Source organism: Pseudomonas sp. GW821-FHT10C09, from assembly GCF_059415465.1.
Genome location: NZ_JBWKNG010000005.1, coordinates 55,962 through 281,522 on the forward strand (window position 1 = coordinate 55,962; position 225,561 = coordinate 281,522).

Below are 225,561 nucleotides of genomic sequence, written 5' to 3' on the forward strand. Positions count from 1 at the left end.
GAGGGCGGGGAATCACGAGACCATCGCCAGTGGCGAGTCGTATGTGAACAAGGCCGATTGCCTGCATGCCATCGGGTTGATCAAAGGGGTCGAGGGTGAGACGCCGGTGAAGGAAATCTAAATCTGATAGCCGATGCCCGGGCTGCCTGGTTAGGGCATTGGGTTATCCATTGATTTTGGGTTGGACTCACCGGCCCCTTCGCGAGCAGGCTCGCTCCCACAGTGGATTTGAGTCATCCGCAAAACCTGTGGGAGCGAGCCTGCTCGCGAAAGGGCCCGAAAGAGCCACATCAAAATGTCAGGTACATCGCCGGTTCAGACCGGCAACGGATACAACGCCTCATCAAACTGCGCCAACCGCGGAAACTGCATCGGCTGGTCATCGCTCAAGTGCTCAAGACGCTGCTGATAGCTCGTCAGGAAGTCCTTGCGCGCCTCGTCGCTGATGTACGGCACGTGCCACGCCACGAACGGCTCCAGCACGTCGAAGCCGACATACGCCAGCGTGCCCCGCAAGATCGGTCGCAGCATGTCTTCCAGCGGACCGTGAATCGCGCCATCACCGAACATGTGCTCGCGCCCACCCAGGGTCACGGTCACCAGCGCCTTCTTGCCGCTCAAGCCGCCCTGATCGTAAAAGCGCTTGCCGCCATAGCAAATCCCCGACACCAGCACCCGGTCGATCCAGCCCTTGAGTATGGCCGGGGTCGAGAACCAGAAAATCGGGAAATTGAGGATCAGCAGGTCAGCCCACAGCAACTTGTCGAGTTCCTGCCGGATGTCCGGCGCCAGCGACTGGCTTTTCACACCCAACCGTTGCTCCAGCGCATACACCAGGTACTCCGGGTTTTCCCGCGAAGAAAAATCATCGGCGCTCGCCACCGGGTTCCAGTTCATCGCGTACAAGTCGCTGACCTGAACCTCATGCCCTTGGCCTTCAAGGGTCGCGACAGCCTGGTCACGCAGGGCGGCGGTGAAGGATTTCGGTTCCGGGTGAGCGTGGACGATCAGTACTTTCATGACAATTCCTTAAACATTTACCAGCGTTGAGTTTGAAGTCGGTAATACGCGCATTCAATGAGCGATCACACCTGAATCGCCTTCACTTCAACGAACTCGTTGAGCCCTTCCTCGCCCCACTCGCGGCCATTGCCCGACTGTTTGTAGCCACCAAACGGCGCCTGATAATTGAACGCTGCGCCGTTGAGGAAACACTGCCCGGCACGCAACTGCCGCCCCAGATGCAAGGCGCGTTCAGCACTGCCGGCCCAGACACCGCTGGACAGGCCGAACGGCGAATCGTTGGCGAGCTGAATCGCCTGTGCTTCATCGGTGTAGGGAATCAGGCACAGCACCGGGCCGAATATTTCTTCCTGGGCGATGCGCATCCGGTTGTCGACATCGGCGAACAGCGTCGGGCTGACGTAGAAACCACGCTCGAATGCCTCGGCCGTGTCGCCGCCGCACACCAGCCGGGCGCCTTCCTGCTGGCCGACCTGAATGTAGTCACGCACGGTGCGCCGTTGCGCCGCCGAACACATCGGCCCGAGGAAACTCTGCGGGTCCAATGGATCGCCCATGCGCAGGCTTTGGGTTTCGGCGATGGCCAATTCCACGGCTTCAGCGTAACGACTGGCCGGCAGCAACATGCGAGTCAACGCGGTGCAGGTTTGACCAGAGTTGATCATCACGTCTTGCACGCCGTAGCGCACAGCGGCGGCGAGGTCGGCGTCTTCGGCAATGAGCAGCGGTGACTTGCCGCCCAGTTCCAGGCACACGCGTTTCACCGACGGCGCGGCGGCTTGCGCCACACGAACCCCGGCGCCGGTCGAGCCGGTGAACGAGACCATGTCGACGTCCGGGTGTTTGGCCAGTGCTTCGCCGACCTTCGAACCTGGCCCGCTGACCAGGTTGAATACACCGGCCGGCAAGCCGATGGACTCGATCATCTGCGCCAGCAAAAAGGCGTGCAGCGGGGTTTCCTGGCTCGGCTTGACCACCACCGTACAACCGGCGGCCAGCGCCGGGGCGAGCTTGCCGATCAGTTGATGCAGCGGGTAATTCCACGGGTTGATGAACGCGCACACACCCACCGCTTCGCGAATCACCAGCGAGTTGCCGACCTCACGCACTTCGTCCATCAGGCCTGCGAGTTCGACGTAGTGCTCGAGCCCGATGATCGGCCCGTCGACCTGCACCGAGCGGCACCACTGCACCGGCATGCCCAATTCAGCGGTAATGAGCGAAGCCATCTCATCAGCCCGCGCGCGCAACTGCTCGGCGAGGGCGCGGATGTAACCGGCACGCACGCTCGACGGCGTGCGCGACCATGAACTGAACGCCTTGCGTGCGGCGGCCACCGCGTTGTCGACATCGCGCTCATCGCCCAGCGGCACTGAGCCTGCGACTTCTTCAGTGGCCGGGTTGATCACCTCGGCGATGCCCTGCCCCGACGGGGTTTGCCAGTGGCCATCGATAAACAGCGCTTTATGGTTATGCATAAACCTGAGACTCCAGCAATTCAGTGGCGCAACGGGTGATGCGCTGGCAGGCGTCACGCAACGGTTCCGCGCCCAATACCAGCCCCAGGCGAATGTGCCCGGCGGCGCTCGGGCCGAAGGCTTCACCAGCCAATACCGACACGCCATGGCGGTCGAGCAAGCGGTCGGCAAACGCCTGCGCGCTGAGCCCGGTGTCGCGGATATCGACCATCACGAACATCCCGCCATCGGGTTTCAAGGCGCGTACGCCAGGGCAATCGGCCAGGCATTCGCAGACCAGATCACGGCGTTGGCGATAGGCTTCGCGCATCGCCTCCAGCTCGGGCAAGTTGCTTTCGAGGGCGACGACGGCGGCGTCCTGCACGAAATCCGGCAAGCCGTAGAGCATGCACAGCGCGAGGTTTTCCAGGTGTGCCGCGAGGGCCGGTGGCGCCACTGCCCAGCCGATTCGCCAACCGGTCATGGCGTGGGATTTCGACAGGCTGTTGAGCGTCGCGGTGCGCTCGGCCATGCCCGGCAAACTGGCCGGGCTCACATGCTCGCCATCGAACAACAGCTCGCTGTAGACCTCATCGGAAATCAGCCACAGGTCGTGAGCGATGCACAGGTCGGCCAATGCTTGCCAGGTGGAGCGGGACAAACTGGCGCCCGACGGGTTATGTGGACTGTTCAGCGCCAACGCGCGAGTGCGCGGCGTGATGCGCGCCGCGACATCTTCAGGCAGCACGCGAAAACCATTTTCCGAACGCACCGGTACCGGAATCACCACGGCGCCACAGGCACCGAAGACCGCTTCATAGGTCACGTACATCGGCTCGGCGACAATCACTTCATCGCCGGGGTTGAGCACACATTGGGCGACGCTGAACAACGCGCATTGCGCGCCGGCCAGGACGATGACCTGTTCGGCCGAAACCTGCTGGCCGCTGCGCCGTCCGTAGTGTCTGGCGATGCTTTCACGCAAGGCGCGTTTGCCACGCACGTCGGCGTAGTGGGTGTTGCCGGACAACAGGCTGTCGATGGCGGCCTGCACGATTGGCGCCGGCGTGTCGAAATCCGGGTCGCCGACCGACAGCAGCAGAATGTCTTCACCCTGCTCTTGCAGCGCGAGTGCGCGGTAATGGATGTCCCACGCGGCAGCGCCGTCCCCGGCGATACGTTGAGTCAGATCGGAAAAGCGCATGGCGATACCTCAGCCAGAAAATGAAAATCAGTGCGCGCACGCATGCTTGAGTTCGATCAGGGTCACGCCGTTGCGCTTGAAGCCGTGGCGCAGATCGGTTTGCAGCTCGGCCAGGCTTTGCGGCTGGCTGACGGTGCAGCCGAACGCACGGCCGAGGGCGGCGAAATCCGGGTTGCGTGGCAGTACGCCAATCGGTTCGATGTCGAGCCCGAGCATGTCGTCGCGGATCTGGCCCAGCGCATCGTTGTTCCACAGCAGCACCACCAGCGGGCTGTCGAGTTCCTCGACGGCGGTCGCCAGTTCTTGCGCGGTGTAGAGGAAACCACCGTCGCCGACCAACACCAGGCCTGGCCGCTGCGGCGCACCGAACTTGGCGCCGATGCCCGCTGGCAAGCCGTACCCCAAGGTGCCGTAGCCAGTCGGGTGCAACCAGCTGCGCGGTGCCAGGCTGTTGAAGGCGTAGTTGCCGGTGTAGGCCAGTTGGGTCATGTCGGTGCTGATGAACGCATCGGCCGGCAACTCGGCGGCGATGCGCTCGAGAATCGCCTGGTGGATCGACTGCAATGGGCCATGGCTTGCCTTTACGGCTTCGCGCAAGGCCGCGACGGCAGTAACCGCTGCGCTGGCATCACGCTCGGTGGACGGCAGACGTTCCAGCAGCGCGGCGAGGGTTTGTTGCGCGTCGCCGTGCAAGGCCACCGCGCACGGGTAGAAGTCGTTGAACTTGCGTGGGTCGATGTCCACACGCAGCAGTTCGGCATTCAGCGGCAAGCGCTCGCGCCAGAAATCGGTGTCGGCCATTTCCGTGCCGACCGCCAGCACCACGTCGGCTTCGGCGATCAGGTTCCAACCGGGCTCGACACATAAGGTCGAGCCCGCGTTCAGCGGTGCATCCGGCGGCAACAGGCCTTTGCCGGCGACGCTGGTGAACAGCGGCGCAGCGAGTCGGGTGCTGATGTCGCGCAGTGCTTGCTGCGCATTCAACGCGCCGCCACCGGCAATGATCATCGGCCGCTTGGCGTTTTGCAGTTTGGCTACGGCCTCCTCCAATGCTGTAGTTGACGCGGCGCCGCGACCCGGACGGCGCACGACGTCGTTGCTCCAGTCACGGGTGATTTTTGCCGACAGCACATCCAGCGGCACCGAGATGTGCACCGGGCGCGGACGCTCGCTGTCGAACACCGCGTAGGCGCGGGCGATCAGTTCCGGCAGGTCCTCGGCGCTTAATGCGACCGCCGAGAACGCGGTGATCGGTGCGGTGATCGAGCGTTGGTCCTGGGTTTCGTGCAGGCAACCCCAGCCCTTGCCGAGGCTGGCGGTGTGGTTGACGCTGGAAATCACCAGCATCGGAATCGAGTCGGCATACGCCTGGCCGATGCCGGTGGCGGCATTGGTCACGCCCGGCCCGGTGATGATGAAGCACACGCCCGGTTTACCGCTGACGCGTGCATAGCCGTCGGCCATGAAACTGGCGCCCTGCTCGTGGCGGGTCAGGACATGGCGAATGCCGCTGCCGGGCAGGCCGCGATACAGCTCCAGCGTGTGCACGCCGGGAATGCCGAACACGGTGTCGACGCCGTAGTTGGCCAGCAGACGCACCAGGGCCTGGCCGCCGGTCAATGTTGTGGTTTGCATGTTCACATCCTCACTCGTGGCCAAGGCGAATCAACGCATCAACCGCAGTCGTGCCAGCGGCACCGACCAACAATGGGTTCACATCGAGTTCCAGCAACAGCCCGGCGTTTTCGCAGGCGTAATCGGCCACCGCACGGATCGCTGTCACCAGCGAATCCAGATCCGCCGCTTCACGACCGCGAAACCCTTGCAGCAACGCGGCACTGCGCAGGCTTAAAACAGCCTTGCGAATGGCGCCGTCGGTGGTCGGCAGCAGCAGGCTGCGACTGTCCTTGAGCAACTCCACCAGAATCCCGCCAGCGCCGATGACCAAGGCCAGGCCGAAGTCGTTTTCGCGCTTGATGCCGACGATCAATTCAGCCAGCGGCGGCTTGGCCATCGGCTCCAGCAGCACTTGATCGAACGGCACCTGCGGTGCGTACTCGGCAATGCTTGCGCGCATTTTTTCCAGTGCCGCGCTCAGGGCCGTGGCGTCCTTGATGTTCAACGCCACAGCACCGGCTTCGGTTTTGTGTGGCAGTTGCGCGCTGACCGCTTTGAGCACCAGCGGATAACCCAGCGCGTTGGCGTCATTCAACGCTTTGTCCGGCGTGCTCAAGACGCCGTTGGGCGTCGGCAGGCCAAAGGCGCGCAAAGCAGTTTTCGAATCCCACTCGTTGAGCAGGCGTCCTTCGCCAACCAAGGCGTGCGGACAATGCGGCACCAGCGCCGATTCACCGAGCGCCAGCAGCGCCTGACGATTGCGCTGATAACCGGCAATGCGCCCCCACGCGGCCAAACCGTCTTCCACGCCTTGCAACGCAGCAACGCCTTGCGCATGCAGACGTTCACGAGCGTGGGCCGGCAGCAATTCGGGAAACGCCGAGGTGACAAAACCGGTCTTGCCGTGGCGCACCAGTGCAGCGCAAAACAGTTCCAGCAGCAGGTCGCATTCCTTGCGCTCACCGGTGAACTCCGCTGGGTAATCGAGCACCAGCATCGCGGCGTCGGCTTCGGTGCGCAGGGCACTGTCGAGCATGCGGTTCAAGGCGTCGCCGTCGCCCCAGATCGCCGTGGTGAAATCCAGCGGATTGACCAGGTTGGCGTAAGTTGGAAGTACCTGTGCCAGTTCCCCGACTTGGCCCTCATTGAGTTTGGGCAGGCTCAAGTCATTGCGTTCGGCGTAGTCGGCAATCAACCCGGCGTCACCACCGGAACAGGCCAGTGCGATCAGGCTGTTGCCCACCGGCAACTGGCCGCACGCCGCAGCTTTCAGGGTTTCGACAAAACTCACCGGACCACTGACGCGGATCACGCCGAGGCGCGCAAACAAACTGTCGTACAGCGCATCCGAGCCGGACAGCGAACTGGTGTGACTGAGCGCCAGTTCGGCACCGATCTGCGACACGCCGGTTTTCAGGGCGATGATCGGGATGCCTTTCTCCAGCGCCTTGTGGGCAGCGCGGGCGAAACCCGGTACGTTTTTCAGGCCTTCGAGGTGCAAGCCGATGGCCGTGACGCGCGGCTCATCGAGCAACACGTCCATCAATTCGGCGATGCCCAGTTGCGCCTGATTGCCGACCGACGCCATGTAGGCCACCGGCAGCGAGCGGTCGCTCATCGACAGGTTGTAGGCGAAGTTGCCGCTCTGGGTCAGCACGGCGACGCCCTTCTCCACCGATTTGCCGCCATGGGCCACCGGCCACAGCGCGGAGCTGTGCAAGTAGTCGAGCAGGCCATAGCAGTTGGGGCCGAGCAGCGCCATGCTGCCAGCCGCTTTCAGTAATTGTTGCTGCAAGGCCAGGCCTTCAGCGCCGGTTTCGGCAAACCCGGAGGCGTAGCAGATCGCGCCGCCCGCACCCTTGGTCGCCAGTTCCGCAACGCAGGTCAGGGTCAGTTCGCGGTTGGTCGCGATGAACACCGCGTCCGGGCCGCACGGCAGTTCGGCGATGCTGCGTACGCACGGTACGCCTTCAAGCGTGTCGTGCTGCGGGTTGACCAGCCACATCTCGCCCAGGTAGCCACCTTCGGCGCAGCGCTTGAGGGCGCGAGCCATGCTGCGGCCACCGACAAACGCCAAATGGCGCGGCGCGAGCAGGCGTTTGAGGTTGTCACGAATCGTCTGCGACATAAAAATTCTCCGGGCCGATCAGCGCAACAACGGCCGCAGCAATTCGCGGGAAATGATGTGGCGCTGGATCTCCGAGGTGCCTTCCCAGACGCGCTCGATCCGCGCGTTACGCCAGATGCGTTCCACCGGGCATTCATCCATCAGGCCCATGCCGCCGAAAATCTGCACCGCTTCATCGGCGACTTTGCCGAGCACCTCACTGGCGAACAGCTTGGCCATGCCGGCCTCGCCATCGGTCATGCTGCCCTGGTCCATTTTCCACGCGGTGTGCAAGGTCAGCAGCTCGGCCGCGCGGATCTGCGTGACCATGTCCGCGAGCTTGAACGAGACGCCTTGATAGGTGCCGATCGGCTGGCCGAATTGCTTGCGATCCGCCGCCCATTGCAGCGACACATCCAGCGCCCGTTGCGCCTGACCGACGCAGTTGGCGGCAACCATGACGCGCCCGGCGGTCAGCCAGGCGTTGGCCACGTCCCAGCCCTTGCCGACTTCGCCGAGCACTTTGGTAGCCGGTACACGGCAGTCGTCGAAGAACATTTCGTAGGTGTGGTAACCACGGTTGCTCACGCATTTCGGACCGCGGCGGATGGTCATGCCCGGTGTGTTGCGGTCGACCAGGAACGAGGTCACGGCGTTGCGCTGGCGGCCGTTATGTTCGTAGGTGTCGGTCACCGCGAAGACGATGGCGAAATCGGCATGACCGGCGTGGCTGATGAAGTGTTTGCTGCCGTTCAGGATGAAGTCATCACCGTCGCGGACGGCGCGGGTCTTGATCGCGTTGGCATCGGAACCGGCACCCGGTTCGGTCAGCGCGAAGCAGTCGATTTTCTCGCCCTGGATGCACGGCAACAGGTAGTCGTTGATCTGATCGCCAGTGCAGGCCATGAGAATTTTCGACGGCCGAGCGACGAACACATGCAGCGCCCAGGAGACCTTCGACAGTTCACGTTCGATCAGCGCCTGGGACAGGTAGTCCAGACCACCGCCGCCGACTTCTTCGGGCATGTTGAAAGCATAGAAACCGGCGGCGATGGCCTTGCCGCGAATCTGCGCCGCCAGCTCCGGGGAAACTTCGTCGGCACGGTCGACCGCTTCCTCATGGGGCAGCAGTTCCTTGGCGACAAAACTGCGTACCGCGTCCACCAACATTTCTTGTTCTTGGGTCAGTTGGAAATTCATGGGGCTACCTGTTGTTCGTGTACTGAAGGTGGTGTCGGGGCTTAGCGGCCGACGAAATTGGCCGGGCGTTTTTCGATGGAGGCGCGCAGGGCTTCGTTGCCGTCTTCGCTGCGACCGCACAACAGGCCGGCGGCGAGCTCGGCTTGCAGTTGCTCCGGCAGGCTGCGTTGGGCGCCCTCACGCATGAGTTTTTTGGTCTGGGCAAACGCGAAGGTCGGGCCGTTGGCCAGGCGGGTGGCCAGTTCGGTGGCAACGTCGAGCAGTTGCTCATCGGCGCAGACTTCACCGACCAGGCCCGAGGCCAACGCACGGTCGGCGCCCCACAATTCGTCGAGGAACAACAGGCGTTTGGCTTGTTCGGTACCGATCAGCCGTGGCAGATGCCAACTGGCGCCAGCGTCCGGCGAGTAGGCCATGCTGGTGTAGCCGGCCTTGAAGCGTGCCGATTGCGCTGCGATGCGCAGGTCGCAGCACAGCGTCAGGTCCATGCCGGCGCCGACGGCGGTGCCATTGATGGCGGCGATGGTCGGTTTTTCCAGGCTGTACAAACGGCTCATCAAGGCGTGAGCAGTTTCGGTCCAGCCGTAGGTTTCGAGGGCGCCACGGGCTTCGGCTTCGGCCCACTCGGCGAGGTCGGCTCCGGCGCAGAAGCTGCGACCGCTGCCGGTCAGCACAACCACGCGCACGGCGGGGTCGGCGTTGAATTGGTCCAGCAAGGCGTGGAGGTTTTTCAGAGTCGGAATGTCCAGCGCGTTGCGCTGGGCCGTGCGATTGAGGGTGATCCAGGCAACGCCGGCTTCGACCTGACTGAGCAGAGAAGAGTGAGTAGTCATGCGAATCCTCGAATTATTGTGATTGGTCTGAGGTGATGCGACTTGAGGCCATACTAAACGAGTGTTCAGTAAGGCGGCAATCGGCAGATAAATGAGCTGTAACAGCTTAAAAATTTGTCTATCTATTTGTATTTAAAAGATTTATTTAATTAATCCGGCGCCCTGAGAGTGGCGCTGTTACAACTTCGAACAACTGCCTACAGCCCGCCGCAAAACCACTGTGGGAGCGAGCCTGCTCGCGAAAGCGGTGGATCACTCAACAGTGATGTTGAATGTGATGCCGTCTTCGCGAGCAGGCTCGCTCCCACAGGAGGTTCGTTGTGGCAGTTACACAGTCGGCAAACTCGGCGCCAACACCGCTTCGCGCTTGCGATGGATCAGGAAGTACGCGCCATAGCACAGCGCAATAAATCCGAAGCCCCAGTACAGCGAAGGCCGTTGCGTTTCATCCAGCGCCAGGAACACAAACAGCGAACAGCACAACGCAATACACGTCAGCGGCAGCAGCGGGAACCACGGCGCGCGGTATTTCAGGTCGCTGAGTTTGCCGCCATCACGCAGATACGCCCTGCGGAATTTGTACTGCGCCAGCGCAATCACGATCCAGGTCACGGTGCCGGACATGCCGCTCACCGCCATCAGCACCATGAACAGCGTGTCTGCCGCGACAAAACTGGTCATCAGCGACACCAGCGCAAAGCACAAGGTGATGCTCAGCGCCCGCAGCGGCACGCCGCGCTTGCTCAAGGGCGACAGGCTTTTCGGTGCCATGCCGGTCTTCGACATCGCCCACAGAATGCGCGTCGAGGCATACAGGCCGGAGTTGCCCACCGACAGAATCGCCGTGAGGATCACGAAGTTCATCAGGTCTGCGGCATAAGGAATGCCGACCATGTCGAACACCTGCACGAACGGACTTTCCATCAATCCGGCCTGCTGCCACGGCACAATCGCCGAGAGCACCACAATCGCCAGCACATAGAAAATCAACACGCGAAACACCACGTTGCGCACCGCGCGCGGGATGCTTTTTTCCGGTTGATCGGTTTCGCCGGCGGCCACGCCCATGATCTCGCAGCCCTGGAAGGCGTAGACCACGGTCATCATCACCGCGAACACCGCCGACAGGCCGTTGGGGAACAATGAGTCGCCGATCAGGTTGTTCATCATCGGCGCCGGTGCACCGCTGGTCAGCGGGATGGCGCCGAAGATCACCAGCACGCCGACCACGATAAAGCCAAGAATCGCCGCCACCTTGATCCCGGAGAACCAGTATTCCGCTTCACCGAAGGCGCGGGTCGCCAGTGCGTTCAAACCGAACAACACCACCACGAACAGCGCCGACCAATACCAGATCGGCACCGCCGGAAACCAGCGTGTCATCAACATGCCCGCCGCTGTGAACTCCAGGCCCACGGTGGTCGCCCAGCTCATCCAGTACACCCAGCCGATCATGAACCCGGTGGCGGGCCCGATGAACTTAGTGGCATGGGTTTGAAACGAGCCGGACACTGGCATTTGCACGGACAGTTCGCCCAGGCAGACCATCACCAGGTACATCAAAAAACCAGCGACCAAGTACGCCAGAATCGCGCCCACCGGCCCGCCCTGATTGATCGTTACCCCGGAGCCCATGAACAGCCCGGTGCCAATCACGCCGCCCAGCGACAACATGAAAATGTGCCGGCTTTTCAGGGCGCGGGTGAGTTGGATGCCTTTGGTTTCGGTAGATTCGCTCATGTCCGCACCTCAATAATCAGCAAGGTGTGCGGCATGGCGCGGGGAAGGATCAGCTTTACGGCAGTTCATTATTATTATCTCCAATAAGCTTCGAAGACCGCGCTGTGGCGGTTGGCTCGATTATTGGAAGCGCATGTAAGGTCCGGTTGACCGTAAAGATCGAAGTTGTAAAAAGTCGTAACGAACTTGTACGTCAGCAGTGCAAAAGGTCCGCCAGCGTCTGTTGCGAGACCCGCAATTGCTCCTGAACCTTGGGCGCCAACGCCCGCAATGCCGACTCGTCGTTGACCATCGCGGCCTCTTCCAAGTCTCGCAGCACATTGGCCAACGCACGAAAACCCAATGAGTCGCTGCTACCGGCCAGTCGATGCGCCAGGTGGGCGACTTCAGTGCAGTCGTCGGCCTCGATGGCTTCGGTGAGTGCGTCACGATGCTGATGGATCGAGTCGCGCAACACCGCCAGCAAGCCCTGAAGTTTCTGCTCCCCGAGCAAGGTGCGATGGGTGTCCAGCAGCGGCCAATCCATCGCCTCGTCATCCGGTTGTGGTGTGGACACCGGCAGTTGCCCGGCCAGCACTTGTCGCAGGTTTTCGAGCTTCAGCGGCTTGGCGAGAATGCCGTCCATCCCGGCCTCCAGATAACCGCGCATCAAGGCCGGCTGCACGCTGGCGGTCAGGGCGAAGATCCGCGTCTGACGGTTCGGGCCTTGGGTGTGGCGAATCAATTTGCACAGCTCGACGCCGCTGATGCCCGGCAGGTGCACATCGAGCAGGATCAAATCGAAGGCTTGCCCGGCACATTGCGCCAGCGCCTGTTCGCCCTCTTCGGCAAGCCAGACCTGATGCCCGTCGCGCTGCAACAAACCGCTGACCACTTCGCGGTTCAGCGCCACATCCTCGACCACCAGCACCTTCAGCGCCTGCACGGATGCGCTGCTCCGCGCCACCGTGATGACGCCGGTAGACGCCTGCAACGTCAGTTCGAACCAGAAACAACTGCCCCGCCCGACTTCACTTTCAACGCCGATCCGTCCGCCCAATTGCTCGACCAGATGTTTGCTGATCGCCAGCCCGAGCCCGGTGCCGCCAAAGCGTTGCGCCACTTCTTCGCTGGCCTGGGTGAAGCGCTCGAAAATCTTCTCCTGCATGGCCGGAGCGATGCCGATGCCGTTGTCCGTCACGCTCACCCGTAAGCGTTGCCCCGCCTGTTCCGGGCCTTGCGCCAGCAGCGTGACGTCGACCTCAACCTTGCCGCCTTCGGTGAACTTGATCGCGTTGGCCAGCAAGTTGCTCAGCACCTGACGCAAGAATTGCTCGGCCCCATGATGCCGTTCGGCGACCTGCGGATCGATTCGGCAGTGCAGCGTCGTGTCGTTGCTCAACGCACGTGGTTCCAGCAGGGTCAGCACTTCGTCGAGCAGTTGCCGGACCGAGAAATCGACCGGTTCCGGGTGGCTGACGCCCTCCTCCAACCGCGCGAAATACAGCACTTCGTTGAGAATCGACAGCAGCCCTTCCCCGGCCTTGTACAGCGCATCCAGACGTTTGCCGTCACGCTCATCCAGACGAGCGCCGCGCAGCAATTCAGCCATGCCGAGAATGCCGTTGAGCGGGGTGCGCAACTCGTGGCTCATGGTCGCCAGAAAGCGCGACTTGGCGAGGTTGGCGGCCTCGGCTTCGTCCTTGGCGCGCATCAGGCTGGCGGTGCGGCGCTCGACCAGCCTGAGCAATTCATCGCGATTGTCTTGCAGGGCCAGCCGATCGGTTTCGCGGCGGTCAATGTCGCTGAGAATCGCCCGGCGCATATCGTCCAGCGCGTGGGCCACGGTGTCGATCTCGTCTTCGTGAGCGTTGCGGCGCTTGTCCAGGTGCAACGGCTCGTGCCAGTCACCGGCAGCGATGCGCCGGGCAAACTCGGCCATGACTTGCAGGTGCCGAGTGACCAAGCGGTAAAACAGCCCCGACAACGCCACCGCCAGGCCGCACAGAAACACGCTCATCCACAGCAGGCTGGTCAAACCGGTGGCAAACAGGCGCTGATGCACCGCGCCCAGGTCGGTGCTGACCTCCAACTGGCCTAGGTGCCGTGGTGGCCCGGTCGGCGGCTGATAATCCAGTTCAAAACGCTCGATGCGTAACGGCCCGATCGGGTCGGCATTGCCTTGCAGCAGATCGAAATCGGGGCTGATCAGGTGCACCCGCGCTACGTCGGAAAAGTCCACCAGCCCCCGCAGCTGCACGTTCAGTTGTTCCTGGTTCAAGTCCCAGAGACTGCGCTCCAGACTGGCCAGGTAACCGGCCCGAATCAACTCCATGCGCGAGTCGATATCGCGCATCTCGCGGCGGTATTCGAAGTACAGCTGCACAGTGCTCGCCAGCACGGTGAAACACAGGCTGAACAACAGAATGAACAGCAGCAAGCGCCGCAACAGGCCACCCGGATGCACGCGGATCATTTGGAATTCGCCGGCAGGTTGATCATGTCGCGGTAGGTGACTTCGCTTTCATTCAACCACTGCTCAACCTCTCCGGCATCGACCATGCGTTTCAATTGCGCGTCGATCTCCGGCATACGATTGGCCAAGCGCGATTTGCGTGAGACGGCCACTCGTAAATAATCCACGCTCAAGGCATTCGGTAGCGCGACGATGTCTTGCGCGCCCGGCAGGTTCTCGACGTAAAGCTGACCGGTGCGCCGTTCCGAAGTGATGAAATCGATGCGCCCGCGAATCAGCTTGCCGAAGTTCTGGCCGCTGTCAGAGACCCATTCGATGTTCTGGTGTTGCGCAACCAAACGGTCGAAATCGACGCCGTAACTTTCACCGAACAGCAACCCGCCCCGGTAGTTGGCCAGGTCCTCCAGACGCTCGAATTTCACCGGGTGCTGACGATTGATGAACAACGCAACCTCCTCGCGCAACACTGGCACCGTCGAAAAAACCATGCTCTGTTCGCGTTGCGCGGTGCTGTAGGCCAACACCACGTCGACCCGGCCTTCGGCAGCGTCGAGCAGGCAGCGTTTCCAGTTGCCGAGTACGACGATGTCGACGTCGTAGCCCAAACGGCCGAAAAGGTTTTTCACCACGCTCGGGGCCAGGCCGCGCACGTGTTTGCCGTCACTCCAGGAGATCGGCGGGTACACCGGGTAGTCGCAGTAGCGAACCTTTTCCGCCGCCATCGCGCTACTCACGAGCAGCGCCAACAGCAGACCAAACACACGCAGCATCGGGCTCAGGCCGCCACGCTGGCGGTGAACAGGTAACCGGCGCCGTGAATGGTAATGATCAATTGCGGTTCGGCCGGGTCGTCGTGCAGCTTGCGGCGCAAGCGTCCGACCAGCACGTCGATGGAGCGATCGTTGGGCACCCATTCGCGGTTGCGGATCTGGTCCATCAGTTGATCGCGGCTCAAGGTGTGGCCGCTGTTGCGCAGGAACACGCTGAGCAATTGATATTCGCCGTGGGTCAGCAGGGTTTCGCTGCCGGTCGGGTCGATCAGCCGTCGGCGGTCGGTGTCCAGCGCCCAGTCGGCGAACTGTTTGACCGGTTTGGCGAGGGTTGCCACTGGTTGCGGCGTCTGCGCGTGACGCACCCGGCGTATCAGGTTTTTCGCCCGGGACACCAGCTCGCGAGGGTTGAGCGGTTTGATCACGTAGTCATCGGCGCCGCATTCAAGGCCGACGATGCGGTCGATTTCGTCGTTGCGCCCGGTGATCAGAATGATCCCGACTTCCGAACGCACCCGCAGCTCACGGGTCAGGGTCAGGCCGTCCTTGCCCGGCAAGCGGATATCGAGCATCACCAGATCGACCGTCTGGCTCGCCAGGAAAGTCTCGGCCAGCTCTGCCGTGGCAGCGCAATGCACCTCGTAACCTTCCTGGGACAAGTAGGCCTGCAGCAGTTCGCGAATCAACGGATCGTCGTCGACGATCAATACCCGAGGAGTCATCGCATGGTGTCCCGCGTGTGCCCGGAGGCGTGTTTCTTATTAGAGTGTTTTGTTGCTGTGGCGCCAGAGAGTATCGACTGCTGAACGACTGATCAACAGCCCGTCGTCTGGACGCAAAACCGCTGGCGGCCGCCCGCCTGCAAACCGTCGACCCAGGCTTCGCAAATCTGGATGCCCTGCTCCGGGGTGAAGGTGCCGGGGTTGAGGCCCGACTCCAGCCACAAACCGTCGAGCAAAGCGCTGAGGCTGATGGCGGCGAGATCGGCGTCGAAATTTTCCCAGTGTTCTTCCTGTGCCAGCTCGGTCAGGACCTTGCGCAAGATGCCGCGGTACTCGCCGTAGGAATGTTCGTGCGCGAGGTTGATCGATTCTGCCGTGCGCACCGCGCCCCAGAATGCCAGCCAGGCGTCGATCAATTGCGGATCGAGCAATTCGGCGGAAAACGAACCGCGGAAGAACGCCGACAGACGTTCGCGGGCGTTGGGAGCCGCGTGGGCCATGGCGTCGCGCAGCAGGCTCATGACCCGACCGGTGATCGCCCGGTAAGCCTCGGCCACCAGTTCATCCTTGCCGGAATAGTGATGGCTGATCAGCCCGACCGATACACCGGCTTCGGCGGAAATCTTGCGGATCGAGGCCCCCTGGAAACCGTGACGCTTGAGGCACACCAGCGTCGCCTCGATCAGATTGGCCTTGCGCAACTCCGGCTCCATGCGGGAAAAACGGGCTTCCTGACTCATGCGCGACACTCTCCGTGGATCAATCGTTAGGGACGCGGTGGGTTAATCCGCGCGCTGAACGACTGTACAGCAAGAGGGTGGGAAGTCTCTAGTCGGTTGCATGCGTCTGAGACCGAGTCGCGGCCATCGCGGGCAAGCCACGCTCCCACATTTGATCTGTTTGTTTTCATTGTTTGCGTCCAACACACAACCCCTGTGGGAGCGTGGCTTGCTCGCGATGGCGGCGGCACATTCAGCATTGTTGCCACCTGACAGACTGCATTCGCGAGCAGGCTCGCTCACACATTTGATCGGTGTAAACCGGCTATGTGTGCCCGACACAAAACCCTGTGGGAGCGAGCCTGCTCGCGAAGACGCCAGCCCGATCAATTGAGGAACACAGGTCAATCCCGATAGCCCGGTGCCACCCGATCAAGCAATCGCAGCATCGCAGCCCAAGCCAATTGCATCGCGTCCGGGTCGCTCAACTCGCCTTCGTCCAGCGGCCGGCCCGGATCATTGAACTGACGCTCGGTGTGTTCGCAAACCTCCGCCGACGGCAACACCAACTCACCCGCTGCCTGCGCAGCAAGCTGAATTTCGCAGGCTTTTTCCAGGTAAAACATCCGTAAAAACGCCTGGCTGACGGTCTCCCCCACGGTCAACAAACCATGGTTGCGCAGCATCAAAACCGGCTTGTCGCCAAGGTCCCGCACCAGACGTTCCTGCTCACTCATGTCCAGCGCCACACCTTCATAGTCGTGGTACGCAACCCGACCATAGAACTCCATCGAGATCTGATTCACTGGCAACAACCCGCACTTCAACGCGGCCACCGCGCAACCGGATTTGGTATGAGTGTGCAGCACGCACTGCGCGTCTTCACGAGCCCCGTGAATCGCGCTGTGAATCACAAACCCCGCCGGATTCACCGGGTATGGCGACGCCTCCACCGCCCGGCCATCCAGGCCAATCTTCACCAAGTTGGACGCGGTGATTTCATCGAACATCAACCCGTACGGATTGATCAGGAAGTGATGCTCAGGCCCCGGTATGCGCACCGAGATGTGGGTGAAGATCAGATCGGTCATGCGAAAGTGCGCGATCAATCGGTAACAGGCAGCCAACTCCTCACGCAGGCGTTGCTCGGTGGCACTGCGCTGAGAAAACGTGGCGATCTCGTTCATTGTTGTTAAGTCTCCAGGCTGATCGACTGCGCGAAACAGTAAGGCTGGACGCGCTGCCACGTCCAGCCGCTTGCGATTACTTGCTGGCCCAGGCGTTGAAGCGCTCTTCAAGTTCTTCACCGTGATCCACCCAGAACGCCACGTCCATCGACAGCGCGCCCTTCAGGTTTTGCGGCGCGGTGGGCACCCATTGCGCGAGTTTGCTGTCCAGTTTGGCGGCGGCTTCGGTATTGGTCGGGCCGTAAGGGATTTGCTCGACATACTTGACCTGCGCATCTGGCTGATTGGCGAAGGCGATAAAGCGTTTGGCCTGATCGACATGTTTCGAGCCCTTGATGATCGCCCAATAATCCATGCCATACAGACTGCCCGGCCAGACCAGCCCGAGGTGACTACCGCTTTGCGCGGCGGCGGCCACACGTCCGCTGTAGGTCGAGGTCATCACCACATCCCCGGCCGTCAGCCATTGCGCCGGTTGCGCGCCGGCCTCCCACCATTGGATGTAAGGCTTGAGCTGAGTGAGTTTGGCAAAGGCACGGTCGACACCTTGCGGAGTGTTCAGCACGGAATACACGTCCTTGACTTTTACGCCGTCGGCCAACAAGGCGAATTCCAGGTTGTACACCGCGCGTTTACGCAGGCCACGCTTGCCGGGGATTTTCTGCACGTCCCAGAAATCCGCCCATGACGTCGGGGCCTGCGCCAGCTTCTGCGTGTCGTAGGCAATCGCCACGCTCCACACCAGCGCCGCCGACCCGCACGCCTGTGCCGCATCGGGTATCAATTGCTCGACGCGGCCGAGTTTGCTCCAGTCTAGTTTCTCGTACATGCCTTCATCGCAGCCGCGCATCAGGTCCGGGCCTTCGATCTGCACCACGTCCCAATCGGCATTGCCGGTGTCGACCATCACTTTGATCCGGGCCATCTCGCCGTTGTATTCACTCTGGATCAGCTTGCTGTGATCCGCGACGCTGAACGGCTGGAAAAACGCCACATCCTGGGCTTTCTGGCCGGCACCGCCGTAACCTACCACCACCATGTCCGGTGCTGCCTGAGCGCTGCCCAGGCCCATGGCCAGGGACAGCATCAAGGGATAAAAACCGTGCTTGAGCGTGTTCGATTTCATCAGTGGTTCCTCTTGCAGGTGCCACGCGACCAACGCCGCCGTGACCCATTTTTATTGTTGTGAGGTTCGCCCCAAGTGCGGGCGCCAAATGAATCTACTGCGAGCACCAGTAAAAAAACAAGTTGATTTTTTACTGAAGGTAAATTTCTATAGGCAAATAATAACAACGCCGAAAACCCGGCCTTTCGGCTTCAGCCTGCCTGGAGTACCCGCACCATGCCGTCCTCTTCCGTCGCTTTTGCACACCTGTTCGAACCCTTGCAGCTGCGGGGCAAACGCCTGAAAAACCGCATCATGTCCAGCGGTCACGACACGTCGATGCCCACCGACAACCTGGTCAACGAACAACTGATCGCCTACCACACCGCGCGCGCCGAAGGCGGTGTCGGGCTGATCGTGCTGCAAGTGGCCGGGGTGCATGACAGCGCGCGGTACACCTCGCACGTGCTGATGGCGACCGATGACGCGTGCATCGAGGGCTATCGGAAAATCGCTGACAGTTGCCATGCACACGGCACGGTGGTGCTGTCGCAGATCTTCCATCCGGGCCGGGAAATCATGGAGTCCAGCGATGGCCTGCTGGCCGTCGCGTATTCGCCTTCGGCGGTGCCCAACGAACGCTTCCGGGTGATGCCGCGAGCGCTGGATCAGACGATGATCGACGAGATCGTCGCCGGGTATGGGGCGGCGGCCCGGCGCTTGTATCAGGCGGGAATCGACGGCGTCGAAGTGGTCGCCAGCCACGGTTACCTGCCGGCGCAATTCATCAACCCACGGGTCAACCGTCGCACCGACGGCTACAACGGCGAGCTCGAACAGCGCCTGCGTTTTCTGCGCGAAGTGATCGCCGCCGTGCGCGCCAACACCGATGAGCATTTCATCATCGGCCTGCGCATCTCCGCCGACGAACGCGATCCCGAAGGGCTGACCGAAGACGAATCCTTGTCGGCCGTGCAATTGCTGCAACCGCTGCTGGATTACGTGCACATCGTCGCGGGCACCTCCGCCTCCTTGGGCGGTGCGGTGCACATCGTGCCGCCGATGGCGATTGAAGCCGCGTACCTGGCCAAAGAGGCCGGAACGTTCAAGGCCGGCCTGTCGATTCCGCTGTTCGTCACCGGGCGCATCAACCAACCGCAGGAAGCCGAATTGATCCTGTCGCGTGGTCAGGCCGATGTCTGCGGCATGACCCGCGCGCTGATCTGCGACCCGCAAATGCCCAACAAGACCGACACCGGCCACGTCGAAGATGTGCGCGCCTGCATCGCCTGCAATCAGGCGTGCATCGGCCACTTTCACAAAGGCTTGCCGATCTCCTGCATTCAGCACCCGGAAACCGGGCGTGAGCTGATCTTCGGCCAACGGCAACCAGCGAAGCAACGTAAACGCATCATGATCGCGGGCGGTGGTCCCGCCGGCATGAAAGCTGCCGCCGTCGCCGCTCAGCGCGGACACGACGTGACCCTCTACGAGGCCAGCTCGCAACTCGGCGGCCAGGTATTGCTCGCGCAACTGTTACCGAAACGCGCTGAATTCGGCGGTGCCAGCACCAACCTGCAACGCGAAATGCAACTGGCCGGCGTGCGCGTCGTGCGCAACACCCGCGTCGACCGGGCACTGGTGGAACGCGAACGGCCGGACATGGTGATCGTCGCCACCGGTGCCGAACCCTATTGGCCAGCGTTCGAGCGCGGCGGCGAACTGCAGGTGGTCGACGCCTGGCAAGTACTGCGCGACGAGGTACAAATCGGCCGTTCCGTGGTGGTGGTCGACTGGCGCTGCGACTGGATCGGCCCCGGCATCGCCGAACGCCTGGTTCGTGCCGGGCATCAAGTGCAACTGGCGGTCAACGGCACCCATTGCGGGGAAAACCTGCCGCTGTACGTGCGCGATCAACTGGCCGGCGAACTGCACAAACTCGGCATCCCGATCACCCCCTACGCCCGCCTGTATGGCTGCGACGACAACACCGTCTACCTGCAACACACCGCCAGCGGCGAGCCGATGCTGTTCGAAAACATCGACACCCTGGTGCTCTGCCAGGGCCATCAACCCGTCGACACCCTCGGCGCAGAACTGCAAGGCCTGGTGGAGTTTCGCCGCATCGGCGACTGCCTCGCCCCACGCACCGCCGAAGAAGCCATCTACGAGGGTTTGAAAGTCGCCTGGGAGCTTTAAGGCTGTTTATACTCCGGGGTTTTGACAGATCCCGGTTTGGAGCACGCCATGAGCAACAGCAGCAAGATGCAGCCTGCCACCGGCGCGCCCACACACGACAGCGCCACGCCCTCGGCGGAACCGCATTTTCTCGGCACGCGGATTCGAGGCTTGCGCAAACGCCGGGGCATGACCCTGGCCGAACTGGCGCAGATGAGCGAATTGACAGCGGGGTACATCAGCCAACTCGAACGCAACCTCGCCTACCCTTCCATCCCGGCCCTGTTCAACATCGCCCGGAGCCTGGGCGTGACCATTCAATGGTTCTTCGCCAGCGAAACGCAAACAGCGCCGGAAGATGACGGCATCGTCGTGCGTAAAAACACCCGGATGAGCGTGCATTACGAAGACGGCATTGTTGATCATCTGCTGACGCCGCAGCCGAATCGGCAGTTGGAGATGTTGCACTCGCGGTTTCCGCCGGGGGCTTATAGCCAGCAGAGTTACAGTCATGAAGGCGAAGAGGCTGGGTATTTGCTGTCGGGGAGTTTTGAGTTGTGGGTCGGGGAACGGCACTTTTTGCTGGGTGAAGGGGATAGCTTTAGTTTTTCCAGCCAGGAACCGCATCGGTATGGGAATCCGGGGGATGTGGATGCGGTGGTGATTTGGGTGGTTACGCCGCCTACGTTTTGAGGCGACGCCTTCAAAATATCGGACGAGGTAAAAAACGAAAATCCCTGTAGCCTCTTTAGCTACAGGGATTTTGTTGCGTGCAGCGAATAAAACCAAGCTAACTTACTTAGCAGTAATATGGTTTAAAAAATTCAACCTTGCCCACCTTCTTTCTAAAAAAAAATTAAACAACCGAGCACTTACCTTTTGAGAAAAAGCCAAGCATGCTCACCCACACCGCAACGCCCCCACACATCTACACTCATCAACTTTGATAGGGCGGAGGAATATTCACCATTCCATCCTGTGCTTGTGCGGCTGATTCCCCCCCCCTAACAACATAAGTAAAAGCATTTGATGAACTTGGTAAATTCAATGTCCCATCGCGCTTTAGCAAGCATACAGTAATAGACCATGCCCCGACCCCCAAGGGACCTATAGGTATTAAAAACTTTCCAGTCGCAGATGAGGCAGCTTTTCCAACCTCTTTCCTACTGTCGGTATGAAACGCGACGACAATTACAGCCGCAAGATCTGTAGGTTTTCCGTCATATTCCCCAGAAATAAGTCCAATATTTCCAGAATCACCATAGGGCTGAATAGAATGAATTTGAGTTGAAGTTAACATACTAGCTCCTTATTGAAATTGCCACGGCACAAAACCAAGATAAACTAGAGAAATAACGCGAACGCTCTGCTGTTCATCACAAAACTAATAATAAACTTCCCGCCCAGGCTGTCACCTGTAACAAATGACAGTTTTTTATAACTTTTCGAGATCAATAGCGTCTGTCGCGATCAGAAATTTACTTTCATAACCGTGGTAGGTTTCATTTCCGTACAGCAATTTTCGCCTCAATCGTCATCTGACTGATCTTCTGTGGGCTTGCGTTTACAGGCTATTCTCGTAATTGGATGGGGCTCTCACCAACCAGTATCGATTTTGCAGTTACACTCCACCTAGACGACTATGGTTACTTGAGCGCAGAAACATTAAAAAATGTATACGATGGTTATTTTGCTGATTGCGCCGCCTACACAGGATGAGCAGGGCCGTACACTTGAAAAGTCGCTATCCGTAGGCAACTCCGCTCACAGATTCCTCGGCTGAGCTGAATCGTCAGCAGACAGGATGAGCGGCGGCTGCGCTGACAGCTCCGAATCGGTATCTGCGTTCGCTTGAGGTAGACGTTGAGGTTGAGGTTTGGCGGTGAACAATGGGGCTAATAATCGCCGTATACCTTCTTCAATGAATGAGAGAAGCCCGAAGGTGATGAAGCCGAAAATCAGCCCGGCAACCAGAATACTCAACGGGTGTATTCGGGATGCGTCAGTGCTGTCCATCATGTAAAAGAAGGCCTGAACACCGGCGGCCACGCAGGCCGCTACGGCTGTTATCAGCTTCACAGACAACCAAAGCCGTTGCCATCTGTTCATGCGTCCTCCGTCATCCGGGTATTTGCTGTGTATTGCATGATAGCTAATGACGTGGATTTGCCTTGTTTCCTGAATTTGGAATGGTGCTTCGGTTATCGCTGAGCGAGCTTGGCACACGTTTCAAGATAATCAGTGACGGCCACTGCAAATGCTTGTCGAAGCTCCCGCACTGAATCGCCATGAAAGCCAACGATGTCCTTGATGCCCGTAATGTGGCCGACAAACAGGCTGTCTTCGTCGCAGTATTCAATGCGGGCGGTATAGCCGTGGTAATTCATTTCGTTCATGGGGTGACTCCTGCTTGTTCAAGAAAAGCCCTCACATCACGAACTACGTTGGGTTTTGCTTCTTTGATCATCTGATGCCCGGCGTTTCGAGCAGCCTCTGCATGTATGGCGTTAATGTTTTGCGTTGCACAGTGGCCAGAATATCTGGGTGACTCTCGACGAGGTTGTAGGCAAAATCCGAGAGTTGCGTAAGGGGGTACGCTTGCTGTGCTTTTGAGCAGGCTACTGCCTTGTTGGCCGTATATTCGGCGGGATACTCTCCAGACGTCGCTGCACATTCAGCGATCGGGCTTGGAAACCCGTTGAGTCACGCAACAGCAACCCCATGACTATTGCAGGCGTTTTTGCCTGCAATGCTGTGTTATGGCGGCTGTGCGTGGGACGCCCTCGGGCGTGCCGGTCTCCTTGACTCCCGGTTTCCAACCTGCGCTCAGCTGCCACCCATTCGCTTGGAAACGAAGTGGCAGCTCCTTATGTCAAGGAGTTGGACAAATGCACACTGTAAATCCGTACAAATTAGATCTTTTCTCTCTGCGCAACTCCGTGTCGCGTAAAGCTCCATCGCTCGATCTCTTCCAAAACCGCCCCTTCACTGGAGGTGGAAAATGACCGAACCAACAGAAGCAAAAACCATCGGCTTCACCCCTATCTATTGCTCAGACAACGCAATGTTCCACGTCAGCGCGGGCGTGCCCATCAGTGTTGCATTGGCACAGGCCTCGGACTTCCTGTTCTTGGCGAAGGCACTCACAGAGGATGCAGCTTATGCAAAAGACACCGACCGTCATGCTTGGGCTGCGCACTATTTGACTTCGATGGGAAAAGCGCTGATCGATGATGTGGTGAAGGCTGTTTCGCCACGGCCTGTTCGGACGAGTGAAAAGACAGCAAGTTAGTGCCCCGCCACTCTGAGTATTCGCCCGAGATATCAGGGGCCTCCAACTCTGGTTGAGGCGCAACTAAAAATGCCCAGAGCGAAACATCAGAAACAAAAAAGCCCCGTAACTTTTCAGCTACGGGGCTTTTTCTATGTAATGGCGGAGAGATAGGGAGTCTCCGATTACGACCTCAGACCCCATAAAACCCAGTGTTTACTGACCATAACCACCATCAGTAGTAGAAAATAGTAGTAGAATCGACACTACTACTCACGCCTTTGGTGCACTCATGCCCGACAACCTCATTCAGAAGAAAAACGAATCAACGTGGTATGTCCGACTGGATGTACCAAAGGATGTCCGCCGTGCGCTTGGCAATCGAACCGTGCTGATCCAATCACTAAAAACCGGTATGAGGTCAGAGGCGATGGTGAGGCGTCTGCCGATACTTGCACAATGGAAAGCTGACATTGCAGCAGCACGCGACCAAAAAATCACAGCACGCGAACAGTGGCGACCTGAACTGGCGAACAAAGGTTCTGAACTGGAACAGAAGATAAATACACGTTTGCTCGATGCTATAAAGAACCCGTCCAAAGGTTCAGATTTCCTCTCTCGTGCGTACCAGTTGGACATCCCTGCACAAGAGTTACCATGGTCTGGTAAACAACCGGGGCAACCAATCCCTAGCGAATATGTAGAGGTCATGAAGGCTGCTTTCAAACGAGAACCTTCCTCAACTGTCGATGCCGTGTTGGGTGGTTCTCAATTTACTGCTGACTTTATGGTGTTACTCGCAAAAGACAAATACAAACTTTCTCAGCTTGAGTCGGAGGAAGCGCACGAGTTAATTATTAATCCAACTATCTACAAACCTCGCTCACCAATCAGTGCATCAATGATTGAGGCATGGGCAAAGCACCTTGTCACTCAGATCGAAACAGAGAAAACCCGTGATAGTCACAAAGCTCGCGTTGAAAAAATATCAAAGTTTCTAACAACTGAAGGTACACCACTAAACTTTGACACTATCCACAAGTTTGTAGAAACACAAGGTGGTGCTCGCCAGACCCTTATGAACTATTTATGGTCTGGCAGAGATTTTTGGAAGTGGGCTGTAAAATACAACGCTCAATTTCGTGAACAATTCGCCGGACAACAATGTCCATTTGATGGTCACGAATTACCAAAAGTTGGTAAAGAAGCTGGTGAACCGTGGATACCCTTTACTCGTAAAGAGGTTGAAGACCTTCATAAAAAAGCAAAATACGCGGGCAAAGATGAACTAGTAAACCTTATTGTCTTTGGTGCATACACAGGTGCTAGGATTGAAGAAATCGGGCATATAAAAATAGATAGTACAATTTTTGATAATGATGGTGAACCTATTGGTTTCAACATCCCTGACGCCAAGTCAAAGGCAGGCGAACGGGATGTTCCTATACATCCTTCTCTTGTACCACTTTACAAACTTCTGTGTTCGCACGCACCAGCTAATGATGGATACTTGTTCAAAGGTGGTAACAACAAATACGATAACCGACTTGACAGATTGGGCAAGCAGTTTGGAAGATTGAAAACGAAAGCTGAATTCTCTGACCTCCATGTTTTCCACAGCATCCGAAAAACAACCACCACTGAACTTCATCGAGCAGGTGTTGGTTTGGAGGTATTACCGTACATCGTAGGACACGAAAACAAGTCATTTACACTGAGCGTCTACAGTGGTGGTTGTTCATTCGAACAGAAGCAAAAAGCGATACAACTCTTACACTTTGACTTTAAGTAAAATAGTTGAGGTAAGTGTTCAAAACAACCGAGACGGTATTGCAATTAATTCTCATTTGTGATACAATGTTTTCATGTGGAGTTGATAGCAAACCTCTTGTGACTTGTCGCACTACAGAGCACTACAATCTATTGTCCTTCCTTCTTTAGATTGTAAGTTTGTTATCCTTCACGCCAATCCTCTAATAGAGCAAAGCTCGTAACCTTCAACCAGTTACGAGCTTTGTTATATCTGCTGTAGACACTTTTAACACTTCCCAATCATATATCAATCAGAGGTAACCCTATGAAGCTTTGCCGTGGGTGTCATTCACCACTAATTAACAAACGTAGTCACTGTACAACCTGTTCAAGCAAATGCCGGAACCGTGCTTGGAGACAATCCAAAGTATCAATGATTCCAGTGAGCATCATGTTCAACCTTACGCATTATGCACTGGTTAAGAACGCCGCTGAATCTGCTGGTATCTCAATCAACCAATATGCGCATGAGCGCGTAATGCAAAGTGAGGTGGCACTATGAAGATATTCCTCAACCAAGAGGCTCAACAACAACTTGAATCTCTAATGCTAAGGACAGGGTACACCAATCACAACCATTGCATAAACGTGATGATTAGTAGTGTTACCAACAATCTTCGTCGCGAAGACGAGAAGAAAGCCAAGATAATAGCAGCAACAAACATCTAACAACTAATCAATCCAAATACTTCTAACCACAAGTCAAAGGATCAACCTATCGCACAAAGGAAAACCAATGAGCAACTACGTATGTATTCACAAGCCTTCGCAATTAATACAGAAGATCATTACAAGTTCAACACCACCAACACCAGACAACGACCATAGTTTTCACGAAGTCTCAATCATTGTATTGAACAGCTACTATGCACTTTACAAGAAGGCTCTTGCGAAAGGTGTACAAGTCTCAGTCGGCGAACTTATGAACAGTTCCCCAAGCTTCATGAATCAAATTAGTAAAGGTAAGCAGAGTAAGGTGCAACTTGTCACCACCCGCATTCGTAAAGAATGTGTAGCAGTACCACCATCACCAGATGAACGCCAGTCAGCCGTTCGTGATTGGGTAGAACAAAATCCAAACGCTGGTGTACATGATCTATCTGACAAATTTCTCACTGGTAAAGTGGTAGCCAAAGCTTACCTAGATAAATACCGCATCAACCTTCTGCAAGGCGTTACACCCCTCAATATCTGCCACCTGGGGCTACCCCCTAGGGTGTCATTTTTGCACGTCTACACACCCTGATTAATATGGGTTGAATATGCCAAATCAGACATATGTCAGCCTAGTTTCAATACATCAAACCAAAGGATAAACCTAACATGATCGAAACAACCATCGACCTTGACCGCCACCTTGCTATCAAGCAGATGAAGCACTTCATTCATCTGAAACAATCTGCAATTGCAATTGGTGACAATGTTGAAGATCGGAGAGCAACTGACGTTATTGATAAACTGACCATTGAGCATGGACTTTCAGCACTACACGAAGCACATGGTGATCACCGTGGGTAATCTGAGTTACTTCAGTCGTGGACTCATAAAAGCATTTGAACGGCAACGTGCAATGCAACAACAAACAAAAGTAGAGAAGGTTGATAACAACGCAACCACTGCAATCATCACCACCCAAATAGATCATGATGAGCAATATAGAACAACTACCATTCAGAATATGCTGAATTATATTAATCAGAGAAAGGAAGAAACAAACCATGACTAAAATTACTGTAAACGGCGTTCCACCAAAATGGAGTGATGCTGAATTTGAAACCCGTGTTGAAGGATGGGTTAAAGTTTACAAAGGTACAGCACAATGTATGGAGGTCGTCCGTTCAGCACTTCCTCATGACTTCCTTGAATTGGTGGCTTCAAAAGTATCTGAAGGTTACACAGTAGCTCGCAATCATAGTGTTGTGATTGCACAACTAGATCACCAGTGCTGGATGGTAAAACCACTTTCACATCAGCAGAAAGATATTGATGACATTCGAATTCGTGTCAAGGCTGAGTATGTTGAATTCCTGCAAGCTGAACACGTTCGTTATCAAGACTTGGTGCGTCAACAACTTATCCAAGCAGCAGAAGCCAAAGAACAAAAGAGGATCGATGACGCTCGAAACAAAAGAATGTCAGAGGTTGAAAAGGAAGTGCTAAATACATTTTCTCCGCTGGTTATTCCCTGAGTAACAGGTGGCCGACGGCGACGACGACACCAGCAGCAAGCGACACCATCTGTGACGTCCCCCAACGCGTTTCTCAGAGCTTTATCCCAATGCCTATCCAAAGCAAGTGCCCGGCAGTCTATGTGACCGCACGGGCTTTTTGCTGCCTTCAGGAAAGTACGGGACGGGCAACAACCTACAAAATCGGTGTAGAGTTTGCCGTCATAGTAATGCAGAATAGTACCGCACTAGTAATGCGCAGTTTTTGACACCCTTACACCATCAGGTCCAATGTTTACGGTGGTCAATGACCCAGTCAACCCGAAAAACAGCATTGCAGTATATAGGAAAGGGAGGGATTGAGAGTTCTTGCTGTGTTTGTGATGTGTGTTTGAGAGTAGGTAATGAGAGATTAATTTGAGAAAAGGATGAGGAAGGATGAGCGAGAAAAGCGAAGACAAGACCAAGAGGAAATACCTAGCACTGCTGACAGGACACCAATGGACTCATAGGTACTCAGTGTTCTATGACGATCCAACGATGAGCAAAAATCTGCTGACTGACAAGGTGGCATTCCAGCAGACGCTGCGCAGGCAATATCCTGATCAACCATTCCTGATCCGCATCCAGACGACGGCGAAAGGATTGAACGGTGATACTACGTTGCAGGCATACCTAACGATCCTGACCACAGCCCGGTCAGAAGATTTGAAAGAAGTGGTGAGAGGATCATTCCCGTCGAAGATGAACGTCATGGACGAAAAGCTTAAAACAAGAAAGATAGAAAGCATCGCCAGTGCAATCGACAAACAGAAACCGCATAACCTTACGAAAGTTTTCGGCGATCTCAGGATCAGACGCTGGTCATTGTTGAACAAAGAGATGTTGGTGCCATGCGACCATGAACCTGACGATCAGGAATGAATCAGGTGAGGCATCACAGGTCACAACAGGCTCAATCCTGGGCGCTCATGTGACAATGCATTGTGGTAACAACCGCTACAGGCGTGATTTTCATTGACGCTCAACCATGTTGGTTTAAGCACGTTTCAGTTTCTCTCCAATATCTTTTCGGCTGAATGCAATCCAGTGGAATTTGGAAAAATAATCCAGATTCAACAGACGCCGGGTGATCATCCATCACAAATCTTTGTACAAACGCTGCGTACATCCCCACACGGGGTGTTGCTGCCAACCCTGACCAGATTGTCGATGTCAGCAGCAATGACGCTATACATCATTCAGGAACGTTTGAGCTACGATCTTTGTTCACTCATCAAGGAAGGATGACAACCATGTCAGACAACCACGCCGCCATCGCCACCGCCGATGTACTCACACTGTTGCTGCACAACCAACACGCTTTGGCTGCTGCAATTGAAGAGGTTTCTTTATGGGCAAAGTCAACAGCTTCGCCCGACGTGCATGACAACGTGATCGCAGCACTGGAAACCATCGACAGAAATGCATCTGCCATCACCACTGGCATTCTTCGGATACGCGAGTAACCACTATCAATTGACTCTAGTAGTTCGATAGCTCGATAGACCTGTGATAGTAACTATCAAATGACTATTGCGGATAGCTATAAGATAGCATTATCATAGGTCTATCAAATCACCACCTAAAGGATATCCGGCGATGAATACCCATTTGTACCTGAGAGCATCAACCAAGGATCAGGACGCCAATCGTGCAAAGGTTGCATTGGAATCATTCGCTGGTGACAAGGGATTGAACATCGTTGGCGTGTACGCCGAGAACATCAGTGGCACCAAACTCAATCGCCCTGAGCTAATGCGTCTGCTGGACACTGCAAATGCTGGTGACGTGTTGCTGGTGGAGTCTGTAGACCGTCTCAGCCGTCTATCACAAGCGGACTGGGAAACTCTCAAGACAACGATCAAGGCTAAAGGCTTGCGTCTGGTGATCGCTGACCTGCCAACCAGTCACATGATGGTGCAAGACAAAGGTATCACCGGGCAGATCATGGAAGTGATCAACAACATGTTGCTTGACCTGATGGCAACCATGGCACGTCTGGACCAAGAAAAGAGAGTTGAGCGTATCAACCAAGGACTTGCTAACAAACGTGCTGCTGAACCTGAGTGGAAACCTTCAGGCAAAGGTAAGAATGCCGCGCTTTGGGAACAGGTGAAGTCCCTGATGGTGAAGCATCCGACAATGTCCGCTGACCAAATTGCAAAGCTTGCTGACTGTGGTGTTGCAACTGTTTACCGAATCAAGCGTGAGCTTGCATAAGCGTCTTTGACCAACGTTCAGAACCCGGTGACAAACCATGCAGGCATTCGGATAAGACAGCTTCAGCGTGATCGTAGGAAGGTTCAGGGGGATTTTACGAAACCTTGAGCCCCTACCTGTTTCCGGCGACGGTAGGGGTTAAACACGTCAGACCTATATCTGCATAACCAGACTGCTAGGTTTGTGCCATACCTCTTAAGACAACGTCACCATGGATCACAGGGGCTTTTGACCTTACTGAGATGATCACCCAAGCTTGGGAAAAGCTCTAGCTAAAACAGTGGGACAGTCACGCAAAGAACTGGAGATGATTCATCATCGAATACAGAACAAAAGTTAAGTCAAAGGATTAGCCGGCATCGTGGCTCGAAAAATCAAGCAGTACGAAAAACTTTGTACGCCCTCGGCCCTTTAGGCTCTTCATGTACTTCAAACCGAACAACATCACCCATCACAATTCCGGTTGCAACATCCTCAACATCATCATAAGAGAAAAACACGTCACGGCCTTTTTCTCTTCTGATAAATCCATAACCTTTAAACGAATTGTAAGAATTAACGAAACCGGTATCAATTAGCTTTTCGTCAGACATATTCACTCCCACATTAGCATTTTGGATGGAACGTCGGAAAACTTCGCCTTCAACTGACGTCTAAGAGCTCTTGCCAGCACCTTGTTAGTCCTTGTCAGAATTCCAACTCTGTTGATTAACCTGCGATATGCATTAACCACTGATACTTTTGCATGACTCGTCTTCGGCCGTTTCAACAGCAAGTCAGCCTCACGGATAATCGCGGCAGTTGCTTTACCATCATAAAGCGGGAGTATATCCCTCATCCGCGCACGAAGCTTCAAAGCTTGAGAGTGTTCAAGCCTTGTCAACTTCGCAACCTGACCTGAGACTTTATTCCAAAGCTCGTGGTACTCATCACGAAACCTGTCCTTTTGGTACTCTTGCTCACAGATATAAACGGAATGTCTAATTAAATCTCTTTCAGCACGCCGAATTTTTGGAACACCGTGCCCAACCCATACACCAGTTACAGCATATTCAGCAGACAAATCGTCGGCTCGTTCTATCTTCGTTTTACTTTTCTTGATACGTAACTTATGTTCACTAAACAGACCAGCTACATACTTTATATAAAAAGTAGCCTCATCCTGAGTTAGAACTTTATTTGACGACAGGGTCACATCATCTAGAAGACGGGAATATGCGACACCTTGATTCCTGAGCTTCACGACAAAGTCATATTCAGAATTATGAAATATCAAATTAGCAACATAGCTAGAGGTGCAAGCTCCTTGTGGAACTTTTCCGTCTCTAGTAACTATTTTAGATAACAAAGCACTGACTTCGTCAGGAAACTTGAATAAATATTTGAAGACGCCCAGCACACTTTCGTAAGGAATATTATCGTAGAAGTCTCGAATATCGAGGCTAATTAGAGACTTTGAACCAGCATGGATTCGGCTATTTTCAATATAGTCACGGGGCTTATCCTCGTCCTTGACTCCGCCTTGAAGATAAAACGGGTAACGGACCTTTTCGAAAAGCCTTGAGTTTATTCTTTTTTGAAGTTTCTTAAGCTCGTACTTTGGCTCATAGACATTCCGCTGCTTCCCCCCCTTTGTCTCAATGACAAAATGAGTATACGAATCAGTCGCTCTTTCTGCCAAGTCGTTAAGTAGCTTCGGATGCACACCTAATGTCTTAGCCAACATCGCTAGAGAACCAATGGATGCATGAGGATAGTAAGGCTTGTCCTTCGCCACTAGCTTGACCTTTCCGAGGTTATCAAAGCAAAGATTAAGAGTCAGTTAGTTGCTATCGTCCCCCAAAAAAATGGAGATCAATTTGCGACCAACCCAGCCGAAGAAAGCCATCACGGTCAATCTGAAAGCTGCATTTGAGCCAATTCTTTTCCCCGAAGGACTATCTCTAGCTACCTCAGGAATGCTCTTCTTTTTACCAGTCATATGTATTTCAATTTTTACATCAAACATTGCAAAACCCTCTTGTTGTGAAGACAGAGAATTCTGTCTTCACGGCCAGACCAATTGGATTAAGCAGCTCAAGGAATATTTGTATTGACTCAAATGGACTCTTAACTTTTACGCCAGACAACGGTCGCAGCGCGTAACCGGGGGAGCGAAGAACACGCCACCCCGCGTACGGAGGCTACCGAGGCGCCGGTCATGACCCCAAAGGGTCGCCAAGTTAGGCATCGATTTCCTTGAAAATATGACTTTAAAGAGCGAGAACAGGTGAATACACCTGCACCCTCAGCATATGAATTAGGAGGCTATGCTGTCAACAACACATCACAAAAAAAATGAACTTTTGCAAACCTTTAAAATCCCTCCATCGCTTGTGGCGATGATTGCCGAAACGCTCTAGTTTGCAATTCTCATTGCATGCCCGAGATAGGGTGCTGGTTACAAAATTTGCGCGCAGGCGGACCGATTTGCCGATTGTGATTGCTCAGAAGGCAAAGTAGTAGAAACGAGTAGTAGAATCGGAAAATCAGCGAACACAAAAAAGCCCCGTAAATCAAAGACTTACGAGGCTTTTACTTGTATGGCGGAGAGATAGGGATTCGAACCCTAGGTACCGGTGAAGGTACAACGGATTTCGAATCCGTCCCATTCGGCCACTCTGGCATCTCTCCAACGGCGCGCATCATAACAACACTTTTGCCGGAAGCGAACCCCCTAACGCAAAATAATTCTGTGCTATCAGATGCTTGCGTCGATTAAAGCGGTACGCCCAGACGATTGGCGACTTCTTCGTAGGCTTCGATGACGTCACCGAGGCCCTGACGGAAGCGGTCCTTGTCCATTTTCTTGCCGGTGGCCTTGTCCCACAGGCGGCAGCCGTCCGGGCTGAATTCGTCGCCCAGGACGATGGAGCCGTCGTGAAATACGCCGAACTCGAGTTTGAAGTCGACCAGCAGCAGGCCGGCGTCGTCGAACAGTTTGCTCAGGACTTCGTTGACCTTGAGCGACAGTTCTTTCATGCGAACCAGTTGCTCGGCGGTGCCCCAACCGAAGGCCACGACGTGGGATTCGTTGATGAACGGGTCGCCCTTGGCGTCGTCCTTCAGGAACAGTTCGAAAGTGTAAGGGTTGAGCTTCATGCCTTCTTCGACGCCCAGGCGCTTGACCAGGCTGCCAGCGGCGTAGTTACGCACGACGCACTCGACCGGGATCATGTCGAGTTTTTTCACCAGGCATTCGTTGTCGCCCAGCAGTTTGTCGAACTGGGTCGGCACGCCGGCGGCTTCGAGTTTCTGCATGATGAAGGCGTTGAACTTGTTGTTCACCATGCCTTTGCGGTCGAGCTGCTCGATGCGCTTGCCGTCGAACGCCGAGGTGTCGTTGCGAAACAGCAGGATCAAGCGGTTAGCGTCGTCGGTCTTGTAAACCGATTTGGCTTTGCCGCGGTAGAGTTCTTCACGTTTTTCCATGATGGGCTCCGCTTGCTAAGTAGGTGGGCTAGGCGATGTGTCGCCAGTCGAGCCCTGAATCTTGATCGGCCAGTTGCAGCCAGTCGGGGTCGCACCCGAGGGTGTCGACAAAACATTGCCGGGCCAGCTGCGGCAGGTTGTTCTTGCTGCTCAGATGGGCCAGGACCAGGTGTTGCAGGCCTTGCCAGCCCAACTCAGACACCAGGAATGCCGCCTGGTGGTTGTTCAAATGTCCCAGTTCACCGCCCACCCGCTGCTTGAGAAAGTACGGGTAGTGACCGCGAGCCAGCATGTCACGGCAATGGTTGGACTCGATCATCAACGCATCGAGGTCCCGATAGCCGTCCAGCACCGTGTTGCAATACGAACCCAGGTCGGTCAGCAGGCCGAAGCGCCGCTCTCCGTCGCTGAAGACGTATTGCGTCGGCTCCTGTGCATCGTGGGCCACGGCAATGACGCCGATGCTCAGAGCGCCGATCTGCAGTTGCTCGCCGCCAGCCAGAAGGCCAGCCGGTTCAATTGGTTTGCGCATCCCGCGCAGGGTCCCGCGACTGAGGTAGACAGGCAGATTGTAGCGCCGAGACAGTAAACCCACGCCATGCACGTGGTCGGCATGTTCGTGGGTCACGAGTATCGCGCTCAACTGCGCAGGGTTCACACCCAGGCGCAGCAGGCGTTTTTCGGTTTCCCGCAGGGAGAAACCACAATCCACCAGCACGTACGTGTCATCGCTGGCTACCAGCGTGCCGTTCCCTTGGCTACCGCTGCCGAGAACGGCAAAACGCATGTGATCAGCCCAGTTTGTCCTGAATCTCACTCAACACTTTACGCGCCACGTCTGCCGGCGCCACGGTGTTGATGTTTTTCTCGACGGTCACCTGGACGTTTTCACCGACCTTGCTCAGGCGAACCTGATAACGCTCGGCACGGGCTTCAACTTCTTCCTTGCTCGGCGCGCTGCCGAACAGGCTGCTGAAGAAGCCAGGCTTCTCGTCTTTCTTCTCGGCTTTCTCGGACAGGTTGATGTAGTACAGGCCCAGGCTGCGGTTGATGTCTTCAACGCGCCATTCGCCTTGCTCCAGCGCACGACCGACGCTCGACCAGGCACGGTCGAGGTCGTTGCCGACGTTCAGAACCGGGTTGCCGCTGCCGTCTTCGCTCAGGCTGATACGACTTGGCGTATCGAAATCACGCGAAGCCAGCATGGAGACCGAACCGCCCTTCTCCGAAATGCGGCTCATGCTCGCGAGCATGTCGTCGACCAGTGCTGCGTCCAGGCCGGTGTTGACCGAACGGTTGGTGAAGTCCACATCGGCGGTGCTGCCGGCAGGACGCTCGGCGCTGACCACGTAGATTTCACTGGTGTTGCGCTGCACGCCCGGCTCGATCCGCACTCGCACGCGGGTTTCGCTGTCGGTGGCGACACCGGCGGCGCTCAGGCGTTTAGCCATCGCTGCCGACAGTTCGTCGGAATGCTGCCAGGTCGTGGTGAATTCGCCGGTTTGTGGCTTTTGTTCATCCAGACGGAAACCGTTGTCCTGGAAGAACTGCACAGCCACTGGCCAGGCTTCGGCCGGAGGGTTCTGCGCCAGGATCGAACGCGAATCGCCGACTTTCTGCAGGGAGTAGGCACTGGCATCGGCCGACGCCGACAACGGCTGCGGACGAGGAACGATGTATTCGCCCTTGGCGGTGTCATCGGCCACGTTACGCGGGATCGGCAGGAGCGGATCCAGACGTTTGGCGGTGGTGACATCCGGTGGCAATTGCATCGGTGCAGTCTGTTGCGCTTCCAGGTAGTCGCTACCACGGTCACGGAAATAACCTTCCGGGCCCCAGACCCATCCACAGCCACTGGTGCTGGAGATAATCAAGGCAAGTGCGGAAAGTCCGGCCATTCGCTTCATGCGTTGTACTTCCTCAATTAAACCAGGACGCTGCACTGGCGCAGGGCCGAGCGAAGCGTTTCATGACAAGGTGTGCTCAGCCAGGTCAGCGGCAGGCGAATGCCTTCATGCATCAGGCCCATTTCGACCAAAGCCCACTTCACCGGAATCGGGTTGGCTTCGATGAACAGGTCCTTGTGCAGCGGCATCAATTTTTCGTTGATTGCCCGTGCAGTCTCGGCATCGCCCTTGAGCGCGGCCTCGCACAGGTCGGCCATTTCGCGCGGGGCGACGTTGGCGGTGACGGAGATGTTGCCTTTGCCGCCCAGCAGGATCAGCTCGACAGCGGTCGGATCATCGCCGGACAGCACGATGAAGTCCTTGCTCACGCCATCAAGGATTGCCTTGGCACGCTTCAGGTCGCCGGTGGCTTCCTTGATACCGATGATATTCGGCACGGTGGACAGGCGAATCACGGTCTCGGCCTGCATGTCGCAGGAGGTGCGGCCAGGAACGTTGTAGAGGATCTGTGGAATGTCGACCGCTTCAGCGATGTGCTTGAAGTGCTGGTACAAGCCTTCCTGAGTCGGCTTGTTGTAGTACGGAACGACCAGCAGGCAGGCATCGGCGCCGGCCGCTTTGGCGTTGCGGGTCAGTTCGACGGCTTCGCGGGTCGAATTGGCGCCGGTACCGGCGATCACCGGAATACGGCCATTGACCTGCTTGACCACGGCCTTGATGACCGCGATATGCTCGTCTACGTCGAGGGTTGCCGACTCGCCGGTAGTACCGACCGCGACAATGGCGTGGGTGCCGTTTTCAAGATGGAAGTCCACGAGTTTGCTGAGGCTGTCCCAGTCAAGACGCCCTTGTGCATCCATGGGTGTGACCAGTGCCACCATACTGCCCGCAATCATGAAACCGCTCCTGCCGGAAAAAGAGAGCGGTAATGGTACTGGCGCCAAGATGCTTGCACAAGCAAAGTACTGCGCTGCCGCCATTCCCCTTGGCGTTGCTTTTCGCTACCCTTCAGACTTTGATCGGTACTGATAAGCTCGTACGCCAGTTTCCAGCCTCCATTTACGGCATCACAAGCCCCGATCCAGCGTTGCCACCCCTCGCTCCGGCCTCACTGGAGCACGTTGCAACTTGTGGCTCGGGTTTTCTGAATTCGCATCCGCAGGCTTGTTCCCGGAAAAAAGCCCTTAGACGTACCGACCGCTCATCGCTTTAGGAATGCTGCATGTCCACCCCCACAGTTCGCGAACAATTCCTTGTCATCAGTGCCCTCGGCGCCAACCCCATGGAGCTGACTAACGTCCTGTGCCGCGCCAGCCATGAAAATCGCTGCGCCGTGGTCACTTCCCGCCTGACCCGTCATGGCGAGTGCAGTGCGTTGATCCTCGAGATTTCCGGTAGCTGGGACGCCCTGGCGCGTCTGGAAGGCAGCTTGCCGAGCCTCTCCAAAAAGCATGCGTTCACCGTCAATGTGGTGCGCAGCGCGGCCCTGGAGAACCGTCCTCAGGCGCTGCCTTACGTGGCTTATGTCAGCTCGGCCTACCGTTCGGACATCATCAATGAGCTGTGCCAGTTCTTCATGGACCACAACGTCGAGTTGGAAAACCTGACCTGTGACACGTATCAGGCGCCGCAAACCGGCGGCACCATGCTCAATGCCACGTTTACCGTGACCTTGCCGGCCGGCGTGCAGATCAGCTGGCTGCGCGATCAGTTCCTGGATTTCGCCGACGCGCTGAATCTGGATGCCCTGATCGAACCGTGGCGCCCACAAAACCCAATGTAAGGAAGCTTTCATGGCCGTTGCCATCGACCAACCGGTTGCCGACTTCGAAGCACCCGCCACCAATGGACAGACCGTCAGCCTCGCGGGCCTTAAAGGCAAGCAAGTGGTGATCTACTTCTATCCCAAGGACAGCACGCCGGGTTGCACCACTCAAGGTCAGGGCTTTCGCGATCAGCTCGAGGCGTTTAAAGCGGCCAACACCGAAGTGTTCGGCGTGTCGCGTGACAGCCTCAAGTCCCACGAAAACTTCAAGGCCAAGCAGGCGTTCACCTTCGAGCTGATCAGCGACAAGGAAGAAGCGCTTTGCCAGCAGTTTGATGTGATCAAGCTGAAGAAGTTGTATGGCAAGGAATACATGGGCGTTGATCGCAGCACGTTCCTGATCGACAAGCACGGTGTGCTGCGTCAGGAATGGCGCGGCGTGAAGGTGCCGGGGCATGTGGATGCGGTGTTGGCGGCTGCTCAGGCTTTGAATAAGGCCTGATTTTTTTCGGCGCCTGTTCGGACGCCTTCGCGAGCAGGCTCGCTCCCACATTGGTTTTGTATTCACACAGATCAAATGTGGGACCGAGCTTGCTCGGGATGAGGCCATCAGCCTCACTGAAGTACTAAAGCAGCGGCGCGACTTCCGGCTCCTTGCGCGGCCACGCATCCAGCACGGCCTTGAACAGCGTCGCCAGCGGAATCGCAAAGAACACACCCCAAAATCCCCACAACCCGCCAAACAACAGCACCGCGCAAATAATCGCGACCGGGTGCAAGTTGACCGCCTCCGAAAACAGCAACGGCACCAGCACGTTGCCGTCCAGCGTCTGAATGATCCCGTAGACCGCCATCAAATAGATGAACTGATCGCTCCACCCCCACTGGAACAGCGCAATCAGCATCACCGGCACGGTCACCACCACGGCACCGACGTAAGGCACCACCACCGACACGCCCACCAGCAAGGCCAGCAGCGCGGCGTAGTTAAGCCCCAGCACGACGAATCCGATGTAGGTGACACCACCGCAGATGAAGATCTCGATGACCTTGCCGCGAATGTAATTGGCGATCTGCCGGTTCATTTCATGAGCGACGCGGGTGATCAACGCCCGTTCACGGGGCAGGTAGCCGCGCACCCACTGGCCGATCATCTCCCGGTCCTTGAGGAAGAAAAACACCAGGATCGGCACCAGAACCAGGTAGATCATGATGTTCACCAGCAGCGGCAGACTCGACAGCGAGAACGTCAGCGCCCACTGGCCGAATTTACCGATCTCGCCCCGCGCCACTTCGATGGCCTGCAATACCTGTTCATCGGACACCAGATGCGGATAGCGCTCGGGCAGCAGCAATAACAGCGACTGCCACTTGGCGAGCATGCCCGGCAACTCGTTGAACAACGTAATGAGCTGATGCCACAGCAGCGGCACCAACACAATCATGAAGACCAGCAGTGCCCCCATGAACAGCGCGAAGACCAACCCCACGGCGACGCCACCGGGCATGCGCAAGCGTTCGAGGGTGGCCACCAGGCCCTGCATGAGGTACGCCAGCACCATCCCGGCCAGTACCGGCGCGAGCATGCCGCCCAAGGTGAGCACGGCGGTGAATGCCAGCACCAGCAGCACCGCCAGCACCACGGCTTCTTCATCGGAAAAGTAGCGCTGAATCCAGTCGCGTAACACCTTGAACATCAATATTCCTTAGAAACGAACGCAGCAGGTTTCAGGCTTTTTTCAGCCAGTAGCGGTAGACACCCGCCTCATCTTCTTCACGAAGCAGCGTATGACCGGCCAATCGGGCAAAGGTGCGGAAGTCGCGTTGAGACCCCGCGTCCGTGGCGATCACCTTGAGCACCGCGCCACTGGCCAGGCGATTGAGCTCCAGCTTGGCCTTGAGCAACGGCAACGGACAATTCAGGCCGCTGGCGTCCAGTTCGACGTCATGCTCTACAGCGTCGGTCATTGTTTCACTCCGGGTCTGGTGGTTGAGTTGCCTAGAATATCTGGTCGCAAGCCAAGTGTCCGGCTACAGTAAGGTCTTTGTCGACTAAGGCTTTGTGCATGACTTTTTTGCGCCCTACCCTGCTGACGCTCGCTTGCCTGCTCGCCTCACCGGGCTTTGCCGACGACCTGCCGTCACTCGGCGACGCCAGTTCTGCCATCGTCTCGCCGCAACAGGAATACCAGTTGGGCCGTGCCTGGCTGGCGCTGTTGCGCAGCCAGGTTGCGCAGCTCAACGATCCGCAGCTCAAGGACTACGTCGAATCCAGCGTTTACCGACTGGTGGAAACCAGCCAGGTCAATGACCGGCGCCTGGAGTTCATCCTGATCAACAGCCCACAGCTCAACGCCTTTGCGGCGCCGGGCGGGATTGTCGGGGTCAACGGCGGCTTGTTCCTCAATGCGCAAACCGAGGGCGAATACGCCTCGGTACTGGCTCACGAATTGGCTCACTTGTCGCAACGCCACTTTGCCCGTGGCATTGAAGCGCAGCAGCGCATGCAAGTGCCGATGATGGCCGCCCTGCTGGCCGGGATCGTGATTGCGGCAGCCGGTGCCGGCGACGCCGGGATCGCAGCCATTGCGGGTACGCAAGCGGCGGCGATTCAGGAACAGCGACGCTTCTCGCGTCAAAACGAGCAGGAAGCCGACCGCATCGGCATCGTCAATCTGGAAAAAGCCGGTTACGACCCACGCTCGATGCCGACCATGTTCGAGCGCCTGGGGCGCCAGTACCGCTTTGACGCCAAGCCGCCGGAATTCCTGCTGACTCACCCGGTTACCGAATCGCGTATCGCCGACACCCGCAACCGCGCCGAACAGGCTCCGCAAGGCGGCATCGAAGACACCCTGCGTTATCAGCTGATTCGCGCGCGCGTCCAGTTATTCTACGAAGAAACCCCGGGCCTGGGCGCCAAGCGCTTCCGTGCCTTGCTCGAAGAAAACCCGAAAAACGACGTCGCACGTTATGGCCTGGCTATCGCCCAGATCAAGGGTGGCCAGTTGAATGAAGCTCGGGAGAACCTCAAGCCGCTGCTGGCCAAGGCGCCGAACGAGATCATCTATAACCTGGCGGAAGTCGATCTGGACATCACCAACAATCGCCTGCCGGATGCTCAATCACGCGTCGACCGGTTGCTCACGCAATACCCCGGCAACTATCCGCTTAATCAGGTGCGTGTCGATCTGCTGCTGAAACAGAACCGCACCGCCGATGCCGAAAAAGCACTGGAAGGCCTGCTCAAGTCGCGCCCGGACGATCCGGACGTGTGGTATCAGGTGGCCGAGACTCGTGGCCTGTCGGGCAACATCATCGGCCTGCATCAGGCTCGCGCAGAGTACTTTGCGTTGGTCGGCGACTATCGTCAGGCCATTCAGCAACTGGATTTCGCCAAGCGTAAGGCTGGCAGCAACTTCCCGTTGTCTTCGCGTATCGATGCACGTCAGCGTGAACTGATGGAGCAGGAACGCATGATCAAGGACATGATGGGCTGACGGTTCAGTTGTAAATTGCGCGCACAAAAAAACCGCCTCTTTCGAGGCGGTTTTTTATTCAGCCAACAACCGGTTTATTCAGCCAGTTTGAAGGTGATGAAGCTGGCACGACCCGAACGCAGAACGCGCATCGAGACCGAACGGTTCTTCGGCAGCGCCTTGGCAATCTCGGTGAACTCCTTGCTGGAGCCGATAGCCTGGTTGTTCAGGTGAGTGATGATGTCACCTGGTTGCAAGCCAATCAGCGAGGCAGGGCCGTCCTGAACTTCCTTGATCACCACACCACCTTTGAGGTCGTAGGTTTTCTTCTGTTCATCGGACAGTTCGGCAACGGAGACACCCAAACGATTGCTGCTGATTTCAACGCCGGACTTAGGCATTGCATCCAGCTCTTTGCCTTCGTCAGGAATCGCGCCGACCGTCAGTTCGACGTTCTTGCGTTTGCCTTCGCGAATCACTTCAAGATTGGCCTTGGCGCCCGCTTTCAGTGCGCCTACCAGGTGTGGCAAATCGGCAGACATGACGATCGGCTGACCGTTCATGCTCAGAATCACGTCGCCAACTTGCAGGCCACCCTTGGCAGCCGGACCGTCGTCCTGGATCTGAGCAACCAGCGCACCGGCCGGTTTCTCAAGACCAAACGATTCGGCCAGGTCCTTGTTCACTTCCTGAATCACCACACCCAACCAGCCACGGCTGACTTTGCCACCGTCTTTGAGCTGATTGGAAACGTCCATGGCAACATCGATAGGGATCGCGAACGATACGCCCATGAAGCCCCCGGAGCGGGTGTAGATCTGCGAGTTGATCCCGACCACTTCGCCATTCAGGTTGAACAGCGGACCACCCGAGTTACCCGGGTTGATCGGCACGTCGGTCTGGATGAACGGCACATAGTTTTCATTTGGCAGGCTACGCCCGATGGCGCTGACGATGCCTTGCGTCACAGTATGGTCGAAACCGAACGGCGAACCGATGGCAACCACCCACTGGCCGGCTTTCAGGTCCTGGGATTTGCCGAGTTTAAGCACTGGCAGGTCCTTGCCTTCGATCTTCAGCAGCGCCACGTCGGAACGTGGATCAGTACCGACCAGTTTGGCTTTCAGCTCACTGCGATCAGCCAGACGCACGAGGATTTCATCGGCATCGGCAATCACATGGTTGTTGGTCAGGATGTAGCCATCAGGAGAAATGATGAACCCCGAACCCAGGGACTGGGCTTCACGCTGGCGATCACCACGCGGCGAACGCGGTTGAGGCATGCCCCGCTCGAAGAACTCGCGCAGCGCTGGCGGCAGGCCTTCAAGGTCGGGCATTTGCCCGGACACTTTGCGGTCCGGCAGTTTCTGGGTGGTACTGATGTTCACCACGGCAGGCGAGGCCTGCTCGACCAACTGGGTGAAATCAGGCAGCTCAACCGCTTGCGCAGTGACCGCCTGACCGAGCACCAGCACGGTGGCAAAAATGGAAAGGTAAGACTTCAAGCGTGGTATCGACATACGGCTCCCGTTACGACGAGCATGGTTAAGCGATATGGAGCAAGGAACACCGGGAACAATACGCCGGTATTTTTGTTCCGGGAACAACAAAACAAGGCCAGAGCCGTGAGGCTCTGACCTATAGAAACATTCAGGATTTTTTGCAAATTGAAATGCTCACCAAACATTTCGACAATGGCTCACTACTTGGTTGCAGTGGCATCGGTGCGCATGGACAGCGCAATCCGTTCAGCGGTGCCTATCGGGATCTCACCGACCACCGTCACCATCATTTCGCCCTGAGGCGTGGTCAGACGGCGGGATACCGCAACGGTGGGGCCCAACTGTGTGCGGGTGTCCGTCACGGTTGCGCCATTCAATGGCTCAAGGAACACCGAGAAACGCGCCAGGCCGTCGTCATACATCAGACTGTTGACCTGCGTTTTGGTCTCCGGGTCCTTGCGAGCGCTGCTGCTGGTCAACTCGAAACCGGGTGGTAACCAGTCCGAATGCCAAACCTGTGCAGCCTTGACGGCGGAAGCCTTGTCGCTGTCTAGGGTGACAGCCTTGCAATCTTCGCCCGCCTGCAAGTCCTTGTCAGACGGCACGTCAGCGGTGTCCAGTTGGGTGAACTGGAATCGCTCCAGCAACTGCCCTTTGTCATTAAGCAGCAATGACTTGAGCGGCAGGCCGGTTTCTTTGTCCAGATGGAGCTCAAAACCGTATCGATGCTGATCACGTGGCGTCAGCGAAACAATCACTGCCGCACGCCCAGCCACACGCGACTTGCCGATGACGGCAAGGTCATACCAATTCTTTAACTTCTGTGGATCCAGTGCACGAGCAGCGGAATTGGGTGAGTCACCCAGTCCTGCTATCAGGGTGCCGCTGACGCATTGAGTATGCCCATCAACGCGCACGACTTCCTGTGCGGAGCCGTCGAGCTGGAGTAAACGCTCTCGGACTTTGCCATCCTGGACGCGATGCCAGATGTTATGGGTAGAAAAACTACCGTTACGCTCGTAAACGAATGTACCGAAAAAGCTTTGCTGTTGCTCGGCCTGGCCCAGACGGGTCAACCAGTCCTGGGCTTCATCAGCGTGGGCTGGTACGACAAACCAGCCTGCGAGCAGAAGCGAAAGTAGAGGTATGGCGCGCATGATCCTCCTTAGCGGTTTTCCAGGCTTGCTGCACGAGCGTAAGGCAGAGCACTTTCAGTGCCTTTCAGCGCAGCTTGCTGAGCATGTTGGCGCAAGTAGCTTGGCAGACGCTGATCGTGCCAGCCTGGCTGACCTTGCAATACACCGTTGGCCATAGGGCCAGTGGCATCCGAACTCTCATTGTAGCCTGCCAATACAGCTGGACCTTTGACCTGAGGAACGGCCAGACCCGGTTGATTGGATTGCTGAGCCAGTTCGACACCAGCGATCTCGTCCTGGTTGTACAAACGAACGCCGGCCAGTACAGCCAGTGTTACCGAGGCGGCTACTGCCAGGCGACCCAGGCTGCGCCATGGACCACGGGAGGCTTTTGCCGGTACGGCTTCGTCGGCCAACGCAGCAGACACTGCCGCAGCGATATCCAGGCGTGGAAGCAGCAAGTCCTTGTGCATGACTGCCCGAGCGATTTGGTAACGGGCCCAGGTTTCACGGGTTTCAACATCGTCAAAGGCATTTAATACCCGACGCAATTCCAGTTCGTCCGCTTCGTTATCCATCACTGCGGACAGCGATTCCTGCAGGGCTTCACGACTCATGGCGTTCCTCTCTTGGCTGTCGCCGCTGTCTCAGTTTTCCTGCAACAACGGCTGCAGGGCTTTATCGATGGCCTCCCGAGCGCGGAAAATCCGGGAGCGCACGGTACCCACCGGACATTGCATGACGGCCGCAATGTCCTCGTAACTCAGACCATCGAATTCACGTAAAGTTAAAGCCGTACGTAAATCTTCTGGCAGTTGCTGGATGGTCCGATGGACGGTGCCTTCGATCTCATCCCGCAGCAATGCACGTTCTGGCGACTCGAGATCCTTGAGGCCATGATCGCCATCGTAGAACTCTGCATCCTCGGAACTGACATCGCTATCCGGCGGCCGACGGCCGCGTGAAACCAGATAGTTTTTCGCCGTGTTAATGGCGATGCGGTAAAGCCACGTATAAAACGCGCTGTCTCCGCGAAAATTTCCAAGGGCTCGGTACGCCTTGATAAAGGCTTCCTGCGCCACATCCTGGGCTTCATGGGTGTCGTGCACGAAACGCACGATCAACCCGAGAATTTTGTGCTGGTATTTCAGCACTAGCAGATCGAAAGCTCGCTTGTCGCCACGTTGAACGCGCTCGACCAGCTGCTGATCCTCTTCCTGGGTTAGCATGAACACTCCTCGATAAGCTCGGAGGAAGCTTGCATAACTAAACGACCAGACTTGCAAACATAGACTCGGGCTTTTCGCAAAAGTTCTCCCCCTCCAAGCAAGTTTCCTGCGGGCTCTGATTTGGCACGCACGAAAAGCGCAGCGCGGGTTACCCGGCTGCGCGAATAATCTTGTCGTCGGATTCGCCAGCAAGGATCAAACTGCAGATCCTGCCCTGAAGCCGACACTGTTCCTTGAATCAGGCAACCGTCTATTGATCTTGGGCCTTTGGCAAAAGTTCCATTATTTATAACCAGACGGTGCCGACATTGTGCAACCGTGAATGGAAAAATACTGTTAAATCGACGATACAGTCGTCTTGTCGTCGATTCGGTCAAAAAACCATCCGACGAAGCGTCGAGTATTTCCCGTCACAGTAGTTTCACAATGCCATATGCGCTCGGGTATTGTGCCGCTCCCCCCCTCTATATACTAGTGGGCTGTGTGGCCGACTTGACTCGCCGTTCCAGCAGTCTTGCGCCAACCCCGACCCGGGTCGCTTTGAGCGGAATCCTGAAATGAGCCAACAGTTTCAACACGATGTTCTGGTGATTGGCAGCGGCGCTGCCGGTTTGAGTCTTGCGCTGACCCTGCCCGGTCACTTGCGCATCGCGGTACTGAGCAAAGGCGACCTCGCCAACGGCTCGACATTCTGGGCCCAGGGCGGCGTCGCTGCCGTGCTGGATGACTCCGACACCGTTGAGTCCCACGTCGATGACACCCTCAACGCCGGCGGTGGCCTGTGCCATGAAGACGCCGTGCGCTTTACCGTCGAGCACAGTAAAGAGGCGATTCAATGGCTGATCGACCAAGGCGTGCCGTTTACCCGCGATGAACAATCCGGTACCGAAGATGGCGGGTTCGAATTTCACCTGACCCGCGAAGGCGGCCACAGCCATCGGCGCATCATCCATGCTGCCGATGCCACCGGTGCCGCGATATTCAGAACGCTGCTGTTCCAGGCCCGGCAACGGCCCAACATCGAACTGCTGGAACAGCGCGTCGCAGTGGACCTGATCACCGAAAAACGCCTCGGCCTCGAAGGCGACCGCTGCCTCGGCGCCTACGTACTCAATCGCGGGACCGGCGAAGTCGACACCTACGGCGCACGGTTCGTCATCCTTGCGTCCGGTGGCGCGGCCAAAGTCTACCTCTATACCAGCAACCCCGACGGCGCCTGCGGAGATGGCATTGCCATGGCCTGGCGTTCCGGTTGCAGGGTGGCGAACCTGGAGTTCAACCAGTTCCACCCCACCTGCCTTTACCACCCGCAGGCAAAAAGCTTCCTGATCACCGAAGCCCTGCGCGGCGAAGGTGCGCATCTGAAGCTGCCTAACGGCGAACGTTTCATGCAGCGCTTCGATCCGCGCGCAGAACTGGCACCACGGGACATCGTTGCCCGGGCCATCGACCATGAAATGAAGCGCCTGGGTGTCGATTGCGTCTATCTGGACATCAGCCACAAGCCCGAAGCGTTCATCAAGACGCACTTTCCGACCGTATATGAACGCTGCCTCGAGTTTTCCATCGACATCACCAAGCAGCCGATCCCGGTGGTTCCGGCGGCGCACTACACCTGTGGCGGCGTGATGGTCGATCAAAGCGGTCGCACCGACGTGCCGGGGTTGTATGCCATTGGCGAAACCAGCTTCACCGGCCTGCACGGCGCCAACCGCATGGCCAGTAATTCGCTGCTGGAATGCTTCGTTTACGCCCGTTCGGCGGCGGCGGACATTCTTGAACAGTTGCCGCACGTGTCGATTCCAGCCGCCCTGCCCATCTGGGATGCGAGCCAGGTCACCGATTCCGACGAGGACGTGATCATTGCGCACAACTGGGATGAACTGCGCCGATTCATGTGGGACTACGTCGGCATCGTGCGTACCAACAAACGCTTGCAGCGAGCGCAACACCGCGTGCGGCTGCTGCTGGACGAGATCGACGAGTTCTACAGCAACTATAAAGTCAGCCGCGATTTGATCGAATTGCGTAACCTGGCTCAAGTGGCAGAACTGATGATCCAGTCCGCCATGGAGCGCAAGGAAAGCCGGGGCCTGCATTACACCCTCGACTACCCGGATATGCTCCCGGTTGCCTTGGACACTATTCTGGTGCCGCCCACCTACGTCGACTGAACGTCAGTCGAACCCGCAGGCGTCGGTGCATATCCGCCGCCTGCGAGTCGCGGGGCACGCAAATCGACTGGACCCGCCGTTCGCCGCGCAAGCGAAACCGCAGCACCACGATCAAGGGCAGCGCCAGGCTGTCCGGTCGCAGCTGCACCGGTTGCCAGCCCCGCGCCTGATTCCACAACTGCCAGCCCTCGGCATCGCGACGCAAGCCGCGATATGCCTGCGGGTGTGTCAGCAGAATCTGACGGGGCAATACCCAAACGCCATGCGCCAGACAGCAAAAAGCGCCGAGCACACTGGCCCAGACCGGTATAGACAGAAGAAATAACGAACCCAGCGCGAACAGCTGGGCCAGGAGATACGCCGCCAGCAACTGCCGTGAGGCATGCCAGCGGCATTCGAACGTATTACTTGGGCTGGACACGGTCCAGGATCATGCGAACCATGCGCTGAAGCTCCGGATCTTCCGATTCGGCGCGTTCCATGAACCAGCCAAACATGTCCTGGTCTTCGCACTCAAGCAGCTTGCGGTAGCAATCGCGGTCGACATCATTGAGGTGCGGGTAGACTTCTTTAACAAACGGCACCAGCAACACGTCCAGCTCAAGCATGCCGCGGCGGCTGTGCCAGTAGAGGCGATTCAGTTCAACATCTTCGACCATGGAGCGCTCCTCAAATAGGCGGCAAGTATACAGCCCCGCGCCTCGTCGAACAGTCGGCTTTGGTCGGGCACTGCCGACCTTTTGTGAACTACCCATTTCACGGGCGCCCCCTTATGATGTCCCCCAGACTCTTTATCCTGCGATGACCCATGGCCGATTCTGCTTTTTTCTGCACCCTGTCTCACGAAGGCGTTCTTGCGGTCCGCGGCGCGGATGCCGGCAAATTCCTGCAAGGCCAATTGACCTGCAACCTCAATTACCTGAGTGAAACCCAGGCCAGCCTTGGCGCCCGCTGCACGCAAAAAGGCCGGATGCAGTCGAGTTTCCGCATCCTGCTGGAAGGCGACGGAGTGGTAATGGCCATGGCCACCGAACTGCTGGAAGCGCAACTGGCGGACCTGAAGAAGTACGCGGTGTTCTCCAAATCCAAATTGACCGACGAAAGCGCTGCCTGGGTCCGCTTCGGCGTCGATCATGGCGATGCCGCGCTGAGCAGCCTTGGTCTGGCGTTGCCGGCTGACACCGACAGTGTCGTGCGTCACGAAGGCCTGATCGCCATCCGTGTCTCACCTGATCGCGCTGAACTGTGGGTCGCCGCCGATCAGGCCGACGCCATCAAGGGCAAGCTGTCCGCCCTGCTGGCCGAAGGCAGTCTGAATCAATGGCTGCTGGGCCAGATCCGCGCAGGGATCGGTCAGGTCATGCCAGAGACACGCGAACTGTTCATTCCACAGATGCTCAACCTGCAAGCCGTCGGTGGCGTGAGCTTCAAGAAAGGCTGCTACACCGGCCAGGAAATCGTCGCGCGCATGCAGTACCTGGGCAAACTCAAGCGCCGGCTGTACCGTCTGACCCTGGACGCCGGCGAACTACCCGCCCCTGGCACACCGCTGTTTTCCCCGAGCCATGGCAGTTCCATCGGCGAAGTGGTGCTGGCTGCCAACGCGCAACAAAACATTGAACTCCTGGCCGTGCTGCAAGCCGAAGCAGCCGAGGGTGGCGACATTCATCTCGGCACTCTCGAAGGACCAGCCCTGAACTTGCTCGACCTGCCTTACTCACTGGACCGCGATCGCGAGATCCAGCGTTAACCGCAGCATTTGTGGCAACACCTAGAGAAACGAAATGAGCGATCTGGCGGAAAAGGTCCAACAGGATTTGGTTGAGGCCATCGATAACGATGACCTGGTTCTGCCAACATTACCGGAAGTGGCCATGCAGATTCGCAAGGCCGCCGAAGACCCGGAAATCAGTGTCAGCACCCTGAGCAAAGTGATCGGCCGCGATACGGCGTTATCGGCGCGCCTGATCAAAGTGGTCAATAGCCCACTGCTGCGCGCGACTCAAGAAGTCAACGACCTGCACACGGCGATCACGCGCCTGGGCGTCAACTACAGCAGCAACCTGGCAATCGGCCTGGTGATGGAACAGATTTTCCACGCCCGCTCCGAGGTGGTGCAGCAGAAGATGCGCGATGTCTGGCGCAAAAGCCTGGAAATCGCCGGGGTCAGCTATGCGCTATGCCGCAGCTACACACAACTCAAACCCGATCAGGCAGCCCTCGGTGGGCTGGTGCATCAGATTGGCGTGTTGCCGATTCTGACCTACGCCGAAGATCACTATGAACTGCTGTCCGACCCGATCAGCCTCAACCATGTGATCGACCACATTCACCCCCTGATCGGCGACAAACTGCTCAGGGTCTGGGAGTTTCCGGAGAAACTGGTGAAGGTGCCGGGGCAATACCTGGACTTCAAGCGTGAGTCCGAGCGGATTGATTATGTGGATCTGGTGCAAGTGGCCAGTCTGTATTGCCACAAGGACAGCGACCACCCGCTGGCCCGTTTCGACCTGACCAGCGTGCCTTCCTTCAAGAAGCTTGGGATTGATCTGGAAAACGATGTGGTGATCAAGGATCTGGAAGAGTCGCGGTCGATGTTTTATTGATTCAGACCGCGTCGCGCCCTTCGCGAGCAGGCTCGCTCCCACAATAGATCTCTGTCACACCGAAGATCCCCTGTGGGAGCGAGCCTGCTCGCGAAGGGGCCAGCCCAGCCAATACAAAACTACCCCGCAATAAAGCTCACCCGCACCTTCAACCCCTTCGTCTCACCATCATGCAGACTGATCTGCGCCAGATGCGCGCGGCAGATCTCGCCCACAATCGCCAGCCCCAGCCCCGACCCGGCGACCTGTTGATTGCGCCGATAAAAGCGCTCAAACACCCGGTCCCGCTCATCCACCGGAATTCCCGGCCCGTCATCCTCGACCTCCAGCACCGCCGGTGCCGTGACCCGCAGAATCACATTGCCGCCCGACGGTGTATGGGCCAACGCGTTATCCACCAGATTACTCAGCAGTTCGTTCAGCAGCGTCGGCTCACCACGCAGCCACACCGGTTCGTCCGCTTCCAGCGCCAGGGCCACGCCGCGCGCGTGAGCCAGTGGCGCCATGGCCATGCCCAACTCGCGGGCCAACTGACTCAAATCCAGCAACTGCGCGCCGCCCTCGGCAATGGCCCGGGCACCGTTTTCGACCCGTGCCAGCGACAGCAATTGATTGGCCAGGTGGGTCAATCTGTCCGTGCCCTGGGCTGCAGTTTCCAGGGTACTGCGCCAGGTTTCGGGTTCACTCGCCCGCAGGCCAAGTTCCAGCCGCGCCTTGAGCGCTGCCAGTGGCGTACGCAGTTCATGGGCAGCATCGGCGATGAACTGCGCCTGGCGCTCGAACTGCCCGCGCAACCGCTCGGTAAAGTGATTGAGCGCCCGTACCAGCGGCCACAACTCGTGCTGCACTTCCACCAACGGCAATGGCCGCAGATCATCCGACTGGCGCTCTTCCACCGCGGTGCGCAAGCGCTCCAGCGGACGCAACGCCGCACTCACCGCGAACCACACCAGCAACAACGCACCGATCGCCAGCATGCCCAACCGCAGCAGCGTGTCCGCCGCCAGACTGCGCGCCATGCTGACCCGTGCCTCATCGGTTTCCGCCACGCGAATTTCCGCCATGCCATTCATGTTCGGCTCGCTGACCGGCTTGAGCAGGCTGACCACCCGCACGTTCTGCCCGCGATACGTGGCGTTGTAAAACCGTGCGAGCGCCGGGTAGTCATCGGTACGCGGCGTTCCCGGCGGTGGCGCGGGGAGGTTTTCGTAACCGGAAATCAGATTCTGGTGGATGTCATTGACCAGGTAAAAAATTCGCCCCTCACTGTCGTAGGCAAACGTATCCAGCGCGACGTAAGGCACGTCGGCACTGAGCGTGCCGTCACGCTGGGTGACACCCGCCGCAATGGTTCGCGCCGATGCCAGCAGGGTGCGGTCATAGGCGGTGTCGGCGGCTTCGCGACCATTCCAGTACGCGCTCAAGCCACTGGCCAGCATTAACACCACCAGCAACAGCGCGAGGTTCCACAGCAACCGCCAGCGCAGGCTGCTGGGCTTATGCATCGCGGCTTTCCAGCAAGTAACCAAGGCCGCGGAAGGTCACGATCGCGACCGGTTGACCATCGAGCTTTTTGCGCAAGCGATGCACGTAGATTTCGATGGCATCGGGGCTGGCTTCTTCATCCAGGCCGAACACCTGGGAGGCCAGTTGTTCTTTGCTCATCACTCGCCCGGGCCGGGCGATCAGTGCCTCAAGAACCGCCTGTTCGCGTGAGGTCAGGGTCAGCAATTCTTCGCCGAGGGTGAAGCGTCGGGTATCCAGATCATAGGCCAGCACGCCGCAGCGCTGCTGACGTTCACCGCCCAGCACACTGCGGCGCAACAAGGCTTTGACCCGCGCTTCGAGCTCGGTCAGTTCAAAGGGTTTGGCGAGGTAATCATCAGCGCCAAGGTTCAGGCCATGCACCCGATCCTTGACGTCGCTGCGCGCGGTCAGCATCAGCACCGGCAGGTTCTTCCCCCGGGAACGCAAGCGCGCGAGCACTTCAAAACCGTCCATGCGCGGCAGGCCGACGTCGAGAATGGCCATGGCGTATTCCTCGCTGCTCAAGGCCAGGTCTGCGGCCACGCCATCGTGCAGCACGTCCACGGTCAACCCGGTGCTCTTGAGCGCCTGGGCGACACTTTCGGCCAGCTGCAAATGGTCTTCGACGAGCAGAACGCGCATGGATCTTTACCTCATTCAGGGGATGGTCGACGCCATTCTTTGGCGCGGAGTTTACAGCCGCATCCGCTGCTGTGAAGCCCGAAAACCGTGAAAGCCTGCTGAAAGGTTAGTGAAAGGTTGGGCCGTTAGAGTCGCCCCACGGAGGGTTTCGACTGCCGACCCTCCAATCGTGCTTTGAAATGTAGCTCCCGAAAAACGCCATGACGCGTTTTCGCCAATAAGAACAATAAAACGAGGTACTGCACCATGCTGTCCATACAGCTTCAGGCTTACCCGCCCCACCTTTCCTTCAGAATCCCGTCGTTTATGCTTGCCAGCGCCGTTGTCGGCTGCACGACGCGAAACCGCCGCACCTGAAACATCCCCAAAAACAAAAACTCCCGTGGAGACAATAATGAATCGATCACTGCGCCGTTTCGCCCTCGCCGCCAGCTGCATGCTGTTCGCCGGTCAATTGATGGCCGAACCCAAACGTCCGGAATGCATCGCCCCGGCCTCCCCGGGTGGTGGTTTCGACCTCACCTGCAAACTGGCGCAGAGCGCGCTGGTCAACGAAAAGCTGCTGACCAAACCGATGCGCGTGACCTACATGCCCGGCGGTGTTGGCGCTGTGGCCTACAACGCAGTGGTCGCTCAACGCCCTGCCGACGCCGGCACGCTGGTGGCGTGGTCCAGCGGTTCGTTGCTGAACCTGGCGCAAGGCAAGTTCGGCCGTTTCGATGAAACCAACGTGCGCTGGCTGGCCGCCGTCGGTACCAGTTACGGCGCCATCGCTGTGAAAAGCGATTCGCCCTACAAGACCCTGGATGATCTCGTTCAAGCCTTGAAGAAAGACCCGAGCAAAGTGGTGATCGGTTCCGGCGGCACCGTCGGCAGCCAAGACTGGATGCAAACCGCATTGATCGCCAAGGCTGCCGGCATCAACCCGCGCGACCTGCGCTACGTCGCCCTCGAAGGCGGCGGTGAAATCGCCACCGCCCTGCTCGGCGGCCACATCCAGGTCGGCAGCACCGACATCTCCGACTCCATGCCGCACATCCAGAGCGGCGACATGCGCTTGCTGGCCGTGTTCGCCGAGAAGCGCCTGGACGAGCCGGAAATGAAAGACATCCCGACCGCCAAAGAGCAAGGCTACGACATCGTCTGGCCGGTGGTTCGCGGTTTCTACCTCGGGCCAAAGGTCAGCGACGAAGACTACGCCTGGTGGAAAGACGCTTTCGACAAGCTGCTGGCGTCCGAAGACTTTGCCAAGCTGCGCGATCAGCGTGAACTGTTCCCGTTCGCCATGACCGGCCCGGAGCTGGACACCTACGTGAAGAAGCAGGTTGCGGACTACAAAGTGCTGGCCAAAGAGTTCGGCCTGATTCAGTGATCGCCTCTGTCTAGCGGCTGCGGCCTCGTTTCGCGGGGCTGCGGCACAGGAGTTTCCCATGCTCTTACAACGCATTTTTGCTTCGGTGCTGTTGCTGGCCTGTGTTGGCCTGGCGCTGATGGCGTGGCCGTATCAAGCGGCTTTTTCCTACGAACCGGTGGGGCCGCGAGCCTTTCCGCTGCTGATGCTCGGGCTGATGGGCCTGGCGCTGTTGTACATGGTGTTTCGCCCTGCGGCGATCAAGCACGACGCTGACGAACCACCGATGGACCGCGAAACCCTGAACAAAATCGGCATGTGCGTGGTGCTGTTGCTGGTGTTTGCCGGCACCTTCGAACCCTTGGGTTTCATCGTCGCCAGCATCCTGATCGGCATTCCGATGGCGCGCCTGTACGGCGGTCGCTGGGTGCCCAGCATTGTGATCATCACGCTAATGGCCGTCGGCCTTTACCTGCTGTTCGACAAGTTGATGGACGTCCCGCTGCCCTTGGGCGTGCTCGATATTCTGGAGAACTGATATGGATACGCTTGGCTATTTGGGTCAGGGTTTCGGCGTCGCGCTGAGCCCGTACAACCTGGTGACTGCTTTGTGCGGCACCCTGATCGGCACCGTGGTCGGCCTGTTGCCGGGCCTGGGCCCGATCAACGGCGTGGCACTGTTGATCCCGATCGCGTTCGCCTTGGGTCTGCCACCGGAATCGGCATTGATCCTGCTGGCGGCGGTGTACCTGGGTTGCGAATACGGCGGGCGAATCAGCTCGATCCTGCTGAACATTCCCGGTGAAGCCTCCACCGTCATGACCACCCTCGACGGTTACCCGATGGCCCGCAAAGGCCTGGCCGGTGTCGCGCTGTCGTTGTCGGCATGGAGCTCGTTCATCGGTGCGTTCATCGCTACTTGCGGCATGGTGCTGTTCGCCCCGCTGCTGGCGAAATGGGCGATTGCCTTTGGTCCGGCGGAATATTTCGTGTTGATGGTTTTCGCGATTGTCTGCCTGGGCGGCATGGCCGGTGACCGACCGCTGAAGACGTTTATTGCAGCGCTGATCGGCCTGTTTTTGTCGACCGTGGGCATCGACGCCAACAGCGGCGTGTATCGCTTTACCGGGGACAACATCCACCTGACCGACGGCATTCAATTCGTGGTGCTGGTGCTGGGTCTGTTCTCCATCAGTGAAATTCTCCTGCTGCTGGAAAAAACCCATCACGGTCAGGAAGCGGTAAAAGCCACCGGCCGCATGATGTTCAACTTCAAGGAAGCCTCGGCAGTGTTCGTGGTGAACATTCGTTGCGGCGTGCTGGGCTTCATCATGGGCGTGTTGCCGGGCGCCGGTGCGACCCTCGCCAGCGCCGTGGCCTACATGACCGAAAAACGCATCGCCGGCGCCAAAGGCACCTTCGGCCAGGGCGACATGCGTGGCCTGGCGGCACCGGAAACCGCTATCGGCGGCGCAGCGTGCGGCGCACTGGTGCCGATGCTGACCCTCGGTGTTCCGGGTTCGGGCACCACGGCGGTGATGATCGGCGCCCTGTCGCTGTACAACATCACACCGGGCCCCCTGCTGTTCCAACAGCAACCCGACATCGTCTGGGGCCTGATCGCCTCGTTGTTCATCGCCAACATCATGCTGGTGATCCTCAACATCCCGATGATCCGCATCTTCACCCGCATCCTCGCCGTGCCGAACTGGGCACTGGTGCCAGTGATCGCAATCATCACCGGGATCGGCGTCTACGCGGTGCACGCCACCACGTTTGACCTGTTCCTGATGATCGGCATCGGCATCTTCGGCTACCTCCTGCGCAAGCTCGACTTCCCGTTGTCGCCAGTGCTGCTGGGCTTCATCCTCGGCGGTTTGATGGAGCAAAACCTGCGTCGGGCGCTGTCGATCTCCAACGGTGCGCTGGAAATCCTCTGGTCGAGCCCGATCACCTTCGGTGTCTGGGTACTGACCGCGATCATGCTGTTGATGCCGATCCTGCGAATCTGGCGTAAACGTTCGGCCGCCCAACGCGCTATCGCCGATGTCTGATCGAACACCCTTCAACGCCTGGTGGGGTACGCCGCTGGTCGGCGCGCTGGGCGGCTACCTTGCCAGTCAGGTCGGCTGGCCGCTGCCATGGATGGTCGGCTCGTTGCTGGCGATCATCCTCGTGCGCTGCCTGACGCCGTGGCAGTTGGCGGAAATCCCTGGCGGCCGCAAGTGCGGCCAGTGGATTGTAGGAATCGGCATCGGCCTGCACTTCACCCCGGTGGTGATGGAGCAGGTGCTGAGTCATTTCGGTTTGATTTTCTTCGGTGCATTGGTCACCAGCCTGTCGGCCGTGGTCGGGGTCTGGTTGATGCGCCGTACCGGCGAAGATCGCGCCACTGCGTTCTTTTCCAGCATGCCGGGCGGTTCCGGGGAGATGGTCAACCTCGGCGCGCGCAACGGTGCGGTACTCAGCCGTGTCGCGGCGGGGCAAAGTCTGCGCGTGCTGGTGGTGGTGCTGTGTGTGCCGGCGGCGTTCAAGTATTTGTTGGGTGATGGTGCGCCGGTTGCTCATCCGACAGCCGTCAATTGGTGGTGGCTGGCCCTTTTGTTCCCGGCAGGCGCCTTGGCGGCGTGGCTCTGGGAGCGTCTTCGTCAACCCAACCCGTGGCTGTTCGGGCCGTTGCTGGTGAGTGCAGCGGTGAGCATCGGTTGGGATTTGCACATCGGTTTGCCACACGGCGGCAGTCAGATTGGTCAATGGCTGATCGGCAGCGGCCTGGGCTGTCACTTCAACCGACAGTTTTTCCGGCGTGCGCCTTCGTTCATGGGCCGGACCTTGATCGGCACGGTGTTGACCATGTTGATCGCCACGGCGGCGGCGCTGGGGTTGAGTGCGTTGACCCATCTGGATCTGCGCTCGCTGACCTTGGGCATGATGCCCGGCGGGATTGCGGAGATGAGCCTGACGGCGGAGACGCTGCAATTGTCAGTGCCGCTGGTGACGGCGATGCAAGTGATGCGGTTGTTGTTTGTGCTGTTTCTGGCGGAGCCGTTGTTCAAGTATTGGAACCGGATGCCGGATTAGGCGATAGACCGAGTCGCCGCCTTCGCGAGCAGGCTCGCTCCCACAGGGTTCGTGTATTCCTTGTGGGAGCGAGCCTGCTCGCGAAGGGGTCGGACCTGCCTACACATCAAACCGGCGGCAACCGCCACTCAATCGGCGTCTCGCCATTCTGCTCAAGAAACTTGTTGGTCCGGCTGAAGTGCCCGCATCCCAGGAATCCGCGATACGCGGACAGCGGCGACGGATGCACCGACGTCAGCACCAGGTGCTTGGTCGCGTCGATCAGTTTCTGCTTGCTCTGGGCATGCGCGCCCCACAGCATGAACACCAGATGCGGCTGCTGCTGGCTGACGACCTCGATGATCCGGTCGGTGAAAAACTGCCAGCCCTTATCCTTGTGCGCATTGGCATTGGCGCGCTCGACCGTCATGGTGGTGTTGAGCATCAGCACGCCCTGGTCGGCCCAGCTCTGCAAATAGCCATGGTTGGGAATATCGATGTTCAGGTCGCGCTTCAATTCTTTATAGATGTTCACCAGCGACGGCGGCGCCGGCACCCCCGGTTGCACCGAGAAGCACAAGCCATGGGCCTGGCCCGGGCCGTGGTAGGGATCCTGACCGAGGATGACGACTTTGACCTTGTCCAGCGGCGTGGAGTTGAGTGCGTTGAAGATCATCGGGCCCGGGGGATAGATCTCCTTGCCTGCCGAACGCTCCTGTTGCAGGAATTCACGCAACTGCGCCATATAGGGCTGGTCGAATTCGGCACGCAGTGCCTCCTTCCAGCTCGGTTCGAGTTTGATACGGTCGTCAGCAGTCATGGTTACATCCGGCAAAAACAATGGGGCGAACCCTAGGAAAGCCCATCACGCTTGTCAATTGATCTGACGCACATCCGGCACTTTCCTCAACAGCGATCATACTGAACGCTCAAATTCCCGATCGAGGTCACGATGAATCTGCACTTCGAAGAACTCACCGGCACCGACGGCGCGCGCATCGGCATCGCCAGCCTCGATGCCGAAAAGTCCCTCAATGCCCTGTCCTTGCCGATGATCAACGCCCTGAGCGATCAAATGGACGCCTGGGCCAAGGACCCGCAAATCGTCTGCGTGTTACTGCGCGGCAATGGCGCCAAGGCCTTCTGTGCCGGCGGTGAAGTGCGCAGTCTGGTGGAAGCCTGTCGTGCGCATCCCGGGGAAGTGCCGCCGTTGGCTGCGCACTTCTTTGCAGCTGAATATCGCCTGGACTTCAAACTGCACACTTACCCGAAACCGTTGATCTGCTGGGGCCATGGTTATGTGCTCGGTGGCGGGATGGGGCTGTTGCAAGGCACGAGCATCCGGATTGTCACGCCGAGCAGTCGGCTGGCGATGCCCGAGATCAGCATCGGCCTGTACCCGGACGTTGGCGCCAGTTGGTTCCTCTCGCGACTGCCCGGCAAACTCGGCCTGTTTCTGGGCCTGACCGGCGCGCACATGAACGGACGCGATGCAATCGACCTCGACCTGGCCGACCGCTTCCTGCTCGATGAACAGCAAGAGGAACTGATCCAAGGGTTGCTGCAGCTGAACTGGCAGGAACAGACGCCGATGCAGCTCAACAGTTTGCTCAAGGCCTTGCAGCAGGAAGCCGTTGCGCAAATGCCCGAAGCCCAGTGGCTGCCGCGGCGCCAGGATATCGATGAACTGCTGGATGTCAGTGACGTGAGCTGCGCCTGGAAGGCGATCAGCCTGCAACGCGACAGCGCCGATCCGCTACTGAGCCGTGCCGCAAAAACCATGAGCGAAGGCTCGCCGCTGACCGCGCATCTGGTCTGGGAGCAAATCGTTCGGGCCCGCCATATGTCGCTGGCTCAGGTTTTTCAGATGGAATACACCCTGAGCCTCAACTGCTGCCGTCATCCGGAATTCAGCGAGGGGGTGCGGGCGCGGTTGATTGATAAGGACCAGAAACCGCATTGGCATTGGCCGGATATCAATAATGTGCCGGATGCGGTGGTGGATGCGCACTTTCAGAAGGCTTGGGAAGGTCGGCATCCATTGGCGGATTTGTCGGAATACTGAACAAAAATGTGGGAGCGAGCTTGCTCGCGAAGGCGGTGTGTCATTCAGCAATAAAGTGACTGACATTCCGCCTTCGCGAGCAGGCTCGCTCCCACAGGTTTTGTATTTAATTCAAATTAACGGCGGCCACCACGACCATCGTGATCACCACGACCATTGTGGTCACCACGCCCACCGTGGTTGTTGTTGCGTCCGCCACCACCCCGGTAGTCATTATTCCAGCCGCCTCGGTTACGCCCGTCCCACCCTTGATTCTGATGGGCCCGGTAATCGCCTCGGGATTGGTAGTAACGCGGGGCCGGTTGATACACCCTTGGTTGAGAGTAATAGCGCGGTGTGGGCTGGTAGTACCGCGCTGGCGGTGAGTAGTACCGGGGCGGTGGCGAGTAGTAACCGCCGCCACCGGAATAGTAGGAACTGCCACCGGCGTAATAGGTGGGCGCTGGCGAGGTATAGACCTCGGAACCGTAGTAGCTGTCTCCTCCATCGGAATAGGGCACGCACGCCCCAAGCGATAATCCGGACAGAGCAATCAGAAGAATTCGGCTGAGCTGTTTTCGACAGTTCATGGCGGCCTCCTGGACCGCGAGTGAGCCACACCAGCGACGCTGGCGAGCGACAGTCAATTATTCGGTGACTGTCGAAAGATCAGACATCGATTTCGAAATCTGGTGCGTTCTTGAAACACATTGAAACATCTGCCCGATGAAAGGTTTTTCATCTATTCACCCGCTGATTAGTGGTGCCAGCGGTGATATCCACCGCCGTAATAGCGCGGTCCGTGGCCACCGTAGTAACGGTAGTGATAACCACCGTAATAGCGTGGGTAATAGCCACCGTAGTAATAGGGCGAGTAATAACCGGGGTAGTAATAAGGTGCGGTGTACACGTCGTCGTAGCCTGCGTAGTAATAGCAGCCAGACAACCCCAAACCCAGCAACGCACAGAACACCATTCGACGCAGCATGACGGCCTCCGAAAAGACCCGGGACAGCAGCCGGCAACGGTCGGCTGACATAGCGTTTGACTGGAAAACCAGCGTCGAGTGCTGCGCCGCCAATACCTTCAGATCAGCGGCCCGCCCGTCCCATTGCGGTGCAGCCGCGCACCATCAAAAGGCACCCCGCCTGCCCTTCCCGCGCCCTACCGCGCGTCATCCCCCGCGCTAGAGCGCTCGCGCCGACTTGGCACGTCTCTCGCTTTAGCAACAGCGTGCAGGAGTTCATCACAGGTTCGCGGCACCACAATTTGCAATGGCTGACTAGGGTTCCGGCTCGCTTGTGCGAGTGGCTGGTCCGAGAGTTGGCGACCTCCAGTTGAGGTTACACGGCGGGACAAAAGCCCGGGAGACAAGCCACCGTTCGCGGTGCCGCGTTGACTCCTGCCCGCCCCTGATCAACTGGAGAACCACCATGTCCCAGCTTCGTATACCCGCCCTGCTCGCCGCTGCGTTCGCAGCTTTTGTGAGTTTCTCGTCCCAGGCCGCCCAGAAGGACCACTTCAGCGTCTGCTGGACGATTTACGCTGGTTGGATGCCGTGGGAATACGCTGGCAGCCAAGGCATCGTCGACAAATGGGCAAAGAAGTACGGCATCAAGATTGATGTGGTGCAGCTCAACGACTACGTCGAATCGATCAATCAATACACCGCCGGCCAGTTCGACGGTTGCACCATGACCAACATGGACGCGCTGACCATTCCTGCCGCCGGCGGCGTCGACAGCACCGCGCTGATCGTCAGCGACTTCTCCAACGGCAACGACGGTATCGTGCTCAAGGGTGATGGCAAGAAAATCACCGACCTCAAGGGCATGGACGTCAACCTGGTTGAGCTCTCCGTTTCCCACTACCTGCTGGCCCGCGCGCTGGATTCGGTCGACCTCACCGAAAAAGACCTGAAAGTGGTCAACACCTCCGACGCCGACATCTCGGCCGCCTTCAACACCGAGCAGGTCTACGCCGTCACCACCTGGAACCCGATGCTCTCGGACATCAAGGCCAAGCCTGACGTGACCGAAGTGTTCAATTCCAGCCAGATCCCCGGCGAGATCATGGACATGATGGTGGTCAACAGCGCCACCCTCAAAGACAACCCGGCCCTGGGCAAAGCGCTGACGGGCGCCTGGTTCGAAGTCGTCGAGTTGATGAACGCGAAAAACGCCGCCAGCAAAGCCGCGCTCGAACACATGGCCAAGGCGTCCGGCACCGACCTGCCAGGTTTCCAGGCGCAACTCGACACCACCAAATTGTTCGCCACGCCCAAAGAGGCCCTGGACTTCTCCACCAGCAAGCAACTGCCGGAAACCATGCGCAAAGTCGCCGAATTTTCGTTCCAGCACGGCTTGCTCGGCGAAGGCGCCAAGGACACCAGCGCCGTCGGCATGGCGTTCGCCAACGGCGTGACCAGCGGCGACAAGTCCAACCTCAAGCTGCGCTTCGACCCGACTTACGTGCAGATGGCTGCCGACGCCAAGCTGTAATCACGAGGAGCTGGCCATGCGCCTGATCAATCGCCACCCGGATCGCCCGAGTCGCCTGCTGTTGGTGATCCTGCCGTTCGCCCTGGTGCTGTTCGCCTACTTCATGGGCTCGGCCGAGCGGCTGATGGACAACCCCAACGACAAGCTGCTGCCGAGCGCGGTGCAGATGACCGACGCGGTAAAACGCCTGGCCTTCGTTGCCGACTCCCGTACCGGCGAATACCTGCTCTGGCAGGACAGCGCCTCAAGCCTGCGCCGTTTGGCCATCGGCCTCGGGATCAGCGCATTGGCCGGGTTGTGCCTGGGCATGGCGGCCGGGACGTTGCCGCTGTTCGGCGCGCCGTTGTCGCCATTGCTGACGGTGCTGTCGATGGTGCCGCCGCTGGCGATCCTGCCGATTCTGTTCATCGTGTTCGGCCTTGGGGAGTTGTCGAAAGTGATGCTGATCGTGATCGGCATCACCCCGGCCCTGGCCCGTGATCTGGAACAGCGCGCCCGGGAGATTCCGGTCGAGTTGCTGATCAAGGCCCAGACCCTCGGCGCCTCGACCTGGACCTTGATGCTGCGCGTGGTGCTGCCACAACTGTTGCCGCGCCTGCTGATCTCGTTGCGGCTAATGCTCGGCTCGGCGTGGTTGTTCCTGATTGCCGCCGAAGCCATTGCCTCGACCGACGGCCTCGGCTACCGGATCTTCCTGGTGCGTCGTTACCTGGCGATGGACGTGATCCTGCCGTACGTGGTGTGGATCACCCTGCTCGCCTGGCTGATGGACTGGGGCCTGAAGCGCCTGACCCAACGTGCTTTCCCTTGGTATGAAGGAGCGCGCGCATGAGCTTCATCACGGTGAAAAACGTCTGGCAGCAATACGCCGATCAAGTGGTGCTCGAAGGCCTGAACCTGAACGTCAACGAGGGTGAATTCTGCACCCTCGTCGGCGCCTCCGGTTGCGGCAAATCGACCTTCCTGCGCTTGTTGCTCGGCCAGGAACGCGCCAGTCGCGGCGAGATTCTGCTCGACGGCCAGGCACTGGCCGGTGAACCGGATTCGAGCCGTGGCGTGGTGTTCCAGCGCTACTCGGTGTTCCCGCATTTGACCGTGCTGGACAACGTCGCCCTCGGCCTCGAATTGCCACGTTCGCCATTGCTCGGGCGCCTGTTCGGCAGCGCCAAGCGTGATGCACGGGAACAGGCTTCGGTGTTGCTGCACAAAGTCGGCCTCGGCCATTCGCTGGACAAATACCCGGCGCAACTGTCCGGCGGCATGCAGCAACGGCTGGCCATTGCTCAGGCGCTGATCATGAAGCCCCGCGTATTGCTGCTCGACGAACCGTTCGGCGCGCTCGACCCGGGTATCCGCAAAGACATGCACGCCTTGCTCCTGGAGCTGTGGCGCGAGACCCAACTGACGGTGTTCATGGTCACCCACGACCTGTCCGAAGGTTTCAGCCTCGGCACGCGTCTGCTGGTGTTCGACAAGGTTCGCGTCGACCCGCACGCCCCCGGCGCCTATGGCGCGCGCATCACCTACGACATCCCTTTGAACAGCGACCGCCGCACCACCCGTGCCGCCGTCGACGCCTTGCCGATGCCACTGGCAGGCACGCTTCGTATCGCTTAGAGGATTCTGCACATGACTGATTCAACCCAACTGTTCACCCCCTTCGCCGAAGAATTGCTGCCCGGTGGCGGCCATCGTTCATTCGTGTTGAAGCGCGGCCAACTGCTGCGCCTGACCGACCTGCGCGGCGGAGCCAACGTCAGCCTGACGCTGCTCAATGCCAATGAAAAAACCGAACGCCTGAACCTGCCCGACAGCCTCAAATGCCAACACACCGCCAAGCTCACCAGCGGCCATTGCCTGTACTCGGACATGGGCCGCGTACTGGCCGCGATCACCGCCGACACCTGCGGCTGGAGCGACAGCCTCGGTGGCGTGCTCTGCGCTGAAGAAGTCGCGGAAAAGTATGGCGCCGGGCGCTATCAGGAACTGCGCAACGGCTTCTTCCGCAACGGCACCGACAACCTGTTAGTGGAATTGGGCAAGTGGGGTTTGGGTCTGTCGGACTTGCTGATGACCCTCAACCTGTTCAGCCGCGTCGACGTCGACGAAGCCGGGCGCTTCCATTTCGTCGAAGGCAATTCCCGCGCTGGCGACTACATCGAGTTGTACGCGCCGATGGACACACTGGTGGTGCTCACCGCGCTGCAACACCCGATGGACCCATCATCCGAATACGCGCCAAAACCGCTGAAGCTCAGCTGGATGAACGCCGACGCCAGCGTCGCCGAACACTGCCGCACTTCGCGCCCGGAAAACGAGCGCGGCTTCATCAACACCGACCGTTTGTTCGCCTGAGGATCGCTGCCATGTCACTCGCAATCGCTACTGTTCATAAAGAACCTGACACCGCGATCTACCGTGCAACCATCCCGGCCGGCGAACCGTGGCTTATGGAGGTCAAGGCTGGCCAGACCTTGCGCATCCTCGACCTGGAAGGCAATCAAGCCGTCGATACGTTGTTTTACAGCGTGGCCAATCCGAAGGAGCGCTACGACGTGCAACGCACGCTGCGTCGGCAAAACAGCGTGTACCTGAGCACTGGCAGCGTGCTGTATTCGAATCTCGGCAAACCGATGCTGACCATCGTCGCCGACACCTGCGGCCGTCACGACACCCTCGGCGGTGCCTGCGCGCAAGAGAGCAACACCGTGCGCTACGCCCTGGAAAAACGCTACATGCACAGCTGCCGCGACAACTACCTGCGCGCCTGTGTCCACGACGGGCGACTGGGCAAGGGTGACATCGGGCCGAACATCAACTTCTTCATGAACGTGCCGGTCACCGCGGATGGCGGCTTGACCTTTGAAGACGGCATTTCGGCGCCGGGCAAATACGTCGACCTGCGGGCGGAAATGGACGTGATCGTGCTGATCTCCAACTGCCCGCAATTGAACAACCCGTGCAACGCCTACAACCCGACCCCTGCGGAGCTGCTGGTATGGAACTGAAAATCGCGCGGTTGCGCAGATGGTTGTTTGCGCTGTGCCAGGCCCGCTCCGGGCAGTGCCTGAAAAAGTAAAACCACCACCCCTCCCCTGTGGGAGCGGTGGTGTTTGAAATGAACTGTTTTTTCACCGGGGACGGCCCTGGTGCATCAAGAAAAACTGCGGGACGGCCCGCATCCCAGGTCGAGGCTGATGCGCAATCGCCTCCGGGGGTTATGCCATGTTCGAAAAAGTCCTGATTGCCAACCGTGGCGCCATTGCCTGCCGCATCCTGCGCACCCTGCGTGATTTGCAGGTCAAAGGCGTGGCCGTGTACTCCGAAGCCGATGCCGCGAGCCTGCACATCCTGCAAGCCAACGAAGCCCACAGCCTCGGTGAAGGCGCGGCCGCCGGCACCTATCTGGCGGTCGACAAAATCCTCGCCATCGCCAGAGCCACCGGCGCCTCGGCGATTCATCCCGGCTACGGTTTCCTCTCGGAAAACGCCGCGTTCGCCGAAGCCTGCGAAGCCGCCAACATCGCCTTCATCGGCCCGACTCCCGAACAGCTGCGCGTGTTCGGCCTCAAGCACACTGCCCGCGCCCTGGCCAAACAACACGGCGTGCCGATGCTCGAAGGCACCGAACTGCTCGACAGCCTCGACGCAGCCCTGATCGCCGGCGAACAGGTTGGCTACCCGGTGATGCTCAAAAGCACTGCCGGCGGTGGCGGTATCGGCATGCGCGTGTGCCGCAGCGCTGCGGAACTGAGCGAATCCTTCGAAGCGGTGAAACGCCTCGGCCAGAACAACTTCAGCGATGCCGGCGTGTTCATCGAGAAGTACATCCAGCGTGCGCGGCACCTTGAAGTCCAGGTGTTCGGTGATGGTCGCGGCGAGGTGATTGCCCTCGGCGTGCGCGACTGTTCGGTGCAACGGCGCAACCAGAAAGTCCTCGAAGAAACTCCGGCGCCGAACCTGCCGGAAGGCATGGCCGACGACCTGTGCGCAGCGGCGATCAAACTGGCGAAAGCGGTGAACTACCGCAGCGCCGGCACCGTGGAATTTGTCTTCGACAGCGAAGATCAGCGCTTCTACTTTCTTGAAGTGAACACCCGTTTGCAGGTCGAGCACGGCGTTACCGAACAAGTCTGGGGCGTCGATCTGGTGCGCTGGATGGTCGAACTCGCCGCCGGTGATCTACCGCCGCTGCGTGAGTTGAGCCAAGGGTTGAGAGCCGAGGGACACGCGATTCAGGCGCGTCTGTATGCCGAAGATCCGGGGCGTGACTTTCAGCCAAGCCCAGGACTGCTCACCGCCGTGAATTTCCCGGCCGCCAATGGCATCCAACTGCGCATCGACACCTGGGTCGAGGCTGGTTGCGAGATCCCGCCGTACTTCGACCCGATGATCGCCAAGGTCATCAGTTGGGCACCGACCCGTGAAGAAGCACGCGCCGATCTGCATCAGGCGTTGGGCGACAGCCTGCTCTATGGCGTGGAAACCAACCGCGATTACCTGCGGCAGATTTTGCTGGATGCACCTTTCGCCAGCGGCCAGCCGTGGACGCGTTGCCTGGAAGGCCTGGTGTATCAGGCCGACACCTTTGAAGTGCTTAGCGCCGGGACGCAGACCAGCGTTCAGGACTATCCGGGGCGCCTCGGCTATTGGGCGGTGGGCGTGCCGCCGTCAGGTCCGATGGACAGTCGTGCATTGCGTTTGGGCAACCTTTTGCTCGGCAACGAAGAAGGTGCCGCCGCGCTGGAAATCACCATGAGCGGGCCGTTGCTGCGCTTCAATTGTGATGCCGTGGTGGCGGTGACCGGGGCGGCGATTCCGCTGGCGCTGAACGGTGAAACTGTCGCGATGAACACCACGTTGTTGATTCCGGCGGGCGCCACGTTGAGTCTCGGCACGATTGCCGGTGCGGGCGCGCGCAGCTATTTGTGCGTACGCGGTGGCTTGCAGGTGCCGGATTATCTTGGGAGCAAAAGCACCTTCACCCTTGGTCAGTTTGGCGGGCATGGCGGTCGTGCGCTGCGGGCGGGGGATGTGTTGCATGTGCCTGCTTTGCTCGACCGCAGCGCGGGTGCCGAACTGGCTGAAGTCGCTGAGTTGTCTGCCGTACGACAAATTCGCGTGATCTATGGCCCGCATGGCGCGCCGGAATACTTCACTGAACACTACATCGGTACGTTCTTCGCGACCCAGTGGGAAGTGCATTTCAACTCCAGCCGAACCGGCGTGCGCCTGATCGGGCCGAAGCCGGAATGGGTGCGTGCCGACGGCGGTGAAGCGGGTCTGCATCCGTCGAACATTCATGACAATCCGTACGCCATCGGGGCGGTGGATTTTACCGGGGACATGCCGGTGATCCTTGGTCCGGACGGCCCGAGCCTCGGCGGGTTTGTGTGCCCGGTGACGGTGATCGAAGCCGACCTTTGGCAGCTGGGGCAATTGAAGGCCGGGGATAAAGTGCAATTCATCCCCGTCGATATCCAGACCGCCCGCACCCTCGCCTTGAAATGGAATTCCCCCTGTGGGAGCGAGCCTGCTCGCGCAGAGGGCGTGTCAGCCGCCATTGATGTGTCAGATACACCGCTTTCGCGAGCAGGCTCGCTCCCACAGGGAATTGTGTCGCCTGTGGTGCTGGACTTGGGTCAGGGGGATACGCGGCTGGTGGCGAGGCTGTCAGGGGATACTCACCTGCTGCTCGAAATCGGCGCGCCGGAGCTGGATCTTGTTTTACGCTTCCGCGCCCACGCCCTCATGCAAGCCCTGGAAAGCAAACACCTGCACGGCGTGATCGACCTCACCCCTGGCATCCGTTCGCTGCAAGTGCACTACCAACCCGAGCAACTGCCGCTGGCCGACCTGCTCGGCATCGTCGCCGGTGAATGGGACGCCGTGTGCGCCGCCAAGGACCTGCAAGTGCCCTCGCGCATCGTGCACCTGCCACTGTCCTGGGACGACCCGGCCTGCCAGCTCGCCATCGAGAAATACATGACCACCGTGCGCAAGGACGCGCCGTGGTGCCCGAGCAACCTGGAGTTCATCCGCCGCATCAACGACCTGCCCAACCTCGACGAAGTGCAGCGCACGGTGTTCGACGCCAGCTACCTGGTGATGGGTCTTGGCGACGTTTACCTCGGCGCACCGGTCGCCACTCCGCTCGATCCGCGTCATCGTCTGGTGACCACCAAGTACAACCCGGCCCGCACCTGGACCGCGGAAAATTCGGTGGGCATCGGCGGCGCCTACATGTGCGTCTACGGCATGGAAGGCCCCGGCGGTTATCAGTTTGTCGGGCGCACCTTGCAGATGTGGAACCGCTACCGCGAAGTCGCCGCGTTCGATGGCAAACCGTGGCTGCTGCGCTTCTTCGACCAGATCCGTTTTTACCCGGTGAGCGCAGACGAACTGCTGCGCATCCGCAAGGATTTCCCGCTCGGGCGTTTCGAGCTGAACATCGAACACAGCCAGTTGAACCTCGCGGATTACCAGGCATTCCTGGCGAAAGAAGCCGAGACCATCGCTGCGTTTCGGGATCAGCAGCAAGGCGCTTTCAACGCTGAACGTGAACGCTGGATAGCCAGCGGTCAGGCGCATTTCGACAGCGAAGAATTGGTCCCGGAGGCGACCGAAGATGCCGCCCTCGCCAGCGGTGAAATGAGCGTCGACAGCCACATCGCCGGCAACCTCTGGCAGGTTCAAGTAGAGACCGGCAGCCGCGTGGAAGCCGGCGATGTGCTGGTGATTCTGGAGTCGATGAAGATGGAAATTCCGCTGCTCGCGCCGACGGCTGGCGTGGTGCGTGAGATTCGTGTGCAGCCCGGTTCCGCCGTGCGCGCCGGACAGCGCGTCGTGGTGCTGGAACTCGACTGAACCCATTTCGAAAAGGATTAACCCCATGAACATCAATCTTCAACTCGACGCCCTGCGCAGCGCTTATCGCCTCGGCAACATCACGCCCCGTCAATTGCTGCTAGGCCTGCGCGACAAAGCCGCGGCGCTGAACCCGGACTATCACCTGTTCATCCACTTGCTCAGTGTCGAAGAACTGGAACCGTACATCGCCGCCCTCGACGGCCGCGACATCGACAGCCTGCCGCTGTACGGCGTGCCGTTCGCGATCAAGGACAACATCGACCTGGCCGGTATTCCCACGACAGCGGCGTGTCCTGACTTTGCCTATGTGCCGGAGCAATCGGCGACCATCGTCGAGCAGCTGCTGGCGCTGGGGGCGATCCCGTTGGGCAAGACCAACCTTGATCAATTCGCCACCGGCCTCAACGGCAGCCGCTCGCCGTATGGCGCGTGCCCGAACAGCGTGTTGCCGGAATATCCGTCGGGCGGTTCCAGCGCAGGGTCTTCGTTGGCGGTAGCGCTCGGCGTGGCGAGTTTTTCGTTGGGCACCGACACCGCTGGATCGGGGCGTGTGCCGGCGGGGTTGAACAATCTGGTGGGATTGAAAGCCACCAAAGGCTTGATCTCCACGGCGGGTGTGGTGCCGGCCTGTCGCACGCTCGATTGCGTCACGACCTTCACCGCGACCGCTCGCGAAGCCAGCCAGTTGCTCGCGTTCACCGCCCACCTTGACCCGCGTGATGAATACAGCCGCAGCAACCCGCAGTGGAATGACGGTGCGGCATTCGGTACACCGCGCCCTTTCCGCTTCGGCGTGCCACGCGCGCAAGACCTTGAATTCTTCGGTTGCCCCGAAGGCCCGCTGTTGTTCGGGGATGCCATCGACCGGCTCAAGGCGTTGGGCGGTGAAGCCGTCGAACTGGATATGTCGCCGTTTCTCGAAGCGGCCCGGTTGCTCTACGAAGGGCCGTGGGTGGCCGAGCGCTACAGCGTCGCCGGGGAATTGATGGAGCAAAACCCGCAAGCGGTGCTGCCGGTGATTCGTGCGGTGCTGGCCAAGGCACCGGCGGTAACGGGCGTACAAACCTTCCGCGCGCAGTACCGGCTGCAAGCCTTGAAAGCGCTGTGCGACAAAGCGATGGAAGGCCTCGATTGTGTGCTCACGCCGACCATCGGCCGCCCGGTGACACTGGCGCAACTGGAGGCTGAACCGGTGCTGCGCAATTCGGAACTGGGTTACTACACCAACTTCATGAACCTGCTCGACTACACCGCCGTCGCCGTGCCCAGCGCCTTCATGGGCAATGGCCTGCCGTGGGGCGTGACCCTGTTTGGCCGGGCGTTTACCGATCAGTATTTGCTGAGTGTGGCGGACGCTTTCCAGCGCCAGCAAGGTTTGACCACGGCGGCGCCGACGACGGTTGCACGCAACGATCGGGCGCGGCTGGTGGTGTGTGGCGCGCATCTGGACGGCTTGGCGCTGAACTGGCAATTGAAGCGCCGCGGGGCCCGGTTGGTCGAGACGACGTTCAGTTCGCCGGACTATCAACTGTATGCCTTGGCCGGCGGCCCGCCGTTTCGTCCGGGGATGGTGCGGGTGAACGATGGCGGCGTGGCGATTGCGGTGGAGGTTTGGGAATTGCCAAGCAGCGAGTTGGGCTCGTTCCTGACCGGAATTCCAGCGCCGCTGGGGCTGGGCAAAGTGCAACTGGCCGATGGCCGTTGGGAGAGCGGGTTTATCTGCGAGGCGTATGGCTTGGAAGGCGCGGTGGATATCAGCCACCTCGGTGGCTGGCGCGCCTATCTGCAATCCCGAACCTGAACCCAATCCCTTGTGGGAGCGAGCCTGCTCGCTCCCACAAGGTACGTGTCCGACGCAATGCAGCAGTTATTTCCCGGCAGTGCCGATAGAATGCCTGCCTTTGGCGCACAGCCAAACAATCCGGCCGTAATCGCACCTGCGTGGAAAGTCTCACTCCAGCTATGAATAATCCTGCATGAACAAGCCTGACTTCTGCCCGGCCTGCGGTGCGTCCAACGACTGCACCCTGGCCGATCCGAAAACCGCCGATCGCGCCTGCTGGTGCTATGGCGTCAGCATCGACCCTGCCGTGCTCGAAGCGCTGCCAGCGGAACTGCGTGACAAATCCTGCCTGTGCCCACGTTGCGCGCAGGTCGAGGCGCAGCTGTAAGCAAGCGCCCGACCGATCACGTAAGATACGCCGCCCTTTTCCCACCGAACCCTTGCCATGCGCGTTGATCGTTTCCTCAGCAACCTGCCGCGCTTCAACCGTAAGCAGGTGCGCCTGTTGCTGGTGGAAAAGCGCGTGCGGATCGACGGAAATATCGTCATCGACCCGCACGCCGAGGTGCTCGAGTTCAGCCGCGTCGAAGTCGATGACGAAGTCCTGCAAGCCGGCAAGCCTGCGCGCTACTTCATGCTGCACAAGCCGCCCGGGTGCGTCAGCGCCACCCGCGACCCCGAGCACGCGACAGTCCTCGACCTGATCCACGAGCCGGACAAGGACGAGTTGCACATCGCCGGTCGCCTCGACTTCAACACCACCGGTCTGATGCTGATCACCAATGACGGCAGCTGGTCGCGACGCCTGACCCAACCGCAAACCAAACTGCCCAAGGTCTACTACGTCGAGACCGAGCAGGACATCGGCCCGGAATATGCGTTGAAGTTTACGGAAGGTTTGTACTTCGCCTTCGAAGACCTCACCACCCAGCCCGCCAAGCTGGAGCTGTTGGGGCCGAAATCGGCACGGCTGAGCATTGTTGAGGGCCGGTACCACCAGGTGAAGCGCATGTTCGGCCATTTCGACAACAAGGTCCTGCGCCTGCACCGCGAACGCATGGGCCCGCTGCAGCTCGATAACGCGCTAAAACCGGGCGAGTACCGCGCATTGCGCACCGAAGAGATTCAATTGATCTAAGCAGGCGACCGCTCAGCAGAAGTTGTCGAACAATTTACCAATGACACTTGCGCGATGACGTCGCCCCTGCTTGAATCAGGTCGTCAGCCGAAATGTGACTGACGAGTCACAACATACTTCTAAGAAACTTTTTGTCGGTTAGAGAACCCTCAGGTTCCGCCTCAGACCGGCAGATTGCCCGCCAATAATAATACCCGTCGACCTGCTGTACGGATCGACATGGGCCTCCAAATTCCAGGCGTATGCCTACCTGTCACAAAGCTCGTGCAATCTCATTTGCGCGCATACCCGCTTGCCAGGAGTCTTATGACATGAGGCCAGAAATCGCTGTGCTGGATATACAGGGTCAGTATCGGGTTTACACGGAGTTCTATCGCGCAGACGCCGCAGAGAAGACCATTATCTTGGTCAACGGCTCGATGGCCACGACTGCGTCGTTTGCACAAACCGTGAAAAACCTTCATCCGCAGTTCAACGTGGTTTGCTACGACCAGCCCTACGCGGGCAAGTCCAAGGCCCACAACCTGCACGAGAAATTGCTGACCAAGGAAGTCGAAGGGCAGATCCTCCTGGAGCTGATCGACCACTTCGGCGCCGAACACGTTCTGTCGTTTTCCTGGGGCGGCGCCGCGACCCTGGTCGCCCTCGCCCACCGGCCACGCCGGATCGAAAAAGCCGTGATCAGCTCGTTCTCCCCGGAGATCAACGCGCACATGCTCGACTACCTCGAGCGCGGCGTCGACTACCTCGGCAGCCGCGACGGCGACCGGGTCGGCAATCTGGTGAACAGCACCATCGGCAAACACCTGCCGACGCTGTTCAAGCGCTTCAACTACCGGCACGTCAGCAGCCTGGCCGATCACGAATACGGGCAGATGCACTTCCACATCAGCGACCTGCTGCACAGTGATCGCCAGTGCTTCCTGAAGGCGGCGGAGAAAATCAACGTACCGGTGCTGTTCATGAACGGCGAATGGGACGAATACACCGCCGCCGATGGCGCGCGATTGTTTGCCAACCATGTGCAACACGCCACCTTCACCACCCTGGAAGCCACCGGCCACTTTCTCGACATGGAACACAAAGCCGCCTGCCGAGACAGCCGCAATGCACTGCTGGGGTTCCTGAAACCTGAACCACACGCCAGCCGAACGCGTTACCACTACGTCCAGGATCACCATGCACTGGCAATCTGAAACAGCGTCCTCGCGAGCAAGCGTCGCCCTACAGTAGTTGAACGCATTCCTGTAGGCGCGAGGCTGGCCCGCGATAGACCGTTTTGCGGTGTGTGCCTTGCTACATCTGCGCTAAAGCTGCCCAGCGCAAAGAAAAACTTCATTTCCACGCGCACATCTGGTACAAAGTCAGCCGCTCTGAGCGGGTGTCGTATAATGGCATTACTCCAGCTTCCCAAGCTGATAACGAGGGTTCGATTCCCTTCACCCGCTCCAATCGAATTTTGGTCTCACGTTGAGGTTGTTTTGACGGGGGATGTAGAGATAGAGAAAAACCGGTCCTGAGTGGCCGGTTTTTTTATGGGCGGGATTTGTGTGAACTGCCAATCAACACCTGCCAATTCAGGTGTTGATCAACCATTCACTGATGGCACGAAAGTGGCCAATATCCGAAAAGGCAACGTCCTACACGACACAGGGAATTGTCCGTACACTTGCGCATTGCTGTGCCTTTGTCACGAGGCCTATAGTCCGAGCGCGTCCAAATGGCGTATCGGGTTTGGCGACTCGATGACAACGATTCAGGAATCTCCGAGATTTTCGGAGCAGTTTCTGATTGCACTTTGCTGCGCTTTTTATGGTGGCTGTGCGTGGGAGACCCTCGGGTCTGCCGGTTTTACCGTTGTCCGGTTCGCCAACCTGCGTACAGCTACCACCCTATTGTTTGGCGACGATTGAGTGGTAGGTCTTTCACCTACTAACGGTAATCACGCATGAAAGAATATATGGCTTTAACCAGCAACGCCGACGATCTCCCTTCCCTGTTCGTCAACACCACCCAACCGCTGCACTCACTGCTCAGCACGGCCAGTTACAGAATTCGAGCCGTGACGCAGATGCTCGAAAACCTCGCCATGCGAGGTGACATCACCACCGACTCGGTCATCCTCAGCGATTTTGCATTGCTCTGCTGTGTGCCTTTGCGCGACGGTTGCGATGTACTGGATGTGATCGCTCGACGCATGGATGCAGAGCCGTCCTGATGTGATACGAGGCGCCTTTCGGGGCGCCTTCGATTCGTAGCAGCTGGCAAAGCCTGCGTTCGGCTGCGCAGCACTAGTTAAATCAGGCGACGCGGTGTTTCAGGAAGACCTCGCGGCTACACAAATGATGGAAGCCAAGATATGGCAGGCCCACCCTACTTAGCGGAGCGGCTTCACCGTCTGCGGCATTTCCAAAAGGCACGGCTGCAGGGAGAACAGGGTGGTGACTTCTGGGGCACATAACCGAGGCGACTCGGTTAATAGCGGTGCCTGGTCAGATTGACATTCAGGACGAGGGACGATGTGCCGACTAATCCGGACTGGATTCTGCGGCAGGACCTGATGTGAGTTATACGACGCCGCCGATCAGTTGAGGACGGTAGATAGCCGACAAGCGCTAGTTGATGGGAGGTTGCCCGAGAGGCACAGCGATGAGGTTTGTTTCAGCGCCTCCGATAGTACGAAAGAAGGTTTCTGAGCCGACAGAGAATTAAAGATGCTTTGCGACAAAAGCGACTGCGACAAACAGGGTCAGCGCGAACGCAGCACCAATGCTGAACGGCAACAACGTAGTGCGGATTTTGGTCGGGGCCGGGCGTCTCATCTCTTCAGCTAAAGCCTCCATCTCACGATGCAATTGCTCGATGCTTGCTCGATTACGATGTGTGGACATGTTTCTTTCTCCTCTCGCGGACCGTTTTGGGTCCGTGAATTTTCGCGGTCGTTCTGGAGCATTGATCCTCCTTCTCGGCTTTTAGCCGCCAACCTAAGCATCGCTTTCTGCGAAGCCGGCAAAATCTGTCGGACGTCAATCACTCATCACCTATCAGCAGTCCGTTCTACGGAGCACTATTTCCTATCTACCCACCAGTGGATAGCGGGTGATTCCCGCTTAGGTTGTAGGCAAAATCCGAGAGCTGCGCATGAAAGAGCGTTAACTGTTTTCCGGTCGGTGGATCGTCTTGTTGACCCTTGTTTCTTCGGGATACTCTCGCATTTTCACCATTTCCAATGCCCCCCCCGCGCGGCCGTCAACGAATACGCGCTACAACGCTTCGAGGGAAACCAATCGGCGTGCCCCAAGTGCCGCCCGTGAACGATCTCAACAGAGCAACCCGACATGACTCAAAACATCTACGACGATCCGGAGTTTTTCCAGGGCTACAGCCAAATGGGCCGCTCCCTTGGAGGCCTCGACGCGGCACCGGAATGGCCAGCACTCAAATCAATGCTGCCGCCGATGAAAGAGCTGAAGGTAGTGGACCTCGGTTGCGGTTACGGCTGGTTCAGCCGCTGGGCCAGTGAGTAAGGCGCTGACAGTGTGCTCGGCCTGGACGTCTCGGAGAAGATGCTGGAGCAGGCTCACTAGACCACATCGGCGGGCAATATCCAGTAATCACGGGCAGATCTGGAACAGCTTGATTTACCCAAAGGCGGTTTCGATCTGGCGTATAGCTCACTGGCGTTGCACTACATCAAGGATCTGCCCGGGTTGTTCGCCACGATCCACGCGGCCCTTAAACCAGGTTCGCGCTTTGTGTTTTCCATCGAGCATCCGATCTTCATGGCCCCGCGCAATCCGGGATGGTTGATCGACGGCGAGGGCCGCAAGCGGTGGCCGGTGGACAGCTATCAGCGGGAAGGCGGGCGGGTGACGAACTGGCTGGCGGAAGGCGTGATCAAGCAGCACCGAACCCTTGGCACGCTGTTCAATACGCTGATTGGCGCGGGTTTCAGCATCGAGCATGTCAACGAATGGGGGCCGAGCGATGCCGAGGTGGCGGCGCAACCGGCGCTGGCTGAAGAGCGGGAACGGCCGATGATGTTGCTGGTAGCGGTCGAGCGCTGATTGCCGCAGCGATGGATAACCTGTGGCGAGGGAGCTTGCTCCCGCTGGGGTGCGGAGCGCCCCCCTCTTCACCAAAAAAGAAGGGACTGCTGCGCAGTCCAGCGGGAGCAAGCTCCCTCGCCACAGGTTCAGTGTGTTCTTAGCGGGTCGCGACAATAAACAACCGCGGAAACGGCAACAGCACCGAACCATCGCTCAACGCCGGATAAGCCTGCTCGATCGCAGCGTGATATCGCTTGAGGTATTGCGCCTTTTCCGCCTCATCCAACGGTTCGAGAAACGGCCGCAAACCGCTGCCCTTGAACCACTCGACCACACCCGACGCTCCACCCGCCAGCGGATGATGGTAAGTGGTGCGCCACACATCGACGCGCGCACAGTGTGGTCGCAGCATCGAGTAGTAGTCGCTGGCACTGGCCATCCCTGTGCGTTGCCCGGCGGCGTCCGCCAGTTTGCTGGCCCACGGACCTTCGGCAGCGACTTCGCGCATCAGACGATGGGAGGGTTCGTTGAGGTTGTCGGGCATCTGGATCGCCAGGCTGCCGCCCTCGGTCAGTCGGGCGGCCAGCGAAGGCAGTAACGTCGCGTGATCGGGCAGCCACTGCAACACGGCGTTAGCGAATATCACGTCGAACGGGCCGCGATCGTTCCAGGTTCCGATATCAACCGTGTCGAACTGCACATTTGGCAAGCGCTTGCGAGCGGCCTCGATCATGTCGGTCGAACTGTCGACGCCCCGCACCGTGGCGCCGGTGAAGCGTTTGACCAGCAACTCGGTCGAATTGCCGGGACCACACCCGATGTCGATGGCCGAGCGCGCCTCCACCGACGGGATGGCGGCGAGCAGGTCTCGCGCCGGGCGGGTGCGTTCATCTTCAAAAGCGACGTATTGTTTGGCGGACCAACTCATTGCGTTCTCCTGTCGGTGCGTTGTTGTGAGGCGATGGATAACTTGAGTTGGGTAGTGAAACTGAAGTAGCAAACAACAGCCACAAAAAACCGACCACCTAGGCTTATGCCGGAGAAGCACAAGCGATAAGAAACCTGTGGCGAGGGAGCTTGCTCCCGTTGGGGTGCGGAGCGCCCCCATCCTTTCTCACCAAAAAAAGAAGGGGACTGCTGCGCAGTCCAGCGGGAGCAAGCTCCCTCGCCACAAGATATGCATCATCCTTAACTGGCATTGGCCATATGGGCCAATCTTTGCTGATTTACGATAAGCGCTGCTAGGCGTAATACCCAACCGTCTTCTTCAAATGATCCGAATACTCGTAGATATCGTCTATCGAATTTATCGCATGTCGGGTTTCATTCTTCTCTTCGTCAAAGATACCGATGTACTTCTGTGAACGATTGAAGTGCAGACGGCAGATCGGTTTACGGTTGTTGTCGTCGAGCAGAATACCGAAGTAACTCTGAGTGTCGCGCTGAACAATCCGCTTTGCATCGACCACAGAACGAACCACAGCACGAACGATGTGATAACCCTCCAGTTCTTCCAATGTCGTCAGGACCTTGTCCTCTGACTCGTCCCGCACATCCGCCTGCTCAGCCCCACTGGATGAAACTGGCAAAGAAGCCAACGCAGGTTGTATAGCACCGCTCATGGCGGACTTGAGCCTTTCGTTAATCTGGTCATTGAGGAATTGCACGACCGCTTTTCTTGTCAGTTCATGAAACTGCTCGCGGACCTTTTGAGTAATTACCCCATCGTAGACACGCGAAGCGAACACTTTGACGAAGTCGTCATCGGGTTTGCTGACTTGAGCCGCAATAACCTTTTTGATTTGGCTGACGTATTTCAACTCACCTGCGGCGCTGATGATTGAATCCACATCGAAAGCTGATTTGGTGAGTTTCACCAATTCCGGGACGGAATACTCGTCGATGTCCAGCAGGTCGAGCTCGAGGAATGGCTTCTCATCCATCTTGTTGGGCGCATCCAGGTCAGTGAAAAATTTGTAGACCTGGCCGTTAGTAAGGATGGAGATTCGAGCGCTGGTGACATGGAAATAACGAAACAACTGAGACGCGTGATTGATGTGCAGTGGCTCGCCAATTTTTTTGCACTCGATAAGGATCTGAACTTCTCCACCCTTCATGATTGCGTAATCAATTTTTTCTCCTTTTTTCGTGCCGATATCGCAAACGAATTCGGGAGTCACTTCAGTCGGATCGAAGACATCGTAGCCCAGCACTGTGCTGATAAAGGGCATGACAAAAGCGTTTTTGGTCGCTTCTTCCGTCTGAATTGCAGCGCTCTGCAAACGAACTTTAGCGGCTAGACTTGCTAACTTTTCGAAGAATTCCATGAGTGACCTCTTAGCTGGTTTCGATCCGTGTGCTTGCATGCTGGCAAATTGACTGTCCTTGATACTAGACACAAACCGGCACAAAGAAAGATTCCGATCAGGATTTGCGAAATACAGAGATTTCTTACATCCGAAGCCAGCGCAAGACAGATTTCAATGAATACGCAAAACCCGAAAGAATTTTCATATTGCCCGCGCTGTCACACATTCAGGCGCATCCCAATAAGGAACACGGCAATGAAATTCGCAAAAATCTCGCAGAAACTCGCCCTGTGGGCCGGCAGCCCAATGACATTCATGGGCGCGCTTATTCTTATTATTCTGTGGGCCCTGAGCGGCCCTATTTTTGGTTTCAACGACACCTGGCAACTGGTCATCAACACCTCAACCACGATCATCACGTTCCTGATGGTGTTCCTGATCCAGAACACGCAGAACCGCGACACCGACATCCTGCATTTGAAAATCGATGAGTTGCTGCGGGTGAACAAGGAGGCGCAGAACGCGATGCTGGGGCTGGAGTTGCTGGACCTCAAGCAACTGGAGGCGCTGCGCCGGCACTATCGGGCCATGGGCGAAAAAGATGTGCATGACCTGGCGGGGCTGGCGACGACGAGCCAGCACAAACACGGTTTGAACAAGTGCTGAGCAAAAACAAAAACGGCGCGTGATGTGAATCACGCGCCGTTTGCTTTAAACATCGTAAACCCGGGTTATAGACCGGCCTGCAACGCCCTGGCCATTTGCAGATGGTTTTGCAGTTTGGGCAGGGTTTCTTCAGCAAACGCTTTGATTTGCGGTATGTCCGTGGTTTGCGCTTCCTGCTGAAGTTGTTCGATGGCTTGCTGAGTGGTTTTCACCTGACTGGCGGCGTAGGCCTGATCGAAGGTCGCGCCGTCCATCGCTTGCGGCATCAAGGCTTTGGCCTTGTCGACCACTTCTTCGCGCGGGGCCACCGGCAGATCCAGTTGTTTGGCAATTTTCGCCAAGTGTTGGTTAGCGGTGGTGCGGTCGTTGATGACGACGATGGTGTAGTCCTTGACCTCTTTGGATTCGGTTTTCTGGTGCGCCAGGCGACTGGCTTCGATGTCGGCCATGCCTTGGGCCGAGGCATCGTTGATGAATTCGGTGGGGGACTGGGCAAAGGCACTGCTGGCGCACAATCCCAGTAACGTGGCAAAACCTGCATGACGTATTCGGGTGGCCATCCGGCTCATGGTCGCGCCCTCCTTCTGAAAAAATTCAAGCGGGAGCTTGCGCCCCCGCCTCTCGATCAAAACCACCTTCAATCACTACTTGGACTTCTGAGGACCTTTGCGGCCCATCTCGGGTTTCGTAGAGTCTTTATCGACAGTCGTTGTGGTGGTTTTCCCACCTTTGCGACCGGCTTCAGACGCCTTCGTTCGATCGTTGGCGAAGTTTCCCGAGTTCGAGTTTCTTGAGTTAGGCATGATTCTCTACCTCTTGGTAAATGATCCAGGCGAGCAACAGCCCGCATAAAATCAGAATGAACGAGCCCCAAAAGGTTTAGAAAACCTGAAAACGCCGCGACGAACGGCGGCAAAATCTCAGACTTCGAGTCGCAGGTGATGCTGGCGTTTGGCGGCGTACATGGCCTCGTCGGCATGCTTGAACAACTGCTTTTCTTCGGTGCCGTGCTCGGGGTAATGAGCGACGCCGATACTGGTGTGGATGTTCAGGTTATGCCCATCCAGACGCAGCGGCTGCGCCAGCACCTGGAGGATTTTTTCCGCCACGCTGTCGGCGTCTTCCAGGCCGTGGATGCTGTGCAACAACACCACAAACTCGTCCCCACCGATGCGCGCCACGGTGTCGGTTTCGCGCACGCAACCCTTGATCCGATTGGCCACCGCTTGCAACAGCATGTCGCCCACCGCATGGCCGTGGGTGTCATTGACATCCTTGAAACGGTCGAGGTCGACGTACAGCAACGCCATGCGCCCGCCATCGGCCCGGGCCAGCGCCAGTGAAGCCTTGAGACGATCTCGCAGCAGCTCGCGATTGGGCAGTTGAGTCAACTGGTCGTACTGCGCCATGCGCTGCAACCGGGCATGCAATTGCTTGCGCTCGATGGCAGTCGCGACCTGGGCGCAGACGTATTGCAGCAGTTCCTTGTCCCGCTCGGTGTAGCGTTCGCCACCCGGAACGCTTTTGACGATGAGCGCGCCGATGGTGCCGTTCTGCGAATTCAGGGGCACGCCCAGCCAGCACGGTGAATTCGGCCCCTCGACCAACGTCTCAAAGCCTGCGGGCGAATGGCCCTGGTCCGGGGTCAGCAAAATTGGCAGGCCGCTGCGGATCACTTCCGCACACAGGCGCCCGGTGATGGTGCCGGGCTGCTCGGGTTGCAATTCGTGGTCGTTGACGTGATAGGGGAAATTCAGCTGCGCGCAGTGTTCGTCATACAGCGCCACGGAGAAATTCAGCGCGGGCAGCCATTCGCCGATGATCAGGTGAATGCGCTTGAACAGCGCCAGCAAGTCTTCCGCCGCGTGAGCGGCCTCGGAAATCGCGTACAACGCTGCTTGTCGGGACTCGGCCAGTTTGCGTTCGGTGATGTCCCGGGCCACGGCGATGCGCAATTGATCGACTTCCGACCAGCGCGCCGACCAGAGGATGTGCACCACCTGACCGTCCTTGCGCAGGTAGCGGTTTTCGAAATTGAGTTTGGGCTCGCCGCCCATGATTTCCCGTGCGGCGTCGAGGGTGCGCTGGCGGTCACCGGGATGCACCATGTCGATCATCGGCTGACCGATCAGTTCATCGGCGGTGTAGCCGAATATGCGCTCGCACGCTGCACTGACAAAAACGAAGCGACCTTGCTTGTCGACCGCACAAACGGCGTCCAGCAACAGATCGATGTAGCTCGCCAACGGCGCGGAATTTCTGGATGCCATGGTGTCCTGCATATGGCCTCAAGCCTTGTTCGTGACCAGCCCCGGCAACGCGTGCACCAGGGCATTAATGGCAAAACCGATAAACATGACCCCACACAACCGGGTGATCGCCAGTTCGTGGCGTTGATACAGGGTCCGAACCTGCCGCGCACCAACGATGCCGATGAGAATAGCGTAGGCGATCAGGCCACCGACGAAGCTCAGCGCAATCAACCACGGCAGCATCGACCAGTGCAGCAACTCCGCGCGGCTAGACAGCAGCGCCGTGAAGGTCGCCACTGCCACCGGGTAAGCCTTGGGGTTGGTCAGACCGAACAGAATGCCGTGCCAGAACGGCTGGCGGGCCGGGCCTTGCGGCGCTTCGGCACTGCTGCGTTTCGCCCGCACGGCGCGCAAGCCAAGCCAGAACAAATACAACCCGCTGAACACGCCCAGCACATCGAATGCCGTGCTACCGATTTCCCGTGCGCCGACAATCGCAATCAACGCGGTGCTGCACCAGACCACATCGCCCAGCAAATGCCCGCACAAGAACCCCGCCCCCGCCCGCCGACCGCGCGCCGCGCCAATGCCGAACACCGCCAACACACCCGGCCCCGGCGTGATGCCGTAGATAAAGCCTGAGGCGAGAACAGCCATTAGCAGCGATGGGGTCATCAGGAAATCCTTTTGAACTGTCTGGTGAATGGGCGCCAGTCTATCTCAGGTCCTTGCGCGTGGACTTACAGATCGTCGAAGAACTTCATTGCGGCATAAGGCCGCTGCCGACAGGCCGCCAGCCGTGACGCCAGATCGCCGACATGGGCTTCAAGCTTGTGGCCGTCCGGGTCAAGAAAATAGAACGATGCGCCTTCGCTGCGGTTGTCGCGCCATTCTCGGACATTGGCGGATCGCAGGCGCTCGACGAACAACGGGAAATCTGCTGCGTCCAGGCTGAAGGCGTAGTGGGTGTAGTCGGCGGCAGTCTCGGACTTGCGCAATGGATCGAAGGAAAGGCACAGCCAGAGTCCCGGAAGCGAGAGGTAGGCGCCGGTGTCCCACGTTGCTTCGAGGCGCAGTTGCAGGCGCTTTTGGTAGAACTCCACGCTGCGGTTCAGGTCTGTGACGGCGAGGGTCAGGTGGTTGAGGCCGGTTAGCAATTTCGTTACCTCGCGGGTATGTTCTGAATGTCAGTATCTGGAGCGCAACACCAATGGAAAAGGCCAAACCCAAAAATCTTAGCGAAACGCCATCGCCAGGACCGGCCCGCGCGCACTCGGCGCACGAGGCCTTGATGATCGACGACATTCAGCGAGCCCTGAGTGAAGCGGACAATGGTGATTTCGCTAGCCCAAAAGAACTGAAAGCAGTAGTTGGCAAATGGGTGACTGATATCAGCTGATAAAGGAATCTCAAAATCGTATTGCTCGTCTCGACCACAATACTAGCGTGCGGGAACAATCACGATTAACCGCGCGCTATTGCGTCCTCAATCCGCCCATTCAACCAATTCAACGCCTGATCCCCTCCCCGCCGCTTGTGCCAAACCAACACGAACGTAAACGACGGAATATGAAACGGTGGCGGGACGACGATCAGCGACTGCTGATCGATGTTGAGCAAACCTCGCAAAGCCACCGTCAGGATCAAATCCGTACCACTGATGAATTCCGGCGCAACGCTCCAGTGCGGCAGGCTGACGGCCACTCGGCGGCGCTCGCGCAACGCGGTCAGCACCCGTTCGATTTCGGGCGTGCCGCTGCCGCGCATTTCCAGCAGGACATGCGGGCGGGCGAGGTAGGTTGGCAGGTCGAGGATGCCGTCGGCGGGCAGGCTGTTGCGGTCGATGAGGCAGGCGTAGTGCTCTTCGAACAACGGGGTGCTGCGCAGCTCGTTCGGCATTTCCGGAAATACCCCCGCCGCCACGTCGATATCGCCGTTGAGTACGCCATCGAGCATGCCCTCGCGGCTGGCGTGGGTGATTTGCAGGTCGATCCCCGGCGCTTCCCGGCGCAAGGTTCGAATCAGCCCCGGCAAGACAATAGCGGCACCGTAGTCCGACATCGCCAGGCGAAAGGTGCGTTTGGCGGTGGCCGGATCGAACGCGTTCGGTGCCAGCAGCGATTGCACCTGGGCCAGCGCTTCGGCCAGCGGTGCCATTAACTCCAGCGCTCGCGGCGTGGCGACCAGCCCCGCACCCGCGCGCACCAGCAATGGATCGCCGAGCATGTCCCGCAACCGCGCCAAGGCGTGGCTGACCGCCGGCTGACTGAGGTGCAGGCGCTCGGCGGCGCGGGTCACGTGCTGCTCGCTGAGCAGGGCGTCGAGGATCACCAGCAGGTTGAGGTCGATGCGCCGTAGATCATTCATCTGATGCATGTTCTGGATAGCAATTCGGAATTTAAATCTGCGCGACGAATACTCTAGAGTCCAGCAAAACCTCTTGGAGATGGATCATGAGTACGTTGCATTGGGCCGGGCTGTTGCTGCTGGCCGTGATAGCCGGGGCGGTGGTGCCTTTTCAGAGTGCGATCAATGCCAACCTTACACGCGGTCTGGGGCATCCGTTGTGGGCGACGCTGGCGTCGTTGCTGGTGAGTATCGGGGTGTTGTTGCCGATTATGTTGGCGCTGCGCTTGCCGTTGCCATCGCTGGGGTTTATTAGCAAGGCGCCGCTGTGGATGTGGGCTGGAGGGGCGTTTGGGGTGTGTTTTGTTTCGTTGGCGTTGATGCTGGTGCCGAAGCTCGGGGCTTCGGGGTTTGTTGCGCTGGCGCTGGCGGGGCAAGTGGTGGCGGCGCTGGTGTTGGATCACTTTGGGTGGTTCGGCTTAGTGGAGCGGCACATGACCTTGCCGCGGGTGTTGGGGGCTGTTTTGTTGGTGGCAGGGGTGGCTTTGATTCAGTTCAGTGGCGCGCCAGCGAAGGGCTTGGTGGCGACGGGTTGATGGGGCGCATAAAAGATCGTCTGTGAATGTCAGTCCGTCTTCGCGAGCAGGCTCGCTCCCACATTTGATCGGCGGCGTGGCGCAGATCGAGTGTGGGAGCGGGCTTGCTCGCGAAAGCGGTCTATCCGACGACGCAAATCTTAGAACTTGTCGAGCGTGCGCAGCTTCTGCGGCAACCCCCACATCAGCAGCGCAACCGCGATCAGCGCGCAGACACCAATCACATACAGCGCCGGCGTTGTGCTGCCGGTCAGGTCCTTGATCCGCCCGACCATGACCGGACTGACGATGCCGCCGAACTGGCCCAGGGTGTTGATCACCGCAATCCCGCCCGCCGCCCCGGCGCCAGCACCGGCCAGCAGTTTCGGCGGCAGGGTCCAGAAGCTCGGGATCGACGCGATGATCCCGGCGCCAAGCAAGCCCAGCGCAACAATCAGGAAGGTCGTGTGGTTAGCGAAGATTCCGGCGCAGAAGAACCCTACCGCGCCCACCGCCACCAGTCCTGCGACAAACTTGCGCCGTTCGCCGGTCGAGTCTGACAGGCGCCCGATCACCACCATGCTGATCGCGCCGCAGATGTAAGGAATGGCGGTGAGCAAACCGATCATCACCGGGCTTTCGGTGCCGGCACTGCGGATCAGTTGCGGCGCCCAGAAATTCAAGCCGTAGGACGCCACTTGAATCAGGAAGTAAATCAGCCCCAGCGTCAGGAAGCCCGGAATACGCAGCGCGGCGAGCAGCGAGCCGCCACTCTTGTGCGGTTCATGGTGCGCGATGCGGCTGGCCAGCAGGGTCTTCTCGGAAGCGGTCAGCCAATGGGCGTCTTCGATGCGGTCCTTGAGCAAGGTCAGCACCAGCAAACCGAGGCCGATGCACGGCACGCCACCGAGCAGAAACAACCAGTGCCAGCCGCGCATGTCGAGGAAACCGTCGAGGTGTTGCAGCACAAGCCCGGAGAACGGCGCGCCAACCAGACCGGCAAACGCCGACGACAGAAACAGCATCGAGGTGATCCGGCCGCGATAGTGCTGCGGGAACCACAGCGTCAGGTAATACAGGACGCCCGGCGCAAAACCGGCTTCCATCGCACCGATCACAAAGCGCAGCGCGTAGAACTGCCATTCGCTGTTGACGAAGACCATGGCCGCGGTGGCGAGGCCCCAGGACATCATGATCCGGGCGATCCAGCGCCGCGCGCCGACCTTGTACAGCATCATGTTACTCGGCACTTCGAACAGCACGTAGCCAACCACAAACAACCCGGCGCCGAGGCCGTAAGCGGTGTCGCTCAGGCTCAGGTCAGTCTGCAACTGGAACTTGGCGAAGCTGATGTTGATGCGGTCGAAAAACGCGAACAGGTAGCAGACCATGATCAGCGGCATCAGGCGCCAGGCGACCTTGCTGACCAAGGCTTTTTCTTCGTCGTGGCTAACGGACGGGCTCGCGCCCGCCTCCAGTACATTGAGGCTCATGGTGGTTCTCCAGGCGGACTTCCCGTGGGTGTCCGATTGTTTTTGTTGTCTGGTTGAGACGCTTGGTTGCAGAGCTTTTCATTGTGGGAGCGAGTCTGCTCGCGAAAGCGGTGTATCAGCCGACATCCATGTCGGATGTGACTCAGTCTTCGCGAGCAAGCTCGCTCCCACAGGGGTGATCGTGGTGGGTCAGGAGGGCGTCGGGTGCAGGTCGCAATTGCGGCCGGCCTTGGCCAGTTGACCCGGCACTTCGTGGCCCAGCAGTGCGGGCAATCCTCGGGATAATCGCAGCAGCAGCGGCAGGTCGATGCCGGTGTGAATGCCGATTTCATCGCACAGGTTGACCAGGTCTTCAGTGCAGATATTGCCCGAAGCACCCGGCGCGAACGGGCAGCCGCCAAGGCCGCCGAGCGCTGCATCAAAACGTCGGGCTCCGGCCTCATAAGCGGCCAACACGTTGCACAAGCCGAGGCCGCGAGTGTTATGAAAATGCAGAGTCAAATCCGCGGGCGAAACCCGTTGTAGAACTCGACGTACCAACCGGTCAACCTGTCGCGGATTGGCCATGCCAGTGGTGTCGGCCAGAGTAATCCCTTGGATCCCGAGCTCTTGATAAGCATCGACGATTTGCAGCACGCGATCCTCATCAATCTTGCCTTCGAACGGGCAGCCAAACGTGGTGGCGATGCTGCCGTTGAGCCGGACCTGCGTGCCGCCGACGTACTGCACAATCTCACCGAAAGCGGCCAACGAATCTTCGCAGCGCATACGCATGTTCGCCAGGTTGTGGGTCTGGCTGGCAGACATCACCAGGTTCAGCTCATCGGCCCGCGTCGCCAATGCCCGTTGCGCGCCCTTGAGGTTGGGGATCAACGCGACGTAGATCACCCCCGGTTGCCGGGTGATGCCCTTGAACACCGACTCGCCATCGCGCAATGCCGGAATGGCCTTGGGCGAGACAAACGAACCGGCTTCGATACGGCTGAACCCGGCCAGCGACAGTTGATCGATCAGGGCAATCTTGTCGACGGTTTCGACCCAGGTCGGCTCGATCTGCAAACCGTCGCGCGGCGAGACTTCCTGAACGATCAGGGTCTGGGAAAAATCAGTGATCATTGCACCACCCCTTCAGTTTTCAGGCGTTCGATATCGGAGTCCGTCAGGCCTAGCCCGGCGAGAATGCCGTCGGTGTGCTGGCCCAGACTCGGCCCCGACCAGTTCACGCCGCCAGGGGTTTCCGAGAGTTTCGGCACGATGCCCGGCATCTTCACCGTGGCGCCGCCCGGCAGGTCGGCGCTGAGCAGCATGTCCCGCGCCTGATAATGCGGGTCGGCGACGATGTCGGCCACCGAATAGATGCGCCCGGCGGGGACTTCGGCCGCTTCCAGCGCCGACAATACGGCGTCGATCGGCAGGCTGCTGGTCCAGTGGGTGATCGCAGCGTCGAGCACATTGCTTTTCAATGCACGGCCGTCGTTATGGGCAAACTCCGGCGCGTCCGCCAGATCGCGCCGGCCGATGACCTCCATCAAGCGCTTGTAGATCGGGTCGCTGTTGCCGGCGATAACCACGTAAGCGCCATCGGCCGTCAGATAGGTATTGGACGGGGCGATACCCGGCAAGGCGCCACCGCTGCGCTCACGGACATGGCCGAGCATGTCGTATTCCGGCACCAGGCTTTCCATGACGTTGAATACGCTTTCGGCCAGCGACACATCGACGATTTGCCCGCCGCCCTGCCCGGTCTTGACCCGCAGCAGCGACATCAAGGCACCGATCACTGCGTGCAGCGATGCGAGGGAATCACCGAGGCTGACGCCCACCCGCGCCGGCGGTGAGCCGGGGGTGCCGGTGGTGTAGCGAATCCCACCCATGGCCTCGCCGATGGCACCGAAACCCGGACGATCACGGTAGGGGCCGGTCTGGCCGTAACCGGAAATCCGTACCAGCGTCAGGTTGGGATTGAGGGCGTGCAACACGTCCCAGCCCAAGCCCAGTTTTTCCAGGGCGCCGGGGCGCAGGTTTTCGATCAACACGTCGGCGCTGGTCGCCAGTTGCTTGACCAGTTCGACGCCTTCGGGGGATTTGAGATTCAGCGCCAGGGACTTCTTGTTGCGCGATTGCAGGTACCACCACAGCGAGGTGCCTTCGTGCAGCTTGCGCCATTTGCGCAGGGGATCGCCCTGGCCCATGGCTTCGATCTTGATCACTTCGGCGCCGAACTCGGCGAGCATTCGCGCGGCGAAGGGGGCGGCGATCAGCGTGCCGATCTCGATCACTTTGATTGCACTTAACGGGGCAGTCATCGCGGGGTACCTCTTGTTCTTGGAATATGTGCCAAGGCTAGAGGAGCCGGGGTCAAGGAATCCAACCTTCAGTTGGCAACGGGCGTTCGTGAAACGCGAACGCTCGGCTGGCGATGTTCGGTGAATTCAGGGCCGCCTTCGCGAGCAGGCTCGCTCCCACACTGGATCTACGGCGTCCACAAATCCCCTGTGGGAGCGAGCCTGCTCGCGAAGAGGCCCGACCATCCAACCGAGAAACATCAAAGCGCCCCACGCAACTGCTCAAACAACATCCGGCTAACAGGCGACAACCCCGCCTCATCCCGCACCACAATGATCAACGCCCGATCCGACCACTCATCCGTCAACGGCACCGCATGCAGCCCCAACGCCCGGCCAAACAATTCATAGGCCTTCTGCGGCAAAATCCCGATGCCCATGTTGGCCTGCACCATCCGGCACATCGCATCAAAACCCGGCACATGAATGCGCAACCGCAGCACCTTGCCCGCCTGGCGCGCCGCCGCATGGGTGCGCATGTTGATCGAACTGGCCGAATGCAGTCCCACGTAATCGCTGTCCAGCGTGTCCGCAAACGCCAGGCTCGAACGGCTGGCCAACGGATGATCGGGCAGCATCAACACCATCAACTTGTCCTGCCGGTACAGCACGCTGTGCAAACCCTTGGTGTCGCTGTCGATGGAGCAAATGCCCAGGTCCGCCACGCCATCCAGCACCCCCTGGATCACCCCGCTGCTGGGGCGTTCCTCGAGGTCGGTCTTGACCTGCGGATGGCGCTCGGAAAAGTCGCGCAAGTCCTCGGGCAAAAACTGAATGATCGCCGACAGGTTGGCGAGCATCCGCACATAACCGCGAATGCCGTGGCTGTGCTCACCCAGCTCGAGACCCATTTTCTCGACGTTGAACAGCATCTGCCGGGCATGGTGCAGCAGGGTTTCGCCGGCCGGTGTCAGGGTCATGCCCTTGGCCTGGCGTACGAACAGACTGATCCCCAGCGCCTCTTCCAGTTCCATCAAGCGCTTGCTGGCCGCCGACACCGCGATCGCTTCACGCGCGGCGGCACGGGTCAGCGTGCCTTCTTCGTGGACGGCGACGAACAACTGGAGGGTGATCAGGTCGAGACGGCGGATCAGGCTTTTTTGCAGCATGGAGGGCTCGATGACTTCAGTTCGGCTGAGTCGGCAGGATAGCCCGGTTTTGGCCCACAACCTCACACGCCATCGCCCTACACATAAATCTCTTGTAACACTCAACCGAACAGGAAACGGCCGATTCAGCGCCCACACCGCACGCTGTAAAGTCTGGAAACACACGGACGGTTTCATCACTCAAGGACAGACACGTCACATGGACCAGACAACACGCGCGGCAAACACCTTCACCAACTATCGAAAACTGATCTCGCTGGCCGATCACGACTGGGAAACCGCAGAAGCGGGAAAGGTCGCGGGGCTGAACGTCGACATCAGAAGCAGCAACCGCATGGTTGACCAGCACGGACGCGCCTTTCATCACTTTTGCACCACCTCCTACCTCGGCCTGGATCACCACCCCGACTTGCTCGACGGCGCCATGACCACCTTGTGGGAAACCGGCACCCTGCGTATCGCCAACTCGAAAAACCGCTGCAAACTGGCGATCCTCGATCAGTACGAAACCGAGCTGTCAGCGTTGTTCGGCGCCACGTGCCTGAGCACTTTGTCGTGCAGCGCAGCCAGCGCCGGCATCCTGCCGCTGCTGGCCAGCGGCGTGTTCACCGAGAACCGGCCGCCGGTGATGGTGTTTGACCGCTTGGCGCACTATTCGATGAGTCACCTCAAAGCCGCCTGCGCCGACGAAACCAGGGTCGTGACCAGCCCGCACAACGACATGGATTTTCTGGAAACGCAGTGCCAGCAACATACCAGGGTCGCGTATGTGGCCGACGGCGCGTACAGCATGGGCGGGGTCGCCGACCTGGACAGTCTTTTGTACCTGAAAGACCGCTATGGCTTGTTTCTCTACCTCGACGATTCTCACGCACTGTCCGCCGTCGGTACTTTCGGTGCCGGTCTCGTGCGTCCCAGGTTGCAGGCCCTGGAGGATGACGCCTTGATTGTCGCCTCATTGGCCAAGTCATTTGGCGCCAGCGGCGGGCTGGTGATGCTGGGCAACGAACGGCAGAAAAAGCTGATTCAACGCTACGGCGGCCCCAGCAACTGGTCGCAAAGCCTGAACAGCGCGTCTATCGGCGCGGGCAGAGCGTCCATCCAGTTGCATCACACGCCTGCATTGACTGCGTTGCAGGAAAAACTTCAGGTTAATATCCGCCTCTTCGACAGCCTGATTCGAACCGCACAACACGGCAGCAACATGGCGATTCGCTTGATCCACTGCGGTGAAGCGAGGCTGGCCAACCGTATTGCCATCGAATTATCCAATCTTGGTTTCTTTACCTCGGCGGTGTTTTTCCCCGCGGTTGCACAAGGCAAGGCCGCGATCAGAATCACGCTGCGCGCCGACATGGAGCCGCCGCTGATTCGACATTTTTGTGAACTCGTCACCGAGCTTTTGCGCACATGCTCCGGGGACGCCCGCTAGACATCCAGGGATGATTCCATGAAGAGCAGCACCACCCTCCTCGTCACCTGCAGCACGGTTTTCCTCGCGCAATTGGGCATGAGTATTTATCTGCCAGCGCTGCCGGAGATGGCCCGGCATCTGTCCGCCGACGCTTCGCAGGTGTCCTGGGGACTGGCGGTGTACCTGATCGGCATGGCGCTGCCGATGTTGTTCTGGGGCAGCCTCGGCCAGCGCATCGGCCGCAAACCGGTGCTGCTCGCGGCGCTGGGTATTTATGGCTTGGCCAACCTTGCGCTGCCGCTGGGCCAGACGCTTGAAGCGTTTCTGTTTTTTCGGTTGCTTCAAGGCATTGGTGCCAGCGGGATTTCAGTCATGGCACGGGTGCTGATCCGCGACAGTTTCCGCGGTGACCTGTTGGCCAAGGCGTTGTCGTGGATTTCGATTTCGTTCGTGATTGCGCTGGGCATCGGTCAGTACCTGGGGTCGGTTATCCAGGTGGCATTGGGCTGGCCGGCGATTTTCTATCTGCTGGGTGGCATGAGCCTTTTGATGGCGACAGTCGTGGCGCGGGTTTCCTTTGCGGTGCTGGTCGAGGACAACATTCAGTCGTCCGCGTGGCCCAGTTACTGGCGCATTCTGCGTGATCGGGCGTTCTTGCTGCCGGCGCTTACCGGCGGCCTCGGCTATGGGGTAATCATTGCCTTCAACACGGCCGCACCGCTGATTCTGCAAGGTCCGTTCAACTGGTCAGCCGTGGAATACGGCTTGCTGGGCTGGCCGATCAGCGCGGCGTATTTTCTGGGAGCGCTGGGGGTCAATGCCTTGGTACTGCGCACCGGTCAGCGCCGATTGATGACGGTGGGCGTCGCTCTGGTGCTGACCGGGAGCGCGATGATGTTGCTGGGCAGCATCATCGGCACCCCCATTGCGCTGCTGCTCTGGCTGCCCTATTGCGTAGCGGTGTTCGGGCAGTCGTTGACGTACCCGATCAGCCTGTCGCTGGCCAACGACGGTTCACCGGTCGGGGGGGCTTATGCGATGGCGTTGAGCGGCTTTATTCATCAACTGATGGCGGCGATCATTGGCGGTGTTGCCAGCTTGATCGCCAGCCAGCAGGCGTGGCCGCTGTCGTTGCTCTGCACCTTGCTGGCGTTGGGCGCGATGCTGTGTGTCATGCTCGCGCCCGGTCGCAAAACGGCCTAAAAGGCGCTGCGGAAAATCTCCTCGATCTGGCGCTGATCCGCCGCCCGGGGATTGGTTAAACCGCAGGCGTCTTTCAGCGCATTGGTGGCAAGCATGGGGACGTCGTTGAGTCTGGCGCCGAGCTCACGTAATCCGGCAGGGATGTCCACGTCACTGGACAGGCGTCGGATCGCTGCAATAGCCGCTTGAGCCCCCTCTTCAGGGCTGAGACCACGGATATCGACGCCCATCGCATGAGCCACGTCGGTCAGGCGCGGGGCGCAAACCTGAGCGTTGAAGCTTTGAACGTGGGGTAGCAGTACGGCGTTGCAGACGCCATGAGGCAAGTCGTAGAACCCGCCCAATTGGTGAGCCATGGCGTGGACATAACCCAGCGACGCGTTATTGAACGCCATGCCCGCCAGGAACTGCGCGTAGGCCATGTTTTCCCGCGCGGCCATGTCCTCGCCGTTGCGTACCGCCAGTCGCAGGTTGTTGCTGATCAACGTGATCGCCTTCAGTGCGCAGGCATCGGTGATCGGGTTGGCGGCAGTGGAAACGTACGCTTCGATGGCGTGGGTCAATGCGTCCATGCCGGTGGCTGCCGTCAGCCCCTGAGGCATTGCAACCATCAGCGCCGGGTCGTTGACCGACAGCAGCGGCGTGACGTTGCGGTCGACAATGGCCATTTTCACATGGCGCGATTCGTCGGTGATGATGCAAAAACGTGTCATCTCGCTGGCGGTGCCGGCGGTGGTGTTGATCGCGATCAGCGGCAGCTGTGGTTTGCTCGATTGATCGACGCCTTCATAGTCACGGATCTGCCCACCGTTGGTCGCACACAACGCGATGCCTTTGGCGCAGTCGTGGGGCGAACCACCGCCCAGGGACACCACAAAATCGCAACGGGATTCCTTGAGCAGGCCCAGGCCAAGTTCGACGTTAGCAGTGTTCGGGTTGGGTTTGGCACCGTCGAAGATCACCGAGTCGATGTCCTGCATCGCCAGTTTTTCCGCAATCATTTTCGCTACGCCGGCCTTGGCCAGCCCAACGTCGGTGACGATCAGCGCTTTGCGAAAGCCGTACTTGCCAATGACGTCCATGGCTTCGTCGAGGCAACCCGTACCCAGGATGTTCACAGAGGGAATGAAAAACGTGCTGCTCATGAGCGATTCTCCTGTCTGGGCCGAATCGGCGACGCCGATCCAGCGGGACGCCCACAGCATCGACCCTTCGCTCACGCAGTAACTTGATCTGGCTCAAGTCATGGTCGTGATAAAGTCGCCGCCCATCAGACCTTTTGCTTTGAGACTTTGACCGCAATGACCGATTTCCAGGATGTTGATGCCCAACTTGAAGACTGGAACGCCTTGCGCGCCACCGCCTCGTTCAGCGGCCTGCTGGTGGGCAACGGCGCCAGCCGTGCGGTGTGGGACGATTTTGGCTACGACTCGCTGTTCGAGAATGCGCGCACCGTCGAAGAAAAACCGCTGAGCCAGTCCGAGCTGAGCGTGTTCGAGGCGATGCAGACACGCAGTTTCGAACAGGTGCTGAGCGCGCTGAAAACCACCAGCCGAGTGAACAAGGCACTGGCCGTCAGCTCCGCCGCACCGCGCAATCGCTACTACGCGATCAAGGAAGCGCTGATCAACACCGTTCATGCGGTGCATATTCCGTGGCGGCTGGTGGTGCCTTCGACCCTGGCGACCATCCGTTCGGAACTGGGCAACTATCGGACGGTGTTTACCACCAACTATGACTTGCTCAATTACTGGTCGATCCAGCAGCAGCCGGACGCGATCAACGACCTGTTCCACGGCGCCGAGCCGGGCTTTGACCTGAGCGCCACGGCGACCGATAAAACCCGTTTGCTGTACCTGCACGGTGGTTTGCACCTGGTGCGCAATCAGGACGGCACGGCGCGCAAGCTGATGTCGACCGAGGGCACGTTGCTTGGCAGTTTCGCGATCAACAATACGATCAAGACCCTGGATGACGTGCCGCTGTTCGTGAACGAAGGGCCAGCGCAGGACAAGCTCAAGACCATTCGCAGCTCGGATTATCTGTCGTTCTGTTATGACCAGTTATTGGGGCATGGCGACGGGTTGTGTGTCTTTGGGCATGCGCTGGGTGAGCAGGACAGCCATATCGTTCATGCGTTGCGCCAGGCGAAACCGTCGGTGGTGGCGATCTCGATTTATCCGCGCAGCAAGGCGTTTATCCAGCATCAGAAGCGGCATTACGCGAAGGTGTTCGAGGGGACGGGATCGGAGCTGCGTTTTTTTGATTCGAAGACGCATGCGTTGGGGAATCCGAAGCTTACGGTTCCGGTTGAGGTTTAGCGGCGAGGCAGCTGACGCCTTCGCGAGCAGGCTCGCTCCCACAGGGGATATGTGTACACCGCAGATTCAATGTGGGAGCGAGCCTGCTCGCGAAGCTTTTGCAGTCAACTCATTCCTCGCTGCTATGCACCACCACCAACAACTGCGCCTGAACCTCCCCCACTGAGCGAATCCTGTGCGGTTTCTGCGCATTGAAATGCAGCGCATCCCCACGATCGAGCAGCACCCGCTCGTTCATGAAGTCCACTTCCACCTGCCCTTCGTGCACAAACAAAAACTCTTCCCCGGTGTGTTCCTTGAAGGTTTTGTCGGCGAATTCGAACGGCGGATAGATGATGAACGGCAGCAGGCTGCGCTCACTGACCTGATGGGCCAGCACCGCGTAGCCGGGGCTTTGATCGTTGGCGGCCAGGGATTGACGCTCGTGACTGCGCACCAGGCTGTAGCTGTCGAGGCTGACGTTGTCTTCGGAGAACAATTCCTCGACTTTCACGTTCAGCGCCTTGGCCAGTTTCAGCGCCGCAGCAATCGACGGCGTGTTCAGCCCGCGCTCGACTTTCGACAGGTAGCTCTTGGTCATGCCGGATTTTTCGGCCAGGGCCTCCAGTGTCACGCCAAGTTTTTTTCTTAGTAATTTCAAACGGATAGACATGAAAAACGATTAATCCATCAAGGAGGCGACGGTTTGTGCTTGCCAATGACACTTTGTGTCTTATAGCCTCTTTAGTGTCATTTGCATGAACCCACCAAAGGACACTGATATGGCCAAGACATTAGCACTGCCCAAAGACCAACTGGTCAAGCAAGCGCTGACACAGATGCAAAATACCCTGGCGGATAATACGTGGACTGACCGGCAAAAGCTGGCCCTGACCTGCCGGATTCTGTTCGAGAACGGCCACGACTCGGGGTTGGCCGGTCAAATCACCGCTCGCGGTCCGACACCGGGCACCTACTACACTCAGCAACTGGGCCTGGGGTTTGATGAGATCACCGCGAGCAATCTGCTGCTGGTCAACGAAGACCTGGAAGTACTCGAAGGCCACGGCATGCCCAACCCGGCCAACCGCTTTCACAGCTGGGTCTACCGCGCCCGACCGGACGTGAACTGCATCATTCATACGCATCCGACGCACGTCGCGGCGCTGTCGATGCTCGAAGTACCGCTGCAGATTTCCCACATGGACCTCTGCCCGCTGTATGACGACTGCGCGTTCCTTGAAGGCTGGCCCGGCGTTCCGGTCGGTAATGAAGAAGGTGAATTAATTGCCGGCGCACTGGGCGACAAACGGGCGATTCTGCTTTCGCACCACGGCCAGTTGTCCACCGGCACGAGCATTGAAGAAGCCTGTGTCATCGCGCAATTGATCGAGCGCGCCGCCAAGCTGCAACTGCTGGCGATGAGTGCCGGGGCCATCATGCCGATCCTCCCGGAACTGGGCCGTGAAGCCCACGACTGGATTGCCCGGCCAAAACGCCACGCCGCCGCTTTCAACTACTACGCCCGGCAGAACCTGCGCCAACACGCCGATTGCCTGAACTGAACCCACTCAATTTCAAAAGGAGCGTCGCCATGTCGACCCCAAACATTCACGGCATCATCGGCTACACCATCACCCCGTTCACCGCCGACGGCGAAAGCGTTGACCTGGACGCGCTCGGGCGCTCCATTGACCGTTTGATCGAGGGCGGCGTGCATGCCATCGCACCACTGGGCAGCACTGGCGAAGGCGCTTACCTGAGCGATGCCGAGTGGGATCAGGTCAGCGAATTCAGCATCCAGCACGTGGCCAAACGTGTGCCGACGATTGTCAGCGTGTCTGACCTGACCACCGCCAAAGCGGTGCGCCGCGCACGCTTCGCCCAAGCTCATGGCGCTGACGTGGTGATGGTGCTGCCGGCGTCCTACTGGAAACTCAGCGAAGCGGAAATCCTCGCCCACTATCGCGCCATCGGTGACAGCATCGGCGTGCCGATCATGCTCTACAACAACCCGGCCACCAGCGGCACCGACATGTCGGTGGACCTGATCCTGCGCATCTTCAACGCCGTTGAAAACGTCACCATGGTCAAGGAAAGCACCGGCGACATTCAGCGCATGCACAAGCTGCAACTGCTCGGCGAAGGCCAGGTGCCGTTCTACAACGGCTGCAATCCGCTGGCGCTGGAAGCCTTTGCGGCGGGCGCGAAAGGCTGGTGCACGGCAGCGCCGAACCTGATCCCGCAGCTCAATCTGGATTTGTATGAAGCGGTGTTGGCCAATGATCTGGGCAAGGCCAGGGCGTTGTTCTATCGCCAGTTGCCGCTGTTGGATTTCATTCTCAAGGGGGGGTTGCCGGCGACGATCAAGGCCGGGCTGGGTATGACGGGGCTGGAAGTCGGGCAGCCGCGATTGCCGGTGTTTCCACTAGCCGACGCCGGGCGCAGTCAACTGCAACACTTGCTGACTGCCCTACGCTGATCCCAAAAAACACACAAATCAAATGTGGGAGCGGGCTTGCTCGCGAAAGCGGTATGACATTCAACATCATCGTTGAATATTAAGCCGCTTTCGCGAGCAAGCCCGCTCCCACATTTAGTCGTCGGCGTGACTTAAAGCACCGGCAAGGTCTTGTCCTTGATCACCGTGGTCGGCCCGTTGGTTTTCACACTGGCAATGCCCTTCTCCATCGCTGTAGCGGAAGAGTAAGACTCACTGCTGCCGATAATTTCGTGGTTACCGGCCTTGAGGTTGAAATAAGGATGGCCATCCTTGGTGGTCTTTTTCTCGTAGCGCTCATCCAGCGGGCTGTTGGACTGAACCGATGCAATGCCTTTGTCGGCAGCGGCGCGGGTGGTGTACAGCTCGCTGGTCAGAATGGTTTCGGCGTTGGCGGCCTTGAGGACAAACCTGAACTGGCCACTGCTGCTTTTGCTCACTTCGTACCATCCGGACATGCTCTTTCTCCTTGGCGATTGAGAGGTTTCGCGCTTCAGAGTAAAGACCAGCCCCGGACATCTGTCGCCTCTCCCGGCCCCTTCGCGAGCAGGCTCGCTCCCACAGGGGATCGCATTTCCATTGTGGGAGCGAGCCTGCTCGCGAATGAGTCGACGCGGTATTCGCTACTTCACCACTGCCCGAACCACCGACAACTCCGGCACAGCCACCCGCCGCTGACTCAAATACCGCATACAACTCACCCGCAAAAACGACGCAAAATTCACCACTTCCCCCCGGTAGTCCATCACCTCTTCATACAGCTTGGCGATCAGCTGGTTGGTGGTCATGCCATCGACTTCGGCGATTTCGCTGAGGATGTCCCAGAACTGATTCTCCAGCCGCAGGGTGGTGACCACCCCGCAGATGCGCAGCGAGCGGGAGCGCGATTCGTAGAGGATCGGATCGGCCTTGACGTAAAGCTCGCACATGGAAAGGTCCCTCGTTACAGCGTGATTTTGGTGCCCAGCAATCCGAGGAAACCGGCAAGCCAGTTCGGGTGTGCCGGCCACGCCGGAGCAGTGGCCAGATTGCCTTGAACATGGCCCTCCGTCACCGGGATGTCGATGAACGTGCCACCGGCCAGGCGCACTTCCGGGGCACAGGCCGGGTAAGCGCTGCACTCGCGGCCTTCGAGAATCCCGGCCGCTGCCAGCAATTGTGCGCCATGACACACGGCAGCAATCGGCTTGCCGGCCTTGTCGAAGGCACGCACCAGTTCCAGGACTTTTTCATTCAGGCGCAGGTATTCCGGGGCACGACCGCCGGGGATCAGCAGCGCGTCGTAGTCGGATTCGGCAACCTTGGCGAAGTCGAAGTTCAGGGCGAACAGGTGGCCGGGTTTTTCGCTGTAGGTCTGGTCGCCTTCGAAGTCGTGGATCGCCGTGCGCACGGTCTGGCCGGCGGATTTGTCCGGGCACACGGCGTGGACGGTGTGACCGACCATCAGCAGCGCCTGGAACGGCACCATCACTTCGTAGTCTTCGACGTAATCGCCGACCAGCATCAGGATTTTCTTGGCAGCCATGGGGAGGACTCCTCTGGGGGAACATTGGCAGGAGTATTCAAGGTAGTCCTTATCCAGGAGGTCGGGTAATAACCAGCTACTACCGCGTTATCGTTCTTCGCGAGCAGGCTCGCTCCCACAGGGGATTTGTGAGCACCCCAGATCCAATGTGGGAGCGAGCCTGCTCGCGAAGGGGCCCTCGAACTGTACGGATAACTCTGCGCCTAGCTGTAACAGCGCAGCCAACGCGGTTTGTGGCTAGATGAAGGCACTTCCCATCACCCTGAATTCTGGTCCCCCATCATGTCCTCGCGCGAAAACACCGGCATGGCTCTCGGCCTGCTCGGCGTTGTGATTTTCAGCCTCACCCTGCCCTTCACGCGAATCGTCGTGCAGGAACTGCATCCCCTGCTCAACGGCCTCGGCCGGGCGCTGTTCGCGGCGGTGCCGGCGGCGCTGCTGTTGCTGTGGCGACGGGAGAAATGGCCGACCTGGAAACAGGTCAAAGGCCTGACGCTGGTGATCGCCGGGGTCATTCTCGGTTTTCCGGTGTTGTCGGCGTGGGCCATGCAAACCTTGCCCGCGTCCCACGGTGCCTTGGTCAATGGTCTGCAACCGTTGTGCGTGGCGCTGTACGCCGCGTGGTTGTCCCATGAACGTCCGTCGAAAGCCTTCTGGGCCTGCGCCGCGTTGGGCAGTGCATTGGTGCTGGGTTATGCGCTGATCAGCGGTGCCGGCAGCATTCAGGCCGGTGACTTGTTGATGCTCGGGGCGATTGCGGTGGGTGGTCTGGGCTACGCCGAGGGCGGCCGGTTGGCCAAGGAGATGGGCGGCTGGCAGGTGATCTGCTGGGCGCTGGTGCTATCCACACCATTGTTGATCGGGCCGGTGGTGTATCTGGCGCTGCAACATCAAGGTGAGATTTCGGCGAAGACCTGGTGGGCGTTTGGTTATGTCTCGCTGTTTTCGCAGTTCATCGGCTTCTTTGCCTGGTACGCGGGATTGGCGATGGGTGGGATTGCTCGGGTCAGCCAGATCCAGCTACTGCAAATCTTTTTCACCATCGCCTTTTCGGCGCTGTTCTTTGGCGAACACATCGAGCCGATCACCTGGCTGTTTGCTGCCGGGGTGATCGTGACCGTGATGCTGGGTCGCAAGACCGCCATCAAACCTCATGTGGGAGCGAGCCTGCTCGCGAAGGCGGACTAATAGCCAACACAGATGTTGGATGTGACGGCCCCTTCGCGAGCAGGCTCGCTCCCACAGGTTTAGAGGAGTCCGTCAGCTCGCAGCAAGGTCTCGAGGCAATGTTCGCTGATGTGGTAGAAATCCTTCAGCTCCTGAATCTTCACCAACAGCTGGGCCGGGTCGACCGGCTCGGCGCGTTTGACCGCCAGTATCATCTTGTTCTTGTTGGTGTGGTCCAGCGAGATGAACTCGAACACCTTGGTTTCATAACCGCAGGCTTCGAGGAACAACGCACGCAAGCTGTCGGTGACCATTTCCGCTTGCTGACCCAAGTGCAAACCGTATTGCAACATCGGCTTGAGCAGGGCCGGGCTCTGGATTTGCAGGCGGATCTGTTTGTGGCAGCACGGCGAACACATGATGATCGAGGCGCCGGAACGAATGCCGGTGTGGATCGCGTAGTCGGTGGCGATGTCGCAGGCATGCAGCGCGATCATCACGTCCAGCTCGCTCGGTGCCACGCTGCGCACGTCACCACACTTGAACACCAGCCCCGGGTGCTCGAGTTTCGCGGCCGCGGCGTTGCACAGGTTGACCATTTCTTCGCGCAACTCGACACCTGTCACCACGCCTTCGGCGTTCAAGGTGTTGCGCAGGTAGTCGTGGATGGCGAACGTCAGGTAACCCTTCCCCGAACCGAAATCCGCTACCTGCACCGGCTTGTCCAGCGCCAACGGTGAGGTGGTCAGCGCATGGCTGAAGACTTCGATGAACTTGTTGATCTGCTTCCACTTGCGCGACATCGCCGGGATCAGCTCATGTTTGCTGTTGGTCACGCCAAGGTCGGCGAGGAACGGTCGGCTCAGGTCGAGGAAGCGGTTTTTCTCGCGGTTGTGCTCGGCGGACGGTACTTCACGCAATTGCTGAGGTTTGCTCTTGAACAGCGAAGACTTGCCCTTTTTGCTGTATTCGAGCTGGGCTTCGTCAGTCAACGACAACAAATGCGCATTTTTGAACGAAGCCGGCAGCAGCGCGGCGAGGGTCGCGACGCCTTCGGCCCGCGGCAGGTTCTTGGTGATGTCGCGGGTTTTGTAGCGGTAGACGAAGGACAGGCAAGGCTGATCCTTGACCGTCAGTTGCTTGATGATCAGGCGCTGCAAATCCGCTTCAGTGCCGACGTACTTGGCCAGCACCAGTTTGATGAAGGCGTTGGCGTCGAGGCTGGTTTGCAGCAGGTCGATGAACTGGGCGTGGTGGTCCGGCGCGAGGCTGGCGGGAGTGGCGGTGACGGACATGGGCAAAACGGCCTCGGGCGGAGCGAATCGGGGAATGGCGGGTATTTTAGGGGGGATGTGGATGCAGGGCACGGGTAATTTCCCGAACGGCACGAATCCTGGGCAAGACTACATAAGTGCCGAGTAGGCTTTTGTGGCGAGGGAGCTTGCTCCCGCTGGGTCGCGAAGCGGCCCCAAAACCAGCAACTGCGGCCTGCCAGGCAAACAGAGTGGACGGTTTTGCGACTGCTGCGCAGTCGAACGGGAGCAAGCTCCCTCGCCACAAAAGCGCATCACCTTCCAGATTGGAAATGACGTCAGCCCAACACCACCAACCGGTTCGGCAATTCATTGCGCACCTGCGTCACCGGCACATGCACTTTGAGCAACTCGCCACAGGCCTCGATGCACGTCACGAACCCTTGCAACGTCTGTCCTTGTTTCACCTGCTGGGTGAAGGCCGCCACAATCGAATCCCAGTTCTTGTTGTCCAGCCGTTTGGAAATCCCTTCATCCACCAGGATTTCCACGTACCGCTCCGCCTCGCAGACAAAAATCAGCATCCCGGTGCTGCCGACCGTGTGGTGCAGGTTCTGCTCCAGGAATTGCCGACGCGCCAGATTCGAGGCGCGCCAGTGCCGCACGGAGCGCGGGACCAGGTGCGTGGTGACTTTCGGAATACGGAACACCAGGCACAGCACGATAAAGGTGATCCACTGCACCAGCAGCAAGCTGTGCATGGTCAGCCATCCCGTCAGGTAATGCACGATCCCCGGCACCATCAGCGCCAGCAGGCTGGCCCACAGCAGCGGGATGTACGCGTAGTCATCGGCGCGGGCAGCGAGCACGGTCACCAGTTCGGCGTCGGTATCGCGCTCGACCCGGGCAATCGCCTCGGCAACTTTGCGTTGTTCGTGTTCAGTCAGTAATGCCATGTTGAAAAGTGCCTGCTCATTATTGTTATCACCAGCCGCCCGACGAACCGCCGCCCCCGAAACTGCCCCCGCCGCCGCTGAAGCCCCCACCTCCACCGCCACCACCAAAACCACCGCCGCCAAAACCACCGCCCGAACCACCCGAGCCTCCTCGGCCGGCGGGCAGAAGCCCGAGCATCTGCAACACAAAAATCGTCAGGATGAACAGCATCACCAGAAACACGAAGACGCCGGGATGGCGCGCCACAAAGTCGCTGTCCTCATCACCGCGCGGTTCATAGACGGTCGAGGGTTCATCCAGCGGGCTGCCGCCCATCACCACCAGCATCGCCGCGACCCCGTCGCTGATGCCTTTACTGAAATTGCCAGTCTTGAACGCGGGGGTGATCACCTGATTGATGATCACTGAACTTTGCGCGTCGGTCAGGCGGTCTTCGAGGCCGTACCCGACTTCGATGCGCAATTTACGCTCATCGCGCGCAACGATCAGCAGCGCGCCGTTATTTTTATCTTTCTGGCCAATGCCCCAGGCACGCCCCAGTTGGTAGCCGAAGTCCGCGATGTCGGTGCCTTGCAAGTCCGGCAACGTGACCACCACCAGCTGCTCGCCGGTGGCGCTTTCATGGGCCTGAAGTTGTTGCGCCAGTTGCTCGCGCACCGACGGCTCGATCATCTGGGCGTTATCGACCACCCGCCCGGTCAACGGCGGAAACTTCAACTCGGCCTGCGCCGTCAGGGCACACACCCAGAGCAACAGCAGCAGCCCCACTTTCAACACGCGCATTGGCAACCTCATCCGTGGTGATGCTTTTAGCCGGTCAGAACTTTACTTGCGGCGCCTTATCGGCATCCGGCGTGGTCGCCTCGAAGGTTTCGCGGATCGGCAAATCGCTGTACATCACGCTGTGCCACAGGCGACCGGGAAAGGTGCGAATTTCCGTGTTGTACTTCTGCACCGCGAGAATGAAATCGCGACGGGCCACCGCGATGCGGTTTTCGGTGCCCTCAAGTTGCGACTGCAAGGCGAGGAAGTTCTGGTTGGCCTTGAGGTCCGGATAACGCTCGGACACCACCATCAAACGGCTCAAGGCACCGGTCAACTGGTCCTGGGCCTGCTGGAACTGCTTGAGTTTTTCCGGGTTATCCAGGGTCTTGGCGTCCACCTGGATCGACGTTGCCTTGGCCCGTGCTTCGACCACCGCGGTCAGGGTTTCTTCTTCGTGCTTGGCATAGCCCTTGACGGTTTCCACCAGGTTGGGGATCAAGTCGGCGCGGCGCTGATACTGGTTCTGCACCTGGCCCCACGCGGCCTTGGCCTGCTCGTCGAGGGTCGGAATCGTGTTGATGCCGCAGCCCGCGAGCACGCTGGTCAACAGCATCAAGGCTGCCACCTGCAAGCTCGAGCGATAGTGGTGTCTTGCATTCATCTGGGTCACTCCCTGGCACATTCCGTTGAAAAATTAACCACACCCTTCTGACTGGGCACTTGGGGCATAATCTGCCGCCGCCACTGGATTGCATCGAGCCAATGGGCTAAAAGATGCCCCTGCACAAAAAACACGCAGAAGTGTGCTGCATTTACCTGAACAACAATAGTCGCTCCCTAACTTTTGGCTGACCGGCGCGTATTCACTGCCGTTTAGGCTTTTGAGAAAACTATTCATGAAGAAGCTGTGTTTGCTGGGCCTGTTCGTCAGCCTGGCCAGTCATAACGTATTGGCCGCCACGACCCCCGCACCTCTGGAGAACAAGGACGCCTTCATCAGCAACCTGATGAAGCAGATGACCCTCGATGAAAAGATCGGCCAATTGCGCCTGATCAGCATCGGCCCGGAAATGCCACGCGAACTGATCCGCAAGGAAATCGCGGCCGGCAACATCGGCGGCACGTTCAACTCGATCACCCGCCCGGAAAACCGTCCGATGCAGGACGCGGCCATGCGCAGCCGGTTGAAGATCCCGATGTTCTTCGCCTATGACGTGATCCACGGCCACCGCACCATTTTCCCGATCCCGATTGCCCTCGCTTCGAGCTGGGACATGGACGCCATCGGCCGGTCCGGGCGCGTTGCCGCCAAGGAAGCCGCGGCGGACAGCCTCGACATCACCTTCGCACCGATGGTCGACATCTCCCGCGACCCGCGCTGGGGCCGGACTTCCGAAGGCTTCGGTGAAGACACCTACCTCGTGTCGCGCATCGCCGGCGTGATGGTCCGGGCCTTCCAAGGCTCCGGCGCCAACGCGGCCGACAGCATCATGGCCAGCGTCAAGCACTTTGCCTTGTACGGCGCGGTCGAGGGCGGTCGCGACTACAACGTGGTCGACATGAGCCCGGTCAAGATGTACCAGGACTACTTGCCACCGTACCGCGCGGCGATTGACGCCGGTGCCGGCGGGGTGATGGTTGCCCTGAACTCGATCAACGGCGTGCCGGCCACCGCCAACACCTGGCTGATGAACGACCTGTTGCGCAAGGAATGGGGCTTCAAAGGCCTGGCGGTCAGCGACCACGGGGCGATTTTCGAGCTGATCAAGCACGGCGTCGCCGCTGACGGTCGCGAAGCCGCGAAGCTGGCGATCAAGGCCGGCATCGACATGAGCATGAACGACACCCTCTACGGCAAAGAACTGCCGGGGCTGTTGAAAGCAGGCGAAATCGAGCAAAGCGACATCGACAACGCCGTGCGTGAAGTGCTTGGCGCCAAGTACGACATGGGCCTGTTCAAGGACCCGTACCTGCGCATCGGCAAGGCTGAAGATGATCCGGCCGACACCTACGCCGACAGCCGCTTGCACCGCCCCGAGGCCCGTGACGTGGCGCGTCGCAGCCTGGTGTTGCTGAAGAACCAGAACGAAACACTGCCACTGAAGAAAACCGCGAAAATCGCGTTGGTCGGCCCGCTGGCCAAGGCGCCTATCGACATGATGGGCAGCTGGGCGGCGGCCGGTAAACCGGCGCAATCGGTGACCCTGTTCGACGGCATGAACGCCGCCGTCGCCGACAAGGCCACGCTGATCTACGCCCGTGGCGCCAACATCACCAGCGACAAGAAGGTCCTGGATTACCTGAACTTCCTTAACTTCGACGCACCGGAAGTTGTGGATGACCCGCGTTCGGCGCAAGTGCTGATCGACGAAGCGGTTAAAGCGGCCAAAGATGCGGACGTGGTGGTGGCAGCGGTGGGCGAGTCCCGTGGCATGTCCCACGAATCGTCGAGCCGCACCGACATCAACATCCCGACCAATCAGCGCGATCTGATCAAGGCCCTGAAAGCCACCGGCAAACCGCTGGTGCTGGTGTTGATGAACGGCCGTCCGCTGTCGATTCTCGAAGAAAAAGACCAGGCTGACGCGATTCTGGAAACCTGGTTCAGCGGCACCGAAGGCGGCAATGCCATCGCTGACGTGCTGTTCGGCGACTACAACCCGTCGGGCAAACTGCCGATCACCTTCCCGCGTTCGGTGGGTCAGATTCCGACCTACTACAACCACCTGAGCATTGGCCGGCCGTTCACGCCGGGCAAACCGGGCAACTACACCTCGCAGTATTTCGATGACACTACCGGTCCCCTGTTCCCGTTTGGTTTCGGGCTGAGCTACACCGATTTCAGCCTGAGCGACATGGCCCTGTCGTCGACCACGCTGAACAAGACCGGCAAGCTCGACGCCAGCGTCACGCTGAAAAACACCGGCAAACGCGACGGCGAAACCGTGGTGCAGTTGTACATCCAGGACGTGACCGGCTCGATGATCCGGCCGCTCAAGGAATTGAAGAACTTCCAGAAAGTCATGCTCAAGGCCGGCGAACAGAAAGTCGTGCACTTCACCATCACCGAGGACGACTTGAAGTTCTACAACACCCAGCTCAAGTTCGCGGCCGAACCAGGCAAGTTCAACGTGCAGATCGGCCTGGACTCCCAGGACGTGACGCAACAGAGCTTTGAGTTGCTCTAATCTCCCAGGCAACACATCACCCATGTGGGAGCGAGCCTGCTCGCGAAAGCGGAGTGTCAGTCGACAGCATAATTGACTGATACGCCCCCTTCGCGAGCAGGCTCGCTCCCACAGTGGTTTAGGGGGTGGCGGAGATCGGGGTTAACCCCTTCGATCCAGCAGGTTCACCACCAACCGATCCACCCAGCCCCAGATCCGTTGCTTGACCCGCTTCCACAATGGCCGGCGTTGCCATTCCTCCAGGCTGACTTCCTGGCTCTGCGCAAAGTCCCGTTCGAAACTCCCCGCCACGGCCAGCGTCAGCCCTGGGTCCAGCGCTTCCAGGTTGGCTTCCAGGTTGAAGCGCAAGTTCCAGTGATCGAAATTGCATGAGCCGATGCTCACCCAATCATCGATCAGGACCATTTTCAGGTGCAGGAAACACGGTTGGTACTCGAAGATTTTCACCCCGGCCTTGAGCAGTCGCGGGTAGTAGCGATGCCCGGCGTAGCGCACCGACGGGTGATCGGTACGTGGCCCGGTCAACAACAGGCGCACGTCAACACCCCGTGCAGCAGCCCTGCGCAATGAGCGGCGGACTTTCCAGGTCGGCAGGAAGTACGGGGTCGCCAGCCAGATGCGTTGCCGGCCGCTGTTCAACGCGCGCACCAGCGATTGCAGAATGTCGCGGTGCTGGCGGGCGTCGGCATAGGCCACCCGGCCCATGCCTTCACCCATCGACGGCACGCGCGGCAGGCGCGGCAAGCCGAAATGCGAGGCCGGTTTCCAGGCGCGCCGATGGCGGTTGGCGATCCATTGGCGGTCGAACAGCAACTGCCAGTCAATGACCAAAGGCCCGTTGATTTCCACCATCACCTCGTGCCATTCGCTGGTGTCTTCACCCGGCGTCCAGAACTCATCGGTGACGCCCGTGCCACCGACCACCGCCAGGCTTTGGTCGACCAGCAACAACTTGCGGTGATCGCGGTAGAAGTTGCCGACCCAACGCCGCCAGTTCAGGCGATTGTAGAAACGCAGTTCGACCCCGGCCGCCGTCAGCCGCTGACGCAACGTCAGGGTGAACGCCAGGCTGCCATAGTCATCGAACAGGCAACGCACCCGCACACCGCGCTCTGCCGCCGAAACAAGGGCTTGCACCATGGCCTCGGCGCAGGCGCCCGCCTCCACCAGATACAACTCCAGCTCGACCTGTTCTTCGGCGCGGGCAATCGCGACCAACATGCGTGGGAAAAACTGCGGACCGTCGATCAGCAGCTCAAAGTGGTTGCCTTCACGCCAGGGAAAGATTGCACCGGCCATGTCAGCGCGCCGTGAAAATCAGTACCGCACCCACCGGTACCGACAGACTGATGGCCGACAGATCGGCGACCTTGCGCAACGCTTCCAGCCCGGGGGCCAGATCAAAATCTTCGGCATTGATCACCAGCGGCTCCAGCGTTACCACTTGAAAGCGTCGGTCATCGAGACGCGTCGCCAGCAGTTCGGCGTTGTATTGATGTTGCTTGCCATGCAGGTTGACGGTCAGCGGCAAGCGCAATTCCAACTGCGCGCCGGGCGCAAGGTCGTTGATCGGGCGCAGATCAATCTGCGCGGTGATCAACGCTTCGGGAAAGGTCTGGATTTCAAACAGCTCTTTGCGCATGCGTTCATCGCGCAAGGGGATGCCACTGTTCACCGACTCCAGCTCGACTTCCACCTCGGCCAGGCCCTTGGCGTCGACCTTACCGTGCAGCACCAGAAAGCGCTGCACTTCGGAGAGGTTGGCGTTTTTGGTGCTGATGAACGACAGCCGCGAGGACTCGCCGTCCAGATACCAATCGGCGTGGGCCGACAGCGTGGCACCGGCCAACAGCAGGAATGCGAGGGTATTAGAGAGGGAGCGGTTGAACATAGAGACTCATGTGCAGATAAACCTGCACGAACCTTAACCGCCCGTGAGCAAGATGCAAACTGTCCGTCACCGACACCGCACTTTTGTGGTGAGGGAGCTTCAGCACAAATCACTATTGCAGGCGGCAGCCTTGGCGTTCGCCGATCCACACAGCGCTGTTGCTACGGCCCATGCCGCTGACCGTCACGCGTTTGCTGGCGGCGTCATCGACAAAGCTGCTGGTCGGCAGCCACTGCTTTACATAGCGGCGGCAATACCCGGCCTCGTTGTTCATCACATACCGGCACGAGCAATATTCCTTGGCGGTGTAGGCGCTGATAATGTCGGGGAACGTCCACAGCGCCACGCGCTCCTGCCAGATCCAGCCGAGCAACGCGACCAGCAATACCAGGAACAACGCGCTGAACGGCCGATGTCGAAGAAAACTCATGGCTGCACCTTCTGAACAAACGCCTTGAGCGCGAACTTGAGCAATTCGTTGTGCTGGTAGCTTTCATCGCGATCATCGCCATAGCGCACGATCACCAGGTTTTCGCTGGGGATCACGTACATCGCCTGGCCCCAATGCCCCAGCGCGGCGAAGGTATCGGCCGGCGCATCGGGCCAGGGTTGGGCCGCCCCGTCCACCGCGCGATTGAGCCACCATTGACCGCCAGGCACGGCGTCATCCTGATGCGCGTGATAATGGGCGAACGGTTCACGATTGAAGGCGACCCAGTCTTTGGGTAGCAACTGGCGACCCTGCCAACGCCCGTCGCGCGCCATCAACCAACCGATTCGTGCCAGATCCCGAGCCGTGAGGTAGGCGTAAGAGGAAGCGACAAAAGTGCCCGTGGCATCGGTTTCCCAAACGGCATGACGGATGCCCAAGGGCTCGAACAGCGCGGTCCATGGAAAGTCTGGATAACGTGTCGGGCCGACGATGTTTTTCAACGCAGCGGACAGCAGATTGCTGTCACCGCTGGAGTAACGAAAGGCCTGACCGGGCTTGGCGTACTCGCCATGGTCGGCGGTGAACGCGGCCATGTCCTGATGGCCACGGGTGTAGAGCATCGCCACTACTGAGGACTTCAACGGGGCGTATTCATAGTCTTCCTGCCAGTCCAGCCCCGAAGCCCAATGCAGCAAGTCGGCCATGGTCACGCCGGGGTGTTTTTTCATCGGTGAATAAAACGTCTGTACCGGGTCCTGGAGTTTGAACAGCCCTTCGCCATACGCCACACCCAGTACCGTGGCCATGAGGCTTTTGCTGATGGACCAGGTCAGGTGCGGCGTGTCGGCGGTGGTCGGGCCTGCGTAGCGTTCGTAGATCAATTGACCGTCGCGGATCACCAGCAAGGCATCGGTGCGCACGCCTTTTCGGGTGTTGTCGTCACGGGGTGGGAAGGCGTAGGTTTCCAGGGCTTGAAGCGCGGGTCCGGTGATGACCGGGCCGGTTGACCATTGCTCGGCGGGCCAGTTTTCGGCGTGGGCCGCGAGGCTGAGCAGCAGCATGACGATCAGGGACAAGCCTTTGAACATGGCGTGGGCTCGGAGGGGGTAACTGGCAGAGCGTAGTTGAGGTTGATGACAGTTTGGGGATTTGTGTTGTCGGTCAGATCACCTTCGCGAGCAGGCTCGCTCCCACAGGGGAACGCATTTCAAAATGTGGGAGCGAGCCTGCTCGCGAAGGGGCCAGTCAATCCAGCGAAGATCCCGCCAACGCCTTGGCCAACCGCTTCCCCCGAGCCCCAGCCGCCAACGCCATCACCGCCTGATCCCGCTGCCACATCGCCGCCCAATGCGGCGGCCCATCGGCCAGCGCTTGATCAATTTCGACCTTGAGCCCCTCGAACTGCGCAAACAACCCACCCAGCAACACATGTCCGGCCGCATTGTTTGGCGCCTGCCGGCTGACTTCCGCGCACCCGGCCAGCAACGCCAGTAACCGCAACTGCAACGCTTGCGGCCAGTCACTGTCCTGACCAATGCCATACAACCACGCCGTCATGGCGCTCAATACGTACACATCTTCAAGGGTGCGAAACGGTTTGACGTAAGCATCCCAACCATCCCCCGCCAACAACTCGCACTGGGCATTGTCAAGAAACAAGCGGCCATGGCTGATGTCCGGCATCAGCGGGATCGCCGGCAGTTTTTCCAGGCGCACGCCCGGTTCATCGGGATAGACCACCGCCAGGCTCAGGCTTACCGGGTCGCCGGGTGCTTCACTGCGGGCGGCGATCAGCAGCCATTCGGCGGCATCACCGGCGGTGACGAAATCCTTGCGCCCGCTCAGGCGCAAATCGGTGAGGCGGGTTTGCATGTCCGCCGGTCGCAGGCTGCGCTGCTCAGTCGCACACAGGGCGCCGAGGCTCAGCGGCGCGCTCGGCCAGAGCATGCGTAACGCTGCCTGATACCCCACCAGAAACGCCAGCCCCGGCGTGGCCATCAAACGCCCGCCAGCCACTGCCAATTCAAACGGCGTCACCGTGCCCAACTGGTGCAACAAGGTCACGAAACCTTCCGCCAGATCCGGGTTGGCGGGCAGACGTTCGTGGCGGTTCAACAGGTTTTGCCAGGGCATAAGAGGCTCCTCGTGGGCTGTCATATAAGCATCACCAAAGCTTAATGGCGATGACACCGGGGCTACATAGCCTGACCTTGCACAAAACGGCTGCATAAAGAAAGTCGATCCGCTGTAACCCAAGACGGGTGAGCAGCCCGCACGGAGAATCGCCATGACTCAGATCGCCCGCATCCGCGACACCGGCAACGACCGCCGCCTGCAAGCCGAACGCCTGATCGGCAGCCAAGCCTTGCAGGAAGCCCAGGCCTTGCGCTTCAACGTGTTCAGCGGCGAGTTCAACGCCAAGCTGAAGGGCGCGGAGCTGGGTCTGGACATGGATGACTATGATGTTCATTGCGCCCACATCGGCGTGCGTGACTTGAATACCGGGCGCCTGGTGGCGACCACCCGTTTGCTCGATCACACCGCGGCCAGCAGCCTGGGCAAGTTCTACAGCGAAGAAGAATTCAGTCTGCACGGCCTGGTGCATCTCAAGGGCCCGATCCTGGAAATCGGCCGCACCTGTGTCGACCCGGCCTACCGCAATGGCGGCACCATTGCCGTGCTCTGGGGTGAACTGGCCGAAGTATTGAATGAGGGCGGCTACAGCTATTTGATGGGCTGCGCGAGCATCCCGATGCAGGACGGCGGCATCCAGGCCCACGCGATCATGCAGCGCCTGCGCGAGCGCTACCTGTGCACCGAACACCTGCGCGCCGAGCCGAAAAACCCGCTGCCCACTCTGGATATCCCCTCCAACGTGATCGCCGAAATGCCGCCGCTGCTCAAGGCCTACATGCGCCTCGGCGCGAAGATCTGCGGCGAGCCGTGCTGGGACGAAGATTTCCAGGTGGCCGACGTGTTCATCCTGCTCAAGCGCGACGAGCTCTGCCCGCGTTACGCCAAGCACTTCAAGGCGGCCATGTGATGAGCCGGTTGCGGGTGTACGCGCGGATTGCGCGAGTGCTGGTGGTGGTCGCTCTGGGATTGAGCATGGCCACGGTGTTCGGTTTGTTCGAGCGCATGGGCATCGCCCACTCGATGGTCCGCCGCCAGCGCTGGTCGCGGTTTTTCATGGCGCGGTTGAGCAATGCCCTGCCCTTCCAGGTCACCGTTCACGGTGAACTGCCCAAGCAACCGATGCTCTGGGTCAGCAATCACGTGTCCTGGACCGACATCCCGCTGCTGGGCATGCTCACGCCGATGTCGTTCCTGTCCAAGGCCGAAGTGCGCACCTGGCCAGTGGCGGGCTGGTTGGCGGCCAAGGCCGGCAGTCTGTTTATCCGTCGAGGGTCGGGCGACAGTCAGTTGATCCGCAAACAAATGACCCGCCACCTGGAACAGGAACATCCGCTGCTGATGTTCCCGGAAGGCACCACCACCGATGGCCGTTCGTTGCGTACCTTCCATGGTCGCTTGCTGTCGGCGGCGATTGATTCAGAGGTGCTGCTGCAACCGGTGGCGATTCGTTATCTGCGTGATGGTCAGCTCGACACCCTGGCACCGTTCATTGGCGACGATGATCTGCTGTCGCACTTGATGCGTTTGTTTGCCAATGACCGGGGGGATGTGGAGATTCATCTGCTCAAGCCGATTGCCTGTGAAGGTCGGGAGCGAGCAGCGTTGGCGTTCGAAGCGCAGCAAGCGGTGCAGAAAGCGTTGTTTGGGGCGATTCCGGAGAAGCAGCAAATCCCGATGCGACCCGCCATCGCTGCTTAAACACATCCCCCTGTGGGAGCGAGCCTGCTCGCGAATGCGGTGTGACAGTCAACAATGATGTTGGATGTGACGGCCCCTTCGCGAGCAGGCTCGCTCCCACATTTGGATTTATGTTGTTGGGTAGTTTTGGGCGAAGTCCTGAAGCTGCGGGTAGAAAAGTCTGAAGTCTTCACTCAACGGTTCATACAACACCCGCAATTCCTGCATCGCCCCCGCCAGTTCCTCCGGCCGGGTCAACCGTCGCGAAATCCCCCGCAGCACCTGCTCCAGCACCTCGAACTCCTGATACGACCCCAACCAGTCATTCGCCACCATGTGTGGCGCGATTTTCGCCAGGCGCTCCGGCAACTGCGGCTCGGCCGTCAGCACCCGGTACACATCCGACGTGAACAGCTCCAGTGGCCGGTCGGCGTACAGCGTCCAGTCCCGTGCCAGGCAGTGGTCGAAAAACACGTCGAGCACGATCCCGGCGTAACGCCGGCGCGTCGTGGAGAACCGCGACAACGCCACATCCACCAGCGGATGGCGGTCGGTAAATACGTCGATGCTGCGATGCAGCTGGATGGCCGCTTCGATCTCCGGCGCGTACTGCCCTTGCAGCCGTCCTTTGACGAAATCGCCATAGAGACTGCCGAGCCATTGGCCGGGACGCTGGCCACCGAGGTGAAGATGTGCGAGATAGTTCATGGGCGCAGCTTAGCACTGCGCCTTTGGATCGTTACACCCCACGTATCGTTATAACTCGATATACCGAATTGTTAGCGGCTCAGAGCCAAATCATATTTGTATATCGCGAAATACCGATTTAAAGTTCGCCTCATCGCGATATAGCGTTTCAACCATCACGAGCTCACCCCCATGACCATTAATCTCGACGAAATAATAAAAGCCCTGGCACACCCAGTACGGCGAGAAATCTTGCACTGGCTCAAAGACCCGACCGTCGAATTCCCGGACCAGTCCCACAGCAACGAGCACGGCGTTTGCGCCGGGCAGATCGATCAACGTTGCGGCTTGTCGCAGTCCACGGTGTCCGCGCACCTGGCGACCCTGCAACGCGCCGGCCTGATCAGCAGCCGCAAAGTCGGCCAGTGGCATTTTTTCAAACGTAATGAGGAAACCATCCAGGAATTCCTCAAGACCTTCAGTAAAGAGCTCTGACCCTTAACGTCAGTCAGCCGACAAGGAATCAACAATGCCTCTCTCGCTCCTCATTCTGGCCTTGAGCGCCTTCGCCATCGGCACCACCGAATTCGTCATCATGGGCCTGCTGCCCGATGTGGCGGCGGACCTCGGTGTGTCGATCCCCGGCGCCGGCTGGTTGGTGACCGGTTACGCCCTGGGCGTGGCCATCGGGGCGCCGTTCATGGCGCTGGCCACCGCCCGACTGCCGCGCAAGGCCGCACTGGTGGCGTTGATGGGGATCTTCATCATCGGCAACCTGCTCTGCGCCCTCGCCAGTGACTACAACGTGTTGATGTTTGCACGCGTCGTCACAGCCCTCTGCCACGGTGCCTTCTTCGGTATCGGTTCGGTGGTGGCGGCAGGCCTGGTGCCGGCCAACAAACGCGCTTCGGCCGTGGCCTTGATGTTCACCGGCCTGACCTTGGCCAACGTGCTCGGCGTGCCACTGGGCACCGCGCTTGGCCAACAGGCCGGCTGGCGTTCGACCTTCTGGGCCGTGACCGTGATTGGTGTGATCGCCCTGATTGGCCTGATCCGCTTCCTGCCGGCCAAGCGCGATGAAGAAAAACTCGACATGCGCGCCGAACTGGCCGCGCTCAAGGGTGCCGGCATCTGGTTGTCCCTGAGCATGACTGCGCTGTTCGCTGCCTCGGTCTTCACCCTCTTCACTTACGTCGCGCCGCTGCTGGGCGAAGTCACCGGCGTCTCGCCACGTGGCGTGACCTGGACCCTGATGCTCATCGGCCTGGGCCTGACTGTTGGCAACATTATCGGCGGCAAACTGGCGGACAAAGGCATGGCCGCGACGCTGATCGGCGTGTTCATCAGCATGGCCGTGGTCTCCACCGTGCTGACGTGGACCAGCGTCGCGCTGATCCCGACCGAAATCACCCTGTTCCTCTGGGCCACCGCGTGTTTTGCCGCCGTGCCTGCCCTGCAAATCAACGTGGTGACCTTTGGCAAAGCGGCACCGAACCTGGTGTCGACCCTGAACATCGGCGCTTTCAACATCGGCAACGCACTCGGTGCCTGGGTCGGCGGCAGCGTCATCGCCCACGGCTTCGGCCTGACCAGCGTACCCCTCGCGGCTGCCGCACTGGCGGTACTCGCCCTGTTGGTGACCCTGATTACTTTCCGCCAGAGCGGCAATCCCGAACTGGCTCCAGCGACTAACTAATCCACTTAAACCTCACGAGGGTGATTTCATGACGACTATTTTCGATCCGATCAAACTGGGCGACATCGAGTTGGCCAACCGCATCATCATGGCGCCGCTGACCCGTTGCCGCGCCGACGAAGGCCGCGTGCCGAACGCGCTGATGGCCGAGTACTACGTCCAGCGCGCTTCCGCTGGCCTGATCCTCAGCGAGGCCACTTCGGTCACGCCAATGGGCGTCGGCTATCCGGACACCCCGGGCATCTGGTCCAACGACCAGGTCCGTGGCTGGGCTAACGTCACCAAAGCAATCCACGGCGCGGGTGGCAAGATCTTCCTGCAACTGTGGCACGTCGGCCGGGTGTCCCACACCTCGTACCTGAACGGCGAAGCACCGGTCGCACCGAGCGCCATCCAGCCAAAAGGTCACGTCAGCCTGGTTCGCCCATTGGCCGACTATCCAACGCCGCGTGCCCTGGAAACCGCTGAAATCGCCGACATCATCGACGCTTACCGCACCGGTGCCGAGAACGCCAAGGCTGCAGGTTTTGACGGCGTGGAAATCCACGGCGCCAACGGTTACCTGCTCGATCAGTTCCTGCAAAGCAGCACCAACCAGCGCACCGACAACTACGGTGGCTCCCTGGAAAACCGTGCACGCCTGCTGCTGGAAGTGACCGACGCAGCGATCGAAGTCTGGGGCGCCGGCCGCGTCGGTGTGCACCTGGCACCACGCGCCGACTCCCATGACATGGGCGACGACAACCTGGCCGAAACCTTCACCTACGTCGCTCGCGAACTGGGCAAGCGTGGCATCGCCTTCATCTGCTCCCGCGAGAAAGAAGCCGGCGACAGCCTCGGCCCACAACTGAAAGAAGCCTTCGGCGGCCCGTACATCGCCAACGAACGCTTCACCAAGGACAGCGCCAACGCCTGGCTGGCCAGCGGCAAGGCTGATGCGGTCGCCTTCGGTGTGCCGTTCATTGCCAACCCGGACTTGCCGGCCCGTTTGAAGGCCGATGCGCCGCTGAACGAAGCACGTCCAGAACTGTTCTACGCCAAAGGCCCGGTCGGTTACATCGACTACCCGGCGCTGTAAGTAACCGTCAGTGAAACGCAAAAAGCCCCTACTCGTGAGAGCCGGGGCTTTTTGGTTTTTAATGTGGCGCGATCACACACATTCACACGCAAGACACAAAATTCCTACAAAATACGTAGCTCGCTACCTGTCATCCTGGCGAGCGTCCGTATATAAAAGCACCCCATGGAATCGGCACCCGCCCGGAAAGTTGACACGGGCGAAGCCAATTACGCATTTTGTTTCATTTGCGCAGGCTGGGGCTCAAGCGCAGCATGTCCAGCCCGGCCTCGACCCAACGTTCGGCTTCGGCGTGCAATTGAAAGCTGTCGGGGGCCAGCAACCACTGGTACAGAATGCCATCGATGTAAGCGTGCAGGCTGATGGCCGCGCGCGCCGTGTCGAGGTCTTCGGGCATTTGCCCCCGATTCACGGCATTACGCAGGGCCAGGCCGATGCGCACATTGCAATCAAGGCTGGCCGTCAGGCGCTGTTGGCGCAGATCGCACATTTCATCGGTGAATTCGCACTTATGAAACAAAATCTCATTAATGCGTCGGGTTTTCGGGTCCAGTGCAACTTGATGAAACAAATGAATCAGCAGCTTGCGCATGCAGCCGAGCGGATCAAGTTCCTCTTCGCTTTCGCTGGCCCTGGCCATCTCATCAAGCGGCTCATGCAAGGTATCCAGCATGGCCTGCACCAGATCGGCCTTGTTGCTGAAATGCCAATAGATGGCACCGCGAGTCACGCCGGCCAAGGTAGCGATGTCCGCCAGCGTCGTGCGCGCCACGCCCCTTTCATAAAAGGCTTTCTCTGCCGCTTCGAGTATCTGGGCGCGGGTTTCTTGAGCTTCCTCTTTGGTGCGACGGACCATGGCAGTAAAACCTCAATCAGGATGCTTCAGTGATGTCTGAACATCAGCTGAATAAAAGTGGAGCGTTCGCTCTTGGGCGCCGTCCCCGTCTTAGAATTCAAACCTTCGAACGGCTTTTGTAACGAAGTGGGTACGCAGCCAAGGTGTTTACAAACAACCATGAACGTAAGTATATTCCTTAGCAAGCTACTTATCCACTCAGCACCCTATTTTTACCCTTCCACCTTTCTAGTGCGCACTTTGCGCGCCTGACCCGAGGATTTTCATGCAATTCAAGCCAGCTGTTACCGCTCTGGTCACTGCCGTCGCCTTGGCATCGCTGCTCAGCGGATGCAAAAAGGAAGAAGCTGCACCAGCCGCACCGCCTCCTCAGGTCGGCGTCGTTACCCTGCAGCCGCAAACGTTTACGCTGACGTCCGACCTGCCGGGTCGTACCAGCGCGTACCGCATCGCCGAAGTGCGTCCTCAGGTGAACGGCATCATTCTCAAGCGCATGTTCAAGGAAGGCGGCGACGTCAAAATTGGCCAACAGCTCTATCAGATCGATTCGTCGGTGTATGACGCCACCCTGAAAAGTGCCGAAGCCAACCTGCAACAGACCAAGTCGATCTCCGACCGCTACAAGCAATTGGTCAACGAACAAGCCGTCAGCCGTCAGGAATACGACACCGCAGTGGCCAACCGCATGCAATCGGAAGCTGCCCTGCAGACTGCCCAGATCAACGTGCGCTACACCAAGGTCTACGCACCGCTCACCGGCCGTATCGGTCGCTCGAACGTGACCGAAGGCGCGCTGGTCACCAGCGGCCAGGCCGATCCGATGGCAGTGATCCAGCAAATCGACCCGATCTACGTCGACGTGACGCAGTCCTCGGTGGAATTGCTGCAACTGCGCCGTGAACTGGAAAGCGGTCGCCTGCAAAAGGCTGGCGACAACGCGGCTACGGTCAAGCTGACCCTCGAAGACGGCAGCCAGTACAAGCTGGACGGCAAGCTCGAATTCTCCGAAGTCTCGGTTGACCAGACCACCGGTTCCGTGACCCTGCGCGCCGTGTTCCCGAACCCGGAACACACTCTGCTGCCGGGCATGTTCGTGCACGCCCAGTTGCAATCCGGGGTGAACGCAGCAGCTATTCTGGCGCCGCAACAAGGCGTGACCCGTGATCTGAAAGGCACCCCGACTGCACTGGTCGTCGGCCCTGACAACAAGGTCGAGCTGCGTCAGCTCAAGGCCAGCCGCACCGTCGGCAGCCAATGGCTGATCGAGGACGGCCTGAAGGCAGGCGATCGCCTGATCACTGAAGGGCTGCAATTCGTCAAACCTGGCATCGAAGTCAAAGCCAGTGAAGCGACTAACGTTGGCGTAAAGAACCCGGCCCCCGCACAGGCAGCTGATAAGGCTTCCAGCGGCAAAGGGGAGTAAACCATGTCGAAATTTTTTATCGACCGTCCGATTTTCGCCTGGGTAATTGCCCTGGTGATCATGCTGGTCGGGGCACTATCGATCCTCAAACTGCCGATCAACCAGTACCCGAGCATTGCGCCTCCGGCGATCGCCATCTCCGTGACCTACCCAGGTGCTTCGGCACAAACGGTACAGGACACCGTGGTGCAGGTGATCGAACAACAGCTCAACGGCATCGATCACTTGCGTTATGTGTCCTCGGAAAGTAACTCCGACGGCACCATGACCATCACCGCGACCTTCGAGCAAGGCACCAACTCCGATACCGCGCAGGTTCAGGTCCAGAACAAGCTGAACCTGGCCACCCCGCTGCTGCCGCAAGAAGTGCAGCAGCAAGGTATCCGCGTGACCAAGGCAGTGAAGAACTTCCTGTTGGTCATCGGTGTGGTATCGCGTGACGGCAGCATGACCAAGGACGACTTGTCCAACTACATCGTGTCGAACATGCAGGACCCGATCTCGCGAACCGCCGGTGTCGGTGACTTCCAGGTGTTCGGTTCCCAGTACGCCATGCGTATCTGGCTCGACCCGGCCAAGCTGAACAACTACAACCTGACCCCGGTTGACGTCAAAACCGCCATCGCCGCGCAAAACGTGCAGATCTCGTCCGGTCAACTCGGCGGTTTGCCGGCCCTGCCCGACACACAGCTGAACGCCACAATCATCGGCAAGACCCGTCTGCAGACCGCCGAGCAGTTCAATAAAATCCTGCTCAAGGTCAACAAGGACGGCTCTCAGGTTCGCTTGAAAGATGTCGCCGACGTTGGTCTGGGTGGTGAAAACTACAGCATCAACGCCCAGTTCAACGGCGCTCCGGCGTCCGGTCTGGCGGTGAAGCTGGCCACTGGCGCCAACGCTCTGGATACCGCCGCAGCCCTGCGCAAGACCATCGACGACCTCAAGCCGTTCTTCCCGCAAGGGATGGAGGTGGTGTTCCCGTATGACACCACTCCAGTGGTGACCGAGTCGATCAAAGGCGTGGTTCACACCTTGGTCGAAGCCGTCGTGCTGGTGTTCCTGGTGATGTTCCTGTTCCTGCAAAACTTCCGCGCCACCATCATCACCACGATGACGGTGCCGGTGGTACTGCTGGGTACGTTCGGCATCCTCGCGGCCGCCGGTTTCAGCATCAACACCCTGACCATGTTCGGTATGGTCCTGGCCATCGGCTTGCTGGTGGACGACGCCATCGTCGTGGTGGAAAACGTCGAACGGGTCATGAGTGAAGAAGGCCTGTCACCCAAGGAGGCCACCAAGAAATCCATGGGGCAGATCCAGGGTGCACTGGTCGGTATCGCCATGGTGCTGTCGGCGGTTCTGCTGCCAATGGCGTTCTTCAGCGGCTCCACCGGCGTGATCTACAAGCAGTTCTCGATCACCATCGTCTCGGCCATGGCCTTGTCGGTACTGGTTGCACTGATCTTCACCCCGGCGCTCTGCGCCACCATGCTCAAGGCCATTCCCAAGGGTGAGCACGGCACACCCAAGCGTGGCTTCTTCGGCTGGTTCAACCGGAATTTCGACCGCGGCGTAAGAAGCTATGAGCGCGGCGTGGGCAGCATGCTCTCGCGCAAGGCGCCGTACCTGCTGGCCTATCTCCTCATCATTGTCGGCATGATCTGGCTGTTCACCCGTATTCCGACGGCGTTCCTGCCGGAAGAAGACCAGGGCGTACTGTTCGCCCAGGTGCAGACGCCGGCCGGTTCAACCGCCCAGCGGACCCAGGTGGTCGTGGACGAGATGCGTGAATTCCTGCTGCGTCCAGGCAAGGATGGCGGTGAAGGCGATGCGGTGAACTCGGTGTTTACCGTGACCGGCTTCAACTTCGCCGGTCGTGGCCAGAGCTCGGGCATGGCGTTCATCATGCTTCGTCCATGGGACGAACGTAACGCCGACAACAACGTGTTCAAGGTGGCGGCCCGTGCCCAGCAGCACTTCTTCACCTTCCGCGATGCCATGGTGTTTGCCTTTGCGCCACCGGCGGTACTGGAACTGGGTAACGCCACCGGTTTCGACGTGTTCCTGCAAGACCGTGCCGGCATTGGTCACGACAAGCTGATGGCTGCCCGTAACCAGTTCCTCGGCATGGCCGCGCAGAGCAAGATTCTGACGCAAGTGCGCCCGAACGGCCTGAACGACGAACCGCAATACCAACTGGAAATCGACGACGAGAAGGCCAGCGCCTTGGGCGTGACCATCGCCGACATCAACAACACCCTGTCGATTGCGCTGGGCAGTAGCTACGTCAACGACTTCATCGACCGTGGTCGAGTGAAGAAGGTGTACGTGCAAGGCCAGCCTGGCTCGCGTATGAGCCCGGAAGACCTGAAGAAATGGTATGTGCGCAACAGCGTCGGCACCATGGTTCCGTTCTCGGCGTTTGCCAAGGGTGAATGGATTTACGGCTCGCCGAAGCTGGCCCGTTACAACGGCGTGGAAGCGATGGAAATCCTCGGCTCCCCGGCGCCGGGCTACTCCACCGGTGAAGCCATGGCCGAAGTCGAAGCGATTGCCGCGAAGCTGCCGGCGGGTGTCGGTATTTCCTGGACCGGCCTGTCGTACGAGGAACGCTTGTCCGGTTCCCAGGCGCCAGCGCTGTATGCCCTGTCGCTGCTGATGGTGTTCCTGTGTCTGGCGGCGCTGTATGAAAGCTGGTCGATCCCGATTGCGGTGATGCTGGTGGTGCCGCTGGGGATCATCGGTGCACTGATGGCGACCAGCCTGCGTGGCCTGTCCAACGACGTGTACTTCCAGGTGGGCCTGTTGACGACCATCGGCCTGGCGGCGAAAAACGCCATTTTGATTGTCGAATTTGCAAAGGAACTGCATGAACAAGGGCGTAGCCTGCGCGATGCGGCAATTGAAGCCTGCCGGATGCGTCTGCGACCGATCATCATGACCTCGCTCGCCTTCGTTCTCGGCGTGGTACCCCTGGCGATTTCCACCGGTGCAGGTTCGGGTAGCCAGCATGCCATCGGCACCGGCGTGATTGGCGGTATGATCACCGCCACCGTGCTGGCGATCTTCTGGGTCCCACTGTTCTTCGTCACTGTGTCGTCCATCGGTCAGCGCAAAAAAGTCGACCAGGATGACGCCACTGAAACTCCTAAAGAGGCTGGCCAATGAGCAAGTCGCTACTTTCCCTAGCCGTTGCCGCGTTTGTGCTCGGTGGTTGCTCGCTGATACCCGATTATCAGCAACCTGCGGCACCGGTGGCAGCCCAATACCCGCAAGGTCCGGCGTACTCGCCGGCCCAGGCGGCTGGCCAGGCGGCAGCAGAGCAAGGCTGGAAGCAGTTTTTCCATGACCCGGCCCTGCAACAGCTGATCCAGGTCGCACTGGAAAACAACCGTGACCTGCGTGTCGCGGCCTTGAACATCGACGCTTTTGCGGCTCAATACCGCATCCAGCGCGCCGACCTGTACCCGGCCGTGTCGGCCAACGGCACCGGCAGCCGTCAGCGCGTTCCGGCTGACGCGTCGCAAACCGGTCAGGCGGGCATCAGCAGTTCCTACTCGGCCACGGTCGGCATCAGTGCCTATGAACTCGACCTGTTCGGTCGGGTTCGCAGCCTGAGTGAAGAAGCACTGCAGAAGTACTTCGCCACTGAAGAAGGTCGACGCAGTACGCAGCTCAGCCTGGTGGCCAGCGTGGCCAACGCCTACCTGGCCTGGCAAGCCGACAAGGAACTGCTGAAAGTCACCCAGGACACCCTCGGTGCGTTCGAGGAGAGCTACAAGCTCACCGCGCGCAGTGCCGAAGTCGGTGTGGCCTCGGCGCTGGACCTCGCCCAGTCGCGCACCTCGGTGGAAACCGCCCGGGTTCAACTGGCGAAGTACACCCGCCAGGTCGCTCAGGATGAAAACAGCCTGGTGCTCCTGCTCGGCACCGGCATCCCTGCCAACCTGCAAGCCGCCAAACCGCTGTCTGACGATTTGCTGAGCGACGTGCCCGCCGGTCTGCCATCGGACTTGCTGCAACGTCGTCCGGACATCCTCCAGGCCGAATACAACCTGAAAGCTGCCAACGCCAACATCGGTGCGGCACGGGCTGCGTTCTTCCCGAGCATCAGCCTGACGGCCAACGCCGGCACCCTGAGCCCGGACTTGTCCGGTCTGTTCAAGGGCGGTTCGGGCACCTGGCTGTTCTCGCCGCAGATCAACCTGCCGATCTTCAACGCCGGCAGCCTGAGCGCCAGCCTGGATTACTCGAAAATCCAGAAAGACATCGGCGTGGCGAACTACGAGAAGTCCATTCAAACGGCCTTCCAGGAAGTCGCCGACGGCCTCGCTGCCCGCGAGACCTACACCCACCAGTTGCAGGCGCAGCGCGACAACGTCACCGCCAACCAGGAGTACTACCGCCTGGCCGAGCGTCGTTACCGCATTGGTGTCGACAGCAACCTGACCTTCCTCGATGCCCAGCGTCAGCTGTTCAACGCGCAACAAGTGCTGATCACTGACCGTCTGGCGCAACTGGTCAGCGCGGTCAATCTGTACAAGGCACTGGGTGGTGGCTGGAATCAGCAGACCGCCAAGGTCGAACCGCTGAAAGAAGAAGCGCCGAAGATGAAGATGTTCTGATAGCGCTGTGAAAACAGGAAGCCCACCTTTTGGTGGGCTTTTTGTTGGGTGCGGGAAAAGTGTCGGTGTGCTCACTGGCCCCTTCGCGAGCAGGCTCGCTCCCACATTTAATCGGGGTCCTCCAGAAAGTATGCGGTCAAATGTGGGAGCGAGCCTGCTCGCGAAGAGTCGGGTACAGACACCCTAAAATCCTGATCAATCTTATGTTCGATAATCGCCCAAAACACGCTTTCACCAATTGAACCATCCAGTACATTCCCCGCACCATTCCTCGCACAAGACCAACAACATCAGGTTCACCCTCATGCTCCCGCGCCCTGCCTTGTCCGGCTGATTCCGCAGCTTTTCTGAATCGATCAGATCTTTCGTCTGCAACCCAAGGTTGCGGCATCACCGCGCTTCATCCCCAACAATTAGAGAGACCCGAGCCCATGACGCATTCCACCGCGCAGTATTTCCTCCCCGGCCTGATCGCCATTGCAGTGGCCGGCGCAGCCCTGCCCGCTCAAGCCGAGGAATCGGGTTTTGTCGACGGCGCCAAGGTCAACCTGAACCTGCGCAACTTCTACATCAACCGCAACTTTACCAACCCGACCAAAGCCCAGGGCAAGGCCGAAGAGTGGACGCAAAACTTCATCCTCGACGCCAAATCCGGCTTCACCCAGGGCACTGTCGGCTTCGGTATGGACGTGTTGGGGTTGTACTCGCTGAAGCTCGACGGCGGCAAAGGCACCGGCGGTACGCAGTTGCTGCCGCTGGACCATGACGGACGCCCGGCGGACAACTTCGGTCGCACCAACGTCGCGTTCAAGGCCAAGCTGTCCCAGACCGAAGTGAAGGTCGGTGAATGGATGCCGGTGCTGCCGATCCTGCGTTCGGACGACGGCCGTTCCCTGCCGCAAACCTTCCGTGGCGGCCAGATCACCTCAAAGGAAATCGCCGGCCTGACGCTCTACGGCGGCCAATTCCGCGCCAACAGCCCGCGCGACGACAGCAGCATGAGCGACATGTCGATGAACGGAAAACCGGTCTTCACCTCCGACCGTTTCAACTTCCAGGGCGGTGAATACGCCTTCAACGAAAAGCGCACCCAAATCGGCCTGTGGAACGCTGAACTCAAGGACATCTACAGCCAGCAATTCGTCAATCTGATCCACAGCCAGCCACTGGGCGACTGGACCCTGGGCGCCAACCTCGGCTTTTTCTACGGCAAGGATGACGGCAGCGCCCGCGCCGGCGATCTCGACAACAAGACCTGGTCCGGCCTGTTCTCGGCCAAATACGGCGGCAACACCTTCTACGTCGGCCTGCAAAAACTCACGGGCGACAGCGCCTGGATGCGCGTCAACGGCACCAGCGGCGGCACCCTGGCCAACGACAGCTACAACGCCAGTTACGATAACGCGCAGGAAAGATCCTGGCAGGTGCGCCACGACTATAACTTCGTAGCCCTCGGCATTCCGGGCCTGACCCTGATGAACCGCTACATCAGCGGCGACAACGTCCACACCGGCACCATCACCGACGGCAAGGAATGGGGCCGCGAATCGGAACTGGGCTACACCGTGCAAAGCGGCGCGTTAAAGGACTTCAACGTCAAATGGCGCAACTCGACCATCCGCCGCGATTTCAGCAACAACGAATTCGATGAAAACCGGTTGATCATCAGCTATCCGATCAGCCTGTTGTAACCCCCCATCACCAGTAGGTGTGAGCCATTCAATACCTATGTCGACTGATAGACCGCTTTCGCGAGCAGGCTCGCTCCCACAGTTGAACGAGTTCCCCCAGGGAGAATGCGGTCTAAATGTGGGAGCGAGCCTGCTCGCGAAGGCGTCAGTTCAGGCACCATCAAAACCCGAGGTCACTCCCGCGATTCAACCCCCAACTCATCCCAAACCGACTCCGCCAAATGGAACGTCGCGTTCGCCGCCGGGATGCCGCAGTAGATTGCGCTCTGCATGATCACTTCCTTGATCTCGCCACGGGTCACGCCGTTGTTGGCGGCGGCGCGCAGGTGCAGCTTGAGTTCTTCATTGCGGTTCATGCCGATCAGCATGGAAATGGTGATCAGGCTGCGGGTATGGCGCGGCAGGCCCGGGCGGGTCCAGATATCACCCCAGGCGTGGCGGGTGATCATCTCCTGAAACTCCGAGTTGAACTCGGTCAGGGTGGTCAGGCTGCGGTCGACGTGAGCGTCGCCGAGTACTGCGCGACGGACTTTCATGCCCTCGTCGTAACGTTGTTTTTCGTCCACAACCATCCCCTTATTAAGCTGACAAAAACGCCAACACCTGCGCGCTGAACGCGGCGCCGGCCTGGACGTTGGACAAATGTGCGGCGTAGAACTCGGCGTATTCGGCGCCCTGCACGTGCTCTTGAATGAAGTGCCCACCGGACGGTGGCGTCACTGCGTCTTCAGTGCCGGCGATCACCAGCAACGGCGCCTTGATCGACGACAACTGATCACGGAAATCGGCATCCCGCACTGCTGCACAATTGGCTGCATAACCCTCAGGTGACGTGGCGGCGAGCATGTCGGTGATTCGCTTCGCGGCAGACGGATTGGCGGCAGCAAAGTCCGGGGTAAACCAGCGCGCAATCGAGGCATCGCGCAGCGCAACCATCGCGGCCGGACCGTCACGCAGCACCGTTTCAATGCGCGGGTTCCAGATCGACGGATCGCCGATTTTCGCCGCGGTGTTGCACACCACCAATTTGTTCAGTCGATCAGCGGCGTTGATCCCCAGCCATTGGCCGATCAAACCGCCCATGGACAATCCGCAGAAATGCGCACGTTCAATGTGCAAGGCGTCCAGCAGTGCCAGTACGTCGCGACCCAGTTGCTCGATGCTGTACGGGCCGGGTGTCACCAGAGACTGGCCGTGGCCACGGGTGTCGAAACGCAGCACCCGGAAACGTTCGGTGAACGCCGCAACCTGCGCGTCCCACATGTGCAGGTCAGTGCCCAGCGAGTTGGACAGCACCAGTACCGGCGCATCTTCAGGTCCATCCAGTTGGTAGTGCAGTTCGCCCTCGGCGAGTTGTACAAAAGCCACAGCAATCTCCTTCAGGCAATCAACGCAGAATGTTCAGCCAACGCCCGCTCGACCCAGGTTTGGGCCTGACCGAGGTAATGGGCGGGGTCCAGCAAATGATCGAGTTCAGCCGCCGAAAGCTCGGCGGTCACTTGCGGTTCGTCACCCAGCACGGCGCGCAGATGCCGCTGTTCAGCCACCGCACGTTTGCAGCAGCGTTCCAACAGATGATGCGCAGTGTCGCGGCCGACCCGTTGGGCGAGGACGATGCTCACCGCTTCGGCCAGCACCAGGCCTTGGGTCAAATCGAGGTTGCGAGCCATGCGATCCGCATCCACTTCCAGCCCCTGAGCCACCAGCAAGGCTTGCTTGAGGCTGCCAGACACCAGGCAACAAATCTCCGGCAGGGTTTCCCACTCTGCATGCCACAAGCCGAGGCTGCGCTCGTGCTCCTGCGGCATGGCGCTGAAGAGCGTCGAGAGCAAACCGGGAACGCGTGTCGCCGCACCGATCAGCACCGCAGCACCCACCGGGTTGCGCTTGTGCGGCATGGTCGAAGAACCGCCCTTGCCCGGCGCCGACGGTTCAAACACCTCACCGGCTTCGGTCTGCATCAACAGGCTGATGTCGCGGCCGAGTTTGCCGAGGCTGCCGGCGATCAATCCCAGCACCGAGCCAAACTCCACCAGACGATCACGTTGGGTGTGCCAAGGCTGATCCGGCAAGCTCAGCTGCAACTCGCCGGCCAGCGCTTCGGCAATCGGCATCGCCTGTGCGCCGAGGGCGGCCAGGGTTCCGGAGGCACCGCCAAATTGCAGCACCAGCAGACGCGGCTTGAGCTCTTGCAAGCGCTGACGGCTGCGGGTGACCGCGCCCAGCCATCCGGCGATTTTCATGCCGAGGGTGACCGGCGTGGCGTGCTGCAACCAGGTGCGTCCGGCCAACGGCGTGGCGACATAGCGTTTGGCTTGAGTGGCGAGGATGTCGCCTAGTTGCGCGAGATCGCTTTCGATCAATGCCAGTGCCTGGCGCAGTTGCAACACTAGCCCTGTGTCCATCACATCCTGGCTGGTCGCACCCAAATGCACATAGCGCTCGGCTTCGGCGTCGCTGGCCGCGATCTGTTTGCCCAACGCCTTGACCAATGGAATGGCCGAGTTGCCGGCCGTGGCAATCGCCTCGCCGAGGACGGCGAAGTCGTAATGCCCGGCCTGGCACGCCGCTTCAATCGAAGCGACAGCCGATTGCGGGATCAGCCCGACACGCGCCTCGGCCCGGGCCAGCGCCGCCTCGAAATCGAGCATGGCCTGCACGCGGCCCTGATCGCAGAACACCTCACGCATATCGCGGGCAGTGAAATAGGCATCGAACAATTGATTGCCCGGTCGATCGTTCATAAACAGTCCTTGATGGCGCGGGCCCGTCAGGCCCACGCGGAAAGATCAGAGGTCGTGGTGCAAATATTTCGCCTGTTTGGGCAGACGCAAACTGAACAGGAACGCCACCGCCATCATCACCGTAACGTACCAGTAGAAGGAGTTTTCCATGCCCACGGCTTTCAGGCTCAGGGCCACGTATTCCGCCGAACCACCGAAGATCGCATTCGCCACCGCGTAGGCAAGGCCGACGCCGAGGGCGCGCACTTCCGGCGGGAACATCTCGGCTTTCACCAGGCCACTGATCGAGGTGTAGAAACTCACGATCGCCAGCGCCACGGTAATCAGCACGAAGGCCAGGAACGGACTGCTGACACTTTTCAGGCTCAATAGAATCGGCACGGTGCACAAGGTCCCGAGGGCGCCGAACCAGAGCATCGAATTACGCCGACCGATCTTGTCGGCGAGCATGCCGAAGAACGGTTGCATGCACATATAAAGGAACAGCGCGCCGGTCATGATGTAACTGGCGGTCTTGGCCTGCATGCCGGCGGTGTTCACCAGGTATTTCTGCATGTACGTGGTGAAGGTGTAGAAAATCAGCGAGCCACCGGCGGTGTAACCGAGCACGGTAATGAACGCGGCTTTATGGTCGCGGAACAGTGCGGCAATACTGCCGGCGTCCTTGTTTTCGCGCATTTCCTTGCTGCTGGTTTCCTTCAGCGAACGACGCAGGAACAGCGAAATCAGCGCAGCCGCCGCACCGACCACAAACGGAATCCGCCAGCCGTAGGCACGCAGCTCATCTTCACTGAGGAACTGTTGCAGGATCACCACCAGCGACACCGCCAGCAATTGTCCGCCAATCAGCGTCACGTACTGGAACGAGGCGAAAAAGCCGCGCTGGCCCTTGAGCGCGACTTCGCTCATGTAGGTGGCGGTGGTGCCGTACTCGCCGCCCACCGACAACCCTTGAATCAAACGCGCGAACAGCAACAGCACCGGCGCCCAGACGCCGATGTCCTTATAGGTCGGCAGGAACGCGATGAGCAACGAACCGAAGCACATCATCAGAATCGAGATCATCATCGAGTTCTTGCGCCCGTGCTTGTCCGCCACCCTGCCGAAAATCCAGCCGCCGATGGGGCGCATCAGGAACCCGGCGGCGAACACGCCAGCGGTGTTGACCAGTTGCACCGTGGGGTTGTCGGACGGGAAAAAGGCCGGGGCGAAATAGATCGCGCAAAAGGCGTAGACGTAGAAGTCGAACCATTCCACGAGGTTGCCGGACGAGGCGCCGACAATGGCGAAGATGCGCTTGCTGCGCTCTTCGCCGGTGTAGTGTTCTGTTGAAGCAGCGGTCGTTGTCATTGTTTTTCACTCAATGGGGACAGTGAGAGTCTAGACACACTTCGCAACAGTCCTGTTCCCCAGATAGATCAGCCACACAAATCCCCTTGTGGGAGATGATCCCTTGTGGGAGCGAGCCTGCTCGCGAAAGCGGTCTAACAGTCAACATTGATGTTGAATGTAATGTCCTCTTCGCGAGCAGGCTCACTCCTACAGGGATTTGCGGTGTTGATTCAATAGTCGAAGAACACCGTCTCGGCATCAGTGCCTTGCAGGATCACATTCCACTGGTACACACCGGACGCATCCTGCTTCGCCAGCAACGTGGTGCGACGCTCGGCCGGTACGCACTCCAGCAGCGGATCCGACACATTCGCCGCTTCACCCTCAAAGTAAATCCGCGTCAGCAAATGCTTCACTAACCCGCGGGCAAACACCAGCACCACCAAGTGCGGGGCCTGGGTCGAGCCTTTCAGGCCTTCGACCGTGCCCGGCTTGATGGTGGTGAAACGAAAGCGCCCTTCTGCATCCACCGGCACCCGGCCAAAGCCTTCGAAGTTCGGGTCCAGCGGTTTGTCCTGATCGTCTTCCGGATGGTCGTACTTGCCGGCGGCGTTGGCCTGCCAGACTTCCAGCATCGCGTCGTTGACGACATCGCCGTTGCCATCGATGACTTGCCCGGTGATCGCCACGCGTTGGCCGAGGGTTTGTTCGACGGTCAGGTCTTCGCGGTTCAGCCAGGTCAGGCCGATGTGGTAATACGGCCCGACGGTGTGGGACGTGGTCGCGTTCAGCGTCATCTTATTTCTCCATCGGCGTGGCGTCGCGGCCGCGCAAGACGATGTCCCAGCGATAACCGAGGGCATAGGAAGGGACGGTTTTTTCCAGATCGAACGTCGCGATCAAGCGCTCTTTGGCGCTGGTATCGGGCACGCAGTTGTAGATCGGGTCATAGGCCAGCAGCGGGTCGCCCGGGAAATACATCTGCGTGACCAGACGCGTGAGAATGCTCGGCCCGAACAACGAGAAATGGATGTGCGCCGGGCGCCATGCGTTGTGGTGGTTACCCCACGGGTAGGCGCCGGGCTTGATGGTCTGGAATTGATACCAGCCATCGGCATCGGTCACGGTGCGGCCGGTGCCGGTGAAGTTCGGGTCCAGCGGCGCGTCGTGCAGGTCGCGGGCATGGTTGTAGCGACCGGCGGCGTTGGCCTGCCAGATCTCCACCAGAATCCCCGGCACGGGCAGACCGTTTTCATCGAGCACACGGCCGTGAATGATGATCCGTTCACCCAGTGGCTCGCCCTTGTGCTGAACGGTCAGGTCGTTGTCCTTCTCGCTGACACGATCGGCGCCGATGGTCGGGCCGGTGATTTCCGACAACGAATGGGGCAGAAACACCAACGGCTTGGACGGCGAGCGAAGGTTGGTGGATTGATACGTCGGGTGCAGGTATTCCGGCTGAGTGCCTTCCTGCGGACGACGGTAACCAGGCTTGTCAGTCATTGCGCTTTCCTCTGTTCTTGTTTGTCGACGCGGCGTGTCAGACGCGTTCGATCGCCAGCGCCAGACCTTGGCCGACACCGACGCACATGGTCGCCAGGCCTTTCTTGCCGCCGGTTTTTTCCAACTGATGCAGCGCGGTCAGGACCAGGCGCGCACCGCTCATGCCCAGCGGATGGCCCAAGGCAATGGCGCCACCGTTCGGGTTGACCTGGGCCGCGTCGTCGGCAATGCCCAGTTCGCGCAGCACCGCCAAGCCTTGGCTGGCGAAGGCCTCGTTGAGTTCGATCACGTCGAAATCGCTGACCGCCACGCCCAGACGCTCGGTCAGTTTGCGCACCGCCGGGACAGGGCCGATGCCCATCACTCGTGGCGCGACACCGGCGCTTGCCATACCCAGCACTTTAGCGCGGGCGGTGAGGCCGTGTTTTTTCACGGCTTCGGCCGAGGCCAGAATCAACGCCGCCGCACCGTCGTTGACGCCCGAAGCGTTGCCAGCGGTGACGGTTTTGTCGGGGCCATTGATCGGTTTGAGTTTGGCCAGCATCTCCAGGGTGGTATCGCCACGAGGATGCTCATCCTGCGACACGACCGTTTCACCCTTCTTGTGGGCAATCCGCACTTCGACGATTTCTTCAGCGAAAAATCCTGCAGCCTGCGCGGCGGCTGTGCGCTGCTGGCTGCGCAGCGCGAAAGCGTCCTGATCCTCGCGGGACACTTGGTAATCATCGGCGACGTTGTCGGCGGTCTGCGGCATCGCATCCACACCGTATTGCGCCTTCATCAACGGGTTGATGAAACGCCAGCCGATGGTGGTGTCTTCCAGCTTCATATTGCGCGAGAACGCCGCATCAGCCTTGCCCATCACGAACGGTGCGCGGGACATCGACTCGACGCCGCCGGCAATCGCCAGCTCCATTTCACCGCTGGCGATGGCACGGAACGCCGTGCCGATGGCGTCCATGCCCGACGCGCACAGGCGATTGAGCGTGACGCCGGGAATGCTTTCCGGCAGCCCGGCCAGCAGCAACGCCATGCGTGCGACGTTACGGTTGTCTTCGCCGGCCTGGTTGGCGCAGCCGAGGAACACCTCGTCCACGGCCGTCCAGTCCACCGACGGATTGCGTTCCATCAGCGCCTTGATCGGCACGGCGGCCAGGTCGTCCGCACGAACGGCGGACAGACCGCCGCCAAAACGGCCGATGGGGGTGCGAATGGCGTCGCAGATATAAACGTCACGCATCAGGCTTCTCCGGGGGCTTGGCCATGAGCGGCGGCGGTGCGGGCTTCAAGATCGCGCAGTGCCGTCAGTTCAACGTCGGTGGGCTCGGCGGTGTTTTCAACCGTGTCGGCAAAACGAATCGGCCATCCGGTGGCGGCAACCACTTGCTCACGGGTCACGCCAGGGTGCAGCGCGGTGACCACAAATTCATGGGTGCCGGCTTCCGGCTCCATGATGCACAGGTCGGTAATGATGCCGACCGGACCGGCGCCCGGCAAACCAAGACGCTTGCGCGAATCGCCACCCTCGCCATGGCCGACCGAGGTAATGAAGTCGAGCTTGTCGACGAAAGAACGCGCCGACTGCTTGAGGATGATCAATACACTTTTGGCCGAGCCGGCAATCTCCGGCGCGCCACCGGCACCCGGCAGACGGACTTTCGGCGAGAAGTAATCGCCGACCACGGTGGTGTTGATGTTGCCGAAACGGTCGACTTGCGCAGCGCCGAGGAAACCGACGTCGATACGCCCGCCCTGCAACCAATAGCGAAAAATCTCACCGGTCGGGACCACGGTGTCGGCGGTTTCCGCCAGCTCACCGTCACCAATCGACAGCGGCAATACGCTCGGCTTGGCACCGATCGGGCCCGATTCGTAGATCAGGACCACATCCGGCGACGACGTCAGGCGCGCCAGGTTGGCCGCTTTCGACGGCAGGCCGATGCCGACGAAGCACACCGAACCGTTCTTCAAACGGCGAGCGGCGGCGACGGTCATCATTTCATTGGTGGTGTAAGTCATTACTTGGCCTCCGAAGCAGCGGCCAGCTTGGCCTGGAACTCGCTAAAGTCAGCGCTACCGTGGATGTATTCATTGATCCACGCGGTGAAGGTTTCACGGTCGCGGGCAATCGGGTCCCAGGCCTGGTAGAAACGGTTGTCACGCTCGTTGTAGCCATGGGCGTAGGACGGATGCGCGCCGCCAGGGACGAGGCAAACCGCGCTCAAGGCCCAGGTGGGCAGGACGCAGGAGTTCATCGGTGCATTGAGGTCGTCGACGATTTCTTCGACGGTGACGATGCAACGCTTGGCGGCCAGTGCGGCTTCTTTCTGCACGCCGAGAATGCCCCACAGCAGCACATTGCCTTTGCGGTCGGCTTTCTGCGCATGGATCACGGTGATGTCCGGACGCACCGACGGCACGGCCGCCAGCACTTCACCGGTAAACGGGCAGGTGACGGTTTTGATCAGTGGATTGACCTTCGGCAGGTCGGAACCGGCGTAGGCCCGCAGCACCGCGAACGGTAGGCCGGAGGCGCCAGCGACGTAGGCATTGGCCAGGTCGGCGTGGCTGTGCTCTTCGATCTCCAGTGGATGCGGCCACTGTTTCTCGACGGCATCACGCAGACGGTGCAGCGAACCCACACCCGGGTTGCCGCCCCAGGAGAAAATCAACTTGCGAGCACAACCGGCGCCGATCAACTGGTCGTAGATCAGGTCCGGGGTCATGCGCACCAGCGTCAGGTCTTTCTTGCCCTGACGAATGATTTCATGACCCGCCGCCGTAGGGATCAGATGGGTAAAGCCTTCGAGCGCGACCGTATCGCCGTCGTTTACGAATTGCTTCACCGCGTCGTGCAGCGAAAGGATTTCAGCCATGGGGCAGGCTCCCGTTTTGTTATCAACCGACAGTGGAAGAAAAAGGCGCGATGCGCAGCGCCGGAATGACTGAAGGTTAAGCCTGTGCAAAACACCAAACAATCCGATAATCGACTATGTGTTCGTTTATCGAACAGATTGTTGGCAACCTATCGAAGATCAAAAGCATCGCGAGCAAGCCCGCTCCCACAGGGGAACGTGGTCACCTGTGGGAGCGAGCCTGCTCGCGAAGAGGCCATCAAAACCGCTGAAGATGCCGGATCAGCCCCTCAAGTAGCATCCGCATGACTGACCATGCCCTTGATCACCACCGCCGTGGTCGCCAACGCCGCCGGAATCACCAGTGCCGTCAGCACCTGCTCGAAATTCCAGCCCAACCCGAGCAGCGTCGCACCCATCCATGCCCCGAGAATCGCGCCAAAGCGGCCAATCCCGAGCATCCATGACACCCCGGTCGCCCGCCCTTGTGTCGGATAAAACCGCGCCGCCAGGGAAGGCATCGCCGATTGCGCACCGTTGACGCACATGCCCGCCACCAGCACCAACGTCGCCAACAGGGTGATGTTGCCCAGGCTCTGCCCCACCGCGTAGGCAAACACCCCGGCCAGCAGGTAGAAAATGCCGATCACCTTGTGCGGATTGAACCGGTCCATCGCCCAGCCTACGCCCACCGCACTCAGCACCCCGCCAAACTGGAACAGCGCGCCGATGAACGCGGCCTGCTCCATGCTCGCGCCGCTGTCGCGCATCAGTGTCGGCAGCCAACTGGTCAGCAGGTACACAATCACCAGGCCCATGAAGTAAGTCAGCCACAGCAGCAATGTGCCGGTGCTGTAGGTGCCGGAGAAGATCACCGCGAATACGTTGCGCGCCTTCACGGTTTTCTGTTCCGGCACGCTGAAGCTTGAAGCCTGGGCGACGACGGTCGGGTCGATGGGCGCCAGGGTCTTGCGTACTTTGTCGGTGCCACGGTTACGGACTACAAGGTAGCGCGCCGATTCCGGCAGCCAGAACAGCAGGACGACCGAGAGGATCAGCGGCAGAATCCCGCCGATCAACAGCAAACTGTGCCAACCGAACGCCGGGATCAGCTTGGCCGAGATAAACCCGCCGCCGGCCATGCCGAGGTTGAAGCCGCAGAACATGCTGGTCACCAGCAGGGATTTCTTGCGCTCCGGGGTGTATTCCGACAGCAGCGTGGTGGCGTTCGGCATGCCAGCGCCAAGGCCAAGGCCGGTGAGGAAACGCAGCACCAGCAATTGGTCGACATTGGTGCTGTAGGCCGACGCCAGACTGAAGGCACCAAACAACAACACCGCGCCAACCAGCACGACTTTGCGCCCGAAGCGGTCAGCCAACGGACCGGAACCCAGCGCGCCGAAGACCATGCCGATCAATGCGGCACTCATCACTGGGCCAAGACTGGCGCGGTCGATCCCCCAATCCTGCGACAACGCAGGCGCAATAAAGCCCATGGCCGCAGTATCGAGGCCATCGAGGAAGACAATCAGGAAACACAGGATCACCACTCGCCACTGATAGCGCGAAATGGGTTGAGCATTGATGAAGGACTGCACGTCGAGGCAGTTACCTACAGCAGACTGGGGCTGGTTCATTATTTTTATTCCACGCAAGAACGCAGTCGAACAGGTGCCAGCCTGAGCTGGCGCTGCCGCGACAGTAATGATCCAAGGGAAAGAGCGTCAATTCGATAAACGCGAGTCTGTGCGTTTATCGAACATCTTAGATAAAAGCTTAGGCGAAGAGCTGTGCGCTGAGGTCGCGGCTGGCGCTGAGCAGGCCGGGCAGGAAGCGTTGTTCCAGTTCGTTGCGACTGACACGGCCGGCGTGAGTGCTGACGTTCAAGGCGGCCACCACCTGACCGGACGCGTCGTACACCGGCACGGCAATCGAACGCAGGCCCTGCTCCAGTTCCTGATCGACGATGCACCAGCCTTGTTGCCGCACCTCTTGCAGGCATTCGAGCAACGCCTCGGGTGTGTGCAGCGTGCGGCTGGTCTTGGCTTGCAGTTCTGCGTGATCGAGGTATTCACGCAACGAAGTGTCGTCCAGCGCGGCAAGAAGAATCCGGCCCATTGAAGTGCAATACGCCGGCAGGCGACCGCCCACTGAAAGGTCGACCGAAATAAGCCGCTGCGTGGTCGCCGAGCGTGCGATGTACAAAATGTCATCGCCTTCCAGCGTGGCCATGTTGCAGGCTTCGTGCAGTTGCTCGCTCATGCGGTCCAGGTACGGCTGGGCCGACACCGCCAGTGGCGTCGAAGACAAATAGGCATGGCCCAGGGTCAACACCTTGGGCAGCAGCGAATAGGTGCGGCCGTCGGTGGTGGCGTAGCCGAGTTTGATCAAGGTATGCAGGCAACGTCGCACGGCGGCGCGGGGAATTTCCGTGCGATGGCTGATCTGGGCAATGGTCAGGTGGCGCTTGCGCTCTTGAAACGCTTGCACCACCGCCAGGCCACGCGCCAGGGAAGTCATGAAATCAGGGTCGCCGGTCAAGGCCTGGATGCGCTTCGCGGGTGAGGCGACGATCGGCGGCGCCACTGAAGTGAAAGAGTTGCGCATTTGATCGTTCATGACAGGTCCTTTCCGAGGCGGATCAGCGGCTATTACACGCGGCCCCTGCTCCTGCACACAAGACCGGGACCGCCAAGATTGGGCGATTATCGGACGACAGGCCGATAATCGCAATCGACGCCACGCAAGGTCTGATACGACTCACGCCATTAACTGCCCGTTTTATTTTTTGTCTGGTCGACTTCTTAAAGGTCGATGTAAGCGGTTTAAGTTGTTCACCTTAATGGCGCCAGAAAGACATCGCTGCACAATGACATCATCGGATCCTAGTTGCCGTTAACACTTGTCAGTAACAAAACAATCACACATGACGAACTACTTTTAACGCCTCGGTGATAGTGTTCTTCGAATCGACCGCTATAATGCAATTCAGTGGCGAAACGGTTTTTTATCCACCGGCTCCGTCACCCGGCAGCGCGATGTCCCATCGTCGTTGCCCGCAGCAAGCGCCTGACGCTCATTTCATATGCTCCGCCAAAGCGCTCGCTGAAACAGGAACCTGATGCTACGTCAGCTGTTTTTCTCTGGTGTCGTGGCCGCCTGCAACATGGAAGTATTGTTCACATGCCGTCAAAAGGTTGCCTTCCTGGGCATTACCCTTTTTATGAGCGTGGTCAATCGACTCGATGCAGCGCGTTTCACCGGAAATTATCCCAACTCATACAGGTAGCACTGTGACGAAAGACGAACTGCGCGCGGAACTTGAGCGCCAGGAACAACGTTACAAGGAAGTTTACGGCGGGGAAGTCACCACCTACGCCGCCCAGCCCGAACCGGAACGTAAACCCTGGCGTAAACGCGCCACCGTTCAGGACCAGGCGTTCACCCAGGAACTGCAGAAGATGGAAAAGGAACTCAAAGCCGAAGAGCCTTGACTGCCTCGGCCCGAATTCTTTCAGGGGTCTGTGTCGGCTCCCGCTAAAAGCGGGTGGCATCGATCAAGCCTTTCGTGCCCGCTACAAGCGGGCAGCGGCCACCTCACCCCTCGGATGAGGCAAATGGCTCGTTTCTGACCCTCTTCTCAGATATTTCATACAAGCGTTGAAGCCTCTCGACTACACGAGAGAAACCCTTGTGCCTGCGGCTTTTATCTATTAATTCAATGACTTGAAAAACCCGGTAAAACGCTGGGAGATTGGCGTCCCTCACCATTTAATTCGTTGAAGAATGTTACCGATGAGCAGCAAGTGCATTGATTAGCAGTCTTTTCTGGCATAATCGCGCCCCCTTACGACCGGGTCAGAAAACCTTCATGATCGATTTATTCAGCGGACTGGATGCTTGGGTGCTTGTGAGCCTCTTGCTCGCCCTGGCCTTTGTCCTCGCCTTCGAGTTCATCAACGGCTTTCATGACACCGCAAACGCGGTGGCCACTGTTATCTACACCAAAGCCATGCCGCCTCATCTGGCGGTGTTCTTTTCCGGGGTGTTCAACTTCCTCGGCGTGCTGCTGGGCGGTGTTGGCGTGGCGTATGCCATCGTTCACCTGCTGCCGGTAGAACTGCTGATCAATGTGAATACCGGTCACGGACTGGCCATGGTGTTCTCGCTGCTTGCTGCCGCCATCACCTGGAACCTGGGCACCTGGTACTTCGGTATCCCGGCCTCCAGCTCCCACACCCTGATCGGTTCGATCCTCGGTGTCGGCCTGGCCAACGCCTTGATCAACGACATTCCGTTGGCCGATGGCGTGAACTGGCAGAAGGCGATCGACATTGGTGCCTCCCTGGTGTTCTCGCCAATGGCCGGCTTCCTCGTCGCGGCACTGGTGTTGATCGGCCTTAAATGGTGGCGTCCACTGTCCAAGATGCACAAGACACCGGATCAGCGCCGCAAGCTCGATGACAAGAAGCACCCACCGTTCTGGAACCGTCTGGTCCTGGTGATCTCGGCCATGGCCGTGAGCTTCGTGCACGGCTCCAACGATGGCCAGAAAGGTATCGGCCTGATCATGCTGGTGCTGATCGGTATCGTGCCGGCGCAGTTCGTACTCGACCTGGGCAGCACGACGTACCAGATCGAACGGACCCGCGATGCGACCCTGCACCTGAGCCAGTTCTACAAGCGCAATGCCGACACCCTGGGTGAATACCTGGCACTGGGTAAAAGCATCGAAGGTGATCTGCCGGAGAAATTCCGTTGCAACCCGCAACAGACCGAACCGACCATCACCGCCCTGCTCGGCACCCTTAAAGGTGTATCGGACTACCACTCGTTGTCGTCGGAAAGCCGCATCGAAGTGCGCCGCTACTTGCTCTGCCTGGATGACACGGCGAAGAAAGTCGGCAAGTTGCCTAGCCTCAATGCCCGTGAAAAGGCTGACTTGGACAAACTGCGCAAAGACCTGACCACCACCACCGAATACGCGCCGTTCTGGGTGATTCTGGCGGTTGCCCTGGCACTGGGCCTGGGCACCATGGTGGGCTGGAAACGTGTGGTACTGACTATCGGCGAGAAGATCGGCAAGCAAGGCATGACTTACGCACAAGGCATGTCGGCGCAGATCACCACCGCGTGCATGATTGGCCTGGCGAACATCTTCAGCCTGCCGGTCTCCACCACCCACGTGCTGTCCTCGGGCGTGGCCGGGACCATGGTCGCGAACAAAAGCGGCCTGCAAGGCGGCACGGTGAAAACCATCCTGCTGGCCTGGGTCCTGACCCTGCCAGCGACGGTGGGCCTGTCGGCCGGCCTGTTCTGGCTGGCGTCGAAGGCGCTGGGTAGCTGATCCATCGCCCAGCAATGAAAAAGCCCGACCATTGAGTCGGGCTTTTTTGTGGGCGCAATTTCAAATTCAACCGCTCCCACAGGGTTTTGTATTGCCAGATCTAAATTGCAGGCAAAAAAAAGGGCAACCGAAGTTGCCCAAAATGCCTTGCGTGCTCATTACATCCGGAAAGAACTACGGTTTGCGCTTGTGCGAATCCTTCCAGATAAAAAATCCAAACCCCGCGAAAAACATAACCATGAGGCTGACAGTCAGCACTCCGGCGATCACCACGTTGTCGAAAAACATGACTGGCCTCCTGGGCTTGCCCTGTTGCGATAGGGCTAAGTTAACCAAACAGGCAGAAGAGAAAATTGACCTGGATCAATGTCGCCCGAGACCGGGCTTAAAGGCGGGGTAATAACTGACCTGCATCAAAAGATGCAGGGGGGTTCAACGCTTTTTTGGTTTGTTCTTCGGTTTCTTCTTGGCTTTGCCCAATGGCATTGCCTGCTCGAACGCCTGACGAACTTCATTCAGACGTTTTTCATTAAGGTCGTGAACCCGCTTGGCGCGTTCAGAGTTGAGATCAATCAGCTTATCGTCTTGGCTCATGGTGCTCAGTGCATCGTTTGACGGGTATAGCGCAATAATGCGGGCTGACCCGCCACAACTCAAATCTGAATATCGACCCACAAGCCCTGACGCGGCTGATCTTCCATCAACGGCGCCACCGGCACGGTGTTGTCGGCATTCAGTTCGTCACCGGGAATGGCCAGGTGCTCCTCGGGGTCTTCATCGGCCTCGCGGCGACGACGCTCGCGCTCCAGCTTGCGGCGCTGTTCCTCGCGCAGCTGAAAAGCCGCTTCTTCGGGATCACGCTGCTGCAGGTCGATGGTGCTTTCGTTCGAGCTTTCCTGCACCGGCACCACTGGCGGAATATCCGGGCGCTGGCGGATCGGGTCGTGCTGTGAGGTGATTGGCACGGCACTCAAGGGGAGCATCGGTAGCAGCATAATTTTTTAGTCTCCTGTCAGCAGGCTGTCGGCTGCGGGGATGGCGACTTGAGCCATCGGTCGCAAACTGTGACCCGTTTGGCACTCATCAGTGCCCTGGCCGGCAAGCACCGCCTCATTGGGCTAACGTAAGACTGCGAGTTTTTATGAGAGTCCTTTGGCCCTGAGGGCCTCCTTCCGTTAAGATAGCCCGCTTTTTCAAGGTGGGAGTCAGGCAGCATGGCGCAGCAGTATCAACCGGGGCAACGCTGGATCAGTGACAGCGAAGCCGAGCTGGGTTTAGGCACCGTTCTGGCACAGGACGGCCGCTTGTTGACCGTGCTCTACCCGGCCACTGGCGAGACTCGCCAGTACGCGCTACGGAATGCGCCCCTCACCCGCGTGCGGTTTTCGCCAGGTGACTCGATCACTCACTTCGAAGGCTGGAAACTGACGGTCCAGGAAGTCGACGACGTCGATGGCCTGCTGGTCTACCACGGTCTCAACGCGCAGAACGAAAGCGTGACCCTGCCGGAAACCCAACTGTCGAACTTCATTCAGTTCCGTCTGGCCAGCGACCGTCTGTTCGCCGGGCAGATCGACCCGCTGGCCTGGTTCTCCCTGCGTTACAACACCCTGGAACACACCAGCCGCCAATTGCAGTCCGCGCTGTGGGGCCTCGGTGGCGTGCGTGCACAACCAATCGCGCACCAGCTGCACATCGCCCGCGAAGTCGCCGACCGCATTGCGCCGCGCGTTCTGCTGGCGGACGAAGTGGGCCTGGGTAAAACCATCGAAGCCGGTCTGGTGATCCATCGCCAATTGCTCTCGGGCCGCGCCAACCGCGTGCTGATCCTGGTTCCCGAGAACCTGCAGCACCAGTGGCTGGTCGAGATGCGCCGCCGCTTCAACCTGCAAGTTGCGCTGTTCGACGAAGAACGCTTCATCGAAAGCGATGCCACCAACCCGTTCGAAGACACCCAGCTTGCGCTGGTTGCACTGGAGTGGCTGGTCGAAGACGAAAAGGCCCAGGACGCGCTGTTTGCCGCCGGCTGGGACCTGATGGTCGTCGACGAAGCCCACCACCTGGTATGGCACGAAGACAAGGCCAGCGCGGAATACACCTTGGTCGAACAACTGGCCGAGACCATTCCCGGCGTGCTGCTGCTGACCGCAACCCCGGAACAACTGGGCCAGGACAGCCACTTCGCCCGTCTGCGCCTGCTCGACCCGAACCGTTTCCATGACCTGGCCGCCTTCCGCGCCGAGAGCGAAAACTATCGCCCGGTGGCCGAAGCCGTTCAGGAGCTGCTGGACAAGGGGCGCCTGTCGCCTGAAGCACACAAGACCATTCACGGTTTCCTCGGCAACGAAGGCGAAGCCTTGCTGACCGCCGTGAACGATGGCGATACCGAAGCCAGCGCGCGCCTCGTGCGTGAATTGCTGGACCGCCATGGCACCGGCCGCGTGCTGTTCCGTAATACCCGCGCTGCCGTACAGGGTTTCCCGGAGCGCAAACTGCACCCGTACCCGCTGCCGTGCCCGGATGAATACCTCGAACTGCCGCTGGGCGATCACGCCGAGCTGTACCCGGAAGTCAGCTTCCAGGCCCAGCCGGACGCCAACGAAGAAGAGCGCTGGTGGAAATTCGACCCGCGTGTCGAGTGGCTGATCGACACCCTGAAGATGCTCAAGCGCACCAAAGTGCTGGTGATCTGCGCCCACGCCGAAACCGCCATGGACCTGGAAGACGCCCTGCGCGTGCGTTCCGGCATCCCGGCCACGGTGTTCCACGAAGGCATGAACATCCTCGAGCGTGACCGCGCCGCCGCTTACTTCGCCGACGAAGAATTCGGCGCACAAGTGCTGATCTGCTCGGAAATCGGCAGTGAAGGTCGCAACTTCCAGTTCTCGCACCACCTGGTGCTGTTCGATCTGCCGGCGCACCCGGACCTGCTGGAGCAGCGTATCGGGCGTCTGGACCGGATCGGCCAGAAGCACATCATCGAGCTGCACGTGCCGTACCTGGAAACCAGCCCGCAAGAGCGTCTGTTCCAGTGGTACCACGAAGCGCTGAACGCGTTCCTCAACACCTGCCCGACCGGCAACGCCTTGCAGCATCAGTTCGGCCCGCGCCTGCTGCCGCTGCTGGAAGAGGCCGACGACGGCGAGTGGCAAGCGCTGATCGACGAAGCCCGCACCGAGCGTGAGCGTCTGGAAGCCGACTTGCACACCGGCCGTGACCGTCTGCTGGAACTCAATTCCGGCGGCGCTGGCGAAGGCGATGCGCTGGTCGAAGACATTCTTGAGCAAGACGATCAGTTCACCCTGCCGATCTACATGGAAACCCTGTTTGACGCCTTCGGCATCGACAGCGAAGACCATTCGGAAAATGCCCTGATCCTCAAGCCGAGCGAAAAAATGCTCGACGCCAGCTTCCCGCTGGGCGACGACGAAGGCGTGACCATCACTTACGACCGCAACCAGGCGCTGTCTCGCGAAGACATGCAGTTCATCACCTGGGAGCACCCGATGGTTCAGGGCGGCATGGACCTGGTCCTGTCCGGCTCGATGGGCAACACCGCCGTCGCGCTGATCAAGAACAAGGCGCTCAAGCCCGGCACCGTGTTGCTGGAACTGCTCTACGTCAGCGAAGTGGTTGCCCCGCGCTCGCTGCAACTGGGCCGTTACCTGCCGCCGGCCGCCCTGCGCTGTCTGCTCGATGCCAATGGCAACGACCTGTCGGCCCGCGTGTCGTTCGAGACCTTGAACGATCAGCTGGAAAGCGTACCGCGTGCCAGCGCCAACAAGTTCATCCAGGCTCAGCGTGATCAGCTGACGCCTCGGATCAACGCCGGCGAAGAGAAGATCCTGCCGCGTCACGCCGAGCGTGTGGCCGAGGCGCAGCGTCGCCTGGCAGCGGATACCGATGAAGAACTGGCGCGCCTGACCGCGTTGCAAGCCGTGAACCCGACCGTGCGCGACAGCGAACTGGTGGCCCTGCGCAAACAGCGTGAGCAAGGGTTGGCCATGCTTGAAAAGGCTGCGTTGCGGCTTGAAGCGATTCGGGTGTTGGTGGCGGGTTAAGTCCCCTGCCCTACCCGGTTAAATAAAGAAGGCCCGCAGTGATGCGGGCCTTTTTTTGTCTGCTGATACCTATGGTGTTGCAGAAGGCCTCATCGCGAGCAGGCTCGCTCCCACAATTGGATCTTCAGTGTGTCCGAGATCCCTGTGGGAGCGAGCCTGCTCGCGAAGGCGATCAAGCAGTCGCTACAGAAACCCCAGGCTCAACCACCGCCACCAACCCTTCCTTCATCCGCTTCGCATCCCGCACAAAACACCGCGACGCCATAAACAGAAACACCATGGTGAAGAACAACGCCACCGGAATCAGGTACATCGCGTCATGCAGCCCGACGGCCTTGAACGCCTCGGTCATCTGCTCGGCGCCCGCCGCCAGCATCGCCGTGTGCGCAAAGTGATCGGACAAGCCACCCACCACCACGGGGCCCAATCCACCGCCGAGCAAATACAGCCCGGCAAAGAACAGCGCCATTGCCGTCGCCCGCAAACGCGGCTCGACCACGTCCTGAATCGCGGTGTAGACGCAGGTGTAGAAGTTGTAGGCAAACAGCCAGCCCACACTGAAGACCGCGACAAACACGCCAATTTCGATGCGTCCGGCGTGCAGTGCCCACGCCGTGCACACGGTCGAGATAATCAAACTGAACGCTGCAAACAACAGCCGCCCGTTGGCCACTCGCTGGTGAATCTTGTCAGCGACCCAACCGCCTAGCGTCAGGCCGAACAAACCGGTCACCCCGACGATCACCCCCGTGGCCACCGCGGCTTCCTGCAACGGCATCAGGAAGTAGCGTTGCAGCATCGGCACCAGGAATGAGTTGCAGGCGTAGGTCGCGAAGTTGAAGCACAGCCCGGCCATCACCAGCCACAGGAACGTCGGCACCGCCAGCACCCGGCGGATCGGCCGGTCTACGCGCTCCTGCGACACCTGCACGGTTTCTGCTGCGCCGCGCTTCGGCTCTTTGATGAAGAACATGAAAATCGCCAGGATCAACCCCGGCACCGCCGCGATAAAGAACGGCGCGCGCCAGCTGTCGAACGCCTTGACCATCGCGCCGATGGTGAAGAACGCCAGCAACAAGCCCAGCGGCAGACCCAGCATGAAGATGCCCATCGCCCGCGCCCGACGATGCGCCGGGAACAGGTCGCCGATCAGCGAGTTGGCAGCCGGTGCGTAACTGGCTTCACCGATGCCGATGCCCATGCGCACGATCAGGAAACTCCAGAAACTGCCCACCAGTCCGTTGACCGCGGTCAGCCCGCTCCAGACCGCCAGGCCCCAGCCCATCAGTTTGCTACGCGAACCGGTATCGGCCATCCGCCCCAGCGGCAGGCCGGCAATCGCGTAAACCAGGGTGAAAGCGGTGCCGACGATCCCCAGCTGAAAGTCGCTGAGGTGCCACTCCATGCGGATCGGCTCGATGATAATGGCGGGAATGGTGCGATCGAAGAAGTTGAACAGGTTGGCCAGGAACAACAGGAACAGAATGCGCCAGGCATTCGCCGCTTGGGTCGAGTTCTGCATGGGTCCGTCTCTTTTATTGTTATTGGGGCCTCACTGTCCCCGGAACCGTCAATCTAGACAGGGCCGCCCACACTGTCTGTCATTATTTGTAAGGCTGATATCAGGCCATGGCGCTCACGCAGGCGCACTGACCACCGGGCCCAGGATTCACGGGTGTCCGGCCGCTATTTTCAGGGTGCCGTCCGTCGCTTAAAAATACCTTTCATACCCCCTTCCAAAGCCCGTTGCGAAGCCTAGAATAGCGCCCCTGTCCGCACCCCCTGCGTACCCCTCCTGCGTAGATAAATCGACCATGTCCGAAGTCAGTCCGTGTCTGAATTGCGGTGCCTGCTGTTCCCATTTCCGTGTGTCTTTTTTCTGGGGTGAATGCGCTTCGTCCGGGGGCACGGTGCCGGATGATCTGGTCGCGTCGATCAGCCCCAGTCGCGTGGCGATGCTCGGCACCGACTGCAAACCTACCCGCTGCATCAGCCTGGAAGGAGACGTCGGCTGCGAGGTCAAATGCTCGATTTACAACGAACGCTCCAGCACCTGCCGGGAGTTTGAGGCGTCTTGGGAAAATGGCGAGGCGAACGTGGACTGCGACGCGGCCCGGGCAGCCTTCGGCCTTCCAGCCCTGCAACCGGCGTACGAAATCCCTTTTGAACAAAGCGCCTGAGGCTTAGTACCAAACGCGATTAGCGTGATGCCGAAATCATATGGAACCATTTTGACATCACCGCTTGCACTCCAGACACGGCCTCTATACTCGTGACATTCGCTGGCGTTCATTAAGCCGGCCAGGATGACAACGACGGGGCGTGCTATGGAGTGGCTTGGTCTGCATTTCATTACCGAGCTGACAGCGAGCGGGCAATTCATACTCAATTGCACGCATGACCCTTTTCTGGTGCTGCTGGCTTATGTAGTGGCGTGTGTCGGCTGTTTTGCCACGCTGGATATGGCAGAGCGTGTGGCGCATGCGGAAAGTCCGGCCTCGCAAAGGCTTTGGCGCTGGGTCGGCAGCGGGTGCCTGGCGGGCGGTATCTGGGCCATGCATTTTATTGGCATGCTGGCGTTCCAGGCGCCTGTCGAACTTCACTATCAACTTCCCGTCACCCTGCTCTCACTGCTGATCGCCCTGTGCACGTCATGGCTGGTGATGCACACCCTCAGCCTCCCCGACCTGAATGTCCGGCATTGCCTCAAGGCTTCCGTGTGGGTCGGGCTGGGGATTACCGCCATGCATTACGTCGGCATGGCGTCGATGCATTCGAGTGCCACGGTCTACTACCAGCCGGCGTTGTTCGCCTTGTCCATCGTCATCGCAATTGGCGCCAGCCTGGCGGCGCTGTTGCTGTCGCGGTATTTGCGCGACGGCACCGGGATGTTTCACCAACTGCTCAAGTACAGCGCCAGCCTGCTCCTCGGGGCCGGCATCCTGTGCATGCACTTCACCGGCATGGCGGCCTTCAATCTGGTGATGCCTCACGATAGCGTCCTGGCGCCGGCCAGCGAACACAGTCACCTGCAACTGGCGTTGACGGTAGCGGTCATGACGCTGCTGATCATAGGGAGCAGCATCAGCGCGGCACTGGCGGACAAAAAGCTGCAACACAAGGAGCGTGACCTGCAGCGGGTCAACTCGCTGCTCAGTCAGCTGGACCAGGCGCGCCTTTCGCTGCAACAAGTGGCGCACTACGATCCCTTGACCAACCTGATCAACCGTCGTGGCTTCAATCAGATATTCGCCGAGAAGCTGATCGAGAAGACCAACGAAGGCGGCATGCTCGCGGTGATGTTCCTCGACATCGACCACTTCAAGCGCATCAACGACAGCCTCGGCCATGACGCGGGCGATGAACTGCTCAAGGTGCTGGCCGGCCATATCAAAAGCTCGGTGCGCAGCCACAAGGATGTCGTGGCCCGATTTGGCGGAGACGAGTTCTGCATCCTCATTGGCCTGAATGATCCCGAAGAAGCGCAGCACATGGCCCAGCGCATCATGCTGAAAATGAAGGAGCCCATCGAGCTCTCCGGGCGCAACATGGTCATGACCACCAGCATCGGCATCAGCCTGTTCCCGCAAGACGGCAAGACCTGTGAAGAACTGCTGAAGAACGCCGACCTGGCGCTGTACCAGTCCAAGGACGCTGGTCGCAACGGCCTGAATTTTTTCAGCTCCATTCTCAAGACCCGCGCCACGATGGAGCTGCAGCTCGAAGAAGAACTGCGGCACGCATTGCGTAAAGACAATGAGTTGATGCTGTATTACCAGCCAATCTTCGACCTGAAAACCGGCCAGGTCAGCAAGCTCGAAGCCCTGGTTCGCTGGCAACACCCGGTTCACGGTTTGCTCGCACCTGATCGGTTTATCGCCATTGCCGAGGCGAACGGCCTGATCCGCGAGCTCGACAACTGGGTGCTGCGCAAAGCCTGCGAAGACCTCGGTGAACTGTCCCGCAACGGTTGCGAAGAACTGAAGATCGCCGTGAACTGCTCACCGCTGAACCTGGCGCGCGAGGATCTGGCCGATGAAATCGAATTTGCGCTGCACGCCTCCGGGGTCGCGCCGCAACGGCTGGAGCTGGAAGTCACCGAAAACGCGTTGATGGGCAACCTCGCCAACACGCTGGTGCTGCTGCGGCAGATTCGTGCCCTCGGGGTTTCGTTGTCGATCGATGACTTCGGCACCGGTTATTCGTCCCTGGCCTACCTCAAGCGCCTGCCGCTGAACACGCTGAAGATCGACCGCTCGTTTATCCAGGACATTCCCAAAGCCACCCAGGACATGGAAATCGTCCAGGCGATTATCGTCATGGCTCACAGCCTGCATTTGCAGGTGGTCACCGAAGGCGTCGAAACCTTTGAGCAGTACGATTTTCTCGAACGCCTGGGCTGTGACTTTGTGCAAGGTTATCTGCTCAGCCGCCCGGTGCCGCTGGCCGAGTTGCGTCCGGTGCTGAACGAAATCAACCAGCGCAGGCATTCGTGCAACGTCACGCCTTTGAGTCTGGCTCGCGGTACATCTGCACTAACGTCGATGGATCTTTTTCCAGGAATCCCTGGCTCCCATGCAGTCGCATCAATTGCGCAGCCAATCCGCTGAGCGGTGTCGCCGAACCCTGTTCACGGGAAAATTTCACGGCGGTGTCGAGGTCTTTGAGCAGCGTGCGCACGTGCCATTTCACCGGTTCGAATTGGCTCTCGGCCATTTGCGGGGCGAGGATCTGCAACGGTTTTGAATCGGCAAAACCACCGGCAAGGGCTTCGGCGATCAATCGGGCGTCAACGCCGGAAGACTCGGCCAGCGCCACCACTTCGGCAATGACCAGCGCGTTGCACGCCACGATCATCTGATTGCACGCCTTAGTCACCTGCCCGGCCCCGACGCCGCCCATGTGGGTGACACGCTGGCCCAGGGTCAGCAATAGCGGACGCACTCGCTGCAAATCCGCTGCTTCGCCGCCCACCATGATCGCCAGACTGCCAGCCTCAGCGCCGACCACGCCGCCGGACACCGGAGCATCCAGCCAACTCATGCCGGTGCTGTCGATCAGTTGTTTGGCCATTTCGCGCGTAGCACTGGGCTCCAGGCTGGAAAAGTCCACCAGCAACTGGGCGCGTTTCGCCCCAGAGGCCACCCCGGTCGGGCCAAACACCACCTCACGCACCACCGCGGTGTCCGCCAGGCACAGCATGACAATGTCGGCGTGCTGACACAGTTCAGCGGGGGTTGCCACCTGTCGGGCACCGGCCTCAACCAACGGCGCGCACTTGGCCGGATTGCGGTTCCACACGGTCAACGGATAACCCGCAGCCAGCAGGCGCCGGCACATGGGCAGGCCCATCAGCCCAATTCCGGCGAACCCCAACGAAGGTAGTGTTGACATCATTTAGCCTTCTCTTTGATTAAAGATCGCCGAATATTGGCCGATTCATCATGACTAAGGAAAGGATTCCACCCACTGTTGCTCAGGCGAGTCCCTGAGACTTTGGCCAAATACGCGCAAAAAAAAGACGCGAGATCCCATTCCGTGAAGGTTTGACGACAGTTGTCGCTCAGCCAACCAGTCCAGGTAGATGGCGCCCAATGACTTCTAAAAATAACCCGGCCACTACGGTCTCCGATCTGACTCTGAGCCCCGCGGCGAACAGCCCCTCATCGTCGAAGCCATTGACCCCGACGCGCCCGCTGGCCACTCAGCAATACCTGTATTTCACCGAAACCAATACCGACCGCATCCTCGATAACCTCGACGGCCTGCGCGACATGGTGTTCCCGCGCCCGCCCCATCTGGAAGGCGCCAGCGAACAACACAACGACCAGGAATTCCCGTCGGTATGCCTGATCGGTCTCGGTCGTTGCGGCTCCAACATCGCCCTGGACGTCGCGGAGCTGGTGTACAACGCCCGCAAGTTCTATCTCAACGAATTCAACAACGAAGACCGTCCGTCGTCAGACAAACGCTATGCGGAAAAGGGCTACAGCCCGGCCCAATGGATTCGCAACAACTTGCGCCTGGGCACCAACAAGGGCGCCAAACCGGTGTTCCTGGTGGAACCGCTGGTGATGCTCGGTGACCTCGACAAAGACATCGCCGGTCGCATCCGTTTCTCGCGCAAAGGCGAAAAAAGCGGCTTTCTGCGCGACTACAGCAAAATGAAAATCATGGACTTGTCGGAAGTCCACGCCGGTGGCGCCGGTAACGCGCCGATCCTCGGTCAGTACCTGGCCAAGATCATCCTGAACAAGGACACCCAGCGTTTCTCCAGCCCTGACTGGAAGATGATTCACTCGTACCTGATCGACAGCTGCGGGATCAAGGCCAACCAGTCGCGCCTGTATTTCTCGATCTTCAGTGCCGGCGGCGGTACCGGTTCGGGCATGGCCTCGGAATTCGGCCTGGCCCAGCAGCACTCGTACATGAACAAGACGTTCGACACCAAGCCGATGGACGAACATGACGGCAAGAGCGGTCATTCCTTCGTCTTCGAGCCGATCTTCACCAGCGGGATTTGCGTGCTGCCGAACATTTCCGATCACCGCAGCGAAATGTCCGAGGCGCTGCACATCAACGCCGGTCGCCTGTTGTGCAAATACCTGTCGGAAGAGTGGGACTTCTCCTACAACTTCGCCAACGAAGACAGCAGCGAAGCCAGCGTCATGGGCCGTATTCGCCCATGGAACGCCATGATGCTGATCTCCAACGACATCATGCGTTATGCCGAAGAAAGCGATGACGGCAACATCCAGAACATCGACGTCAACGCGATGGAAAAGCACGCCAACCAGTACATCTCACAGCAGATCTTCAACATTCTGACGGCGCAGGCGGTGACCACTGACTACGACCAGAACTATTTCCGTCGCGCCGGCATCGACATCGGCGAAACCATTCGCCTCGATGCCAACGACCTGTTCATGAGCCTGGCCGGCCCGGTGGCGATTGCCTACGCCGAGTCCGTGGTGCCGGAAACCCCGCCGCCAAGCAGCGACAAGTTCAAGGTCTTCGAGAAAGAGCCGCAGCGTCTGAACATCGATGATTTGTTCTTCCGCTCCATCGACCTGCCGCACTTCAACAAAGTGACCCAGGCGATCGAAGGCATCAGCCTGCTGCCGATCGAGTCCAAGCGCTATCGTGCGTCGCTGGAGCAGTACAAGAATTCCGGTTACGACGCGGCCGCGTTGCACGACCTGCACTTCTTCAAGAACTGCTCGTCGGTGGTGTCGATCGTTTCCTTGCCGAAAGACTACAAGCTGTCCTACATGGACTTGAACCGGTTGAAGACCCACCTCAACAGCCTGTTCCCGAACACCACGCTCAAGCGTTACGCGCTGGTGATCGGCGCCTCGGCCAACTTGTCGCTGACCACCCTGATCGCCAAGAGCCCGTGCCTGTCGGACGATTTCCTGACGCTGATCGTCGCGTTCATCAAGCGCTGCTTCGCGAAGAACCCGTACCGCTTCGACGAGACGCTGGACAACTCGATCCTCGACTTCATCATCAATGAAGAGTTCGACGAAGACCGGATCGACGACTTGCTCAACGAATTCGAGAACCCGGCGAAGATCCTCGATACCAACTGGTACGCGATCAAACCGATGTACGAGAAGAAGTACCGCGAGCTGATCAACGACAAGGACAAGTTTGTCTCGATCAACGACATTCGCCTGTCGCGTGATTGCGTGAAGAAAGCGATCAAATACCTGCGCGAGATCTACCGTCACCGCATTGGCAAGACCAAGGTTATTTCGCTGAATAACCATACTGGCAAGACTGCCTGAGACTGGCTCGATACCGCGTCGCACCCTTCGCGAGCAGGCTCGCTCCCACAAGGTGAACACTGAACCCTGTGGGAGCGAGCCTGCTCGCGAAAGCGGCCTCGGATTCAACACAAATCCTACATCCAGAAACAATTAAGCAGCCCTTCGGCTGCTCACTGAACTGTGCCCATTACGTTTACGTTACCGTGATGCTGGCCCTGCACGTGGCCTTTCTCTACGGCAACGTGCCATCACGCTACTCACCTACACACTTTTCCTTGCCTGCACGGCGCACCAATAAGGCGCAGCGACTCAGCTCGTCGCCCTTTCCTGGATCAGAATCCACGGCGAAACCACCACCGCCCACAACTGCGGGTCACGTTCGAAAAGATCCAGCGCCCGCGTTTCAGACAGCTTGGCGACTTGGTCAGCGGCCAGCCAGGCAGCCACTTTCTCCCCTTCGTCCGTGGCCACGGCCTCGGCGGCAGCGATCAAATCAAGACCAGGGTCGACCCACAATAGGGCACCCCTGGCGAAGAACGGCTCCAACTCTTTCCATGTAATAGATGCGGTTTCACCAAGCAGCTTGGCATAGAGGGTGCTAGGTTCTTGAGTCATGGGTCCTGTCCGGAAAAGAAATCGACGCGAATGATAACGTTGGTGGTCCGCCAGAAAAACCCGGTTGCAATTGAGTCACCGATTGAAAAGAGCAGGAAAGCCAGGGAATGCCGCTGAATCAAGCAATTAGCCAGCTAACATCCCGCCGCTATTCTGTCTTTTTCTTTCAAAAAAGCGACACCCTCAGGTTTTGCCCCCTGGCGCCAGCTTCCCAGGCTAACAATTGGCGCTCTACACTGTACCGGTACAGTTGCCGGGGGCATTTTCCGGAGGATATCGAAGATATCTGACCCGGTTCTGCTGCTACGGCGCCAGGACTATAAAAACTACAACAGTAAGAGTGGAGCACTATGACTAAGGCTACTAAGCAGATTTCCAAACTGTTTGCCGCTATGGTTCTGGCCGGGGTTGCCAGCCATTCGTTCGCAGCTGACACCATCAAGATCGGCATCGCCGGCCCTAAGACCGGTCCTGTAGCCCAATACGGCGACATGCAGTTCAGTGGCGCCAAAATGGCCATCGAACAGATCAACGCCAAAGGCGGCGTAGACGGCAAGAAACTCGAAGCCGTTGAATACGATGACGCCTGTGATCCAAAACAAGCGGTAGCGGTCGCGAACAAGGTCGTCAACGACGGCGTCAAGTTCGTGGTCGGTCACCTGTGCTCCAGCTCCACTCAACCGGCTTCGGACATTTACGAAGACGAAGGCGTGATCATGATCACCCCGGCTGCCACCAGCCCGGACATCACCGCTCGTGGTTACAAAATGGTATTCCGTACCATCGGTCTGGACAGCGCCCAAGGCCCTGCCGCCGGTAACTACATTGCCGATCACGTAAAACCGAAAATCGTTGCTGTCCTGCACGACAAACAGCAATACGGTGAAGGCATCGCCACCGCCGTGAAGAAAACCCTGGAAGGCAAAAACGTCAAGGTTGCCGTGTTCGAAGGCATCAACGCCGGCGACAAGGACTTCTCCTCGATCATCGCCAAGCTCAAGCAAGCCAACGTTGACTTCGTCTACTACGGCGGCTACCACCCGGAGCTGGGTCTGATCCTGCGTCAATCCCAGGAAAAAGGCCTGAAAGCCAAGTTCATGGGTCCGGAAGGCGTGGGTAACGACTCCATTTCGCAGATCGCCAAAGACGCTTCCGAAGGTCTGCTGGTAACCCTGCCGAAATCCTTCGACCAGGATCCGGCCAACGTTGCCCTGGCTGATGCGTTCAAGGCGAAGAAAGAAGACCCGAGCGGTCCGTTCGTGTTCCCGGCCTACTCGGCTGTGGAAGTGATCGCTGAAGGCATCAAGTCTGCCAAGTCCGAAGATACCGCCAAAGTGGCTGCTGCCATCCACGCTGGCACCTTCAAGACCCCGACTGGCGATCTGCAGTTCGACGCCAAGGGCGACTTGAAAGACTTCAAATTTGTGGTTTACGAGTGGCACTTCGGCAAACCAAAAACTGAAGCTTCGCCTCAGTAAGGCCTTGCCTGACTGACTGCCAACAAAGCCCACGGCGTGCCGTGGGCTTTGTTTTACGAACGTTTTGGGCCGCGCTGGCGTGATCCGCCAGTCTCCCCACCTGAAAATCTCAAAACCGTCATCAGCGGTTCGCTGGCAAACCTCGCGTTCGAAGTGGATGCAGATCCACGGGGCTCGAGCGGGAAAATGACTCCACCAGTGAAATGCGTATCAGGTTTTTAGGAGCGCTGTAATGCCTGACATCTATCACTTTTTCCAACAGCTGGTTAATGGCCTGACCATTGGCAGCACGTATGCCCTGATCGCCATCGGCTATACGATGGTTTACGGCATCATTGGAATGATCAACTTCGCCCACGGCGAGGTGTACATGATTGGTTCCTACGTGGCGTTCATCGCCATCGCGGGCCTGTCCATGATGGGACTCGACAGCGTTCCGCTGTTGATGACTGCCGCTTTCCTCGCGACCATCGTCGTGACCAGTGCCTACGGCTACAGCATCGAACGGATCGCCTACCGCCCCTTGCGCGGCAGCAACCGTCTGATTCCGCTGATTTCCGCCATCGGCATGTCGATCTTCCTGCAGAACACGGTTCTGCTGGCGCAAGACTCCAAGGACAAATCCATCCCCAACCTGATCCCTGGTAACTTCACCATCGGGCCAGGTGGCGCACATGAAGTGCTGATTTCCTACATGCAAATCGTGGTGTTCGTGGTGACCTTCGTCGCCATGCTCGGCCTGACGCTGTTCATCTCCCGCTCTCGCCTGGGTCGCGCCTGCCGTGCCTGTGCCGAAGACATCAAGATGGCCAACCTGCTGGGTATCAACACCAACAACATCATCGCCCTGACCTTCGTCATCGGTGCTGCACTGGCGGCCATCGCGGCCGTACTCCTGAGCATGCAGTATGGCGTGATCAACCCGAACGCCGGTTTCCTCGTCGGCCTAAAGGCCTTCACCGCAGCGGTATTGGGCGGTATCGGCAGCATTCCCGGCGCCATGCTCGGCGGGATTGTGCTGGGGGTAGCGGAAGCTTTTGGTGCCGATATCTTCGGCGACCAGTACAAGGACGTCGTGGCTTTCGGTCTATTGGTTCTGGTGTTGTTGTTCCGGCCTACCGGCCTGTTGGGCCGTCCGGAGGTTGAAAAAGTATGACTAGGAATCTTAGACAAGCGCTGTTCAGCGCTTTGCTGGTGTGGGCAGTCGCCTACCCGGTACTCGGTTTGAAACTGACCATCGTCGGCATCAACCTGGAAGTCCACGGCACCAGCAACACCACCCTGCTCATCATCGCCGTGTGCTCGGTGCTGATGTTCCTGCGAGTGTTGTTCGACAAGACGATCAGCGCGGCCTGGAAATCCTCGCCGAGCATGCCGGGCATGCCGGCCAAGGCCAGTAACTTCCTGACCCTGCCGACCACCCAGCGCTGGATCATCATTGCGCTGATCATCGGTGCACTGGTGTGGCCGTTCTTCGGCTCGCGCGGCGCAGTGGACATTGCCACCCTGGTGCTGATCTACGTAATGCTGGGCCTGGGCCTGAACATCGTGGTCGGCCTGGCGGGCCTGCTCGACCTGGGTTATGTCGGCTTCTATGCCGTCGGCGCCTACAGTTATGCGCTGCTGTCGCATTACTACGGCCTGAGCTTCTGGATCTGCCTGCCGATTGCCGGCCTGATGGCAGCCACGTTCGGCTTCCTGCTGGGCTTCCCGGTGCTGCGTTTGCGGGGTGACTACCTGGCGATCGTGACCCTGGGCTTCGGTGAAATCATCCGTCTGTTCCTGCGTAACCTGACCGACATCACCGGCGGCCCGAACGGCATCAGCAACATTCCCAAGCCAACGCTGTTCGGACTGACGTTCGATAAAACCGCCGCAGAGGGAATGCAGACCTTCCACGAGTACTTCGGTCTGGCCTACAACCCGGTGAACAAGGTGATCTTCCTTTACCTGATCGCGGTGTTGTTGTCGCTGTTCGCCCTGTTCGTCATCAACCGCTTGCTGCGCATGCCTCTGGGCCGTGCCTGGGAAGCCCTGCGTGAAGACGAAATCGCCTGCCGGGCGCTGGGCCTGAACCCGACGGCGATCAAGCTTTCTGCGTTCACCCTGGGTGCGTGCTTCGCCGGTTTCGCCGGCAGCTTCTTCGCCGCGCGTCAGGGCCTGGTGACACCGGAGTCCTTCACCTTCATCGAGTCGGCGACCATCCTCGCCATCGTGGTGCTGGGCGGCATGGGCTCGCAATTGGGCGTCGTACTGGCGGCCACGGTGATGATCCTGTTGCCGGAAATGATGCGTGAGTTCAGTGAATACCGCATGTTGATGTTCGGCGCCTTGATGGTGCTGATGATGATCTGGCGCCCTCAAGGCCTGCTGCCCATGCAACGTCCTCACATGGAGCTGCGCAAATGAGCCGCGAGATCCTGAAAGTAGACAATCTGAGCATGCGCTTCGGCGGCTTGCTGGCGGTCAACGGCGTCGCCCTGACCGTGAAGGAAAAACAGGTCGTGGCATTGATCGGCCCCAACGGCGCCGGCAAGACCACCGTATTCAACTGCCTGACCGGTTTCTACAAGCCGAGCGGCGGCAGTATCCTGCTGGACGGCGAGCCGATCGAAGGCCTGCCGGGCCACAAGATCGCCCTCAAAGGCGTGGTGCGCACCTTCCAGAACGTGCGGTTGTTCAAGGACATGACCGCGGTCGAGAACCTCTTGATCGCCCAGCACCGTCACCTGAACACCAACTTCCTGGCCGGCCTGTTCAAGACCCCGGGCTTTCGCAAAAGCGAACGCGAAGCCATGGAATTCGCCGAGTACTGGCTGGAGAAGGTCAACCTCAAGGCCTTCGCCAACCGTCCGGCCGGCACCCTGGCTTATGGTCAGCAACGTCGCCTGGAAATCGCTCGCTGCATGATGACCCGCCCGCGGATCCTCATGCTCGACGAACCGGCTGCCGGCCTGAACCCGAAGGAAACCGAAGACCTCAAGGCGCTGATCAGTGTGCTGCGTGAAGAGCACAACGTGACCGTGCTGCTGATCGAACACGATATGAAACTGGTCATGAGCATTTCCGACCACATCGTCGTGATCAACCAGGGCACGCCCCTGGCCAACGGCACGCCGGATCAGATCCGCGATAATCCCGAAGTGATCAAAGCCTACCTGGGGGAAGCGTAAATGCTGCAATTCGAAAACGTTTCCACCTTCTACGGCAAGATCCAGGCCCTGCACAGCGTCAACGTGGAAATCCGCCAGGGCGAAATCGTCACCCTGATCGGCGCCAACGGCGCGGGTAAATCCACCCTGCTGATGACGCTTTGCGGTTCGCCGCAGGCCCACAGTGGCAGCATCAAGTACATGGGCGAAGAGCTCGTGGGGCAGACCTCGGCGCAGATCATGCGCAAGAGCATTGCCGTGGTGCCGGAAGGTCGTCGGGTGTTCTCCCGCCTGACCGTGGAAGAAAACCTCGCCATGGGCGGCTTCTTCACCGACAAGGGCGACTATCAGGAACAGATGGACAAGGTTCTCGGACTTTTCCCACGCCTGAAAGAACGTTTCGCCCAGCGCGGCGGCACCATGTCCGGCGGCGAACAGCAAATGCTCGCCATCGGCCGTGCGCTGATGAGCAAGCCCAAGCTGCTGTTGCTCGACGAACCTTCGTTGGGCCTGGCACCGATCATCATCCAGCAGATCTTCGACATCATCGAACAACTGCGCAAGGATGGCGTGACCGTGTTCCTGGTCGAGCAGAATGCCAACCAGGCGCTGAAAATTGCCGACCGTGCGTACGTTCTCGAGAACGGCCGGGTGGTGATGCAAGGCACGGGTGAAGCCCTGCTGACTGACCCGAAAGTGCGCGAAGCGTATCTGGGTGGTTGAGTCGTTGCGGTAAACAAAAAACGGCCTTCGGGCCGTTTTTTTGTGCCTGCCACAAATTTTGTAGACGATGCCCCCCCCTGTGGGAGCGAGCCTGCTCGCGAAGGCGGTGTGTCATTCAACATGCCTATTGACTGACCCAACGCCTTCGCGAGCAGGCTCGCTCCCACAGGTGGATGGGTGATGGCTTCAGGTTTGTTAAAAAAATTTTGGAGACAGCTGTAACGCATCGCCATGACCTTTCTCTAGAGGGGTAAGCCAGCACAAACGCTGCTGACCAACACCTCAAAAACCGGAGAAACATCATGACTGCTACCACCCGCACCCTGTCCGCCACTGCCCTGGTTCTGGCCCTCGGTTCTGCCTTGAGCATGGCCGCCGTGACCACCGCCCACGCGGCCGACGACATGGAAAAATGCTTCGGCGTGGCCATGAAAGGTCATAACGATTGCGCAGCAGGCGCCGGCACCACCTGCGCCGGCACGTCGAAAACCGACTTCCAGCCAAACGCCTGGAAACTCGTCCCTAAAGGCACCTGCGCCACCACCGAAAGCAAGACCTCGCCGACTGGTTTCGGGCAGATGGAAGCGTTCAAAGCCAAAGCCTGATCCCAACCCAGCCCGAGTGTCGACCATGAACAATCTACCGTTCGGGCTCCCGCCCCGCGCCGGGCTGGGCCTCAAGACCGAGCACTTTCGTGAAGTGCTCGGTTCGCAACCGGACATCGGCTTCTTCGAAGTCCACGCCGAAAACTATATGGTGGCCGGCGGCCCGTTTCATCACTACCTGGGTTTGATTCGCGAGCAGTATCCGCTGTCGCTGCATGGCGTCGGCCTGTCGATTGGTGCTGAAGGTCCACTGGACATTCGGCACCTCAAGCGCCTCGGCGCACTGATCGAGCGCTATCAACCCCAGTCCTTTTCCGAACACCTGGCCTGGTCCAGCCATGGCCCGGTGTTTCTGAATGACCTGCTGCCCCTGGCCTATGACACGCCGACGCTGAGCCGCGTCTGTGAACACATTGATCACGTCCAAAGCACCCTCAAACGCCCGATGTTGCTGGAGAACCCGGCAACGTACCTGGCGTTTGAACGCTCGACGTTCGATGAGGCCGACTTCATCAGCGAAGTCATCCGTCGCACGGGCTGCGGGCTGTTGCTGGACGTGAACAACGTCTATGTATCGAGCGTCAATCATCAGCGCGATCCGTTGGCTTACATCGACGCCCTGCCCCTCCATGCCGTCGGCGAGATTCATCTGGCCGGCTTCGCCGAAGACACTGACAGCCTCGGTGACCGTCTGCTGATCGATGATCACGGCGCCCCTATCGATAACGCCGTCTGGACCTTGTACCAGCACGTATTGGAGCGAACCGGCCCGATAGCGACCCTGATCGAACGCGACAATCAGTTGCCGGCCTTCAGCGTCTTGCACGCCGAGGCGCGTCAGGCCGATGAACTGTTGCTGTGCGCGGGAGGCCGGTCATGAGCACGCAAGCCGCTTTTGCTGCGGCCCTGCTTGATCCTCAACTGAACTGCCCCGAGGGTGTGTTCAGTGCCAACGGCGCCGATCCCGCCAGTCGTTTCGCGGTGTATCGCAATAACGTACAGAGCTCACTGATCAACGCCTTGGCGCACAGCTACCCCGTGGTTGCGCAATTGGTCGGCGATGAGTTTTTCCGTGCCATGGCCGGAATCTATTTACTCGGCAATGCGCCACAGAGCCCGTTGATCAAGGATTACGGCCACGACTTCGCGGACTTTATCGAAGGCTTCGAACCGGCCGGCAGCGTGCCGTACCTGGCCGATGTCGCGCGGTTGGAACGCCTGCGCACCCTCGCTTATCACGCGGCCGACGCCCAGTCGTTGAACCCTGAACAGATCGGCGCAGCGCTCGCTGATCCACACACCCTGAGCGAGCTCTGCGTCGAACTTCACCCCTCGCTCAACCTGCTGACGTCAACCTTCGCCGTGGTCTCCATCTGGGCTGCCCATCAGCAAGACGCAACACTGGCGGGGATCGATCTGGACCACGGGCAGCACGCGTTGATCCTGCGCAACGCTCTGGACGTTGAAGTCTTCGTCATCGAACGCGGCGCCAGCGACTTCATTCAGAACCTGCAAAACGGCCAGCCACTGACTCAGGCAGTGGCGTCCGTCCCCGCGTTCGACCTCAGCCACACACTGGCCCTGCTGATCAGCCACAACGCCATTACTCACCTACACCACAACAAGGTATTGCCATGAACACTCAGAACCCGATCAGCCGCGCCATCGCGCTGCTGGAGATGATTCCACAGAGCCTGATCGCCTTTATTGCGCGGTTCTCCATCGCGGCGGTGTTCTGGAAGTCCGGACAAACCAAGGTTGAAGGTCTCGCCATTGATCTGTTCGACGGCACGTTCCAGCTCGGCTGGCCACGCCTCGCCGACTCGACCATTCCATTGTTCAAGAGCGAGTATCACGTGCCATTGCTGTCGCCAGAGGTCGCTGCGCATTTGGCGGCGTTTACCGAACACTTGTTCCCGATGTTGATTTTGATTGGCTTTGCCACGCGTTTTTCGGCGCTGGCCTTGCTCGGCATGACCCTGACGATTCAACTGTTCGTGTACCCGGATGCGTACCCGACTCACGGCACATGGGCGGCGGTGTTGCTGTATTTGATGGCGACCGGGCCGGGGAAACTGTCGGTTGATCACCTGATCGCCCGACGCTTTGCCCGCTAATCCAATGTGGGAGGGTTCAAAATCTAGCGCTGAAGGCGATCCAGCGCCTCGCCGCTGCGCTTGAACCAGCCGATCAGGTAATCCGCCAGCACCTGCGTGCGTTTCGGCAAACCGCCCTGATACGGGTGAACCAGGTACATCGGCATGCGCCGCGTCTGATAATCACGCAGCAGCCAACGCAATCGTCCATCAGCCAATTCCGCCTGCAGTAGATAGGACGGCAGACGCGCAATACCGGCCCCCGCCAATGCAGCTTTTTTCAGCAAGCTGTAGTGGTTGCTGGCAAACGGCCCCGACACCCGCACGCGCAGCAACTCGTGTTGCTGGTGATAGAGCCATTCTTCACGACCGCTGTAATGGCTGTTGAGCAGGCAACGGTGTTCGGCCAGGGCCTGTGGCGTTTGCGGCTCACCATATTGTTCAAGATACGCCGGACTGGCGCAGGTCATTTCGTGCCAGGCGAGCAAGGGTCGAGCCACCAGACGCTCGTCCTTGCCCACCTCGGAGCGAATCGCCAGATCGAAGCCATCCCGGGACAGGTCGTGAAAGTTGTTGTTCAGATCGAGCTCAATCTGCACCTGCGGATACTTGCCGGAAAACTCCAGCAACAAACCATCGAAGAAGGTTTCCCCCAGCGATACCGGAACGGTCATACGCACCGGCCCGGCCATGTCGTCCTTCAACCGCGCCAATGCCTGACGCGCCCTTTCGACCTGGACTACAAGCGCCTGCGCTTGTGGCAACAGCGCCGCGCCTGCCGCCGTCAGACTTAAACGGCGCGTGGTGCGTTGCAACAGCACCACCGAAAACCGCGATTCCAGCAAGCTGATGCGCTTGGACAACTGGCCCTTGCTGCAACCCAGTTGCTGCGCTGCCAAGGTAAAACTGCCGGCTTCGATCAATACCGCGAACGCCGCCAGGTCATCCATCTCGCTCATGGATTGTTTCCATTTGAAAACCAAAGGTTGCCTATTAGTGCGCTTATCAACAGAAAAAACCACTCTAGACTGAGGTCACTTTCAACCAATCGAGAATCAGCACGATGAAAATTCTATTGATAGGCGCTAGCGGCACCATCGGCTCGGCCGTCGACAAGGAACTGTCCCAGCGTCACGAGATCATCCGCATCGGCCGCAACAGTGGCGACTTTCAAGTGGATATCAGCGACAGCGCCTCGATCCGCAAGCTGTTCGAACAGACCGGCAAGTTCGATGCCCTGATCTGCGCGGCGGGTAACGTAACCTTCGCACCACTGGATGAAATGAGCGAAGACAGCTTCGCCCTCGGCCTCAAAGACAAACTGATGGGCCAGGTCAATTTGTTGCTGATCGGTCGCGAGTTCGCCAATGACGGCGCCTCGTTCACCTTCACCACCGGCGTGCTCAGCCACGACCCGATTCGCAGCGGCGCCTCGGCAGCGTTGGTCAACGGTGCGCTGGACAGCTTTGTCCGAGCTGCCGCCATCGAACTGCCTCGCGGCCTGCGCGTGAACTCGATCAGCCCGAATGTGCTGCTGGAAGCCATGGGCAAATACGCGCCTTACTTCCGTGGGTTCAAACCGGTTCCCGCAGCCGATGTGGCATTGGCCTACGCCAAAAGCGTGGAAGGCTTGCAGACAGGTCAGACGTTTCACGTCGGCTGACCGTCCTCGCTGACAGGCGTTACTGGCGAGCGATCACGCCGCTCGCCAGGCGCTCGCGCCCAAACTTGCGCAGCCACTGTTGCATTGGCCGTTCGAACCAGCGATGGCAGATCAGGCTGACACTGATCAGTACTGCAAAGAACAGCAGCAGCGTCCACGGCTGATAAAAGACACTTCGCCCCGCAAAGAATTTATCGGCCAGCAGCGCGGCGATAATTTGCAGAGGGAAGTGCAGCAAATAGGAGGCGTAACTGATATCCCCCAGCCATGCCAGGCGCCGGGCAATCGGTTCCAGGATCTGATGACAGGCTGCAATGGCCATGATCGTCAGCGGGAACAACAGCGCAAACTTGATCAACGGCTGATCAGCACCGAACCACCACCACCCCGCCACACACCCTATCGTCAAACCCATTCCCACCCAGCGCGTTGGCATCCGTTGCAGCAGCCACGTCACCCACACATAGCCAACACCACCGCAGAAAAAGCTGAACACGCCCAGCGTGATTTTGTACTGCGCAGGAAACACGTAAGCGGCCACGGCGATCAAGAAAAGGCTGATCAGCATGGGCAGGGGCGAATAGCGCCACAGCAGGAAAAATGCCGCGTAGAGCAACACCTCAACCGAAATCGACCAGGCCGGGGCGTTGAATGACCAGCCTTGTTCCAATCCCCAGGCCGGGGCGAGAAACACGTTCAACACGCCGTGATAGAGATCGTTGAACGGATAGACAAAAGCGTTCCCCGTGTACCGTGTGTAGATCATCTGTAATAGCGCAACAGCGGCGAAGGTCGCCAGATGCAGCGGATAGATGCGGCTGAAACGCTCGATGAAGAACTGTTTTCCGCTCACGTCCCTGCGCGCCACGGCCTGGCCGAACAACCAGAAAAAGATGAACCCGGACAAGCTGAAGAACAGCGCAACCGCATCGCCACCGTGTCGATAAAACAAGGCGAAAACGCTATAGAAAGGTTGCTGTTCGGTTTGCAGCGGGCCTGGCAACGCCCCTTGAAAAAAGAAGTGCTGCCAATGCCAGAACACCACCGCCAACGCCGCGATACCACGTAGCGCATCCAGTGCGTACAGCCGTTTTGGGAAAACAGACAGGTGTTGGTTCATGCGCAAGTGGGCCCGATCCTGGACAAGGGCGCCACTATGCTGGGACGCACCCGGCAACTCAATCCCTGGCACACAAGCCTTGTGATCGCAGGCGTGCCTGAGTAACGTGGCGACACTTGTCTGGAGAGCCAAAGATGCGTGTTGCCCGTTCGTTAGTCGTCGTTGCCCTGCTGCCGCTGTTTGCCGCCTGTCAGTTGTTTGATGGCCCGCGTGAAAGCGCCTCCCACGCGGGTCAGACCCGCATGCAAGGCCAATTGACGGCGGCGGACGGCAAGTTGCTGTTCCAGCCCTGCAATGCAACCAGCAGCTATGTGGTCAACGACACTGGCGGCACCAGCGTGCTGCAACAGGCTGCGTCCCTGGCTGATAAACAGGGCAAGTTGTTTGCCGATGTGCGCGGGCGCATCGTCGACAGCCGCCTCGATCTCGAGCAGCTGTACCGCGTCGAGCGCTCGGGCACGGCGTGCGACGATCCCAATTTCAAACTGCAGATTCTGCGCGCGGCCGGTCACTCGCCTGAGTGGAACGTCAAGGTCAGCGGCAAAGGCATGGTCATCGATCTCGCCGGTCAACCGCCCCTGGCCGTCCCTTATGTGGAAGAACAGCTGGGCGACGGCCGTTTCAACCTCAGCACCGAAGCCAATAACCAACACATTGAACTGTGGGTTGCGCCGCAACGATGCACCGACAGCACCACTGGCAGCGTCCAGCACATGAGCGCCGAACTGCGCATCAATGGCCAGGTACAGCGCGGTTGCGCGTATTTCGGTGGTGCGCGTAACGACTGATCGTTTAAGCCTCACGGAATCCGTCTTTGGGGCTTATAATCACCGGTTTCCAACGCCTTGGCGCAGTTGTGCGCCCCGCGAACCGGGTCTTGCCATGTTACGAATCACTGAACTGAAGTTGCCGATCGACCATCCCGAAGAAGACCTGCGCCCTGCCATCGTGCAGCGCCTGGGCATCGCCAGCGATGACCTGCTCGATTTCACCTTGTTCAAGCGCAGCTACGATGCGCGCAAAAAGTCCTCCGAACTGTGCTTCATCTACACCATCGACCTCACCGCCAAGGATGAGGCCGCGATACTGCACAAATTCGCCGATGACCGTAACGTCAACGTGGCGCCGGATGTCAGCTACAAAGTGGTCGGCCACGCGCCGGCCGATCTGCAGCAACGCCCTGTGGTCGTCGGTTTCGGGCCGTGCGGGATTTTCGCCGGGCTGTTGCTCGCGCAAATGGGCTTCAAGCCGATCATCCTCGAACGCGGCACCGAAGTGCGCCAGCGCACCAAGGACACGTGGGGCCTGTGGCGTAAAAGCGTGCTGAACCCGGAATCGAACGTGCAGTTCGGTGAAGGCGGTGCGGGGACTTTCTCCGACGGCAAGCTCTACAGCCAGATCAAAGACCCGAAATTCATCGGCCGCAAAGTCCTGCACGAGTTCGTCAAGGCCGGTGCGCCGGACGAAATCCTCTACGTCAGCAAACCGCACATCGGTACGTTCCGTCTGACCGGCGTGGTGGAAAACATGCGTGAGCAGATTCGCGCGCTGGGCGGCGAAGTCCGCTTCCAGCAACGCGTCACCGATGTGTTGATCGAGGATGGTCAACTGGTCGGCGTCGAGCTCAATGGCGGCGAGCAGATCCATTCGAAACACGTGATTCTTGCCCTCGGCCACAGTGCCCGGGACACTTTCCGCATGCTCCACGGCCGTGGCGTGTTCATGGAAGCCAAGCCGTTTTCGGTGGGTTTCCGCATTGAACACCCGCAGTCGCTGATCGACCGCGCTCGGTTGGGCAAGTACGCCGGCCACCCGAAACTCGGGGCGGCCGATTACAAACTGGTTCACCACGCCAAGAACGGTCGTTCGGTCTACAGCTTCTGCATGTGCCCGGGCGGCACCGTGGTCGCGGCGACGTCCGAGCCGAACCGTGTGGTCACCAACGGCATGAGCCAGTACTCGCGTAACGAACGCAACGCCAACTCCGGGATCGTCGTCGGCATCACCCCGGAAGTCGATTACCCAGGCGGCCCGCTGGCCGGCATCGAATTGCAGGAACGCCTGGAATCCCATGCGTTTGTGCTGGGCGGCAGCAACTATGAAGCGCCGGCGCAACTGGTCGGCGACTTCATTGCCGGTAAGCCGTCAACTGAGTTGGGCAGTGTTGAGCCGTCCTACAAGCCGGGCGTTGCTTTGGGTGATTTGGCGTTGGCTTTGCCGGCGTTTGCCATTGAAGCGATTCGTGAAGCGCTGCCGGCGTTCGAGAAGCAGATTCGCGGTTACTCGCTGCATGACGCGGTATTGACCGGGATCGAGACACGCACCTCGTCGCCACTGCGCATTACGCGTAATGAGTCGATGCAGAGTCTGAACGTGAAGGGCTTGTTCCCGGCCGGTGAAGGCGCGGGTTATGCGGGCGGGATTCTGTCGGCGGGTGTGGATGGTATTCGGATTGCCGAAGCCGTGGCTCGCGACATCCTAGGCCTCGATGTCTGACAAACATCCCCCCTGTGGGAGCGAGCCTGCTCGCGAAGACGGATTAACATTCAACAGAGATGTTGACTGATCTACCGCTTTCGCGAGCAGGCTCGCTCCCACATTGGGTCTTCGGTGTGTCAGATGTTGGCGCGCAGTACCGTCGATGGGAGCGCCTCACCACGCTCGACACTCGCCGCCACCATCGCCATCAAACCACTCAACTCATACCCTTGGCCGTTGAGCCAATCCTGATCGTAGTACGTGGTGGCATAACGTTCGCCGCCATCACACAGAATCGCCACGATCGAACCCGACTCCCCCGCCGCGGCCATCTGCTGAGCCGCCATCAAGGCGCCGATCAGATTGGTCCCGCTCGACCCGCCCACTCGCCGACCCAATCGCTGCGCCAGATAGTGCATGGCCGCCAGGGACAACGCGTCCGGCACTTTGACCATGGCATCAATCACCTTGGGCAGGAACGACGCTTCCACCCGTGGCCGGCCAATGCCTTCGATCCGCGAGCCGCACTCCAGGCGCAGGCTGGCATCGCCGGTCTGGTAGTAATCGAAAAACACCGAACGCTCGGCATCGGCGCACAGCACGCGGGTGCAATGCTGGCGATAACGCACGTAACGCCCCAGCGTTGCGGTGGTGCCGCCGGTGCCGGGGCTGGAGATCAGCCAGCTCGGCTCAGGGTGCTTTTCGAAACGCATCTGATGGAAGATCGATTCGGCGATGTTGTTGTTCGCACGCCAGTCGGTGGCGCGTTCGGCATAGGTGAACTGGTCAATGAAATGACCGTCATGCTCGCGCGCCAATCGTTCGGACTCGGCGTAGATCTGGGTCGGGTCGTCAACCAGATGACTCTTGCCGCCATAGAACGCAATTTGCGCGATCTTCTCTTTCGAGGTGGTCGCTGGCATCACCGCAATGAAGGGCAAACCCAGCAAGTTGGCGAAGTACGCCTCGGAAATCGCCGTCGAACCGCTGGATGCCTCGATCACCGGCGCACCCGGCTTGAGCCAGCCGTTACACAACGCATACAGAAACAATGAGCGCGCCAGGCGATGCTTGAGGCTACCGGTGGGATGGCTGGATTCATCCTTGAAATACAACTCGATGCCCGGAAAACCCGGCAGCGGCAAGGGGATCAGGTGGGTATCGGCGCTGCGCTGGAAGTCCGCCTCGATGATCCGGATGGCTTCGCGGGCCCACTGTCGGTTGTCGCTCATGATCGTTTTCTCGTTGAGTCGGCCTTTTTGTAAGGCTCAGCCTTCAAGCTTAGGAAAAAACCTACATCCCGCACAGGTACAGCTGACGTTCAATACGGCCGGCAACTGCTAGGCTCAAGCCCGGTCCCGTCCTTCACGTTGTTACGGCATATAACAAAAAAGAATATAACTTTTGTTTTAACAACTAACAGTACGGGTTAGGGTGTGCCACCTTTTGAATTCATCGATGGAGAGCGACCTTGCCTCTGCGTAGCACTTTCACGCGTTTCTTTCAGTTGGAAGCTGCCAGCGGTCTGTTACTGATCGCCGCGGCAGCCCTGGCTTTAATCATCAACAATTCGTCGCTTTCGTGGCTTTATAGCGGGCTGCTGGACACCCCTGTCGTCGCTCAGATCGGCGCGCTGAAAATCGCCAAGCCGTTACTGCTGTGGATCAACGACGGCCTGATGGCAATGTTCTTCCTGCTGATCGGCCTGGAAGTAAAGCGCGAAGTCCTCGACGGCCAGCTGTCGAACCCTTCGCAAATCGTCCTGCCCGGCGCCGCGGCGATTGGCGGTATGGTCGTGCCGGCGCTGCTCTACTGGTTTCTGAACCGTGACGACCCGGCAGCCTTGGGCGGCTGGGCCATCCCGATGGCCACCGACATCGCCTTTGCCCTCGGCGTACTCGCCTTGCTCGGCAAGCGCGTGCCGGTATCGCTGAAGCTGTTCCTGATGACCCTGGCGATCATCGACGACCTGGGCGCGATCATCGTCATCGCGATCTTCTATTCCGGAACCCTGTCGACGCTGTCGCTGGCGCTGGCGGCCGCCTGCATCATCGCGCTGATCGCCATGAACCGGCTCGGCGTGGTGAAGCTTGGACCGTACATGATCATCGGCTTGATCCTCTGGGTCTGCGTACTCAAGAGCGGCGTCCACGCCACGTTGGCTGGTGTGACCCTGGCGTTCTGCATTCCGCTGCGCACCAAAAACGCCGAGTCTTCACCACTGCTGACCCTTGAACACGCCCTGCACCCGTGGGTGGCTTACGGCATCCTGCCGCTGTTCGCCTTCGCCAACGCCGGCCTGTCCCTGAGCGGCGTCACCGTTGAAAGCTTCACCCACCACGTCCCAATGGGCATCGCCACCGGCCTGCTGCTGGGTAAAACCGTTGGCGTGTTCGGCCTGACCTGGCTGGCGGTGAAAATCGGCATCGCCGCCCTGCCCCAAGGCGCCAACTGGGGCCATGTGCTGGGGGTATCGATTCTCTGCGGGATCGGTTTCACCATGAGCCTGTTTGTCGGCTCCCTGGCATTTGAACCAGGCGTCAGCGACTACGCCGGGATGGACCGGATGGGCATTCTGACCGGCTCGATTCTCGCGGCATTGATCGGTTATGCAGTGACCGCGATGGCGAGTCGCAAGAGCGCCGTGTTGCAATCCTGAACGAAAGAGAACGCTCCTAGCAGCATCAAGGACTCGTCCTACAGCCACGATCCACCTCGTTCGTTAACGTCGCACAGTCCCTTTATCGGGGGCTGTCGACGGACGAACGCAAGGAAGATCAGTGGCTGGCAACAAGGAAGTACCCAGGGTTCAAAACCCACCCTCCGGTGACGGTCATCACGTCACCCACCGCTTCATGTCGGCCACCGAACTGGCTCAGCGCGATGCGCGACAAAGCGCTTACGACGCCATGCTCGCCCGGCAGCAGGCTTTTGAAGATCGTCTTCAGGCCTCGACGAAAAAACCCGACATCCCTCGTGCGGGATGCGTCTTCGCCAAGTCCTGCAACCTGCCGGACGCCATAATCGATTACTCGAATCCTTCGGGTGTGGTTCCGACCGACAGCCTCAAGGATTACGGCGAAATTGCCTGGCTCGGTGCTCGTGATGCAGACGATGCCGGGCTGTTGAATCTCGAAACCATCAGTGGCAGTACCGTCTCCCTCGGCATTGGTCGACTGGCACTTAGAGCCCCGACGCTCGCTGCACCTTTATTGGTACTTGAGGCTGCCACTGCCGCCACCTTGGCCGGTGTCGTCGCCTTGTTCTGGACGCCGAGCCTGGGTGATAGCGCGCTCTATACCGAAGATCAACTGCGTGCCCTGAAACAGGCCAGAACCCGCGTTCGTTTGCAGGTCGAGCAACAGGCTGACGGCAGCCTCAAGGGCTACGGGTTCTACACCGGCAAGAATCGCTATTGGGAAATGGTCGATGTCGTGCAGTTCACACTGCGCGGCAGCCAGCAGGTGGCGGATCTCGGGGAAGGCGTTGAACTGATCTGGACACCGGCCGTGGATGGCTCGGACACCCTCGGCATTCCAGCGCTGGAGGCAGCACCGCAAGCGCCGCATATCTGGGTGTATCCGCCGACGCCGGCGGCGGCCAGCATTATCGTGAACCCGGTGTATCCACCTGAGTACAAGGATTTCATTCTTGTATTCCCGGTGGGGTCGGGGGTGAGGCCGGTTTACATTGTTCTGTCGTTGCCTGGCGATCATAAATACTACGAAGATCCCGAAACGCTCCCAGGGTTTCCCGATGCATCCAGGGTCAAGCCGAAGGTCTCGGTTCAAGGCGGGGGCAAAAAGCGAGCCCGGTGGCTTGACCGTAGAGGCCGAATATATGAGTGGGACTCAAAAAGCGGCGCCGTAGAGCAGTACGATAAATTCGGAGTGCATTTGGGCGAGTTCAATCACATAACAGGTAAACGCACAAAAAAAGCGAAACCAGGCAGAAGGACCTCAAAATGACACAAGAGAAAAACACCATGCGTTACCTATCGATCACCGGTTTTTACCCCGACGAAAAACAAGACGACTCGCTGCAGTTCGAACTTAGCATCAGAGATGCTGAGCTGAATGAGGAATTGGCCCAATTGACCGAATCTAAAACATTTGAAGAACTAGAACCTGGTGAACTTGAGCTAACCGACAGTCAAATCCTTCAAATAGCACTGCTACTAAAAGTCGATTTTCCTGAAGGTTTGGAGTATTTCATCGGAACCCGCGCTGCACAGTGATCCGGTAACAGGTGAGCGACGATGGGGTTAAAACTAAGGCTGGAATGGTTTCACAAGCAAACGGAAAATTTTGAGGGCGAAGAATTCTCTGATGATCTGGGCGACGATGAATCAGTACTTAATGCTCTCGGAATTCCCGTAGAGAACAACATTAACAACGGAGGTTTCAATGTGGGTAGCCAATGGGCCGCCATTATCCAACCTTACTTCCGCCACACGATTGAAATCACCGATTCTGACTACCAAATCTCTTTTGACTACCGCGAAAACTGGTAATCGAAGAAGTACGAAGCCACAGACAAAAAAACCCCGACCAGTCACCTGATCGGGGTTTTTCTTTGCCCATTCCCGCTTAGTGCGAAACGCGGCTCGTACCATCAACAGTAGCAATCCGCACCCGCTCGCCAACGCGGAACACTTCATTCTCCTGAACTTGCTGAACATAGGCGCGCATGCTGCCGTCGTCTTCGCGAACGGTGATTTCGACGCCTTGGGTGCGGGTCAGGCCTTCTTCGGCCGCCGAACCTACCAGGCCGCCGGCGACTGCGCCGATGACTGCGGCAACGATGCTGCCTTTGCCGCCGCCGATGGCGCTGCCGCCAACACCGCCGACCGCAGCACCGGCGATGCCGCCGATTGGGGTTTTAGTGCCTTCGATTTTCACTGGGCGCAGCGCTTCGATGGTGCCCATGCGAATCGTTTGCACACGACGCGCTTCATCACGGGAGTAGGAGTCACCGGTCAGGCTGGATTGGCAGCCAGTGAGCAACATCGCCATCGTGGAAAAGGAAGCAACCAACAAAACAGACTTACGCATAGCATCAACTCCAAAGGACAGGTATTCATTAAACCCCGCAGCTTGACGCCTGTCACGGCATGGCCGGGATAAAAATGTTTTGATTCAGGCCCGGTACAGGCGCCCCTGCACATTTACGCCCCAAGGATCTTCATGGATTACTTCATCGTTTTCATCACTACCGTCGCTGGTCTGTACTTCCATTGGTGGCTGTACGTGCGGATAAAACGCTGGATGGACCGTGACCTGGCATTGGCTTTGGCTGGGAAGGACGAACAGAAAAAAGCTTTCATGCTCCAGCAACTGGCGAACGCTCACGCCCAGAAAATCAAGCGCCGGGACCTGCCCCAGTGGCTTGAGGCCGCTGCAGCAGGGTATCCCGAACGGTAGACTGCCTAGGGTGCCAGACGTTCAAGAATCCAGTCGGCACCCTGTAGGCGGTAGTTGAGGCGATCATGCAGGCGGCTCGCACGGCCCTGCCAGAACTCGATGCGTTCCGGCAGCAAGCGATATCCGCCCCAGTGATCCGGGCAGTGCGGCGCTGTATCGCTGAAACGTTGCTCGGTGTTCTTGAGCAGCGCTTCCAGTTCGGCACGATCGGCAATCACCCGGCTCTGCGGTGACGCCCAGGCACCGAGACGGCTACCCAGTGGACGTACCTGGAAATATGCATCGGACTCTTGCGGCGAGACCTTCACCACCCGACCTTCGATACGTACCTGGCGCTCCAGGGCCGGCCAGAAAAAGGTCATGGCCGCGAACGGATTCGCCGCCAGATGCTGCCCCTTGGCACTGTCGTAGTTCGTGAAAAACGTAAAACCGTGCTCGTCCAGCCCCTTGAGCAACAGAATGCGGCAATGAGGTCGACCGTCCTGATCGACCGTCGCCAAGGTCATGGCGTTCGCCTCCACCGGCGCTTGCTCGGTTTTCACCGCGTCGGCGAACCATTGGTGGAACAGCCCGAACGGCTCCGCCGGGGCTTGCGCCTCGGTCAGGCCATCACGGGTGTAGTCACGACGCATATCAGCCAGGCCTTGGGTCATGGTGCATTCCTTTTGGTTAACGAATCACTTTTTGGTGGCGTCAGCTGCGACGTCGACTTTCTTGGCGTCGGCAACGGCTTTGGCTGGCACCGTCTTCTTCGCCGGCGTTGCAGTTTTAGCAGGTGCCTTCTTGGCGGTGGCTTTCTTGGCCGGGGCCTTTTTGGTCGCCGGTACAGCTGCTTTCTTCGCCGCTGGCGCAGGGGTGACCGGAGTTGCCACTGGCTTGATGTCCTTGGCCGCGATCAGGGTCACTGGCGCCGGGGCCGGCATGTTGTACTTGGCCAGCAGCGCCACCATGGTGTTCTGCGGGGTCACCAGCAATTCCACGCGACGGTTCAAGGCACGACCTTCAACACTGTCGTTGGCCGCACGCGGAGCGTCACCGCCCATACCGCGGAGCATCAGGCGATCACGCTGCAAACCGCTGAGACGGAAGATGGCGGCGACGGCTTGTGCACGTTCCTGGCTCAGTTTCACGTTGGCCGGTGCGGCACCCGTCGTATCACTGTGACCGAGTACCAGCACGGCCGTTTTCGGATCGACTTCGAGGATTTTCGCGACACGGGTGAACGGACCGAGGGTGACCGGCAGCAGCATGGCTGGACGATCCGGGTTGAAGGAGCCTTCTACCGGTGCGGTCACTACCAACACGTTTTCGCGGCGTTCAAGTTGCAGATTGCTGTCCTTGATCGCTTCGCGCAGACGCGGTTCGTAGTCGTCGAGCCAGGCCTGGGTGACTTTCGGGTCGATTGGCGCAACTTTGGCAGCGCTCTGATCCTTGCCGCCGAACGGCCACCACCACGAGTTACCCGCGTCGGCATCAGCCTTGGCGACCGGGACCGGTTTGGCTTCAGGTTTTACTTCAGGCTTGGCAGCGGTCTTGGCAGCGGCATCATCGGAACCAAACGGCCAGTACCAAGGGCTGGCGCTCTCACTTTTGGCAACGGGTGCGGTGGCAGCAGGTTTCAGCGGGGACGGAGCTGGGGCCGCGGCTGGAGCTGGAGCCGGTTCTTTAGCGGCGACTTTGTCGGACGAACCGAACGGCCACCAGCTGCCACCATCGGAATCACTTTTTGGGGTCTGTGCACAACCGGTGATAGCAAAGCACAGGGCCAGGGCGAGAGTTGGTTTGGATGACATCGGATATCCACGAAAAATGAAGTAATGAAAAGTCAGACCGAAGCGGCCCGCACAAACTGACGCTTTGAAACCGAAAAGGCTGCCGGGTTCCGGTACTGGAACCTTTGAGCGGGTTTTACAGACAAGTGGCCAGTACTCGCGCAAGCTTCTGCGCGCGTGGATCCATCAAGACGTACGGCCCCAGGGTATTTGTCACAAAACCGAAGGCTACATCGTGTTCCGGGTCAGCAAAACCGATGGAGCCGCCAGCGCCCGGATGGCCGAACGCACGCGGGCCGAGGCCGTAGGTCGCGTTGGGAACGTCCGGTTGATCGAGCATGCAACCCAGACCGAAGCGGGTCCGGGTCAATAAAGTCTTGTCGTCGCCGAGGCTGTGTTCGCGGGTCAACTCGTCGAGCATCTCGCCTTCGAGCAGGCTGCCATCCAGCAGGCCGGCGTAGAACCCAGCCAGGCTGCGTGCATTGCCATGGCCATTGGCAGCGGGTTGCTGCATGCGCCGCCATTCGGGTTTGTTGGTGCTGGTCATGATCGACGGCGGATTGGTGAAAGCCCGGGTGGTCATGGCGGTCGGTTCGCGCATGGTCACTTGCAGCAGGCGCTGGGCGGCAGCATCGCCGACATTACCCTTGCCACGCGCGATGTGCGCCACGCGATGGAATTCTTCATCGGCCAGGCCGACATGGAAATCCAGGCCCAATGGCTTGGCGATCCGCGCCACGATGGATTCTCCCGGCCCACGACCGTCGGCGCGGCGCAGCAACTCGCCCACCAGCCAGCCGTAAGTGATCGCGGCGTAGCCGTGGCCTTGGCCCGGCGTCCACCACGGCGCTTCGGCCGCGAGGGCGTCGACCATGGTTTGCCAGTCGTAAAGCGCTTCCGGCGCCAGCAATTCGCGCAACGCCGGCAAGCCTGCCTGATGGCAGAGCAATTGGCGCAGGGTCACGGATTCTTTGCCGGCGGCGGCAAATTCGGGCCAATAGCGGGCAACCGGGGCGTCCAGCTGCAGCTTGCCTTCAGCCACCAGTTGCAGGGCCGTGACCGCAGTGAAGGTCTTGGTGCAGGAGAACAGGTTGGCGATGGTGTCACTGTGCCAGGCTTCGCTGCCATCCTTGTCGGCAGTGCCGGCCCAGAGGTCGAGGACGGTTTCACCGCCGACCTGGATACACAAGGCTGCGCCACGTTCCTGAGGATCGTCGAACAGCGCCGCGAAAGCTTCGCGCACGGCTTCGAACTTGAGCTCGTAATGACCCTGAATCTGCACCCGCATTGCTCCCGGATAATCGCTATACAAAGTGGCCCGCATTGTTCCAGCCATTAGCCGTTTTGGGAACAGGGTTGGGCTGGGCGGTTATCGGCTTGTTTGAAGATATCGTTGATGCTGATGACGCTTCGCGAGCAGGCTCGCTCCCACAAGGGATCTTTGGTGGACCGCAGATTCAGTGTGGGAGCGAGCCTGCTCGCGAAGAACGATGACGCGGTATTTCAGGACTCAGTGCCCTTGGCCAGAATGCCCACCGGCTCCCCTGCCCGGGCCTTTGCCGGCCTCGGCCTTTCTGCCGCCTTCGGCATCGTGGCTGGCCTTGTCTGCCTCGGCCGCCGCTTTCGCGGCCTCTTTGCCCAACTGATCGACAGCCGCCAGGTTGCTCTTGCGCACAGAATCGATAAAACCCTGGAACGGCAGATCCGTAATCCCCACCAGACCAAAGTGACCATTCTCACCGTCCAGCAAACGCCCGGTCACCGGTTGGTCCAGGTACTGGAACCAATGCACACCGACAATCGAAGGTTCGCTCAGCGCCTGCTTGAGGAAGTTCGCGTAAGCCGGCCCACGGTCTTCTTCCTTGGCCAGTTGCGTCACGCCGCCCCAGAACGGGCCGCGATCCGCCGAGCCGAAGTTGAACTCAGTGATCAGCACCGGTTTATCGAGGCTGCGCAGCTTGGCCAAGTCGTAGCCGTCCTGCGGTTGCAGGGTGTACATGTTGAAGCTCAATACGTCGCAATACTGGGCGCAGGAATCCACGGCTTCCGGGGTGCTGATGGCGAAACGACCGCCCAGCAACAGCTGGTTCGGCGCGTGCCACTTGAGCGAGTCGGAGATGGTCTTGAAGTAGGTATCAGCGAAGACCTTCTGGAAGTATTTGAAGTCGGCCTCGATTTCCGGGTGGTCAGCGCTTGGCAGCGGCGGCACGAATCCCGGGTCTTCCATCAGTTCCCACGCCGGCAAGTCGATGCCCCACGCCTTGGACAGCCCCGCCTGATTGCGGTATTTGTCGCGCAGTTGCTTGAGGAACGCGCGTTTGGCCGGCACGTCGGTGGTCATTTTCAAGGTGCCATAAGCCAACGCGTAACGGGCTCTCGGGTCGTCACCGGGACCGGCCCAGGCCAATTCGTTGTCGGCGTAGTAGCCGATCAGCCATGGGTCGTCGCGATGATCACGGGCGGCGATGGCCACGGCGCGTTCGGTGGCCATGGCGAAACGCGGATCGAACGGGTCGGGCATGCCGCCCCACCAGTCGGTGCCGGTGCTGATGCTGGCGTAATCGCCGACGATCGACAACGGCAAGGTGTACGGCACGCGATCAGCATCGCCGAGCGCCGGGGCGCTCCAGTTGCCGATAGTGTTAAAGCCCCAGGCTTGCAGGCGATCCAGGGTGTGGCCGGTCCAGCGTTGTTCATCCACCACTGCTTTGCAGGGTTCTGCGGGTTTCTGCTCAAGCGCTTTCGCCTCGGTCGCTTCGGCGGCACCGGTCTTGGCCGCTTCAGCGACACCGGCTTCGGCAGTCGAAGGCGTAACGGGTTGCTCGGCAGCCTTCTCGACCGTCGCTTCAACCGCGTCGGCCTTGGCCGCTTCGGCGACACCGGCCTTGGTATCGCTGCCCAGCGCACACGGTTCGCCATACAGCCGCTGCAAGTTGGCGCCGTAAAAATCGTACCAGCGCCCGGCGTTGTAGCTACGGCCCTGATCGGCGCCGTTGCCGCCACGGTTATCACCTTCGCCAAAATGGCTAGCCAGCGGCTCGTCGGGTTTTGGCAGGGTCTCGAACATCCACTCACGGCCGGCGACGTAGGTCTGGTTGACGTCCGGGGTCACGGTATTGACCCCAAGCGAATAGAACGGATGACCTTGCGGCGTCACCAGGTACCAGCGACCGTCGCGTTTCTCGGTGCGGAAAAAGCCGCTGGCCTTGAACGTCGGGCCTTTGGTCCAGCCACCGAAAGTGTCCAGGGAGGTTTTTTCGCGCTCGGCCAGCCAGGTTTTCAGTTGTTGCTGTTCTTTGGCGGCGGCGCTTTTCAATTGTTCATCGCTACTGACCTTTTCCGGCCATTTGGCCCGGGTTGACTGACCGTAAGCATCTACCAATCCGCCATAAACGGCTTGGGTCACGGCGTCACCGTCCTGCACGCCAAAACGTTCGAGCAAGATGTTCTGGGCCACTTTCGGCTGATCCATCGACAGGGTCACCGACACCACCTGGCTGCGATCCAGTTCACCGGCACTGCTTGCCAGCAAAATGCGCTGGCCGTCGACCGTCATCGGCATCGGCGGCCCGGCTTTCATGCCCTGGCTCAACGATGAGCTTGCCACCAACGGCACCAGCAAGGTCTGCGCCGGGCCGGCCGGCAAATCGACGCGACTGACCAGCGTCTTGCCGTCATTGCTCTGGATTTTCACGTACAGGGTCACGGCCCAATCCATTGCACTCTGGATTCGCAGGCTCATGGCGCCCGACTGCGACCAGTCCCAGGCACCGGTTTGCGGGGTCAAACGCAAACTCGGCTGGGCCACCGGGTTGAACGTCACCCGGCGCAACACTTCGCCTTCGGCTGTTTGCTCAGCATTGGATTGCGGCAGGCTGGCGTCCTGAGTCGCCACCTGGACCACGTCAGCGGGGCGTACAAAGTTGAACAGCGTCTGTTGGCCGGCGGGGGCCGCCAGCAAAGGGGCTGCGAACATCAGGGCAAATACAGCGGGCAACGAACGGCGAATCATAGGAACGTGGTTCTCCCTAACGACCTTCAAGGGTCAGTGGAAAAGCGATGGTAGAGAGATAGACAACGCGGCGGGCAAATGTGCCCACCGGTGTATCAGGAAATTTCGCGACGGAACGGCGGCAGCGCATTGAGGATGGCTTTGCCGTAACGCTGGGTGACCAGACGTCGGTCGAGCAAGGTGATGGTGCCGCGGTCTTCTTCGGTCCGCAGCAAGCGACCGCAGGCCTGGACCAGTTTCAGCGAGGCATCCGGTACGGAGATTTCCATGAACGGATTGCCGCCACGGGCCTCGATCCATTCCGCCAATGCGGCTTCGACGGGATCATCCGGCACCGAGAACGGAATCTTCGCGATGACCACGTGCTCGCAGTACGCGCCGGGCAAGTCGACCCCTTCGGCAAAACTCGCGAGGCCGAACAGCACACTGGAGTCCCCGCCATCGACACGCGCCTTGTGCTTGTTCAAGGTTTCCTGCTTCGACAGGTTGCCTTGAATGAACACTTGCTTGCGCCAGTCGCGGTCGAGGCCGTCGAACACGTCCTGCATCTGTTTGCGGGAAGAGAACAGCACCAGCGTGCCCCGGGAGCCTTCAACCAGTTGCGGCAGATCCCGAATGATCGCCGCGGTGTGGGCCGGTGCATCCCGCGGATCGGCTTTCAGGTCCGGCACTCGCAGCACGCCGGCGTCGGCGTGGTGAAACGGGCTCGGGACCACGGCGGTCACGGCTTTTTTCGGCAGACCGGCGCGCATGCGGAAACGGTCGAAAGTGCCGAGGGCCGTCAGGGTGGCCGAGGTCACCAACGCGCCGTAAGCGACGTTCCACAGGTTGCGCCGGAGCATTTCTGCGGCAAGGATCGGGCTGGCGTTGACCTCGATGTCGAACAGCGAACCGCTTTCGGCCAACGTCAGCCAACGGGCCATGGGCGGGTTGTCTTCCGGGTCTTCAGCGGTGAACGCCACCCACAATTCCCAGTTGCCCGAAGAACGGGACAACAGGCTACCGAACAGTGGGTACCACTCTTCGGCCTGATTACTGGCGATGCCGATGTTGACCTCGCCGTCCATGCCTTCCTTGAGCAACTCGGTGAGCCGGGTGAACAGGTCGGTAAGCCGGGCAAAGCCCTTCTTCAACTCGACACCCATCTCGCGCATGTGCTCGGGAATCACTCCACCGACGAAGCGGTGACGCGGCCGCTCGCGGCCTTCGACGTCTTCGCCGGGTTTGAAGTCGGCGACCTGCTCGCAGGCGGTGAACATGAATTGTTGTTGGGTCTTGATCTCGCGGGCCAGTTCCGGCACTTGCTCGATCAACTTGCCCAAATCGCCGGGCAGCGGGTGCTGGGCCAGCAGTTTGGTGAGGTTTTTCGCGGTGGTTTCCAGCCAGTCGGCGGTGGAACGCAGCCGCGTGTAATGGGCGAAGTGGCCGATGGCCTTGTCTGGCAGGTGATGGCCTTCGTCGAACACGTAGATGGTGTCGCGCGGGTCCGGCAGCACGGCACCGCCGCCCAGGGCCAGGTCGGCCAGCACCATGTCGTGGTTGGTGACGATCACGTCGACCTTGCCCATGCCTTCGCGGGCCTTGTAAAAGGCGCACTGGCCGAAGTTCGGGCAATGGCGGTTGGTGCACTGGCTATGATCGGTGGTCAGGCGCGCCCAGTCGGCATCTTCCAGCGCCGTGGACCAACTGTCGCGGTCGCCGTCCCATTTATTGCCGGCGAGTTTTTCGATCATGCTGGTGAACAGCTTCTGACTGGCCTCGTCGACCTCGATCTTGAAGCCTTCTTCTTCGAACAGCTGCGCCGTGGCCGTTTGTGCGTGGCCTTCCTGCAGCAACATGTCGAGCTTGGACAGGCACATGTAGCGCCCACGGCCCTTGGCTAATGCGAAGCTGAAATTCAGCCCGCTGTTGCGCATCAGGTCGGGCAAATCCTTGTAGACGATCTGCTCTTGCAGGGCGACGGTGGCCGTGGCGATCACCAGGCGTTTGCCCGCAGCCTTGGCGGTGGGGATCGCCGCCAGGCTGTAGGCCACGGTTTTGCCGGTACCGGTGCCGGCTTCCACCGCGACAATCGCGGGGTCGCCACTGCGCCGACCTTCGTCGTCGGTGTCGATATCCCCGAGGACCTTGGCAATTTCGGCGATCATCAGGCGTTGTCCGTAGCGCGGCTTGAGGCTCTTGGCTTCGAGAAAACGCGAATAGGCGCCCTGGATCGTGGTTTTGAGTTCGGTGCTGATCATGAATTGTCGGGCGCTAAAAACGCTGGATAAATTTTCAGTGGTTTCGGATGGCGGCTATCATACCCCGCTAATTAATCCCGCGCAGAACGGAGTACCCCAATGACACCTTTTGGCATCGTTTATACCCTGCATGTCCTGTCAGCCCTAGTGTGGGTGGGCGGCATGTTTTTCGCCTGGATGGTCTTGCGCCCCGCCGCCATGAAAGCGCTGGAAGGCCCTGCCCGCTTGAAGCTGTGGGTGGAAGTGTTTCAAGGGTTTTTCCGCTGGGTCTGGGTCGCGGTAGTGCTGCTGCCGATCAGCGGTGTCGGCATGATTCATCTGCAATACGCCGGGTTCGAGACCGCGCCGCGTTATGTGCAGGTGATGATGGGGTTGTATGTGGTGATGACGGCGTTGTTTATCCGGATCCAGGCGTTGATGCTGCCGGAGTTGCGCATTGCAGTGACGGCGCAGGATTGGCCGGCGGGTGCGGCCGTGCTCGGGAAGATTCGGCGGTTGGTGGGGATCAATCTGATGGTGGGACTGCTGCTGGTGGCGATTGCTGCGGCCCGGCCGATGTTCTGAACCGTTCACATCCTGTGGCGAGGAGCGTCTGTGGCGAGGGGGCTTGCCCCCCGTTCCAGTGCGTAGCACTGGCAAAATCGCGGAAACACTCCGGTATTGGGGAGGATCGCTTCGCAACCCAACGGGGGCAAGCCCCCTCACCACAGGGGTTCTCGGTTGTTTTTTATAGGCGCTGAAGGGTTACAGAACCCGCCGCACCGGCAGGCCCAGGCTGGCCATCCGCGCCCGGACGGCCACTTTTGCCGCCATCGGCCTTGTACACCAGGCAGCCTTTGGACTGGCCACCCGCTCCCGGTTTACCACCAGGACCTGCAAGTCCACCGGCACCGCCAGCGACCTGCACCTTGATTTTATCCGCCGGGTAATCGCGCGGCACTTCCAGCTTCACCAGCGCACCCGGAGCTCCCGGCTGACCGTCACTGCCGTCGCTGCCATCGGCACCGCGACCGGCCTGGCCCCAGGTGCAACCCGGATCCTGGCCATTGGCGCCGTCAAGACCGAAAAACCCCGGTGCGCCCGCGCCGCCGCGAGCATCCACCAACAATTGCGGAGCGTTCAATGCCTTGATCTGCAAGTTCAGGTTGCGCCCCGAGCGTGCAGCCTTCTGGAAACTCCCCGGCGCGCCCCTCGCGGTGATCTGGCTGCCTTCCGACAACTCGGCACGGTGCACTTTAAATTCCAGTGGTTGCTCACTCGGCACAATGGCAATTCGCGCCTCACGCCCCAGGTGCAGTTCGCCCACGGTCACTTCGGTGACGTTCGAAGGAATCAGCAAAGTGCCGTAATCGGCGACTTCCAGCCGCTCCAGTTGCAACGTACTGGCGGTGTTGGGCAAGCGCATCAACGAGTTGGTTTCGACACTGACAACCTGTGCGCAGGCCAATGGACTGATAAATGCGGCGAGCAGACAGAGATTACGCATGGGAAGCCTTCGGTGCGGAGGGAGCCGGAATGGTTTGCAGGTGGAATACGCCGAAAATGGCAATCTGCAGGCGATCACGCCAAGGGTGGGCGCGGCCTTTGAGGCTGCGGTTGCAGAACACCAGCTCCAGCAGATGGAACAGTGCCAGCAAGCCCCCGGCCAGATTGACCAACGGGTGCAGCGGATAAACAAACGGCGTGAGCAGATTGACCAGCACCACCAACCAGAACAGCAGGGTCAATAACTTCCCCAGCCCCCAAAACACCTTCATACGCTCCCCCGTTGATCATTATTCTTTGGGCGCACAGTAACGGCTTCCACGAGGGATGCGCCAGAGGGCAACGGAAAATTCTTCATGAAGACCGCCGAATGGCCATCGGCACCACTGCATTGGCGTGCCGACGGCTCTATTTCGCGGCTTAGCGATTGATGTGCAATTCCACGCGACGGTTTTTCGCGCGGCCTTCGTCAGTCGCGTTATCGGCTATAGGCTCACTTTCGCCCTTGCCTTCACTGGTGAGTTTGTTCGGGTCCAGCCCCTGGTTCATCAGATAGGCCGCCACGCTGGTGGCGCGACGTTCCGACAAAAATTGGTTGTAAACATCGGAACCGACACTGTCGGTATGGCCGACAACCTTGATGCTCACCACATCGGCGCTTTGCAATTTCGGCATCAGCGCAGTCAGCTGATTCTGCGCAGACGGGGTCAGGTCAGATTTATTGAACGCAAACAGCACGTCGCCCGCATCGTTGAGGGTGATGACTTCTTCGGGTACGGGTTCGGCAGGTTTCACGCTGGCCGGGTATTGCGGCAACGGGCAACCATGATGTTCGACCGGCGTATTGGCGGGAGTATCGGGGCAACGATCGCGTCGATCGAAAACGCCGTCGCCATCTTCGTCGCCATCCTGGGCGTAACAGATCAAGCCGCCAGTCAGGATTCCGAGCGCTGCTCCTCCGGCCGCCCAGCCGCCACTTTCGATGGCGCCCAAACCGCCGCCCACCAGCCCGCCAATGACGCTGCAGATCGGCCAGGTGCGTTGATTGAGGGGGGCAGTGCCATCGCTGTGAGTTGCGCAACCGGTCAACAGGCTGCCAAGCAGCAGAACCGGTAGGACGGTCCTTGTGAGTACGCTCATATTGAAAGCTCCTGTGTTACCGGCCCATACCGGTTACACAGGAGTAAAGACCCGCATCCGCGACTATACAAGCCGCGGAGCGGAGGGACTTAGCGCTGGATATGGATTTCCGTACGACGGTTCTGCGCGCGGCCGTCAGCGGTTTTGTTATCGGCGACCGGCTGGCTTTCACCGGCACCGACCACAGACACGAAGCTGCTGCGAGGCACGCCTTGCTCGATGAGGTATTCAACCACCGAGTGAGCGCGTTTATCCGACAGTTTCTGGTTGTAGGCATCGCTGCCCACGCTGTCGGTATGACCAGTAACGGTCAGTTGAGCAGTAGGCGCTTCCGCCTTCAATTTAGTGGCGATCTTGTCGAGGACCTGTTTGTCGGATGGTGTGAGGGTGGCTTTGTCAAACTGGAAGTGAACATCGCGGATGACGATGGTTTCTTCCTTGACCACTACAGCCTCTTCAACCACCGGCGCAGGTGGAGGGCAACCGTCGGCATCGACTTTCACGCCGTGCGGTGTGCCCGGGCACTTGTCGCGGCTATCCGGTACACCATCACCGTCTTCGTCGCCATCACCGTGAACCCAGCAATAGGCCGCTGCCGTGCCGCCGACGAGCAGCGCGCCATAGCCTGCCCATGCGGAGCTCTCGGTCGCGCCGAGACCCGCGCCCACGACACCACCGACAGCCGCACAGGTCGGCCAGTCGGTTTTCTGCAAACCTGCGCAACCAGTCAACACACTGGTGAGCAGAACCAAGGGTAATGCTGTCCGAACTATGCTCATCTAGTTTTCTCCTGAGGGATCGGCTTAGAACCGATTCAGGTAGTAAAGACCCGACTTTTAATCTCCGCCAGCAATAGGCCATTGCTGTTTTATCCCGCGTTCACGACGGATTGGCGCATTTGCGGTAAACCCGCTCTAGGCCCGGACGTTTGGGCAGGCTAATCTTCGCGCTCTGACTGAGGATCTTTGATGATTGCAGGTATTTCTTCGCGCACGCCGCAGCAGGCGTTGGCCGCTTTGCTGGACCGATACGCCCCCGCGCAACTGTTGCTGATCGGTGCCAGTGAGTTCCCCGCCCTGGAAGCATTCAAACTGGCCCACCCGGATACGTGTGTGGCCCACGCCGCTCCGGGGCCGCTGCCGGCGGACCTGGCAGCACGCCGGTTCGATCTGGCACTGGCGGTCGATTGCCTCGAACATTTGCCCAAGCGCGATGGCTTGAACCTGCTCGGCGGGATCCGCAACCTCAACGCCAGCCGCATTGCGGTGCTGACGGACATGTCGGCCAGCGGCTGGCAGGAGACGGATTTTTTCTCCCTGGCCCTGCAGGCCAGTGAACGCTTCCAGCGCGATGAACAGGTATTGACCCTGTTTACCTATGATCTGCTTGAATACAAACAAGTACCCGACTGGCTCAACTCACGCTTTTGGGCCAATCCGGAAAACTTCGGGAAATATTGGTGGTAATGCAATGAGTACATCCATTTGCCCTTGCGGCAGCGGCACCCTGCTCGATGCCTGCTGCGGTCATTACCACGCCGGGCATCCGGCGCCGTGTGCCGAAGCCTTGATGCGTTCGCGCTACAGCGCCTACGTGCTGGGGCTGATCGACTATCTAGTGGCGACCACCCTGCCCGCGCAACAGGCCGGCCTGAATCGTCAGTCCATCAGCGACTGGAGCGCGCAAAGCACCTGGCTGGGCCTGGAGGTGGAAAGCTCCGAAGTCTTCGGCGGCCAGCCGGAACACGCTTTCGTGACCTTCACCGCGCGCTGGCACGACGGCAGCGGCGAACACAGCCACCGCGAGCGCTCGTCCTTCGTGCAGAACGCCGGCCACTGGTACTTCATCGACCCGACCGTGCAACTCAAGGCCGGGCGCAATGACGCCTGTCCATGCGCGAGCGGGCAGAAATTCAAGAAATGCTGCGCGGGGTATTTCAACAGTTGAGGTGAGCGTCAGGTTCAAGGGAGATACAGGATCATGATCACCCGGCGACACGCACTTAATCTGCTCAGCCTGCTCCTGTTTCTGGGGCTCGCTGGCTGTGCGTCGTGGTTCGATGATGACGAGCCGGACCCCGAGGTGCATCTGGTCAAGGTTGAAGTGGTGCGGGCGAAACTGTTGGAGCAGAAATTCATCCTGCACTTTCGCATCGACAACCCCAACGACAGCGACTTGACCGTGCGCAGCCTCGAATACCGGATTCATTTGGGTGACATCCTGCTGACCGAGGGCGAGCACGACCACTGGTTTACGGTCGGTCCCAAACACAGCGCCTACTTCAAGGTACCGATCCGTACCAACCTGTGGCCCAAGGTGCGCGATCTGGTGAAAATGCTGAAAAAACCCGACCAACCCATCCCCTATCGTCTGGAAGGTGTACTGCAAACCGGTTTATTCATCGCGCATGACGTGCACCTTGCGCGCAATGGCGTGATAATCCCCGCCGATTTAATTCCGGAGCACACCCGATGACCCAGCAACCCCACGTCCATGGCCCTGACTGCAACCACGATCATGACCATCACGACCACCATGATCACGACCATGGCCATGTTCACGGCCCGAACTGCGGCCACGCTCACCAGGAACCGGTGCGCAACGCCCTGAAAGACGTCGGCCGCAACGACCCTTGCCCGTGCGGCAACGGCAAGAAATTCAAGAAGTGCCACGGCGCTTGATGCTTCGGGCGCAAATATTGTTCGCCTGTTGAATCGCCTTCGCGAGCAGGCTCGCTCCCACATTGGTTCTATGAACGACATAAAACCCCTGTGGGTGTGAGCCTGCTCGCGAAGAGGCCCCAAAGTCACCCTCAGTTCAGAATCTGCGCAGTGCTCACGACCGTCGCATACTCCCCGTGCAAATTCCCCAGCGACATCGCATGCACGTCCTCGGCTGAACGCGCCGTGCCAAAATAATCCGCCTTGTCGAAGGTAAAACACGCGTCCTCCGCCACCCACGCGTCAAACCCCAGATTCCCGGCCGTTCGCGCCGTGGACTCCACCGAGTTATTCGTGGCTACGCCCACAATCACCAACTGCTCGATCCCCGCCTCGCGCAAACTCGCCTCCAGCCCCGTCGCACAAAAGGCATCCGGTACCTGTTTCTGGATCAGCTGCTCGCCGGTCTTTGGCTGGAACCGCTCCTGAAATTCCACACCCGACTGCTCTGGCCAGAACACTGAATCCGGTGAGCGGGACAGGTGCTGCACGTGAATCACCGGTCGCCCGGTTCGGCGCCAAAACGCCAACAGATCAAGAATTCGCTCCTCGGCCTGAGGATTATTCCGGCGACCGAGCCGGGGATGCAGAATGCCATTTTGTTGATCGATGATGATCAGCGCTGCGCGGGTCTTGAGCTCCATGCCGGTTTTTTCTCTTGCGGGGTCATTGAATTTCACCCACTTCAGCATCACCTCCTCTAACAGGCAAGCCATCGAACGCAAACAGGACGACCTGATGCCCGCGGTTGCTGTCCCCACCTGACACCATCCTTGATGTGGAGCATTTCATGATCGACCTGTATTACTGGACCACCCCCAACGGCCACAAAATCTCGATATTCCTCGAAGAGGCCGGCCTGCCGTACAACGTGCACCCGATCAACATCAGCCAGAACGAGCAGTTCAAACCCGAGTTCCTGAAAATCTCGCCGAACAACAAAATCCCGGCCATCGTCGATCATGAGCCGGTCGATGGCGGTGAGCCGTTGTCGGTGTTCGAGTCGGGGGCGATCTTGCTGTACCTCGCGGAAAAAACCGGCCAGTTCCTGCCCAAGGATCTGCGCGGTCGTCAGCTGGCGCTGCAATGGTTGTTCTGGCAAATGGGCGGTTTGGGGCCGATGGCCGGGCAAAACCATCACTTCAGCCAGTTCGCACCGGAGAAAATCCCCTACGCGATCAAGCGCTACATCGACGAGACCGCGCGCCTGTATGGGGTGCTGGACAAGCAGCTGGCGAACAATGAGTTTGTCGCCGGCAGCGAATACAGCATTGCCGACATGGCGATCTACCCGTGGATCGTTTCCCACAAGTGGCAGAGCCAGAATCTGGAAGACTTCCCGAACGTGCTGCGCTGGTTCAACCACATCCAGAACCGCCCGGCGACCGTGAAAGCCTATGCCCTGGCGGCCAAAATCAACCCACCAAAATCCTGAGAACCACGCCTGCCCCTGTGGCGAGGGAGCTTCTGTGGCGAGGGGGCTTGCCCCCTCGCCACAGCAAGCTCCCTCGCCACAAGGGCCATCATTTCCTCTGAAGTTGTGGTTTATCAGACAAATCTTGAAATAACCCCGCCCGCCGCTTGCGCGCCCTCCTCCTGCTCACTAACGTAGCGCCTTTATTGCGCCTTTACCCCCGCAGGAGCTTTGCCATGGCCTCGCCAGCCCTTACACATTTTCTTCCCCGGTTCGGCGTTGCCGCAGCAGTGGCCGGTGTCTTGAGCCTGTCCGGTTGTCAGACCTGGGACGCTCAGGACACCGTCCCGCCGACCTCCGGTGTGCAGCCGCTCAAGGGCCTGGCGCAGAACGTTTCGGTGCGCCGCAATGCCATGGGCATGCCGTTGATCGAAAGCAACAGCTTCCACGACGCGTTGTTCGCCCTGGGTTACGTCCACGCCAGCGACCGCATCACGCAAATGGTCACCCTGCGGCTGCTGGCCGAAGGCCGTCTGGCGGAAATGTCCGGCGCCGACTTGCTGGACGCCGACCGCTACATGCGCGCGGTCAATCTGAAGAAAAGCGCCAGCGAGTTGTACAAAGCCTCTTCGCCGCGCCTCAAACGCTTCTTCGAAGTCTATGCGCGCGGTGTCAACGCCTACCTGTTCCGCTACCGCGACAAGCTGCCAGCGGACCTCGCGGCCACCGGTTACAAGCCTGAATACTGGAAACCGGAAGATTCTGCGCTGATCTTCTGCCTGCTGAACTTCAGCCAGTCGGCCAACCTGCCGGAAGAAATTTCCTCGTTGATGCTGGCCCAGACCGTCACCACCGACAAACTCGCCTGGCTGACGCCGTCCGCGCCCGATGAAAAACTGCCGCTGGGCGAAGCCGACAAGTTGCAAGGCATCAAGCTCAACGGCGCGATCCCCGGCCTGGCCGAAATCAGCAACGCCACGGGGCAGCTGTCCGACCTGAATCTGCTGGGCGCCACCTCATCGAATAACTGGGCGATCGGCCCGCAACGCAGCCGCACTGGCAAAAGCATTTTGGCCAGTGACAGCCATGGCCCATTGGGCGTGCCGTCGCTGTTCAGCTACGTGCAGATCCGCGCGCCGAAATATCAGGCGGCGGGCGTGACCATTGCCGGTTTGCCGATGGTGCTCGGTGGCTTCAACGGCAAAGTGGCCTGGAGCATGACCACGGTCATGGGCGACAACCAGGACCTGTTCCTGGAAAAAATCAAACGCCAGGGCAACGGCCTCACCTATGAAGTCGGCGGCAAATGGCAGCCCGCCGTGGTGCGCAACGAAACCTACTTCGTCAAAGGCCAGCGGCCGATTCGCGAAGTGGTGTACGAAACCCGTCACGGCCCGCTGCTCAACAGCGCCCAAGGCACCACGCTGGCCAACGGCTTCGGCCTTGCCCTGCAAATGCCGAGCTTCACCGACGACAAATCCCTGGACGCGTTTTTCGACCTGTCCCGGGCCCAGACCGTCGAGAAAGCCTCGGACGCCAGCCGCGAGATCCGCGCCATCGCCCTGAACCTGGTGTTCGCCGACGCCAGCAACATCGGCTGGCAAGTCACCGGCCGCTACCCGAACCGCCGCGAAGGCGAAGGCCTGCTGCCGTCGCCGGGCTGGGAAGGACGCTACGATTGGGACGGTTACGCCGACCCGATGCTGCACCCCTACGACCAGGACCCGGCCCAAGGCTGGCTCGGCACTGCCAACCAGCGTGTCATTCCCCATGGCTACGGCATGCAACTGTCCAATTCCTGGGCAGCGCCGGAACGTGGCGAACGCCTGGCCGAACTGGCGGGCGCCGGCAAACACGACACGCGCAGCGTGATCGCGATGCAATACGACCAGACCACCACCTTCGCCGCCAAGTTGAAGAAAATGTTTGAGGCCCCGGGCATGGCCCAGCCGCTCAAGCAGGCGATTGAAGCGCTGCCGGCTGCCGATCGCGGCAAGGCTCATGAGGCGTATACCCGCCTGATGGCGTTCGACGGCAAGCTCGGCACGACTTCCGCCGATGCAGCGATTTACGAGTTGTTCCTGCAGGAAAGCATGAAGCAAATCTTCCTCGACGAACTGGGTCCGGAAAGCAGCCCGACGTGGAAAGCCTTTGTCGCCAATGGCAAGTTGTCTTACGCGGCGCAGGCCGATCATTTGCTGGGACGCGAAGACAGCCCATTCTGGGATGACGCCCGCACACCGCAGAAAGAAGACAAATCAGCGATCCTCGCTCGCAGCCTCGCGGCAGCGATCAGCGCCGGCGACAGCCAGTTGGGTGGCGATCACAAAGCCTGGCAGTGGGGCAAACTGCACCGCTACGAATGGAAAAACGCCAATGGCCAGACCGTTCGTGGCCCGGTTGCGGCGGGTGGTGACCACACCACGCTGAACACGGCGGCGTTCGCCTGGGGCCAGGACTTCAACACCACGCTGGCGCCGGCCATGCGCTTCATCGTCGACTTCGGCCAGGCCGAGCCGCTGATGGGCCAGAACGGCACCGGTCAGTCGGGCAACCCTGCCAGCCCTAATTACCTGAACAGCATCGATCCTTGGCTCAAAGGGCAATACATGAGCCTGCCGATGCAACCGCAGAACTTTGACAAGGTGTATGGCAAGACTCAGTTGACCCTGACACCGGGCAAATAACCTGTGGGAGTGAGCCTGCTCGCGAAGAGGTCCTGTCCGCCAACATTTTAGGTGGCTGACACACCGCCTTCGCGAGCAGGCTCGCTCCCACATGGGAAAGTGATTGTTCTATCAAATCTCGATAGAACTTCTGGCTTCACGCCAACCTCATAGCTAACAAGTCCCTCCATTTTGGTAACGACATGGAACTTGTTATCGCGCGTCCTGAAGGTTTGTATTGCCCGGCCGGGGATTTCTACATCGACCCGTGGCGGCCGGTCGAGCGCGCGATCATTACCCACGCTCACAGCGACCATGCCCGCAGCGGCAATCGGCATTACCTGGCGGCGTCAGCCGGCGAAGGCATCCTGCGCGCTCGCCTCGGTGCCGACATCAACCTGCAAACCCTGCCTTACGGTCAGCCCCTCCAACATCATGGCGTCACCCTCAGTTTTCACCCCGCCGGTCATGTCCTCGGTTCGGCCCAGGTGCGTCTGGAATACGGCGGCGAGGTCTGGGTCGCCTCGGGGGATTACAAGACTGAAGCCGACGGCACGTGCGCGCCCTTCGAACCGGTGCGGTGCCACACCTTTATCACCGAATCGACCTTCGGCTTGCCGATCTATCGTTGGCAACCCCAGGCCGAGGTGTTTGCCGAGATCAATCAGTGGTGGCAGGCCAACGCCGCCGCCGACATTGCCAGCGTGCTGTTCTGCTATTCGTTCGGCAAAGCCCAGCGCATTCTCCACGGAATCGACGCCAGCCTTGGCCCCATTCTGGTGCATGGCGCCGTGGAGCCGCTCAACCAGGTGTATCGCCAGAGCGGCGTTTACCTGCCGCCCACGATCTATGCCGGCGACGTCAAAAAGAGCGACCCGATGATGCGCAAAGCCCTGATCATCGCCCCGCCGTCCGCAGGAGCCAGCACCTGGATGCGCCGTTTCGGCGAGTACAGCGACGGCTTTGCCAGCGGCTGGATGCGTTTGCGTGGCACCCGCCGCCGGCGCGGAGTCGACCGCGGCTTTGTCCTGTCCGACCATGCCGATTGGCCGGGCCTGCTCTGGGCGATCGAACAGACCGGCGCCGAGCGAGTCATGGTGACCCACGGTTCGGTCGGCGTGCTGGTACGCCATCTGCGTGAACAGGGACTGGATGCCCAAAGCTTCGACACCGAGTACGGCGATGACGATGAAGAAAACGCCGGGATCGAACCCGAGAAAGACAAGGTGCTGGCATGAAAGCATTCGCGCAGTTGTATGCCGAACTCGACGCCACCACGTCGAGCAATGCCAAACTGGCCGCGATGCAACACTACTTTGCCCAAGCCTCACCGCAAGACGCCGCCTGGGCGGTGTATTTTTTGTCCGGTGGGCGGCCTCGGCAATTGGTCCCTGTGCGAGTGCTGCGCGAGCTGGCCGAAGCGATTTCCGGGCTTGAACCCTGGCTGTTCGAAGAGAGTTATCAGGCGGTGGGTGATCTGGCGGAAACCATCTCGCTGGTGTTGCCCGAATCTCCGCACCGTTCCACCGACGGGTTGGCGGTATGGATTGAAGACAAGCTGTTGCCACTGCGCGGCGAGTCCCCCGAAGTGCTTGCCGAGCGCCTGCCCGAACTCTGGGCACAACTGGATCGCGCCAGCCTGATGCTGTGCATCAAACTGATCACCGGCAGCTTCCGCGTTGGCGTCTCCAAGTTGCTGGTGACCCGTGCGCTGGCGGCCATGGCCGGGCTCGACAGCAAACGCGTGGCTCAGCGCATGGTCGCGTACACCGACCTGTCGAATCGTCCAAAAGCGGCGAGTTACCTGAAACTGATCGCCGCCGAATCCGCGGGTGAACACGCTGAACGGGGCGGGCAGCCTTATCCTTTCTTTCTGGCCCATGCGCTGTCGCAACCGGTCGAGCAATTTGAAGCGTTACTTGGCCCCGCCAGCCAATGGCTGGTGGAATGGAAATGGGATGGCATCCGCGCCCAAGTGGTCAAGCGCGACGGGCGTTTGTGGATCTGGTCGCGAGGTGAAGAGTTGGTAACTGAGCGCTTCCCCGAGTTCGATCACCTGGTGCACGGCTTACCCGACGGCACCGTGATCGACGGCGAAATCGTCGCCTGGAAAAGCGCCCGCCCCGACACCGAAGATGCCTTCGATCCAGCCTCACCCGCCGCCCCCTCCGTGCAGCCATTCGCCTTGTTGCAGCAGCGCATCGGACGCAAAGTCCTCGGCAAGAAAATCCTCGATGAGGTGCCGGTCGTCCTGCTCGCTTACGACCTGCTGGAGTGGGCCGGTGAGGACTTGCGAAATCAACCGCAGGCCAAGCGTCGCACTCAATTGGAGCAGGTGATCGCCGCCTGCCACGACCCGGTGTTACTGCTCTCCCCGGTATTGACCGGCGAGGACTGGCACGACCTCGCCCGCCAACGGGAAGCCTCCCGCCGCCTGGGCGTTGAAGGCATGATGCTCAAGGCCCGGGATTCGCTGTACGGCGTGGGTCGGACCAAGGACATGGGCGTGTGGTGGAAATGGAAAGTCGACCCGTTCAGCGTCGATGCGGTGCTGATCTATGCCCAACGAGGCCACGGACGGCGGGCCAGTCTCTACAGCGATTACACCTTCGCGGTCTGGGACGGCCCGCCCGACGCCAGCGAACGCGCGCTGGTGCCCTTCGCCAAGGCCTATTCAGGCTTGACCGATGAAGAAATGCGCCAGGTCGACAGCATCGTGCGCAAAACCACGGTGGAGAAATTCGGCCCGGTGAGCAGTGTGAAACCCAGCCTGGTGTTTGAGCTGGGGTTCGAAGGCATTGCCTTGTCAAAACGCCACAAGAGCGGGATCGCCGTGCGTTTTCCCAGGATGCTGCGCTGGCGTCAGGACAAGTCAGTCGAAGAGGCTGACAATCTCGGTACTCTGCAAAACTTACTGGGCTAACCCGATCCCCTGCAGGAGTGAACCGAACCATCTTGGTGCAGCACTTCCACGGCGCCCGTTTTCGTGCACAATTCCCCCGCAGTCATTTCCTGTATGACCTTTTAAAACGCTCGTTCGGGACTCTGGTTCGGAAATTGCTACTTTCAATAGGTCTTACGCTTACCAGTAACAATAATTCTGCGCCACAAGCGCTCATATTGGTTCTTAGGGATTGAATAATGAAAAAAGCATTGCTGACCCTTTCTGCACTGGCGTTGTGCATGGCTGCTGGTTCCGCCATGGCAAAGGAATACAAGGAGCTGCGTTTTGGCGTTGACCCTTCCTACGCACCGTTCGAGTCGAAAGCGGCCGACGGTAGCCTGGTAGGCTTCGACATCGATCTGGGGAACGCGATCTGCGCCGAGCTGAAGGTCAAGTGCAAATGGGTCGAAAGCGATTTCGACGGCATGATTCCGGGCCTCAAGGCCAATAAATTCGACGGCGTGATCTCGTCGATGACCGTTACCGAAGCCCGCGAAAAAGTCATCGACTTCTCCAGCGAGCTGTTCTCCGGCCCAACCGCCTACGTGTCGAAGAAAGGTTCTGGCATCACCGCAGACGTCGCTTCGCTCAAGGGCAAAACCGTCGGCTACGAACAAGGCACCATCCAGGAAGCCTATGCCAAAGCCGTTCTGGACAAGGCTGGCGTGAAAACCCAGGCCTACGCCAACCAGGATCAGGTCTACGCCGACTTGACGTCCGGTCGTCTCGACGCGGGTATTCAGGACATGCTGCAAGCCGAACTGGGCTTCCTGAAGTCACCACAAGGCGCCGATTATGACGTCAGCAAGCCGCTCGACGACCATTTGCTGCCGGCCAAAACCGCCGTCGGCATTAAGAAAGGTAACACCGAGCTGAAGGCACTTTTGGATAAAGGTATCAAAGCGTTACACGATGATGGCACCTACGCCACCATTCAGAAGAAACACTTTGGCGATCTGAATCTGTACAGCGGCAAATAATGCCCGGCGCCCATCTCGCGATGGGCGCTTTTTTCATCCGATCAGGTTGCTGATTTTATGTTCGAAAACCTATTACAAAATCTGGGGCTCTCTGCCTTCAGCCTCAAGGGCTTCGGTCCGTTGCTGATGCAAGGCACCTGGATGACGATCAAGTTGTCGGCGTTGTCGCTATTGGTGGCCGTGTTGCTCGGGCTACTCGGCGCCAGTGCCAAGCTGTCAAAAGTCAAACTGATGCGCGTGCCTGCCCAGCTTTACACCACACTTATTCGCGGCGTTCCGGACCTGGTCCTGATGCTGCTGATTTTCTACAGCCTGCAAACCTGGCTGACATCGCTGACCGATTACATGGAATGGGAATACATCGAGATCGACCCGTTCAGCGCCGGGGTCATCACCCTGGGCTTCATCTATGGCGCGTACTTCACCGAGACCTTCCGTGGCGCGATTCTCGCTGTCCCGCGTGGTCAGGTAGAAGCCGCAACCGCGTATGGCCTCAAGCGTGGCCAGCGTTTCTGGATCGTGGTGTTCCCGCAAATGATGCGTTTCGCTCTGCCGGGGATCGGCAATAACTGGATGGTGATGCTCAAGGCCACTGCGCTGGTGTCGATCATCGGCCTCGCCGACCTGGTCAAAGCCGCTCAGGACGCCGGTAAAAGCACCTATCAACTGTTCTATTTCCTGGTGCTGGCCGCGGTGATTTACCTGCTGATCACCAGCGCCTCCAATTTCGTCCTGCGCAAGCTTGAACGCCGCTACGCCGCCGGCTCCCGGGAGGCCGTACGATGATCGAACTTCTGCAGGAATACTGGAAACCCTTCCTCTATAGCGACGGCAACAACATCACCGGTCTGGCCATGACGATGTGGCTGCTCAGCGCTTCGATCTTCTTCGGTTTCCTGGTGTCGATCCCGCTGTCCATCGCCCGGGTGTCGCCGCACTTCTACATCCGTTGGCCGGTGCAGTTCTATACCTACCTGTTTCGCGGGACGCCGCTGTATATCCAGCTGCTGATTTGCTACACCGGTATTTACAGCTTGGCGGCCATACGCGCTCAGCCGGTGCTGGATGCGTTCTTTCGCGATGCAATGAACTGCACCATTCTCGCCTTCGCCCTCAACACCTGCGCCTACACCACGGAGATTTTCGCCGGGGCGATTCGCAGCATGAACCACGGTGAAGTCGAAGCCGCCAAAGCCTACGGCCTGACCGGCTGGAAGCTGTATGCCTACGTGATCATGCCGTCGGCCCTGCGTCGCTCGCTGCCGTATTACAGCAACGAAGTGATTCTGATGCTGCACTCGACCACCGTGGCGTTCACCGCGACCATCCCGGACATCTTGAAAGTCGCTCGGGACGCCAACTCGGCGACCTTCCTGACCTTTCAATCGTTCGGCATTGCCGCGCTGATTTACCTGACCGTGACCTTCGCGCTGGTCGGCCTGTTCCGTCTCGCCGAACGCCGCTGGCTGGCCTTCCTCGGGCCGACCCACTAGGACCCGCTTTAGGGATAAAGAGACATGCGCCACCAGATTCATGACCTGCTGGCCCCGCTGCCGGGGACTGCACGACAGATTCACAGTTTTCATTACGGCCCCACGTCGGCCCAAGGCAAGATCTACATCCAGTCGTCCCTGCACGCCGACGAAATGCCCGGCATGCTCGTGGCCTGGCACCTCAAGCAACGCCTGGCGGAGCTTGAAGCCAGCGGCCGCCTGCGCAGCGAAATCGTGCTGGTCCCCGTGGCCAACCCGGTGGGCCTGGAGCAAGTGGTGATGGATGTGCCGCTGGGCCGTTACGAGCTCGAAAGCGGCCAGAACTTCAACCGCTGGTTCGTCGATGTCAGCGAAGCGGTCGGCAATGAGATCGAAGCCCGACTCGGTGACGATGCGCAGCGCAACCTCGAGCTGATCCGCGACAGCTTGCGCAACGCCCTCGCCCGGCAAACCGTCAGCACTCAACTGCAATCCCAACGCCTGACCCTGCAACGCCTCGCTTGCGACGCGGATATGGTGCTGGACCTGCATTGCGATTTCGAAGCCGTCGCGCACCTCTACACCACGCCCGAAGCCTGGCCGCAGGTCGAGCCGCTGGCGCGCTACATCGGTGCCGAGGCGAGTTTGCTGGCCACGGATTCCGGCGGCCAATCGTTCGATGAATGTTTCACCCTGCTCTGGTGGCAGTTGAAGGAGCGCTTCGGCGAACGCTTCGACATTCCGCTGGGCAGTTTCTCGGTGACCGTCGAATTGCGCGGCCAGGGTGACGTCAATCACCCGCTGGCCAGCCTCGATTGCCAGGCGTTGATCGATTACCTGATCCACTTCGGCGCCATCGCCGGCGAAGCGGCGCCACTGCCCGAGCTGCCCTACCCGGCCACGCCGCTGGCCGGCGTCGAACCGGTGGAAACTCCGGTCGGCGGGCTGCTGGTGTTCACCGCACTGCCGGGGGAATACCTCGAGGCCGGGCAACTGATCGCCGAAATCATTGACCCGATCAACGATCGCGTCACTCCTGTTCATTGCACCGCCGCCGGGTTGATGTACGCCCGCTCGCTACGGCGCATGGCCACTGCCGGCATGGTGATCGCGCATGTCGCGGGCGCCGAAGCCTATCGCAGTGGCTACCTACTTTCGCCTTGAGGATGTCTGCCCCATGTACAAACTGACCATCGAAGGCCTGCATAAAAGCTACGGCGATCATGAAGTCCTCAAAGGCGTTTCGCTCAAGGCCAACACCGGCGACGTGATCAGCCTCATCGGCGCCAGCGGCTCGGGTAAAAGTACCTTTCTGCGTTGCATCAACTTTCTCGAACAGCCCAACGACGGCGCGATGAGCCTGGACGGCCAGAACATCCGCATGATCAAGGATCGCCACGGCATGCACGTGGCCGATGCCGATGAACTGCAACGGATCCGCACCCGCCTGGCCATGGTGTTCCAGCACTTCAACCTGTGGAGCCACATGACTGTGCTGGAAAACATCACCATGGCTCCGCGCCGGGTGTTGGGTTGCAGCAAGGAAGAAGCCGAAGACCGCGCCCGCCGTTATCTGGACAAGGTTGGCCTGGCCGCCCGCGTCGCTGACCAGTACCCGGCGTTCCTGTCCGGTGGTCAGCAGCAACGTGTCGCGATTGCTCGCGCACTGGCGATGGAACCGGAAGTCATGCTGTTTGACGAACCGACCTCGGCGCTCGACCCGGAACTGGTGGGCGAAGTGCTGCGCGTGATCCAGGGCCTGGCTGAAGAAGGCCGGACCATGATCATGGTGACGCACGAAATGAGCTTCGCCCGCAAAGTCTCAAGCCAGGTGCTGTTCCTGCACCAGGGGCTGGTGGAAGAAGAAGGCGCGCCGGACGACGTACTGGGCAATCCGAAGAGCGAACGACTGAAGCAGTTCCTCAGCGGCAACCTCAAGTAACACCGCAAAACCTGTGGGAGCAAGCTCGCGCCCACAGGGGATTTACGATCTAACACGAAATTAAACTTGTCCCATTGCGCCGCGGTCACTGAAAGAAGACTTTCAGAGCGCACACCGCCGGCATGGGAACCTCCCCCGACTACGCAAAACTCTGGTTCACCGCCCGCGGATGGAAGCCGTTCGCCTTTCAGAAACAGGTGTGGACGGCGGTTAAACGCGGCGAGTCCGGATTGCTGCACGCCAGCACCGGCGCCGGCAAAACCTACGCAGTCTGGTTTGCTGCGCTCAATCGTTTTGCCTCGTCTCTCCCACCCGTTGAAACCCCACGCAAACGGAAACCGGTCGCCCAACCGCTGACCGTCCTGTGGATAACTCCCATGCGCGCACTGGCGGCCGACACCGCTCGCGCCCTGGAAACGCCACTGCTCGACTTACAGATTCCATGGAGCGTCGGCCTGCGCACCGGCGATACCAGCAGCAGCGAACGGGCACGACAGAGCCGGCGTCTGCCCACCACGCTGATCACCACGCCTGAAAGCCTGACCCTGATGCTCGCCCGCACCGATGCGCAAACGGCGCTGGCAACCCTGCGCATGGTGGTGATCGACGAATGGCACGAATTGCTGGGCAACAAGCGCGGCGTGCAATTGCAACTGGCCCTGGCCCGACTGCGCCGCTGGAATCCGGCCCTGATCGTGTGGGGTGTTTCCGCGACGTTGGGTAATCAGGCTCACGCTGAAGAGGTACTTATCCCACAAGGGGGCGGCATCAGCGTTCAGGGACAAACGTCCAAGGCGCTGCTCGTCGACACGCTGCTACCGCCCGCCATCGAGCGCTTTCCCTGGGCCGGGCATATCGGTTTGAAGATGTTGCCGCAGGTCGTCGTGGAGCTGGAATCCAGCCCCAGCAGCCTGGTGTTCACCAACACCCGTGCCCAATCCGAGATCTGGTATCAGGCGATACTGGAAGCTCGCCCCGATTGGGCCGGGCTGATCGCCTTGCATCACAGTTCACTGTCGCGCGATACCCGTGACTGGGTCGAGCGAGCACTCAAGGAAGGTCAACTCAAAGCGGTGGTTTGCACCTCGAGCCTGGACTTGGGTGTGGATTTCTTGCCGGTGGAGCGGGTGCTGCAAATCGGCTCGGCCAAAGGTGTGGCGCGGCTGATGCAGCGAGCCGGCCGTTCCGGGCATGCGCCCGGACGAACTTCACGGGTGACGCTGGTCCCGACGCACAGCCTGGAACTGATCGAAGCGGCTGCGGCGCAAGACGCCGTGGAGCAACGACGCATCGAGCCCCGCGAATCACCGCATAAACCACTGGATGTGCTGGTTCAGCACTTGGTCAGCATGGCGTTGGGCGGAGGGTTCCTGCCCGATGAGCTGTATGAAGAAGTACGCGGTGCCTGGGCGTATCGCGACCTCACCGTGGCGGATTGGAGCTGGGCGCTGGCATTCGTACGCCATGGCGGATTGTCTCTGACAGCCTATCCGGACTACCGCCGGGTTGAACCGGATGAACACGGCGTGTGGCGCGTACCCGATGCGCGACTGGCGCGGCGCCATCGCATGAGCATCGGCACCATTGTCAGCGATGCGAGCATCCAGCTGAAGTTCTGGAGCAAGGGCGGCGGCGGCAAGCAATTGGGCAGCGTCGAGGAAGGGTTTATCGCGCGATTGAAACCGGGCGACGGTTTTCTGTTTGCCGGGCGCCTGCTGGAATTGGTCCGGGTGGAAAACATGACCGCTTATGTCAAACGCAGTACCGCGAAAAAGGCTGCGGTGCCGCGCTGGAATGGCGGACGGATGCCGCTTTCCAATGAGCTGGCGCAAGCGGTGGTCGAGCGTTTCAGTGCGGCGTCGCAGGGTGAATTTTCCGGCCCGGAAATGCGCGCATTGCTGCCTCTCTTGGAGGTGCAGCAACGCTGGTCCGGTTTGCCGACCTCGACGACGTTGCTGGCCGAAGCGCTCAAGTCTCGCGAAGGCTGGCATCTGTTCCTGTATCCCTTTGCCGGACGCCAGGTGCATCTGGGGCTGGCGAGTGTGTTGGCGTGGCGCGTGAGTCAGCAGCAGGCGGTCACGTTTTCCATCGCGGTGAATGATTATGGGCTGGAGTTGCTCAGCGCCACGCCTGTGGACTGGCCGCAAGTTCTGAGTCCCGCGCTGTTGAGCCCCGAACACCTGTTGGAAGACGTGCTCGCCAGTCTGAACGCTGGAGAACTGGCGCTTCGCCGTTTTCGGGAAATCGCGCGGATCGCCGGGCTGGTGTTTGCCGGTTATCCGGGCGCGCCGAAAAGCACACGTCAGGTTCAGGCGTCGAGTGGGTTGTTCTTTGAAGTGTTTAAACAGTACGACGCCGGGAATCTGTTGCTGGCGCAGGCCGGGGAAGAAGTCCTACGGGAAGAACTGGATATTCAGCGTCTGGAACAGACGCTGAAACGTATCAACCGTCTGCAATTGGACCTGCATCAGCTCAAACGTCCTACACCGCTGGGGTTTCCGCTGTTGGTGGAACGCATGCGCGAAAGCATGAGCTCGGAAAAACTCGCAGACCGTATCCGGCGCATGGTCACCGACCTCGAGAAAACCGCCGAAACCGGGAAAAGCTGATGAGCACGCCCTATCCCGTACGACTGGCCGGTGAAGACCTGTGGCTGCTGCCGGAAAAAGCCCTCTACTGGCCGTCGCAACAAGCCCTGCTGATTGCCGATGTGCATTTTGGAAAAGCAGCGGCGTATCGAAGCCTTGGTCAGCCGGTGCCGCACGGCACGACAGCCAGCAATATTGCAGTGCTGGACGGGTTGCTGGCGGCCCTTCCCTGTCGGCAGCTGATTTTTCTCGGTGATTTTCTTCACGGCCCCGGCTCTCATGCAGTGGCCACGTTGGGCGCACTGGCCGCATGGCGGGCGCGGCATGCTGATTTGCCGATGACGCTGATTCGCGGCAACCACGACAAGCGAGCTGGCGATCCACCTGCCTCGCTGAACATCCGGGTAGTGCCTGAGCCGTTGCTACTGGGGCCATTCGCCTTGCAGCATGAACCCGACCCTCATCCCGATCGCCACGTGCTTGCCGGACACGTCCATCCCGTTTATCGATTAAGAGGCAGGGGGCGGCAAAGTTTGCGACTGGCGTGTTTCAGGCTGGGAGAAACCATCAGCCTGCTTCCGGCCTTCGGTGCGTTTACCGGCGGGTATCAGGTCGAGCGGGACGACAGTTGCAGGATCTTTGTGATCGGCGACAACGAAATATGGCCAGTCAGCTGAAGTCTTCAAGGACATCAGCTGACTGGCCATTCATTTTCAACAGCAGATCAGGCGACAGGCGCGGGAGGTGGCTCATCCGGCAAGGTCGGTTCACCGGGCTCCGTAGGCTGTTCGTTCGGGGTATCGGGGTCGGGTTGACCGGGGATGCCCCCCGCCATGCTGACGGGTGGATGTGCCAACAAGGACCAGGCCAAAACGCCAATCTGATTGGGCTCAAGCCTTGCCAGTTCGGCACTTATTCGCGGATCGATCTTCATATAGCACTCCTGAGCGAAGGCCCCGTCCGCTGTGCGCGAACCGGGCAGTACACCCAATAGAGTGTCTACCCGCTCAAGAATTCCCGCTGATTGGCCAGATGAACGGATCAGGTGCGCGGCAGCGTCACGCCACGCTGGCCCTGATACTTGCCGCCACGGTCCTTATAGGAGACTTCGCACTCTTCGTCAGACTCAAGGAACAGCATCTGCGCCACACCTTCGTTCGCGTAGATTTTCGCCGGCAGATTGGTGGTGTTGGAGAATTCCAGGGTCACGTGACCTTCCCACTCTGGCTCGAGCGGCGTGACGTTGACGATAATGCCGCAGCGCGCATAGGTGCTTTTCCCCAGGCAAATGGTCAATACATTGCGCGGAATGCGGAAGTATTCGACGGTGCTGGCCAGGGCAAAGGAGTTCGGCGGAATGATGCAGACGTCGCTGTGGATATCGACGAAGCTGCCCGCATCGAAGTTTTTCGGGTCGACGATCGCCGAATTGATGTTGGTAAACACCTTGAAGTGATTGGTGCAACGCACATCGTAGCCGTAGCTGGACACGCCGTAGGAGATCACACGGCTATCGTCGCTGCCGCGCACCTGGCGCTCGACGAAAGGTTCGATCATCCCGTGCTCTTGCGCCATGCGGCGAATCCACTTGTCCGATTTGATGCTCATGGCGGGTGTCCTGAATAGCGAGGTGGAAAAATTCTGTCCGGCATCTTACCGGGCGCGCGCCCCGGGTTCAAAGTGCGAGGCACAATTCTCGACGATGTCCCGTGAATTCAGGGCCTTTGACTCAATCCAATGGACCGTCAGTCCTGAAAACAGAGAAACCTTCGCAAGAAGCATTGGCACGTCCCGGAAAAAGGGTTAAGGTGGCGCCACTGTGCTGCTTGTGTCACTGAGAATCTCTACACGATATGTTGAATTTCGATCCAACCATCTACAAGAATTTTTCCTGCTCTTTGCACTCAGTCTCGGCCAGGGTTCTTCCTGCGTCGCAGTTATCTTTGTTCAAGGAGTTACACCATGTCTAATCGCCAAACCGGTACCGTTAAGTGGTTCAACGATGAAAAAGGCTTCGGCTTCATCACTCCACAATCCGGTGACGACCTGTTCGTTCACTTCAAAGCTATCCAATCCGACGGCTTCAAAAGCCTGAAAGAAGGCCAACAGGTTTCTTTCATCGCTACCCGCGGTCAGAAAGGCATGCAAGCTGAAGAAGTTCAAGTTATCTAACTTGTACTTGCTTTAGTAAAAAGCCCCGCCCTTAAAAGCGGGGCTTTTTTGTGCCTGTGTGTTTTTGCAGGCACAAAAAAATCGCAGCCCCGGGCTGCGATTTTTCGTTGGTGCCTTACCAGGCCACGCCAAACCCTGCGGTGTAGCGCACCTTGTCCAGATCAGCATCATCGGTGCCGCTGATGATATCTCGCTCCGCCTTCAGGTTAAGCGACGCCCATTCGGTCACCTTGTAGCGCAAGCCAATTTCGGAATCCAGCGCGTAATCGGCCACGCCCGACAACGGTTTGCCAAGCTCCCCATTGGTGAAGAACTCCACCTTCTTGCCGATCAGGTAGCGGTTGTAGTCCCACTTCATCGCCAGGGAGTAGAAGTTCTCCTTGCTGCCGTCGGTGAACTCATAGTCCGTACGGTTGACCAGCGAGCCCAGGGAGAATGCGCCCAATTCGTTGTCCCAGAACTGGTAGCCCGGCCCGGTACCGACGGTGCGCTGACGGGACAGGTCTTCGACTTTGTCGCGCTTATAAACAGCCCGACCCTGCCAGAACCATTTTTCGGTCAGGAAGCGGTCGAGCGAGTATTCAGCCCGCCAGTTGTCAGTCGTCACCACGTCATCCTGGAATTCGCGGTTGTACTCGCCTTCCGCAATATGCCGCCATTTGCCGTGGCGCGCCGTGGTCTTGAAATCGATGTCGTAGTCATCGGTATCATTTTCCGCCCGCTGGTAATCCAGTGCGGCGTCGATATTGCCCTTCCACACCAGATCTTCCACCACCGGCTTGGGCTTGAGGATCTGCTGGATACTGGCCAGTTCGACCGTCTTCGGTGCCTCGCCATTTTGCAGCGTCACCTTGCCGTCGTCGGCCGCATGCAGCGACTTGGTCTTCTCGCCGGTGTAGGCATCCTGCTTGACCAGTAACTCCTGATCACTCTCCAGGGTTTTGACCTGTTTCCAGTCGATCGGGACCGCACCGGCGTACTCGGTCTGAATCAGCAATTTGCCGCCATCGAACAGCGTGATCTTGCCGCTCAGCTTGTCACCGTTCTTCAACCAGACGGTATCGGCGAGCAAAGGTGAGGAGGCACTGGCAACAGCGAGGCACAGCAAGGTTCTGGACAACATAAGCAAATACAGGCTCAAGATTGCGAAAAAAAGTCGGCATTATCCTCACGAATAAGGCCCTAGCAAGGACTGACCCGACTATTTCTATTGAGTTCATTTCTCAATCAGTGATCCGCGACTTACTCTACAGACGGAAATGTGAGCTTCTTCAGGAACCCCGGACGTGACCGACCCAACCGCTGAAACCGAAAGCCCGGCGCAAATCCGACGCACGGCGCTCTACCTGACCTTGGCACAAGTGCCCGAGGGCAAAGTGGTGAGCTATGGTCAATTGGCAGAGCTGGCCGGACTCGGTCGCGCCGCCCGCTGGGTCGGACGCACCCTTAGCCAATTGCCGGGTGATACGAAACTGCCTTGGCACCGAGTGCTGGGTGCCGGCGGTCGGATCAGCCTGCCGGTGGGCAGCCCTTCGGGGGATGAGCAGCGCGCGCGATTACGCGCTGAAGGCATCAGTGTCCTGAATAATCGTGTTGATATTCAGCGCCATGGCTGGCGTCCGGTAGAGCACAGCGGTTAGAGTGCGCCCTTTGTTTCCGTATTTCTTGAGGCAGACTCCAGCCCATGCCCCGTAAAACCTGGCGCGCCGCGCTCGCCGCCTATGCCAGCCCCTCGACGCTCGTGTTGTTGTTGCTTGGTTTCGCCGCCGGCCTGCCCTACATGCTGGTGTTTTCAACGCTTTCCGTCTGGCTTCGCGAGGCCGGTGTAGCCCGCGAAACCATCGGTTATGCAAGTCTGATCGGCTTGGCCTACGCCTTTAAATGGGTGTGGTCCCCGTTGCTGGACCAATGGCGCCTGCCATTTCTCGGCAAGCTGGGGCGACGACGCTCGTGGCTGGTGCTATCGCAGTCGCTGGTGATCCTCGGCCTGATCGGCATGGGTTTTTGCGACCCACAAAAACATTTGTCCTGGTTGATTGCCATCGCGGTTGTCGTCGCGTTCGCTTCGGCGACACAAGACATCGCGGTAGATGCCTATCGCCTGGAAATCGCCGAAGACAGTCGCCAGGCTGCGCTAGCCGCCAGCTATATGTCCGGTTATCGGATCGCCGCGCTGCTGGCGACCGCCGGCGCACTGTTCTTCGCCGAGGGCTTCGGCTCTACCGGTTTCAACTACCAGCATTCGGCCTGGGCCGGCACCTACGTGCTGTTCGGCGCCCTGATGGTCCCGGCGTTACTCACCTCGATATTCATGCGCGAACCGCCGGTGCCACTGCGCACTCAGCTTCAGGCCGGCCGCTACAGCTTTGTGCATCAACTGGCGTCGGTGTTTGTACTGATCGTACTGCTGGTGTCCGTGCCTGCCATGTTCACGCAGCTCTATAACACCGACTTCGCCAGCGTACTGTTCGGCGGCGTAAGCCTGCTCGATCTGGTCCTCGAAGACCGGGCGCTGCTGCGGGCGATTCTCTACACCACGCTGACCGCCCTGTGCCTGTCGACCATGGGCCGCCGCGGCCTCGCGCCAGTGCTGACACCGGTCAACGACTTCATTACGCGTTACCGCTGGCAAGCTTTCCTGCTGCTGGGCTTGATCGCCACCTACCGGATGTCCGATACGGTCATGGGCGTCATGGCCAACGTGTTCTACATCGACCAGGGCTTCACCAAGGATCAGATTGCCGGCGTCAGCAAGATCTTCGGTTTGATCATGACCCTGGTCGGCGCCGGCATGGGCGGCCTGCTGATCGTGCGTTTCGGCATTCTGCCGATCCTGCTGATCGGCGGCATTGCGTCGGCCGGCACCAACCTGCTGTTCCTGATGCTCGCCGACATGGGCGCCAACCTGGACATGCTGATCGTCACCATTTCCCTGGACAACTTCAGTTCCGGCCTCGCGACCTCGGCGTTCGTGGCGTACCTGTCGAGCCTCACCAACCTCAAGTTTTCCGCCACCCAGTACGCCCTGCTCAGCTCGATCATGCTGCTGCTGCCACGCCTGATTGGCGGCTATTCGGGGGTCATGGTCGAAAAGTTCGGCTATCACAACTTCTTCCTGATCACCGCCCTGCTCGGCGTTCCGACATTGCTGCTGATCGCCCTGCACTGGTTCCAGGAGAGCCGTCGCGCGGGTCCGACGCCAACGCCGGAACCGGTGCCGACCCAGATCGTGGAAGAATCGTAGGAAGCATCGCAAAGGGCGGTGTGAATCCCGCCCTCGTGCCACACCACCGACCGCACGCCTGTACGCCAGCGGATCTCGCCCGTACAATGCTCCGTCATTTCTCGTCATCAGCAACCGACAACGGCCAACCATGCGCACCAGTCAATTTTTGCTCGCCACACAGAAAGAAACGCCTTCCGACGCGGTCGTGATCAGCCATCAGCTGATGCTGCGCGCCGGCATGATCCGCAAACTCGCCTCGGGCCTCTACACCTGGCTGCCGATGGGCTTGCGAGTCATGCGCAAGGTCGAAGCCATCGTTCGTGAAGAAATGAACGCCGCGGGTTCTCTCGAAGTGTTGATGCCGAGCACACAACCGGCTGAGCTGTGGCAGGAATCCGGTCGCTGGGAAGAATACGGCCCTGAATTGCTGCGCTTCAAGGATCGTCACGGTCGCGATTTCTGCGCCGGCCCGACCCACGAAGAAGTCATCACCGATCTGATGCGCAACGAGTTGAGCAGCTACAAACAGCTGCCCATCAACCTGTACCAGATCCAGACCAAATTCCGCGATGAAATCCGCCCACGCTTCGGCTTGATGCGCGGCCGTGAATTCATCATGAAGGACGCCTACTCGTTCCACGCGGACCAGCCTTCGCTGCAAGTCACTTACGACCGCATGCACCAGGCGTACTGCAACGTATTCACCCGTCTGGGCCTGAAATTCCGCCCTGTAGAAGCCGACAACGGCTCCATCGGCGGTGCCGGCTCCCACGAGTTCCACGTACTGGCCGAATCCGGCGAAGACGACATCGTCTTCAGCAACGGTTCCGACTACGCGGCGAACATCGAGAAAGCCGAAGCCGTGCCGCGCGAAACGTCGCGCCCAGCACCAGCCGAAGAGCTGCGTCTGGTCGATACGCCAGACACCAAGACCATTGCCGCGCTGGTGGAAAAATTCAATCTGCCGATTGAAAAAACCATCAAGACCCTGATTGTGCGCGCCGAAGAAGAAGGCAAGCTGATCGCCCTGGTTATCCGCGGCGACCACGAGCTCAACGAGATCAAGGCTGCCCAGCAACCAGGCGTTGCCAGCCCGCTGGTCATGGCGACCGACGCTGATCTACGCGACGCCATTGGCGCCGGCGCCGGTTCGCTCGGCCCGCTGAACCTGCCACTGCCAATCATCATCGACCGTTCCGTCGAGCTGATGAGCGACTTCGGCATCGGTGCCAACATCGACGACAAACACTACTTCGGCGTGAACTGGGAGCGTGATCTGCCGGTTCCGACCGTTGCCGACCTGCGCAACGTGGTTGCCGGCGACCCAAGCCCGGATGGCAAGGGCACCCTGGAAATCAAGCGCGGCATCGAAGTCGGGCACATCTTCCAGCTGGGCAACAAGTACAGCAAAGCGATGAAGTGCGAAGTGCTGGGCGAGAACGGCAAGCCGGTTACCCTGGAAATGGGTTGCTACGGCATCGGCGTTTCCCGCGTGGTCGCAGCGGCCATCGAGCAGAACAACGACGCCAACGGCATCATCTGGAGCGACACGCTTGCGCCGTTCCAGGTTGCCCTGGTGCCATTGCGCTACGAAACCGAACAGGTTCGCGAAGCCACTGACAAGCTCTACGCAGAACTGACGGCTGCCGGCTTCGAAGTCCTGCTGGACGACCGCGACAAAAAAACCAGCCCGGGCATCAAGTTCGCGGACATGGAGCTGATCGGCATTCCTCACCGGATCGTGGTCAGTGACCGCGGCCTCGCCGAAGGCAATCTGGAATACAAGAGCCGCACCGAACCTGAAGCGCAAGCGCTGCCGGTCGCTGACGTGCTGTCTTTCCTCCAGGCCCGTATCCGCCGCTGACACCAGATAGAGAAGTCATGTTCAAGCGAAACACCTTAGGCCTCGGTGGTGCCGCCCTGTGCGGCACCCTGTTGGTCAGCGGCTGCGCCAATCACATGTCGCAACGCAGCGAGCACGAGGAACGTGTCGAGCGCAAATTGCTCGATCACAGCCTGCAGATTGATGTCGGCGAGCCCAAGGTGCTTGATCTGCCGCAACGTCGGGTGAAAATCCACGAGCAGAAGACCTTCGAAGTCACCGAATTCGAAGTCACGCGCCACTACGATCGCTACACGCCTTACCAACCCTGGCGGGAGGTCTATGAGGTCCCGCTGGGCGCAGTCGCCGTCGTGGCCGGTGTCGGCGCGAACGTGGTCAACGTGTTTGCCCTCGGCAACCTGCCGGACAGCGTGACCAAGGATTGGCTGAGCTACGGTTTCGCCGGGCTCAACCCGTTCATGAACGTGCAGTCCCACGGTCGCGCGCAACAAAACCTGGCGGGCATCGACGAAGTTCAGCGAGACAAACGCACCGAATACTCGAGCCTGCCCTGGAGCGAGCGTCCGGTGGTGGTCAAGGCCGGCAAGGAAACGTTCGAGCTGAGCACCGACAAAAACGGTGTATTGCGTATCAACCTGCTGGACAGCCCGTTCGCCGAACATGACATCAATCATCTGAGTCGCCTGCTGATCAGCGTCGAAGATGGCCAGGACGATGTGCATACCGACTCGTCCCTGGCGGTCAGCAGCTCGTTGCGTGGCAAGTTGCTTGAAGCGCACGGGCTGATTTATGACGACCTTGAAGACGACGAAGTGAGCCAGTGGGTACACCGGGTCAAGCGTCTGTCGGATCTGGGTCTTGAAGAAGAAGCCAGCGAACTGGAACAAAGCCTGATCGAACTGACACGCAATGATCCTGAGTTGCAGACTGAATTCCTCAAGTCGTTGACCAAGGATGCCGGGCGTTTGGTAGCTGATCCGGGACCGAACTAAAGCCAAAAGCTTCGTCGGAACGCCGCCCGGAGCCGGCTCGCTCCCACATGGGGCCTGTGGCGCTCACAAATCCAATGTGGGAGCGAGCCTGCTCGCGAAGGTGGCCTGACATTCACCAAGACATCAAAAACCTGCCACTACCGCTCAAACAACTCCATCTGCTCAAACCCACCCCGCAAATCCTCAAGCCGCACCCCAACCCCCAACAACCGCACCGGTTTCCCGCCGCGATTGAACGCCTGGGTCAGCAACAGCTGATAACTCCCCAAATCCCGCCCTGCCCCGGCCTGCTCCAGCGTGGTCTGGGTAAAGTCATGGAACTTCACTTTGACGAACGGCTTGCCCGGCCGATAGCTGCTATCGATTCGTGCCATGCGACCTGCCAGGGTTTCCAGCAGTTCGGGCAATTTATCCAGGCAGCTCACGAGGTCCGGCAAGTCTACGTCGTAGGTGTTTTCAACACTGATCGACTGCCGCCGACTGTCGTTGTGGACCAAACGGTCATCTATCCCACGGGCCAGACTCCAGAGTCGTTCGCCAAAACTGCCGAATTCGCGGACCAACGCCAATTTGTCCCATTCGCGTAAATGCGAGCAATCGACGATGCCAAGCCTGCCCAGCTTATCGGCCGTGACTTTACCCACGCCGTGGAGCTTGCTGACGGGCAAGCCGCTGACAAAGCCTTCCACTTGATCCGGCGTGATGACAAACAACCCGTTGGGTTTTTTCCAGTCACTGGCGATCTTGGCCAGAAACTTGTTCGGCGCCACACCGGCCGACACGGTGATATGCAATTGATTGGACACCCGCCGACGGATGTCCTGGGCAATACGCGTCGCGCTGCCACCGAAATGCGCGCTGTCCGACACATCGAGGTAGGCCTCATCGAGGGACAGCGGTTCGATCATGTCGGTGTAATCGCGAAAGATCGTGTGAATTTCCTTCGACGCTTCTCTATAGGCATCCATGCGCGGCTTGACGATGGTCAGGTCCGGGCACAGCTTCAACGCATGCCCGGAAGACATGGCTGAACGCACGCCATAGGCCCGCGCCTCATAGTTACAAGTCGCAATCACGCCCCGCCGATCCGCCGAACCACCCACTGCCAACGGTTTACCGGCCAGGCGCGGGTCGTCACGCATCTCGATGGCGGCGTAAAAGCAGTCACAATCGACGTGGATGATTTTTCGCTGAGTCATATAAAGGCGCAGTTCATGACGAAGAAAGGGCGTATTGGCGTGTCGGATAAGCAGTATCTCACTGACACCTGTATATAGCACCAGTGGTATGAATGTTCTTTTTCACACGTAGGAAAGGACGCAGTGCATTTATTTTATCAATCGACCGGGTGCCGCCAATAGAGCTGCAAGCCTTGCCGGGCGTGCCTTCCAGCCGTTCTCCAGACCCAATTTTCAAGCTAAGCGGTTGAACAGGAACAGGTTTTTCCATAATTTACGGTTGACACCCCGGCGATCCTCTGTAGAATGCCGACACACAGACGCGGGATGGAGCAGTCTGGTAGCTCGTCGGGCTCATAACCCGAAGGTCGTCGGTTCAAATCCGGCTCCCGCAACCAAACATCAAAAAAGGCTACTCGAAAGAGTGGCCTTTTTTGTGCGCGCCTGTTTTGTAGGTGCGCTCGAAGAAACGGGGCTTTCAGATGATCGCGGTCCGAAATGAGAAATCGTTCTGATTCCGAAACTTAGCTCTCCCCTGCAACCGTTCGCCGCTCATTTACGCTTATTTGACCTATATCGGGATTAACGGTTGACACCCCGCCGTTCGCCTGTAGAATGCCGCCACACAGACGCGGGATGGAGCAGTCTGGTAGCTCGTCGGGCTCATAACCCGAAGGTCGTCGGTTCAAATCCGGCTCCCGCAACCAAACATCAAAAAAGGCTACTCGAAAGAGTGGCCTTTTTTGTATCTGCAGAAAAAGTCCTTTCGCAACAATGATCTGTCACAGTGTCGTGAAGCGTCAGGGATCATCAAACTGCTGAGTTCAGACTATGCTGCAACTCGGGCAGCCCCTCTACGACTCATGACAGGCCATCGCCGCAAACCGGTGAGAGGCGTTAATATTCGTGATTATTTTTTTCTACAGGGATTGGTAACTTGGCTCGATACCTCCATCCTGTCGCGCACAATCCAAGAGGTGATTGATGCGCGCCAACTCGTCTGATCCACAAGACACCGTCACAGCGACACAACCGATCAAGGCCGGGCGTTTGCACCTGCTCGATCTGGTCAGCAAATACCGTCAGCCCATTGGCCTGGCGGTCACGCTGCTGTTGTTCGCGATCGCGCTGATTGCCTGTCGTCATCTGTTGAGCGAACTCGACCTGTACGCTTTGCATGACTCGATTCTGGAAGTCCCGAAACCGGCACTGCTGGGCGCGCTGGGTGCGACTATCGTCGGTTTCATCATTCTGTTGGGCTACGAATGGTCGGCCAGCCGCTATGCGGGGGTGACGCTGGCGCCGCGAATCCTCGCACTCGGCGGCTTCACAGCCTTTGCCATCGGCAACGCCATCGGTCTTTCGATGCTCTCGGGCGGCTCGGTTCGCTACCGTTTATATGCACGTCATGGTCTGGGGGCTTCAGAAGTTGCCCACATGACGCTGTTTGCCAGCCTCTCGCTCGGTTGCGCCTTGCCACCGCTGGCGGCGCTGGCGACCCTCAGTGACCTGCCGGCTGCCTCTACCGCCCTGGGTCTGTCCGAGACATTGCTCGGCGCGATTGCCGCAGCCGTCCTGCTGCTCTTTAGTGTGCTGGCCATCGGCATCTACCGCCGTCGTCTGCCGGAACAGCCGTCACCGGACAACCTGCTGGTCAAAGTCGGGCGCCGCACCCTGCGCCTGCCCGGTCGCCGCCTGACCTTCCTGCAACTGATCATCACCGCCCTGGACGTGGCTGCCGCCGCGACCGTGCTCTATCTGTTGCTACCAGAAGCTCCGCCCTTCGGCGCCTTCCTGCTGGTGTACTTGCTGGCATTGGCCGCAGGCGTGCTCAGCCACGTACCGGGCGGGGTCGGCGTATTCGAAGCGATCCTGCTGGCTGCCTTTGCCGATTCACTCGGCGCCGCGCCACTGGCCGCCGCCCTGCTGCTGTATCGACTGATTTATGTGGTGCTGCCTTTGCTGGTGGCCTGCATCTTCCTGCTGATCAACGAAGGCCAGCGTCTGTTTCAGTCGCGCCAGTCCCTGCGCGCAGCGTCCGGTCTTGCCGCACCGATTCTCGCGGTGCTGGTGTTCCTGTCCGGCGTAGTGCTGTTGTTTTCCGGCGTGACCCCGGAAATCGATACCCGTCTGGAACACATCGGCTTCCTGATCCCGCATCGTCTGGTCGACGCCTCGCACTTCGGCGCCAGCCTGGTGGGCGTCCTCTGCCTGTTGCTCGCGCAAGGCTTGCGTCGGCGCCTGTCTGCCGCCTGGATGCTGACCACCATTTTGCTGCTGGTCGGCGCCCTGCTCTCCCTGCTCAAGGGTTTTGACTGGGAAGAAGCCTGCCTGATGACCCTCATCGCCAGCTTGCTGGGGGTTTTCCGTCGCTCGTTCTATCGCCCGAGCCGCCTCACCGAACTGCCTTTCTCGCCGCTGTATCTGGTGTCGAGCCTGTGCGTGCTGGGTGCCTCGATCTGGTTGCTGCTGTTTGCGTATCAGGACGTTCCGTACAGCCATCAACTCTGGTGGCAGTTCACGCTCGATGCCGATGCGCCGCGTGGCTTGCGCTCGCTGCTGGGCGCCGCCGTGCTGCTGGTCGTGGTGTCCCTGACGTGGCTGCTGCGCACCGCCCGCCCGGTCATTCACTTGCCGACCCCGGATGAACTGGACCGCGCGGTAAAGATCCTCATGAGTTCCGCCCAACCGGATGGCGGCCTCGCCCTGACCGGTGACAAGGCGCTGCTGTTCCACCCGAACGACGAGGCGTTTCTGATGTACGCCCGCCGTGGGCGCAGCCTGGTGGCGTTGTACGATCCGATCGGCCCGACCCAGCAACGGGCGGAAATGATCTGGCAGTTCCGCGACCTCTGCGACGTCCACCACGCCCGCCCTGTGTTCTATCAGGTGCGCGCCGAGAACCTGCCGTACTACATGGACATCGGCCTGACCGCGATCAAGCTCGGCGAAGAAGCCCGGGTCGATCTGCATCGCTTTGATCTCGAAGCCAAGGGCAAAGAGATGAAAGACCTGCGCTACACCTGGAACCGCGGCACCCGCGATGGGCTGTCGCTGGAAATCTTCGAGCCGGGTCATGCGCCGATGGATGAGCTCAAGGTGATTTCCGATGCCTGGCTGACCGGCAAGAACGTGCGCGAGAAAGGCTTCTCGCTGGGGCGTTTCAGCGATGATTACCTCAAGCACTTCCGCATTGCCGTGATCCGCTTCGAAGGTCGCCCGGTCGCGTTCGCCAACTTGCTCGAGACTTATGGCCATGACCTGGCCAGCCTCGACCTGATGCGTGCGCACCCGGACGCGCCAAAACTGACCATGGAGTTCATGATGGTCGGCCTGATTCAACATTATAAAAATCATGGATACGCGCGTTTCAGCCTGGGCATGGTGCCGTTGTCGGGGTTGCAACCCCGTCGTGGCGCACCGCTGACCCAGCGCCTGGGCTCGATGGTTTTCCGCCGTGGTGAGCAGCTCTACAACTTCCAAGGCTTGCGCCGCTTCAAAGACAAGTTCCAGCCTGACTGGGAACCCCGTTATATGGCCGTGCCCGCCGGACTCGATCCGCTGGTAGCCCTGGCCGATACTGCTGCCCTGATTGCGGGCGGCTTGACTGGATTGGTGAAACGCTGATGATTCAACGCTCCTTGCGGTACGTACTGGCCACACTGGTAGTGCTGGCCCTGATTCTCGGTGGCGGTTACTGGTACCTGAAACGCCCGGCACCGGCTCCGACGCTCGAACTGTTGACGCCCGCCGATGGCGCCGCGATGACCCGTGTGATTCCCGGCACAACGCCGAAAGCCCAGGTACTGGTAGCGGTCAATGAAGAGCAGAAGCTCAGCGACCAGCAACTTATGACCCTGAGCCGCTCCGCCTCGGCGCAGATTGTTCAGGTGATCCTGCCTAAAGACTGCCTGCTACAGAGCCGCGCATTGCAATCGGGCCTGAGAGAACTCAAAGGCCCGGCGACCCTGGTCAGCGGTATCGGCCCTGGCGCCGTGCTGGCGTGGCGCTGGTTATCCGAACAGAAGAGCGACAAGGCCCAGGCCATCTCGGTCGACCTGGCCCTGGAAAAAGGCGGCTGCACACACCTGCTGCCGAAAAGCGCCGCTCACGGCCACTGGCTAGTGGCGTGGAACGACAACCCGGACGACGCCAGCGCAGGGTTCGTGCGCGACCAACCCAACGCCGAAACCAGCATCAGCGACTACGACATCAACCTGCCGCAAGTACTGAACAACGAACTGCGCAAGATCCTCGTCGGTGGCGACAAAGCCGCCGGTGGCCTGCAGATCCCTGTTGTTGAAGTACCGGCCGGCCAGGCCAAGGACACCGTCACCCTGTTCCTGTCCGGCGACGGCGGCTGGCGTGACCTCGATCGTGACGTAGCGGGCGAGATGGCCAAGATCGGCTATCCAGTAGTCGGCATCGACACCCTGCGCTACTACTGGCAGCACAAGAGCCCGGAGCAAAGCGCCCTGGACCTCGCCGAACTGATGCAGCACTACCGGCAGAAATGGGGCACCAAGCGCTTCATCCTCACCGGTTACTCGTTCGGCGCTGACGTACTGCCGGCGATCTACAACCGCCTGGCCGAATCGGAACAACAACGCGTCGACGCTATCATCCTGTTGGCCTTCGCCCGCACCGGCAGCTTCGAAATCGAAGTCGAAGGCTGGCTCGGCAACGCCGGCAAAGAAGCCGCCACCGGCCCGGAAATGGCCAAGCTGCCACCGGAAAAAGTGGTGTGCATCTACGGCGAAGAAGAAGTCGACGAAAGCGGCTGCACCGACAAGACCGCCGTGGGCGAAACGATGAAACTGCCTGGCGGCCACCACTTCGACGAGAACTACCCGGCACTGGCCCAGCGCCTGGTGGACATCATCGTCAAGCGACAGGCCAAGGAAGAGGCGACGACGCAGGAGTGATCTGAGCGTCGCCACGAAAAAGCCCCCGCAGCTGTTTGGTTGCGGGGGCTTTTTTACATGTGCGGACATGAAGCGCTTCCAGGTTAAAGCTGGACATCTATCCACGTTACGTCATCTTCAACAGCGATAAAGTCGCTATCCGGTGCTGCCAACAAGCTGCTTTGCTGCGACTCCGTTAACTCTGCCCAGAAGCCATCGGTTACGAACACCAGTCGCTCACCCACAGCCAATGGGTGAAAAACAAACTCAGGGTCCGGAGCACGACTAACCTTCAGGCATCGGGTTACCCGGTTTCGAGCAGGGTCTTGCGCCAACTCAAGGTGCGAACGGTCGCGCCTCCAATTGGCCTTGCAGTGAGGCGGCGTAATCCACTCGATTGTGCCTGCCGATGTCACCACTCCGCACGAACAGTCACCTTCATACGCAAGCGTGAGCTTCCCATGAGCAGCGAAACCGATCAGGTAACACGTGGTCCCTGTCTGATCCGCAAACAAAATGGGGTGAAGCTCCGCCAGCACTGAACCAAGTAACTGCCCAACTGCTCCGTGCTCGGTGATTTCGCCCCTCTGATCCATGTGTTTCGGGTAGGCCGCTAAAACACCTTTTACGAAGCATTCAGCCAGTTGGCCACTCCCGGGCTTCGACGTACCGTCCGTAATGACGAACAGCCCTCTGCCACCGTCGCAGAGTGCGCCAGCGGCGTCATGATTGGCTTGCCTGGTCCGTCCTGTCACCGATCTGGTGATGTATCTCATGCGTTGCTCAGGTTTTTCATGCGCATGTAAATGATTCGACCTCTATCCGGATTGGCCTGCACTGAGCCCGAACTTTCAATCACGTAGTCGATACCACTGAGCCCCATGAGTTCTCGAATTCCAGACGTGATGAACTCCTTGAGCTCAGGTTCAGCCTGGCGAACCTCTTCCAAAAGCTCTGTACGACCATCAATCAAGATGAGGATGTCTTCGACATCTTTGTGGTAAGGGTCACCCCCACCCCGACCGCTAAATGCCTCTAGTTTCGTCGCTAGAAAGTAAGTCGGTTTAAATATCTGGATGACGGTACCGCTGGGTAACGCAAACTTATCGGCCCTCGCCAGCCCCTCTACGAACCAACGGTTGGCATACCCGAGAACAGCAGAGTCAGAAGGCATCACATCCACGACGACGTCGTTGAAGCGGAAACGACAGTTGACTTCATCTTCACCGGTGATTTTGAAGTCCTTCGCCGCCAACCGCTCTATGAGGTGTTGCCAGGCGCTAATGCCTGCCAGCTCGATCACCAAGTCAACATCATCGGTGAAACGAATGTCGTCGAGCACGGCAGTATCAGTGACCAGCATGGCAGTGGTGCAACCGCCGACAAAAGCAATCTCAGTGAGAAACGCCGCTCCCAAGCCGTCTGCAACAAATTCTATGAGCTCGTAGTTGTGATCAGCGTTTGAAGACATGTTATTTCAGGCCCATCCCTGCTTTTAAAATGTTAACCGCGACACCGCACTCTCGCGGACCACCAAGACGGATCGCATCAGCCAGCGCAAGATAGTGATAAAGGATCCTGTCCCGCTTCACCGCTTCCGGAACTGTCTTGTAGAGCGGTTCTATCGCCTGGCCACGCTCAGTTCCGAGAGCATCAGGCCAAACCGGAATCAACCCGCCAGCGCTCTTGATGCTTTTGGATAGCGCGGGGGCAGCGAAGCCTGTTGGAATCCCGCGAACCATCGCGCCCGGCTTCACGGGGAAAAAGTATTTCAGAGCGTGCTCGGTAATTTTCAGCAGCTCTCGCCGATTAACTTTCGGGAGCCCGGTGTCGTAGTCATTGGAGAGCAATCCGGACTCACGGCACCTGGCTATAGCGTTTGAAACCTCGCTTTTGCTTAGCCCAAGAGACGCAGACAACGCACGCAACGAGTAGCCTTCACTCCAACTCGCCAGCGATGCAGAAGGCACAGGCTCCGACCACCCTTCCCAGCCATCCTCATCACCCAAGGATGAGTCGAACGTTTGGCGGTGGAATAAAGTTTCTTCACCGTCAGCGGGATAGGTGACTAGCGGCTGCCCCGCGCGCGCCCCTGCCGTCATTCGATTTATCTGCTGGGACTTCAACAACTCCTCAACCGTGTTCGAATTCGACTCTGACTCCATCTTCCCAATGAGGTTTTCCTCCTGGGCGTGCAGGCTGGCCATCTTGAACAAAAGCAAAATGTCTTGACTCTTCATGAAGACAGGAACTCCACGTGTCCACATTCCATAAAACGTGGACACTTGTCGCATTGGAAATATTGAGCCGTCAAGACCTTTCGATATTTGCAACAACGCGAAATCTCCCGCGACTTGTCAAATTCCTCACCGCGTTTAGTTTCGTTTACTTTGAGGGGTCGCAATATCGGATGACGCCCGCAGACCTTGTAGGCAAACTCCGAATCGTACGTTTGGGCACTTTGATGCGTTGTTGCGCTTTTCTTCGACGGGGTAGTCTCCGGACGTCGCTGACCATTCAGCGATCGGGATTGGAAACCCGACGAGCGAATAGCAACAACGTGCCCAACATGACCGCAGACCTTCACGGCTGCAATCTTGTGTCATGGTGGCTGTGCGTGGGACGTCTTCGGACGTGCCGGTTTCCTAGGCTCCCGGTTTTCCAACCTGCGCACAGCTGCCACCCATTCGCTTGGAAACGAACGTGGCAGCTCCTCAAGCTTAGGGAATAGACATGACTAAAATTGATCCGTCCGCGATTTCAGATTTAAAAACCATCGGCTTCACCCCCCTCATCTACTGCTCCGATCAGGCGCTATTCAACGTCCGCGCCGGCGTCCCCATCGTCGAAGCATTGTCCCAAGCCTCCGACCTTCTATTCCTCGGCAAAGCATTCGCCGAGGATGCCGCGTACGCTAAAGACACCGACCGCCATGCCTGGGCCGCGCATTACCTGACGGCAATGGGTAAGGCTGTGATTGATGATGTGTTGAAGGTGCTAACCCCAAGGCCGGCCCGGACAAAGACCGAATCCGAAGAAGAGCTGCCTGAAAGCTAGTAAATCCACAGAAACGAAAAAGCCGCGTAACCACGCGGCTTTTTCATTCCAGCAGACACCGCAATTCCCCTGTGGGAGCGAGCCTGCTCGCGAATGCAGACTGACATTTACCATTGATGTATCTGACAGACCGCTTTCGCGAGCAGGCTCGCTCCCACAGGGATCTTCATTGCATCAACGGAATTTGCTGAGGTGCAAAAAAAATATGGCCGTCAGTCTTTTTGCGTGTACCGAGCCCGCATTTCATCGTGACTAACCGCCTCGGCTTGATCAAACCCAGTCAGTCGCTCCCGGGCAGCAGCTTCAATCCGAAGCTCCTCAAGCTCATCGAGCACTTTCTGCTTTATCTCTGCCTCCATACTCACCTCTCCCTCACTATCGTGCGCATGCACGCCTATGTGATCGCAAAATATTGCGTCGACGGAACATAGATCAAAGCCAGCAGACGAGAAACATAAGAAAAACCCAGACACAAAAAAGCCCCCGCTACCTTCACGGCAACGGGGGCTTTTTGATGGGGCTTACATCTCGACCTGAGTACCCAGTTCAATCACCCGGTTCAACGGCAGATTGAAGAAGCGCAAATTGCCATTCGCGTTCTTCAACATGAAAGCAAACAACCCCTCGCGCCAGCGCGCCATGCCTTCCAGCTTGGAGGCAATCACCGTCTCGCGGCTGAGGAAGTAGGTGGTGCGCATCGGGCTGAAGTCCAGGTCATCGAGGTGACACAGTTTCAGCGCTTGCGGCACGTCCGGTTCGTCGACGAAGCCAAAATGCAGGATCACCCGGAAGAACCCTTCGCCGTAGGAATCGACTTCGAAGCGCCGGGTCGGCGGTACGCGCGGGATGTCTTCGTACACCACGGTCAGCAGCACCACTTGCTCGTGCAGCACCTGGTTATGCAGCAGGTTGTGCAACAGCGCGTGCGGTACGGCGTCCGGGCGTGCGGTCAGGAACACGGCGGTGCCTTGCACGCGATGCGGTGGTTGCACGGCAATACTGCTGATGAAAATCGGCAGGGGCAAGCCACCTTCGTCCATACGCTCGACAAGCAATTGCTTGCCGCGTTTCCAGGTGGTCATCAGCACGAACAGCGCGATACCGGCGATCACCGGGAAGGCCCCGCCCTGGACGATTTTCGGCACGTTGGCGGCGAAGTACAGGCCGTCCACCAGCAGGAAGCCGATCAACACCGGCACCGCGAGAAGCGGTGGCCATTTCCACAGCAGCAACATCACCGCCGACACCAGGATGGTGGTCATCAGCATCGTGCCGGTCACCGCCACGCCGTAAGCCGAGGCCAGGGCGCCGGAGGACTCGAAGCCCAGCACCAACAGGATCACGCCGACCATCAGCGCCCAGTTCACCGCCCCGATGTAGATCTGGCCTTGTTCAGCGCTGGAGGTGTGGCGGATGTGCATGCGTGGAATGTAGCCGAGCTGGATCGCCTGACGGGTCAGGGAGAACGCACCGGAAATCACCGCTTGCGAGGCAATCACCGTGGCCAGGGTCGACAAGCCCACCAACGGAATCAACGCCCAGCTCGGTGCCAACAGGTAGAACGGGTTACGAGCGGCTTCCGGATCACCCAGCAGCAGCGCGCCTTGGCCAAAGTAGTTCAGCACCAGCGCCGGCAGCACGAGGATGAACCAGGCGCGGGCAATCGGCTTGCGACCGAAGTGGCCCATGTCGGCGTACAGCGCTTCGGCGCCAGTCAGCGCCAGCACGACCGCGCCGAGGATTGCCACGCCCATGCCCGGATGCACGATGAAGAAGCGCACACCCCAGATCGGGTTCATCGCTTGCAACACTTCCGGGTGCTGCAGGATGCCGTAGACGCCCAGCGCCCCCAGCACCACAAACCAGGTGACCATGATCGGCCCGAACAGAATGCCGATTCGCGCCGTACCGTGGCTCTGGATCAGGAACAGCGCCACCAGCACGACCAACGACAGCGGGACGACCCAATGGTCGATGCCATCGAACGCCAAACCGAGACCTTCAATGGCCGAGAGGACGGAAATCGCCGGGGTGATCATGCTGTCGCCGTAGAACAGCGCCGCACCGATCAGTCCGCAGACCACCAGCAACCCCCGCAATTTTGGATACCCCGACGCCGCCCGTCTGGCCAGCGCCGTCAGGGCCATGATCCCGCCTTCGCCCTGGTTGTCGGCGCGCAGCACAAACATCATGTACTTGATCGAGACGACCCAGATCAGCGACCAGAAGATCAGCGCCAGAATCCCCAACACGCCGTCATGGTTGACCGGCACGCCGTAGCCACCGGAAAACACTTCTTTGAGGGTGTACAGCGGGCTTGTGCCGATATCGCCGTAAACCACCCCGACCGCCGCGACCAGCATGCCGATCGGCTTCGCCGCCGAATGCTCGGCGCCCGCTGCCTGACTACTTGCCTGACCCATCCACCACTCCTACTACCCAGAACGGACTTCTTTGGAAGAAGCACTATGCTTTGCCACGCAGCATGCGCTGTTTTACTTCAGGTTACAGACGATTTGTTGACTGTAAAAATTCGGTAAAGCCTAACGGCGCGAAGCATAGCGCAGCACTCGTCGTATTTCCCTGCATAAAGCTGGTCAAGTGAACGACTCATCGCTAGAATTGCGCACTTTTTGATCAGAGGCGCAGCAAAGCGCCCGTTTGTCGCCTTGCCGACTCGGCTGGAGGCGTCACAAATACCGAGGTTAGACATGTCCACCACTCCTGCGCCGGCCAATCCAAAAGTTGGCTTCGTATCCCTGGGTTGCCCCAAAGCACTGGTCGACTCCGAGCGCATCCTTACCCAGCTGCGTATGGAAGGCTATGACGTCGTGTCCACTTACGAGGACGCCGATGTCGTGGTGGTCAACACCTGCGGTTTCATCGATTCGGCCAAGGCTGAATCGCTGGAAGTGATCGGCGAAGCCATCAAGGAAAACGGCAAGGTCATCGTGACCGGCTGCATGGGCGTCGAAGAAGGCAACATTCGCAAGGTGCACCCAAGCGTGCTGGCCGTGACCGGTCCGCAGCAGTACGAGCAAGTGGTCAACGCCGTGCACGACGCCGTGCCGCCGCGTCAGGATCACAACCCGCTGATCGACCTGGTGCCGCCACAAGGCATCAAGCTGACCCCGCGTCACTACGCCTACCTGAAGATTTCCGAAGGCTGCAACCACAGCTGCAGCTTCTGCATCATCCCGTCGATGCGCGGCAAACTGGTCAGCCGTCCGGTTGGTGACGTGCTCGACGAGGCCCAGCGCCTGGTCAAGGCCGGCGTCAAAGAGCTGCTGGTAATTTCCCAAGACACCAGCGCTTACGGCGTTGATGTGAAATACCGCACCGGTTTCTGGAACGGCGCGCCGGTGAAAACCCGCATGACCGAACTCTGCGAAGCCCTCAGCACCCTCGGCGTCTGGGTTCGCCTGCACTACGTTTACCCGTACCCGCACGTCGACGAGCTGATCCCGTTGATGGCCGCTGGCAAGATCCTGCCGTACCTGGACATCCCGTTCCAGCACGCCAGCCCGAAAGTCCTGAAAGCCATGAAACGCCCGGCCTTCGAAGACAAGACCCTGGCGCGCATCAAGAACTGGCGCGAGATCTGCCCGGACCTGATCATCCGTTCGACCTTCATCGTCGGCTTCCCCGGCGAAACCGAAGAAGACTTCCAGTACCTGCTGGACTGGCTGACCGAAGCCCAACTCGACCGCGTCGGCTGCTTCCAGTACTCGCCTGTCGAAGGCGCACCGGCCAACCTGCTGGACGCGGCCATCGTGCCGGACGACGTCAAGCAAGACCGTTGGGACCGCTTCATGGCGCACCAGCAAGCGATCAGCTCGGCGCGCCTGCAACTGCGCATCGGCCGTGAAATCGAAGTGCTGGTGGACGAAGTCGACGAGCAAGGCGCGGTTGGCCGTTGCTTCTTCGATGCCCCGGAAATCGACGGTAACGTGTTCATCGACAACGGCAGCAACTTGAAGCCAGGCGACAAAGTCTGGTGCAAAGTGACCGACGCCGACGAATACGACCTGTGGGCTGAACAGATCTAAACGCAAAAAATACGAAAAGCCCTGCTCTCTTGACGAGATGCGGGGCTTTTTTACGTCTATCGTTTTGTGGGAGAAAGGACTCGCAAATTCCACTGCACATAGGGCATCCGGCCATGCGCCATCATTCGGTCATCCACACCCCGAAACACAGTGACTACGAAGAACTCACCCGAGTCTGGGAAGACTCGGTGCGCGCCACCCACGATTTTCTGCCGAACAGTTACATCCTGCTGCTCAAGGACCTGGTGCTGACGCGCTACCTGGATGCCGTGATGCTGATCTGCACCAAAGACCCACGCCAGCGCATCACCGGATTCGCCGGGGTCGCCGCCGGCAAGATCGAAATGCTCTTCATCGATCCAGCCCACCGCGGCCAGGGCCTGGGCAAACAGTTGCTACGCTATGCCATGGAGCACATGAATGCCGACGAACTGGACGTCAACGAACAGAACCCGCAAGCGCTGGGTTTCTACTTCAAACAAGGCTTCGAAGTGATTGGCCGCTCCGAGTTTGACGGCATGGGCCAGCCTTATCCGCTGTTGCACATGCGTTTGCGCCAAAGTCAGCAGCATTCGCGGCATGCCTGACACAACGCGGAACACGTGTGGGAGCGAGCCTGCTCGCGAATGCGGGCTGTCGATCAACAGATAAATTGACTGATCTACCGCTTTCGCGAGCAGGCTCGTTCCCACAAAAAGACATACCTTGCAAATGGACCCGCGATTAACCGGCGCCACGCAGGTACAATGCCCACCCCTTTTTTGTTACGGCCCTGTCATGACTGACCCGATTCGTCTCTCCAAACGCCTCATCGAACTCGTCGGCTGTTCCCGTCGGGAGGCTGAGCTGTTCATCGAGGGCGGCTGGGTGACCGTGGACGGTGAAGTCATCGACGAGCCGCAATTCAAGGTCGGCACGCAAAAAGTCGAACTCGACCCCGAGGCCAAAGCCACTGCGCCAGAGCCGGTGACTATCCTGTTGAACGTGCCCGTGGGCATGGACGCGGACACCGCCATGGCCACCCTGAGCGCCGAGACCCTGAGCGAAGAACACCGCTTCAGCAAACGTGCGCTCAAGGGCCATTTCCTGCGCCTGACCGCCAGCACCGACCTGCAGGCCAACGCCAGCGGTTTGCTGGTGTTCACCCAGGACTGGAAGATCCTGCGCAAACTCACTGCCGATGCCAGCAAGATCGAGCAGGAGTATGTGGTCGAGGTTGAAGGCGACATGGTGGCTCACGGCCTCAACCGCCTGAACCACGGACTGACGTACAAGGGCAAGGAACTGCCGGCGGTCAAGGCCAGCTGGCAGAACGAAAACCGCCTGCGCTTTGCGATGAAGAACCCGCAACCGGGCGTGATCGCCCTGTTTTGCCAGGCCGTCGGCCTGAAGGTCGTCGCCATCCGCCGTATCCGCATCGGCGGCGTGTCCATCGGCAAAGTGCCGCTGGGACAATGGCGCTACCTGTCCGGCAAAGAGAAGTTTTAAGGCTTCTCCCGCCGCCACACATTCCGGCGCCGCTGTTTGCTGCGGCGCCCACTGCTGAATATCAGGATTGCACACCATGATTCATAACGACGTATTGCGCAGCGTTCGCTACATGCTGGACATCAGCGACAAGAAAGTCATCGAGATCATCAAGCTCGGCGGCATGGACGTGTCCATGGAAGACCTGCTGACGTACCTCGACAAGAAAGAAGAAGACGAAGAAGGTTTCGTCCGCTGCCCGGATGAAGTCATGGCGCACTTCCTTGATGGCCTGGTGATCTTCAAGCGCGGCAAGGACGAAAGCCGTCCTCCGCAGCCGATCGAGATCCCGGTGACCAACAACATCATCCTGAAGAAGCTGCGCGTGGCCTTCGAACTGAAAGAAGACGACATGCACGCAATCCTCAAGGCTGCCGAGTTCCCGGTATCCAAGCCTGAGCTGAGCGCACTGTTCCGCAAGTTCGGCCACACCAACTACCGCACCTGCGGCGACCAGTTGCTGCGCAACTTTCTCAAAGGCCTGACCCTGCGCGTTCGCCCGCAGTAAGCGCCTGCCAGCCTTGAGTCGCACTCTGCGGCTCAAGGCCAGGCTGTATGGCCCCTCATTCCTCGCAAAAATAGTGGCTCCGCTGACGGCGGCTGACGACTAGGGTGTATTGACCCTTAGCTCTCAGGATTCGCCATGCACCCGTACTTTTCCCTGCAAGGCCGCACCGCACTGGTGACCGGCGGCACCCGTGGTATCGGCAAAATGATCGCCAAGGCTTATGTCGAAGCCGGCGCCACTGTGTACGTCTGTGCCCGGGATGCTGAAGCCTGCCAGCAAACGGCTGACGAGTTGAGTGCATTCGGGCGCTGCCATGGTGTGGCGGCCAACCTGGCCACCGAAGAAGGCGTGCTTCAACTGGCGACGCGTCTGGGCGAGCAGATCACTCATCTGGATATTCTGGTGAACAACGCCGGCACCACCTGGGGCGCACCGCTGGAAAGCTACCCGGTCAAAGGCTGGGAAAAGGTCATGCAGCTCAACGTGACGTCGGTGTTCAACTGCATTCAGCAGTTTTTGCCGTTGCTGCGCAAAGCCGGCTCCGAAGCCAATCCGGCGCGGATCATCAACATTGGCTCGGTGGCCGGGATTTCGTCCTTTGGTGAGCAGGCGTATGCCTACGGGCCGAGTAAAGCGGCCCTGCACCAATTGTCGCGGATTCTGGCGCGGGAGCTGGTGAGCCAGCACATCAACGTCAACGTGATTGCGCCGGGGCGTTTCCCGAGCAAGATGACCCAGCACATTGGCAATGATGAACAGGCGCTGGCGGAGGATACGGCGCTGATTCCGATGAAGCGTTGGGGCCGGGAGGAAGAGATGGCGGCGCTGGCGATCAGCCTGGCGAGTACGGCGGGGGCGTATATGACCGGGAATATTATTCCTTTGGATGGTGGGTTTAGTCTTTAGATCGGCGGTGCGGCCTTCGCGAGCAGGCTCGCTCCCACAGGGGAATGCACTTCCAACTGTGGGAGCGAGCCTGCTCGCGAAGAGGCCCTTATAGCCGCCACAGATCCAGGGACGATCGGGTTATCATGCCCACCCTCTCCCGCTCCGACCCTGACCATGACCTACAGCGTTTCCCCCATCGGCTTCGTGCGCTCCTGCTTCAAGGAGAAGTTCGCCATCCCGCGCCAACCGCAACTGGCCCCGGCCGCTCGCGGAGTTCTGGAATTGGTTGCGCCGTTCGATCAGGGCGATGCGGTGCAGGGCCTGGAACAGGTCAGTCACGTCTGGCTGCTGTTCCTGTTCCATCAGGCCCTGGAAGAAAAACCGCGTTTGAAAGTCCGCCCGCCTCGTCTGGGCGGCAACAAATCCATGGGCGTATTCGCCACCCGCGCCACGCATCGGCCCAATGGCATTGGTCAGTCGGTGGTCAAACTGGACAAGGTCGAAGCCAATCGCCTGTGGATATCCGGGATCGACTTGCTGGACGGCACGCCGATTCTCGACATCAAACCCTACGTGCCTTACGCCGACATCATCGACAGCGCCTCCAACAGCATCGCCAGCGCCGCGCCGCAGCTGATTCCCGTGCAGTGGACGGATGCCGCGCTGCAACAGGCTCATGGCCATGCTCAGCGCCTTGAAGAGCCATTAGTGGCGTTGATCGAGCAATGTCTGGCACAAGACCCACGCCCGGCGTACCAGATTCCTACACCCGAGCGGGAATATGGCGCGCAGTTCTGGGACCTGGACGTACGCTGGCATTATCCCGAGGCAGGGGTTATCCGCGTTCTCGAAGTCATCCCCGCAAAGGCCTGAACACCAGAAACAACTGTGGGAGCGAGCCTGATCGCGAAGGCGGCGTGTCAGTCGACATATAAGTTGACTGTCACACGGCCTTCGCGAGCAGGCTCGCTCCCACAGGGAAGCAGAGCGTTTGCTTACTTCTCGACGAACGCTCGTTCGATCAGGTAATCACCCGGCTCGCGCATCCGCGGCGACACTTTCAGGCCGAAGCTGTTCAGCACTTCGCTGGTCTCGTCGAGCATGCTCGGGCTGCCGCACAGCATGGCGCGGTCGTCCTGCGGGTTGATCGGTGGCAGACCGATGTCGCTGAACAGCTTGCCACTGCGCATCAGGTCGGTCAGGCGACCTTCGTTCTCGAACGGCTCGCGGGTCACGGTCGGGTAGTAGATCAACTTGTCACGCAGGGACTCACCGAAGAACTCGTTCTGCGGCAGGTGTTCGGTGATGAACTCGCGGTAAGCGACTTCGTTGACGTAACGTACGCCGTGGCACAGGATCACTTTTTCGAAACGCTCGTAGGTTTCCGGGTCCTGGATGACGCTCATGAACGGCGCCAGACCGGTACCGGTGCTGAGCAGGTACAAGTGTTTGCCAGGCTTCAAGTCATCCAGCACCAGGGTGCCGGTAGGCTTTTTGCTGATGATGATCTCGTCGCCTTCCTTCAGATGCTGCAACTGGGAAGTCAGCGGGCCATCAGGCACCTTGATGCTGAAGAACTCGAGATGCTCTTCCCAGTTCGGGCTGGCAATAGAGTAAGCGCGCATAAGCGGGCGGCCGTTGGGCTGTTGCAGGCCGATCATCACGAACTGACCGTTCTCGAAGCGCAGGCCCGGATCGCGGGTGCACTTGAAGCTGAACAGAGTGTCGTTCCAGTGATGAACACTGAGGACACGCTCGTGGTTCATGTTGCTCATGTACGTGGGACTCCTGGAGATTTTGCCTACGCCGATGATGTGCGCAATTGCATCGCATTCTAAAGGCAGAGACAATATCTGTTAAATGGATTATTAAGATAAGGGTTATCGGTTATATCGATATGCGATTTACTCTCCGTCAACTTCAAGTATTCGTCGCCGTCGCCCAGCAGGAAAGCGTATCCCGTGCTGCGGGCCTGCTCAACCTTTCGCAATCGGCGGCGAGCACCTCGATCACCGAACTGGAGCGCCAGTCCAGCTGCCAGCTGTTCGACCGCGCCGGCAAACGGCTGAGCCTTAACGCTCTCGGTAAACAGCTGCTGCCCCAAGCCGTGGCCCTGCTCGATCAGTCCAAGGAAATCGAAGACCTGCTCAACGGCAAGTCCGGTTTCGGCTCATTGGCGGTCGGCGCGACCCTGACCATCGGCAATTACCTGGCCACCCTGCTGATCGGCAGCTTCATGCAGCGCCACCCGGAAAGCCAGGTGAAGCTGCACGTGCAGAACACTGCCAATATCGTGCAACAAGTCGCCCACTACGAAATTGATCTGGGTCTAATCGAAGGCGACTGCAGTCATCCGGACATCGAAGTGCAGAGTTGGGTCGAGGATGAGCTGGTGGTGTTCTGCGCACCGCAGCATCCATTGGCCAAACGCGGCACCGCGACCATGGAGGAGCTTAGTCACGAGGCGTGGATTTTGCGCGAGCAAGGCTCTGGCACGCGGCTGACCTTCGACCAAGCCATGCGTCACCATCGCAGCTCGCTGAATATCCGGCTCGAACTGGAACACACCGAAGCGATCAAGCGCGCGGTGGAATCGGGATTGGGGATTGGGTGCATTTCACGGCTGGCACTGCGCGATGCGTTCCGCCGCGGCAGCCTGGTGCCGGTGGAGACACCGGACCTGGACCTGGCGCGGCAGTTCTACTTCATCTGGCACAAACAGAAATATCAGACGTCGGCGATGCGCGAGTTCCTCGATCTGTGCCGCGCTTTCACCGCAGGGGTTCAGCGCAGCGACGAGATCGTTCTGCCGAATATCGCTTAAAGCAGAATCACTGCCCAGACCAGCGCGATCATGCTCAGCGCCACGAATTGAGCCGCGCTGCCCATGTCCTTGGCGTTCTTGGACAGCGGGTGCAATTCCAGGGAAATGCGGTCGATGGCCGCTTCTACCGCCGAATTCAGCAACTCGACGATCAGCGCCAACAGGCAGACGGCGATCAGCAGCGCCTGCTCGACACGGCTGACGTTCAAGAAGAACGACAGCGGGATCAGGATGACGTTGAGCAACACCAGTTGGCGAAAAGCCGCTTCACCGGTGAAGGCTGCGCGCAGGCCATCCAGCGAATAACCGGAGGCATTGAGGATACGCTTGAGGCCGGTTTGGCCTTTGAAAGGTGACATAGAGTGGGCAACTGACCAGATAGGAATGGGAACGCTAGATCATGCAAAGTCAAAATAGCGTGAACATGGCGCCTTTTAGTGGCTCGAAATTGACTCAAGTTGTTGCAAGAGCAACGCAGCCTGCGTCCGGGTCCGCACATTCAGCTTGCGGAAAATCGCCGTGACATGGGCTTTGATCGTAGCTTCGGAGACACTCAGCTCGTAAGCAATCTGTTTGTTCAGCAGGCCTTCGCAGACCATGGTCAACACCCGGAATTGCTGGGGTGTCAGGCTCGCGAGGCCTTCGCTGGCGGCCTTGGCTTCGTCGGAAACGCTGACCGCTTCAAACGCTTGCGGCGGCCAGAATACGTCGCCGTCCAGTACCGCACGGACAGCTTTCTGGATCACGCTCAGGTCGCTGGATTTGGGAATGAACCCACTGGCGCCGAATTCACGGGACTTGACCATGATCGACGCTTCTTCCTGTGCGGACACCATCACCACCGGAATTTGCGGGTACTGACCGCGCAACAGCACGAGCCCGGAAAAACCGTAGGCACCGGGCATGTTCAGGTCCAGCAACACCAGATCCCAATCGGATTTTTCATCCAGGCGGGTTTCCAGCTCGGCAATGCTCGCCACTTCCACCAGACGAACATCCGGGCCCAGGCCCAGGGTCAAGGCCTGATGCAGCGCGCTACGAAACAGCGGGTGATCATCGGCAATCAGGATTTCGTATGTGGCCATTTTTCAAATGATCCTGTTTTTCAAACGACTCAAGGCACAGCCACGGAGCTGCACCAATGGGGCACGTTCAACGCCAATAACAGCTGAAAACGGCGTATCAAACCTGGCCGCGCCCCAATCGGCGCCAAGCATGCCCAGCGAAGACTGGGTGGTCAAGGTGCATGGGCAGTACAGTTCTTTGCAGTATGGGCGACAATCAGCAGATGACTGGGGCCGAGCTTTGCACGAAGGGCATCAGTTCGGCATGAGCGGGCGTGGCGACGTTCATGTCCAGTTGCCGTTTTGCGTCCAGGTAATGCTGGCTGAACACGTCGAAATAAGCGTCTAGCGCCGATGCTGCGGCGGTATCCCCCGCCAGATCGAGGCACAGTGCAGCCACTTCGGCGGTGCATAAATGCTCGCTGCGGGTCGACCTGCGCAATCGGTATCGAGACAGCTTTTCGGGCAGCAGGCTCAAGATCGGCAAGCGATCAAAGTAAGGGCTTTTGCGGAAAATCTTCCGGGCTTCAGTCCAGGTGGCGTCCAGCAGAATAAACAGCGGACGCTTCGAACTGTCCGTGTCGACGCTGTTGGTGACACGTTCAGGTTCGACGTATTCCCCCGGAAACACCAGATACGGCTGCCACTGCGGGTCGGCCAGCAACGCCAACAATTGTTCATCAACCTCGGTGCGCGACCAGATAAACGCATGGTTATCGCGTACCACATCGGCAATCAGCCAACCGGTGTTGCTCGGCTTGAACACTTCCTTGTTGGTCATGATCAGGCACACGCCGGAGCGCGCCTCGACTTGCGGACGCCAGGCGCACAGGCAATGACTCTCGATGACGCGGCAGGAACGGCAACGCGGCGCCCTCCAGCCTCGGGCCTGAATCGGCTTGATCCCCTCTTCTTCTCGAGAATCGCGCAAGCGGGCCACGGCGTTGGCAGCAAAGGGTGCAATGGCAGGGTTCATGGCAGGCAGCGCCGGCAGAAGGAGGAAATCGACACGAAAAGCACTCGGCAGGGCAAAAAGTGCCGCCAGTTTATCAGAGCAGCCGGCGCAAGCCTGTACCGTCCGGAGCGCGTCCCCTATAATTCGCCGCCACTGAACGCACAGTCATGTGACGGGTCGAAGCACCAGTCACTGAACCAGGAGAGTTTCATGCTGCGCCTTATCGTTTCCACCGCTGCCATTCTGCTGGCGTCGTCCTTCAGCGCTCAGGCTGCGTCCTTGAGTGAGCAGAATCTCAACAGAGAACTGCAAAACGTCGCAGCCCAAAGCAGCGTCGGCACGCCACGGGCAATCAACGAAGATATTCTCGATCAGGGTTACACCGTCGACGGCAAGCAACTGATCAACCACCTGAGCGTGCAAAAGAGCCACGCCGACAAGATGCGTGCGGACCCTAAAGCCGTGTATTTCCAGTTGGGTGCCTCGGTGTGCAACAACCCGTCGTACCGCAAGCTGATGGCCAAGGGCGCGATCATGCGTTACGACTTCACGGAAGTGAAAACCAACAAGGCGATCGGCTCCGCCAGCTATCAGGAATCGGACTGCCCGAAAGCGGCTCCAGCCAAGAAAAAGTAATCACCCGGATTTGGCGCGCCGCTGTTCATCCTCGGCGCGCAGTTCTGCCAGCAATGCCTGCAAGTAATGTGACCGTCGCTCAGTTCCCTCCAGGCGTCGGCAGCACTCCTCTTCGAGACTCACGTGATGGGTCTCGGCTGATGACTTGAGCAATCGATACAGTTGCGTATCGATCTCCAGAATCACTCTGGCCATAACATCCCGCCTCCTTGCTCCTCGCCCTGTTTGAGCGAAAAATCCTTCAACTCTTTGAACCGCGCGTCCTGCCTTTGACGCAAAGTTGTCGTGTCGCACCTGTAGCTTAGTAAATCAGAGCGCCAGACACTCGGCGTGCGTTCAGACGAGCGGTGAAATCACCTTGGAAATCGTCAATAAGCGGTTGCCAGGAAAGACTTTGCGGCGCAATGATCAAGTCAGCGTAAATCTCTGCGAGGGTCTAGATTCATAGTGTTCCCACTCACTTTTCCGGGCTGGAAAGGGGCCGCCCGCGACGCGTCTTGTTGTACCAATTGTGCGAATTTTTCCTGCTTCAGGGGAAAACACAGCCTGTATGGAAGGAGAAATTGATGCCTTACCAACCGAATGACCTGCTAAGCCGTCATTTTGAAGAAAGCGGCCACGACCTCACCAGCAAGGTCGAAGAACAACTCAACCTGGTTTCACCTAACAGCCCCAACATCCCCATCTACCGTGACATGATTCTGACCGTGCTGCGCATGGCCCAGGAAGATCACAACCGCTGGAATGCCAAGATCACCCTTCAAGCCCTGCGCGAACTGGAGCACGCCTTCCGTGTACTCGAGCAGTTCCGCGGCCGGCGTAAAGTCACCGTGTTTGGCTCGGCCCGAACACCCATCGAACACCCGCTGTATGGTCTGGCCCGAGAACTGGGCGCCGCGCTGGCGCGCTCGGACCTGATGGTTATCACTGGTGCTGGTGGCGGCATCATGGCAGCGGCGCACGAAGGTGCCGGCCGGGAACATAGCCTGGGTTTCAACATCACCCTGCCCTTCGAACAACATGCCAACCCCACCATGCAGGGCAGCGCCAACCTGCTGCCCTTCCACTTCTTTTTCACCCGCAAGCTGTTCTTCGTCAAGGAAGCTGATGCGCTGGTCCTGTGCCCAGGCGGTTTCGGCACCCTGGACGAGGCGCTGGAAGTACTGACACTGATTCAGACCGGCAAAAGCCCATTGGTGCCGGTGGTATTACTGGACGCGCCGGGCGGCAAGTTCTGGCAAGGCGCGCTGGACTTCATTCACCATCAACTGGAGGAAAACCGCTACATCCTGCCGACCGACATGAAGCTCGTGAGCCTGGTCTACAGCGCCGAAGAAGCGGTGGAACAGATCAACCAGTTCTACAGCAACTTCCACTCCAGCCGCTGGCTCAAGCATCAGTTTGTGATTCGCATGAACCACACCCTCAGTGAGCAAGCGCTCGACCACATGCAGGAAGTATTTGCCGACCTGTGCCTGAGCGATCGTTTCCATCAGCACGCCTACAGCGGTGAAGAGCACGATGAAGCGCAGTTCAGCCACCTGGCGCGACTGGCCTTCAACTTCAACGCGCGTGATCATGGTCGCCTGCGTGAACTGGTGGACTACATCAACCTGCCGGAAAACTGGGCGCAGTCCAAACCCCAACTGCAACAGCGCACGCGCAAACCCTCGAAGGTAACGTGAGGCAAAAAAAATGGTTCTTCACGGAATCCCGGGAAACACAGAAACAAGAACGCCGATTTGATTGATGATGTTCGTGCGAGCAAACAC

General features: G+C 59.3%; 218 protein-coding genes, 4 tRNA genes, 2 pseudogenes and 1 riboswitch (1 of these 225 cut by a window edge). Of the genes and pseudogenes, 114 read left to right on the plus strand and 110 right to left on the minus strand.

The annotated features are described in order from the left end of the window. Positions 1-121, plus strand: partial view of a YegP family protein gene (locus tag AC07N8_RS06050; RefSeq protein WP_123433895.1) — the 3' portion only. The gene continues 71 nt to the left of window position 1, outside the view; only the last 121 of its 192 coding nucleotides appear in the window; its start codon lies beyond the left edge, outside the window; its stop codon occupies positions 119-121. Between the two features lie 194 nt (positions 122-315). On the opposite strand, the gene AC07N8_RS06055 is transcribed toward AC07N8_RS06050, so the two are convergent. The 14 genes from AC07N8_RS06055 to AC07N8_RS06120 all read right to left on the minus strand — a co-directional run bounded on the left by AC07N8_RS06055 (position 316) and on the right by AC07N8_RS06120 (position 18,160). Further along, positions 316-1,020 carry an NAD(P)H-dependent oxidoreductase gene (locus tag AC07N8_RS06055; protein WP_483840633.1) on the minus strand — a complete coding sequence of 235 codons (705 nt, stop codon included), beginning with the start codon at positions 1,018-1,020 and terminating at the stop codon, positions 316-318. 65 nt (positions 1,021-1,085) lie between these two features. Continuing rightward, on the minus strand, positions 1,086-2,501 hold the full coding sequence (locus AC07N8_RS06060; RefSeq protein WP_483840632.1) for an aldehyde dehydrogenase family protein: 1,416 nt from the start codon (positions 2,499-2,501) through the stop codon (positions 1,086-1,088). After that, positions 2,494-3,684: a pyridoxal phosphate-dependent aminotransferase gene (locus AC07N8_RS06065; RefSeq protein ID WP_483840631.1), complete on the minus strand. Its 1,191-nt coding sequence runs from the start codon at positions 3,682-3,684 to the stop codon at positions 2,494-2,496. Before AC07N8_RS06065 ends, AC07N8_RS06060 begins: the two co-directional genes overlap by 8 nt. Positions 3,685-3,711: 27 nt before the next feature. Then, positions 3,712-5,319 carry a 5-guanidino-2-oxopentanoate decarboxylase gene (locus AC07N8_RS06070; RefSeq protein WP_493142728.1) on the minus strand — a complete coding sequence of 536 codons (1,608 nt, stop codon included), beginning with the start codon at positions 5,317-5,319 and terminating at the stop codon, positions 3,712-3,714. A 10-nt stretch (positions 5,320-5,329) separates the two neighbouring features. After that, positions 5,330-7,429 (minus strand): acetate--CoA ligase family protein, encoded by a 2,100-nt coding sequence (locus AC07N8_RS06075; protein ID WP_493142727.1) that lies wholly within the window; start codon positions 7,427-7,429, stop codon positions 5,330-5,332. An 18-nt stretch (positions 7,430-7,447) separates the two neighbouring features. After that, positions 7,448-8,608 carry an acyl-CoA dehydrogenase family protein gene (locus AC07N8_RS06080; protein ID WP_493142725.1) on the minus strand — a complete coding sequence of 387 codons (1,161 nt, stop codon included), beginning with the start codon at positions 8,606-8,608 and terminating at the stop codon, positions 7,448-7,450. 41 nt (positions 8,609-8,649) lie between these two features. Further along, positions 8,650-9,441: an enoyl-CoA hydratase/isomerase family protein gene (locus AC07N8_RS06085; protein ID WP_493142723.1), complete on the minus strand. Its 792-nt coding sequence runs from the start codon at positions 9,439-9,441 to the stop codon at positions 8,650-8,652. A gap of 327 nt (positions 9,442-9,768) precedes the next feature. Continuing rightward, positions 9,769-11,181 carry an amino acid permease gene (locus tag AC07N8_RS06090; RefSeq protein WP_027925895.1) on the minus strand — a complete coding sequence of 471 codons (1,413 nt, stop codon included), beginning with the start codon at positions 11,179-11,181 and terminating at the stop codon, positions 9,769-9,771. A 193-nt stretch (positions 11,182-11,374) separates the two neighbouring features. Continuing rightward, a complete protein-coding gene (locus tag AC07N8_RS06095; RefSeq protein ID WP_493142721.1) occupies positions 11,375-13,636 on the minus strand; it encodes an ATP-binding protein in 2,262 nt (753 codons plus the stop codon). Next, positions 13,633-14,406, minus strand: coding sequence for a substrate-binding periplasmic protein (locus AC07N8_RS06100; protein ID WP_493142720.1), 774 nt, complete (start codon positions 14,404-14,406; stop codon positions 13,633-13,635). Before AC07N8_RS06100 ends, AC07N8_RS06095 begins: the two co-directional genes overlap by 4 nt. A gap of 5 nt (positions 14,407-14,411) precedes the next feature. After that, positions 14,412-15,128: a response regulator gene (locus AC07N8_RS06105; RefSeq protein ID WP_493142719.1), complete on the minus strand. Its 717-nt coding sequence runs from the start codon at positions 15,126-15,128 to the stop codon at positions 14,412-14,414. A gap of 92 nt (positions 15,129-15,220) precedes the next feature. Beyond that, the gene (locus tag AC07N8_RS06110) at positions 15,221-15,868 is read right to left on the minus strand and encodes a TetR family transcriptional regulator C-terminal domain-containing protein (RefSeq protein WP_483840623.1); all 648 of its coding nucleotides are present in this window, start codon (positions 15,866-15,868) and stop codon (positions 15,221-15,223) included. Positions 15,869-16,251: 383 nt separating this feature from the next. After that, positions 16,252-17,034, minus strand: a complete 783-nt coding sequence (locus AC07N8_RS06115; protein ID WP_493142717.1) for a class II aldolase/adducin family protein — start codon at positions 17,032-17,034, stop codon at positions 16,252-16,254. 76 nt (positions 17,035-17,110) lie between these two features. Next, the gene (locus tag AC07N8_RS06120) at positions 17,111-18,160 is read right to left on the minus strand and encodes an ABC transporter substrate-binding protein (protein ID WP_493142716.1); all 1,050 of its coding nucleotides are present in this window, start codon (positions 18,158-18,160) and stop codon (positions 17,111-17,113) included. 216 nt (positions 18,161-18,376) lie between these two features. On the opposite strand from AC07N8_RS06120, the gene AC07N8_RS06125 reads away from it, so the two are divergent. Both AC07N8_RS06125 and AC07N8_RS06130 read left to right on the plus strand, forming a co-directional pair. Then, entirely contained in the window at positions 18,377-20,338 is a 1,962-nt protein-coding gene (locus AC07N8_RS06125) for an oxidoreductase (RefSeq protein ID WP_493142715.1), read from the plus strand. A 66-nt stretch (positions 20,339-20,404) separates the two neighbouring features. After that, positions 20,405-21,010, plus strand: coding sequence for a cupin domain-containing protein (locus tag AC07N8_RS06130; protein ID WP_493142782.1), 606 nt, complete (start codon positions 20,405-20,407; stop codon positions 21,008-21,010). A gap of 244 nt (positions 21,011-21,254) precedes the next feature. On the opposite strand, the gene AC07N8_RS06135 is transcribed toward AC07N8_RS06130, so the two are convergent. From AC07N8_RS06135 to AC07N8_RS06145, 3 genes and pseudogenes are all read right to left on the minus strand, one after another. Beyond that, positions 21,255-21,617 carry a hypothetical protein gene (locus tag AC07N8_RS06135; RefSeq protein ID WP_493142714.1) on the minus strand — a complete coding sequence of 121 codons (363 nt, stop codon included), beginning with the start codon at positions 21,615-21,617 and terminating at the stop codon, positions 21,255-21,257. Positions 21,618-22,081: 464 nt separating this feature from the next. After that, positions 22,082-22,426 carry a hypothetical protein gene (locus AC07N8_RS06140; RefSeq protein ID WP_493142712.1) on the minus strand — a complete coding sequence of 115 codons (345 nt, stop codon included), beginning with the start codon at positions 22,424-22,426 and terminating at the stop codon, positions 22,082-22,084. 98 nt (positions 22,427-22,524) lie between these two features. Continuing rightward, a pseudogene (locus tag AC07N8_RS06145) lies at positions 22,525-22,713 on the minus strand (toxin-antitoxin system HicB family antitoxin); the annotation flags it as partial. Between the two features lie 605 nt (positions 22,714-23,318). Here AC07N8_RS06145 and AC07N8_RS06150 point away from each other — a divergent pair. From AC07N8_RS06150 to AC07N8_RS06195, 10 genes are all read left to right on the plus strand, one after another. After that, positions 23,319-23,609 (plus strand): DUF3077 domain-containing protein, encoded by a 291-nt coding sequence (locus AC07N8_RS06150; RefSeq protein ID WP_493142711.1) that lies wholly within the window; start codon positions 23,319-23,321, stop codon positions 23,607-23,609. 271 nt (positions 23,610-23,880) lie between these two features. Continuing rightward, positions 23,881-25,380 carry a tyrosine-type recombinase/integrase gene (locus tag AC07N8_RS06155; RefSeq protein WP_493142710.1) on the plus strand — a complete coding sequence of 500 codons (1,500 nt, stop codon included), beginning with the start codon at positions 23,881-23,883 and terminating at the stop codon, positions 25,378-25,380. A 756-nt stretch (positions 25,381-26,136) separates the two neighbouring features. Then, positions 26,137-26,646, plus strand: a complete 510-nt coding sequence (locus AC07N8_RS06160; protein ID WP_493142709.1) for a hypothetical protein — start codon at positions 26,137-26,139, stop codon at positions 26,644-26,646. A gap of 77 nt (positions 26,647-26,723) precedes the next feature. Beyond that, positions 26,724-26,918 (plus strand): hypothetical protein, encoded by a 195-nt coding sequence (locus AC07N8_RS06165; RefSeq protein ID WP_493142707.1) that lies wholly within the window; start codon positions 26,724-26,726, stop codon positions 26,916-26,918. After that, positions 26,911-27,126 (plus strand): hypothetical protein, encoded by a 216-nt coding sequence (locus AC07N8_RS06170; protein WP_493142706.1) that lies wholly within the window; start codon positions 26,911-26,913, stop codon positions 27,124-27,126. Before AC07N8_RS06165 ends, AC07N8_RS06170 begins: the two co-directional genes overlap by 8 nt. Further along, entirely contained in the window at positions 27,119-27,589 is a 471-nt protein-coding gene (locus AC07N8_RS06175) for a hypothetical protein (RefSeq protein WP_493142705.1), read from the plus strand. The genes AC07N8_RS06170 and AC07N8_RS06175 overlap by 8 nt, the downstream gene beginning before the upstream one ends. A gap of 417 nt (positions 27,590-28,006) precedes the next feature. Then, the gene (locus tag AC07N8_RS06180; protein ID WP_493142703.1) at positions 28,007-28,492 is read left to right on the plus strand and encodes a hypothetical protein; all 486 of its coding nucleotides are present in this window, start codon (positions 28,007-28,009) and stop codon (positions 28,490-28,492) included. Between the two features lie 93 nt (positions 28,493-28,585). After that, a complete protein-coding gene (locus AC07N8_RS06185) occupies positions 28,586-28,858 on the plus strand; it encodes a hypothetical protein (protein ID WP_493142702.1) in 273 nt (90 codons plus the stop codon). A 5-nt stretch (positions 28,859-28,863) separates the two neighbouring features. After that, on the plus strand, positions 28,864-29,076 hold the full coding sequence (locus AC07N8_RS06190) for a hypothetical protein (protein WP_493142700.1): 213 nt from the start codon (positions 28,864-28,866) through the stop codon (positions 29,074-29,076). 133 nt (positions 29,077-29,209) lie between these two features. Further along, the gene (locus AC07N8_RS06195) at positions 29,210-29,830 is read left to right on the plus strand and encodes a recombinase family protein (RefSeq protein WP_493142698.1); all 621 of its coding nucleotides are present in this window, start codon (positions 29,210-29,212) and stop codon (positions 29,828-29,830) included. A 374-nt stretch (positions 29,831-30,204) separates the two neighbouring features. On the opposite strand, the gene AC07N8_RS06200 is transcribed toward AC07N8_RS06195, so the two are convergent. The 8 genes from AC07N8_RS06200 to dapA all read right to left on the minus strand — a co-directional run bounded on the left by AC07N8_RS06200 (position 30,205) and on the right by dapA (position 36,104). Next, positions 30,205-30,423: a retron Se72 family effector protein gene (locus AC07N8_RS06200; protein ID WP_493142697.1), complete on the minus strand. Its 219-nt coding sequence runs from the start codon at positions 30,421-30,423 to the stop codon at positions 30,205-30,207. A 2-nt stretch (positions 30,424-30,425) separates the two neighbouring features. After that, complete coding sequence (locus AC07N8_RS06205; RefSeq protein ID WP_493142696.1) at positions 30,426-31,607, minus strand: reverse transcriptase family protein; 1,182 nt, start codon at positions 31,605-31,607, stop codon at positions 30,426-30,428. Positions 31,608-31,652: 45 nt separating this feature from the next. Next, complete coding sequence (locus tag AC07N8_RS06210) at positions 31,653-31,838, minus strand: hypothetical protein (RefSeq protein WP_493142694.1); 186 nt, start codon at positions 31,836-31,838, stop codon at positions 31,653-31,655. Between the two features lie 575 nt (positions 31,839-32,413). After that, positions 32,414-32,503, minus strand: a tRNA-Ser gene (locus tag AC07N8_RS06215). A gap of 84 nt (positions 32,504-32,587) precedes the next feature. Continuing rightward, on the minus strand, positions 32,588-33,301 hold the full coding sequence (gene purC, locus AC07N8_RS06220; protein WP_007944067.1) for a phosphoribosylaminoimidazolesuccinocarboxamide synthase: 714 nt from the start codon (positions 33,299-33,301) through the stop codon (positions 32,588-32,590). Between the two features lie 28 nt (positions 33,302-33,329). After that, positions 33,330-34,088: an MBL fold metallo-hydrolase gene (locus tag AC07N8_RS06225; protein ID WP_123433871.1), complete on the minus strand. Its 759-nt coding sequence runs from the start codon at positions 34,086-34,088 to the stop codon at positions 33,330-33,332. Positions 34,089-34,092: 4 nt separating this feature from the next. After that, positions 34,093-35,208, minus strand: coding sequence for an NlpB/DapX family lipoprotein (bamC, locus tag AC07N8_RS06230; RefSeq protein ID WP_483840617.1), 1,116 nt, complete (start codon positions 35,206-35,208; stop codon positions 34,093-34,095). A 17-nt stretch (positions 35,209-35,225) separates the two neighbouring features. Further along, entirely contained in the window at positions 35,226-36,104 is an 879-nt protein-coding gene (gene dapA, locus AC07N8_RS06235; RefSeq protein ID WP_483840616.1) for a 4-hydroxy-tetrahydrodipicolinate synthase, read from the minus strand. 326 nt (positions 36,105-36,430) lie between these two features. Here dapA and AC07N8_RS06240 point away from each other — a divergent pair, with 326 nt between their 5' ends. Next, positions 36,431-36,991, plus strand: coding sequence for a glycine cleavage system transcriptional repressor (locus AC07N8_RS06240; protein ID WP_027925530.1), 561 nt, complete (start codon positions 36,431-36,433; stop codon positions 36,989-36,991). 10 nt (positions 36,992-37,001) lie between these two features. Next, positions 37,002-37,475 (plus strand): peroxiredoxin, encoded by a 474-nt coding sequence (locus AC07N8_RS06245; protein WP_493142691.1) that lies wholly within the window; start codon positions 37,002-37,004, stop codon positions 37,473-37,475. A gap of 124 nt (positions 37,476-37,599) precedes the next feature. On the opposite strand, the gene AC07N8_RS06250 is transcribed toward AC07N8_RS06245, so the two are convergent. Both AC07N8_RS06250 and AC07N8_RS06255 read right to left on the minus strand, forming a co-directional pair. Next, positions 37,600-38,670, minus strand: a complete 1,071-nt coding sequence (locus AC07N8_RS06250) for an AI-2E family transporter (protein WP_123433866.1) — start codon at positions 38,668-38,670, stop codon at positions 37,600-37,602. A 31-nt stretch (positions 38,671-38,701) separates the two neighbouring features. Beyond that, positions 38,702-38,941 (minus strand): sulfurtransferase TusA family protein, encoded by a 240-nt coding sequence (locus AC07N8_RS06255; protein WP_027925533.1) that lies wholly within the window; start codon positions 38,939-38,941, stop codon positions 38,702-38,704. A 98-nt stretch (positions 38,942-39,039) separates the two neighbouring features. Between AC07N8_RS06255 and AC07N8_RS06260 the strand changes: the two genes are divergently transcribed. Continuing rightward, entirely contained in the window at positions 39,040-40,473 is a 1,434-nt protein-coding gene (locus tag AC07N8_RS06260) for a M48 family metalloprotease (RefSeq protein ID WP_483840614.1), read from the plus strand. A gap of 74 nt (positions 40,474-40,547) precedes the next feature. On the opposite strand, the gene AC07N8_RS06265 is transcribed toward AC07N8_RS06260, so the two are convergent. The 4 genes from AC07N8_RS06265 to rpoE form a co-directional block, all read right to left on the minus strand. Next, on the minus strand, positions 40,548-41,972 hold the full coding sequence (locus tag AC07N8_RS06265; protein ID WP_493142688.1) for a DegQ family serine endoprotease: 1,425 nt from the start codon (positions 41,970-41,972) through the stop codon (positions 40,548-40,550). 182 nt (positions 41,973-42,154) lie between these two features. Then, positions 42,155-43,111, minus strand: coding sequence for a MucB/RseB C-terminal domain-containing protein (locus AC07N8_RS06270; RefSeq protein WP_483840612.1), 957 nt, complete (start codon positions 43,109-43,111; stop codon positions 42,155-42,157). An 8-nt stretch (positions 43,112-43,119) separates the two neighbouring features. After that, positions 43,120-43,707 carry a sigma-E factor negative regulatory protein gene (locus AC07N8_RS06275; RefSeq protein ID WP_027925537.1) on the minus strand — a complete coding sequence of 196 codons (588 nt, stop codon included), beginning with the start codon at positions 43,705-43,707 and terminating at the stop codon, positions 43,120-43,122. 30 nt (positions 43,708-43,737) lie between these two features. Next, positions 43,738-44,319: an RNA polymerase sigma factor RpoE/AlgU gene (gene rpoE / locus AC07N8_RS06280; RefSeq protein ID WP_007944079.1), complete on the minus strand. Its 582-nt coding sequence runs from the start codon at positions 44,317-44,319 to the stop codon at positions 43,738-43,740. Between the two features lie 557 nt (positions 44,320-44,876). Here rpoE and nadB point away from each other — a divergent pair. After that, complete coding sequence (gene nadB / locus AC07N8_RS06285) at positions 44,877-46,493, plus strand: L-aspartate oxidase (protein WP_493142686.1); 1,617 nt, start codon at positions 44,877-44,879, stop codon at positions 46,491-46,493. On the opposite strand, the gene AC07N8_RS06290 is transcribed toward nadB, so the two are convergent. Both AC07N8_RS06290 and AC07N8_RS06295 read right to left on the minus strand, forming a co-directional pair. Continuing rightward, on the minus strand, positions 46,462-46,914 hold the full coding sequence (locus tag AC07N8_RS06290; RefSeq protein ID WP_483840610.1) for a protein YgfX: 453 nt from the start codon (positions 46,912-46,914) through the stop codon (positions 46,462-46,464). The genes nadB and AC07N8_RS06290 overlap by 32 nt on opposite strands. Next, positions 46,898-47,152 (minus strand): FAD assembly factor SdhE, encoded by a 255-nt coding sequence (locus AC07N8_RS06295; protein WP_007944081.1) that lies wholly within the window; start codon positions 47,150-47,152, stop codon positions 46,898-46,900. The genes AC07N8_RS06290 and AC07N8_RS06295 overlap by 17 nt, the downstream gene beginning before the upstream one ends. A gap of 149 nt (positions 47,153-47,301) precedes the next feature. Between AC07N8_RS06295 and ygfZ the strand changes: the two genes are divergently transcribed. Continuing rightward, positions 47,302-48,243 (plus strand): CAF17-like 4Fe-4S cluster assembly/insertion protein YgfZ, encoded by a 942-nt coding sequence (gene ygfZ / locus AC07N8_RS06300; protein ID WP_493142683.1) that lies wholly within the window; start codon positions 47,302-47,304, stop codon positions 48,241-48,243. Positions 48,244-48,277: 34 nt separating this feature from the next. Continuing rightward, positions 48,278-49,099, plus strand: a complete 822-nt coding sequence (locus tag AC07N8_RS06305; RefSeq protein WP_493142681.1) for an HDOD domain-containing protein — start codon at positions 48,278-48,280, stop codon at positions 49,097-49,099. Positions 49,100-49,218: 119 nt separating this feature from the next. Here AC07N8_RS06305 and AC07N8_RS06310 read toward each other — a convergent pair whose 3' ends face one another. Both AC07N8_RS06310 and AC07N8_RS06315 read right to left on the minus strand, forming a co-directional pair. Next, on the minus strand, positions 49,219-50,604 hold the full coding sequence (locus AC07N8_RS06310; protein ID WP_483840607.1) for a sensor histidine kinase: 1,386 nt from the start codon (positions 50,602-50,604) through the stop codon (positions 49,219-49,221). Continuing rightward, the gene (locus AC07N8_RS06315) at positions 50,597-51,268 is read right to left on the minus strand and encodes a response regulator (RefSeq protein ID WP_007944085.1); all 672 of its coding nucleotides are present in this window, start codon (positions 51,266-51,268) and stop codon (positions 50,597-50,599) included. Before AC07N8_RS06315 ends, AC07N8_RS06310 begins: the two co-directional genes overlap by 8 nt. A gap of 394 nt (positions 51,269-51,662) precedes the next feature. On the opposite strand from AC07N8_RS06315, the gene AC07N8_RS06320 reads away from it, so the two are divergent. The 4 genes from AC07N8_RS06320 to AC07N8_RS06335 are packed head-to-tail and all read left to right on the plus strand — an operon-like array spanning position 51,663 to position 55,700. After that, a complete protein-coding gene (locus AC07N8_RS06320) occupies positions 51,663-52,640 on the plus strand; it encodes a Bug family tripartite tricarboxylate transporter substrate binding protein (RefSeq protein ID WP_483840606.1) in 978 nt (325 codons plus the stop codon). A 58-nt stretch (positions 52,641-52,698) separates the two neighbouring features. After that, on the plus strand, positions 52,699-53,157 hold the full coding sequence (locus AC07N8_RS06325) for a tripartite tricarboxylate transporter TctB family protein (protein ID WP_483840605.1): 459 nt from the start codon (positions 52,699-52,701) through the stop codon (positions 53,155-53,157). A 1-nt stretch (position 53,158) separates the two neighbouring features. After that, a complete protein-coding gene (locus tag AC07N8_RS06330) occupies positions 53,159-54,673 on the plus strand; it encodes a tripartite tricarboxylate transporter permease (protein WP_483840604.1) in 1,515 nt (504 codons plus the stop codon). Beyond that, positions 54,666-55,700, plus strand: a complete 1,035-nt coding sequence (locus AC07N8_RS06335) for an AbrB family transcriptional regulator (RefSeq protein ID WP_493142677.1) — start codon at positions 54,666-54,668, stop codon at positions 55,698-55,700. Before AC07N8_RS06330 ends, AC07N8_RS06335 begins: the two co-directional genes overlap by 8 nt. 106 nt (positions 55,701-55,806) lie before the next feature. Here the strand turns inward: AC07N8_RS06335 and ung are convergent, their stop codons facing one another. Further along, a complete protein-coding gene (gene ung / locus AC07N8_RS06340; RefSeq protein WP_493142675.1) occupies positions 55,807-56,499 on the minus strand; it encodes a uracil-DNA glycosylase in 693 nt (230 codons plus the stop codon). A 132-nt stretch (positions 56,500-56,631) separates the two neighbouring features. Here ung and dspII point away from each other — a divergent pair, with 132 nt between their 5' ends. Then, the gene (gene dspII / locus AC07N8_RS06345) at positions 56,632-57,744 is read left to right on the plus strand and encodes an enoyl-CoA hydratase/isomerase DspII (RefSeq protein ID WP_493142673.1); all 1,113 of its coding nucleotides are present in this window, start codon (positions 56,632-56,634) and stop codon (positions 57,742-57,744) included. 116 nt (positions 57,745-57,860) lie between these two features. On the opposite strand, the gene AC07N8_RS06350 is transcribed toward dspII, so the two are convergent. Next, positions 57,861-58,313 (minus strand): hypothetical protein, encoded by a 453-nt coding sequence (locus AC07N8_RS06350; protein ID WP_493142671.1) that lies wholly within the window; start codon positions 58,311-58,313, stop codon positions 57,861-57,863. Positions 58,314-58,480: 167 nt separating this feature from the next. Further along, a complete protein-coding gene (locus tag AC07N8_RS06355; protein ID WP_493142669.1) occupies positions 58,481-58,711 on the minus strand; it encodes a hypothetical protein in 231 nt (76 codons plus the stop codon). Between the two features lie 283 nt (positions 58,712-58,994). After that, a riboswitch (guanidine-I (ykkC/yxkD leader) is annotated at positions 58,995-59,095 on the plus strand. A 61-nt stretch (positions 59,096-59,156) separates the two neighbouring features. On the opposite strand from AC07N8_RS06355, the gene AC07N8_RS06360 reads away from it, so the two are divergent. The 12 genes from AC07N8_RS06360 to AC07N8_RS06415 all read left to right on the plus strand — a co-directional run bounded on the left by AC07N8_RS06360 (position 59,157) and on the right by AC07N8_RS06415 (position 72,233). Next, on the plus strand, positions 59,157-60,224 hold the full coding sequence (locus AC07N8_RS06360; RefSeq protein ID WP_493142667.1) for a putative urea ABC transporter substrate-binding protein: 1,068 nt from the start codon (positions 59,157-59,159) through the stop codon (positions 60,222-60,224). Between the two features lie 16 nt (positions 60,225-60,240). Continuing rightward, complete coding sequence (locus AC07N8_RS06365) at positions 60,241-61,056, plus strand: ABC transporter permease (protein ID WP_027925556.1); 816 nt, start codon at positions 60,241-60,243, stop codon at positions 61,054-61,056. Beyond that, on the plus strand, positions 61,053-61,841 hold the full coding sequence (locus AC07N8_RS06370; RefSeq protein ID WP_493142665.1) for an ABC transporter ATP-binding protein: 789 nt from the start codon (positions 61,053-61,055) through the stop codon (positions 61,839-61,841). Before AC07N8_RS06365 ends, AC07N8_RS06370 begins: the two co-directional genes overlap by 4 nt. A 12-nt stretch (positions 61,842-61,853) precedes the next feature. Then, a complete protein-coding gene (locus tag AC07N8_RS06375) occupies positions 61,854-62,579 on the plus strand; it encodes an urea amidolyase associated protein UAAP1 (protein ID WP_483840597.1) in 726 nt (241 codons plus the stop codon). An 11-nt stretch (positions 62,580-62,590) separates the two neighbouring features. Continuing rightward, positions 62,591-63,232, plus strand: a complete 642-nt coding sequence (locus tag AC07N8_RS06380; RefSeq protein ID WP_493142663.1) for an urea amidolyase associated protein UAAP2 — start codon at positions 62,591-62,593, stop codon at positions 63,230-63,232. Positions 63,233-63,449: 217 nt separating this feature from the next. Beyond that, on the plus strand, positions 63,450-67,091 hold the full coding sequence (gene uca / locus AC07N8_RS06385; protein WP_493142661.1) for an urea carboxylase: 3,642 nt from the start codon (positions 63,450-63,452) through the stop codon (positions 67,089-67,091). 25 nt (positions 67,092-67,116) lie between these two features. Next, positions 67,117-68,895: an allophanate hydrolase gene (gene atzF / locus AC07N8_RS06390; RefSeq protein WP_493142659.1), complete on the plus strand. Its 1,779-nt coding sequence runs from the start codon at positions 67,117-67,119 to the stop codon at positions 68,893-68,895. Between the two features lie 175 nt (positions 68,896-69,070). Then, on the plus strand, positions 69,071-69,265 hold the full coding sequence (locus AC07N8_RS06395; RefSeq protein WP_310271328.1) for a cysteine-rich CWC family protein: 195 nt from the start codon (positions 69,071-69,073) through the stop codon (positions 69,263-69,265). A gap of 57 nt (positions 69,266-69,322) precedes the next feature. Continuing rightward, positions 69,323-70,015, plus strand: coding sequence for a pseudouridine synthase (locus AC07N8_RS06400; protein ID WP_493142657.1), 693 nt, complete (start codon positions 69,323-69,325; stop codon positions 70,013-70,015). Positions 70,016-70,326: 311 nt separating this feature from the next. Further along, positions 70,327-71,211 (plus strand): alpha/beta fold hydrolase, encoded by an 885-nt coding sequence (locus tag AC07N8_RS06405; RefSeq protein WP_493142655.1) that lies wholly within the window; start codon positions 70,327-70,329, stop codon positions 71,209-71,211. 181 nt (positions 71,212-71,392) lie between these two features. Continuing rightward, a tRNA-Gly gene (locus tag AC07N8_RS06410) sits at positions 71,393-71,466 on the plus strand. Positions 71,467-71,963: 497 nt separating this feature from the next. Beyond that, complete coding sequence (locus AC07N8_RS06415; RefSeq protein WP_027925567.1) at positions 71,964-72,233, plus strand: hypothetical protein; 270 nt, start codon at positions 71,964-71,966, stop codon at positions 72,231-72,233. 490 nt (positions 72,234-72,723) lie between these two features. Here the strand turns inward: AC07N8_RS06415 and AC07N8_RS06420 are convergent, their stop codons facing one another. After that, on the minus strand, positions 72,724-72,906 hold the full coding sequence (locus AC07N8_RS06420; RefSeq protein WP_483840592.1) for a hypothetical protein: 183 nt from the start codon (positions 72,904-72,906) through the stop codon (positions 72,724-72,726). A gap of 447 nt (positions 72,907-73,353) precedes the next feature. Between AC07N8_RS06420 and AC07N8_RS06425 the strand changes: the two are divergent. After that, positions 73,354-74,082: pseudogene (locus AC07N8_RS06425) on the plus strand (class I SAM-dependent methyltransferase). 139 nt (positions 74,083-74,221) lie between these two features. Here the strand turns inward: AC07N8_RS06425 and tam are convergent. Together tam and AC07N8_RS06435 are read right to left on the minus strand one after the other, a co-directional pair. Next, a complete protein-coding gene (tam, locus tag AC07N8_RS06430; protein ID WP_493142653.1) occupies positions 74,222-74,992 on the minus strand; it encodes a trans-aconitate 2-methyltransferase in 771 nt (256 codons plus the stop codon). Between the two features lie 313 nt (positions 74,993-75,305). Next, positions 75,306-76,391 (minus strand): type I restriction endonuclease, encoded by a 1,086-nt coding sequence (locus AC07N8_RS06435; protein WP_493142651.1) that lies wholly within the window; start codon positions 76,389-76,391, stop codon positions 75,306-75,308. Positions 76,392-76,628: 237 nt separating this feature from the next. On the opposite strand from AC07N8_RS06435, the gene AC07N8_RS06440 reads away from it, so the two are divergent. Next, on the plus strand, positions 76,629-77,039 hold the full coding sequence (locus tag AC07N8_RS06440) for a low affinity iron permease family protein (protein ID WP_483840590.1): 411 nt from the start codon (positions 76,629-76,631) through the stop codon (positions 77,037-77,039). Between the two features lie 65 nt (positions 77,040-77,104). Here the strand turns inward: AC07N8_RS06440 and AC07N8_RS06445 are convergent, their stop codons facing one another. The 5 genes from AC07N8_RS06445 to fos form a co-directional block, all read right to left on the minus strand. After that, on the minus strand, positions 77,105-77,608 hold the full coding sequence (locus AC07N8_RS06445) for a DUF4142 domain-containing protein (RefSeq protein WP_493142649.1): 504 nt from the start codon (positions 77,606-77,608) through the stop codon (positions 77,105-77,107). Between the two features lie 75 nt (positions 77,609-77,683). Next, positions 77,684-77,842 carry a KGG domain-containing protein gene (locus AC07N8_RS06450; protein ID WP_081744010.1) on the minus strand — a complete coding sequence of 53 codons (159 nt, stop codon included), beginning with the start codon at positions 77,840-77,842 and terminating at the stop codon, positions 77,684-77,686. Positions 77,843-77,959: 117 nt separating this feature from the next. Then, positions 77,960-79,309, minus strand: coding sequence for a sensor domain-containing protein (locus tag AC07N8_RS06455; protein ID WP_493142647.1), 1,350 nt, complete (start codon positions 79,307-79,309; stop codon positions 77,960-77,962). Positions 79,310-79,327: 18 nt separating this feature from the next. Next, the gene (locus AC07N8_RS06460) at positions 79,328-79,966 is read right to left on the minus strand and encodes a LysE family translocator (protein ID WP_493142645.1); all 639 of its coding nucleotides are present in this window, start codon (positions 79,964-79,966) and stop codon (positions 79,328-79,330) included. Positions 79,967-80,031: 65 nt separating this feature from the next. Further along, a complete protein-coding gene (gene fos, locus AC07N8_RS06465) occupies positions 80,032-80,448 on the minus strand; it encodes a fosfomycin resistance glutathione transferase (protein WP_493142643.1) in 417 nt (138 codons plus the stop codon). A 53-nt stretch (positions 80,449-80,501) separates the two neighbouring features. Here fos and AC07N8_RS06470 point away from each other — a divergent pair, with 53 nt between their 5' ends. Then, positions 80,502-80,690 carry a hypothetical protein gene (locus AC07N8_RS06470; RefSeq protein WP_493142641.1) on the plus strand — a complete coding sequence of 63 codons (189 nt, stop codon included), beginning with the start codon at positions 80,502-80,504 and terminating at the stop codon, positions 80,688-80,690. 65 nt (positions 80,691-80,755) lie between these two features. On the opposite strand, the gene AC07N8_RS06475 is transcribed toward AC07N8_RS06470, so the two are convergent. Beyond that, the gene (locus AC07N8_RS06475) at positions 80,756-81,667 is read right to left on the minus strand and encodes a LysR substrate-binding domain-containing protein (protein WP_493142639.1); all 912 of its coding nucleotides are present in this window, start codon (positions 81,665-81,667) and stop codon (positions 80,756-80,758) included. 77 nt (positions 81,668-81,744) lie between these two features. Between AC07N8_RS06475 and AC07N8_RS06480 the strand changes: the two genes are divergently transcribed. After that, positions 81,745-82,233 carry a DMT family transporter gene (locus tag AC07N8_RS06480; protein ID WP_493142637.1) on the plus strand — a complete coding sequence of 163 codons (489 nt, stop codon included), beginning with the start codon at positions 81,745-81,747 and terminating at the stop codon, positions 82,231-82,233. 140 nt (positions 82,234-82,373) lie between these two features. Here AC07N8_RS06480 and AC07N8_RS06485 read toward each other — a convergent pair whose 3' ends face one another. The 4 genes from AC07N8_RS06485 to AC07N8_RS06500 all read right to left on the minus strand — a co-directional run bounded on the left by AC07N8_RS06485 (position 82,374) and on the right by AC07N8_RS06500 (position 87,159). Then, positions 82,374-83,705 (minus strand): MFS transporter, encoded by a 1,332-nt coding sequence (locus tag AC07N8_RS06485; RefSeq protein ID WP_493142635.1) that lies wholly within the window; start codon positions 83,703-83,705, stop codon positions 82,374-82,376. A gap of 189 nt (positions 83,706-83,894) precedes the next feature. Then, a complete protein-coding gene (locus AC07N8_RS06490; protein WP_483840583.1) occupies positions 83,895-84,821 on the minus strand; it encodes a hydroxymethylglutaryl-CoA lyase in 927 nt (308 codons plus the stop codon). Continuing rightward, positions 84,818-86,011: a CaiB/BaiF CoA transferase family protein gene (locus AC07N8_RS06495; protein WP_493142633.1), complete on the minus strand. Its 1,194-nt coding sequence runs from the start codon at positions 86,009-86,011 to the stop codon at positions 84,818-84,820. Before AC07N8_RS06495 ends, AC07N8_RS06490 begins: the two co-directional genes overlap by 4 nt. Before the next feature lie 239 nt (positions 86,012-86,250). Further along, complete coding sequence (locus AC07N8_RS06500; protein WP_483840581.1) at positions 86,251-87,159, minus strand: LysR family transcriptional regulator; 909 nt, start codon at positions 87,157-87,159, stop codon at positions 86,251-86,253. 199 nt (positions 87,160-87,358) lie between these two features. Between AC07N8_RS06500 and AC07N8_RS06505 the strand changes: the two genes are divergently transcribed. Beyond that, the gene (locus AC07N8_RS06505; RefSeq protein WP_493142631.1) at positions 87,359-88,591 is read left to right on the plus strand and encodes an aminotransferase class I/II-fold pyridoxal phosphate-dependent enzyme; all 1,233 of its coding nucleotides are present in this window, start codon (positions 87,359-87,361) and stop codon (positions 88,589-88,591) included. Between the two features lie 18 nt (positions 88,592-88,609). Then, positions 88,610-89,776 carry an MFS transporter gene (locus AC07N8_RS06510; protein ID WP_493142629.1) on the plus strand — a complete coding sequence of 389 codons (1,167 nt, stop codon included), beginning with the start codon at positions 88,610-88,612 and terminating at the stop codon, positions 89,774-89,776. On the opposite strand, the gene yiaY is transcribed toward AC07N8_RS06510, so the two are convergent. Further along, complete coding sequence (gene yiaY, locus AC07N8_RS06515) at positions 89,773-90,921, minus strand: L-threonine dehydrogenase (RefSeq protein WP_483840578.1); 1,149 nt, start codon at positions 90,919-90,921, stop codon at positions 89,773-89,775. The genes AC07N8_RS06510 and yiaY overlap by 4 nt on opposite strands. Before the next feature lie 156 nt (positions 90,922-91,077). Between yiaY and AC07N8_RS06520 the strand changes: the two genes are divergently transcribed. Beyond that, positions 91,078-92,097, plus strand: coding sequence for a DUF4917 family protein (locus tag AC07N8_RS06520; RefSeq protein ID WP_493142627.1), 1,020 nt, complete (start codon positions 91,078-91,080; stop codon positions 92,095-92,097). 109 nt (positions 92,098-92,206) lie between these two features. Here AC07N8_RS06520 and AC07N8_RS06525 read toward each other — a convergent pair whose 3' ends face one another. Next, the gene (locus tag AC07N8_RS06525; RefSeq protein WP_493142626.1) at positions 92,207-92,749 is read right to left on the minus strand and encodes a helix-turn-helix domain-containing protein; all 543 of its coding nucleotides are present in this window, start codon (positions 92,747-92,749) and stop codon (positions 92,207-92,209) included. A 109-nt stretch (positions 92,750-92,858) separates the two neighbouring features. On the opposite strand from AC07N8_RS06525, the gene AC07N8_RS06530 reads away from it, so the two are divergent. Further along, positions 92,859-93,641, plus strand: a complete 783-nt coding sequence (locus AC07N8_RS06530) for an aldolase (RefSeq protein ID WP_483840575.1) — start codon at positions 92,859-92,861, stop codon at positions 93,639-93,641. A gap of 29 nt (positions 93,642-93,670) precedes the next feature. Further along, positions 93,671-94,558: a dihydrodipicolinate synthase family protein gene (locus AC07N8_RS06535; RefSeq protein ID WP_483840574.1), complete on the plus strand. Its 888-nt coding sequence runs from the start codon at positions 93,671-93,673 to the stop codon at positions 94,556-94,558. Positions 94,559-94,689: 131 nt separating this feature from the next. On the opposite strand, the gene AC07N8_RS06540 is transcribed toward AC07N8_RS06535, so the two are convergent. The 3 genes from AC07N8_RS06540 to AC07N8_RS06550 form a co-directional block, all read right to left on the minus strand. Then, entirely contained in the window at positions 94,690-95,034 is a 345-nt protein-coding gene (locus AC07N8_RS06540; RefSeq protein ID WP_483840573.1) for a YegP family protein, read from the minus strand. A gap of 165 nt (positions 95,035-95,199) precedes the next feature. After that, complete coding sequence (locus tag AC07N8_RS06545; protein WP_027925581.1) at positions 95,200-95,505, minus strand: ribbon-helix-helix domain-containing protein; 306 nt, start codon at positions 95,503-95,505, stop codon at positions 95,200-95,202. A 14-nt stretch (positions 95,506-95,519) separates the two neighbouring features. Next, positions 95,520-96,101: a DJ-1/PfpI family protein gene (locus AC07N8_RS06550; RefSeq protein WP_493142623.1), complete on the minus strand. Its 582-nt coding sequence runs from the start codon at positions 96,099-96,101 to the stop codon at positions 95,520-95,522. A gap of 282 nt (positions 96,102-96,383) precedes the next feature. On the opposite strand from AC07N8_RS06550, the gene AC07N8_RS06555 reads away from it, so the two are divergent. Beyond that, positions 96,384-97,289 carry a DMT family transporter gene (locus AC07N8_RS06555; protein WP_493142621.1) on the plus strand — a complete coding sequence of 302 codons (906 nt, stop codon included), beginning with the start codon at positions 96,384-96,386 and terminating at the stop codon, positions 97,287-97,289. Positions 97,290-97,348: 59 nt separating this feature from the next. Here AC07N8_RS06555 and AC07N8_RS06560 read toward each other — a convergent pair whose 3' ends face one another. The 4 genes from AC07N8_RS06560 to AC07N8_RS06575 form a co-directional block, all read right to left on the minus strand. Next, entirely contained in the window at positions 97,349-98,563 is a 1,215-nt protein-coding gene (locus AC07N8_RS06560; RefSeq protein ID WP_483840570.1) for a class I SAM-dependent methyltransferase, read from the minus strand. Between the two features lie 296 nt (positions 98,564-98,859). Continuing rightward, the gene (locus AC07N8_RS06565) at positions 98,860-99,477 is read right to left on the minus strand and encodes a TPM domain-containing protein (RefSeq protein ID WP_483840569.1); all 618 of its coding nucleotides are present in this window, start codon (positions 99,475-99,477) and stop codon (positions 98,860-98,862) included. 28 nt (positions 99,478-99,505) lie between these two features. After that, complete coding sequence (locus tag AC07N8_RS06570; RefSeq protein ID WP_493142619.1) at positions 99,506-100,261, minus strand: TPM domain-containing protein; 756 nt, start codon at positions 100,259-100,261, stop codon at positions 99,506-99,508. 34 nt (positions 100,262-100,295) lie between these two features. Then, entirely contained in the window at positions 100,296-100,904 is a 609-nt protein-coding gene (locus AC07N8_RS06575) for a LemA family protein (RefSeq protein ID WP_483840567.1), read from the minus strand. Between the two features lie 235 nt (positions 100,905-101,139). On the opposite strand from AC07N8_RS06575, the gene bglX reads away from it, so the two are divergent. Then, complete coding sequence (bglX, locus tag AC07N8_RS06580) at positions 101,140-103,431, plus strand: beta-glucosidase BglX (RefSeq protein ID WP_483840566.1); 2,292 nt, start codon at positions 101,140-101,142, stop codon at positions 103,429-103,431. A gap of 141 nt (positions 103,432-103,572) precedes the next feature. On the opposite strand, the gene AC07N8_RS06585 is transcribed toward bglX, so the two are convergent. From AC07N8_RS06585 to AC07N8_RS06605, 5 genes are all read right to left on the minus strand, one after another. Next, a complete protein-coding gene (locus AC07N8_RS06585; protein ID WP_493142616.1) occupies positions 103,573-104,730 on the minus strand; it encodes a phospholipase D-like domain-containing protein in 1,158 nt (385 codons plus the stop codon). Position 104,731: 1 nt separating this feature from the next. Further along, positions 104,732-105,322 carry a YceI family protein gene (locus AC07N8_RS06590; RefSeq protein WP_483840564.1) on the minus strand — a complete coding sequence of 197 codons (591 nt, stop codon included), beginning with the start codon at positions 105,320-105,322 and terminating at the stop codon, positions 104,732-104,734. Between the two features lie 112 nt (positions 105,323-105,434). Continuing rightward, entirely contained in the window at positions 105,435-105,752 is a 318-nt protein-coding gene (locus AC07N8_RS06595) for an amidase (RefSeq protein ID WP_493142614.1), read from the minus strand. Then, a complete protein-coding gene (locus AC07N8_RS06600; protein WP_493142612.1) occupies positions 105,749-106,843 on the minus strand; it encodes a serine hydrolase domain-containing protein in 1,095 nt (364 codons plus the stop codon). The genes AC07N8_RS06595 and AC07N8_RS06600 overlap by 4 nt, the downstream gene beginning before the upstream one ends. A 157-nt stretch (positions 106,844-107,000) precedes the next feature. Beyond that, entirely contained in the window at positions 107,001-107,888 is an 888-nt protein-coding gene (locus AC07N8_RS06605) for an acyl-CoA dehydrogenase middle domain-containing protein (RefSeq protein ID WP_483840561.1), read from the minus strand. 154 nt (positions 107,889-108,042) lie between these two features. On the opposite strand from AC07N8_RS06605, the gene olsB reads away from it, so the two are divergent. Both olsB and AC07N8_RS06615 read left to right on the plus strand, forming a co-directional pair. Continuing rightward, the gene (gene olsB, locus AC07N8_RS06610) at positions 108,043-108,798 is read left to right on the plus strand and encodes an L-ornithine N(alpha)-acyltransferase (RefSeq protein WP_483840560.1); all 756 of its coding nucleotides are present in this window, start codon (positions 108,043-108,045) and stop codon (positions 108,796-108,798) included. After that, positions 108,798-109,589 carry a lysophospholipid acyltransferase family protein gene (locus AC07N8_RS06615; RefSeq protein ID WP_493142609.1) on the plus strand — a complete coding sequence of 264 codons (792 nt, stop codon included), beginning with the start codon at positions 108,798-108,800 and terminating at the stop codon, positions 109,587-109,589. The genes olsB and AC07N8_RS06615 overlap by 1 nt, the downstream gene beginning before the upstream one ends. Positions 109,590-109,697: 108 nt before the next feature. Here AC07N8_RS06615 and AC07N8_RS06620 read toward each other — a convergent pair whose 3' ends face one another. Beyond that, positions 109,698-110,276: an acyl carrier protein phosphodiesterase gene (locus tag AC07N8_RS06620; protein WP_493142606.1), complete on the minus strand. Its 579-nt coding sequence runs from the start codon at positions 110,274-110,276 to the stop codon at positions 109,698-109,700. A gap of 171 nt (positions 110,277-110,447) precedes the next feature. On the opposite strand from AC07N8_RS06620, the gene AC07N8_RS06625 reads away from it, so the two are divergent. Genes AC07N8_RS06625 through AC07N8_RS06635 form a run of 3 tightly spaced genes read left to right on the plus strand, consistent with a single transcriptional unit; the run spans position 110,448 to position 113,029 of the window. Next, positions 110,448-110,750 carry an ArsR/SmtB family transcription factor gene (locus AC07N8_RS06625; RefSeq protein WP_007983055.1) on the plus strand — a complete coding sequence of 101 codons (303 nt, stop codon included), beginning with the start codon at positions 110,448-110,450 and terminating at the stop codon, positions 110,748-110,750. Positions 110,751-110,784: 34 nt separating this feature from the next. Continuing rightward, entirely contained in the window at positions 110,785-111,951 is a 1,167-nt protein-coding gene (locus AC07N8_RS06630) for an MFS transporter (RefSeq protein WP_493142604.1), read from the plus strand. Positions 111,952-111,979: 28 nt separating this feature from the next. Continuing rightward, positions 111,980-113,029 carry an alkene reductase gene (locus AC07N8_RS06635; protein WP_027925598.1) on the plus strand — a complete coding sequence of 350 codons (1,050 nt, stop codon included), beginning with the start codon at positions 111,980-111,982 and terminating at the stop codon, positions 113,027-113,029. A 223-nt stretch (positions 113,030-113,252) separates the two neighbouring features. Here the strand turns inward: AC07N8_RS06635 and emhR are convergent, their stop codons facing one another. Next, positions 113,253-113,885: an efflux system transcriptional repressor EmhR gene (gene emhR / locus AC07N8_RS06640; protein WP_483840556.1), complete on the minus strand. Its 633-nt coding sequence runs from the start codon at positions 113,883-113,885 to the stop codon at positions 113,253-113,255. Positions 113,886-114,150: 265 nt separating this feature from the next. On the opposite strand from emhR, the gene emhA reads away from it, so the two are divergent. The 4 genes from emhA (at position 114,151) to AC07N8_RS06660 (ending at position 121,624) form a co-directional block, all read left to right on the plus strand. Beyond that, entirely contained in the window at positions 114,151-115,308 is a 1,158-nt protein-coding gene (gene emhA, locus AC07N8_RS06645; RefSeq protein ID WP_483840555.1) for an efflux RND transporter periplasmic adaptor subunit EmhA, read from the plus strand. 3 nt (positions 115,309-115,311) lie between these two features. Then, complete coding sequence (emhB, locus tag AC07N8_RS06650) at positions 115,312-118,476, plus strand: efflux RND transporter permease subunit EmhB (RefSeq protein ID WP_483840554.1); 3,165 nt, start codon at positions 115,312-115,314, stop codon at positions 118,474-118,476. Further along, the gene (emhC, locus tag AC07N8_RS06655) at positions 118,473-119,933 is read left to right on the plus strand and encodes an efflux RND transporter outer membrane subunit EmhC (RefSeq protein ID WP_493142601.1); all 1,461 of its coding nucleotides are present in this window, start codon (positions 118,473-118,475) and stop codon (positions 119,931-119,933) included. The genes emhB and emhC overlap by 4 nt, the downstream gene beginning before the upstream one ends. A gap of 431 nt (positions 119,934-120,364) precedes the next feature. Next, positions 120,365-121,624, plus strand: coding sequence for an OprD family porin (locus AC07N8_RS06660; RefSeq protein WP_493142599.1), 1,260 nt, complete (start codon positions 120,365-120,367; stop codon positions 121,622-121,624). A gap of 173 nt (positions 121,625-121,797) precedes the next feature. Here the strand turns inward: AC07N8_RS06660 and pcaC are convergent, their stop codons facing one another. The 11 genes from pcaC to pcaR all read right to left on the minus strand — a co-directional run bounded on the left by pcaC (position 121,798) and on the right by pcaR (position 132,677). Further along, the gene (gene pcaC, locus AC07N8_RS06665; RefSeq protein WP_140666156.1) at positions 121,798-122,190 is read right to left on the minus strand and encodes a 4-carboxymuconolactone decarboxylase; all 393 of its coding nucleotides are present in this window, start codon (positions 122,188-122,190) and stop codon (positions 121,798-121,800) included. Positions 122,191-122,203: 13 nt separating this feature from the next. Continuing rightward, positions 122,204-122,992 (minus strand): 3-oxoadipate enol-lactonase, encoded by a 789-nt coding sequence (gene pcaD, locus AC07N8_RS06670; RefSeq protein WP_493142596.1) that lies wholly within the window; start codon positions 122,990-122,992, stop codon positions 122,204-122,206. Positions 122,993-123,003: 11 nt separating this feature from the next. Continuing rightward, positions 123,004-124,368: a 3-carboxy-cis,cis-muconate cycloisomerase gene (locus AC07N8_RS06675; protein ID WP_493142594.1), complete on the minus strand. Its 1,365-nt coding sequence runs from the start codon at positions 124,366-124,368 to the stop codon at positions 123,004-123,006. Positions 124,369-124,413: 45 nt separating this feature from the next. After that, positions 124,414-125,718: an MFS family transporter gene (locus AC07N8_RS06680; RefSeq protein WP_310263174.1), complete on the minus strand. Its 1,305-nt coding sequence runs from the start codon at positions 125,716-125,718 to the stop codon at positions 124,414-124,416. 212 nt (positions 125,719-125,930) lie between these two features. Then, the gene (pcaG, locus tag AC07N8_RS06685; protein WP_483840549.1) at positions 125,931-126,497 is read right to left on the minus strand and encodes a protocatechuate 3,4-dioxygenase subunit alpha; all 567 of its coding nucleotides are present in this window, start codon (positions 126,495-126,497) and stop codon (positions 125,931-125,933) included. A 1-nt stretch (position 126,498) separates the two neighbouring features. Then, positions 126,499-127,203, minus strand: coding sequence for a protocatechuate 3,4-dioxygenase subunit beta (gene pcaH, locus AC07N8_RS06690; protein WP_483840548.1), 705 nt, complete (start codon positions 127,201-127,203; stop codon positions 126,499-126,501). A gap of 37 nt (positions 127,204-127,240) precedes the next feature. Further along, a complete protein-coding gene (pcaF, locus tag AC07N8_RS06695; RefSeq protein ID WP_493142780.1) occupies positions 127,241-128,446 on the minus strand; it encodes a 3-oxoadipyl-CoA thiolase in 1,206 nt (401 codons plus the stop codon). Beyond that, on the minus strand, positions 128,443-129,222 hold the full coding sequence (locus tag AC07N8_RS06700; RefSeq protein WP_140666168.1) for a CoA-transferase subunit beta: 780 nt from the start codon (positions 129,220-129,222) through the stop codon (positions 128,443-128,445). The genes pcaF and AC07N8_RS06700 overlap by 4 nt, the downstream gene beginning before the upstream one ends. Continuing rightward, on the minus strand, positions 129,222-130,079 hold the full coding sequence (locus AC07N8_RS06705) for a CoA transferase subunit A (protein WP_493142592.1): 858 nt from the start codon (positions 130,077-130,079) through the stop codon (positions 129,222-129,224). The genes AC07N8_RS06700 and AC07N8_RS06705 overlap by 1 nt, the downstream gene beginning before the upstream one ends. Before the next feature lie 269 nt (positions 130,080-130,348). Further along, on the minus strand, positions 130,349-131,695 hold the full coding sequence (gene pcaK / locus AC07N8_RS06710; RefSeq protein WP_493142591.1) for a 4-hydroxybenzoate transporter PcaK: 1,347 nt from the start codon (positions 131,693-131,695) through the stop codon (positions 130,349-130,351). Positions 131,696-131,834: 139 nt separating this feature from the next. Further along, entirely contained in the window at positions 131,835-132,677 is an 843-nt protein-coding gene (gene pcaR / locus AC07N8_RS06715) for a pca regulon transcriptional regulator PcaR (RefSeq protein WP_027925617.1), read from the minus strand. Between the two features lie 674 nt (positions 132,678-133,351). On the opposite strand from pcaR, the gene AC07N8_RS06720 reads away from it, so the two are divergent. Together AC07N8_RS06720 and AC07N8_RS06725 are read left to right on the plus strand one after the other, a co-directional pair. Then, positions 133,352-133,552 (plus strand): hypothetical protein, encoded by a 201-nt coding sequence (locus tag AC07N8_RS06720; protein ID WP_007935837.1) that lies wholly within the window; start codon positions 133,352-133,354, stop codon positions 133,550-133,552. 377 nt (positions 133,553-133,929) lie between these two features. Beyond that, positions 133,930-135,405 carry an inorganic phosphate transporter gene (locus AC07N8_RS06725; RefSeq protein WP_483840545.1) on the plus strand — a complete coding sequence of 492 codons (1,476 nt, stop codon included), beginning with the start codon at positions 133,930-133,932 and terminating at the stop codon, positions 135,403-135,405. A gap of 174 nt (positions 135,406-135,579) precedes the next feature. Here the strand turns inward: AC07N8_RS06725 and ccoM are convergent, their stop codons facing one another. The 3 genes from ccoM to AC07N8_RS06740 form a co-directional block, all read right to left on the minus strand. Beyond that, a complete protein-coding gene (gene ccoM, locus AC07N8_RS06730) occupies positions 135,580-135,693 on the minus strand; it encodes a cytochrome c oxidase subunit CcoM (protein ID WP_027925619.1) in 114 nt (37 codons plus the stop codon). 144 nt (positions 135,694-135,837) lie between these two features. Then, the gene (locus tag AC07N8_RS06735) at positions 135,838-135,999 is read right to left on the minus strand and encodes a hypothetical protein (protein WP_007935839.1); all 162 of its coding nucleotides are present in this window, start codon (positions 135,997-135,999) and stop codon (positions 135,838-135,840) included. A gap of 59 nt (positions 136,000-136,058) precedes the next feature. After that, positions 136,059-136,400, minus strand: a complete 342-nt coding sequence (locus tag AC07N8_RS06740; protein WP_027925620.1) for a hypothetical protein — start codon at positions 136,398-136,400, stop codon at positions 136,059-136,061. 219 nt (positions 136,401-136,619) lie between these two features. On the opposite strand from AC07N8_RS06740, the gene rapA reads away from it, so the two are divergent. Further along, positions 136,620-139,466: an RNA polymerase-associated protein RapA gene (gene rapA, locus AC07N8_RS06745; protein WP_310263190.1), complete on the plus strand. Its 2,847-nt coding sequence runs from the start codon at positions 136,620-136,622 to the stop codon at positions 139,464-139,466. 172 nt (positions 139,467-139,638) lie between these two features. Here the strand turns inward: rapA and AC07N8_RS06750 are convergent, their stop codons facing one another. Further along, positions 139,639-140,988: a spinster family MFS transporter gene (locus AC07N8_RS06750; protein ID WP_493142589.1), complete on the minus strand. Its 1,350-nt coding sequence runs from the start codon at positions 140,986-140,988 to the stop codon at positions 139,639-139,641. A gap of 292 nt (positions 140,989-141,280) precedes the next feature. On the opposite strand from AC07N8_RS06750, the gene AC07N8_RS06755 reads away from it, so the two are divergent. Together AC07N8_RS06755 and AC07N8_RS06760 are read left to right on the plus strand one after the other, a co-directional pair. Then, complete coding sequence (locus AC07N8_RS06755; RefSeq protein WP_483840543.1) at positions 141,281-141,646, plus strand: YkgJ family cysteine cluster protein; 366 nt, start codon at positions 141,281-141,283, stop codon at positions 141,644-141,646. 147 nt (positions 141,647-141,793) lie between these two features. After that, positions 141,794-144,076, plus strand: a complete 2,283-nt coding sequence (locus AC07N8_RS06760; RefSeq protein ID WP_483840542.1) for a putative bifunctional diguanylate cyclase/phosphodiesterase — start codon at positions 141,794-141,796, stop codon at positions 144,074-144,076. Here AC07N8_RS06760 and AC07N8_RS06765 read toward each other — a convergent pair. Next, positions 143,967-144,863: an NAD(P)-dependent oxidoreductase gene (locus AC07N8_RS06765; RefSeq protein WP_483840541.1), complete on the minus strand. Its 897-nt coding sequence runs from the start codon at positions 144,861-144,863 to the stop codon at positions 143,967-143,969. The two genes, AC07N8_RS06760 and AC07N8_RS06765, sit on opposite strands and share 110 nt — an antisense overlap. Before the next feature lie 197 nt (positions 144,864-145,060). Here AC07N8_RS06765 and AC07N8_RS06770 point away from each other — a divergent pair, with 197 nt between their 5' ends. After that, entirely contained in the window at positions 145,061-147,256 is a 2,196-nt protein-coding gene (locus AC07N8_RS06770; RefSeq protein WP_483840540.1) for a hypothetical protein, read from the plus strand. 291 nt (positions 147,257-147,547) lie between these two features. On the opposite strand, the gene AC07N8_RS06775 is transcribed toward AC07N8_RS06770, so the two are convergent. Continuing rightward, a complete protein-coding gene (locus AC07N8_RS06775; protein WP_140666187.1) occupies positions 147,548-147,853 on the minus strand; it encodes a DUF2288 domain-containing protein in 306 nt (101 codons plus the stop codon). Positions 147,854-148,203: 350 nt separating this feature from the next. Between AC07N8_RS06775 and AC07N8_RS06780 the strand changes: the two genes are divergently transcribed. From AC07N8_RS06780 to AC07N8_RS06820, 9 genes are all read left to right on the plus strand, one after another. Beyond that, a complete protein-coding gene (locus AC07N8_RS06780; RefSeq protein ID WP_483840539.1) occupies positions 148,204-149,331 on the plus strand; it encodes a branched-chain amino acid ABC transporter substrate-binding protein in 1,128 nt (375 codons plus the stop codon). Positions 149,332-149,563: 232 nt separating this feature from the next. Next, positions 149,564-150,487: a high-affinity branched-chain amino acid ABC transporter permease LivH gene (livH, locus tag AC07N8_RS06785; protein WP_027925628.1), complete on the plus strand. Its 924-nt coding sequence runs from the start codon at positions 149,564-149,566 to the stop codon at positions 150,485-150,487. Further along, complete coding sequence (locus tag AC07N8_RS06790; RefSeq protein WP_493142587.1) at positions 150,484-151,740, plus strand: high-affinity branched-chain amino acid ABC transporter permease LivM; 1,257 nt, start codon at positions 150,484-150,486, stop codon at positions 151,738-151,740. Before livH ends, AC07N8_RS06790 begins: the two co-directional genes overlap by 4 nt. Further along, positions 151,737-152,504 carry a high-affinity branched-chain amino acid ABC transporter ATP-binding protein LivG gene (gene livG / locus AC07N8_RS06795; RefSeq protein ID WP_493142586.1) on the plus strand — a complete coding sequence of 256 codons (768 nt, stop codon included), beginning with the start codon at positions 151,737-151,739 and terminating at the stop codon, positions 152,502-152,504. Before AC07N8_RS06790 ends, livG begins: the two co-directional genes overlap by 4 nt. Beyond that, a complete protein-coding gene (locus AC07N8_RS06800; protein ID WP_027925631.1) occupies positions 152,505-153,206 on the plus strand; it encodes an ABC transporter ATP-binding protein in 702 nt (233 codons plus the stop codon). Positions 153,207-153,508: 302 nt separating this feature from the next. Further along, positions 153,509-153,811: a BufA1 family periplasmic bufferin-type metallophore gene (locus AC07N8_RS06805; protein WP_483840536.1), complete on the plus strand. Its 303-nt coding sequence runs from the start codon at positions 153,509-153,511 to the stop codon at positions 153,809-153,811. Between the two features lie 25 nt (positions 153,812-153,836). Then, a complete protein-coding gene (gene bufB, locus AC07N8_RS06810; RefSeq protein ID WP_493142583.1) occupies positions 153,837-154,691 on the plus strand; it encodes an MNIO family bufferin maturase in 855 nt (284 codons plus the stop codon). Continuing rightward, positions 154,688-155,449 (plus strand): HvfC/BufC N-terminal domain-containing protein, encoded by a 762-nt coding sequence (locus AC07N8_RS06815; RefSeq protein WP_493142581.1) that lies wholly within the window; start codon positions 154,688-154,690, stop codon positions 155,447-155,449. The genes bufB and AC07N8_RS06815 overlap by 4 nt, the downstream gene beginning before the upstream one ends. Next, the gene (locus AC07N8_RS06820) at positions 155,446-155,928 is read left to right on the plus strand and encodes a DoxX family protein (protein ID WP_483840533.1); all 483 of its coding nucleotides are present in this window, start codon (positions 155,446-155,448) and stop codon (positions 155,926-155,928) included. Before AC07N8_RS06815 ends, AC07N8_RS06820 begins: the two co-directional genes overlap by 4 nt. 23 nt (positions 155,929-155,951) lie before the next feature. Here AC07N8_RS06820 and AC07N8_RS06825 read toward each other — a convergent pair whose 3' ends face one another. After that, positions 155,952-156,866, minus strand: coding sequence for a LysR family transcriptional regulator (locus AC07N8_RS06825; RefSeq protein ID WP_483840532.1), 915 nt, complete (start codon positions 156,864-156,866; stop codon positions 155,952-155,954). A gap of 104 nt (positions 156,867-156,970) precedes the next feature. Between AC07N8_RS06825 and AC07N8_RS06830 the strand changes: the two genes are divergently transcribed. Further along, a complete protein-coding gene (locus AC07N8_RS06830) occupies positions 156,971-157,570 on the plus strand; it encodes a short chain dehydrogenase (protein WP_483840531.1) in 600 nt (199 codons plus the stop codon). A gap of 19 nt (positions 157,571-157,589) precedes the next feature. Here the strand turns inward: AC07N8_RS06830 and AC07N8_RS06835 are convergent, their stop codons facing one another. Further along, entirely contained in the window at positions 157,590-158,690 is a 1,101-nt protein-coding gene (locus AC07N8_RS06835) for an acyltransferase family protein (RefSeq protein ID WP_483840846.1), read from the minus strand. A 134-nt stretch (positions 158,691-158,824) separates the two neighbouring features. On the opposite strand from AC07N8_RS06835, the gene AC07N8_RS06840 reads away from it, so the two are divergent. Both AC07N8_RS06840 and AC07N8_RS06845 read left to right on the plus strand, forming a co-directional pair. Then, positions 158,825-159,478: a COG3650 family protein gene (locus tag AC07N8_RS06840; protein WP_493142578.1), complete on the plus strand. Its 654-nt coding sequence runs from the start codon at positions 158,825-158,827 to the stop codon at positions 159,476-159,478. 94 nt (positions 159,479-159,572) lie between these two features. Next, positions 159,573-161,186 carry an NAD(P)/FAD-dependent oxidoreductase gene (locus AC07N8_RS06845; protein ID WP_483840529.1) on the plus strand — a complete coding sequence of 538 codons (1,614 nt, stop codon included), beginning with the start codon at positions 159,573-159,575 and terminating at the stop codon, positions 161,184-161,186. A gap of 119 nt (positions 161,187-161,305) precedes the next feature. Here the strand turns inward: AC07N8_RS06845 and AC07N8_RS06850 are convergent, their stop codons facing one another. Then, the gene (locus tag AC07N8_RS06850; RefSeq protein ID WP_493142778.1) at positions 161,306-162,403 is read right to left on the minus strand and encodes a PLP-dependent cysteine synthase family protein; all 1,098 of its coding nucleotides are present in this window, start codon (positions 162,401-162,403) and stop codon (positions 161,306-161,308) included. Positions 162,404-162,639: 236 nt separating this feature from the next. Between AC07N8_RS06850 and nhaA the strand changes: the two genes are divergently transcribed. From nhaA to AC07N8_RS06870, 4 genes are all read left to right on the plus strand, one after another. Continuing rightward, positions 162,640-163,827: a Na+/H+ antiporter NhaA gene (gene nhaA / locus AC07N8_RS06855; protein WP_027925641.1), complete on the plus strand. Its 1,188-nt coding sequence runs from the start codon at positions 162,640-162,642 to the stop codon at positions 163,825-163,827. 121 nt (positions 163,828-163,948) lie between these two features. Continuing rightward, positions 163,949-165,136, plus strand: coding sequence for an S-type pyocin domain-containing protein (locus tag AC07N8_RS06860; RefSeq protein ID WP_493142576.1), 1,188 nt, complete (start codon positions 163,949-163,951; stop codon positions 165,134-165,136). Next, the gene (locus AC07N8_RS06865; protein WP_493142574.1) at positions 165,133-165,405 is read left to right on the plus strand and encodes a pyocin S6 family toxin immunity protein; all 273 of its coding nucleotides are present in this window, start codon (positions 165,133-165,135) and stop codon (positions 165,403-165,405) included. Before AC07N8_RS06860 ends, AC07N8_RS06865 begins: the two co-directional genes overlap by 4 nt. 21 nt (positions 165,406-165,426) lie before the next feature. Continuing rightward, the gene (locus tag AC07N8_RS06870; protein ID WP_483840526.1) at positions 165,427-165,681 is read left to right on the plus strand and encodes a colicin E3-like toxin immunity protein; all 255 of its coding nucleotides are present in this window, start codon (positions 165,427-165,429) and stop codon (positions 165,679-165,681) included. Between the two features lie 76 nt (positions 165,682-165,757). Here AC07N8_RS06870 and AC07N8_RS06875 read toward each other — a convergent pair whose 3' ends face one another. Next, on the minus strand, positions 165,758-166,222 hold the full coding sequence (locus AC07N8_RS06875; protein WP_483840525.1) for an outer membrane lipoprotein: 465 nt from the start codon (positions 166,220-166,222) through the stop codon (positions 165,758-165,760). A 132-nt stretch (positions 166,223-166,354) separates the two neighbouring features. On the opposite strand from AC07N8_RS06875, the gene AC07N8_RS06880 reads away from it, so the two are divergent. Further along, positions 166,355-166,591 (plus strand): hypothetical protein, encoded by a 237-nt coding sequence (locus AC07N8_RS06880; RefSeq protein ID WP_493142572.1) that lies wholly within the window; start codon positions 166,355-166,357, stop codon positions 166,589-166,591. Positions 166,592-166,596: 5 nt separating this feature from the next. Here AC07N8_RS06880 and pdxH read toward each other — a convergent pair whose 3' ends face one another. From pdxH to dinG, 5 genes are all read right to left on the minus strand, one after another. Then, positions 166,597-167,244, minus strand: coding sequence for a pyridoxamine 5'-phosphate oxidase (pdxH, locus tag AC07N8_RS06885; protein WP_483840523.1), 648 nt, complete (start codon positions 167,242-167,244; stop codon positions 166,597-166,599). 24 nt (positions 167,245-167,268) lie between these two features. Next, on the minus strand, positions 167,269-168,384 hold the full coding sequence (locus AC07N8_RS06890; protein ID WP_483840522.1) for an OmpA family protein: 1,116 nt from the start codon (positions 168,382-168,384) through the stop codon (positions 167,269-167,271). A 115-nt stretch (positions 168,385-168,499) separates the two neighbouring features. After that, complete coding sequence (locus tag AC07N8_RS06895) at positions 168,500-169,645, minus strand: serine hydrolase domain-containing protein (RefSeq protein WP_483840844.1); 1,146 nt, start codon at positions 169,643-169,645, stop codon at positions 168,500-168,502. Between the two features lie 228 nt (positions 169,646-169,873). Then, positions 169,874-172,375, minus strand: a complete 2,502-nt coding sequence (locus AC07N8_RS06900; RefSeq protein WP_493142570.1) for a beta-agarase — start codon at positions 172,373-172,375, stop codon at positions 169,874-169,876. A 95-nt stretch (positions 172,376-172,470) separates the two neighbouring features. After that, positions 172,471-174,615 carry an ATP-dependent DNA helicase DinG gene (dinG, locus tag AC07N8_RS06905; protein ID WP_027925648.1) on the minus strand — a complete coding sequence of 715 codons (2,145 nt, stop codon included), beginning with the start codon at positions 174,613-174,615 and terminating at the stop codon, positions 172,471-172,473. A 99-nt stretch (positions 174,616-174,714) separates the two neighbouring features. Here dinG and AC07N8_RS06910 point away from each other — a divergent pair, with 99 nt between their 5' ends. Continuing rightward, entirely contained in the window at positions 174,715-175,179 is a 465-nt protein-coding gene (locus AC07N8_RS06910) for a CopD family protein (protein ID WP_493142568.1), read from the plus strand. A 163-nt stretch (positions 175,180-175,342) separates the two neighbouring features. Here AC07N8_RS06910 and AC07N8_RS06915 read toward each other — a convergent pair whose 3' ends face one another. The 4 genes from AC07N8_RS06915 to AC07N8_RS06930 all read right to left on the minus strand — a co-directional run bounded on the left by AC07N8_RS06915 (position 175,343) and on the right by AC07N8_RS06930 (position 178,019). Beyond that, positions 175,343-176,101, minus strand: a complete 759-nt coding sequence (locus AC07N8_RS06915; protein WP_483840519.1) for a collagen-like protein — start codon at positions 176,099-176,101, stop codon at positions 175,343-175,345. Then, positions 176,094-176,372: a DUF1145 domain-containing protein gene (locus tag AC07N8_RS06920; protein ID WP_194939911.1), complete on the minus strand. Its 279-nt coding sequence runs from the start codon at positions 176,370-176,372 to the stop codon at positions 176,094-176,096. Before AC07N8_RS06920 ends, AC07N8_RS06915 begins: the two co-directional genes overlap by 8 nt. 148 nt (positions 176,373-176,520) lie before the next feature. Then, the gene (locus AC07N8_RS06925) at positions 176,521-177,240 is read right to left on the minus strand and encodes a PA1041 family peptidoglycan-binding anchor lipoprotein (protein ID WP_493142566.1); all 720 of its coding nucleotides are present in this window, start codon (positions 177,238-177,240) and stop codon (positions 176,521-176,523) included. Between the two features lie 89 nt (positions 177,241-177,329). Then, the gene (locus AC07N8_RS06930) at positions 177,330-178,019 is read right to left on the minus strand and encodes a PA1041 family peptidoglycan-binding anchor lipoprotein (protein WP_483840517.1); all 690 of its coding nucleotides are present in this window, start codon (positions 178,017-178,019) and stop codon (positions 177,330-177,332) included. A 189-nt stretch (positions 178,020-178,208) separates the two neighbouring features. On the opposite strand from AC07N8_RS06930, the gene AC07N8_RS06935 reads away from it, so the two are divergent. From AC07N8_RS06935 to AC07N8_RS06950, 4 genes are read left to right on the plus strand one after another with little or no spacing between them, the layout of a single operon-like run. Further along, positions 178,209-178,706, plus strand: a complete 498-nt coding sequence (locus tag AC07N8_RS06935; protein WP_493142563.1) for a DUF6231 family protein — start codon at positions 178,209-178,211, stop codon at positions 178,704-178,706. Between the two features lie 4 nt (positions 178,707-178,710). Further along, entirely contained in the window at positions 178,711-179,187 is a 477-nt protein-coding gene (locus tag AC07N8_RS06940) for a YchJ family protein (protein WP_027925655.1), read from the plus strand. 33 nt (positions 179,188-179,220) lie between these two features. Then, a complete protein-coding gene (locus AC07N8_RS06945; RefSeq protein ID WP_493142561.1) occupies positions 179,221-179,715 on the plus strand; it encodes an LEA/WHy family protein in 495 nt (164 codons plus the stop codon). Continuing rightward, on the plus strand, positions 179,712-179,921 hold the full coding sequence (locus AC07N8_RS06950) for an SEC-C metal-binding domain-containing protein (protein ID WP_007906737.1): 210 nt from the start codon (positions 179,712-179,714) through the stop codon (positions 179,919-179,921). The genes AC07N8_RS06945 and AC07N8_RS06950 overlap by 4 nt, the downstream gene beginning before the upstream one ends. A gap of 131 nt (positions 179,922-180,052) precedes the next feature. Here AC07N8_RS06950 and AC07N8_RS06955 read toward each other — a convergent pair whose 3' ends face one another. Beyond that, a complete protein-coding gene (locus AC07N8_RS06955; RefSeq protein WP_493142776.1) occupies positions 180,053-180,604 on the minus strand; it encodes a cysteine hydrolase family protein in 552 nt (183 codons plus the stop codon). 146 nt (positions 180,605-180,750) lie between these two features. Here AC07N8_RS06955 and AC07N8_RS06960 point away from each other — a divergent pair, with 146 nt between their 5' ends. The 11 genes from AC07N8_RS06960 to pdeM all read left to right on the plus strand — a co-directional run bounded on the left by AC07N8_RS06960 (position 180,751) and on the right by pdeM (position 194,643). Then, positions 180,751-181,395: a glutathione S-transferase N-terminal domain-containing protein gene (locus AC07N8_RS06960; RefSeq protein ID WP_493142559.1), complete on the plus strand. Its 645-nt coding sequence runs from the start codon at positions 180,751-180,753 to the stop codon at positions 181,393-181,395. A 215-nt stretch (positions 181,396-181,610) separates the two neighbouring features. Then, positions 181,611-184,061 carry a penicillin acylase family protein gene (locus AC07N8_RS06965; protein ID WP_493142558.1) on the plus strand — a complete coding sequence of 817 codons (2,451 nt, stop codon included), beginning with the start codon at positions 181,611-181,613 and terminating at the stop codon, positions 184,059-184,061. 182 nt (positions 184,062-184,243) lie between these two features. Further along, on the plus strand, positions 184,244-185,278 hold the full coding sequence (locus AC07N8_RS06970; protein ID WP_493142556.1) for a ligase-associated DNA damage response exonuclease: 1,035 nt from the start codon (positions 184,244-184,246) through the stop codon (positions 185,276-185,278). Further along, the gene (locus AC07N8_RS06975; RefSeq protein ID WP_493142554.1) at positions 185,275-186,963 is read left to right on the plus strand and encodes an ATP-dependent DNA ligase; all 1,689 of its coding nucleotides are present in this window, start codon (positions 185,275-185,277) and stop codon (positions 186,961-186,963) included. The genes AC07N8_RS06970 and AC07N8_RS06975 overlap by 4 nt, the downstream gene beginning before the upstream one ends. A gap of 218 nt (positions 186,964-187,181) precedes the next feature. Continuing rightward, complete coding sequence (locus tag AC07N8_RS06980) at positions 187,182-187,964, plus strand: transporter substrate-binding domain-containing protein (protein WP_483840510.1); 783 nt, start codon at positions 187,182-187,184, stop codon at positions 187,962-187,964. 57 nt (positions 187,965-188,021) lie between these two features. After that, positions 188,022-188,750: an ABC transporter permease gene (locus AC07N8_RS06985; RefSeq protein WP_483840509.1), complete on the plus strand. Its 729-nt coding sequence runs from the start codon at positions 188,022-188,024 to the stop codon at positions 188,748-188,750. Continuing rightward, complete coding sequence (locus tag AC07N8_RS06990; RefSeq protein WP_493142551.1) at positions 188,747-189,457, plus strand: ABC transporter permease; 711 nt, start codon at positions 188,747-188,749, stop codon at positions 189,455-189,457. The genes AC07N8_RS06985 and AC07N8_RS06990 overlap by 4 nt, the downstream gene beginning before the upstream one ends. Before the next feature lie 24 nt (positions 189,458-189,481). Beyond that, positions 189,482-190,600: a succinylglutamate desuccinylase/aspartoacylase family protein gene (locus tag AC07N8_RS06995; protein WP_493142549.1), complete on the plus strand. Its 1,119-nt coding sequence runs from the start codon at positions 189,482-189,484 to the stop codon at positions 190,598-190,600. A 13-nt stretch (positions 190,601-190,613) separates the two neighbouring features. Next, on the plus strand, positions 190,614-191,378 hold the full coding sequence (locus AC07N8_RS07000) for an ABC transporter ATP-binding protein (RefSeq protein WP_493142548.1): 765 nt from the start codon (positions 190,614-190,616) through the stop codon (positions 191,376-191,378). Positions 191,379-191,500: 122 nt separating this feature from the next. Next, positions 191,501-193,987 carry a ligase-associated DNA damage response DEXH box helicase gene (locus AC07N8_RS07005; protein WP_493142546.1) on the plus strand — a complete coding sequence of 829 codons (2,487 nt, stop codon included), beginning with the start codon at positions 191,501-191,503 and terminating at the stop codon, positions 193,985-193,987. Further along, positions 193,987-194,643 (plus strand): ligase-associated DNA damage response endonuclease PdeM, encoded by a 657-nt coding sequence (gene pdeM / locus AC07N8_RS07010; RefSeq protein WP_493142545.1) that lies wholly within the window; start codon positions 193,987-193,989, stop codon positions 194,641-194,643. Before AC07N8_RS07005 ends, pdeM begins: the two co-directional genes overlap by 1 nt. Positions 194,644-194,690: 47 nt before the next feature. Here the strand turns inward: pdeM and AC07N8_RS07015 are convergent, their stop codons facing one another. Next, complete coding sequence (locus tag AC07N8_RS07015) at positions 194,691-194,900, minus strand: hypothetical protein (RefSeq protein ID WP_007947208.1); 210 nt, start codon at positions 194,898-194,900, stop codon at positions 194,691-194,693. A gap of 107 nt (positions 194,901-195,007) precedes the next feature. Next, the gene (dcd, locus tag AC07N8_RS07020; RefSeq protein ID WP_007904652.1) at positions 195,008-195,574 is read right to left on the minus strand and encodes a dCTP deaminase; all 567 of its coding nucleotides are present in this window, start codon (positions 195,572-195,574) and stop codon (positions 195,008-195,010) included. A 354-nt stretch (positions 195,575-195,928) separates the two neighbouring features. Here dcd and AC07N8_RS07025 point away from each other — a divergent pair, with 354 nt between their 5' ends. Further along, positions 195,929-196,138 carry a cold-shock protein gene (locus AC07N8_RS07025; RefSeq protein WP_002554837.1) on the plus strand — a complete coding sequence of 70 codons (210 nt, stop codon included), beginning with the start codon at positions 195,929-195,931 and terminating at the stop codon, positions 196,136-196,138. 115 nt (positions 196,139-196,253) lie between these two features. Here the strand turns inward: AC07N8_RS07025 and AC07N8_RS07030 are convergent, their stop codons facing one another. Continuing rightward, positions 196,254-197,261, minus strand: coding sequence for a DUF481 domain-containing protein (locus tag AC07N8_RS07030; protein WP_483840503.1), 1,008 nt, complete (start codon positions 197,259-197,261; stop codon positions 196,254-196,256). Positions 197,262-197,424: 163 nt separating this feature from the next. On the opposite strand from AC07N8_RS07030, the gene AC07N8_RS07035 reads away from it, so the two are divergent. The 4 genes from AC07N8_RS07035 to AC07N8_RS07050 all read left to right on the plus strand — a co-directional run bounded on the left by AC07N8_RS07035 (position 197,425) and on the right by AC07N8_RS07050 (position 202,199). Continuing rightward, positions 197,425-197,778, plus strand: coding sequence for an MGMT family protein (locus AC07N8_RS07035; protein WP_483840502.1), 354 nt, complete (start codon positions 197,425-197,427; stop codon positions 197,776-197,778). A 44-nt stretch (positions 197,779-197,822) separates the two neighbouring features. Then, positions 197,823-199,382, plus strand: a complete 1,560-nt coding sequence (locus AC07N8_RS07040; RefSeq protein ID WP_493142543.1) for an AmpG family muropeptide MFS transporter — start codon at positions 197,823-197,825, stop codon at positions 199,380-199,382. Between the two features lie 130 nt (positions 199,383-199,512). Continuing rightward, positions 199,513-201,228 carry a proline--tRNA ligase gene (locus tag AC07N8_RS07045; RefSeq protein WP_493142542.1) on the plus strand — a complete coding sequence of 572 codons (1,716 nt, stop codon included), beginning with the start codon at positions 199,513-199,515 and terminating at the stop codon, positions 201,226-201,228. 17 nt (positions 201,229-201,245) lie between these two features. After that, positions 201,246-202,199, plus strand: coding sequence for a hypothetical protein (locus AC07N8_RS07050; RefSeq protein ID WP_483840499.1), 954 nt, complete (start codon positions 201,246-201,248; stop codon positions 202,197-202,199). Between the two features lie 137 nt (positions 202,200-202,336). On the opposite strand, the gene dinB is transcribed toward AC07N8_RS07050, so the two are convergent. Beyond that, positions 202,337-203,398 (minus strand): DNA polymerase IV, encoded by a 1,062-nt coding sequence (gene dinB, locus AC07N8_RS07055; RefSeq protein WP_493142540.1) that lies wholly within the window; start codon positions 203,396-203,398, stop codon positions 202,337-202,339. A gap of 300 nt (positions 203,399-203,698) precedes the next feature. Between dinB and AC07N8_RS07060 the strand changes: the two genes are divergently transcribed. The 4 genes from AC07N8_RS07060 (at position 203,699) to AC07N8_RS07075 (ending at position 208,302) form a co-directional block, all read left to right on the plus strand. Continuing rightward, positions 203,699-203,775 (plus strand) — tRNA-Met (locus AC07N8_RS07060). Positions 203,776-204,007: 232 nt separating this feature from the next. Next, a tRNA-Met gene (locus AC07N8_RS07065) sits at positions 204,008-204,084 on the plus strand. 277 nt (positions 204,085-204,361) lie between these two features. After that, complete coding sequence (mprF, locus tag AC07N8_RS07070; protein WP_483840498.1) at positions 204,362-207,004, plus strand: bifunctional lysylphosphatidylglycerol flippase/synthetase MprF; 2,643 nt, start codon at positions 204,362-204,364, stop codon at positions 207,002-207,004. Continuing rightward, complete coding sequence (locus tag AC07N8_RS07075) at positions 207,004-208,302, plus strand: virulence factor family protein (protein ID WP_483840497.1); 1,299 nt, start codon at positions 207,004-207,006, stop codon at positions 208,300-208,302. Before mprF ends, AC07N8_RS07075 begins: the two co-directional genes overlap by 1 nt. Before the next feature lie 751 nt (positions 208,303-209,053). On the opposite strand, the gene AC07N8_RS07080 is transcribed toward AC07N8_RS07075, so the two are convergent. Next, positions 209,054-209,752 (minus strand): hypothetical protein, encoded by a 699-nt coding sequence (locus AC07N8_RS07080; protein WP_077430780.1) that lies wholly within the window; start codon positions 209,750-209,752, stop codon positions 209,054-209,056. A 1-nt stretch (position 209,753) separates the two neighbouring features. Beyond that, positions 209,754-210,521, minus strand: a complete 768-nt coding sequence (locus tag AC07N8_RS07085; protein WP_483840495.1) for a MarR family transcriptional regulator — start codon at positions 210,519-210,521, stop codon at positions 209,754-209,756. 493 nt (positions 210,522-211,014) lie between these two features. On the opposite strand from AC07N8_RS07085, the gene AC07N8_RS07090 reads away from it, so the two are divergent. After that, a complete protein-coding gene (locus AC07N8_RS07090; protein WP_493142538.1) occupies positions 211,015-211,338 on the plus strand; it encodes a DUF3077 domain-containing protein in 324 nt (107 codons plus the stop codon). Between the two features lie 521 nt (positions 211,339-211,859). Here AC07N8_RS07090 and AC07N8_RS07095 read toward each other — a convergent pair. Next, entirely contained in the window at positions 211,860-213,761 is a 1,902-nt protein-coding gene (locus tag AC07N8_RS07095; RefSeq protein WP_493142537.1) for a potassium transporter Kup, read from the minus strand. 288 nt (positions 213,762-214,049) lie between these two features. Between AC07N8_RS07095 and rimO the strand changes: the two genes are divergently transcribed. From rimO to tsaA, 6 genes are all read left to right on the plus strand, one after another. Next, complete coding sequence (gene rimO / locus AC07N8_RS07100) at positions 214,050-215,387, plus strand: 30S ribosomal protein S12 methylthiotransferase RimO (RefSeq protein ID WP_059181533.1); 1,338 nt, start codon at positions 214,050-214,052, stop codon at positions 215,385-215,387. Between the two features lie 113 nt (positions 215,388-215,500). Then, the gene (locus tag AC07N8_RS07105) at positions 215,501-215,974 is read left to right on the plus strand and encodes a GNAT family N-acetyltransferase (protein WP_483840491.1); all 474 of its coding nucleotides are present in this window, start codon (positions 215,501-215,503) and stop codon (positions 215,972-215,974) included. A gap of 190 nt (positions 215,975-216,164) precedes the next feature. Next, on the plus strand, positions 216,165-216,875 hold the full coding sequence (locus tag AC07N8_RS07110; protein WP_483840490.1) for an rRNA pseudouridine synthase: 711 nt from the start codon (positions 216,165-216,167) through the stop codon (positions 216,873-216,875). Between the two features lie 76 nt (positions 216,876-216,951). Beyond that, positions 216,952-217,422, plus strand: a complete 471-nt coding sequence (locus tag AC07N8_RS07115) for a YehS family protein (RefSeq protein ID WP_140666291.1) — start codon at positions 216,952-216,954, stop codon at positions 217,420-217,422. A gap of 135 nt (positions 217,423-217,557) precedes the next feature. Then, a complete protein-coding gene (locus AC07N8_RS07120; protein WP_493142535.1) occupies positions 217,558-218,328 on the plus strand; it encodes an SDR family oxidoreductase in 771 nt (256 codons plus the stop codon). A 156-nt stretch (positions 218,329-218,484) separates the two neighbouring features. Next, positions 218,485-219,183: a tRNA (N6-threonylcarbamoyladenosine(37)-N6)-methyltransferase TrmO gene (gene tsaA, locus AC07N8_RS07125; RefSeq protein WP_483840488.1), complete on the plus strand. Its 699-nt coding sequence runs from the start codon at positions 218,485-218,487 to the stop codon at positions 219,181-219,183. A 122-nt stretch (positions 219,184-219,305) separates the two neighbouring features. Here the strand turns inward: tsaA and fpr are convergent, their stop codons facing one another. After that, positions 219,306-220,085, minus strand: coding sequence for a ferredoxin-NADP reductase (fpr, locus tag AC07N8_RS07130; RefSeq protein ID WP_007947184.1), 780 nt, complete (start codon positions 220,083-220,085; stop codon positions 219,306-219,308). Positions 220,086-220,207: 122 nt separating this feature from the next. On the opposite strand from fpr, the gene AC07N8_RS07135 reads away from it, so the two are divergent. After that, the gene (locus tag AC07N8_RS07135) at positions 220,208-221,134 is read left to right on the plus strand and encodes a LysR family transcriptional regulator (protein ID WP_483840487.1); all 927 of its coding nucleotides are present in this window, start codon (positions 220,208-220,210) and stop codon (positions 221,132-221,134) included. On the opposite strand, the gene AC07N8_RS07140 is transcribed toward AC07N8_RS07135, so the two are convergent. The 3 genes from AC07N8_RS07140 to AC07N8_RS07150 form a co-directional block, all read right to left on the minus strand. After that, the gene (locus AC07N8_RS07140; RefSeq protein WP_008010143.1) at positions 221,131-221,493 is read right to left on the minus strand and encodes a diacylglycerol kinase; all 363 of its coding nucleotides are present in this window, start codon (positions 221,491-221,493) and stop codon (positions 221,131-221,133) included. The genes AC07N8_RS07135 and AC07N8_RS07140 overlap by 4 nt on opposite strands. Positions 221,494-221,568: 75 nt before the next feature. After that, entirely contained in the window at positions 221,569-222,219 is a 651-nt protein-coding gene (erdR, locus tag AC07N8_RS07145; protein ID WP_017336764.1) for a response regulator transcription factor ErdR, read from the minus strand. A gap of 196 nt (positions 222,220-222,415) precedes the next feature. Then, the gene (locus tag AC07N8_RS07150) at positions 222,416-223,174 is read right to left on the minus strand and encodes a tRNA-uridine aminocarboxypropyltransferase (protein ID WP_493142533.1); all 759 of its coding nucleotides are present in this window, start codon (positions 223,172-223,174) and stop codon (positions 222,416-222,418) included. 189 nt (positions 223,175-223,363) lie between these two features. Here AC07N8_RS07150 and AC07N8_RS07155 point away from each other — a divergent pair, with 189 nt between their 5' ends. Next, the gene (locus AC07N8_RS07155) at positions 223,364-223,789 is read left to right on the plus strand and encodes a PA3611 family quorum-sensing-regulated virulence factor (protein WP_493142532.1); all 426 of its coding nucleotides are present in this window, start codon (positions 223,364-223,366) and stop codon (positions 223,787-223,789) included. Here the strand turns inward: AC07N8_RS07155 and AC07N8_RS07160 are convergent, their stop codons facing one another. Further along, entirely contained in the window at positions 223,790-223,984 is a 195-nt protein-coding gene (locus tag AC07N8_RS07160) for a hypothetical protein (RefSeq protein ID WP_483840485.1), read from the minus strand. A gap of 371 nt (positions 223,985-224,355) precedes the next feature. Here AC07N8_RS07160 and AC07N8_RS07165 point away from each other — a divergent pair, with 371 nt between their 5' ends. Continuing rightward, positions 224,356-225,474, plus strand: a complete 1,119-nt coding sequence (locus AC07N8_RS07165; RefSeq protein ID WP_493142531.1) for an LOG family protein — start codon at positions 224,356-224,358, stop codon at positions 225,472-225,474. The last annotated feature ends 87 nt before the right edge of the window (positions 225,475-225,561 follow it).

Coding starts and splice junctions, on each gene's coding strand:
- AC07N8_RS06055 (WP_483840633.1), bottom strand. CDS start 1,020: ATGAAAGTACTGATCGTCCACGCTCACCCGGAACCGAAATCCTTCACC.
- AC07N8_RS06060 (WP_483840632.1), bottom strand. CDS start 2,501: ATGCATAACCATAAAGCGCTGTTTATCGATGGCCACTGGCAAACCCCG.
- AC07N8_RS06065 (WP_483840631.1), bottom strand. CDS start 3,684: ATGCGCTTTTCCGATCTGACTCAACGTATCGCCGGGGACGGCGCTGCC.
- AC07N8_RS06070 (WP_493142728.1), bottom strand. CDS start 5,319: ATGCAAACCACAACATTGACCGGCGGCCAGGCCCTGGTGCGTCTGCTG.
- AC07N8_RS06075 (WP_493142727.1), bottom strand. CDS start 7,429: ATGTCGCAGACGATTCGTGACAACCTCAAACGCCTGCTCGCGCCGCGC.
- AC07N8_RS06080 (WP_493142725.1), bottom strand. CDS start 8,608: ATGAATTTCCAACTGACCCAAGAACAAGAAATGTTGGTGGACGCGGTA.
- AC07N8_RS06085 (WP_493142723.1), bottom strand. CDS start 9,441: ATGACTACTCACTCTTCTCTGCTCAGTCAGGTCGAAGCCGGCGTTGCC.
- AC07N8_RS06090 (WP_027925895.1), bottom strand. CDS start 11,181: ATGAGCGAATCTACCGAAACCAAAGGCATCCAACTCACCCGCGCCCTG.
- AC07N8_RS06095 (WP_493142721.1), bottom strand. CDS start 13,636: ATGATCCGCGTGCATCCGGGTGGCCTGTTGCGGCGCTTGCTGCTGTTC.
- AC07N8_RS06100 (WP_493142720.1), bottom strand. CDS start 14,406: ATGCTGCGTGTGTTTGGTCTGCTGTTGGCGCTGCTCGTGAGTAGCGCG.
- AC07N8_RS06105 (WP_493142719.1), bottom strand. CDS start 15,128: ATGACTCCTCGGGTATTGATCGTCGACGACGATCCGTTGATTCGCGAA.
- AC07N8_RS06110 (WP_483840623.1), bottom strand. CDS start 15,868: ATGAGTCAGGAAGCCCGTTTTTCCCGCATGGAGCCGGAGTTGCGCAAG.
- AC07N8_RS06115 (WP_493142717.1), bottom strand. CDS start 17,034: ATGAACGAGATCGCCACGTTTTCTCAGCGCAGTGCCACCGAGCAACGC.
- AC07N8_RS06120 (WP_493142716.1), bottom strand. CDS start 18,160: ATGAAATCGAACACGCTCAAGCACGGTTTTTATCCCTTGATGCTGTCC.
- AC07N8_RS06125 (WP_493142715.1), top strand. CDS start 18,377: ATGCCGTCCTCTTCCGTCGCTTTTGCACACCTGTTCGAACCCTTGCAG.
- AC07N8_RS06130 (WP_493142782.1), top strand. CDS start 20,405: ATGCAGCCTGCCACCGGCGCGCCCACACACGACAGCGCCACGCCCTCG.
- AC07N8_RS06135 (WP_493142714.1), bottom strand. CDS start 21,617: ATGTTAACTTCAACTCAAATTCATTCTATTCAGCCCTATGGTGATTCT.
- AC07N8_RS06140 (WP_493142712.1), bottom strand. CDS start 22,426: ATGAACAGATGGCAACGGCTTTGGTTGTCTGTGAAGCTGATAACAGCC.
- AC07N8_RS06150 (WP_493142711.1), top strand. CDS start 23,319: ATGACCGAACCAACAGAAGCAAAAACCATCGGCTTCACCCCTATCTAT.
- AC07N8_RS06155 (WP_493142710.1), top strand. CDS start 23,881: ATGCCCGACAACCTCATTCAGAAGAAAAACGAATCAACGTGGTATGTC.
- AC07N8_RS06160 (WP_493142709.1), top strand. CDS start 26,137: ATGAGCAACTACGTATGTATTCACAAGCCTTCGCAATTAATACAGAAG.
- AC07N8_RS06165 (WP_493142707.1), top strand. CDS start 26,724: ATGATCGAAACAACCATCGACCTTGACCGCCACCTTGCTATCAAGCAG.
- AC07N8_RS06175 (WP_493142705.1), top strand. CDS start 27,119: ATGACTAAAATTACTGTAAACGGCGTTCCACCAAAATGGAGTGATGCT.
- AC07N8_RS06180 (WP_493142703.1), top strand. CDS start 28,007: ATGAGCGAGAAAAGCGAAGACAAGACCAAGAGGAAATACCTAGCACTG.
- AC07N8_RS06190 (WP_493142700.1), top strand. CDS start 28,864: ATGTCAGACAACCACGCCGCCATCGCCACCGCCGATGTACTCACACTG.
- AC07N8_RS06195 (WP_493142698.1), top strand. CDS start 29,210: ATGAATACCCATTTGTACCTGAGAGCATCAACCAAGGATCAGGACGCC.
- AC07N8_RS06200 (WP_493142697.1), bottom strand. CDS start 30,423: ATGTCTGACGAAAAGCTAATTGATACCGGTTTCGTTAATTCTTACAAT.
- AC07N8_RS06210 (WP_493142694.1), bottom strand. CDS start 31,838: ATGTTTGATGTAAAAATTGAAATACATATGACTGGTAAAAAGAAGAGC.
- purC (WP_007944067.1), bottom strand. CDS start 33,301: ATGGAAAAACGTGAAGAACTCTACCGCGGCAAAGCCAAATCGGTTTAC.
- AC07N8_RS06225 (WP_123433871.1), bottom strand. CDS start 34,088: ATGCGTTTTGCCGTTCTCGGCAGCGGTAGCCAAGGGAACGGCACGCTG.
- bamC (WP_483840617.1), bottom strand. CDS start 35,208: ATGAAGCGAATGGCCGGACTTTCCGCACTTGCCTTGATTATCTCCAGC.
- dapA (WP_483840616.1), bottom strand. CDS start 36,104: ATGATTGCGGGCAGTATGGTGGCACTGGTCACACCCATGGATGCACAA.
- AC07N8_RS06240 (WP_027925530.1), top strand. CDS start 36,431: ATGTCCACCCCCACAGTTCGCGAACAATTCCTTGTCATCAGTGCCCTC.
- AC07N8_RS06245 (WP_493142691.1), top strand. CDS start 37,002: ATGGCCGTTGCCATCGACCAACCGGTTGCCGACTTCGAAGCACCCGCC.
- AC07N8_RS06250 (WP_123433866.1), bottom strand. CDS start 38,670: ATGTTCAAGGTGTTACGCGACTGGATTCAGCGCTACTTTTCCGATGAA.
- AC07N8_RS06255 (WP_027925533.1), bottom strand. CDS start 38,941: ATGACCGACGCTGTAGAGCATGACGTCGAACTGGACGCCAGCGGCCTG.
- AC07N8_RS06260 (WP_483840614.1), top strand. CDS start 39,040: ATGACTTTTTTGCGCCCTACCCTGCTGACGCTCGCTTGCCTGCTCGCC.
- AC07N8_RS06265 (WP_493142688.1), bottom strand. CDS start 41,972: ATGTCGATACCACGCTTGAAGTCTTACCTTTCCATTTTTGCCACCGTG.
- AC07N8_RS06270 (WP_483840612.1), bottom strand. CDS start 43,111: ATGCGCGCCATACCTCTACTTTCGCTTCTGCTCGCAGGCTGGTTTGTC.
- AC07N8_RS06275 (WP_027925537.1), bottom strand. CDS start 43,707: ATGAGTCGTGAAGCCCTGCAGGAATCGCTGTCCGCAGTGATGGATAAC.
- rpoE (WP_007944079.1), bottom strand. CDS start 44,319: ATGCTAACCCAGGAAGAGGATCAGCAGCTGGTCGAGCGCGTTCAACGT.
- nadB (WP_493142686.1), top strand. CDS start 44,877: ATGAGCCAACAGTTTCAACACGATGTTCTGGTGATTGGCAGCGGCGCT.
- AC07N8_RS06295 (WP_007944081.1), bottom strand. CDS start 47,152: ATGGTCGAAGATGTTGAACTGAATCGCCTCTACTGGCACAGCCGCCGC.
- ygfZ (WP_493142683.1), top strand. CDS start 47,302: ATGGCCGATTCTGCTTTTTTCTGCACCCTGTCTCACGAAGGCGTTCTT.
- AC07N8_RS06305 (WP_493142681.1), top strand. CDS start 48,278: ATGAGCGATCTGGCGGAAAAGGTCCAACAGGATTTGGTTGAGGCCATC.
- AC07N8_RS06310 (WP_483840607.1), bottom strand. CDS start 50,604: ATGCATAAGCCCAGCAGCCTGCGCTGGCGGTTGCTGTGGAACCTCGCG.
- AC07N8_RS06315 (WP_007944085.1), bottom strand. CDS start 51,268: ATGCGCGTTCTGCTCGTCGAAGACCATTTGCAGCTGGCCGAAAGTGTC.
- AC07N8_RS06320 (WP_483840606.1), top strand. CDS start 51,663: ATGAATCGATCACTGCGCCGTTTCGCCCTCGCCGCCAGCTGCATGCTG.
- AC07N8_RS06325 (WP_483840605.1), top strand. CDS start 52,699: ATGCTCTTACAACGCATTTTTGCTTCGGTGCTGTTGCTGGCCTGTGTT.
- AC07N8_RS06330 (WP_483840604.1), top strand. CDS start 53,159: ATGGATACGCTTGGCTATTTGGGTCAGGGTTTCGGCGTCGCGCTGAGC.
- AC07N8_RS06335 (WP_493142677.1), top strand. CDS start 54,666: ATGTCTGATCGAACACCCTTCAACGCCTGGTGGGGTACGCCGCTGGTC.
- ung (WP_493142675.1), bottom strand. CDS start 56,499: ATGACTGCTGACGACCGTATCAAACTCGAACCGAGCTGGAAGGAGGCA.
- dspII (WP_493142673.1), top strand. CDS start 56,632: ATGAATCTGCACTTCGAAGAACTCACCGGCACCGACGGCGCGCGCATC.
- AC07N8_RS06350 (WP_493142671.1), bottom strand. CDS start 58,313: ATGAACTGTCGAAAACAGCTCAGCCGAATTCTTCTGATTGCTCTGTCC.
- AC07N8_RS06355 (WP_493142669.1), bottom strand. CDS start 58,711: ATGCTGCGTCGAATGGTGTTCTGTGCGTTGCTGGGTTTGGGGTTGTCT.
- AC07N8_RS06360 (WP_493142667.1), top strand. CDS start 59,157: ATGTCCCAGCTTCGTATACCCGCCCTGCTCGCCGCTGCGTTCGCAGCT.
- AC07N8_RS06365 (WP_027925556.1), top strand. CDS start 60,241: ATGCGCCTGATCAATCGCCACCCGGATCGCCCGAGTCGCCTGCTGTTG.
- AC07N8_RS06370 (WP_493142665.1), top strand. CDS start 61,053: ATGAGCTTCATCACGGTGAAAAACGTCTGGCAGCAATACGCCGATCAA.
- AC07N8_RS06375 (WP_483840597.1), top strand. CDS start 61,854: ATGACTGATTCAACCCAACTGTTCACCCCCTTCGCCGAAGAATTGCTG.
- AC07N8_RS06380 (WP_493142663.1), top strand. CDS start 62,591: ATGTCACTCGCAATCGCTACTGTTCATAAAGAACCTGACACCGCGATC.
- uca (WP_493142661.1), top strand. CDS start 63,450: ATGTTCGAAAAAGTCCTGATTGCCAACCGTGGCGCCATTGCCTGCCGC.
- atzF (WP_493142659.1), top strand. CDS start 67,117: ATGAACATCAATCTTCAACTCGACGCCCTGCGCAGCGCTTATCGCCTC.
- AC07N8_RS06395 (WP_310271328.1), top strand. CDS start 69,071: ATGAACAAGCCTGACTTCTGCCCGGCCTGCGGTGCGTCCAACGACTGC.
- AC07N8_RS06400 (WP_493142657.1), top strand. CDS start 69,323: ATGCGCGTTGATCGTTTCCTCAGCAACCTGCCGCGCTTCAACCGTAAG.
- AC07N8_RS06405 (WP_493142655.1), top strand. CDS start 70,327: ATGAGGCCAGAAATCGCTGTGCTGGATATACAGGGTCAGTATCGGGTT.
- AC07N8_RS06415 (WP_027925567.1), top strand. CDS start 71,964: ATGAAAGAATATATGGCTTTAACCAGCAACGCCGACGATCTCCCTTCC.
- AC07N8_RS06420 (WP_483840592.1), bottom strand. CDS start 72,906: ATGTCCACACATCGTAATCGAGCAAGCATCGAGCAATTGCATCGTGAG.
- tam (WP_493142653.1), bottom strand. CDS start 74,992: ATGAGTTGGTCCGCCAAACAATACGTCGCTTTTGAAGATGAACGCACC.
- AC07N8_RS06435 (WP_493142651.1), bottom strand. CDS start 76,391: ATGGAATTCTTCGAAAAGTTAGCAAGTCTAGCCGCTAAAGTTCGTTTG.
- AC07N8_RS06440 (WP_483840590.1), top strand. CDS start 76,629: ATGAAATTCGCAAAAATCTCGCAGAAACTCGCCCTGTGGGCCGGCAGC.
- AC07N8_RS06445 (WP_493142649.1), bottom strand. CDS start 77,608: ATGAGCCGGATGGCCACCCGAATACGTCATGCAGGTTTTGCCACGTTA.
- AC07N8_RS06450 (WP_081744010.1), bottom strand. CDS start 77,842: ATGCCTAACTCAAGAAACTCGAACTCGGGAAACTTCGCCAACGATCGA.
- AC07N8_RS06455 (WP_493142647.1), bottom strand. CDS start 79,309: ATGGCATCCAGAAATTCCGCGCCGTTGGCGAGCTACATCGATCTGTTG.
- AC07N8_RS06460 (WP_493142645.1), bottom strand. CDS start 79,966: ATGACCCCATCGCTGCTAATGGCTGTTCTCGCCTCAGGCTTTATCTAC.
- AC07N8_RS06470 (WP_493142641.1), top strand. CDS start 80,502: ATGGAAAAGGCCAAACCCAAAAATCTTAGCGAAACGCCATCGCCAGGA.
- AC07N8_RS06475 (WP_493142639.1), bottom strand. CDS start 81,667: ATGCATCAGATGAATGATCTACGGCGCATCGACCTCAACCTGCTGGTG.
- AC07N8_RS06480 (WP_493142637.1), top strand. CDS start 81,745: ATGAGTACGTTGCATTGGGCCGGGCTGTTGCTGCTGGCCGTGATAGCC.
- AC07N8_RS06485 (WP_493142635.1), bottom strand. CDS start 83,705: ATGAGCCTCAATGTACTGGAGGCGGGCGCGAGCCCGTCCGTTAGCCAC.
- AC07N8_RS06490 (WP_483840583.1), bottom strand. CDS start 84,821: ATGATCACTGATTTTTCCCAGACCCTGATCGTTCAGGAAGTCTCGCCG.
- AC07N8_RS06495 (WP_493142633.1), bottom strand. CDS start 86,011: ATGACTGCCCCGTTAAGTGCAATCAAAGTGATCGAGATCGGCACGCTG.
- AC07N8_RS06500 (WP_483840581.1), bottom strand. CDS start 87,159: ATGCTGCAAAAAAGCCTGATCCGCCGTCTCGACCTGATCACCCTCCAG.
- AC07N8_RS06505 (WP_493142631.1), top strand. CDS start 87,359: ATGGACCAGACAACACGCGCGGCAAACACCTTCACCAACTATCGAAAA.
- AC07N8_RS06510 (WP_493142629.1), top strand. CDS start 88,610: ATGAAGAGCAGCACCACCCTCCTCGTCACCTGCAGCACGGTTTTCCTC.
- yiaY (WP_483840578.1), bottom strand. CDS start 90,921: ATGAGCAGCACGTTTTTCATTCCCTCTGTGAACATCCTGGGTACGGGT.
- AC07N8_RS06520 (WP_493142627.1), top strand. CDS start 91,078: ATGACCGATTTCCAGGATGTTGATGCCCAACTTGAAGACTGGAACGCC.
- AC07N8_RS06525 (WP_493142626.1), bottom strand. CDS start 92,749: ATGTCTATCCGTTTGAAATTACTAAGAAAAAAACTTGGCGTGACACTG.
- AC07N8_RS06530 (WP_483840575.1), top strand. CDS start 92,859: ATGGCCAAGACATTAGCACTGCCCAAAGACCAACTGGTCAAGCAAGCG.
- AC07N8_RS06535 (WP_483840574.1), top strand. CDS start 93,671: ATGTCGACCCCAAACATTCACGGCATCATCGGCTACACCATCACCCCG.
- AC07N8_RS06540 (WP_483840573.1), bottom strand. CDS start 95,034: ATGTCCGGATGGTACGAAGTGAGCAAAAGCAGCAGTGGCCAGTTCAGG.
- AC07N8_RS06545 (WP_027925581.1), bottom strand. CDS start 95,505: ATGTGCGAGCTTTACGTCAAGGCCGATCCGATCCTCTACGAATCGCGC.
- AC07N8_RS06550 (WP_493142623.1), bottom strand. CDS start 96,101: ATGGCTGCCAAGAAAATCCTGATGCTGGTCGGCGATTACGTCGAAGAC.
- AC07N8_RS06555 (WP_493142621.1), top strand. CDS start 96,384: ATGTCCTCGCGCGAAAACACCGGCATGGCTCTCGGCCTGCTCGGCGTT.
- AC07N8_RS06560 (WP_483840570.1), bottom strand. CDS start 98,563: ATGTCCGTCACCGCCACTCCCGCCAGCCTCGCGCCGGACCACCACGCC.
- AC07N8_RS06565 (WP_483840569.1), bottom strand. CDS start 99,477: ATGGCATTACTGACTGAACACGAACAACGCAAAGTTGCCGAGGCGATT.
- AC07N8_RS06570 (WP_493142619.1), bottom strand. CDS start 100,261: ATGCGCGTGTTGAAAGTGGGGCTGCTGCTGTTGCTCTGGGTGTGTGCC.
- AC07N8_RS06575 (WP_483840567.1), bottom strand. CDS start 100,904: ATGAATGCAAGACACCACTATCGCTCGAGCTTGCAGGTGGCAGCCTTG.
- bglX (WP_483840566.1), top strand. CDS start 101,140: ATGAAGAAGCTGTGTTTGCTGGGCCTGTTCGTCAGCCTGGCCAGTCAT.
- AC07N8_RS06585 (WP_493142616.1), bottom strand. CDS start 104,730: ATGGCCGGTGCAATCTTTCCCTGGCGTGAAGGCAACCACTTTGAGCTG.
- AC07N8_RS06590 (WP_483840564.1), bottom strand. CDS start 105,322: ATGTTCAACCGCTCCCTCTCTAATACCCTCGCATTCCTGCTGTTGGCC.
- AC07N8_RS06595 (WP_493142614.1), bottom strand. CDS start 105,752: ATGAGTTTTCTTCGACATCGGCCGTTCAGCGCGTTGTTCCTGGTATTG.
- AC07N8_RS06600 (WP_493142612.1), bottom strand. CDS start 106,843: ATGTTCAAAGGCTTGTCCCTGATCGTCATGCTGCTGCTCAGCCTCGCG.
- AC07N8_RS06605 (WP_483840561.1), bottom strand. CDS start 107,888: ATGCCCTGGCAAAACCTGTTGAACCGCCACGAACGTCTGCCCGCCAAC.
- olsB (WP_483840560.1), top strand. CDS start 108,043: ATGACTCAGATCGCCCGCATCCGCGACACCGGCAACGACCGCCGCCTG.
- AC07N8_RS06615 (WP_493142609.1), top strand. CDS start 108,798: ATGAGCCGGTTGCGGGTGTACGCGCGGATTGCGCGAGTGCTGGTGGTG.
- AC07N8_RS06620 (WP_493142606.1), bottom strand. CDS start 110,276: ATGAACTATCTCGCACATCTTCACCTCGGTGGCCAGCGTCCCGGCCAA.
- AC07N8_RS06625 (WP_007983055.1), top strand. CDS start 110,448: ATGACCATTAATCTCGACGAAATAATAAAAGCCCTGGCACACCCAGTA.
- AC07N8_RS06630 (WP_493142604.1), top strand. CDS start 110,785: ATGCCTCTCTCGCTCCTCATTCTGGCCTTGAGCGCCTTCGCCATCGGC.
- AC07N8_RS06635 (WP_027925598.1), top strand. CDS start 111,980: ATGACGACTATTTTCGATCCGATCAAACTGGGCGACATCGAGTTGGCC.
- emhR (WP_483840556.1), bottom strand. CDS start 113,885: ATGGTCCGTCGCACCAAAGAGGAAGCTCAAGAAACCCGCGCCCAGATA.
- emhA (WP_483840555.1), top strand. CDS start 114,151: ATGCAATTCAAGCCAGCTGTTACCGCTCTGGTCACTGCCGTCGCCTTG.
- emhB (WP_483840554.1), top strand. CDS start 115,312: ATGTCGAAATTTTTTATCGACCGTCCGATTTTCGCCTGGGTAATTGCC.
- emhC (WP_493142601.1), top strand. CDS start 118,473: ATGAGCAAGTCGCTACTTTCCCTAGCCGTTGCCGCGTTTGTGCTCGGT.
- AC07N8_RS06660 (WP_493142599.1), top strand. CDS start 120,365: ATGACGCATTCCACCGCGCAGTATTTCCTCCCCGGCCTGATCGCCATT.
- AC07N8_RS06675 (WP_493142594.1), bottom strand. CDS start 124,368: ATGAACGATCGACCGGGCAATCAATTGTTCGATGCCTATTTCACTGCC.
- AC07N8_RS06680 (WP_310263174.1), bottom strand. CDS start 125,718: ATGACAACGACCGCTGCTTCAACAGAACACTACACCGGCGAAGAGCGC.
- pcaG (WP_483840549.1), bottom strand. CDS start 126,497: ATGACGCTGAACGCGACCACGTCCCACACCGTCGGGCCGTATTACCAC.
- pcaH (WP_483840548.1), bottom strand. CDS start 127,203: ATGACTGACAAGCCTGGTTACCGTCGTCCGCAGGAAGGCACTCAGCCG.
- AC07N8_RS06700 (WP_140666168.1), bottom strand. CDS start 129,222: ATGACTTACACCACCAATGAAATGATGACCGTCGCCGCCGCTCGCCGT.
- AC07N8_RS06705 (WP_493142592.1), bottom strand. CDS start 130,079: ATGGCTGAAATCCTTTCGCTGCACGACGCGGTGAAGCAATTCGTAAAC.
- pcaK (WP_493142591.1), bottom strand. CDS start 131,695: ATGAACCAGCCCCAGTCTGCTGTAGGTAACTGCCTCGACGTGCAGTCC.
- pcaR (WP_027925617.1), bottom strand. CDS start 132,677: ATGAACGATCAAATGCGCAACTCTTTCACTTCAGTGGCGCCGCCGATC.
- AC07N8_RS06725 (WP_483840545.1), top strand. CDS start 133,930: ATGATCGATTTATTCAGCGGACTGGATGCTTGGGTGCTTGTGAGCCTC.
- ccoM (WP_027925619.1), bottom strand. CDS start 135,693: ATGTTTTTCGACAACGTGGTGATCGCCGGAGTGCTGACTGTCAGCCTC.
- AC07N8_RS06735 (WP_007935839.1), bottom strand. CDS start 135,999: ATGAGCCAAGACGATAAGCTGATTGATCTCAACTCTGAACGCGCCAAG.
- AC07N8_RS06740 (WP_027925620.1), bottom strand. CDS start 136,400: ATGCTGCTACCGATGCTCCCCTTGAGTGCCGTGCCAATCACCTCACAG.
- rapA (WP_310263190.1), top strand. CDS start 136,620: ATGGCGCAGCAGTATCAACCGGGGCAACGCTGGATCAGTGACAGCGAA.
- AC07N8_RS06750 (WP_493142589.1), bottom strand. CDS start 140,988: ATGCAGAACTCGACCCAAGCGGCGAATGCCTGGCGCATTCTGTTCCTG.
- AC07N8_RS06755 (WP_483840543.1), top strand. CDS start 141,281: ATGTCCGAAGTCAGTCCGTGTCTGAATTGCGGTGCCTGCTGTTCCCAT.
- AC07N8_RS06760 (WP_483840542.1), top strand. CDS start 141,794: ATGGAGTGGCTTGGTCTGCATTTCATTACCGAGCTGACAGCGAGCGGG.
- AC07N8_RS06765 (WP_483840541.1), bottom strand. CDS start 144,863: ATGATGTCAACACTACCTTCGTTGGGGTTCGCCGGAATTGGGCTGATG.
- AC07N8_RS06770 (WP_483840540.1), top strand. CDS start 145,061: ATGACTTCTAAAAATAACCCGGCCACTACGGTCTCCGATCTGACTCTG.
- AC07N8_RS06775 (WP_140666187.1), bottom strand. CDS start 147,853: ATGACTCAAGAACCTAGCACCCTCTATGCCAAGCTGCTTGGTGAAACC.
- AC07N8_RS06780 (WP_483840539.1), top strand. CDS start 148,204: ATGACTAAGGCTACTAAGCAGATTTCCAAACTGTTTGCCGCTATGGTT.
- livH (WP_027925628.1), top strand. CDS start 149,564: ATGCCTGACATCTATCACTTTTTCCAACAGCTGGTTAATGGCCTGACC.
- AC07N8_RS06790 (WP_493142587.1), top strand. CDS start 150,484: ATGACTAGGAATCTTAGACAAGCGCTGTTCAGCGCTTTGCTGGTGTGG.
- livG (WP_493142586.1), top strand. CDS start 151,737: ATGAGCCGCGAGATCCTGAAAGTAGACAATCTGAGCATGCGCTTCGGC.
- AC07N8_RS06800 (WP_027925631.1), top strand. CDS start 152,505: ATGCTGCAATTCGAAAACGTTTCCACCTTCTACGGCAAGATCCAGGCC.
- AC07N8_RS06805 (WP_483840536.1), top strand. CDS start 153,509: ATGACTGCTACCACCCGCACCCTGTCCGCCACTGCCCTGGTTCTGGCC.
- bufB (WP_493142583.1), top strand. CDS start 153,837: ATGAACAATCTACCGTTCGGGCTCCCGCCCCGCGCCGGGCTGGGCCTC.
- AC07N8_RS06815 (WP_493142581.1), top strand. CDS start 154,688: ATGAGCACGCAAGCCGCTTTTGCTGCGGCCCTGCTTGATCCTCAACTG.
- AC07N8_RS06820 (WP_483840533.1), top strand. CDS start 155,446: ATGAACACTCAGAACCCGATCAGCCGCGCCATCGCGCTGCTGGAGATG.
- AC07N8_RS06825 (WP_483840532.1), bottom strand. CDS start 156,866: ATGAGCGAGATGGATGACCTGGCGGCGTTCGCGGTATTGATCGAAGCC.
- AC07N8_RS06830 (WP_483840531.1), top strand. CDS start 156,971: ATGAAAATTCTATTGATAGGCGCTAGCGGCACCATCGGCTCGGCCGTC.
- AC07N8_RS06835 (WP_483840846.1), bottom strand. CDS start 158,690: ATGAACCAACACCTGTCTGTTTTCCCAAAACGGCTGTACGCACTGGAT.
- AC07N8_RS06840 (WP_493142578.1), top strand. CDS start 158,825: ATGCGTGTTGCCCGTTCGTTAGTCGTCGTTGCCCTGCTGCCGCTGTTT.
- AC07N8_RS06845 (WP_483840529.1), top strand. CDS start 159,573: ATGTTACGAATCACTGAACTGAAGTTGCCGATCGACCATCCCGAAGAA.
- AC07N8_RS06865 (WP_493142574.1), top strand. CDS start 165,133: ATGACACAAGAGAAAAACACCATGCGTTACCTATCGATCACCGGTTTT.
- AC07N8_RS06870 (WP_483840526.1), top strand. CDS start 165,427: ATGGGGTTAAAACTAAGGCTGGAATGGTTTCACAAGCAAACGGAAAAT.
- AC07N8_RS06875 (WP_483840525.1), bottom strand. CDS start 166,222: ATGCGTAAGTCTGTTTTGTTGGTTGCTTCCTTTTCCACGATGGCGATG.
- AC07N8_RS06880 (WP_493142572.1), top strand. CDS start 166,355: ATGGATTACTTCATCGTTTTCATCACTACCGTCGCTGGTCTGTACTTC.
- pdxH (WP_483840523.1), bottom strand. CDS start 167,244: ATGACCCAAGGCCTGGCTGATATGCGTCGTGACTACACCCGTGATGGC.
- AC07N8_RS06890 (WP_483840522.1), bottom strand. CDS start 168,384: ATGTCATCCAAACCAACTCTCGCCCTGGCCCTGTGCTTTGCTATCACC.
- AC07N8_RS06900 (WP_493142570.1), bottom strand. CDS start 172,375: ATGATTCGCCGTTCGTTGCCCGCTGTATTTGCCCTGATGTTCGCAGCC.
- dinG (WP_027925648.1), bottom strand. CDS start 174,615: ATGATCAGCACCGAACTCAAAACCACGATCCAGGGCGCCTATTCGCGT.
- AC07N8_RS06910 (WP_493142568.1), top strand. CDS start 174,715: ATGACACCTTTTGGCATCGTTTATACCCTGCATGTCCTGTCAGCCCTA.
- AC07N8_RS06915 (WP_483840519.1), bottom strand. CDS start 176,101: ATGCGTAATCTCTGTCTGCTCGCCGCATTTATCAGTCCATTGGCCTGC.
- AC07N8_RS06920 (WP_194939911.1), bottom strand. CDS start 176,372: ATGAAGGTGTTTTGGGGGCTGGGGAAGTTATTGACCCTGCTGTTCTGG.
- AC07N8_RS06925 (WP_493142566.1), bottom strand. CDS start 177,240: ATGAGCGTACTCACAAGGACCGTCCTACCGGTTCTGCTGCTTGGCAGC.
- AC07N8_RS06930 (WP_483840517.1), bottom strand. CDS start 178,019: ATGAGCATAGTTCGGACAGCATTACCCTTGGTTCTGCTCACCAGTGTG.
- AC07N8_RS06935 (WP_493142563.1), top strand. CDS start 178,209: ATGATTGCAGGTATTTCTTCGCGCACGCCGCAGCAGGCGTTGGCCGCT.
- AC07N8_RS06940 (WP_027925655.1), top strand. CDS start 178,711: ATGAGTACATCCATTTGCCCTTGCGGCAGCGGCACCCTGCTCGATGCC.
- AC07N8_RS06945 (WP_493142561.1), top strand. CDS start 179,221: ATGATCACCCGGCGACACGCACTTAATCTGCTCAGCCTGCTCCTGTTT.
- AC07N8_RS06950 (WP_007906737.1), top strand. CDS start 179,712: ATGACCCAGCAACCCCACGTCCATGGCCCTGACTGCAACCACGATCAT.
- AC07N8_RS06955 (WP_493142776.1), bottom strand. CDS start 180,604: ATGGAGCTCAAGACCCGCGCAGCGCTGATCATCATCGATCAACAAAAT.
- AC07N8_RS06960 (WP_493142559.1), top strand. CDS start 180,751: ATGATCGACCTGTATTACTGGACCACCCCCAACGGCCACAAAATCTCG.
- AC07N8_RS06965 (WP_493142558.1), top strand. CDS start 181,611: ATGGCCTCGCCAGCCCTTACACATTTTCTTCCCCGGTTCGGCGTTGCC.
- AC07N8_RS06970 (WP_493142556.1), top strand. CDS start 184,244: ATGGAACTTGTTATCGCGCGTCCTGAAGGTTTGTATTGCCCGGCCGGG.
- AC07N8_RS06975 (WP_493142554.1), top strand. CDS start 185,275: ATGAAAGCATTCGCGCAGTTGTATGCCGAACTCGACGCCACCACGTCG.
- AC07N8_RS06980 (WP_483840510.1), top strand. CDS start 187,182: ATGAAAAAAGCATTGCTGACCCTTTCTGCACTGGCGTTGTGCATGGCT.
- AC07N8_RS06985 (WP_483840509.1), top strand. CDS start 188,022: ATGTTCGAAAACCTATTACAAAATCTGGGGCTCTCTGCCTTCAGCCTC.
- AC07N8_RS06990 (WP_493142551.1), top strand. CDS start 188,747: ATGATCGAACTTCTGCAGGAATACTGGAAACCCTTCCTCTATAGCGAC.
- AC07N8_RS06995 (WP_493142549.1), top strand. CDS start 189,482: ATGCGCCACCAGATTCATGACCTGCTGGCCCCGCTGCCGGGGACTGCA.
- AC07N8_RS07000 (WP_493142548.1), top strand. CDS start 190,614: ATGTACAAACTGACCATCGAAGGCCTGCATAAAAGCTACGGCGATCAT.
- AC07N8_RS07005 (WP_493142546.1), top strand. CDS start 191,501: ATGGGAACCTCCCCCGACTACGCAAAACTCTGGTTCACCGCCCGCGGA.
- pdeM (WP_493142545.1), top strand. CDS start 193,987: ATGAGCACGCCCTATCCCGTACGACTGGCCGGTGAAGACCTGTGGCTG.
- AC07N8_RS07015 (WP_007947208.1), bottom strand. CDS start 194,900: ATGAAGATCGATCCGCGAATAAGTGCCGAACTGGCAAGGCTTGAGCCC.
- dcd (WP_007904652.1), bottom strand. CDS start 195,574: ATGAGCATCAAATCGGACAAGTGGATTCGCCGCATGGCGCAAGAGCAC.
- AC07N8_RS07025 (WP_002554837.1), top strand. CDS start 195,929: ATGTCTAATCGCCAAACCGGTACCGTTAAGTGGTTCAACGATGAAAAA.
- AC07N8_RS07030 (WP_483840503.1), bottom strand. CDS start 197,261: ATGTTGTCCAGAACCTTGCTGTGCCTCGCTGTTGCCAGTGCCTCCTCA.
- AC07N8_RS07040 (WP_493142543.1), top strand. CDS start 197,823: ATGCCCCGTAAAACCTGGCGCGCCGCGCTCGCCGCCTATGCCAGCCCC.
- AC07N8_RS07045 (WP_493142542.1), top strand. CDS start 199,513: ATGCGCACCAGTCAATTTTTGCTCGCCACACAGAAAGAAACGCCTTCC.
- AC07N8_RS07050 (WP_483840499.1), top strand. CDS start 201,246: ATGTTCAAGCGAAACACCTTAGGCCTCGGTGGTGCCGCCCTGTGCGGC.
- dinB (WP_493142540.1), bottom strand. CDS start 203,398: ATGACTCAGCGAAAAATCATCCACGTCGATTGTGACTGCTTTTACGCC.
- mprF (WP_483840498.1), top strand. CDS start 204,362: ATGCGCGCCAACTCGTCTGATCCACAAGACACCGTCACAGCGACACAA.
- AC07N8_RS07075 (WP_483840497.1), top strand. CDS start 207,004: ATGATTCAACGCTCCTTGCGGTACGTACTGGCCACACTGGTAGTGCTG.
- AC07N8_RS07080 (WP_077430780.1), bottom strand. CDS start 209,752: ATGTCTTCAAACGCTGATCACAACTACGAGCTCATAGAATTTGTTGCA.
- AC07N8_RS07085 (WP_483840495.1), bottom strand. CDS start 210,521: ATGAAGAGTCAAGACATTTTGCTTTTGTTCAAGATGGCCAGCCTGCAC.
- AC07N8_RS07090 (WP_493142538.1), top strand. CDS start 211,015: ATGACTAAAATTGATCCGTCCGCGATTTCAGATTTAAAAACCATCGGC.
- AC07N8_RS07095 (WP_493142537.1), bottom strand. CDS start 213,761: ATGGGTCAGGCAAGTAGTCAGGCAGCGGGCGCCGAGCATTCGGCGGCG.
- rimO (WP_059181533.1), top strand. CDS start 214,050: ATGTCCACCACTCCTGCGCCGGCCAATCCAAAAGTTGGCTTCGTATCC.
- AC07N8_RS07105 (WP_483840491.1), top strand. CDS start 215,501: ATGCGCCATCATTCGGTCATCCACACCCCGAAACACAGTGACTACGAA.
- AC07N8_RS07110 (WP_483840490.1), top strand. CDS start 216,165: ATGACTGACCCGATTCGTCTCTCCAAACGCCTCATCGAACTCGTCGGC.
- AC07N8_RS07115 (WP_140666291.1), top strand. CDS start 216,952: ATGATTCATAACGACGTATTGCGCAGCGTTCGCTACATGCTGGACATC.
- AC07N8_RS07120 (WP_493142535.1), top strand. CDS start 217,558: ATGCACCCGTACTTTTCCCTGCAAGGCCGCACCGCACTGGTGACCGGC.
- tsaA (WP_483840488.1), top strand. CDS start 218,485: ATGACCTACAGCGTTTCCCCCATCGGCTTCGTGCGCTCCTGCTTCAAG.
- fpr (WP_007947184.1), bottom strand. CDS start 220,085: ATGAGCAACATGAACCACGAGCGTGTCCTCAGTGTTCATCACTGGAAC.
- AC07N8_RS07135 (WP_483840487.1), top strand. CDS start 220,208: ATGCGATTTACTCTCCGTCAACTTCAAGTATTCGTCGCCGTCGCCCAG.
- AC07N8_RS07140 (WP_008010143.1), bottom strand. CDS start 221,493: ATGTCACCTTTCAAAGGCCAAACCGGCCTCAAGCGTATCCTCAATGCC.
- erdR (WP_017336764.1), bottom strand. CDS start 222,219: ATGGCCACATACGAAATCCTGATTGCCGATGATCACCCGCTGTTTCGT.
- AC07N8_RS07150 (WP_493142533.1), bottom strand. CDS start 223,174: ATGAACCCTGCCATTGCACCCTTTGCTGCCAACGCCGTGGCCCGCTTG.
- AC07N8_RS07155 (WP_493142532.1), top strand. CDS start 223,364: ATGCTGCGCCTTATCGTTTCCACCGCTGCCATTCTGCTGGCGTCGTCC.
- AC07N8_RS07160 (WP_483840485.1), bottom strand. CDS start 223,984: ATGGCCAGAGTGATTCTGGAGATCGATACGCAACTGTATCGATTGCTC.
- AC07N8_RS07165 (WP_493142531.1), top strand. CDS start 224,356: ATGCCTTACCAACCGAATGACCTGCTAAGCCGTCATTTTGAAGAAAGC.